Here is a 212,661-nt window from a genome sequence, read left to right as displayed (position 1 = left end):
CGAGGCAGTTTAAACTGCCTCGATTTTTTTATTTTATTCAAATTAAAACGCTCGCGTATTTAATTGGAAAATAACCACTTCAGCTTGGCAACTAAAGGTAAATTTAGCTCTTAATTTTACCCCACCCTCTACGGCTTCGTATTGATGTGAAATCTGGCAGGGTTCACTTTCCGTATCACGCGCTTTTTGCGTTAAAAATGCCAATCCTTCTTCAGCTTCTTGTTGGGTAGCAAAAATTTTCTCTACTACCGCATCACAATCGCTATTATCTAAAATAGTGCCGACATCAAAAGTATTACAACCGACACACTCAATTGGTTTATCATTTTTCATGCGTTTTCTCCTTAAATGAACAATACGCCCACTTTAATACTAAAACTTATTACAAGCAACTTTTGCACAACGCTTTTTTATGCCATTTGTTTTTTATCAAATTTAAGATAAAAAAAAACCTAAACAAAATGTTTAGGGTAACTATATAGTATGTAAAAAGTATTTCTACTTTAACTTAACCAAGGAAATATCTATGAAAACAGTACCTTCTATTAAATGGCGGTGAGAGGGGGATTCGAACCCCCGATACACTTTCGCATATACACGCTTTCCAGGCGTGCTCCTTCAACCACTCGGACATCTCACCGAATCAATAAAAGACGGGGCGTAATATACCCCTATTTACCCTCAGAATCAACTTTTATTTTAGCCGTTAAAATAAATCAGACTACTTTCCAATCCCTAAACAATTCATTGAATTTGGAATGATTTCGCCTCTTTCTTGCCATTCTGCTGGGGTATATAAATGCAAAGCTAAGGCATGCACACCGCCATCTAATTCAGATTGTAAGCATGCATAAACAGCCTGATGACGCGCAACATTACGTTTGCCTTCAAAGACATCACTCACCATCGTTACTTTAAAATGAGATTGACTGCCCCGACCAGAACTATGTAAATGGCTATCGTTTTCAATATTTAGAAAACTTGGCGCAAAATTTGTGGTCAATTTGTGTTGAATACTTTCTGCAACTAACATTTTTTCTCCTGTGAAACGGTAGTATTTCAGTCCAAATCATACTATACTTTTTCAAAATCATTGAAACTAAAAGGATCTTTTATGATGCAATTCAATAAAAAAGCACTATTACTTGCTGGTTTATTCACCGGGGCGTTATTAACCGGCTGCCAAAGCCAATCTAATGTGCTTAATTTCAGCACACCAAGCCCAACCGCAACCTTTAATACACAAAATCAATCGGCTTCAATTAGCGTCATGACGCAAGACTTACGTCCTTCACGCGAAGTGGCAAGCTATACCAAAGGTGGTGAAATTACCCGCTTAACCGCCGTACCTGAAGTGGGCGCGATGTTCCAACAGGCTGTACAGCAAGACTTAAACGCGAAAGGCTTCCAAATTGTTCAAAGTGGTGCAAATGCAAATGTGATTGTGAATGTACGCAAATTCTACGCAACAGTAGAACAAGGCAACATCCTTTATAAAGTTAATGCCGAAGTGAATGTTGAAGTAGCGGTTAAAGGCGCAAAAGGTCACTTTAATAAAAACTTCAATGCGACCCGTGGTTACGAAGGCGCTGCGCTGACTACTGATAATGACGATATTAAATCAGTCTTATCGCAAGCTTATCAAGATGTCGTAAAATCTATCTACAACGACAACGAAATTGCTAACGCAATTCATCAATATAAATAAGCAAAAGCTTTTTTAACAAGCGGTCGAATTTTCCATACTTTTTGCAAAAAAGAAAGAAAATCCGACCGCTTGTTTTTTCAGACTCACTTTCACACCAAATCCCTGTGAAAAATTTATTTCAGCGCCAAATTACATTACAATGATGGCTAAAATGAGGATATAAGAAACCATGAGAATTCCAAGAATTTACCATCCAAGTCCACTTGCAGAGCTGGATAGCTGTCTGTTAAGTGAAGATGCTGTTAACCATGTTGGACGTGTGTTACGAATGAAAGAGGGAGAGCAAATTATCCTATTTGATGGCTCAAACCATATTTTCCACGCATACCTACAAGCGGTCGAAAAAAAACAAATTATTGCAAAAATTGAATCAAGCGAATTAGATGATCGCGAATCGCCTCTTGCGATTCATTTAGGGCAAGTGATTTCGCGGGGTGATCGGATGGAATTTACTATCCAAAAATCTGTAGAACTAGGGGTAAAAACCATTACCCCTCTTTGGTCAGAACGTTGTGGGGTAAAACTTAACGATGAGCGCCAAGATAAAAAGCTACAACAATGGCAAAAAATTGCGATTGCCGCTTGCGAACAATGTGGACGTAACGAAATTCCAGAAATTCGCCCAATGATGAAACTGACCGATTGGTGCAAAGAGCAAGATAATATGCTTAAGTTAAATCTGCACCCTCGGGCAAAATATACTATTCGTCAGTTACCGCATATTCCACCTGAAGGGGTACGTTTACTTATTGGTTCAGAAGGAGGATTATCTGCTGAAGAAATCCAAATGACGGAAAAAGAAGGGTTTACGGAAGTGCTGCTAGGTAAACGAGTTCTACGCACAGAAACCGCTTCACTGGCTGCCATTACCGCATTACAGGTCTGCTTTGGCGATATTTAACCGTATAGGAAACCGGATTTAATGTTAGAAAACTTACAAGGCAAATTTTTAATTGCTACGCCAGAAATGGATGATGACTATTTCGACCGAACCGTTGTCTATATTTGCGAACATAATCAAAATGGCGCAATGGGTGTAGTCATTAACACTCCTACTGATCTTTCTGTTCTGGAATTGCTTACCCGAATGGATTTCCAAATGGCAAATCAGCGGGAATACACTAAAGATCAAATGGTATTAAGCGGTGGCCCGATGAATCAAGACCGCGGTTTTATTATTCATACCAAAACTGCAATGAATTTCTTGCATAGTTATAAGGTTACTGATGAGATTATGTTAACCACTTCAGGCGATATCTTAGATAGCTTTGGCACGCCACTTTCGCCTAAACATTTTATTGTTTGCTTAGGTTGTGCAACCTGGCAAAGCGCGCAGCTTGAACAAGAAATTGGGCAAAATTTCTGGCTTGTTTCAGAAGCAAGCCACCGTATTTTATTTGAAACTGGCTATTTAGATCGTTGGAATGAAGCAAATGAATTACTTGGCATTTCTGGCGTTCTCGCCCCTTCTGCAAGAGCATAAATATGACAAAAACTCTATTAGCCTTTGATTTCGGAACATACAGCATTGGCTGTGCAGTCGGGCAAAGTATTACCGGCACGGCACAAGGACTTCCAGCCTTTAAAGCACAAGATGGTATTCCAAATTGGGCACAAATTGAAAAAGTGATTGCAGAATGGCAACCGGATTTATTAGTGGTTGGCTTACCACTGAATATGGATGGAACTGAACAGCCCTTAACGCAACGAGCCAGAAAATTTGGTAACCGCCTGCAAGGCAGATTTAATCTACCCGTTGCTTTTCAAGATGAACGCCTGACAACTGTTGAAGCCCGCTCAGAAATCTTTTCACGAGGGGGATATAAAGCGCTAAAAAAAGACAAGGTTGATTCTATCTCGGCTTGTTTGATTTTAGAAAGTTGGTTTGAAAATAATGAAAGCGGCGATTAAGCCGCTTTCGTTTATTTATCTAGATGATCAACTTGGTTGAAGACTTTCAAAGTGTTTTTTTCTCCGTCAACCTCAACAATATTGATTGCGGTATTTATCACAAAACTATGCAAATCTTCATTACGCGCTTCATGCCATGGTAAACCTTTAAGCACGGCTGTTAGCACCGTCAATGTCATTCCGTGAGAAACAATCAGGACATTTTCATCTTGCTGATGTTTTTCTGCAATTTCTTTAAAAGCCGCTAAAGCGCGCTGATAAACTTTCTCATAAGTTTCGCCACCATTACTCAGCGCCTGATAGTCTTTTGGCGTACGTTTCATTATCCAATATTCATCATGATCGAATAAATCGACTGATTTCATACCTTCCCAACTGCCGAAATCAAATTCATTTAAACCAGCATGATGAAAATGTGGAATATTTGCCAAATTGTTTTCCGCTAAAATGTAATTGGCGGTATCTTGGGCACGCTTTTGCATACTGGAATAAGCGGCGCTGAATTTAACGTCTTTTAATGCTTGTCCCGTTTTCTTCGCTCCTAAAATACCTTCTTCAACTAATGGAGAATCCCCCGAGCCTTGCAATCTGCCTTCTATATTCCACACGGTTTTTCCGTGACGAATTAAATAAATATTTAGTGCCATTCGCTTTCCTTGTTAGAATAATCAAAATTTGACTCAGTATAGCAAAAAATGACAGAAAATTTGACGATTTGCTTTGAACACCCCGATTTTGTGGTGATTAACAAACCGGCTGGTATTAGCGTGCATAAAGATGAACAAGCGGTCGGATTATCCGAAAAATTAGCAAAACAGCTTGGCGTAGAAAAATTATGGTTGGTTCACAGGCTAGATAAAGTAACTTCGGGCTTACTGATTTTTGCACGTAATCAAACTGCCGCAGTAAATTTTTATCATCTTTTTCATGAACATAAAGTTGAAAAAACCTATTTGGCATTAAGTGATAAAAAACCGAAGAAAAAACAGGGGAAAATTATCGGTGATATGGAAAAATCCCGTGGCGGAAGTTGGAAACTCTGTCCAACGAAAAATCACCCCGCCATTACGCAATTTCATAGCCTTTCGCTTGCACCGAATCTGCGATTATTCATTTTACAACCTAAAACGGGAAAAACACATCAACTGCGAGTTGCGATGAAAAGCCTTAGCAGCCCGATTTTAGGCGATACGCGTTATGCCGGCAGTAGCGCTGATCGAGTTTATTTACATGCTTATCAGCTGGCTTTTGTCTATCAAGGCGAAGATTTTTTAATTCGTGCATGGCCTACAAGCGGTCATTTTTGGGCAAATATTGACGAATCTGCTATTATGGCAATCTCTCAACCTAAATAAATTGAGGATATTATGAGCTTATTTGAAGCCGCTTTAATTATTTTTTTATTAATTCTGATCAGTGCGATTGTCTCGGCATCTGAAATTTCACTTGCAGGCGCACGAAAACTGAAACTGCAATCCATGGTAAACGAAGGCGATAAACGCGCTGAAAAGGTGATGAAACTGCAAGAACAGCCAGGGCGTTTTATTACTGTCGTCCAAATTGGATTAAACATGGTTGCCGTTTTTGGTGGGGTGGTTGGCGAAAGTGCCGTTACGCCTTATTTTAGCCAATTTCTTTCACAATATACGCAAGCTCAATGGGTAGAATCTGCAGCCTCTTGGATTGCCTTTTTAATTGTGACCTCATCTTTTATTCTTCTTGCAGATTTAATGCCAAAGCGCATTGCAATGACTTACCCAGAAAAAGTCGCCGTGCGTACAATCGGTATCATGTCATTTTGTATTGTCATCTTTAAGCCATTGGTGCTCTTTTTTGACTGGATTGCGAACTCGCTTTTCAAACTCTTTGGCGTTTCAACTATCCGCCAAGACAATATGACTTCTGAAGATATTGTTGCAGTGATGGATGCAGGAGCAAAAGCGGGAGTACTGAAAGCGCAAGAACACTATCTGATTGAAAATGTGTTTGAAATGCAAGAAAGACGAGTAACTTCAACCATGACCACTCGTGAAAACATTGTCTTTTTGGATAGAACCGACAATAAAGCCCAAGTATTACAAACTATCAGCGAGAACTCACATTCTAAGCTACTAATCTGTGATAACGGGCTAGATAAAATCTTAGGTTATGTAGAGTCGCATGATTTGCTTACCCAATATTTGAAACATGAAAATGTTTCTTTAACGGATAGCCGACTGCTCCGCAAATCGCTCTTTATTCCAGATACGCTTTCGCTTTATGAAGTATTGGAGCTATTTAAATCTGCAGGTGAAGATTTTGCCGTCATCGTCAATGAATATGCCCTAGTGGTCGGCATTATTACTCTTAACGATGTAATGAGCATTGTCATGGGCGAATTAGTTTCAACCGAAGAAGAGCAAATTGTTCGACGCGATGAGGATTCTTGGTTAATTGATGGCGCAACGCCGCTCGAAGATGTCATGCGTGCATTGGAAATTCCAAGTTTCCCAAATGATGAAAACTACGAAACTATCGGTGGTTTTATGATGTATATGCTACGTAAAATTCCGAAGAAAACGGATTTTGTTCTTTACGATCAATATAAATTTGAAATTATCGACACCGAGAATTTCAAAATTGACCAGTTAATGGTTTCGTTTAGAAAAGACTTAAAAACAGATGCTTAACAACACAAAAGGCGCTTTAAAAGCGCCTTTTGTTCGTTTATTTACGTTTAAAACAGACCATTTGATGATCTTGAAATAGCGGATAAATATCCGCTAATTTCTCGCCATTAGGTAAGACCAAATCTGGCGCTAAATCATAAAGTGGCACAATTACAAACTCTCGGTTTTTCATTTCAATATGTGGCACCGTTAAACGTTCTGTTTGAATTTCTTGGTTGCCATATAGCAAAATATCCAAATCCAAAGTCCGCTCGCCCCAACGACGTAAGCGTACACGCCCTTGTTGCTGCTCAAGGCTTTGTAACTTGTCTAATAAAGCCTCTGCGGAGAGTTCTGTTGTGAACGTCGCCACTGCATTGACATAATCAGGTTGATCCTGTGGCCCATGCGGCTTAGAACCGTAAAATGGACTGACTCGCAAATCTTTTGCAAAATCCTGCAAAGATTCAACCGCTTGTTCAAGCTGATTCAGAGGATTATTTAAGTTAGAACCTAACGCAATATAAACTCGCACCATCTGCTACTCTCCTGCAGGCTTTTTCATAGTACTCTTCTTACGACGATATGGTGTTTTACGGCGACGTTTTTTCTTCTCTTCACCCGCAAAATTCGGCATGCTACGTACATTTTTCAACATTTCCGCACGTTGTGCATCATTGCTAAATTGGAACTCATGCCACCAAGCGGAAAGTTCTACCAAATCACCGCCTTCAATTTCAGCGCGCATCACTAGCAAATCGAAACCAGCACGGAATTTTTGGACTTCAAGCGTTTGTAATGGGCGTTTACCCGAACGTTTGGTCATTTGGAATTGTAACGACCAAATTTCACGAATCACTCCCGTATGACGTCGATGTAGCGCAACAGCTTTGCAACTTTCATCTAAAATCTCATTTGCCGCAAGCATCATTGCATCATGCGAATTTAATCCACCTTCATTTTTCAACTCATCAATTTTCTCTCGTAACGGATACCAAAAGAGTGCAGCAAATAAAAATGCAGGATTAACAGGTAAACCATCTTTAATCCGATCATCTGTTGAGGTTAATGCTTTGATTAACATGCGCTCCGCATTACTGTCTTGATTCGGGGTAAAAAACGGTGGCAGTACTGGGAATAGCAATTCAAACAAGCCATATTCACGTAGCAACTGATAAGTTTTTACACCTTCGCCAGATTGTAATAATTTGAGCGACTCATCAAATAAACGTGCAGCCGGAATATTCGTCAACAACCCAGCCATTTCTTTAATTGGCTTGGCGGTTGGTTTATCCAAAAACATATCTAGTTTTGCCATAAAACGAATGGCACGCAGCATGCGTACAGGGTCTTCTTGATAGCGCTGAATAGGATTCCCTAATAGGCGTAATTTACCCGCTTGTAAATCCTCAACACCATTGAAGAAATCGAAAATGATGTTATGTGTTGGGTCGTAATAAAAGGCATTCACGCTAAAATCACGGCGCTCTGCATCTTCGCGTAAAGAGCCATATACGTTATCGCGCAACAACATTCCTTCATCACTGACTTTAGAAATTTTATCATTGCTATGATTTTCATGATTAGCGCGAAATGTTGCTACTTCAAAGATTTCTCGCCCAAACACCACATGGGCTAAACGAAAGCGTTTACCTACTAAACGACACTGACGACCAAAGATTTTTTGCACTTCTTCCGGTCTAGCATTGGTGGATATATCAAAATCTTTCGGTTTTCTACCTAATAGTAAATCCCGAACACAACCGCCCACAATATAAGCTTCAAAACCTGCACGTTGTAATTTTTCAACAATAGTTAATGCGTGTTTTGGAAAGGCGCGTGGGCTAATATCAAAATGTGATGCATTTAGCGTGTATTTTTTGTGTAACATATGAGACGGGACACGATCTTGCGTTTTTCGACCTTTTCGTGCTCGTTCAGAAGAGGGGGAGGATTTAGATTTAGATTCAGTGCGATGAGATAGCGGTTTATTATCTGCTTTTCGTTCCTGACGCTCCGTTATTTCATCTGCAAATTGTTGTTTTTTCGCTTTTTTAGGGCGAGAAAAAAACGATTTAATGTAATTAAAAATAGCTCACCTCAATAAACTTCATATAAAAATAGGATAACGGAGAGCTTATACCACTCTCCGTTATAATCATTATAACCCTAATTGTTTTTCTCTAATTTCTGCTAGGGTTTTGCAGTCGATACACATATCTGCTGTTGGGCGTGCTTCTAAGCGTTTTAAGCCGATTTCTACGCCACAAGTTTCGCAGTAACCATATTCATCTTCTGAAATACTGTGTAAAGTCTGTTCGATTTTCTTTAACAGTTTGCGCTCACGATCACGATTACGCAACTCTAAACTAAACTCTTCTTCTTGGGTTGCACGGTCTGCAGGATCTGCAAAGTTTGCAACTTCTTCTTGCATTTGGCTTTTTGTTCTTTCAGCCTCTTCCATGATTTGCGCATGCCACGCTTTTAGAATTTTGGTGAAGTGTGCTTTTTGAGCATCATTCATATACTCTTCACCCTTCTTTAATTCGTAAGGTTTAACACCCGCAATGGCTAATAATCCTAATGAGGCGCTGTTACTTACTTGTGTCATGATTCACTCCTGTTTTTGATTTTACCCAATTCTTTACCCAAAATTGCTTTAAAAAGTGGCTTTATTTTTCAGTCATAAACAAAGCTGAATGATAAATAAAATTTGGGGTCTTCTAAAAGGCGGTATAAATAACAGAAGTTAATCAATTTGGCAACCTATTTTGCAAAATTTTCATAAAATCCGACCGCTTACCGCCTTACAGACAAATAAAATCAAAAAAAATTCATTATTGAGTGATAGCTTTTTGCCAAATATTCAACCATTGACGCACTTGTTCACTACTTGGCATAGCAAAATTCGTTAACGTTTTTGTTTTTGGTTGTGCACTCAATAATGGATCCACTTCTTCAGTAATGACTGGGTGCATAATATTTGCTTTAGCAATAATTTTTTGTGATTCTGGCGTGGTTAAAAATTGTAAGAATTTTTGTGCCAATGCTTTTTGTTTGGAAGATTGCATAATCGCGCCATATTCCACTTGCACTAAATGCCCTTCATCAAAAATGGCTGCAACATTCTTATCATCATTTTCATACCATTGATGGTATAACGGTGAAGTTGTGTAACTTAGCGCTAAATCAGCCTCACCTTTTAAATAAGCTCCATAGGTTTCTGACCAACCTTTACCCACCGTAACGGTATGTTTGCTTAAGGCTGTCCAACGCTCTGCAACCGCTTGTTCGCCTTGCTCTCCGTAAAGCGCATTTACCCACATTAACAAGCCTCGCCCCACAGTGCTTGTTCTAGGATCTTGATAAATAACACGTAAATCAGTTCGCTCAATTAACGCTTTCATGGAAGTTGGGGGATTTTTTAATTTATCTTTATTATAAATAAAGGCATATTCGCCGTAGTCAAAAGGATAGAAAACTTCACTTTTCCAATTATTAGTCGGAATGGCAATTGAATCTAAAGATAATTCATGCGCAGTAAATAAGCCTGCTTTTTCGGCTTCATCTTTAAGAAAGGAATCTATGCCTAACACTACATCAGCTTTAGTTTTTTTTCCTTCTAAACGCACACGGTTAAACATCGTGATGCCATCATCAAATGGCAGAAAACGTAAATCACATTGGCAAGTTTTTTCAAAGTTTGCTTCTAGCTGTTTAGCCGGTCCATATTCTGAAGCAAATGAGCTGTAAGTATAAACATTTAACATTGGCTGTTGTGCCAAAGCGCTTGTGCTAAGAAAAACGGCAGAAAGGGAAAGTTTGGTTAGTTGGTTCATATAAGTTCCTTCTAAAAGAATATAGAAGGATTTAAGAAAGGCAGGCACGCCATCTCAAATCCCTACGCTGATATTAGTCAGTTCAGGTTCTACGGGTTTATGATCACATATCTCAGCCTATAAGCACCCCGATGAGAACGGAGCAAATTTTAGAAGACTATGCCACCAAATGCAACCGTTTGCATTTTCTAAAAAAGTCATTATACTATCGCTCTAGTCCAAACATAGGAACTAGAAATGAATTCTTCTCGATCAATGTTACCATTTTTTTCGCTACGCATCGTATTACGAGGCGTAGCTATTTTTTTATTCATTTCTCTCTTTTCTTCAAATCGCTTTTTACAAGCGATTTTTTTTCGTCTAAATTTTGCAAAATAGGATAAATAACCATGGGTCAACTTATTCGCACTTTAAAAGGTCATATTCGTGATGAAATTATCAAAAAAGGAGGTTGGGTTAATTCCCACGCTCATGCCGACCGCGCCTTTACCATGACTCCAGAGAAAATTACCATTTATCAAAATGCAAACCTCCAACAAAAATGGGATTTAGTCGATGAAATTAAACGCAATTCAACTGTCGATGATTACTATCGCCGCTTTAGCCAAGCTATTGAGCTAATGATTTCACAAGGGGTAACCGCATTCGGTACTTTCGTAGATATTGATGCAGTCTGCGAAGATCGTGCAATTATTGCCGCTCATAAAGCTCGTGAAGTTTATAAAAGTGACATTATTTTGAAATTCGCCAACCAAACCTTAAAAGGCGTGATTGAACCTAGCGCTAAAAAATGGTTTGATATCGGCTCTGAAATGGTAGATATGATTGGTGGTTTGCCTTATCGAGATGAATTAGATTTTGGTAAAGGCTTAGAGGCCATGGATATTTTAATGGATAAAGCGAAATCGCTTGGCAAAATGTTGCACGTTCACGTTGACCAATTTAATACCCCAAAAGAAAAAGAAACCGAACAACTATGCGATAAAGCCATTGAACACGGTATGCAAGGGCGGGTAGTTGCAATTCATGGTATTTCAATTGGTGCACATCCTAAAGAATATCGAAAAATGCTCTATCAAAAAATGCGTGATGCACAAATGATGGTTATTGCCTGCCCAATGGCATGGATTGATAGTGGACGTAAAGAAGATCTTCAACCCTTCCATAATGCATTAACCCCTGCCGATGAACTCATTCCAGAAGGTATTACTGTGGCTATTGGTACAGATAATATCTGTGATTACATGGTACCACTTTGTGAGGGTGATATGTGGCAAGAATTAAGCTTGCTTTCTGCCGGATGTCGCTTTACCAACCTTGAAGAAATGGCAAATATTGCCTCCATTAACGGACGTAAAGTATTAGGTTTATAGTCTTGTTTATCTCAAATCCCCATAACTGAAATACGGTGTGGGGATTTTTTTCTCCCTAACAAAATTATTGTCAATAAAAAGCATAGAATACACACAACATCAAATATTATTGACTTTAAAGAAATAATTTAATATAATTAAAGAGAATTAAGAAATCATTAAATATATACTTTAGTTATTAAATTGGGGGAAGAATGACAAACGAACGTTTCATTAACATTTTAGGTTGGGTTGCCACTTTCACTGCGGTATGCATGTATGTCTCTTATTTAGAACAAATTAATTTAAACCTAGCGGGGCAAAAAGGTGGTGTTTTGCAACCACTTGCCACAGCAGTTAACTGCTCATTATGGGTTGCTTATGGATTATTAAAAGAAAAACGCGATTATCCAGTAGCACTAGCCAATTCACCAGGTGTAGTATTAGGCTTAATTAGCTTCTTTACTGCACTATAGTCAACAGATAAGAACAAAAAAGGCAGAATTTGATTTCTCAAATTCTGCCTTTTACTTATCTATCTAAGATTATTTAGAAGCTTTTAACTCTTGATAGTATTTTTCATAAAGCTCAATTGCATCGCCCACATCATCTTGCCAGTGAGATTTTTGTAGAATCTCTGCTGTTGGATAAATTGCTGGATCTTGAGTGATTTCTTTTGGTAATTCTTCTAATGCTTTCACGTTTGAAGTTGGATAACCAATTTCAAGTGTGAGTTGTTTAGAAACACTCGCACTCAATAAATAGTTAATTAGCTTATGCGCATTTTCTTTGTTTTTCGAATTGGCTGGAATCGCTAAAGTATCCACCCATAAAACAGGGCCTTCTTTCGGGAAAACCATATCAATTGGTGCTTTTTCTTTTTTCGCAATGCGAACAGAACCATTCCATAATTGACCTACTGAAACTTCACCTGAAATAAATGAGTTTGCAGGGTTGTCAGAGTTAAATGAAAGTACGTTTGAACGTAATTTTTTCAACTCTTCAAAAGCTTCTTTGATTTCAGCTGGATCAGTAGTATTCGGATTTTTACCTAATTTTAATAATGCGATGTTAAATACTTCACGCGCATCATCTAATAATTGCACTTTATTTGCGAATTCTGGTTTCCATAAATCACCCCACGAAGTAAATTGGTCACCTTTATAATCGTTCGTGTTAAATGCAATACCTGGCGCACCTAAAAGTTGTGGTAATGAGTATTTATTACCTTTATCGTAAGGTTTGTCTAACCAGTCTTTATTTAATTCTGCAATTACCGGTAATTTGCTGTGATCAAGTTCAGCTAACATACCTTCTTTTGACATTTTTGATACGAAGTAGTTAGAAGGTGCGATAACATCATAACCACCGTCTTTACCTTGTAATTTTAACTTCGCATACATGGTTTCATTAGATTCAAGACTTGAAACCTCAACTTTAATGCCTGTTTCTTTTTGGAATTGATCTAATAAGCCTTCTGGTACATATTCCGTCCAAGTATATAAGTGAACGGTGCCCGCGTTTGCCGGGGCTGCGGTTTCCGTTGTGGTTGCTTTCTCTTCATTACAAGCTGTTAACACTAATGAAGCCACGCCTGCAGCGACTAAACCTGCGATTTTTTTCATTTAAGTTTTCTCCGTTAAGAAAAAAAGATAAAAGCGTTCGGATAAATCCGAAAATTGACGAATCTTTCACACTATCACAACACAGCGGAAATTGAGGGGAATTTTAAGTGACCCCCTAGATTTTGCAAGGAATTTCTCAGTAAAAATGAAATTATTTTTGTCATTTTCTTGAATTGCAAGAATTTGTTATTATATTAAAGAAAGTTTAACCTATTGAATCACTTAAAAGAGGATTTATCATGACTCAAGCCAATGAAAACCCAGAAATCAATGAACAAGAAAAAGTAGAAGAACAAGTTCAGGAAACCACTGTAGAAACAGAAGAACAACCAATCGAAGCTGAACTTGCTGGTTGCTATGCTCGTATTAACGAATTAGAAACCTACATTGCAGAGGCTGATAAGCGTGAACAAGATATCCAATTACGTGCACAAGCTGAAATTCAAAATATGCGTCGTCGCGCTGAACAAGAGGTAGAAAAAGCGCATAAATTCGCATTAGAAAAATTCTCTAAAGAATTATTAACTGTAGTAGATAACCTAGAGCGTGGATTAGCCGCATTAGACAAAGCCGTTTCAGATGAAACCACCCAAGCTTTAGTCGATGGTGTTGAAATGACCCACAAAGAATTCATTTCTACCCTTGCGAAATTTGGCGTTCAAGCAGTCGGTGTAGTTGGCGAAGTATTCAATCCTGAACTTCACCAAGCTATTTCAATGCAACCGGCAGAAGGCATTGATGCTAACCATATCAGCCAAGTATTACAAAAAGGATACACTCTACAAGGTCGCGTACTTCGTCCAGCGATGGTCATGGTTGCTGCATAAAATAATATTTTAACAAAGGCGAGTTTTAAACTCGCCTTTGTTTAATTATCGAACCTCTTTTACTTTTTTCTGTAATTTTTCAAGAAAAATTGATGCATCAATAATATTATCTAGTATCGGTAAAGCTTTTTTAAAACATTCATATTTTTCTTTCCAAACATGATAATCACCGATAAGAAATAAACGATCTTTTGCTCGAGTAGCTGCAACATTTAATAAATTTGGTTTACTCACTAAAGGCATTGCTTTAATAATATCTGATTGATTTCTTCCTAAAACTAGTAAAACTATACTGCTTTCTTTTCCTTGAAAAGTATGCACAGTACCTACATTCTTGTTAACCCAATCACCCCCACTCACTCCAAATTCGCTCCATAATTTTTCATTTTCTTTTAAACGCGTTCTAATCTTCTCACACATTTCTTTAAAAGGAGAGATTATGTATATTGGAGGTAACTGTTTATCTTTATAACGCTGAAGACAAAGCTGCCTAAAAATATTACTTACAAGTTCAACTTCTTTTTCTTCTTGTTGTTCCCCTTCTGATAAATGAATCCAAGCACTATCTCCCATTAACCATGGATCTTGAATTGGATGTTTTTTATTCAATCCAAAAACCATTTTACCTTGATAAGCTATACAATTAGAAATTGAAAACATTGGCTCCAGACAACGACGATGCACCCGTAATGGGCTTCCAATCCAAGTACTTTCTCCATCAACATCCAAATATGCTCCATATGGATTAGCTTTATCTGCTAATACTTGAACAGATGTTTTATGTGGAGAGACCTCAAAATCGACCTGAATTTTACTTGCCTTAAACAATATATCTGTTAATTTCTCAGGAGTAGTAAATACAGGTTCAATTTGCAATGGATCGCCCACAACTATAGCATTTTTAGCTCTCCACATGGCACCTACCGCAGCCTGAGGAATAGCTTGCCCTGCTTCATCAACAAAAATCCAACCTAGACTTTGGGCACCTAAATAACGGAATAGATATCCAAAAGAAGCAAAAGTAGTGGAAGCAACTGGTACCATCATAAATAAGCTTTGCCAAATTAGTAAAGCAGCTTCTTCTATTTTTTCTGGATTACCTTGTAACTGCTGACCTCCTATCAAATTTTTTATGGCTAAAATATTGCCACTGAAACCACAACTAATACTTTCAGCTATCCATGCTTCATGCAAACTTAATGCGGCTTGAAATAATTCTGAACGTTTCTGATTAAGATTTTCATCAGACCAGAATCCACTAATTTGCCATTGTTCTTTCTCTAAATCCTCTAACATATTAATAGGTGTTTTAACTTTACTTTCATTAAAATTTTCGCTATATCCTAAAATATTTCTTAACTCTGAAAGCTTTGCAAACAAGCGTTCTTTTTCATTTTGTTTTTCTTGTATATTGAGTAGCTTATCTTCAGAAAGAAGTCTTAAATGACGTTGATTTTCTTGTTCAAAATTATTATTCTTAATTTTTTCTAAATAACATTGATAATTCTTAGGAAAAAATAATCTACTTAATAAAGTAGGCTTATTTAAATTTAAAAATTCTCGTTCTTGAATCAAGTTTGTAAGTTTAGATAAGTTACGCTCAATTTCTAATTTAGCTAAATAAGCTTCATGTTCAAAATCAAATTCACATAAATCTTTCCATTTCAATACAATATTCATATAGGTAGTAAGATGAGAAATATGTTCTTTAACCTCTTTTTGTTTAGTTAAAAATGCTTCTCTTGCTTTACTAAAGCTTGGACCTGAATATCTTTTTCTCCACGTATAAATACTATCAAAATAATCTTCTTTAAATCCGTTAAGGTTAGGATCTGGCTCTTGCGTAAATTGCTCAACAAAAAATTCTCTTTTATCTTTTCTCCCTAATACACATGCAATTAATCCCCATGGTTGTTGTTCAAAATCTAATTCTACATACTCTTTTTTCTTATTTATTTTCTTACAAGAAATCAAATTTCTTGCCACGCTTTGTAAATACTTTACTTTAGTATTTTTCTTCATATCATACCAATTTCTACCAAGAGCTTTCATTTGAGGTAACTCTTCCGAAATATTTTGAACAGCAGCGTTATTTGACGAAGTAACAACCATTTCATAACCAGTTAAATCATCTTGAAGAACTGCTAATTCCAATGTATTCCTTCCAAACTCAATTTTGATCTTATCCGATTTAAAAGTACTTTTAACATCTAAATAATTAGCTAATGCAGTGGCTCTACGAACAATATTTTCTGCGAAGATATCTCTTAATAAAGTTGTTTTTCCTGTTCCTGGAGGACCATTAACAGAAAAAAGTGATCGACCTTCCGGATTTTTATTAATTTCTTTGAATATTGTATTAATAGCAAATTGCTGCATCAAACTCATATGATGAGAATTCTCACTAAACCAATGTCCATGATTAATGTACTCTGGCTTTAAATTTTCAATAATGCACTCCTTCCCTTCCAATGAATCATATAAGTCAATGTATTTATATGTTTTAGAAAGATAAGAAATCAAAGTATTACCAACTATTTTATTATTCATTCCAGCTTGAATAGTTTTAGCAAGATCAATTGCAAAAAAACTATTTAGAATAGAAATCTGAATATTTTCAACTTCAACAGTAAACTTTAATGATTCATTTTTATTATTTTCTTTTCTTGTTTTTTTTCCTCTTTTAGGATAAATATAAAAATGAGTAACATCATCAGAATTTGGGCTAAAATTCATCCATTCCATTACAACATCTATAAGTTGAACAATATTTTTTCCACTTAACGCAGGAAAAGGATTTTCTTTGGTTACATGGGGCTCTATGTTCATTCTTAAAAAGTCAGCAAGAGTATCTTTAAGCAATTTCATCTCACAATCAAATTGCTCAAAATCCAAACAAGTAACATCCCCATTATTCTTGCGGATCTGACCAATAGCCCAAGGCGCTGTTGACACTTCAATATTTCCTGATTTATATGGGTCTAAACGTCCAAATTCATCTAAGCTAATTTTTGCACAACAACTTAACCCTTTCCCATTACTTGAAGATATGTTGTTTTTAATATTACCAATAAAGCGAACATTTTCACTACTAGTATCAAACTTTAAAAGTTTGTTTAATTTTTCTGCTAATTCATTTTTATTATAAATACCAATAAAAAGATCAAAACCTAAAATAACTTCATCTTTATGTAAACCTGGTGTTAAGTATCTCCATAATTCTTCAGTTGATAGAAATTCTATTTTCTGCTTAAATAAAGGCAGATAGTTTTGTTGAGCCTTCTTAATTTTAGAAAGCGTATCTTCTAGATCATAAGGAAGAAAAAATTCTATTTTATGCCAAAAATCTAAGATCGCGATTTGCTCTGGAGTTAATCTATTCTGTTGCATTTTGTTTATTAATTTAGTAATAAGTTAGAACTTGTATTCTAGATACAGCGCTATTAATAAGCAAGAGGAATGTCTTAATTTCTCTCTAATCTATGCTAGAATACACGCTTACTCAATTATAAACTCTAGCATCGTACTCCAATATGACAAAAATCATTTGTAGAAGTAATATTAGAAAGTTTTTCCAATATTCTGAATAAATAGTTGGATATTTGCTACTAACTAAATTTCTATAGTATAGAAATAAGCTTGCTAATTAGCAGACTTGTAGTAAATTATTAGAAGATTCATTCTACTTTTTTACAAATACTGGAACGATACCACTTATGACTCTTCAATTTAACCCTGTTGCCCTATTTTTAGTGGCACTCATTTTTCTTGGTGTAATGGGCAATAATAATTCCATTACCATTTCTGCCACCGTTTTGCTACTTATGCAACAAACCTTTTTAAGTAAATATATCCCTCAGCTTGAAAAAAGTGGATTAACCATCGGCATTATCATTCTCACAATTGCCGTATTAAGCCCCATTGTTTCTGGCAGAATTCAATTTCCGGCACTGGCAGAAATGCTAAATTGGAAAATACTGCTTTCTATTGCTATTGGTATTTTTGTTGCTTGGCTAGGTGGTCGTGGCGTGAATTTAATGTCGGCTCAACCAATCATTGTGACAGGCTTACTTATTGGCACCATTTTAGGCGTGGCATTTTTAGGTGGCGTGCCAGTTGGTCCATTGATTGCTGCGGGTATTTGCTCGCTATTTTTAGGCCTAGGAAAATAATCTCATTTCATCTCTGATTGAATAATCTTTTTATAAATATGCAAAAAAATCACCAAAACAGACCGCTTGATGAGACGCAAAAAGCGTTAATTGCGCAATTAAAAAATATCACAACCAGTGATTATCGCCGTTTGCGCTCTCGTATTCATGGCTTATCTAACGTAAAAAAATCAGATACCAAGCAAGCTGTGATTGCAGAAATTGAGCAATCTATCTTATCTGCGCAAGCTCATTTTGCTACTCGTAAAACTCAGCTTGAAAATCTGAAAATCAGCTATCCTGATTTACCTGTTTCTGCACGCCGTGAAGAAATTCTAAAACTGATTGCAGAAAACCAAGTCGTAGTCATTGCAGGGGAAACTGGCTCAGGCAAAACCACCCAGCTGCCTAAAATGTGTTTAGAGCTAGGACGTGGCGTTAATGGCTTGATCGGGCACACTCAGCCTCGTCGAATTGCCGCACGTTCGGTCGCAAACCGAATTGCCGAAGAGCTTGGTTCTGAAATGGGCTCCACCGTAGGTTATAAAGTTCGTTTTAACGACCAAGTTAGCGAAAATACTTTGGTTAAGTTAATGACTGACGGGATTTTACTGGCAGAAATTCAAACCGATCGCTACTTAAATCAATATGATACGTTGATTATTGACGAGGCTCATGAACGGAGCTTGAACAATGATTTTATTTTGGGCTACCTCAAACAAATTCTAGCCAAACGCCCAGATTTAAAAGTCATTATTACTTCTGCAACCATTGATGTAGAACGCTTCTCACGCCATTTTAATAATGCGCCAATTATTGAAGTTTCAGGCAGAACTTTCCCTGTAGAAGTTCGTTATCGTCCAATCGTAGAAGAAGAGGATCAAGACCAACTTCAAGGCATTTTAAATGCGGTTGATGAGCTACAAGCTGAAGGCCGAGGCGATATTCTGATTTTTATGAACGGCGAACGTGAAATCCGCGATACTGCAGAAGCCTTACAAAAACAGGAACTTCGTTTTACTGAAATTCTGCCACTATATGCCCGTCTTTCAGCCGAAGAACAACAACGGATTTTCCGTCCAAGCGGGTTAAATCGTGTAATTCTTGCAACTAACGTGGCAGAAACTTCATTAACGATTCCAAACATTAAATATGTTATTGATACGGGGACGGCACGGATTTCTCGTTATAGTTATCGCACAAAAGTACAACGTTTACCGATTGAGCCTATTTCTCAAGCTTCGGCAAATCAGCGTAAAGGTCGATGCGGTCGAACGTCCGAAGGGATTTGTATTCGCTTATATTCAGAGGAAGATTTTAACAGTCGCCCTGAATTTACCGATCCAGAAATTCTTCGTACTAATTTGGCCTCGGTAATTTTACAGATGAATTCGCTTGGCTTAAGTGATATTACCGCTTTCCCATTTGTTGATTCTCCTGATATTCGACAAATTCAAGACGGTATTCGCTTGCTTGAAGAATTACAAGCCTTTAAAACGCGTAAAACTAAATTTGGTGAAAAGCGGGAATTAACTCAAATTGGTCGCCAACTTGCCCAACTACCGATTGATCCCCGTTTAGGTCGAATGGTGATTGAAGCCGCTAAAAATGGCAGTTTGCACGAAGTAATGATGATTGTGTCTGCTCTTTCTATTCAAGATCCAAGAGAAAGACCACAAGAAAAACAACAAGCCTCGGATGAAAAACATCGCCGCTTTGCAGATAAAGATTCTGATTTTTTAGCTTTTGTGAATCTGTGGCATTACATCCAAACCCAGCAAAAAGCATTGAGCAAAAATCAATTCCGCAAACAATGCCAGAAAGATTTTCTCAATTATCTTCGTGTCCGTGAATGGCAAGATATTTACCATCAGCTGCGCTTATCAGTACGAGAAATGGGCTTGCCAATTAACACACTCGAAGCAAATTATCAGCAAATTCACACGGCTTTATTAGCAGGTTTGCTCTCACATATCGGCTTGAAAGATAGTGAAAAAATGCATTATTTAGGGGCAAGAAACGCCCAATTTTTCATTTTTCCGACCTCTGCGCTTTTCAAAAAACAGCCGAAATGGATCATTGCCTCAGAATTAGTTGAAACCACCAAATTATGGGCAAGAACTGTTGCGAAAATTGAGCCAGAATGGATTGAACCATTAGCGCAACATTTAGTGAAAAGTAGCTATAGCGAACCACATTGGGCAAAATCAAAAGGGGCTGTGATGGCGTATGAAAAAGTTGCGCTTTATGGCGTGCCGATTGTCAGCAATCGCCCAGTCAATTACGGTGCGATAGATCCTGCTATTAGCCGAGAAATTTTTATTCGCTCTGCGATGGTAGAAGGCGAATGGGTCAACAATTACAAATTTTTCAAAGAAAATAACCGCTTGATCAAAGAGGTGGAAGATTTAGAACATAAATCTCGCCGTCGAGATATTTTGGTTGATGAACAAGTATTGTTTGATTTTTACGATCAGCGTGTTGGCACAGAAGTCGTGTCTAGTCGCCATTTTGATAGCTGGTGGAAAAAAGCAAGTAAAGCTAATCCAGAATTACTGAATTTTGAAAAATCCTTCTTAATCAATAAAGGCGCCAATAAGGTCTCAGAGTTAGATTTCCCGAATTTTTGGTATCAAGGCAATCTCAAACTGAAATTAAGCTATCAATTTGATATTAGCGCAGAATCTGATGGTGTTACGGTGCATATTCCATTGCCATTACTGAATCAAATTGAGCCAGAAGGCTTTGATTGGCAAATTCCAGGGCTTCGTCATGAATTAGTCATCAGCCTCATTAAAGCACTGCCAAAAGCCACTCGCCGGAATTTTGTGCCCGCACCAAATTATGCGGAAGCCTTTTTAGCGCGTGCAGAGCCATTTAAAAAACCATTATTACAAAGCCTAAGTGATGAGCTGCGTAAAATGACAGGCGTGACTATTGCTCCAGAATTATGGGATTTATCACAACTGCCCTCACATTTAAAAATGAATTTTAAAGTGGTGGATGAAAAAGGAAAAACACTCTCTGAAAGTGAAGATTTAGATGCGTTGAAATTCCAACTTAAAGATGAAGTCAAAACAGCACTTTCGCATATTGCTGATGATGGCATTGAACAAAGTGGTCTACATTTATGGCAATTTGCAGAATTGCCACAATGCTATGAGCAGAAAAAAGCAAATTTCAGCGTAAAAGCTTATCCCGCCATTGTGGATGAGAAAAATGCAGTAGGCATTAAACTCTTTGAAACAGAAGCTGAACAACAACAAGCCATGCAAGCAGGGCTGCGCCGTTTATTGCTATTGAATATTCCTTCACCTATTAAATATTTACACGAGAAACTGCCCAACAAAGCCAAACTCGGACTTTATTTTGCCCCATTTGGCAAAGTGGTGGAATTGATTGATGACTGCATTGCCTGCGCAGTTGATAAATTGATCGAAGAATTTGGTGGCTTTGTGTGGACAGAAGAAAAATTTAATGCATTGCATGAATTTGTTCGCGCTAATTTAAACGAAACAACGGTGGAAATTGCCCTACAAGTGGAAAAATCATTAACCCTTGCTTTCGAGCTAAACAAACGCATGAAAGGTAAGATGGATTTTACAATGGCATTTGCGCTCTCGGATATAAAAACGCAACTCGCTGGTTTAATCTATCCAAATTTCGTCACCCAAGCAGGCTTTGAACGACTTGCAGATCTTTACCGATATTTGACCGCTATCGGAAAACGCTTGGACAAACTTGGCACGGATACCAATACCGACCGAGCTAAAATGTTACGAGTCGAACAGGTACAAGAAGCTTATAAACAGCTTTTGGCTAAACTACCAAAATCCAAAGCTATACCGGCTGAAGTGTTAGAAATTCGTTATATGATTGAAGAACTAAGAGTTAGTTTATTTGCACAACAACTGGGTACAAAATACCCAATTTCAGATAAGCGGATTTTAAATACCATTGCTGACATAAAATAGATAACGATAAAAAGTTACCTCAATATACTATAGAAATTCACTCAACTTTTAGAAAACTATGCTAAAATTGAGTGAATTCATTTCTCTCTTTAAAAGGAAAAATTTATGAAAAAATGGTGGTTAATTTCATTAGCAACGATTGCTGGAAATGTTTATGCTTTTGATCCAACAGGCGACTGCACATTTGATAACCATGGCAACCAACGTTGTGTCGTTTATCATGACGGTTCAAATGTGGTTAAAAATATATTCACTATTGGCCCAAATGGCAGAGTTATTGGTGAATCACCGATTTACTATCCGAGCGGCAAACTAAAAAGCACCATGCGCTATAATGATCAAGGTGAAATACACGGCAAAATTATGCACTACTGGGAAAATGGCAAAGTAAAAGCGGCTATTGACTATAAAAATAATTTAGCGGATGGTTTTTCCCACGAATACGATGAAAGTGGTAAGCTAGTTGTCATTTGGCAATATAAAAATGACCTAGAAGTACACATGCAAGAAATGAACGGTAAAGTAAAACACGGCAAAGAAGTGTTTTTCCGGAATGACAACGGTGTTGCGACCCCCTACCGCGTAATCGAATGGAATAACGGCAAAAAAGTCAAAGAACAAACAGAATAATGTAATACAAGCGGTCGTATTTCTCCCAAATTTTGCAAAAAATAAGGAAAAACCGACCGCTTGTTTTATGCTACTCGGCTAATTCAGTCTGTTCGTGAGCCATCAATTCCTGCCCAACGCTTTCTAATAAGCTGAGATAGCGTTCATATTGTTTAAGAATATCCGCAATCAGTTCTTCTTTATTCATATACTGCACATCATATCCCACTCGCCCATCAAAGAAGTAAGTATAAGGCTCATAGGTTGTACTATGCTGAATATGAGGCAAGTTTTCATCGTTAATCAACTGTTCTGAAACTTCTCTGCCAACCGATTTAATCCCATACATAAAATCTCGTAACGATTCTTTTTGAATGATGAATTCCACTGCGGGTTCTTCTTGTTCAAACAACGTATTGATATGCACAACAAAACCATACTTACCAATCAATTCTTGACGAAGCTCTCGCATTGCAGGAAGCGCTTTATGTTTTAAGAAACGAAGAATATCTCGCTCTTGGGTTTGATTCATCATTTGTTCAAGATGCTCTCGCCATTTATTTCCCGTCCAAAATACCGTACTTGGCGTTACTTTAGTGGCAAAGTATTGTTTATCAGCATTTAAACCTTTCCACAAACTAAAACACATTACCAGCATTAACATCGCAAAGGGTAATGCCACAATTAGTGTCATTGACTGTAAATTTGCCAGTCCACCAACATTCATTAACACAATCGCAACCAAAGACATTATTCCGCCCCACATCATGGCTTGCCAACGAGGTGCTGCCAAACTTTTATCTCGAGAAGCAATATTGTTTAATACATAAATTCCCGAGTCGGCTGAAGTAATAAAGAATAATGCAATAATCACTAAACTTACGATGCCCGTTATTGCGGGTAACGGTAAATAGTCTAAAAATTTAAAGAGCAAAATTTCTGGTGATGAAACCATTTTGCCTAACTCGCCGTTAGCAACGTGATCTTCTAGCCAGATTGCTGTGTTACCAAATACTGTAAACCATAAAATGCCAAAAAGTGTTGGAATCACTAATACACCAAAGATAAACTCACGAATTGTGCGCCCTTTGGAAATTCGAGCAATAAATAGCCCCACAAATGGCGCCCATGAACACCACCATGCCCAATATAAAATTGTCCAACCACTAAACCAATCTGTATTTTCTTGCTCATAAGCATAAGTTTTAAAACTTAATTGCAAAATATTGCTTAAATAGTTACCAATATTATCGCTAAATGCCGACAGCAAATAGAGTGTTGGGCCAGTTACTAACACAAAGAGTAACAAAGTAAAGGCTAACCCTAAATTGAGTTCGCTCAGTATTTTGACGCCTTTTCCCACACCAGAAATAGCAGAAAAAATAGCTAGCCCCATGACAACAACAATAATGGCAATTTGTAACCCAAAATTATTTTCACTAATCCAGCCTAATTGGACTAAACCTGCACCAAGTTGGGCGGCGCCATAACCTAATGTAGTAATAATCCCAAATAAAGTTGAAAGTAGCGCCATAATGTCGATAGCATCACCTAACTTGCCGTTAATTCGCTCTTTTAAGAGTGGATAAAAACAAGAACGTAGTGCTAAAGGTAATTTATAGCGAAAACCAAAATAAGCTAACGCAAGCGCAATGGTGCCATAAACCGCCCACGCATGCATGCCCCAGTGAAAGACGGTATGCAATAAGGCTTCCTGCTGTTTATGCTCTGCTCCGCCTGTGGTTATGCTTGAAGGATAATGACTTAAAGGTTCTGCCACACCAAAAAACATCAAGCCGACACCCATTCCCGCAGCAAATAACATGGCAAGCCATGAGATAAAACTAAATTCAGGCATATCCTCGTCCTGCCCTAATTTGATATTACCTAAATTGCTCACTGATAAAATGACTAAAAAGCACAGAACAATTGAAAAGGCTAAAATATAAAACCAACTAAAATGTGAAAAAATAGCGTTCTTCGCTACATTTAAAAATGTTTGGGTTTGTTCAGGCAGCAATAACGTGACCCCCACTAATGAGCTTACAAATAAAAGTGTCATAAAAATCACAAATGGATTAAATGACGTTCGCTTTTCCATAAATTGAGATAAAGACAAACTGTTCCCCTTATTTAAATTAAGTTGAAAGTAAAAAATATGTTTTTATTAAGATAATGCAAGATGTAAATAACGCATGCGATCGCATGCTATTGACAGCACAGAGAAGTGCGATTTTGAAGGAAACGCTCAGTAGAAATTGAAAGGATTGTTTCCAAAAGAGAATGAATTCTAACAAAAAATTGTTATTTAATCAAATTTAAGAAACTATAGTCTATTTACGCCTCTATTTTGGTGCGTTCTTTTATAATGTTCTTAGCTTCTAAAATAAAAATCTGCATCTAATCAGTTAATAAACCTTTTAATGCAGATTTCTTTATTTACCTTTCTATTTCATTCGAAACACTTTTACATTGCTAAAGCCATTTTCCTTGAGATAGAGTGCTTGTAATTTACTCATTACGCCACGCTGGCAATAAAGCAAATATTGTTTAGATTGATCTAAACTGCCAAACTGGCTGGATAACTTATAAAATGGCAATACTTTAACAGTGACACCTTCTAAAGTGAATGGCGATTCTTCTGTTTCTTCTGGACTTCTAATATCTAAAATCACATCATTTTCACCTAATTCAGAAGTAGTTTCTACGGATGTAACTTCTTGCTCTGTTTGCTGAGCAATCTCACGAATATCTAAATATTTCGCTTGTTGAACCGCTTCTTCCAATACATCAAAGTTAAAATGCCCTTCTTCTTCAAGAATACGGCTTTCAATCGCCTTCACAGTTGGATTTTTAGAAATTACCCCACAAAACTCTGGCATAGATTTTGCAATATCATCCGTACCAATCGTTTTCGCCATTGCAATAATTTGCTCTTTATCATGGGTAATTAACGGACGAAGTACAAGCGCATCGGCTGCTTTATCAATTAAACGTAAGTTAGTTAAAGTTTGGCTAGAAACTTGACCTAATGCTTCACCCGTCACAATCGCCTGAATATCAAAACGCTGTGCCACTTTACTTGCTGCACGAACCATCATACGTTTTAGTACAACCCCCATTTGTCCGTTATCGACTTTTTCTAAAATCTCTCCAACCACATTCTCGAAATTGATTGCGACAAAGCGGACTTTATGCGAAGTACTGTAACGGCTCCAAATATGGTATGCCATTTGTTTCACACCAATTTCATGCGCAGCACCACCTAAATTAAAGAAACAATAATGTACACGTGAACCACGACGAATCAACATATAGCTTGAAACGCCAGAATCAAATCCGCCAGAAATCAATGATAATACATCTTCTTGCGTACCAATTGGGTATCCCCCCAAACCTTCATGACGTGCTTTAACCAGTAACATTTTATCGTGCTCAATATCAATGCGAATTGTTACATCGGGTTGGGTCAATTTCACACGCGCACTTTCAATATGTTGATTCAGTCCACCACCAACATAACGTTCAACATCTAATGAACGGAACTCATGTTTTCCTTTACGGCGCACACGAACGCAGAACGTTTTACCTTCAAGTTGTGGACGAACTTGAGCCAATGTTTGTTCAAAAATATCGTGCATCGTTTCAAATGGATATTCTTCTACTTCTAAAATATGGTGAATGCCCGGAGTACGTTGCAGCAAATCAAGCACCATTGGTGCTTCTTCTGCAACTTTGGCGCGAACTTCAATAAAATCCCAATTACGAATAACCGCCACATTTTCAGTTTCACGCAGCAAGACATTACGGATATTGGAAGTTAAAATTTTGATAAAGCGTTTACGTACCGAATCGCTTTTAATCATGATTTCAGGGAAAAGTTTAATAATAAATTTCATATGAGATTCTAATTTAGTAACAAGCGGTCGTATTTTAAAAGAATTTTACCAAATCTAAAATAAAAACACGGAGAAAGGCTCTCCGTGCTTAGTTTTAGTTTCGCGTGAGTAAATTATGCTGCAAATGGATCGCGTAAAATCATTGTTTCAACACGATCTGGGCCGGTTGAAAGAATATCAACTGGTACGCCAACTAATTCTTCAATACGTTTGATATAATCTAATGCAGCTTGCGGAAGCTCTTCACGTTTCGTTACACGGAAAGTATTTTCAGACCAACCAGGTAATGTTTCATAAATTGGCTCAACACCTTCCCAATCTTTCGCTGCAAGTGGTGCATATTCTACCACTTCGCCATTTGGTAATTTATAAGCTGTACAGATTTTTAACTCTTCAAAGCCATCTAATACGTCTAATTTCGTCATACAGAAACCTGAAATAGAGTTAATTTGCACTGCACGACGAACCGCTACCGCATCAAACCAACCACAACGGCGAGGACGACCAGTTACAGAACCAAATTCGTTTCCTTTACGAGCAATTTCTGCACCAATGTCATCAAATAATTCTGTTGTGAATGGGCCACTACCTACACGCGTACAGTATGCTTTAATAATGCCTAGTACATAATCTAAGTGACGAGGACCAAAACCTGAACCAGTAGCCACGCCACCTGCGGTTGTATTTGAACTAGTTACGAATGGGTAAGTACCATGGTCAATATCTAACATTGTACCTTGCGCCCCTTCGAATAAAATGTTTTCGCCAGCTTCACGTGCTTTATGCAATAACGTGGTGATATCCGCAACCATCGATTTAATCACATCTGCAACCGCAAACACTTCATCTAAGGTTTTTTGGAAATCGACTGGTTCAACTTTGTAATAATGTACTAACTGGAAGTTGTAATAATCAAGGTTCGCTTTTAATTTTTCTGCAAATGCTTCTTTATCAAATAAATCACTTACACGTAAACCGCGACGAGCAACTTTATCTTCATAAGCAGGGCCAATACCACGACCCGTAGTACCAATTTTATTTTTACCTAATGCATTTTCACGCGCGTGATCCATTGCAATATGGTAAGGCAAAATTAATGGACAAGCTTCTGAAATTTTTAAACGCTCACGAACATTAACACCACGTGCTTCTAATTCACCCATTTCTTTCATTAGCGCATCTGGGGAAAGTACAACACCGTTACCGATTAAACAAGTCACGTTATCATGTAAAATGCCGCTTGGAATTAAGCGAAGAATTGTTTTTTCGCCATTGATAATTAAAGTGTGTCCTGCATTATGGCCACCTTGGTAGCGTACTACATACTTCACACGATCCGTTAATAAATCAACAATTTTACCTTTCCCTTCATCGCCCCATTGCGCGCCGAGAATTGCCACACTTTTACCCATAGGAATTGCCTCTTTTTGGTTGAGTTTCATTTAAAAACGTAAAAAAGACCCTAAAATGAGGGTCTTTTAGATACAACTATTTTGTTGGTGATTTCATAAAACGTAAGAAATCGCTGTCAGGTTTCACAATCAACATATTTGATTGACTTTCAGTAAAGCTTGCTTCATAAGCTTTTAAGCTACGCATAAACGCATAGAATTCAGCTTCACTACCCAAAACATTGGTATAGATTCTCGCCGCTTCAGCATCACCAGCACCTTGAAGTTCTTCAGCTGTTTTCTTCGCATTCGCTTCAATTAAAGTTACTTTCTTATCTACTTCAGCACGAATAAACTCTGCTTTTTCTTCCCCTTGCGAACGGTGTTCACGTGCGACCGCATCACGCTCTGCACGCATCCGTTGGTAAATAGAAGAAGACACTTCATTTGGCAGGTTAATTTGCTTAACGCGAACATCTACCACTTCAATACCTAATTTTTCAGCACCGCTTTCACCACTGTTTAAAGCTTTTTGTGCACCAGCCATCACTTCACCGCGTGAGCCTGAAACAATATCTTTAATAGTTCGGGAACCGATCTCTGAACGAAGACGATCATTCACTTTACTGCGTAATAAATCTTCCGCCTTTTGGTAATTCCCGCCCGTTGAAGTATAAAATTGTCCAAAATCGCTAATTTTCCATTTTACATAAGAGTTGACGAGTAAGTCTTTTTTCTCAACTGTAATAAAACGCGCTTCTTTCGGATCAAGTGTCTTAATACGTGCATCTAAACGTTTCATGCTATCAATAAACGGCACTTTAAAATGAAGACCCGGATCATAGACAACCACTTTTTGCTCCGCATCACGCTGAACTTTATTAAAGCGTAGCATAATGCCACGTTCGCCTTCAGACACAATAACAATAGATTGAAACAGTACAAAAGCACATATCGCTATCACAGGTAATAATAATTTACGCATTAAAATCTCCCCTTGCGAACACTTTCAACAGTTTGGGCTACTGGCTGTACGCTTTTTTCAACGACAACTGGCGTAGGTGCAGTGTTCTCCACATTTGAAGGTGGTTGTACAGGTTCTTTTTTCACCTCTTGCACACTATTTTTATTTAGCATCTTATCTAATGGTAATACGTTTAATTGTGATGAGCCTTCCATCACAACTTTTGGTGTATTTGCCATCACTTTTTCCATTGTTTGTAAATACAAACGCTCACGCATCAACTCTGGTGAAGCCTTGTATTCAGGCAATAATTTCGCTAAGCGAGCGGCTTCCCCTTTCGCTTCTAATACGACTTTTTCTTTATAAGCCGTTGCTTGTTCAATAATGCGTTGTGCTTGACCGCGTGCTAGCGGTTCTTTTCCACGAGCATAAGCCTCAGCTTCACGAATTAAGCGTTGTTCATCTTCTTGCGCTTTAATCGCATCATCAAAAGCAGCTTTCACTTCTTCTGGTGCGCGCGCATCATCTAAGTTTACTGCGATTACGGCTAAGCCCATATCGTAAGCATTGATAATTTTATTAAGCTCTTCACGCGTTTTTTCACTGACCGTTGTTCGCCCAGTGGTTAAAATATCGTCCATTTTCATATGGCCAACCACATAACGTAACGCACTATCAATTGCTTGTCTTAAGCTATCTTCAGGATTATCTACCTTAAATAGATATTTAGCTGGATCTTCAACACGATATTGCACAGTCATTTCAACCTGCACCATATTTTCATCTTGGGTCAACATTGCCCCTTTGGTGCTTAATGGCGTGACTAATTGCACATTGACTGAACTCACACTGTCAATAAATGTAGGTTTCCAGTTTAAACCCGGCATAACAACTTCATGTAATTTACCAAAACGTGAAACCACACCACGTTCCGCTTCTTGCACGGTATAAAAACCCGAAACACCCCAAACCACAGCAGCGATACCTAAAATAGCAGGTAAAAATTTGCCGAATGTAAACGAAGACGGATTATTTCCATTGTTATTACTACCACCCATTTTTTTTAATAAGCTAGAAAATGCTTCTTCTAAATCAGGTGGTTGTTGATCATTCTTTTGCTTTGGCTCTTGTGCCGAACCTTGTCCTTGTTGTTCAGACCTCTTTTGTCCTGGTCTTCCCCAAGGATCTTGATTGTCTGATAAATGAAACGACATAAATTGCTCCCAAAAACATTTCAGGCCCAAAACAGGCATGAACAAAGATTGTACCTATTTGCGCTTGATTTTGCTAGGCTTTACCGAATAAAAGCGGTCATTTTTAACAATTTTTTTGCAAATAAAAAGGCGAGGATGCCTCGCCTGTAAAAAGAATTTTAATTATAGCGCTTGTTCAACAAATGCTGCTAATTGTGATTTTGGTAATGCACCTACTTGAGTCGCCACTACTTGACCATTTTTAAATAAAATTAATGTTGGAATAGAACGAATACCGAATTGCGCTGGAATTTGTTGGTTTTCATCTACGTTTACTTTTGCAATTTTTGCACGGCCAGCAAACTCTTCTGATAACTCATCTAAGATTGGTGCCACCATACGGCATGGACCACACCACGGTGCCCAAAAATCTAATAACACTGGGACATCTGATTGTAATACTTCTTGCTCAAATGTGGCGTCAGTTACTTGTAAAGTCATAGATACATCCTTAATTGAAAATTTAATGAATAAGAAAACGCCACCGCAAAATGCCTGTGGCGTTTGGTTGCGTGTAAGATAAGGGTAACCGAAAAAGATTTCAAGTGACTTTTTCCGATTACATCAATCAATAATTATGCTTTATCTTCTGGCAAAATTAAGTTCAGCACTAATGCCAAAATCGAACCAACCGTAATCCCTGAGCCAAAAACTTCTTTAAAGAAACTTGGTAATTTGTCTAATAATTCTGGGCGCGTAGTCACAGCTAAACCACAGCCAATGGAAATTGCAATAATTAAACCGTTACGTTTAGAACGCTCAACTTTGTCTAACATTTGAATACCGGCTGCAATAATCATTGCAAACATCATTAGCCCCGCACCACCTAGCACAGGGCTTGGAATAGATACAATTAACGCACCAAACCATGGGAAGATACCTGCGAAAACTAATAATATTCCCATAACAGTAACCACATGACGACTTGCTACACCCGTTAAAGAAATCACGCCAATATTTTGTGCAAATGATGAGAATGGTGTAGTAGACATAATTGCAGCAAATGCAGAACCTAAACCATCACAAAGTACCCCACCACGTAAGTGCTTACCGGTAATTTCAGTTTGTGTTGCATTACCTAACGCTAAAAAGTTGCCGCTAGATTCAACGATGGTAACCAAATAAGCAATAGACATTCCAATAATCCCCGAAATCGGGAATGCCAAACCAAAGTGAAGCGGTTGTGGAATCGCTACCGCATCTGCACTTTTAACCGCGCTGAAATCAATCAAGCCTAACGCCAATGACACGAGATAACCAATCATCATCCCAATCACTATTGCGGCTGCAGAAAAAATACCTTTCCCCCATTGTACTAAAATAACCACAAGCACTAACACAAAAGTTGCCATCGCTAAGTTTGCTGGATCAGCATAATGAGGATCACCTTTTTGCCCACCCGCAAACCAGTCGACCGCAACTGGAATCAAACTTAAACCAATCATCATAACCACGACGCCTGTAACCACAGGTGGGAAAAGTTTGCGTACATACGGCATAAAGAAACTGCCGATAATCATTACGAATGAACCAACCAACGATGCCCCTAAAATACCTGCAACACCGTGTTCACTAAATCCAATAGCAAGCGCTGCAGCCACAAAGGTAAAACTTGTGCCCATTACACTTGGTAAGCGAAGGCCAATCGGGCCAATTCCTCGACATTGAATAATGGTTACCACACCAGAAACTAATAAAGCAGCATTGACTAATACAATCGTATCTGGGGTCGGGAGCTTTAATACGTTACCAATCACTAATGGTACTGCGATAATGCCGCCAAGCGCAGCAAGAAGATGTTGGAGGGCTAAAAGAAGGGTTAATCCGAACGGTGGTTTAGCATCCACCGGATAGCGAAGTTGTTGCATAAGATCCTCAAAAGAAAAAAACTTGGCGCATTATACGGCTTTACCAAACATCACGCAAACGTTTGCTTATTTGAAATATAAAAAAACAAGCGGTCAAATTTTCAAACAATTTTGCGAAAATCTCTAAAAATTTAACCGCTTGTTATTAACTATTTTGTAGCGTATCAAAAATGACTTCTGCTAAGGCTTTAGAAATACCTGGCACGGATTGAATCTCTTCTAAGGTTGCAGATTTTACTCCTTGCATCCCGCCTAAATACTTCAATAATGCCTGACGGCGTTTTGCGCCTACGCCAGCAATCGACTCTAATCCACTTTCAGTAAACGCTTTTTGACGTTTTTTGCGATGCCCGCTGATCGCATGGTTATGCGATTCATCACGAATATGCTGAATAAGATGCAACGCAGGACTATCAATTGGTAAGTGAATTTCTTTATCCCACTTACTGATAATCAGCGTTTCTAAACCAGCTTTCCGCTCGACGCCTTTTGCCACACCGATCAGCAATGGCTTGCGCTTATCCCATTCAACCTGTAAACGATCGAAAACTTCTAACGCACGATTAAGTTGCCCTTTGCCTCCATCAATAAAAATAATGTCTGGAATTTTTTCAGGTGGAAGTGGCTTGTCATAACGTTTTAACAGTGCTTGCTCCATCGCCGCATAGTCATCTCCGCCAGTAATGCCTGTAATGTTAAAACGACGATAATCCGATTTTAATGGCCCATTTTCATCAAAAACCACGCAAGAAGCGACTGTTTGCTCGCCCATAGTATGCGAAATATCGAAACACTCCATGCGTTTAATCGCTGGCATTTTTAGCAAATCTTGTAAAGAATCATACCGCTTGCGAATGTTGTCATCTTGTTTTAATTGCAGTAACAATGCGGCTTCAGCATTGGTTCTTGCTAAGGCAAGATAACGATTCTTCTCTCCTCGTACGCTTTTATCAATAATGCTAACTTTGTGGCCAGCTTGCTCACTCAATAATTGTGACAAAGCTTCAGCATCAGAAAGTTTTTGATCGAGGATGATCTGATTTGGCATTGTTCGATGTGGATTCATCTGCAAATAAAACTGCCCAACAAAAGTATCTGCTAGTTCAGTTAAATCGGTATTATTCGGCACTTTTGGAAAATAAGAACGATTACCCAACACTTTGCCGTGGCGCACAAACAGAATATGCACGCAAGCTAGACCGTGTAAATACGCAATAGAGAGAATATCTAAGTCATCGATGCGATCATTGCTGACAAACTGTTTTTCTTGTACTGCGCGTACGGCTTGAATTTGATCACGAAAACGTGCAGCCGCTTCAAAATCTAAATCGGCAGCCGCGGTTTCCATTTTTTCTACCAAATGCTGTACCACTTGGCTATCCTTGCCTTGTAAAAATAACCGTACCAGATTCACTTGTTGCGCATAAGCCTCTTCACTGCAATAGCCTTCGACACAAGGCGCTAAACAACGCCCAATTTGATATTGCAAACACGGCCGAGAACGGTTTTTGTAATAGCTATCTTCACATTGTCGAATAGGAAATAACTTTTGTAATAAATTCAAACTCTCACGCACTGCACCAGCATTCGGATAAGGGCCGAAATACTCACCAGCAACTTTTTTGCTCCCACGAAAAGACATTACACGTGGATGTTTGTGCTTGGTTAATAAGATATAAGGATAAGATTTATCGTCACGCAGTAAAACATTATATTTCGGCTGATTTTCTTTGATGTAGTTATGCTCTAACAGCAATGCTTCCGTTTCAGAATGGGTAATCGTCGTTTCAATATGCGCGATGTTAGCAACCAGTGCTTCGGTTTTCTTACTAGCAAGCTGGCTACGAAAATAGCTTGAAAGGCGCTTTTTGAGATCTTTGGCCTTACCAACATAGATAATCGTATTGCTGGCATCATACATGCGATAAACACCAGGCAAATGCGGGACATCCGCAAGAAAGGATTTAGAATCAAATTCAGACATAATAATAAAAAAATCCCCTTCGTCAAAGAAGGGGGAAATCATTAGAATTTTAATAAGCTTGATTTGGAGGCTTGTAAATATTGCAGCATCGACCAAATCGTCAAAATAGCTGCCACATATAATAGAATAAAAGCTAAAATTTCCATAAATTCACTTTGGCGCCATAACATGCCACCAAGTGCGAGCATTTGTGCGCTTGTTTTAACTTTCCCCCAAATAGAAACCGCCACACTTGCTCGCTCTCCAATTTCCGCCATCCATTCTCGCAATGCTGAAATTAAAATTTCCCGTCCAATCATAATACAAACTGGAATCGTCACCCACCATGTATGGTAATACTCCACCACACAAACAAATGCCACCGCCACTAAAACTTTATCCGCAACTGGGTCTAAAAATGCACCAAGACGAGTGGTTTGATTCCACTTACGGGCAAGATAACCATCAAAAGCATCTGTTATTGAAGCAATAAAGAAGATCAACGTTGAAATTTCAGGCGCATACCATTGCGGCGGCAAATAAAACGCCATCACAAAAAGCGGAATGAGCACCACTCGAAACAGGGTTAAATAGGTTGGAAAATTTAGTTTCATAATGCAAAGTTGCGGAGGTTAATTTTTCGATGAAAGTGTATCATATATTTTGCAGATTTTTCGATTGACTTTAATAGTATTTACCGATAATTTGTACAAGATTTATTTAGATCAAATCTATTGTGATCCAATTCTTATTTAATACGGAGAAATTATGGAAAATCGTTTAGCGCATAGCAGCGCACAATCTGAATCGCTATTATCAACGCATAAAGTACTTCGTAATACTTACCTTTTACTTAGTATGACGTTGGTTTTCTCATCTGTAATCGCTTTTGTTGCGATGTCAATGAACGCACCAGCACTACCATGGTGGGGCGTACTTGCTGGCTTCTATGGTTTATTATTCCTAACCAATGCAACAGCTAACAGTGGCGCAGGCATTTTAAGCGTGTTCGCTTTAACCGGCTTTTTAGGTTATACCCTAGGCCCAATTTTAAACCGCTATTTAGGTGCAGGTTTGGGTGATGCTGTCGCATTAGCATTAGGCGCAACTGCATTAGTTTTCTTTGCATGCTCTGCTTACGTGTTAACCACCAAAAAAGATATGTCGTTTTTAAGCGGCATGATGATGGCACTATTTGTGGTGTTATTAGTGGGTGTGATTGCCAATATTTTCCTTCATATCCCAGCATTAAGCTTAGCGTTATCAGGTTTATTTGTCATCTTCTCAAGCGGTGCAATATTACTAACCACAAGCAATATTATCCACAATGGTGAAACGAACTATATTCGCGCAACCGTAGATTTATATGTTTCACTGTATAACTTATTCGTCAGCTTCTTACAAATCTTCGGCGTATTAAGCAGCGACGACTAATCACTAAATCTAATATAGGAGAGTGCCACAATTGTGGCACTTTTTATTGATGCATACTATTTCACTTAATGATCAAAACTACCCGACTGATGAAGCGGGTTACCTCAAAAACCTTTCAGACTGGTCTGAAGCCTTAGCAGAAAAAATCGCTGAAAAAGAACGGATCCTATTAACACCAGAACATTGGGAAATTATTTATTTAGTGCGTGATTTCTACGAGGAATATCAAACCTCTCCCGCCATTCGTATGCTTGTTAAAGCAATGGCACAGAAATTCGGCGAAGAAAAAGGCACTAGCCGATACTTACAACGTCTATTTCCTGATGGCCCAGCCAAACAAGCTACAAAAATTGCTGGATTACCCAAACCTGCAAAATGCTTATAAAATTAGACCGCTTGTTTGTAGCCTAAATTTTATAGACAGTGATCCTCAAAAGGAGTAACATTTCACACATTCATTATTAAATCGTTTTTTCATTTCACACTAGCAAAAGGAAATTACTATGAAGCAATTCAAACTTTCTCTTATGGTTGTTACCACAGCATTAGCTATTTCAGCTTGTACCTCTAAACCTGTGCACCACGCTGAAACACAATTACAGCAACAAGCAGTAATGGGTATTAACTGGATGCAAGAATCAGGCGAATATCAAGCATTAGCATACCAAGCATTTAACAGCGCAAAAGTTGCATTCGACCAAGCAAAAGTAGCAAAAGGTAAGAAAAAAGCCGTGGTAGTAGATTTAGATGAAACCATGGTAGATAACAGTGCTTATGCAGGCTGGCAAGTGAAAAACAACCAACCATTTGGTAGCGAAAGCTGGACGCGTTGGGTTAACGCGCGTCAAACCCCTGCAATTCCAGGTGCAGTGGAATTTAACAACTACGTTAACAGCCACAAAGGTACCGTGTTCTATGTTTCTAACCGTAAAGATGACGTAGAAAAAGCCGCAACTATTGATGATATGAAAAAAGAAGGCTTTACCGGTGTAAGCGAACAAACGTTATATTTGAAAAAAGACAAATCAAACAAATCTGAACGTTTTGCTGATATTGAAAAACAAGGCTATGAAATTGTTGTTTACGTAGGTGATAACTTAAACGACTTCGGCGATGCAACTTATAAAAAATCTAACGCAGAACGTCGTGATTTCGTCAAAGCAAACCAAGCAAAATTTGGTAAAACATTCATCGTATTACCTAACCCGAACTATGGTGACTGGGAAGGCGGTTTAGCGAAAGATTATTACAAAGGCGATGCACAAAGCCGTGTAAACATCCGTATGAACGCAATTCGTGCGTGGGACGGTAAATAATCTCCTCTCTCTTTTCAAGCGGTCGGATTTATCTCTATTTTTGCAAAATAACGATAAAATCTGACCGCTTTGTTTTTTTAAGGACTTCTTATGACGATGCAAATTTCGCTTTCAACAACATCTGCACCTGAACAATGGGGTAAAAATGCGCTCCTCTCTGCAAATGAATTAGGCATGACAATTCATGTTAAAGATTTTGACGATCACAGTGCTATTCAACGTGCAGCAAGAAAAATTAAATCTCAAGGAATTGAACAAGTCGCCCTTAACGGTGAAAACTGGGGGCTAGAACAATGTTGGGCATTTGAACAAGGTTTTTACAGTGTAAAAAATCCAGGAAACGTGCAATATCCAGTATTGTCAAAACAAGCTGAATTTGAACAACGTCGTCAATGCACAGCTTTCTTGCGTGATGTGATTAACGCCCCTTCTGATGAACTTACGCCCCAATTATTAGCAGAAAAAGCAGCACATTTCTTAACAGAACAAGCTAAGTCTGTAGGGTTAGAAAATGCCATTAACTATAAAATCATTTCAGGCGAAGCATTGCGTGAGCAAGGTTATGTTGGGATTTGGACTGTCGGAAAAGGTTCTGCCAATCCACCAGCGATGTTGCAGTTAGATTTTAATCCAAGTAACGATCCGAATGCCCCTGTACTGGCTTGCTTAGTTGGCAAAGGCATTACTTTTGATACTGGCGGCTACAGTTTAAAACCAAGTGACTCTATGAGCACCATGCGCACTGACATGGGAGGCGCCGCGTTAATGACGGCTTCTCTAGGTTTTGCGATTGCTCAAGGCTTAACTCAGCGCGTTAAATTATACCTCTGCTGTGCAGAAAATATGGTTAGCCATAATGCCTTCAAATTAGGCGATATTATTCGTTACCCGAATGGCGTAAGCGTGGAAGTGTTAAACACGGATGCAGAAGGTCGCTTAGTATTAGCTGATGGCTTAATTGAAGCCGATAAACAAAATGCCAAAATGTTAATTGATGCCGCAACGCTGACTGGCGCAGCCAAAGTTGCTGTTGGCAACGACTACCATAGTGTACTTTCTCTAGATGATCAGCTAGTTGATGCGCTGTTTGATGCAGCGAAAACAACACAAGAACCATTCTGGCGTTTACCTTTTGAAGCGTTTCATCGTCATCAAATTAGTTCGCAATTTGCAGATATTGCTAATATTGGTTCAGTGCCTGTTGGTGCAGGTGCAAGTACGGCTACCGCATTTTTATCTTATTTTGTGGAAAATTACGCCAAAAATTGGCTACATATTGATGCTTCTGCCACTTTCCGTAAAACGCCATCTGATTTATGGGCGGCAGGTGCAACGGGCTTAGGTATGAGAACGCTTGCACAATTATTATTGAGTAAAGCGTAATGTCAAAATCAAATTACATCACCCGATCAGGCTGGCAAGCATTAGATCAAGAACTTAAGTTTTTGTGGAAAGATGAACGCCCTAAAGTCACGCAAGCTGTTTCTGATGCAGCCGCTTTAGGTGATCGCAGTGAAAATGCCGAATATATTTACGGAAAACGTCGCTTGCGTGAAATTGATCGTCGTATTCGTTTTCTATCTAAACGGCTAGAAGTGTTGCAAATTGTGGATTATCACCCGAAGCAAGAAGGCAAAGTCTTCTTCGGCGCTTGGGTAGAATTAGAAAATGAAGAGGGAGAACTCAAACAATACCGCATTGTAGGTTGCGATGAGTTTTCTCCTGCCAAGAACTGGATTTCAATTGATGCCCCTGTCGCGCGAGCTTTAATCGGTAAAATCGAAGGAGATGAGATTGAAGTAGCCACCCCAAACGGAAAAGCATTTTTGTATGTAAACCGAATTTGGTACGAAAAAGAGAATCTGTACTAATCAACAAGCGGTCATTTTTCTTAATCATTTTGCAATAGCAAAAGAGGAAAGAAAAATGACCGCTTGAATTAGGCTAAATTGGCTTTAACTTGCTTAAAGTCAACTTCATTCACACTCTTATCAAAGCGAATAATCTGTGTTTTAGCTGAATTATTCGGCTGCCAATGCACAAAGTTTTCTTCATCTAAACTATAAAAAGCCACTGTCGGTTTATGAAAACCGCTAGCAATATGCACAATCGCCGTATCTGGAGAAACCACCATTTTTGAATGTTTGATCAACTCAATCGTATCAAAAACGGTTTGTGTTTTCTCAAATATAAAAACATTCGCATAACGCTTGGCTAGTGCCTTCATTTTTTCTGTTACAGCTGGAAAAGTTAGTAACACAATGGATTTTGTTTGCGCTGATAAATGATTTAGCAAAGCGACCATTGAATCTTCATTAAAACGGCGCGCTGAGCCCGCTCCAAAAAAATTCACAGCAACATAATCTTCTAATTGATGTGCTACTAAAAATTCTGCAACTGCTTGAGAAGACTGAGCATTGCTTGGCATATCATATTCCGTGTTAATATGCGAAAAACCAGCGATTTCTAATGCTTGACGATAAATTTCAACATAATGAACTGACTGTGCAGGAATATTCCGATCAAATAATTGATAATCTTCTTTTTGATAACCAATATAAGATTTAGCGCCTATCGTGCGTAAAAATAATAAATCGCGATTACGCAAAGTTAAGGTTGGATCAATCACTACATCATATTGCTCAGCCGCAAGTTTCTTACCACAACGGTAATAATCTAGGATATCTTTCGTTTTCACTAAATATAATGCATCAATATTCGGATTTTGCTCAAACAAGTATGCATTTTGTGCAGAACACACTACCCCAATTTTTGTTTGGGGAGATTGTTTTTTAATTTCACGAAAAACAAAAGAACTCACAATATAATCGCCAATTTTTCCATCTTGTCTTAAAAATAATATGCTTTTAGGGGGAAAAACGGGTGTAGCTTGCGTGTTCTTTTTATCTAAAAAACATTTTCCTAATTTTAGGCGATATTTTCTTAATATGAATTTTAAACGCATTATAGACTCTTTTAAATTCGCGCTATGTTGAAGTTATTCAATCTTCCTTAAGCCAAAAAACTTTGATATATTTTGTTAATACTATCATTAAAAAATTGAAATATGAAATCCTTAATCGCAAAGCTATTTGGGCATAAAAAAAAGAAATTGCCTATAGATTTAAACCAGTGTCAAAGCATATTACTTAAGCCAATTGGCAGCGCTGTGGGTGATACCATTGTTCATCTCGCTCACTTAAGACAATTAAAAAAAGCATTCCCGCATATTAAAATTGGCGTACTCGTAACACCACGTTGTGAGGCACTTTATAAAGCATCTCAAATTGTAGATACACTATTAACAGACAAAGCTTCTAGTTATCTTTCAGAGCGAAAAAAATGGGATCTTTATCTTGATTTTCTTCCCTCTTTTACCTCAAAAAGTATTATTTTAGATGCTTTACTTGCTCCTAAATGGGTAATCAACTTCGGCAAGCGGGCAAAAAAACACTACAATTTACAAACTGTGGAAAATTATGATGAGTCAGTACAGGTGCCAGATCGGACACATTTTAAAGATTATTTAAATTATACATCGTTTGCAAAAGCACTGAATCCTGAGGTTTGCTACGAATTACCACATTTCTCACTCGATCCAGAAAAATCTTATTGGCAAAATAACAATCGTGTAAAAATCTTACTGAACCCACAAGGCAGTACTCGTGCATTACCTGCATTAGAATTAAATCAATTGCTGGAAAATATTGATACCTCGCACTGTCAACTATTAATGACAAATACTCAAGGCAGTGAAGCCTATTTTAGCCAATTAACACCTATGGAAAATTTAGCGTTAGCGCCAAAAACCAATCTTTTCGAATATTTTGCGCTAATTGATTCCGCTGATATTGTGGTTTCTGTAGATGGTGGAGGGGTGCATATTGCTTGTGCGAAATGTAAACCATTGCTAGCATTTTACTCAAATAATGAGAAAACATTATATCAATGGGCACCAGCATCAATGAAAAATACGGAAATTTTGACACTTGTGGGTAAAGCGTTCTCTGAACATAATAATGATACTATGGGCTTTGATATGCAAATTGCTGCTGCTTGGCTTAATCAACAAATTGCAAAATTACAATAACCCCTAACTGTTTAATAGCAAAAAACCTCGCTTTAGCGAGGTTTTTTTCACATATAATTGATTAAAATTATTTTGTGCTTGGGATGCTGAAACGTTTGTTAAAACGTTCAACACGGCCACCAGTATCAACAACACGTTGTTTACCAGTGTAGAACGGGTGGCAGTTGCCACATACGTCTAAGTTTAAGTTTTTGCCCACTGTTGAGCGAGTTTTAACTACGTTACCGCAAGAACATGTTGCAGTAACTTCAGTATATTCTGGGTGAATACCTTGTTTCATGGAGAACCTCGTAAGAAGCCATATCGCTGCTTATCTTGTTTCAAAAGAACCGCTGATAAGTACCATATGTGATTAATAATACGCTAAATCTAAATTTAGCACCAAAAAGAGCCCGTATTTTATGTGAATTTCCTGTGGAGATCAACCAATAAATGAATAAAAACACCGCTGTAAATAGGCTTACAAGCGGTGTTTTTTCTTCAGGCTTTTACAAATTATTCTTCATTTAATAATTTAAGCTCACGTGCACGAACTTGGTTTTTCAAGATTTGAGCAAATTCTTCAACCGCGAATGTGCCTAAATCTGCCCCTTTACGGGTACGTACCGCAATCTTACCTTCTGCGATCTCTTTATCGCCACAAACCAGCATATAAGGTACACGACGTAAAGTATGTTCCCGAATTTTAAAACCAACTTTTTCGTTACGTAAGTCTGCTTTAACGCGTAACCCTAAATCTGAAAGTTGTTTTACTACTTTTTGAACATAATCTGCTTGGCTATCTGTGATGTTCATTACCACAGCTTGAACAGGCGCAAGCCATGCTGGGAAGAAACCTGCATATTCTTCGGTAATGATACCAATGAAACGTTCAATAGAACCTAAAATCGCACGGTGAATCATCACTGGTGTACGACGACCATTGTCTTCTGCGACATAAGAAGCATCTAAACGACCTGGTAAAGCAAAGTCTAATTGAACTGTACCGCACTGCCATTCACGACCTAAACAGTCACGTAATGCAAACTCAATTTTCGGACCATAGAATGCACCTTCACCTTCTTGGATTTCATATTCCAAACCATTATGCGCTAAAGCTGCAGCTAAGCCTGCTTCTGCTCTATCCCACATTTCGTCTGCACCGATACGGTTTTCTGGACGAGTTGAAAGTTTTACTGCAATGTTAGTAAAGCCGAAAGTACTATAAATGTCATATACCATTTTGATGCACGATGTTACTTCAGATTCAATTTGATCTTCAGTACAGAAAATATGCGCATCATCTTGCGTAAAGCCACGAACACGCATTAAACCATGCAATGAACCTGATGGCTCGTTACGGTGGCAAGAACCAAATTCTGCCATACGAATTGGTAAATCACGGTAAGATTTTAAACCTTGGTTAAAAATCTGAACGTGACCTGGGCAGTTCATTGGTTTGATCGCGTATTCACGGTTTTCAGATTGTGTAGTGAACATTAAATCTGCATAGTTTTGCCAGTGGCCTGTGCGCTCCCAAAGTACACGATCCATCATAAATGGACCTTTTACTTCTTGGTAATCGTATTCTTTTAATTTGGTACGAACAAAGGTTTCTAGCTCACGGAAAATTGTCCAACCATCATTATGCCAGAACACCATACCCGGTGCTTCTTCTTGCATATGATATAAATCTAATGCTTTACCAATACGGCGGTGATCGCGTTTTGCAGCTTCTTCTAAGCGAGTTAAATACTCTGCTAATTGTTTTTTATCTGCCCAAGCGGTGCCGTAAATACGTTGTAGCATTTTATTTTTGCTATCGCCACGCCAGTAAGCACCTGCAATTTTTTGCAATTTGAAGTGGTGACAGAAACGCATATTTGGCACATGCGGACCACGACACATATCAATATATTCTTCGTGATGATATAACGCAGGTGTTGCCGTGCGTTCAATATTTTCATCTAAAATAGCCATTTTGTATGGCTCATTACGCGCTTCAAAAGTATCTCTTGCTTCTTGCCAGCTGACGCGTTTTTTCACAACATCGTAGTTTGTTTTCGCTAACTCTAACATACGTTTTTCTAACGCATCTAAATCTTCTTGAGTAAGAGAGCGATCTAAATCTACATCATAGTAGAAACCATTTTCGATAGTTGGACCAATAGCCATTTTTACATCTGGGAATAATTGTTTAATGGCATGTCCTAATAAGTGTGCGCATGAGTGGCGGATAATTTCTAAACCGTCTTCATCTTTTGCAGTAATAATTTCAAGCGTTGCATCTTGGTCAATAATATCGCATGCATCGCGGCGTTCGCCGTTTACGCGACCAGCAATAGTTGCTTTTGCAAGTCCTGCACCAATAGATTGGGCAACTTCTAATACAGAAACTGGATTATCGAATTGGCGTTGAGAGCCATCAGGTAAGGTAATAATTGGCATTTTTTATCCTTTTACAGTGGTAACCCATACGAGAGGTTACTTGTTGATTAAAAATAAAAACCGCTAACAAGCGGTGGAATGTTAAATCATTTTTGCAAATTTACCCGTACAAATAGGTAATAAAGCGAACGAATTTTACCACAAATTTTAGCTTGAAAAAACAAGCGGTCGAATTTCTATAAGGTTTTGCAAAAGTTTACAGAAAGTTAAAACATCAAACCCTTTTTGAAATTTGTTACTACTTCTTTTCATTGAAATTGCAATATCACGCTTTTGGCAATTAAAAGCGTGATATTGCGCTTTAAACTCGCGTTCTTTTTAAATGTTCATAAGTACGATTAGTTGCGATTCGACCTCTTGGTGTACGCTGTAAAAAACCTTGTTGAATTAAATAAGGTTCTAACACATCTTCAATCGTGTCTCGCTCTTCACCGATCGCTGCTGCAAGGTTATCTAGCCCTACAGGCCCGCCATCAAAACGTTCAACAATGGCTTGTAACAATTTAATATCCATAAAGTCAAAGCCTTCAGGATCTACATCAAGCATCGCCAACGCCTGTTTAGCAATAGCTTCACTAATTTCACCATTGTTACGCACATCGGCATAATCTCGCACACGGCGCAATAAACGATTAGCGATACGCGGGGTGCCTCGTGAACGACGTGCCACCTCATACGCACCGTCTGCTGAGAGATTAAGATTAAGGCAATCTGCACTGCGTTTTACAATTGAGGTTAAATCCTCTACGGAATAAAACTCAAGGCGTTGAACAATACCAAAGCGGTCACGTAATGGCGAAGTTAAAGAACCGGCTCTAGTGGTTGCACCCACTAATGTAAAAGGTGGTAAATCTAATTTAATGGAACGTGCAGCTGGCCCTTCACCAATCATAATATCCAGTTGGTAATCTTCCATTGCGGGATAAAGCACTTCTTCAATCGCTGGCGATAAGCGATGAATTTCATCAATAAATAGCACATCGTAAGGCTCTAAATTCGTGAGCATTGCCGCCAAATCGCCCGCCTTTTCCAATACTGGGCCTGAAGTGGTACGAATATTTACTCCCATTTCATTGGCAACAATGTTGGCAAGCGTAGTTTTACCCAATCCTGGTGGGCCAAAAATTAAAAGATGATCTAACGCCTCATTACGTAGTTTGGCTGCTTTGATAAAAATTTCCATCTGCTCTCGCACAGATGGTTGTCCAACATAATCTGCCAAAAGTTTAGGACGAATGGCACGATCAATGACTTCTTCTTCCCGCTTTGGTGCGGCACTAATTATTCTATCTGCTTCAATCATTTTGCAAAAATTTTGTTATTTTTAACCGCTTGTTAAACTAAAGCGCAGCTTTTAAGGCATCACGAATTAACTGCTCGCTCGTTGAGTCAGATTTATTCACTTTCTTAATCATTTTCTCTGCATCAGCCGGCTTATAGCCTAATGCAATTAACGCATCTCTCGCTTCATCTGCTGGATCAGTACTATGGCTTGCAACAATCGTATCAACATGATGCTCTTCAAAGAAATCACTTTGGCTCATACCTTTGAATTTACCTTTAAGCTCAACTAATAAACGCTCTGCGGTTTTACGGCCAATACCTGGAATTTTAGTTAATTTCGCCAGTTCTTCATTTTCTACTGCAGTAGCAAATTGTGAAACTGACATAGCAGATAAAATCGCAAGCGCTAATTTTGGCCCAATACCGTTGGTTTTAATCAGTTCACGAAATAAAGTACGATCCTGTTTTTGCGCAAAACCAAATAATAAATGCGCATCTTCACGCACTACTAAGTGAGTAAAAATGGTAGCGTCATCCCCAACTTGAGGTAAGTTGTAAAAACTGGTCATCGGCAATAACACTTCATAGCCAACACCTTGTACATCAATAACCATTTCAGGCGGCTGCTTTTCAATAATTTTGCCGTGTAATCTTCCAATCATGCTTATTTTCCATTAAAAAAATTGGCATCAGTATAGCAGAAACTGGATAAAAGAACACTAATAAAGCCATTGATTACGGATAAAAAAATAGCCCACTTTCGTGGGCTATTTCGTCTCTATTAAACTTTTTTTCTAACCACTAACTGGCTTAATACAACCAAAGTTAACGAGAAAACAATCATAATCGTTGCTAGTGCATTTACCTCTGGTGTTACGCCGGTTTTTACTAAGGAGAAGATCTTCAATGGTAACACCTCATAACTTGGACTAGTCACGAAAGAAGAAACTACAACATCATCTAGTGAGATCGTAAAACTTAATAACCAACCTGAAATAATTGAAGGTAACGCTAATGGTAAAATAATTTTACGTAAAATTGTGACTTCACTTGCACCTAAATCTTTGGCTGCTTCAAGCATTTTACCATCGAAATCGCTTAAACGTGATGAAACAGTAATTACGACATAAGGTAAACAGAATGTAATGTGCGCAATTAAGAGTGATAAGAAACCTAGTTTCACACCAATAATCATAAAGAGCACTAACATAGATACCGCCATAACAATATCTGGCGACATCATGACGACGAATAACATTCCACCAACAAATTGTTTACCACGGAATTTATAGCGATATAACGCAATTGAAGTTAATGCACCTAAAATTGTCGAAAAAGTTGCTGCAAAAAACGCAATTGTAATTGAGTTCGTTGTCGCGTTAATTAACGTATCATTTGCAAATAAACGCTCATACCAGTTCCAGCTAAAGCCTTTCCAATGCAAACCATAACGGTCTTCGTTAAATGAGTTCACCACCAAAATAATAATTGGAATATAAAGGTAGGCAAACACCGCGAACATAAAAAGATTTCTAAAGGTCTTTTTCATTATTCAAGCTCCACCTTTTTATTCAATAATTTATTTGCACGGTAGTAAACGTATAACATTAGCGCCATTAAAATAGTTAAAGCAATACTTACTGCAGAACCTAATGGTAAGTTATTTGTATTTAAGAACAAGCTCTTAATAATGTTACCAATTAACGGCGTTTTACCGCCACCTAACAAGTCTGCTACATAGAACATCCCCATCGCAGGTAACAACACTAATAGACAGCCTGAAACAATACCCGGCATTGTTAATGGAATCGTTACACGGATGAAACGTTGGAATGCATTAGCACCTAAGTCTTTTGCTGCCTCTAATAAACGGTTATCAATTTTCTCAATTGAAGAATAAAGCGGTAAAATCATAAATGGTAATAGGATATAAACCAAACCAATGATAATAGCCAATTCTGAGTTCAATAAACGTAATGGCTCATCAATTAAACCTAGCGATAATAATGTTTCGTTTAATACCCCTTTTACGCCTAAGAAAATCTTAATGCCGTAAATACGGATCAGTGAGTTCGTCCAAAATGGCAATACCACCAAAAATAATAAAATTGGGCGATATTTTGCAGGCATTTTTGCAATCATAAAGGCAAATGGATAGCCAATAATTAAGCAGAAAAATGTTGCAATTGCAGACATTTTAAACGAGTTCCATAACACCGTTGCATAGGTATCATTAAACAACGCTTTATAAGATTCCAAACTGAAACTGAAATCAACAAAATATGCACTTTGACGGTTTTCAGTCAGAAAACTAATAATTAGTACCAAAACATTCGGTACTAACACAAAAAGCAACAACCAACCAAAAATGGTGGCAACTGTGCCTTGTTGGAATTTATTATTCGTCATCGCCTAAGACAACCTCCCAGCCTTCGTGCCATGTTAATGCCACTTTTTGACCAACTTCATGGTCAATATTAGGATCATCTTCATTAAAGAATTCACTTACTAATACGTTCATGCCATTATGATCAAGTTTTACGCTTGATTCTAATGTCATCCCTTTATAGTTACGATCCATAATGTGACCGATAATGGCTTTTGAGCTTTCATCTTCATCTAACTCTTCAATCACAATATCTTCAGGACGTAATAATACTTTCAGTTTTTGATTCGGCTGAACATCAAGATCTTCAACTTTAATATGACAAATTCGACCTTCAACATTCGCCTTCACATTTTTACTGTCCACACGTTCAATCACGGTTGCATCAAATACGTTGATCTCACCGATGAAGCGTGCCACAAATAAATTACGTGGTTCTTCATAAATCTCACGAGGTGTGCCGTCTTGTGCAATCTTACCGCCATTCATCACGATAATACGATCAGACATTGTTAACGCTTCTTCTTGGTCGTGAGTCACGAAAATAAAGGTAATACCTAATTGACGTTGTAATGCTTTCAACTCATTTTGCATCTCTTTACGCAATTTATAGTCAAGCGCAGAAAGCGATTCATCTAATAATAAAACTTTTGGTTTATTTACCACAGCACGTGCGATAGCGATACGTTGTTGTTGACCACCTGAAAGTTGCGCAGGTTTTTGTTCCGCACGATCTTCAAGACGCACCATGCGTAAAGCTTCCATAACACGTGGTTTAATTTGTTCATTTGGTACCTTTTGCATACGTAAACCAAATGCCACATTTTCAAAAATGGTCATATGTGGGAATAACGCATAACTTTGGAAAACAGTATTTACTGGGCGTTGTTCTGCCGGCACGTTAGATACATCTTGACCGTCCAAAATAATCGACCCGCCTGTTAATTCTTCAAAGCCAGCGATTAAACGCAATGCTGTTGTTTTACCACAACCTGAAGGCCCTAAAATAGTTAAGAATTCCCCATCATTAATCGTGAGGTTTAAATCTTTAAGAATCGTTTTGCTACCATAGCTTTTGGTAACGTTGCGAAGTTCGATGATTGGTTTGTTATCTAACTTTTCCATCTACTGTTGTTTTCTCCAAAATCGTTGAGGAAAAAGGCAAAGGCAGTTACTGCCCGACAAAATAAATTGACTTACTATGATATAGCGAATAGCCCCACATGAAAAGGGAAATTTCCCTAAAATGTCTCAACAAGCGGTAAAGTTTGCAGAATTTTTTGCAAATTTACCGAGAAATTAGACCGCTTGTTTCCTTTTCGCTAAAATAACCCAAAATTCTTATTCTTCATCTCATCCTCATGAAATTAAATCATCAACAACAACAAGCCGTAGAATATATAAATGGCGCTTGCCTTGTGCTTGCGGGCGCAGGTTCTGGCAAAACGCGCGTTATTATTAACAAAATCGCTCATCTGATTTCACAATGTGGTTATTTACCAAAACAAATTGCCGCAGTAACTTTTACCAATAAAGCCGCCCGAGAAATGCGTGAGCGCGTGGCACACTCTATTGGCAAAGAGCAAAGTAAAGGGCTAACCATTTCAACCTTCCATACACTAGGTTTTGAAATTTTAAAGCGCGAACATAAGTTGCTTGGCTTTAAATCCGGTATGACGTTATTTGACGAACATGACCAACTGGCATTACTCAAACATCTCTTGCCGGAAAATGTTGCTGAAGATAAAGATTTACTCAAAGCACTGATTTCAACTATTTCAAATTGGAAAAACGACTTACTTTCACCAGAAATGGCGGTACATCACTGCAAATCTGAACGAGATCGCGTTTTTTCACACTTTTATCAACTCTATCAAAATCAGCTTAAAGCCTATAATGCGCTAGATTTTGATGACTTGATTATGCTACCTGTTTTGCTCTTTCGCCAATTTCCTGAAGCCCTTGCACATTGGCAACAGAAAATTCGCTATCTATTAGTTGATGAATATCAAGACACTAACACCAGCCAATATGAGTTAATTAAACTGTTAGTCGCGAGCCATAAAAATTTTACTGTGGTAGGAGATGATGACCAGTCCATTTATTCTTGGCGTGGCGCAAAGCCTGAAAATATGCAACGTTTACGCGAAGATTTTGACTTAAAAGTGATTAAACTTGAGCAAAATTACCGCTCAAGCCAACGTATTTTGCATTGTGCCAATATTTTAATTGATAACAATGAACATATTTTTGATAAGAGAATCTTTTCTGAATTAGGCGAAGGCGAAAAACTCAATGTGATTGAAGCCAAAAATGAGGAACATGAGGCTGAACGCATTGTGGGAGAAATTATTGCCCACCGTTTCTCGAAAAAAACCAAATACAAAGATTACGCCATTTTATATCGTGGCAATCATCAATCACGCTTGTTAGAAAAATTGCTAATGCAAAACCGTATTCCATATAAAATTTCTGGTGGAACCAGCTTTTTTTCACGAACGGAAATTAAAGACATGATGGCGTATTTACGCCTAGTGGTAAATCAAGACGATGATGCTGCTTTTTTACGAATTGTAAACACGCCTAAGCGAGAAATTGGTGCAGCAACCTTAGAAAAACTTGGCTTGTTAGCAAATGAAAAACAAGTAAGTTTATTTGAGACCATTTTTGATTTTGAGCTGATTCATCGTCTTACGCCAAAACCGTATCAAGCATTACAAGATTTTGCTCGCTGGATTGTAGAAATTGCTGATCAAGCTGAACGTGCTGATCCTATTGAAGCAATTAAAGATTTGCTTGCCAAAATTCAATACGAAGCCTATTTATATGAAACCGCTGTTTCGCCTAAAGCCGCAGAGATGCAAAGCCGCAATGTGCAAACGCTATTTGAATGGGTTCAATCTATGCTAGAAGGCAATGAAATCGAAGAACCTATGAATCTCGTGCAAGTGGTAAACCGCCTAACCTTGCGCGATATGTTAGAACGTGGCGAAGATGATGATGAAGCCGATCAAGTCCAGCTGATGACCTTGCACGCCTCAAAAGGATTAGAATTTCCACACGTTTTCTTAATTGGTATGGAAGAAGGGATTTTGCCGCATCAAACTAGTCTGGATGAAGATAATGTAGAAGAAGAACGCCGTCTTGCTTATGTAGGCATTACGCGAGCGCAGCAAACGCTAACATTTTCGCTTTGTAAAGAACGCCGCCAGTACGGTGAAATTATCAAACCGGAACCAAGCCGCTTCTTGCTTGAATTACCACAAGACGATTTAGTCTGGGAAAATGAAAAACCACAAATGACTGAAGAACAAAAAGTGGAAAAAACCTCAGCGAATATCGCCAATCTTATGGCAATGTTGAAGGCAAATAAAAAATCAGGTTGATTCAAAGCCAATAAAAACGGAGCATTTTAAATTTACAAAAATGCCCCGTTTTTCCGTTTTCTTATACTCTCCCATACAACCGCTGATAATTCTGCCTAATTTGCGAGCAAATCTCACTTTTAGATTCTGTTCTTAATATCGATAATTGCGTCAATATTGCTTGTAATTGCTGTGAAATACTCGCATTTTCCAAACCTTCGTGTTGCCACGGGCTGTCAGTTTCAATCAGTAATCGATCAAGCGGTAAATTTTGGGCAATTTTTTGCGTTTTCGGATTCCACAAAATATCTGGTGTAACACTGGCAAAATAAGGAGTACGAAGAAAACGTTCAAACGAATCATCATCCGTTTTAAACCAATGGAAATGAGCATATTGAATTTGATATTTTTCCAGCAAATCCAACATTATCTCGACATCATCATGCACGATATGCAAATTTAACGGTAAATTTAACCGCTTGCTTAACACAACAAACAGCTCTAATAAAGCAAGATAGGGCTGATAATCCAGCTTAGGATTCTGTCGTTTTAGATAATGCGGTAATCCCACTTCACCAATAGCGGCCAAATTTGCTTGATTTGTTACGATCCAATCAAATAATGCTTGTTGCTGTGTATCATCAATTAACGTCTGTTCAGGATGAAAGCCCGCTGCCATTTGAATTTTTGGAAAATACTGTTTTAATTCCAATAACTTTTCCGCACTCACCAAATCTGTACTGACTGCCAATACCCCTTGCAACAAAGGATCACTCACTATCTTTGCTATTTGTCTTGCTGTAAGTTGCTCTAAATGAATATGGCTATCAAACATTCCACGCCCCTTTTGAATGACAGATAAATAATAAAAAACGGTGTAATTTTGCAAAATTTTACAAAATTACACCGCTTATTATCGCTTAATTATAAGCCTGCATCTGCTTTTAATGCTTCTGCTTTATCTGTTTGTTCCCATGGGAAATGTGAACGACCGAAGTGGCCGTAAGCCGCTGTTTCGCGATAAATTGGGCGAATTAAATCTAACATTTTGATTAAACCGTAAGGACGTAAATCAAAGTGTTGGTAAATTAGTTTCACTAAAGTTTCATTGCTTACTTTACCTGTGCCGAAAGTTTCTACCATGATAGAAGTTGGTTCTGCTACACCGATAGCGTAAGAAAGCTGAATTTCACAACGATCTGCAAGCCCTGCTGCCACAATGTTTTTCGCAACATAACGTGCTGCATATGCCGCTGAACGGTCAACTTTCGATGGATCTTTACCAGAGAATGCACCGCCACCATGACGCGCTGCACCGCCGTAAGTATCCACAATGATTTTACGACCAGTTAAACCACAGTCCCCCATTGGCCCACCAATCACAAAACGGCCGGTTGGGTTAATAAAGTATTTAGTGTTTTGACTTAACCATTCGCTTGGTAGTACCGGTTTGATGATCTCTTCCATCACCCCTTCCACCAAATCTTTTTGGTTCACGCTTTCTGCGTGCTGTGTTGAAAGCACAACGGCATCAATGCCAACGATTTTGTTATCTTCATAAGCAAAAGTAAGCTGGCTTTTCGCATCTGGGCGTAACCAATCTAATTTACCCGCTTTACGCACTTGTGCTTGACGTTCCATTAAACGATGTGCATAAGTAATAGCTGCTGGCATCAACACTTCTGTTTCATTGGTTGCATAACCAAACATAATACCTTGGTCACCCGCGCCTTGTGCTAATGGGTCATCTCTATCTACACCTTGGTTAATATCTGGTGATTGTTTACCAATCGCATTTAACACTGCACAAGAATGTGCATCAAAGCCCATATCTGAATGGTTATAACCAATATCTGCAATCACTTGGCGCGTTAAGTTTTCAATATCTACCCAAGCAGAAGTGGTAATTTCTCCACCTACTAACGCCATACCAGTTTTAACATAAGTTTCACACGCGACACGCGCTTTCGGATCTTGTTTTAAAATTTCGTCTAATACTGCATCAGAGATTTGGTCTGCAATTTTATCCGGATGCCCTTCTGACACCGACTCTGAAGTAAATAAATTGATAGCCATTGTTCTATACCTTGTTGTTGTCATGAATAAATACAAGCGGTTAGATTTTGCAAAATTTTTGCTAAAACAGACCGCTTGTACCAAAATTTAATTAGCCGTATTTCCGTCTAGACGTCTATAATATATTTTTTGAACATTCTAGGCAAGCCTTTTCCAATTCTATTGCCTAAACCATGCTAAAATTAGCAAAAAATTTGATGAGAAAATAACATGAAAAAATGGCTTTTAAGCTTACTTATCTTGATTCAACCCGCATTAGCAAATGAAGAAAGTGAGCTTTATACAATCACTATTGGCGAAACAACGTTCAATATTCCCACACCAAAAGGAATGATAAGAATTACTCCTGAAATGATTGAACCCTATTTATACGCTGAACAAATGAATGCTCAAGATAGTGGGAATCAATATTATGCAAACTATGTCAATTTAAACGCGTTAATCCAAGGAAAAGAACAAAATTGCTCAATTTCTACTTCAAAAAAGGCTATTCATCTTCAGATGTCAGCTGCTCAAATCAAAGAGTTAAAGCATATTTTCGAAACACAATTTTCTTCACTGTTAAATTCTAGTGAGTTCATAGAAGAAATAGAAGAAATTGAGCAGAATAGGATTAACGTGAATCCTGAAACAACTGGAATGCAATTTCTCGGCACAAAAATTATTTCAATAGACAAAATTTTTGAAGATGACAATAGCTATTTCTTTTTAGTCAAAAAAAGTACTACGGTGAGAGAATTAGATAAAATCCAAACCGAATATGAAGTCAGTACAGGCGGTATGTTTGTTGTAAACAATAAACTCTTAAATCTCGCTTGCTTTGCAGAAGCTGATGAACAGGGTGAACAATGGGTAAAAGAGACTCTATTAGACTGGCAAAAAAATATCGTTCAATCAAATCAACAAAATTTACGTGAAAAAACTTGGCAAAGATTGCTTGGCTCAATTGCCAAAGATAACTAGCGCAAATCTGTTTTTTGTTATCTGAAAAAAGCGCCTCTCTAACATAATTTATCTTGCTTCTCATTTGATTTTATATTGGGGAATTTTGCTTTTTTATGCTAAATTACGCCGTTTTTTTGAATAATTATTTAAGGATTTTCATGTCAAAGGGCAAAATTGGGCTCGTTTCGCTTACCGCACTCGTACTAAGTTCTATGATCGGTTCGGGCATTTTCAGCTTACCGCAAAATATGGCCGAAAGTGCAGGGGCTGAAGCCTTGCTGTGGGGCTGGGCAATTACAGGGGTAGGGATTACTTTTCTTGGGCTGTCATTCTTTTTCCTTTCTCGATTAAAACCACAATTAGAAGGCAGTATTTACACTTATGCTCGCGAAGGCTTTGGCGATTTTATCGGTGCTTTAAGCGCTTGGGGCTACTGGATTTGTACTTCAATCGGGAGTGTGAGCTACTTAGTCGTGGCTTTTGCTGGATTAGGGATGTTTATTGATAGTGAAAGCTTTACATTATTCGGCGATGGTACATCTTTTGCGTCCATTCTTTGCGCTTCTATCATTGTTTGGCTTATTCATATTTTAATTGCCAAAGGCATTAAAGAAGCTGCATATGTGAATTTGATTGCCACCATTGTCAAAGTGTTACCGCTCATTCTTTTTATTGCTTGTGCTATTTGGGCATTTTCGCCCCAACAATTTATGCATGATTTTAGTGGCGAAAGACTCAATCTTCCACTACTTGAGCAAATCAAAAGTACAATGTTAATTACCCTTTGGGTGTTTGTTGGCGTAGAAGGCGCTAGCGTGCTTTCAGCGCACGCCAAAAATAAACGTGATGTCGGCATTGCAACACTGCTTGGTATCTTAATTACCCTGATTCTTTATGTCGCAATTACTGCCCTTTCACTAGGCGTATTGCCAAGAGAGACAATTGCTTTGATGCCAAATCCATCTATGGCAGGCTTAATGGCACATATGGTGGGAACAAGCGGTCAGATTTTAATTACGTTTTGCTTAATTGTTTCAGTGTTGGCTTCTTATATGAGTTGGACCATGTTCTCAACAGAGATTATGTTCCAAGCATCAAAAACTAAAGTTTTTCCGCAACTATTAAGTAAAGAAAACGAAAACAAAACGCCTATTAGCTCTCTGTGGTTTACTAACATTGTGATTCAAATTATCTTGTTAGTTGTCTTCTTTACTGGCAAAGGCTATAGCGTACTAATTCAGCTTTCTACCGCCATGATTTTAGTCCCTTACTTTTTAGTCGGTGGTTATTTAATTAAAATTGCGTTTAAAGAACAGGCTGCATGGTATATTAAACTCACAGGCATTATGGCAACGCTATATGGTATCTGGTTAGTTTATGCAGCAGGTTTAAATTATTTATTACTTTCTGTCATTTTATATCTGCCAGGAATGGTGTTATTCTTCTATCAACGAAAACACAGCAAAGGCTATTTACACCTAAGCCGTGTAGAAAAATGGTTAACACTTGGCTTGAGCTTGCTCTTTTTTGCAGCTCTTTATCTTCTGTTTCAATCTTAATAAGTTATGACGATCAACATTACCCCTTTGAAGAATGGCTTAAAACGAATGCTTAATGCTATCGCCTATGCATCACAACAGACCAGTGATTATTTCCGTAGCGGTTCATTTGGCATGGCGGTTTATCCTTATTTAATGCATCCATGTTTTGATAAAATGCTTAACGGCATTACCGCTTTGGTGGCAGTCTTAACCGCTTTCGGTGGGGTGTTTTATTTATTCGGCGAACATGTTGCCATTCTTTTTAGTGAACGTGGCATTACTACTTATTTTCACCATAGCGTGTTGGAACTCTTTTTCCCTATCGGCACCATGCTAGGTGATTATGAAAATAAAATCTCTAATTTGCCACAAGTGATGCGTGCTGCCTTTAGTTATCAAGGTTATCTCTTTATTTGGCTTTATTTTTTAGGGATTTATCGTATTTCTGAACGCCGTTATTGGGTTTTAAGTGCGTTATTAGCGCTCTGTTTTAGTATTGGTGCCTTCTTAGTTTCTGATCTGAATAGTGCTAGCTACAACCAAGGTGGCTTACATAATTTCGGCGCAAGCCTCACTTTTTTAATCGGTAACCTAACTCTAATTATGGTAGGTTTCGATATCTCTTCAGCTCGCTATCCAAAATTCAAACGCCGTTCATTATGGCTTGGTGTGGTAGGCAGTATTGCTATTATTGTTTCTATGACCCTACCAACTATTTTTACGCCACTGATTGAGCGCGTGGGTATTTATAGCATTATGCTTTGGGAAATTTTCGCGGGCTTTACGCTGCTTAAAATCAGCAAATAGGAGATTTTATGGAGTTTCTTGAACGTTATCGTCAGCTTATTGCATTGCCAACTATCTCTAGCCTGGATGCCAATGAAGATCTTTCTAATAAAACGCTCATTGAATTGCTCGCAAATTGGCTTTCTGATTTAGGTTTTAAAACCGAAATCTTACCGGTTGAAGGTGCTCGTCAAAAATATAACCTTTTAGCTACTTACGGTGAAGGAGAAGGTGGATTATTACTGGCTGGGCATACCGATACCGTGCCTTTTGATGAAGGGCGTTGGACGTTTGATCCATTTACGCTAACAGAACAAGCCGGCAAACTCTACGGCTTAGGCACGGCGGATATGAAAGGCTTTTTTGCCTTTGTTGTAGATGTCGTCAGCCGTTTAGATTTAAGCCAAACCCGTAAACCTATCCGCATTCTTGCCACCGCAGATGAAGAAACCACCATGCTTGGCGCCCGTACTTTTGCACAACACAGCCAAATTCGTCCTGATTGTGCCATTATTGGTGAGCCAACTTCGCTCGTGCCAATCCGTGCGCATAAAGGCCACATGGGCGAAGCGATTCGTATTACAGGGAAAAGCGGCCACTCTAGCGATCCTGATCGAGGCATCAATGCGATTGAATTGATGCATGAAGCAACTGGCCATCTATTAAAAATGCGTGATGAGCTTAAAACCCGTTATCGTAACGATTTCTTCAAAGTGCCTTATCCAACCATGAATTTAGGCAACATTCACGGCGGTGATGCGATTAACCGTATTTGCGCCTGCTGTGAATTACAATTAGATATGCGTCCGCTACCTTATTTAGCTGTTGAAGATTTGCACGATTTATTATTAAGCCATTTAGCACCAATGCTAGAAAAATATGGCGATTTAATTGAAATTCGTAATCTACACGGTGGCATTCCCGGCTATGAATGTGAACATTCTGCGCAAATCGTTCAAGTAGTAGAAAAATTATTAGGCGTTCCTTGCGAATCGGCTAACTATTGCACTGAAGCACCTTATATTCAACAACTATGCCCAACCTTGGTTCTAGGCCCTGGTTCAATTGAACAAGCCCACCAAGTAGATGAATTTTTAGAAACACGCTATATTGAACCGACTCAAGCGCTATTAACTAAATTGATTCAGCATTTTTGCTTTTAAACCATCGCAAGCGGGCTTTTTTGATTAGCATTTTGCAAAAGCCTAGAAAAAAATGACCGCTTGTGAATTTGAAACTCGGTTTATAAGAAATTTTCCTTGTAATTACGAGCATTTTTTTATACAGTCCATAGGTTATTTTTTTCGATAAATATAGGTTAAAACATGACCAAACTCGATTTAATTAGATCATCTATCAAATCTATCCCTGACTACCCAAAAGCGGGGATTATCTTCCGTGACATCACTTCACTTTTAGAAGTGCCAGAAGCTTTCCAAGCAACTATTGATGCTATCGTTGCTGAATTTAAAGACAAAGGCATCACAAAAGTGGTTGGTACAGAATCTCGCGGTTTTATTTTTGGTGCGCCAATTGCATTAGCATTAGGTTTACCATTCGTATTAGTACGCAAACCGAAAAAACTCCCGCGTGAAGTGATTTCTCAATCTTACTCACTAGAATATGGTGAAGATACTTTAGAAATTCATTTAGACGCGATTAGCGAAAATGACAACGTTTTAGTGGTAGATGACCTATTAGCGACTGGTGGTACTATTGATGCAACTGCCAAACTTATTCGTCGTTTAGGTGGTAAAGTAGAACATGCCGCTTTTGTGATTTGGTTACCTGATTTAGGCGGAAAAGAACGCTTAGAAAAAGAAGGGATTCAATCCTTTACTTTAGTGGAATTCGCAGGACACTAATTTTCAATGAGCTATCAAGTTTTAGCCCGCAAATGGCGCCCACAACGTTTCTCAGAAGTTGTCGGACAGCAACATGTACTCTCCGCTTTAGAAAATAGCTTGCGTGAAGGCAGACTTCACCACGCTTATCTTTTCTCAGGCACGCGTGGCGTGGGCAAAACTTCGATCGCACGATTATTCGCAAAAGGGTTAAACTGCGAAACTGGCATCACCGCTACACCATGTGGTGAATGCGCCAACTGTAAAGCCATTGAAGAGGGGCGCTTTATTGATTTAATTGAAATCGATGCAGCCTCTCGTACTAAAGTTGAAGATACGCGCGAATTACTTGATAACGTACAATACAAACCAACGGTTGGACGTTTTAAAGTGTATCTAATTGACGAAGTGCATATGCTCTCTCGTCATAGTTTTAATGCCTTATTAAAAACGTTGGAAGAGCCACCGGAATACGTTAAATTCTTACTGGCAACAACCGATCCACAAAAACTCCCAATCACGATTTTATCTCGTTGTATGCAATTTCACTTGCGTGCATTAGAAGCACCGCAAATTGCTGCACATTTAGAATTCATTTTAAATCACGAAGAGATTCCTTATGAGCCTAGTGCCGTAGAAAAACTGGCAAAAGCTGCACAAGGAAGTATTCGTGATGCATTAAGTCTGACCGATCAAGCCATTGCAGTGAGCAATGCGGATATTCGTTTGACTACTGTTCAACAAATGTTGGGCTTAATTGATGATAACCAACCTATTGAACTCGTCACTGCACTCGCTCAAGCCGATGGCGAAAAAACAATGGCGATTGTGCAAGCCGTGGCTGAAAAAGGCGTTGATTGGCAACAACTGCTCAATGATGTGGCTGAAACATTGCATAATATTGCCATGCGTCAACTCCTCAAACCGCATGAAGAAAATAGTACGTTAGACTTCCTTGCTAAATTGATTGCACCGGAAGAAGTTCAATTTCTTTATCAACTGATGCTTGTTGGAAAAAAAGAACTGGCTTATGCACCAGATTTACGTGCAGGCGTAGAAATGACCTTGCTTCGAGCACTGGCATTCCACCCGAAACGAACTGCTGAAATAAACCAGTCGATAGCTCCTGCCGCGCCTGTGGTAACACCTGCGCAAACAGTAAACCCAGCACCGGTGACAGCAACTACACCTAGCCAAAATTTAGCGCAATTAAAAGCGCAAGTGGAAAAGCGTGTTCCGGTTCAGCCTGTTCAAGCAGCAACACCACCAGTTCAAGTGGCTCAAACAAGCAGTCCTGAAATCTCCCCTGCGCTTGCTGCAATACAAGCGCGTAAACAGCTGCAAGAAAAACAAGCTCAACTAGCTCAAACCGAAAAAAAAAAGCCTGAGCCAATAGCGAAACCAGCTGTATCAACTAAAACTGGCACAAATAACCTACAAAGTCGGCTGATGCAATTGGCACAACCTGAAATAGAGGAAAAACCGGTTGTTTCCAAACCTACTGCCCCACTTAACGATGAAGAATATCGTTGGACATGGCTCAATCCTGAATTAGAAAATCAAGCAGAAGCAGCAAAGCCGTCTGATATTAAACAAGCCATTTTGCAAGAACGCACACCAGAATTGGTGGAAAAAACGATCGCACTTTCGTGTGAGCAAGATGAATGGTGCGCCATTGTCAATGAACTCAAATTAGGCGGACTTTCTCGCCAAGTAGCATTAAACAGCTATTTAAGTGAGAAGCAAGGTAATCAACTCCAATTAGTGTTAAAGCCGAATATGGCACACTTAGACAATGAAGAATCTCGTCAAAGTCTAGCCAATGCATTAGCAACTAAAGGCTTTGATTATCAACTCACTATTGGGGAAAGCGCTAATCATAAAACCCCATTAGAAATTCGCCGTGCTATTTTTGAACAGCTTACACTAGATGCCAAAAATGCCTTATTAAAAGACGAAAAATTACAAAAACTCTGCCAAGCCTTTGATGCAGAAATGGACGAATCCACTATTCGCGCAGTCGTTTAATCTTAATTATTCCTCCCTTCATTGAAAATGTGACTTGGTTCACATTTTCAAATATTTCAGCTTTTAAAAGACCATTGTTAACCTTAACATCAAGCCATTTGTAAGATACGGGCAAAGGAGGAATCCGTATGCAAACCTTTTTGTTAGAAAACGATTATCTAAAAATTACACTCTCTAATTTTGGCGCTTCTTGGCTGTCATGTGTCGTGAAACATCCCAGCGGCGATCGTGAAATCTTAATTACCACCACACCAGCGCGCTGGCAAGAAAACAGTGCCTATTTTGGTGCAACCATTGGACGCTACGCCAACCGAATTGCGCATGCCCGTTATCAATTAAATCAACAACATTATCAATTAGCTGCTAACAATGGGGAAAACAACCTACATGGTGGCAAGATTGGTGGTAGCCACGTTCATTGGCAAGTTGTTAACCAACAGCCACAAGCGGTCACATTTGCTTATACTTTTGCGGATGGTGAGGAAGGATTTGGATCAGAAGTTCAAGCAACAGTCACTTATCGCTTACACGAAAAAACGGTGACGATTGATTATGATGCAAAAGCAAGTGGCGCTACACCGCTTTGTTTAACCAACCATGCCTATTTTAATTTAAATGGCGAAAAGACCATTACTCAGCACCAGCTGCAATTAAATGCAGAACAATATCTCCCTGTGGATACAACGGGCATTCCGAATGCACCTTTAACCGCTGTAGCTGGAACAGGATTTGATTTTCGCCAGCCTAAATTGCTCGGACAAGATTTATTGAAAGATGCTGATCAGCAAGCAGTAAAAGGCTACGATCACGCATTCCTTATTGCAAAAAATAACCAAAATCCGACCGCTTGTTTAGCCGTTGATGACCTACGTCTAACACTAGAGACTAGCTACCCAGCCATTCAAATTTACACCGGAAATTGGTTAGCCGGACAACCAGATTTAAACGATGGGCACTATGTTGATTATGCAGGCGTTGCACTGGAACCAGAATTTTTCCCAAACAGTCCAAATCAACCAGAATTAGCGCAATACGGTGGCATTAGCCAAGCGAATGAACCTTATCAGCACTATATTCACTACAATTTTGACTTCTAAGTTGAATGGAGCAACGGGATGATTTTGCCTCACTATTTTGAAGATCCAAGCGTATTGCACCTCAATACCACGCCGCATCACGCTTATTTTATTCCGCATCAAAGATTAGAGACGACTGAAGAACGAGAAGCCTCGGATTATTTCACCTCACTCAATGGCGATTGGGATTTTCATTATTATCCAAGCTATCACGATTTGCCTGAAGATTTCTTAAAGCAATCTTTCAGCCAGCAAATTCCAGTGCCGTCTAATTGGCAAAATCATGGTTTCGACCAACACCATTATACAAATATTAACTATCCATTCCCGTTTGATCCGCCATTCGTACCGCATCGAACACCTTGTGGTTTATACCATCGCCATTTTGAATGGTCCCCACAACGCGAGCAACGTTACTTGCTTAACTTTGAAGGTGTCGATGCCTGTATTTACCTCTATATCAACGAGCAATTTGTTGGTTACAGCCAAGTGAGCCATGCGACAGCTGAATTTGATATTACCGATTATGTTCACCATGGCCAAAACAGCTTGTACGCTGTCGTGTTGAAATGGTGTGATGGCAGCTATTTAGAAGATCAAGATAAATTCAGAATGTCTGGTATTTTCCGTGATGTTTATCTACTTAGTCGCCAAGCGAACTATCTACAAGATTTCTTTATTCGTTACACGCTTAATGAAACGCTTAATGAGGCAACAATTTCGCTTGAAACAACATTTATCAATGAATCACGCGCATTAGATATTCAGTTACTTTCTCCACAAAATGTTGAGATTTTCCGCCAACAAGCGGTCAATTTAGAAGAAAAAATTGCAAATGTGCAATTATGGCAAGCAGAAAATCCTTTGCTTTATACCTTAATTCTGCGTGATAACGACGAAGTTATCGTCCAAAAAATCGGCTTTCGAAAAATTGAAGTCAAAGCAGGCGTGCTACTTTTAAACGGGCAGTCCATTAAATTTAAAGGTGTAAACCGCCACGATAGCGACCCGAAAACCGGCTATACCATTAGCTATGCACAAGCCTTAACTGACCTAAAGTTGATGAAGCAACATAACATCAATGCTATCCGCACGGCGCATTATCCTAATGCGCCTTGGTTTAGTGAGCTATGCGATAAGCTAGGGTTTTATTTGATTAGCGAAAGTGATGTGGAATCCCACGGTGCAAGCATGCTCACTGTTCGCCAGCCTGAACCCAGTATATTGCTTAATCATGAAAATGATTTGGAAACAGCACGGATTCGCCAAGAAACTATCGATAATTTTTGCTATTTCGCCCGAGATCCGCAATTCAAGCAAGCCATTTTAGACCGCCAACAAGCCAATATTGAACGGGATAAAAATCGCACTTCTGTTCTAATTTGGTCTCTCGGTAATGAATCGGGTTATGGTGAAAACTTTGAAGCGGCTGCAGCATGGATTAAAGCCCGCGATCCAAGCCGATTGCTACATTATGAAAGTGCTATCTACCAACACAGCCAACATAAAAACGACTTAAAACACTTAGATTTTTACAGCGAAATGTATGGCTCTCCGCAAGATATTGAGCGCTATTGTCAACAACCTCAATCCAAGCCATTCTTACTTTGCGAATATAGTCACGCTATGGGCAATTCAAATGGTGATGCGGAAGATTATTGGCAAGCCTTTCATCATTCGCCTCTTGCCTGTGGGGGATTCGTGTGGGAATGGTGCGATCATGCACCTTATCGCGAAAACGGGCAATTTGGTTACGGTGGCGATTTTGGTGATAGCCCTAATGATGGCAATTTCTGTATGGACGGCTTAGTCTCGCCAGATCGTATTCCACACAGCAATTTGCGTGAACTCAAAAATGTTAACCGCCCGGTTCGTGCACGTTATCAAGATGGCAAAATCATACTGACTAACTATTTTGATTTCAGTGATCTAAACACGCTTTCTATTCACTATCAATGGTTAGAAAATGGCGTACCGATGCAATCTGGTAAATTACATGTGAATTGCTCGGCTCAAGCAGAAGTGCAACTGCCGATAATTTTACCGGAAAACAACGGTTCTCATTGGTTACTCAATCTCTCTTATCATCAAAATGAAGAAACCGCATTATTACCAGCTGGTCATGAATTAGGTTTCGATCAACTCAATATTTATCCGCAGAATGTCTTCAAAACTGCACCGCTTGCTAGCACACCAACACTATTTAAGATTGAAGAAAACGCGCAATTTATCAGGATTGACAATCAAGAATGGAGGTATCACTTTGATAAACAGAAAGGGATTTTTAGCGAAATTGAAAAAGCAGGCAAAGCACAAATTGAACAACCGCTAGATTTTCAAATTTGGCGCGCACCAACTGATAACGATCGCCTCATTCGTCATACTTGGCAAAATGCAGGCTACGATAATGCATATACCAGAGCTTACCAAACGACCATCAGCCATTTAACACAAGCGGTCGAAATTCATGTGAAATCTGCAATACTTAGTGTTGCGCGTGGTCGCATTTTGAATTTGGACCTCTGTTATACCTTGCTGGCAAATGGGCAATTAAGTATACAAATTCAAGCACAGCGCCCTGCACATTTGCCATTTTTACCGCGTTTTGGCTTACGTTGCTATTTACCGAAAAATTTAGGCGAAGTGGAATACTTTGGCTATGGGGAAGATGAAAGCTACATTGACAAGCACCATCTGGCGAAACTCGGTATTTACCGCACTGATGCGATAAAAAATCATACCGACTATGTCAAACCGCAAGAAAATGGCAGTCATTGGGGCTGCTATTATGTCAAATCTGACGCATTGATGGCTTGGGCTAGCGCACCATTTAGCTTTAATTTATCGCCTTATACCGCAGAAATGCTCACAGAAAAAACGCACTGCTATGATTTGGAACATTCTGGTCATACTATTTTAAGCCTCGACTATAAAATGAGTGGTATCGGCTCTAACTCATGTGGCCCGAATTTGGCTGAGCAATATCGTTTAAATGAAAGCAGTTTTGAGATCACTTTCTATCTCCGTTTTAGTCAGACTTAAACGACAAGCGGTTAAATTTATCTGCTTTTTTGCAAAATTTTTATCAAACAAAACACCTTTGAGTAATCACTCGAAGGTGTTTTTGTTTAAAAATCAGCCAAACAATAGCTGAAATTGCCTAATTCCGATGATTTTAGTCAAATTTACAAAATTATAGTTGACTGAAATGATAATGTTTAATAACCTACTAATGCATACTAATGCATACTAATGCATACTAATGCATACTAATGCATAAAGTTTTATGCAAATTATTTTCCATTTTTACTTTTAAAAGGTATTTTAGTATGAAAAAACTTTTCAAAATCGCAGCTGTTTCTGCACTTACATTAATGTCTGTTAATGCTTTTGCAGCATCTCAACAAGCTCAAGATGTGAAAAAATTTAGTGAGTGGGAAGAAGTTACTCGTGACAAAGTAAACGCAGCAACTGATGCGATTGTTCAAGCTATGGGTACTAATGATGTAGCGAAAACAGAAGCTGCGATTGCAGAATTTGATAAAAAATCTGCTGAATACTTAGCAGAATTAGATGCGTTAGGCATTCAATCTGCCGAAGCAACACCACTTATCGGTTTATATAAAGATTATATTGAAGCCGAAAAAGCAACTAACCAAGTGTACTTATCACAAGCAAAATCGCCATCAATTGACAATATGAATAAAATCAGTGATGCGCAGAACAAAGCAAAAGAGAAAGAATCACTATATGATAAATTAGTGGATGAACTAGAAGCGAAATTCCCAGAAGAGTAATTCTTCCGTTTCGGTTAATCACAAAAAAGCCTTATTCACTATGAATAAGGCTTTTTTAGTTGGGCTAATCTATAACTGCTCAGCTTGAGCAAGGATTCGTGTTTGTTCTGCTTCAAGCTTTTGTCGCTGCTGCTCTGCTTTACGTTGGGCTTGGCGAATTTCATCTTCAGCTTCCCATACATCATAAGCTTGCACAATTTTAGCAACAACAGGATGTCGAACAATATCGTGGCTATCAAAAAAGTTAAAACTTAATTCTTTTACCTCTTTTAATACTTCCATTGCATGCTTTAAGCCTGATTTTTGGCTACGAGGTAAATCTACTTGCGTGACATCACCAGTAATTACGGCTTTAGAATTAAAGCCAATACGAGTTAAGAACATTTTCATCTGTTCAATAGTTGTATTTTGACTCTCATCTAAAATAATAAAAGCATCATTTAAGGTGCGCCCACGCATATAAGCTAACGGAGCAATTTCAATCACATTCCGCTCCATCAGTTTTTGTGCTTTTTCAAAGCCTAGCATTTCAAATAAAGCATCGTAAAGCGGACGTAAATAAGGCTCAATTTTTTGTCCTAAATCACCCGGTAAAAAACCCAATTTCTCGCCAGCTTCCACCGCGGGGCGAGTTAATAAAATACGGCGAATTTCCTGGCGTTCTAATGATTCTACTGCAGCAGCAACCGCCAAGAAAGTTTTCCCAGTCCCGGCAGGCCCAATCCCGAAGCTAATATCGTGGCTTAAAATATTACGTAAATAGGCTTGCTGGTGTTCTCCACGAGGTTTAATCACACCTCGTTTAGTTTTAATCGCAATTTCACCTTGAGATAAACCTTGCCAATGGTTCTGTAATAACATTCGGCTTTCTTGAATGGCCAAATGTACATCTTCTAAATCAAGCTGTTTGATTTTTCCTTTAATTGGTGCAGTATCGTTATAGAGTTGTTTAATCAACTTGGCACTATTTTGTAGTAACGAAAGGCTGTGATGATTTTCTTCTTCGGTTTGTAAGGTAAAAGCAAAACCTTGTCGTGCGATGACAAGGTTAAAGCTCTTTTCAATTAGGGTAAGATGCTCATCAAATGCACCACAGAGTGACTGTAGGCAAGCATTATCTTCAGGGGCTAATGTAAAACTAACAGATTGGTTTGACATAAAAGGTTATTTATTCTCTCCGAAGCTTTCTGGCAACGATTGTAAAATCGCGCTCCAAAATTGTCCGCTTTCGTGGCGATTACGAATGATACATTCCATCACACCATTGTAATCACCTGCTTCACACAATTTCTGTAATTGTAAATAAAATTGTAACGTCAATTCTCTAGCTTGCGCATTTTGGAAAAATAGTGAGGCCACTTGCAAATACATGCTTCTAAAACTATTTAACACCAACGCATAAACTGGTTTATTCGCAATAAAAGTAAATTGACGGAATAAATTATAATCAAATTCAACATAAGCTTCTGGCGTATCAGCTAATTCCGCTAATGGTGCAAACAATGCCAATGAATCTTTTGGAGAAATTTTTACTGCCTCACGCACATAGTATTCCGCCATACGTGTACGAAGTGATAACACATTAGAAACAATCACTGGTGCAAGCGTGTGATCTAATTTTAATACTGTATTCAGTACATTCGGGCCCGCACTTTGCCAAATGTCATTTACACGTGTCGCTTTACCGTGTTGAATCGTTAACCAACCATCACGCGCTAATCGTTGCAATACTTCACGCAAGGTTGTACGTGTAACCCCTATTTTATCAGCAAGCTCACGTTCTGCCGGCAATTCAGTTCCTGCTGGATACTTATTTTCCCAAATACTTTTGACAATATATTCTTCAGCTAATGCTGCCGGACTTTGCGCTTTTAAGATAAAAGATTGTTCCATGAAAATGCGTTCTCAAATAAAAAATAAGGCAAAAAATGCCTAAAAATTAGATATAAAACAATGATTTGTTAGATTTTTTTAATTTTGGGCACCAATAAAAATTAGTACAGTTGTATTATGAAGGAAACAGGATTATATTACAAATACTTAATATATTCTGACAAGATTGACAGAGGTTTTACTTATGCATGGCGTAAACGTTTTCTTTAAAAGTTTTTTAGGGAAAAGTCCTATTTGGTATAAATATTGCATTATTGCATTTTTAATCGCTAATCCAATCATTTATTACGCAATTAGCCCTTTTGCTGCAGGATGGCTCTTAGTTGCTGAATTTATTTTTACCTTAGCGATGGCACTAAAATGTTATCCACTTCAACCAGGCGGTTTACTCACTATTGAAGCAGTAGTGATTGGCATGACCTCACCGCATCATATAAAAGAAGAAGTGATGGCAAACTTTGATGTTATTTTATTATTGATGTTTATGGTAGCAGGTATTTATTTTATGAAACAACTGCTGCTGTATGCCTTCACTAAACTATTAATTGTTGTCCATTCTAAAAAACGCCTTGCACTGACATTCTGCTTAAGTGCCGCCTTCCTTTCAGCTTTCCTAGATGCTTTAACAGTTATTGCAGTTATTATCAGCGTTGGTACCGGTTTCTACGGGGTTTATCATAAAGTTGCTTCTGGCAATAACTTTGAAGATTCAACGGATATTACCAACGACGATAAAATCACCAGTAAAAAAGAAATTTTAGAACAATTCCGTGCATTTTTACGCAGCTTATTGATGCACGCGGGCGTTGGTTCTGCACTCGGTGGCGTAATGACAATGGTGGGCGAACCACAAAACCTTATTATTGCTGGACAAGCTGAATGGAGCTTTGTGGAGTTTTTCTTACGCATCGCGCCAATCAGTGTTCCAGTACTTGTTTGCGGTATTATTACTTGTCTGCTTGTTGAACATTTCAGCCTATTTGGTTATGGCGCGAAGTTACCGAAAAAAGTTTGGGTTGTATTAGCTCGTTATAACCAATCTAAAGAGCGCAAAATGTCCACACAAGATCGCTATAAATTAGTTTTACAAGGTTTAATCGGAATTTGGCTAGTTATTGGCCTTGCCTTGCATTTAGCTGATGTGGGGATTATCGGGTTAACTGTTATTATCTTAACCACTGCATTTTGTGGGGTAACAGATGAACACACAATTGGACGTTCTTTCCAAGAATCCATGCCATTTTGTGCATTATTAGTGGTTTTCTTCTCAATTGTGGCTGTGATTAACGATTTACAACTGTTTAAACCAATTATTCACTTTGTACTTTCGGCTGATCCACACTCACAATTATCATTGTTCTATATCTTTAACGGCTTACTTTCAATGATTTCTGATAACGTGTTCGTGGGTACGGTTTACATTACGGAAGCAAAAAGTGCTTATCTTTCAGGTGCATTAAATCGCGAGCAATTTGACTTAATTGCGACTGCAATTAACACTGGAACCAACTTACCATCGGTTGCAACACCAAACGGTCAAGCGGCATTTTTATTCCTACTTACCTCTGCATTTGCACCGCTTATTCGCCTTTCTTATGGCAGAATGTTTATCATGGCACTTCCTTACACTATCGTACTTTCTGGTGTCGGCTTCCTTTGCTTGGAGTTTTTACTCCCAGAAGCAACTGAATTGATGACCCAATGGGGTTGGATTATTAGTCGTTAATTCAATACGATAAAAATAGAGTGAAGGGCGTACTTTTGTGCGCCCTTTTTCGTTTTATCTGGAGAATATCTGCACATCGATACGCAAAATCAGTTACAATAGCACCATTTGATTTATGAGGAAAAAATATGCTGGCTTATTTTAAAAAATGTTCCCTCAAGCGCTCAGCTTGGTTTTTTTTAGCATTAGTTGCACTAGGTTTAGAAGCAACTGGGCTTTATTTTCAACACGGACTTGGGCTTCAACCTTGTGTCATGTGCGTTTATGAACGCCTTGCTATTTTAGGCTTAATTGTTGCTGCTTGCATAGCTTTACTCTCTCCACGTGTATTTTTATTCAGATGGTTAGCCATTATTCTTTGGGGTTTTTCTGCAATTAAAGGGCTATTAATTGCTATCCGTCACACAGACTACCAGCTAAACCCTTCTCCATGGAATCAATGCGAATTCAAGCCAGACTTTCCACAAACAATGCCATTTGATCAATGGTTCCCTAGCATTTTTGCACCAGGCCCAGTGAACTGTAGCGAAAGCCAATGGCAAATGCTTGGCTGGGGAATGCCACAATGGTTAATTTTAGCATTCTCAGCATTTACTGTTTTCTTTGCACTAGTTTTATTAAGCCAATTCAAACGCACTAAAACGCAATATCGTTCTGTATTCAAATAATTTGAAAATAAATAAAGCCTCGATTTTGTAGAAAATAACCTACTATTTTGCAAAAAAATTTACAAAATCGACCGCTTGCACTGCTCATTTAGGAAATCATTATGTCAAAATCTCAAAGTCTTGAAACCAAACTGGTTCATGCAGGACGCAAACAACGCTATACCCAAGGCTCTGTAAGCCCGGTAATTCAACGTGCTTCATCACTCGTTTTTAATTCAGTAAAAGATAAAAAACATGCCACGCTTAACCGTTATAAAGGCGAGCTCTTTTACGGTCGCCGCGGTACCTTAACCCATTTTGCACTTCAAGATGCAATGTGCGAACTAGAAGGCGGGGCAGGTTGTTATCTTTATCCTTGCGGTGCAGCAGCTGTGACTAATGCAATTTTAGCCTTTGTTTCACAAGGTGATCATGTGTTAATGACAGGTGCAGCATATGAGCCAACTCAAGACTTCTGTAATCATATTTTGGCTAATTTAGGCGTAAGCACTACTTTCTATGATCCGATGATTGGTGAAGGCTTAGCAGCACTTATTCAACCAAACACAAAAGTCCTATTTTTAGAAAGCCCAAGTTCACTCACGATGGAAGTGCCTGATGTCCCAACATTAGTTCAAGCGGCACGTTCAGTCAATCCAGATATCGTGATTATGATTGATAACACTTGGGCAGCAGGTGTGCTTTTCCCTGCGTTAGAATTTGGCATTGATATTTCAATTCAAGCTGGCACCAAATACCTTGTTGGGCATTCTGATGTGATGATTGGTACTGCAGTTTCTAATGCACGTTGTTGGGATCAACTCCGTGAACGTTCATACCTGATGGGACAAATGGTTGATGCTGATTCGGCTTATACTACGGCTCGTGGCTTGCGTACATTAGGCATTCGCTTAAAACAACATGAAGAAAGTTCTATTCAAGTGGCTAAATGGCTTGCTGAACGCCCAGAAGTCAAAGCAGTTTATCACCCAGCATTACCAAGCTGCCCAGGTCACGAATTTTTTAAACGTGACTTTAAAGGTTCAAGCGGTCTATTCTCTTTTGAACTTTACCAAAAGCTAACAGATGAGCAACTAGCGAATTTCTTAGATCACTTTGAAATATTCTCTATGGCATACTCATGGGGCGGTTTTGAATCTCTCATTCTAGCCAACCAACCTGCTGAAATTGCACGTATCCGCCCTGCGATTGAACGTAAATTAACTGGCACCTTAGTCCGTGTCCATATTGGTTTAGAAGCCGTAGAAGATTTAATCCATGATTTAGAAAAAGGCTTCGAACGCTTAAAATAAGATGAAAAAACACCGAGCACTGCTCGGTGTTTTGTTTAATGCAAAACTGTGTAAGTTTATTGGTAAATCAGCTCACTTCCTCGTAGAATTCGCCTGATTTTTAAACCTTTTTATTTAGGATATTATTATGAAAAAGATTTTAGGCATTTTACTCATTGCTGTCATTGCTTTAGGCGGTTATTCATTAACCAAATATAATGACTTAATGCGCGCAGAAGAAGATATTAACTCTGTATGGGGTAATGTTGAATCAGCTTACCAACGCCGTGCAGATTTAATCCCTAATCTAGTGAACACTGTAAAAGGTCAAGCGAATTTTGAGAAAGAAACGCTCACTGCGGTTATTGATGCACGCGCAAAAGCTACTGCGATTACTATCAATCCAAACACTGCAAGCGAAGAAGAAATGGCAAAATATCAAGCGGCTCAACAAGAAGTCAATTCTTCACTTTCTCGTTTATTAGTTTCAGTTGAAAAATACCCAGAATTAAAAGCACATGAAGGTTTCTTAAATCTTCAAGCACAATTAGAAGGCACCGAAAACCGCATTAACACTGAACGTAATCTTTACAACAATGCCGTAAAAGAATACAACAAACAAGTGCGTGAAATGCCAACGAAAATTGCAGCGATGCTGATGGGTTTTAAAGCGAAACCACAATTTAAAGCAGAAGCTGGGGCAGATAAAGCGCCTGTGGTAAATTTTAACTAAAACAAATGGGGAGTATAAACTCCCCCTTTTTTAAGGAAAAGCATGTCTTTATTCCCTTTTTTCAATAAAAAATTGCCTGTCGATACTCAAAAAATCGAACAGGCAATTTCTCATTTAGAACAACAAACCAGCGCTGAATTACGCGTGGTGGTCGAAAGTAAAGCACCGAAAAATGTGACAGCTCTTGCTCGTGCTGAACAACTATTTGATGAATTAAACATGCAAGCAACTAATGCTCGTAATGGTGTATTGATTTATCTAGCTTTCAAGCCACACCATGTTGCAGTCATTGGCGATATTGGCATTCATGAAAAAGTCGGTCAAGCATTCTGGCAACAAGTTTATGATGCAATGAAAGTACATTTACAGGAAAAAGCTTACACTCAAGCGATTTGCGAAGGTATTACACAAGTAAGCAAACAACTTGCTATCTATTTTCCTTACCAAAATGATGATAGTAATGAACTTCCAAATGAGGTGATCTTGAAATGATTTGCAAAACAGCCAAATTTTTTCACCGCTTGTGGTGGCTAGTTCTCATGCTTTTCAGCCTACCGGCAACTGCGGTAACCTATCCTGATGCTCCAAATCCATTTTATTATGTAACAGATTACACCAAAAACACGCTTAGCCAACAAGAATGGCGAACGCTGGAAGATGCGCTGATTGCTAATCGTGCTAAAACCAGTTCACAAATTATTGTAGTCATCGTTCCTGACACACAAGGTGAAGCCATCGCAACTTATGCGACTAATCTGTTTAATAAATGGGGCATTGGACGCAGCAAAAACAATGAAAACAACGGCGTGTTGTTACTGGTCGCTAAAAATGATCGCAAACTGTTTATTGCAACAGGGCGAGGCATTGAAGGCGCATTACCAGATGCTGTGGCTGCAACCATTATTCGTCACAACATTACGCCATATTTCAAAGAATCTCGCTATGCGGAAGGTATTGCCAGTGGTCTTTCCGCAATTATGGCTGCAATTAACGGTGAATATGCACCTTATGCAAGCTATGGAGAGGAAGAAAGCAGTATTGATGAAATTGATGGATTACTCTTCTTTCTTGTTATGGGCGCTATCATCTTCATCCTCTTCTACCCAAGAGGTGGCAGTCGTTATGTTAGCCCAAGCGCAGCAGAGCAACTTGGACGCGTAATTCTCAATAGTCGCCGTAGTGGTGGTTTTGGTGGTGGCTTCGGCGGCGGCAGTTTTGGAGGCGGTAGCCATGGCAGCGGTGATAGCTTTGGCGGTGGTTCCTCCGGTGGTGGCGGTGCTGGTGGCAGCTGGTAGCATACGAATTAACACTTTTTTAAATTTTACCTTTATCAAAGAATAGGAAATAAGATGAAAAAACAATTACTAGTATTATTATGTAGCTCAGTGCTATTTTCACCCTTAGCACTGGCACATTCATTAAAACTTGATCAAATGCTTCCACAAACAAGCGTGAGTGAGGCTGGAGAAATTACCTTAAAAGGACAAGATGCGGCTTACCAACAATGGCATAGCAGCGCTCTCAGTGGCAAAGTGCGCATTGTACATCACCTTGCTGGCAGAAGTGCCGCAAAAGAAAAAAACCAAGCTGTTATCGATGCCATTAAAGCGGCACACTTTAATCAACAACAATACCAAACTACGACTATTATTAACGCAGATGATGCTATCGTCGGAACAGGTATGTTTGTAAAAAGTAGTGCAGAAAAAGGAAAAAAGAAAACCCCCACAGCCAAGTCGTGCTAGATGACAACAGCACTGTAAAAAAAGCATGGGGATTAAAAGAAAAAGAGAGCGCGATTATCGTATTAGATAAAAGTGGTAAAGTTAAGTTTGTAAAAGAAGGCAAACTCTCCTCTGATGAAATTACACAAGTTATTCAATTAACTAAGCAATTACTGCAATAATGCAAAAATATCATTACAAATAATATTAAAGGGCTGAATCCGAAAGCATATCGGACTCAGCCCTTTATTATGAAGTTGTGATTTAATTTTTTCGAATTAACAAACTATTCTGTCACAGGTTCAGGTGCTTTCACCATATTAGCTGATTGCAAGTTAATTGCCTGAATACGATCGACTAAAGCTTGATCTTTAGCTTGCTCTGCAACATAAAGCGCCATAATACGATCGTTAGCAACACACTCTTTATGGTTAAGCAACAACTCAAATTGTAACTTAGCTTTGTCAAACAAGCTTTCTCTTGCATAGATATAACCTAACGCACGAGCATAATCATCGCGATATTGCTCTTCTGCTTTTTCTGCACGTTTAGCCAGCGTTTTTACCAGTTTACTTTCAGCATCTACTTGTAAGCGAGTTAATTCATTCAGCAATGGTAGAAGCTGAGCATCTTCATATTTCTTCACTGCTTTTAACGCAAACTCTTCTGCTGAAACATGATCATCCGTATCAATTAAGCGTTTAATTAAACCGACTTGCGCATAAATTGATTTAGAACGACGGCTTGGTTGCGCACTCCACCAACTGAGTAATCCATCTTGACCTGCCTCATTCATGACTTCATCCATTAAGCCATCATCCACTAGGTGCTCAAGTTTTTCATACTCTTCTGTGGATAAGAAACTGCGTTGTCCAATACTTTCTAAAATGCTATCTAAAGCAGTATAAGCTTTTGAAGCTTGATAAACCTGAATGGCTAAACGCAATACCTCCGAATTATTCGGAGCAAATTCTAATAAGCTATCAATTGCACTACGTGCTGCCGGTACTTTATTTTGTAACATCAAAATACGTACACGTGCAAGTTCAACGGCAACATTGTTGTTTCCAGCAAGTTTACCTGCATCAATTAGATATTTGTTCGCGCCAAATTCATCGCCGCTTTGCTGTGCAGCTTCTGCAGCTTTAATCAGATTAAGCACGGGTTCTTCAGCATGCATCGCATTTTTACTAAAGAGTTTTTCTGCTTTAGAGTAATCACCTTCACTCATTCGCATTAACCCTTCTAAGGTCTCTTTTTGTGCTTTACGTTGTTTGCGATTAAAGAACCAGTTATAAGAACCTTTACTTAATCGACAAAAACGGCTAATTGCCCATTCAATGAGGTAAATCACCGCCATTGCACCCACAAAGAACATCACGAGTGAAATTAACCGCATCTCAATAATTTTAGTATTGGTTTCAATACGAACTAAATCATGCGTATTCGCAATATAAGGGCCGGCAATTAAAGCAATTAACACCAACAACATCAAAAATAGGACTCTAAACATAATGCCTCCTATTGCGCTTGTGCTTCTGGTTGAGCGGTTGCTTCTGATGCAGCAGGAGAAGCAGATTGTGCTTCATCTTGTTTTGCTTGCTCTAAAGCTTTGACTTCCTCTTGTTTACTTGGCGTATTTAAGCTCTGCTCTGCTTTAATTTCCACTTTTTCAACTGGTTGAGGTGCTTTATTGAGTAGTTGCTCAAGCGAAATAAGACTTTGTAATTTTTCTGGTGCATCAATATAAATCGATTGCTCACTTAATTCGTCAAGTTCTTTTAAGAAAGCTTTCACCGCATCATCTTTGGTATCGAAATAACTACGAATCCAAGTACTAACCGCTTCAAGTGATTTTTTATACAATTCATTTTGTTGACGTGGAATCGCAAGAATCGCAATTTGTAAACGTAAACGGATGTTCTCACGCAAATAGACTTCTTGATTTGGGGCAACAAAGCCTTTTTCTTCCGAAGCATTACGATCTCTGACACGAATAAAATTATCTAAAAACGAATTAGCACTTTTCTCTAAATTTTGCTGCCAATCGTCAATAGAATCACTCACTTGACCAGTTTTAGCCAGCGAAGTATCACTATCACTTTCTAAAATAGGCAGATCATCTAAGCGATTAGCCATCACAGTAAGATGTTGCATCAAGCTATTCTGATCCACTTTATTTACGCCATTTAAGGCGGTTAAATCTGCTTGAATAGCATTACGCACAGCACTTACGCCTTGTAAATTTAACTTACTTAAGACACTATCCGCTTCAACTAATAAACTTTTTGCCGTATCAATATCATTATCCAATACCACTTTACGTAGTGCATTGTTTAATAAGAAATCAGCATCAGAAAGTAACCATGCGGATGAATCGTTCTGCGTTCCTGCATTTAATAAACGTTTAATTTGCGACTGCAAACCGTTAATTTGGTTGGTATAAGCTGTTTGTGCTTGTTCTAATTGCAATACACGCTCATTTGCCTGTTGATAAGCTTTTGCTAATTGCCCTAGTTGCTCTCTTTCCGCATCTAAATTAATTTCAGGTGCTTTAGTTTCTGTACGAACTTGGCTAGCTTTCGCGTTCACCGCTGCTAGAGCACTTTCTAGCTCAGCAACTTTTGCATTTCCGAAGAAATAACCTGCACCACCTACGCCCAATGCAACTAATAAAGCAAGAAAACCTAATGCATTCCCACCTTTTTTAATAATGACAGGTGCTGGAGTCTCATTATCACGAGCATCTACTGTATTTGCAGATTTTTGTGACAATTCGACCGCTTGTTCATCAAGCGTTACTTGGTTTTCATCCATTTCTTTTTTTTCTGACATAGTCATCCCCTTCTGGAGTTAAAATTCGTACATGGTTTATCTAAGTTCATTGAACTTGTTGGCTAATTATCTCAAATAAACTTTGGTTATCTGCTCTAAGAGAAACAATAATTTGCTCAGCAGACCAACCTAAATTTTCCGCAGTTTGCGCAATTCGCTCGCTTACCACAATTAAACGACAACTGTGCAACCAATCTTTATCTTCTTCTGCAGTATAGGCTTCTAATAAATCTAAAATTTCCCCACTGGTTACCACAATCGTATCAATACCGACACGTTTCGCAAGACTAAGTTTCTCAACAATATTTTCTTCTAGTGGCATACGGCGATAACACTCAATATGCTGCACTAATGCGCCCCTTGTTACCAAGGTTTGTGCCATAAGCTCTCGGCCAGTTTCTGCACGCAAAATGATCACATTTTTATCGGATAAATGCTGCATTTCCGGCAAGGCTAACAACCCTTCACTATTTTCACTATCAATCGGATATTTAACCGTTTGCTCTATTTTTGCTGAGAAATACGCAGCTGTTTGCTGACCTACGGCAAAATATTGTAAATCACTACGAAAATGAAAGCCTGTTTGCGCAAGTGTTTCTGTTGCAAAATCTACCGCAATCTTTGATACCGCAATTACCGCGTCTCCAGCAGAAAGCTGTTTAAATACCGTTGAAAGAATAGGTAACTCTCTTCCACTTTCAAACTGAAATAGCGGCTGATGTAAAGCAAAAATACCCGCTTGATTTAAGCTCTCAACTAAGGCTTGTCCCCGTTCATCGGGGCGGGTAACCAAAATATTCATTCGCTTACCTACTCAGCGTAAACTTCCGCCAAAATTTTATCTGCACCTTGCGCTAAGAGTTGTTCTGCAATACGAATGCCTAACTGCTCTGCATCACGTTGGTGTGCTTTGCCTGAAGCTCGAATAATTGTTGAACCATCAAGGCTACCAACTAACGCGTTTAGCTCCAATTCCTCACCATTTAAGGTAGCAAAACCACCAATCGGTACCTGACAACCACCCTGTAAGCGAGTGTTCATCGCACGTTCTGCCATCACACAACAAGCGGTCGGATTATGATTAAGTTTTGCAAGATAGTTTAATACACGCGTGTCGTTCACACGGGTTTCAATTCCTACTGCGCCTTGCCCTGCAGCTGGCAATGAGTCTTCCACAGAAATAAAGCTTTTAATCCGTTCTGGCATTCCTAAACGGATAAGACCGGCTGAAGCTAAAATAATTGCATCATATTCGCCGTTATCTAATTTACTTAAACGAGTCCCTACATTGCCACGCAATGATTTAACGGTTAAATGCGGATAAGCCGCCATTAGCTGGCATTGACGACGCAAACTAGAAGTTCCAACGATTGCGCCTTCCGGTAATTCTGCTAATGAAGCATAGCGATTCGAAACAAACGCATCACGCGGATCTTCACGTTCACAAATTACCGCTAAACCTAAACCTTCAGGGAAACTCATGGGCACATCTTTCATCGAATGTACCGCAATATCTGCACGTTCTTCTAATAAAGCTAATTCGAGCTCTTTAACAAACAACCCTTTTCCGCCAATTTTGGCTAATGGTGTATCTAAAATCACATCGCCTTTAGTTACCATAGTTACCAATTCAACAGTTAAATTTGGATGATATTTTTCTAACTCTGCCTTCACAAAATTGGCTTGCCACAACGCAAGTGGGCTTTGTCGAGTTGCAATACGTAAAATCTCTTTCATACTTATTTTCTCATACATTCTGTTGTGCTTATCCTATCATTTTCAGTCACTGCTTGCAAAAAATCTACAATTCACTAATTCATGCTTTGACAAGTGATAAATAATTGACAAAATTTTTAGAAAATCTGACCGCTTGCATTCACTTTTTCACTATAAAACCACCGTTCGTTTGAATAAATTTCTGATGTAAAAATAAACATTGATCTAAATCAAAAATAACTCTTATGGGTAGGTAAATTTTCGTGCAAATTTAGCCGCCTTGAATAATAATCTAGCCATAATCAATTTTAATTTTTAGAGGAAACCATTATGGCTAAAACCACTCCAGCAGCGCAACCTTACGATGCGCAAAAAGAAGTTAATGAATTAGTCGAGCGTGGCCTAAAAGCCCTTGAACAATTCCATAGCTTGAATCAAGAACAAGTGGATTACATTGTAGCAAAAGCTTCTGTCGCTGCTTTAGATCAACACGGTATATTAGCAATGCACGCCTATGAAGAAACCGGTCGTGGCGTGTTTGAAGATAAAGCGACAAAAAACCTCTTTGCTTGTGAGTATGTCGTGAATAATATGCGCCATTTAAAAACTGCTGGCGTGATTAATGAAGATGATGTCACTGGTATTACTGAAATTGCCGATCCTGTTGGCGTGATTTGCGGTATTACACCAACCACTAACCCAACCTCTACCACTATTTTTAAAGCACTTATCGCACTGAAAACGCGTAACCCTATTGTCTTTGCCTTCCACCCTTCAGCACAAAATTCATCAGCACATGCAGCTCAAGTTGTACGTGATGCAGCTGTTGCAGCGGGTGCACCTAAAGACTGTGTACAATGGATTACAACGCCTTCAATGGAAGGAACTTCTTTACTAATGAAACACCCGGGTATTGCAACTATTTTAGCAACAGGCGGTAACGCCATGGTTGAAGCTGCTTATTCTTGTGGTAAACCAGCATTAGGTGTGGGGGCAGGTAACGTACCAGCTTATGTAGAGAAAAGCGCAAAACTCAAACAAGCGGTATACGATATCGTTATGTCAAAATCTTTCGACAACGGTATGATTTGTGCATCTGAACAAGCTGCTATTGTGGATAAAGAAATCTACGCAGACTTTATTAAAGAGATGCAATCTTACGGAGTATATTTAGTCAACAAAAAAGAAAAAGCGCTACTTGAACAATTTATTTTTGGTGTAGATAAAGCAGACAAAGCGAGTTGCTCTGGCGCAAAACTTAATGCGGCGGTTGTTGGTAAACCTGCTGCATGGATTGCTGAACAAGCGGGCTTTTCTGTACCGGCGAATACCAATATTTTATTAGCCGAATGTGCTTTCGTAGGTGAAGGCGAGCCCCTTACTCGTGAAAAACTTTCACCAGTGCTTGCTTTATTAAAATCAAATTCAACTGAACACGGTTTAGAGTTATCTGAAGCAATGGTAAATTTCCACGGTTTAGGTCACTCTGCGGCAATTCATACCGAAGATAAAGCCTTAGCTAAAACCTTTGGTGAACGCGTTAAAGCAATCCGCGTTATTTGGAACTCTCCTTCTACCTTTGGTGGTATTGGCGATGTTTATAACTCTTTCTTACCATCGTTAACACTTGGTTGTGGCTCATACGGAAAGAACTCTGTAGGTAACAACGTGAGTGCAGTCAATCTTTTAAATATTAAACGTGTGGGAAGACGGAGAAATAATATGCAATGGTTTAAAGTACCATCAAAAATTTACTTTGAACGGGATTCAATTCAATATCTCAAATCCATGAAAGACGTGCAAAAAGTGATGATCGTCACAGACCGTTCTATGGTTGATCTTGGCTTTGTAGATAGAATTACCGATCAGCTCCGTCAACGCCGTAATAAAGTAATGTATCAGCTATTTACTGATGTTGAGCCAAACCCAAGTTTACAAACGGTTATGCGCGGAACAGAATTGATGCGTAGCTTCCAACCTGACACTATTATTGCCTTAGGTGGTGGCTCGCCAATGGACGCAGCAAAAGTCATGTGGTTATTCTATGAACAGCCTGAAGTTGATTTCCGCGACTTAGTCCAAAAATTTATGGATATCCGTAAACGCGCATTTAAATTCCCACAATTAGGAAGAAAAGCGAAATTTGTTGGTATTCCAACAACTTCTGGTACAGGTTCTGAAGTCACGCCATTTGCTGTTATTACAGATGGAGATATTAAATATCCGTTAGCAGACTACTCACTTACCCCAACAATTGCGATTGTTGACCCAGCATTAGTTATGTCTGTTCCAGCAAGCGTTGCTGCAGATACTGGCTTGGATGTACTGACTCACGCGACTGAAGCTTATACATCAATCCTTGCTAACGACTATACCGACGGTTTGGCATTACAAGCCATTAAATTGGTGTTTGAAAACCTTGAAAAATCAGTCAAAGAATTTGACGAAGTCGCTAGAGAGAAAATGCATAACGCTTCAACAATTGCAGGTATGGCATTTGCGAATGCGTTTTTAGGTATTTGCCACTCAATGGCGCATAAAATCGGCGGTAAATTCCATACCATTCATGGTCGAACTAACGCGATTTTACTTCCACACGTTATTCGTTATAACGGTACTCGCCCAACTAAAGTGGCAACCTGGCCGAAATACACACATTATGTTGCAGATACTCGCTTCCAAGATATTGCGAGAATGCTCGGTTTACCATGCGCTACCCCGCAAGAAGCGGTTGAAGCTTATGCTAATGCAGTACATGATTTAGCCGTACGCTGTGGTGTGAAAATGTCTCTTCGTGAACAAGGCATTGATGAACAAGCATTCCTTTCTGCTCGCAGAGAACTTGCTCTACACGCGTTTGAAGACCAATGTACGCCTGCTAACCCTCGTTTAGCAATGGTCGAAGATATGGAAGCCATTATGACCAAAGCATTTTATGGTGAATAACCTTAACTCGCGACTAGCCAAACACTCAATGTAAAGTATCAATGCCTGCACCGAATTTTTTGGTGCAGGCATTTTTTAATTATTATGCGTATGTATCTATTATTTCTGTAATCGCAATATGTAAAAAAATCACATATATTGTTGATTTATCCATTATTGTGACAAAAATTATCTTCAATGATAAGATAAGTCAGTCTCCTCCGATGAATCACTTACTTAAAGGAAACCAATGGAACTTCGTTATTATTTCACTTACGCTGCAGTTTTTATTTTTTTACAGCTATTTTTGTATAGTTTTACTCGCACATTAGGATGGTTTTTTAATCTCTCAATAACTAAACGAAAAGCGTTAACCTTAATCAGTTACTTAGTCGTTAATACCATTTTTCTATTACAACTTGCCCGTGTAATCTCCGCATTTAGAAGTGTAGCACTTTTACTTGCCTTCTTATTATTTGCTTTTCTTGCCAGCATTTTTACCGCATTTTGCTACCATTTAATGCGCAAGAAGAAAAGTCATTGGTTGCGTATCGCCTATCCGTTTATTCTATTTGGTAGCCTTGGTTTAGGGGTCTATAACGCTTATGTACCCAAAGTGATACATCAAACCATTGTATTAGATAAACCATTAGATAAACCGCTACGCATTGGTGTCGCAAGCGATTTCCATTTAGGTAAATTATTCGGTGGAAAGCAGTTAGATAAGCTGGCAGAAATTTTTAATCAAGAGAATGTCGATCTTATTTTACTACCGGGCGATATTATGGATGATAATGTTCAAGCTTATATTGCAGAAGATATGCGCCCACATTTGGCTAAATTAAAAGCACCTTTAGGCGTCTATGCTACACTCGGCAACCATGATTTTTTTGGTCAACAAGAGCCTATTACTAAAGAAATTGAGGCTGCCGGCATTAAAGTGTTATGGGATCAAGCGGTCGAAATTGGCAATCAATTTACTATTATTGGACGAAACGACCATCTTTATAAAAAGCGCCCAACCACCGCTGAACTATTACAGAATGTTAATACACAAAAACCGGTTTTCTTAATGGATCATCGCCCTGATGAAATCGAAATCCATTCAACATTACCTATTGATTTACAAGTTTCAGGTCATACCCACAGAGGGCAAATTTTCCCTGCTAATATTGTGACCTATTTAATGTACCGTTTAGACTACGGCTATGAAAAAATTGGCAATGGACATTTTGTGGTAACTTCTGGCTATGGCTTTTGGGGTATCCCACTACGCCTAGGCTCTCAATCAGAAGTCTGGATTTTAGAGGTGAAAGGGAAATAAAAATCAGGGCGAAATTACTCGCCCTGTGTTAATTTTAGACTTGCCAAATCATTGGATTTAACCGTAATGATTTAACCATATCAATAAAACCCTTGATGCTGCTGATATAGTTTTTAATAACCTCATCTTCAAGTAAAGAAACCTGAAAATTAGGTTCGAAACTATCTATTTTTAAATTGATTGCCAGTCGAATTTCTTGGCCTTCAAAAACCAAGGAGATTGGGCAATTAAATTTATGCTTTAAAGCACATAATGTTTCCATCAATGCTGGTGTTAACGCATATCTTGCCATAATCTGATCATCTGAAAACACATTAAAATGACGATTAAATTCAGCATTATCCATTACTGCTTTTTCGCCTGAAGATTTTACGCCAAAATCATCTTTATCACAGACATAAACATGATGTGTTAATTGTTTTGGGAAAGTCGCTTTTAGTAAAATGCCAGAAAAATCTTTAATTAACAATGGTTTAATCTTAGTATCTTTTTGCATTTTACGTGCAATCACATCCGCAATTTCAACCTTTACACCATCTACCTCACCATAAATTAAATCTTCACTACGCCAACTTTCGCAAGTTACATCATAAATTGCATAAAAATCTTGCATAGGTAACCCACTTCTTGGTGAATAAGTCAGATTAAAATGCTGGACAATAGCTGTAATTACATTGAGTTTAAAATGCTTAATAAAAGTCTCTTTTCGCTGTAAAAGGTACTTAACTAGATAAATCATTAACCCAAAAAAGAGTAGTGCTTTAAGATGACTTTCTGATGCAAGCGTGCCAATAAATAAAAAAGCAAAGATAGCTAACCCTATAGCCGATTTATTCGCTAATTTTAGAAGAAGTAAACGCTCCTGTTCTAATTTTTCTAATTGGGTAAAACGAATGCCTTCGATTGATTTTCCACCTTCCATTCTTAGTTTCCTTATTTATTATTAAATAAGTTCTGCATATTTGGTGCTTTTGCCTCATTTTCAGGAATATCAAAAAAGCTACCTTGTTTGAAACCAAAAAAATTCGCAACCATATTCGAAGGAAACATTTCAACGGCATTATTATAAATTTCAACCGCTGAATTGTATGCTCGTCTAGCAGCTGAGATTTGCTCTTCTACTTCTGTTAATGCTTGTTGAACGTGCAAAATATTTTGATTCGATTTCAAGTCTGGATAGTTTTCAATCTGAATACGCAATCCATTCAATGCGCTAGAAAGTTGATTATTTAGTGCAAATTTTTCTGCACTCGAGTGAGTCATCTGTGCTTTTTCACGCAAACTCACAATTTTTTGTAATAATTCTGACTCATGTGCCATATAAGCCTTTGCTGTGGCAACTAAGTTTGGTAATAAATCATAACGGCGTTTTAGTTGAGTATCGACGCCAGCCTCAATACTTTTTACTTGATTTCGCTTAGCGATTAATCCGTTATAAAGAACAACAATAAATCCCACTAAAATAACAGCAAGAACAATTAAAATAGTGATTATGTTCATAACATTCTCCATTGATAAAGACAAGAAAAGCATAGTAACTATTTGCTGCTGAACTTGATATTTTCTCCAGCAATATTTTGACTATCTGCTAAGCGAATTGTTTCATTAAATAACCATTCATTGCACAGAAATTTTGCTAAAAATAAAGCGCAGCTTAACAAGACTGCGCTTTCGTTCCTACATCATTGCTGAAATATATTTCAACATCACACCAGCTGCAATCGCAGAACCGATTACACCTGCTACGTTTGGTCCCATTGCATGCATCAGTAAGAAGTTTTGTTTATCATATTCCTGACCAACTTTATTTGATACACGCGCAGCCATTGGCACAGCAGAAACACCAGCTGAACCAATTAATGGGTTGATTTTCTCTTTGCTGAATTTATTCATCAATTTCGCCATCAACACGCCACTTGCAGTCCCAATACCAAAAGCTATTACACCTAAAACTAAAATACCTAAGGTTTGTGGTTGGAGGAATTTATCCGCGACTAATTTAGCCCCCACAGATAAACCTAAGAAAATAGTTACAATGTTAATTAGTGCATTTTGAGCGGTATCGTTTAAACGCTCTACCACACCACTAACACGCATTAAGTTACCGAAACAGAACATCCCTAATAATGGTGCTGCATCAGGTAACAATAATGCCACGAGAACCAATAATACTATTGGGAAAAGAATTTTCTCTCGGTTACTTACTGTACGACCTTGAACCATTCTAATCCGGCGCTCTTCATCATTAGTTAATGCCTTCATAATTGGTGGCTGAATAAGTGGTACTAATGCCATATAAGAATAAGCAGCAACAGCAATGGCACCTAATAATTCTGGTGCTAGTTTACTTGCTAAGTAAATTGCAGTTGGGCCATCTGCGCCACCAATAATCCCGATAGCTGCTGCTTGAGGCAAGGTAAAGTCAATCACACCTAACCAGTTCAACCCTAACGCACCGAGTACGGTAGCAAAAATCCCAAATTGAGCAGCCGCACCTAACAATAAAGTTTTCGGGTTAGATAATAATGGACCAAAATCAGTCATTGCCCCAACACCCATAAAGATGATAAGTGGCGCAACACCATAACCAATGGCAACTTTATAGAATAACGCTAACACCCCTGCTGTGTAGCCCATATCGCCCGCTATAACTTCTAATTCATTTTGAACAGAAGGTAATGCTAAAGCGATTGCCTCTTTTAAACTCTCTAATTCTAAGCTTGGACTATTCACTTTCGCCGCGATAACCGACAATTGTTCAGGCGTACCATGTTGCAGCAAGTTATCTAATGCTGTCATTGCAAGCCCAGCTTCTGGAATGTTAGAAAGTAAACCGCCAAAGCCAATAGGTAAAAGTAAAAGAGGCTCAAATTTTCTGGCAATTGCCAGCCAAAGCAGGAGCAAGCTTACAGCAATCATAATTGCCTGCCCCCACCCCATATGCATGATGCCCATGCCTTTAAAAAGCGCAATAATGCTATCCATGTTTTATCCTTTTTCTTGTAGCAACGTAATGACTACTTTGTAAAGGCGACAAAGCCACCTTTACGAGATATTTGAAAAATTAAGCTAAGCTCATCATGACTTGCTCAACTGCCACTACATCGCCTTGTTTAACACTAATGCCTTGTACTACGCCTGCTTTCGCTGCACAAATTTGTGTTTCCATCTTCATGGCTTCTAAAATTAACAAGACATCGCCTTCAGCAACTTGTTGTCCTTCAGTCACTTCAACTTTGAGGATAGTTCCCGCCATTGGCGCTTTAACCGGCTCAGCATTCGCACTTGCAGCTGGCGCAGGTTGGGCTGCCACAGGTGCTGCCGCTTGTAGCGCACTCGTTGGTGCGATATGCGTAATATCGCCACCTTCGCTCACTTTCACAACAAAGGCTTTACCTTCAACTTCAATGGTATAAACTGCCGGAGATTGAGGCGCATGAGAAGCGGTCGGTTTTTCACTATTTTTTGCAATTTCTTTGCCAGTTGGCGCTGGTTCAAACGCCGCTGGATTATGACGATTTTCTAAGAATTTCCAGCCCACTTGTTGGAATAACGCAACAATTAAAACATCGTCTACTGCATTTTCTGCAAGCGTAATGCCTTTTTCTTTTGCTTGAGCTGTCACTTCTTGGGCTAATTTTTCCCATTCTGGTGCAATATGATCTGCCGGTCTGTCAGTAATGGGTTGAGCACCTTCTAATACTCGAGCCTGTAATGCAGCATCAACCGGCGCTGGCGTTTTTCCGTACTCGCCTTTTAAAATCCCTGCAGTTTCTTTTGCAATCGTTTTATAACGTTCGCCCATCAACACATTCATCACAGATTGTGTACCAACAATTTGTGAAGTTGGTGTTACTAGCGGAATATAACCTAATTCTTGACGAACTTTTGGAATCTCTTGCAATACCTGATCTAACTTATCTGATGCATTTTGCTGTTTAAGTTGATTTTCAAGATTAGTTAGCATGCCGCCAGGAACTTGTGCGACTAAAATTCGGCTATCAATACCACGAAGCTGACCTTCAAATTGTGCATATTTTTTACGAACATCGCGGAAATAAGCAGAAATTCGCTCTAACGCTAAAATATCTAATCCAGTATCAAAACGACTACCTTGTAAGGTTGCCACAATAGATTCCGTTGCTGGATGGCCATAAGTACCAGACATAGATGAAATAGAAGTATCAACTCCGTCAACACCCGCTTCAATCGCTTTTAATAACGCCATTTCAGCCATACCTGTCGTAGAATGGCAATGTAAATGTAATTCCACATCAAATTGTTTTTTAATTGCACGCACCAATTCTTCTGCTGCTAGCGGCGTTAAAATACCAGACATATCTTTAATCACTAAAGAATCAATGCCGATTTCTAAAAGCTGCTCAGTTACATCTAACCAAGTTTGTAACGTATGAACTGGGCTGGTGGTATAACTTAATGTACCTTGTGCATGACCGCCCTGTTTTTTGACCGCTTGTAGTGCCTGTTTCATATTACGCGGGTCATTTAATGCATCAAACACGCGGAATACATTCATACCATTTGCCACAGAACGCTCAACAAATTTATCGACAACATCGTCCGCATAATGGCGATAACCTAATAAATTCTGTCCACGTAGTAACATTTGTAACGGCGTATTCGGAATCGCTTTTTTCAATTCACGTAAACGTACCCAAGGATCTTCCCCTAAAAAGCGGATACAGCTATCAAAGGTTGCACCACCCCAAGCTTCTAAAGACCAAAAACCGATTTTATCTAACTCTGCTGCAATAGGAAGCATATCGTCCAAACGTAAACGGGTCGCAAATAAAGATTGATGCGCATCGCGTAAAACGACATCGGTAATCGCAATTTTTTTCGTTGTATTCGTCATAATTTATTCCTTTTTATTTTTACAAACCTTGTTTTTTTCTATGATGGGCAATGGCTGCTGCAATAACAGGACGCAACCGTTCAATATCATTAGCTGCTTGAGGGATTGTTGCAGCAGGCTTAGGCGGAATTGGAGCAACAATAGGTTCAGGGAAATATCGGTTGATCAGTAAAGACATCCACTTAATAGCATAGATAAGGATGAATAAAAAAATCATCACAAATCCCATACCGGAAAACATTAAATTGACACCTTCACCAAACAGTTCAGCGTGGGTCATAACAACTCCTTATGCAATTTGATGGGAATATTAAGATAAAAAAAAACCGCTTGTTTCGCAAACGGTTTACGTTAGAAGTTTGAAATAGATCATACTTTGGAGGTATAAATATAAAGAAGTACTGCTACTAGATATCTCTAACCTCAGTAAGCAATCCCTAAAAGGAAAATTATGCAAAGCTAAAGACGCAAAAGATTGTAAAATTCTAGCCTACGAAGGCTGCTCTTTCTCCTATTAACATCTCTCTTCCAAAGACCGTTTAAAAGTCATTTTTCAGACGGCTTTTCTCTTTTAAAGTGCGGTTAGATTTCCGAACGTTTTTGCTTAATTCATCGTTTATTATCATTCTATTTAGGAGTATTATGAACGCTAGATAAACGATTAAACAAACCTATTATTTTCTATTTAATGGAGATTGAATGATGAAAAAATTACTCGCTGTAGCAATTTCAGCGGTTGCCATTACCACCTCTTTTGTTGCTCATGCAAATACTGCACCACAAACAGAATCAAGCACAGTACAACCAGAAAAAGCAAAAGGCGTTTGGATTGATGTGCGTTCTGCGGAGGAATTTAACTCTGGCCATTTGCAAAATGCTTTGAATATTCCACACGATAAAATTGTTGAAGGCGTTAAAGCGCTTGGATCAGCTAAAGATGAACCGATTAACCTTTATTGCCGTAGTGGTCGTCGTGCAGAAATCGCGCTTACTGAGCTGAAAAATGCAGGCTATACCAATGTAACCAATCATGGCGGTTATGAAGATTTGGTTAAAAAAGGTTTGAAATAAACAGCATATTATTTAAAGCCAAAATCCCCTAGATTAAGCATTTAGGGGATTTTCTTATAAAAAGCGGTCAGATTTTCAGGTATTTTTGCAATTGCAATGCGATCTACATTTATCAAAAAGACCAAAACTCAGATTAGAGCAAACTAGCTTGACCTAAAGCAGGATCTGCTTCTCGTGCTTTTAATGCATCTTCAACGGTTAGTCCTAATGCTTTTGCAACACCTTCACCATACGCAGGATCACACCAGTGACAGTTACGAATATGACGATATTTGATAAAATCAGGGGCATCTCCCATTGCAGCTGCAGTGTTATTGAATAACGCTTGTTTTTGTTCTGCATTCATTAAGTTAAATAATGCTCGCGGTTGGCTGAAGTAGTCATGATCATCGTTACGATAATCCCAGTGTGCTGCATCACCATTAATGCGAAGTGGTGGTTCAGCAAAGTCTGGTTGTTGTTGCCATTGGCTGAAGCTGTTTGGCTCGTAGTGTGGTAAGCTGCCGTAGTTGCCGTCTACACGCCCTTGGCCATCACGTTGATTACTATGAACAGGGCAACGTGGACGGTTTACTGGAATTTGACGATAGTTCACACCTAAACGATAACGTTGTGCGTCTGCATAGTTGAATAAACGAGCTTGTAACATCTTATCTGGACTTACGCCGATACCTGGAACTAAATTGCTTGGTGCAAATGCTGATTGCTCTACATCAGCAAAGAAGTTTTCAGGATTACGGTTAAGCTCAAACTCTCCTACCTCAATTAACGGATAATCTTTTTTCGGCCACACTTTAGTTAAATCGAATGGATGATAAGGCACTTTTTCTGCATCCGCTTCAGGCATAATTTGTACATATAATGTCCATTTAGGAAAATCGCCACGTTCAATGGCTTCATATAAATCACGTTGGTGACTTTCACGATCATTTGCAATGACAGCTGCTGCTTCTGCATCTGTTAAGTTTTTAATACCTTGTTGTGTACGGAAGTGGAATTTCACCCAGAAACGCTCACCTGCTTCATTCCATAAACTGTAAGTGTGTGAACCAAATCCATGCATATGGCGATAGCTTGCTGGAATACCACGATCACTCATCACAATGGTTACTTGGTGCAATGCTTCTGGTAATAATGTCCAGAAATCCCAGTTGTTAGTTGCTGAACGCATATTGGTTCGCGGATCACGTTTTACTGCTTTATTTAAGTCAGGGAATTTACGTGGATCACGTAGGAAGAATACTGGTGTGTTGTTACCCACTAAGTCCCAGTTACCTTCTTCGGTATAGAATTTTAACGCGAAACCACGAATATCTCTTTCAGCATCAGCAGCACCACGTTCACCAGCAACAGTAGTAAATCGAGCAAACATTTCTGTTTTTTTGCCTACTTCACTAAAAATTTTTGCACGCGTGTATTTAGTAATATCGTTTGTAACAGTGAATGTCCCGAATGCGCCAGAACCTTTTGCATGCATGCGGCGCTCTGGAATAACTTCACGTACAAAATCTGCTAATTTTTCATTTAGCCATAAATCCTGTGCAAGTAGTGGACCACGCGGGCCAGCTGTTAAACTGTTTTGGTTATCAGCAACAGGCGCACCATTACCCATTGTTAAGGTGGTGCTGCTAAAATGCGAAAAAGGGCATTTAGAACTCATAGAAAACTCCTTATAAAAATAGTATTAGCTTGAAATAAATTTCGCTAAACATAATATAAAAAGCTTTTACCAATTGAAATCTATCAAATCAATTTAAAAAATTGATTAAATATGGCGTTTTCTCTTGAAGTTTTTATAAAATTTAATAGAGGTTTTCTAGTAACAATTTTGGCATTTTCAGAATGCCGTCAATTTTTATTGAGGTGAGTCCAGTAAATCTAATTGCCATAAAAATCACCTAAAATAGAATAAAAAATAAGCAATTGATTAAAATGCGCTTATTTTCTACAATTTTTTTAGAATTTTAGTGATCCCTTGAAAAACAACCTTTCTCAAGGGATCATTCAAGGGATCAGTAAAGTTAGGATAATAGGCAACAATATGAAACAATAAGCAACAATAAAAGATTGTAACTATTTGATTTTAAAGACAATATGCAACAGGAAAGACTATAAAAGACAGGTTTTTGGTGCAGTGGTCGGACTCGACCTTAGCATTTAACACTCTGATATTAAAGGATTTTTCCTTATCTATTTATTTCGTGGTTACAATCGTGGTTACATAAGGAAAAACTGAATGCTCCAATCCTTAGATAGCTAGTTACTGATTATTTTTTTAAATATAGAAGTTAGATTTTTTTCTTATAAAGTCGTCATGCCGTCATGTTTTTATAAAAAATATATATAAATCAATAACTTACATATTATAAACCCGTCATTAAGTCGTCATTAACCCGTCATTAAGTCGTCATTAACCCGTCATTAAGTCGTCATCTCTATTTTTCCTATAATTATCTTAGTTTTTACTTATATTTTCTTTTATTTGTACAAAAAAGAAGCAAACAAATTTTATCTACTCAACTACTTTTAACGTAGCTAACCGCTCAAATTTTATACTATTTACTTTATCTTTTTAGTGCTTATATTGTTTTATGGGCTAATTGTAGCCGTCTTAATTAAGATGATTATAAGGACTGAATATGCTTATTCATAAAAAAATCAGAACTGAAACAATCGCAACGCTTAAACCTCATTTATTAGAAAAGATGAAGCGTTTTTATAGTGGTAGATTACTGCGATTAAACGCAAGCGAGCAATGTCCAGCGATTGCAGTTTATTTAGAAAACATTGAATCAGAAGAAATCACTACTTGTGAAAGTGGTTTTGATGCCACGTTAAACATTGGAATTTACTTTCCGCCTAATGCTGGAGAAGATGAATTAGATTCGGTGGCCGAAATAGTTAGTAATGTTATGACTAGCACGGAATTTGATTCGTTAGATAGTGTTTCGTTGAAAGGTTATCGTTATGAATATGACGAAGAACAAGCGACTTGGGTTTCATCTACTCTTCTGTTCGCAGTAAGTTACAACGATTAAGGGGAAAGTTATGTTTAAAAAATTATTAGAGTTACGCCAACAAAAGGCAGAAAAAGTAGCAGAAATGCGAGCAATGCTTGAGAAAGCAGAAAAAGAAAACCGCTCTTTAAATGAAGCTGAATCAGCGGACTTTGAGAAGTTAAAAGATTTGATTAAGCAAATGAGCGATGAAATCAGTAAATACGAAACCGTAGCAGATGAAGAACGCAGCCTTGAAGGGCAAGCGCACTCTGTGGAACAACGTAGCACAAAACAACACTCAAATGATGAGTTACGCCATTACATTAAAACCGGCGAGCTTCGCAATTTAACAACTACTAACGGCGAAGATGGTGGCTATTCAGTTATTCCACAGTTAGACAAAGAAGTGATGAAACGCTTAACAGACGATAGCGTGATGCGTCAGCTTTGTAATGTGGTGCGCTTGCCTATGGGTGCTAAAGAATACAAAAAACTTGTTTCCGCAGGTGGTGCAACTGTAACGCATGGCACAGAGGGAACGGCACGCGCTGGCACTACAACGCCTAAACTCCATGAAGTTACTATCGCATTAAATTCTATCTATGCTTACCCGAAAACTACGCAAGAGATTTTAGACTTCTCTAGCATTGATGTTTTAGGCTGGTTAACTGATGAAATTGCTGAAACCTTTACCGAAACGGAAGAAGTTGACTTAACCTCTGGCGATGGTAACAAGAAAGCAAAAGGCTTCTTAGCTTATGACCGCACAACCGAAGATGACAAAACTCGACAATTCGGCAAACTTCAAAAAATCGAAGTGGCTGGCGTAGCTAAAATTGATGCTGATAATTTAATTGATGCTTTCTATATGCTTCATAGCAAATACCGTAAAAATGCAGTTTGGGTAATGTCATCTACTATTGCAGCAGTATTACAGAAACTCAAAAACAAAAACGGCGATTATATCTGGCGCGATGGTTTAACAGCAGATGCACCAGCAACTTTATTAGGCCGTCCAGTATATTTCTTAGAAACAATGCCAACAGGCGGCGTGAATAAACCAGTAATTGCTTTTGGTGACTTCAAGCGCGGTTACTTCATTGTAGATCATGAAACAGGCGTAAGAACTCGCCCAGACAACCTAACAGAAGCGGGCTTCTACAAAGTACACACCGATAAATACTTAGGCGGTGGCGTGGTCGATTCAAATGCGATTAAAGTAATTGAAACTACAGCATAAACCATAAAGGGGGCGTAAGCCCCTTTTTGCTTAATAGGTAGCATATGAAACAAGAATTTGAAATCCGCTCAACAACCCTTTCAACTGATGAAGAAAATCAAAAGCTAGTTGGTTACGCTGTTAAATGGAATAGCCCCTCTCAAGTGCTTTACTGTGATTTTGTAGAGCTTTTTGCTCCAAACGCATTTAGCGAAAGCCTAGCAAGTAGCGAAGATATTCGCGCACTCTTTGAACACGATTACACCAAGCTACTAGGACGAACAAGCGCAGGAACGTTAAAACTTGAAGAAGATTCTATCGGTTTACGTTTTGAGCTTACCCCACCAGATACGACACTAGGGAAAGATTTATTAGTTAGTGTTGCTCGAGGCGATATTACAGGAATGTCTTTTGGCTTCTACGCAACTCAAGAAGAATGGAAGTTTGATACCGAGCCTTGCCAAAGAACAGTACTTAAAGCAGAACTGTTTGAAATTACAGTAACAAGCATTCCAGCTTACCCAGAAAGTAGTGTAGAAATCGCCAAGCGCTCAATGGCTGCTGCTAAAGGGCAAGCAAGCAGTAAATCAGCCTCACACTTTAAACGCTGGTTAGAAGTTATGGAGGCGTAGAATGTGGAATCCATTTAGACGAAAAGAACAACGCAGCGCAACACTTAGTGTTGATGAGCTTTTATCTTATATGAACGTAAGTAATACAGGTGCGGGGGAATTTGTCAGCCCTCAAACCGCAGAAGCCTTACCCGCTGTAATGAATGCTGTAACAGTAATTGCAGAGGCTGTGGCTTCTATGCCTTGCTATTTGTATTCATTAAAAGAAGATGGCCGCGAAAGAGTTTATCAGCACCCAGTAGAATATCTGCTTAATGAAATGCCGAACCGCAATCAAACACCTTACCAGTTTAAATATACGATGATGCGCCATTGCTTATTAACTGGCAACGCGTATGCCGTTATTGAATGGAATCATAAGGGCGAGCCAGTAAGCCTAACACCGTATCAACCTAGCGCAGTAAACATCTATCAGAAAACAACTGGCGAATACATTTATCAAATCACAGACTTAAACGGAGTTACAAAAAACTATCTTCAAGATGAAGTCTTACATTTGCGCCATAGCTCTTTAGATGGATTTATGGGGCGCTCGCCTATTGCTATTTGCCGTGAAACAGTTGGACTAGGTTTAGCACAACAGCGACACGGTTCAGCCATTATGAAAAACGGCTTAATGGCTAGCGGCTTAATCTCTACTGCTGATTGGCTAGATGAAGCAAAAGGGCGAAAAGCAATGGAAGCGCTAGAGCGTTTCAAAGGTGCGAAGAACGCAGGGAAAACCCCAATCCTTGAAGGCTCAATGGAATATAAGCAGCTAGGTATGACAAACCAAGATGCAGAATGGTTACAGAGCCGAACCTTTACTATTTCTGATATTGCTCGAATCTACAACATCAGCCCAATTTTCTTACAGGACTATTCAAATAGTAGCTATGCGAACTTCAGCGAAGCAAGCCGAGCTTTTCTATCTCAAACATTAAGACCGTGGCTAACTAACTTTGAGCAACAATTAAAAGATGCGCTCATGATTGACTTAACAAGTAATAGCAAAAAGCGCTTTTTAATTGAGTTTGACACCAGCGACTTATTGCGAACAAGCCAGAGCGAGCGATTCAGTAGCTATGATGTAGCTATAAAAGCGGGCGTAATGTCCCCTAATGAAGTACGCAGACGAGAAGGACTTGCGCCTTATGCTGGAGGCGATGAATTCAGTCAAGCATGGAAACAAACTGTAGAAGTTAAACGTGCTAATAGCGGAAATAAAGAATGAGGTATATATGGGCAGAATGATTAAAGCCGGCAAATATAACAAGGTAGTTACCATTCAAAAGCGAGACTATAAAAGAGAACAAGCCGCTAATCAGTATGGAGAAAATAAGGCTGTTTGGCGAAATGTTGCAACAGTGCGGGCAAGCGTAGAGCCACTACAAGGACGAGAGTATTTTAGTGGACCTTTTCAAATGGGGGAAAACATTATCCGCATTCGCATTCGTTATCTTGAAGGCATTACAAATAAAATGCGGGTTAAATATGGAAATCGTCTTTTAGCTATTTATTCCGTAATTGACAGCATGGAAGCGCATAGAGAATTACAGTTAATGTGTAAAGAGGGAGAAGCTCATGCTGAATATTGATTTAACTATTGATGAAGTAAAACAGCATTTAAATATAGATCATGATTTAGATGATGACTTGCTTGAGGGCTACAAGGCAGCAGCGCTCGAAGTATGCCAAACGCATATAGGGAAAACTTTTGGAGAAACCAAAACGGAAACCACTATTCCATTTTCTCCAGCAATCAAAGTAGGCTGCTTGCTTTATATCGGGCTTTTATACACAAGCCGAGAAATGACTACCGACACAGCGCAAGCAGTAATCCCAATGACGATTAAAGCATTGTGGGAAGTGTACAGAGAACCCGCTATCTATTGAGGTACTTATGCCTTACCAACCGTTAAGAAGATGCAGTTACCCTAACTGTAAAAATAAGGTTAAGTCTGGCAGATGCGAAGAACATAAGCCAAAGGATACAAGAGTAAGCAGCAGCGCTCGCGGATATAACTATGCGTGGAGCAAATACCGCTTGAAATACTTACGGCTTCACCCGCTCTGTGTAATGTGCCTCAAGAAAGGAATCTACACACCCGCAACTGTAATAGACCATATAACGCCAGTAGAGAACGGACAAGCGGACCCACTATTCTGGGTAGAAGATAACCATCAAGCACTTTGTAGAGATTGCCATAGCTACAAGACAAGGGTAATTGATAAACGAGGATTTGGGGCGAAGAAGTGAACCGTTTTGATATCGAAACAATTGAAGTATGAACATATGTACACAGTTGAGTTGAGTACATAAGTGTACAACTGAATTATGGTTATTATGACCACAGTTGAGTTATGGTCATATGACCACAACTAATCAGAGACAAACAGAAAAGAACGGGTATCTTCTGCAACTGTGGTTATATGGTAACAGTTGAGTTATGGAGCTAAAAAATAAAGCTGCCCTCAAAATTGAGGAGAGGTCGTTATAACCTCTAGGGCATCATCATTCAAGCCAAAACAACCGCTTTTTAGTGGGGTATCAGCCATTTCCTGATACCCTCTCACACACAAGGTGGGGGGAGTTTTAAAAGAAAGTAGCAAGCCTAAAGAACCGCCCGCCCCCTTAAATTTTTACGCACGGCATTTTTTTTGAAAATAAGGACACGCAATGACAACAAAGAACAAGAAAAAAACACACAACCCACCTAGCTTTTTAGACCCAATCGCAAAAGCTGTATGGAAAGACAGAATCCCGCAACTTCTCGAACGTGGAGATATTGAAGAAGCAGACTTAATTCATCTCGAATTATATTGCGTAAATTATTCACTCTTTCGCGCGGCAGTAGAAGATATTCACAAAAACGGCTTTTCAATCGTAAATAGTCAAGGCACGCAATCTCGCAACCCTGCTCTTTCTGCTAAAGCTGATGCGGAAAAAGTGATGGTTAAAATGTCATCTCTTTTAGGATTTGACCCAGTAAGCCGCAGAAAAAATCCTATTGAGGTAGAAGCGGCAGATATGTTCGATCAAGTGCTTACAATGTAGGTAGAAAATGGCAATCTGGCAAGCATACGCAGAGAAAGTAAGAACAGGCGAGATAGTGGCTTGTAAGAAGATAAAACAAGCCGTAGAGCGTTATTTTAGCGATTTAGAGAACCCCGATTATTTCTTTGATGAAAACGTGGTAAATAAATTCCTCGCCTTTTCTAAACTATGCCCGCACGTTAAAGGACATTTGCGCGGTCAGCCTATTATTCTTTCAGATTGGCAAGTGTTTTTATTTGCTAACATATTAGGCTTTAAGCGCAAAGATACAGGCTTGAGAAAGTATCGCTCTGCTTATATTCAAGTAGCAAGAAAGAACGCTAAATCAACCGTAGCAGCCGTATTAGCTAACTGGTTTCTATTGGTAGAAGATGGCCAACAAGATATTTACACCGCAGCAGTAAGCCGAGACCAAGCTAGAATCGTTTTTGATGATGCTCGCCAAATGTGCTTACTTTCTGCCCCACTAAAGAAACGCCTTAACATTCAACAACACAAGCTAATCAACCCTAAAAGCAATAGTATTATGCGACCGCTTGCCGCTAAATCTTCAACTATTGAGGGAACGAATCCAAGCCTTGCTATTGTAGATGAATACCACTTACACACAGATAATAGCGTTTATAGTGCTTTAGAGCTAGGACAAGGCGCTCGCCCAGAAGGCTTGCTCTTTGCTATCACAACTGCTGGAAGCAATGTTATTTCAGCTTGTAAACAACACTATGATTATTGCGCGCAAATCCTAGACGGAAATGAACAGAATGACAGCTTGTTTGTTTTAATCTTTGAGCTAGACGAAGGAAACGAAATAGACAACCCTGAAAACTGGATAAAAGCAAATCCCAATATAGGCAAATCCATTCCTTACCTTGATTTTGAGAACACTATCAAGAAAGCACGAGGCATTCCATCTGAATGGGTGGAGATGTTAACCAAGCGCTTTAATGTATGGTGTCAAGGAACGACCCCATGGCTAGGCGAGGGGAACTGGGCGCAATGTCAACGACAATACACAGATAGCGATTTACTGCACCAAGATTGCTATTTAGGCTTAGATTTATCAAGTACTAACGACTTAACCAGCCTTTGTTATACGTTCCCTCATGGAAATAAAGCCCGCTTGTTTACACGGCATTACATTCCAGAATTTCAGCTTAATAACGTGGCTAATAAAAACCGTGCTATATATCGAAACTGGGTGCGTAGCGGGTGGTTAATTGTTACAGAGGGCGATTGTATCGATTATGACAAAATCAGAGACGATATTCTAAAAGATGCCGAACGCTTTAATATAAAAATGATTGGCTTTGATGTATGGAACGCAACCCATTTACGCACACAATTACAAACTGCAGGGCTTGAAGTTGAACCATTCCCGCAAACCTATCAGCGGTTCAGCCCAGTAGCTAAAAGTGCTGAAGTATTGATAAATAGACAAATGATAGAACATAACGGCGACCCTGTGCTTGCTTGGGCGCTATCAAATGTTGTTATGGAAACAGATGCGAACGCTAATATCAAGCCTAATAAGAAAAAGGCAGCAAACAAGATAGACCCCGCAGTCGCTTTTCTAATGTCTTTTGGAACTTATCAATTAGAATATGGCGATTTAATCTTTGAGCTTTCAGAAGAACATAAAAACGCGCTTGCTGAATTTAATGGAATTAATTTATAAGGAGCAACTACTAATGGTTACAAAAATAACAGGATTAAAAGAGTTAGAGGGAAATTTAAAAAAGCTCGTAAAAGAGGTAAAAAAGAATACCAGAAAAGCAGTTAGAAAAGGCCTTAATAGCGCAGCTAATTCGCTTGAAAAATCAATTAAGCCACAGGTTCCAGTGTTAAATAAAAGCACTGATTTTCGCCAAAAAGGAACGATAAAGAATAACGTTAGGCATAAAACAAAAGTAGCGAAAGATGGTTTAAGCGGCATTACAACAATTCGCGTAATGAGAACGAAAGGCAGAAGAATGGCCAGAGTTGGGGAAAATACCCGAGACAAAACAGACCCTTTCTACTGGTGGATGGTAGAATACGGCACAGTTAAAATGAAAGGTCGTGGCTATATGGAAAAAGGATTTAAAGCAGGCGAAGAACGAGCAATGAAAATCGCAGAAGAAATCGTAAAGGAAGAACTAAAAAAATCATTTAAATAATAAAAAAGCCCACCGCTACGAAACAGTGGGCTTTTTCTGACTTACTCGATACTTGTAGCTTAATGAGTTATGACATCGAACAAGACCAAACAAACCGCGGTATGGTTATTGCCATTATGCGCTTAAATTTTTGGTATCTCCCTATAAGAAAGAAGATACCAATATTGAGAGGACTTTAAGAATATGCCAATACCTTAAAGCCAAGATTATTATAGTTTATTTTTCTACAAGGGAAAATAGAAGTAACTTAACGTAACTAAACGATGATAAAATAATTTCACTATTTCTTAAAAAATTAACGCATCTAGGTTAGCTCCCGAAAGCAAGAAACCTTATCTTGTTGATGCGTTCCTATCATAAGGGCAAAATGCGAAAGGGGCATTTTATGAAAGACCGTGAGAATTTCTTTAAGGAAATACGCTTAAAGTTATTTAATGGGGATAACACTTCTGAATTATCTAACCTCATATATTTAATTGAAGAACATTTAAAGAGTTTAACATTAAAGGATATAAAGGAAACTCAGGAATGGATAGATGAAACGATTGATATGTATTATTCTGATATATTAAATGATGCTATTAAGGAAGCTGAAAATACATTTGAATACTATCAAGATGAAAACGGTCATTATATTGAACACAATAAATATATGAAACAAGTGTGGTATGACCGATATGAGCCTAATGTTGATTTAATTATTGAAGATTTTAACGTTGAAATCAGATATATGGATAATGACAGTAATATCATTGAATGGCTGCTTGAAATAGGTTATAGGGATACTGGTTTAATTGATGAAATAGAAAATCATCAAATTATGGCTATTATGGCACTTGAATATATTGAGCGTTTTATAAATGGCAATCTTAGAAATCAAGATGCTTTCAGAGCTTTTCTAGCTTTTATCTCTGCTGAAAGATTTAAACGTGAATTAGAAGCCAAAGAAATAAAAACACAATCTAAAAAAGAAATGTCCGAAAAAGCCTCAAAAGCTAGACATAAAGAAAATCACAGAATGAAAGAGGTTGTAATAAGCCGCTGGAAAAATCATTTAGAAACCAAAACTAAAGAAGGCAAACAAGCAAGTAAAACAAGTTTTTCACAAAAAATCTTTAAGGAATTAGAAGAAGCTCATAAAAAAGATCCTATAAATAATAAACTATACTCTTTTAAAACTATCCGCAATAATTGGTTACAAGGTATCTAATACCTTTTACTCGGAAAGGTTATACCCTGTAATAGCATAGGTTTATCTTTACCTTGTATAGGATATTTTTAGCCATTCTGAAATTTCATTAAATACCTACCGTCTAGACAACTCAACGAAATACAACTGCATTTCACACGGTTAAACTAACGGTAGGTATTTTTTTATGAACCAATCAAAAACCCAATCTAAAAAACTTATTTCAGGCAAAGAAGTAACAGCCATTGTAGGCTTTGGCCGCACTAAACTGAATTTACTTGTAGGCGCAAAACAATTCCCGCAGCCAATCCGCTTTTCACAAAACTTTATCCGTTGGGATTTAGAAGAAGTTAATCAATGGATTGAGGAACAAAAAGCATCACGAGCTTAAACAGGGAGGCAAACAATGGGTAAAGGAAGAAAACCAATTCAATTTCTAAAAGTTCTTAATCGAATTATTTTTTCTGATGTTAGCGGAATAGATGGTTATTCAATGGATATGACATCAGCTCGTAATTACATTAGTGAGCTTGAGCGTAAACATTTAACCGAAAAAGTGAAACGCACGAGAGAAAAAACAAAAGACGGTTTAGGACAATACTACCGTTATGAAGTGGCAAATAAGCAGCAGTTAAAGCAAGTTATTGCTATTTACAAGGCTAAAGGTGGCGAGCTTACAGAGGCTCAAGAAAAACAAGCCTATTCACGCTTTGAATAGAAAAAGAAAGCACCGCAAGGATCGCCCAAGCGGTGCAGTTCCTCAACCTGAGATATAAGACTACTCGCTATAAGTTGTGTACATATGCCAACAACTGGGAAAAGTTCCGCAACTTCAGAAATCACACTAATTTCAATTCATAAAAAGAGTTAAATATGAATCAAAATCAAGTTAATTATACATTAAATGAAAAACTTTCACAATTTAAAAGTTTGACAAGTTCTAATGTTTCTAATACATTTGACAACGTTATCACTAAATTGATGACCGAGCCTGAGAACTCGAAGAAATTATCACTGGCGAACACTAGCACGCCTTTAAATAACCGTGCTTTTTTTGTTCGTGGATTACACACACCCAAAGAAAACAACCAAATCAAAACAGGTTTTGTTGTGTTTCTATCAAATGAATTTAACCAGACCAATTTTGGTCTCGTTGAATCTCTATCAATGGTAGCGTGTAATGGGAAAGGTTTCGCCCTTTGCTGTATTCCAGTGATTGCAGTTTCTCAGCCCGTTACACGTTACCGCCCAAAGCCTGAGAACTTCCAAGCGGTAGCCCTTCAAAAATCTTCACTGGAGCTGTTAGCTATGTTCTACAAATTTCTAATCATAGGCGAAAACCGTCTAAAAATCTCAATCCTAGCAAGCAACGAGAAAGAAGCTCGCTCTCTCTTAAGTTTAACCTCTACCGCCGTCTTAATTGCCCGCACACCAGCAAAAGGGGGCTTATATGCGTAAATTCACACCACCAACGCACACTGTATTTAGCACGGAACAAGTAAATAAAATCGAGGCTTCCGCAAGATACGCTCACGCAATTTTGACACTCATTCAAAATGACAGCCCAAATAATGAAAGTGATGAGCCTGAAGAATTCTTTACCAGTACAAGCGCTATAAAGACCGCTATTTCAGCAGTCCAATACTTCCTTGAAGAGATTGAGGAAAGCAGCAAAAACGGCAAACTTGTAAGAATTGAGGAATAACAAAATGGCTAAAAAAACACTAACCCAAAAAGAAAAATTTACTGAAGCAACGTTCAAATGCTGGCAGGCAGCAACCCTATTAGAGGCCATGTCTAAATCTCGTCTTTCTGAAATGGACGGCACAGATATTAGCGTGGCGCTCGAAGGGATTCATAGAATTTTAGCTTCAGCATTGTATGAAATGGAAGATTTAGAAGTGGCGGGGGAATAACATGAGAGATTTAGAACAAGAATACCAAGATGCTATCAAAGAGCTTTCCAAATGTGAAAAACAGATGCTTTCAGCAATATATAATAACGATGCTCAACAGATATTCCCGCTATTAGATGAAACTCAAAAAATTGTTAATGACGTTTTATTGGGATCTACTCCACCAGATAAAGTGTTATTTGATATGTTAAAAGAAATTATAACCTTGAGAAAATACTTGATTAAAGTGTCTTTCAAGATTGAAAAAGCTAGAGAGCCGGCGGGGGTAGTTGAAGGCTTATTATTACACGCTGCATTGAATTTTGTTTTGAATTTACTCTACCGACAACAACAGATTATTGAAATGAAATTAGGTATCTCTGCGCCTAAAGGGAGTCTCTTATGCTAGCGCCAAATGTAAAAGTACAGCCAAAAGGCAAGCCATTCGAGGCTTATATCATTGCGGGAAGCGATGCCCTAAATAAAGAGCGAGCTAAACTAATTTGTGAATTAACACGAGCTGAACAAGGTTATAAACCTGTAATTCTAACCAGAGAAGCTATAGAGGAAGAAAGAGAGTTAGCCATAAAATGCGGTAAGGTTAGCATCTTTCGAGCAGGCGAATTAAGCGAGAAAGACAAGTGGGCTATTTGTGAAAATTTAGCTGCAAACTCTACTGCTGAAGAAGTTATTTTCTATGATGAAGCAGGTCAACCGGAACGAGATGAATCAGGCAATCTAATTGCGGACAGTAGCGACTTTGTTAAAAAATTGCGCGATGAATACCAGAGTAAAGAGCTGATTAAAGTCAAAGAAACAGACCGAGCAAGCGAAAAAGCAAGCGCATTCCGTAGATGGTTTAACGAGGATTTAGCCATACAGCGAGGAAGTGGAGAATTCTTTCGTTATACCGGTAAAGTATGGGAAAAAGTCGATGCTGAAGATATTGAATCAGCTATGGTAAATTTCTTTGATGAGAATAGATTAGGTTATAGTGATCGCACAATTAGCACTGTTATTAAGACTTTTAAAATTCAGTTGCCAAAAATGGACGAACCACCAGAAGATTCTATATTTTTTGATAATGGAATACTAAATTGTAAAACGCTAGTATTTGAACCTCATAAGCGTGAAAACTGGTTAACAACATACATTCCGCATACTTACAATGAAACCGCAGTTGGAACACCTATTTTTGATAAATGGCTTAATTTTGTAGCAGACGGCAATCAGGAAAAGGCTAGAAATATCTTAGCCGCTTTGTATGCGATTTTAACTAATCGCTACAACTGGCAGATATTTTTCCAAGTAACAGGAAAAGGCGGTAGTGGAAAATCGGTATTTGCCAACATTGCAACACTATTAGTTGGAGAAAAGAACATTGGAGCAGGTAGATTAGAAAACTTTGACGATGAAAGGGGGCTTGCTGGATTTGAAGATAAAAAATTGATTATTTGCGCAGAGCAAACGAAATACGCTGGAGATGGAAGCGGTGTAAAAGCGGTAACTGGTGGAGATACTGTGCGGATAAGACACAACTACTGTTCGCCTATCAATACTAAAGTAAAGGCTTCAGTACTGATTATTAACAATGAGCCGTGTAAATGGACTGAACGTAACGGCGGTGTAGATAGACGAGCTGTGAATTTTTGTTTTGATAAAGTAGTTCCAGAGAAAGAGCGAGACCCTGATTTCATGGACAAAATCACGCTTGAAGTAGGCGGAATTATTAGAAAGTTACTTAATGAGTTCTCAGACCCTATGGAGGCAAAAGCAGCTTTAGAAAGACAACAGAAAAGTAAAGAGTCTTTGAAAATTAAGATGGATTCCGACCCTTTAACGGCTTTCTTTGAGTACTTTTACACAACAGAAAAAATAGATGGGGTTTTTATTGGAAACGTTCCAAATGGTTTAGGCGACCCAAGCAAATATCTATATCATGCCTATCTTGGATATGTTAAGGCGTTAGGCTTAGCCGCGCTCAATGTAGTTAGATTTACTCAAGGCATTGAACAATCTCTAAATCAACATGGCAACGAATATCCTTTTAAAAAACACAAAACAGACAAGGGGCGTAAAACTAACGTCCACTTTAAAGACTTTAATGATTTTAAGAAAGAAATTCTAGAGCCACAATAACAGCGCGGGGGGAAACCCCCGCTTTTTTTGTATGATAATGCTTTTTAATGACGACCTAATGACGACCTGATGACGGTCATCATTCATTAACTCATTGATTTTAAATGAAAAAACAAAAAACATGACGACCTGACGACTAAAACATAAAAAAAAATCTTTTTAATTTCTATCTTTTACTTTATCAAAAGTTAAATCCATTCCGCATTGTTCGCAGTAATCGCCCCATAGCTGCATCAAAGGTCGTCTTAGCTCGATATATTCTGCTCGGTTATATGCTTGACTGGTTTCATTTCCAATTCTATGAGCAAGGCAACTTTCTGCCGCTCTAAAATCAACTGCTTGTTCTTCTAAATATGTTCTCGCGATAGAGCGTAATCCATGAGAATCTTGAATTCCTTGATAGCCAATTTTTCTTAATGCTCTCGTTATCGTTTCTTTGCTCATTGACTTATTAGGCTGACGATAATGTGGAAATACAAATTTATTTACACCGGTGATAGGTCGTAGATTTTCCAATATTTTAAGCATTTGAGCTGATAACGGTACTGTATGAGGATATTGCCCTTTCCGTGTTTTCTTCATTTTTTCAGCCGGTATAAACCAAAGTTTTTTATCAAAATCAATTTCAGACCATTCAGCACTTACAGCTTCAGCAGGTCGAACCATTGAGAGTAGTTGCCATTTGAAAAGCACTTTCGTAAGAAATTCTCTATTTGAGTTTTGGAAGTCGGTTATTAGCTTAGGTAGTTCACTTGGTGTAATTGCTGGGTGGTGCGTTTGCGCTTCTTTATGATATGCGATACTTACTTTTTGACAAGTATTAAAAGACAACACGCCCACAGTAACGGCATACTCTAAAATCTGATTCGCCAGATTTAGAATTCTGTGTAAGGTATCGTTTTTTCCTGCCTCATTTAATGGCTTTACCGCTTCTATTAGTATAGGGGGCGTTATTTTATCAATAGGATAATGACCGATGTTTGGGAATAAGTGATTTTCTAGGCGCTCCCAGTTTTTCCGCATCGTAGTTTCTTCAACTTCTCTCGCTCTTTTTTCTCTCCATCTTTCTGCCACTTTCAAAAAAGTATTTTCGTTTTTGGCCGCATTTATTCTTTCCTGTTCTTTTTTATGTTCTTGTGGATCGATATTTTTAGCAAGTAAAGCCAAGCATTCCTCTCTGATAGTCCTAGCTTCCGCGAGAGTAACAGTAGGGTAAACCCCTAATGATATTTTGGTTCGTTTTTTACTATATGGGCGAATGTAGTTAAAGCGCCATGTTTTAATGCCGCTTGGTAATACCAATAAGAACAGACCGTAACCATCTGTAAGGCTATATTCTTTATCCTTTGGCTTTGCTTTTTTTATTTCTGTATCTGTGAGCGGTTTAGTTATTTTAGGCATTATGCCCCCTTAATTTTCAGTTTTGTAACCATGAATTCTGATAATTATAGCGTGGTTACAATAATGGTTACATAAAAAGGCGTTAAAGCACGATTAAAAATGAGGGGCTATGATAGCAAGAGGCATTAAAAAATGCCCGTATAACAAGGCTCTAGAGATATTTTTGAGCGGTTATGATGGGCTTTAATTTGGTAAAGTGGTGCCAGTGGTCGGACTCGAACCGACACGCTTATTCAGCGGCGGATTTTGAATCCGCTACGTCTACCAATTTCGTCACACTGGCTAAGAAATTTGTTGGAGGGATTATAGAATAACTCTCATTTCTCTGGCAAGTAAAAAAGCGTTTTTATCTTTTAACTGGAGCAATTTTATGCACTTAAACTGCGGAGTTATTCACACTTTCTGTGGATAACTCCGTGAGTAACCCGAATAATATCTTTCTAACAGATTGATTTTATTAAAGAATAATTCAAATTTTTTAGCCGTTTAAAAAAACATCATCTCAAGAAGCAATTTCTACGACTTCACTTATCACTTGACCTTCTGCTAATCGTGTGCTTAATCGATCGCCTTTTTGAACCTGTTTGGTTGAGGTCAATACTTCACCATTTTCTACTTGAGTGACTGAATAACCTCGGCTTAAAATTTTTAATGGGCTTAATCCATCAACTTGGGCGCATAACGCCTTAAATTGGCTATTTGCCTGCATCCAGCTTTTCTCCATTGCATATTGAAGACGGTAAGCCAACTGTTGCTGATATTGCTGCTTTTTATGCACTTGCATTGGAAGTGGATTACGCTCAAAGCGTTCTAACACACTCTGCCATTGCTGGTTAATATTTTGCCAATATTGTTGAATTTGCAAATCTAAACGCAAATTTAACCACTTGAGTGCTTGCGCTTTTTCAGCTAACTGTTTCACTGGATGCTGAATTTCTGCTCTCTGTTTTAATTGATTCAGTTTTAGAGATTGATGCGCAATGCGTTGTTGCATAGCCAAATTCATACGATTACTCAACTGATGAAGCTGTTGCTTTTGCCAAGCTAAACGCTGATTTGGGTGTTGAGCATTTAAACGAAGCGTAAGCTGAGATAATTGGGTTGTTTTCTCAGACCAAATTCGATCAAAAGCCAAGCCTGCTTTGTCAAATTGATGTTGTAATTGTCTAATGAGTTCTTGGCAATCTCGGCTAACTAACTCAGCAGCCGCTGATGGAGTCGGTGCGCGCAGATCCGCAACAAAATCAGCAATGGTTACATCTGTTTCATGACCAACTGCGCTAATAATTGGAATGTTTGAATGATAAATTGCATAAGCAACCTTCTCTTCATTAAAACACCATAAATCTTCCAGTGAACCGCCACCACGCCCCACAATTAACACATCACATTCTTGACGAATATTCGCTAATTGGATCGTTGAAACAATCTCATCAATCGCTTCTTTGCCCTGAACTTGTGTCGGATAAATGATTACAGAAAGGCTTGGATCACGGCGTGCCAAAACGTGCAAAATATCTTGCAATGCCGCACCACTAGAAGAGGTAATAATACCTACACGCTTAGCAAATGAAGGAATTGGCTTTTTATGTTCTTGAGCAAACAATCCTTGCGCTGCCAATTTCATTTTGAGCTGCTCAAATTGTTGTTGTAATAAGCCCTCGCCAGCCGGCTGCATACTTTCGATAATAACCTGATAATCCCCTCGTGGCTCATACAAACTCACACTTGCACGAACAAGCACTTGCATACCATTTTGTGGCTTAAAATTGACTCGAAGGTTTTTCATTTTAAACATCGCACAACGCACCTGTGCGTGCTGATCTTTTAAAGTCAGATACCAATGGCCAGAAACAGGCTGACTAAAATTAGAGATTTCACCTGTTAGCCAAACTTGTCCGAATTCAACTTCTAGTAAATGACGAACAGAATAATTGAGTTGAGAAACAGTGAGCACATTATTCATAAAAAATGCTTCTATTTGGAAGATAGCTGATATGAAAAAGCCCCCGATAAAATCGAGGGCTAAGTATTTGGTTGCGGGGGCCGGATTTGAACCAACGACCTTCGGGTTATGAGCCCGACGAGCTACCAAGCTGCTCCACCCCGCGTCTGATAGAGCATATAATACACCTTATTTTTATCCGTGCAACGTTTTTTTTGATCAAAATCATATAAATGCCTAATTTTAAAACAAATAAAATGGAAAATAACCTATGTAAGAATTTGCAAAGCCCAAGCTATCCCCTGTTGTTTACTGGTAAATTTTGCTATCCTAATTACTTTATTTCTCTTATTAAAAACTAGGTTAGAAAATGATGAATTGGAAAGCAATTGGAAAATGGACTGCACTAGCTAGCATCGCTTTTTGTGTTGTTTCTTGTACAACGTCTAAAAAAACAACTAAGCCGAACTCAAGTGGCTATTACAATGCTGAAAATGCTAAATTAGGTGCTGTTTATAAAAACCGCCAAATGATGCCAAACTATATGCATTTTGCGCGTGTTAGTAGCGTAGAAAACAAACAAAATATCGTTAACGGACATGATTTCATTCAACAATTGAATAATGTTCGTGCTTACTCTGGCAACATTACTGGCCGCTATGCCGGCGTATATAGCAAAATTCAACGCTGGGTTAGCGCGGGAGCTAATGTAGATGATTTAGCGAAATACGGCATTAACGCTAACTTAATGCGTGGACAAGATGGTTTCCAAAATGTGAACCTGACTGGCTATTACGCACCTGTGTTACAGGCACGTCGTTTCCCTCAAGGCGAATTCCAACATCCGCTTTATCGTCTTCCAGCAAATAAACGCTTTACCCGTGCACAAATTTATAATGGTGCGCTAGCTGGTCAAGGCTTAGAATTAGGCTATTCAAATTCAATGGTTGATAACTTCTTCTTAGGCGTACAAGGTAGTGGATTTATCGACTTTGGCGAAGGACAATTAAGCCATGTTGCCTATGCAGGTCAAAATGGTTTTAAATATGCATCCATAGGTCGCTTATTGGTTGAAGATGGTGAAATTCCAAAAGAAAAAATGTCAGCACAAGCCATTAAAGATTGGGCAAAACGCAACCCTGGCCGTACGCAATCTTTGCTTGAGCGTAATCCATCTTACGTTTTCTTCAAATTTGATGATACCCATGAAGTAAAAGGATCTGCTGGTGTGCCTTTAGTTGCCTTAGCCTCTGTCGCTTCAGATAAAAGCATTGTGCCATCTGGCAGCGTTGTATTAGTTGAAATGCCGTTAATTAACGATCACGGTGATTTTACCGGTAAATATGAAATGCGTTTAATGGTTGCATTAGATGTGGGTGGTGCAGTAAAAGGCCATCACTTTGACATCTACCAAGGCGTTGAAGGCATTCATAAAAAAGCCGCACAAACTGCGGGCTTACTTAAACACTTTGGCCGTGTTTGGGTGCTAAACTAATCGCTTTCCTATCAATCAAAAGGGTGTGAACACACGCCCTTTTTTATCTCATCAGGAAAAAATACAAGCGGTCAGATTTTTGTGAACTTTTGCAAAAATTTCATCAAATCTAACCGCTTGTTACTAACCAAATAGCTGATCCATCTCTTCGATGAGCGCCATGCTTGGTTTATCAAAATAAACGCCTGAGTTAGGCTTTCCATTCATCCCACGCAAGAAGAGATAGGCGACTCCGCCAATATCTCTTTCATAGTCATATTGTTCCCCTAAACGTGTACGTAAATAACGATGCAGCGCTAAAGTATAAAGCAAATACTGCAAGTCATAGCGATACTGCCCCATCGTTTTTTCAATACGTTCAGCACTATAATCTTGGGCTAAAAAACCTAAGAAATTAGATTTATAGTCAATTAAATAAAATTTGCCATTTACTTTAGCAATACAATCTACAAAGCCTCTTACATAACCTTCTAGCTGTGGTAACTGTAAGTCGCCTAAGCGCTGCGCCAGTGGATGATATTGTTTAAGCAGTTGATTTAATTTGCGTAATCCTTGCTTGTTTTTTAAGCGCAAATAGAACTCCCACTCTTTTAAGCAAGCATTTGGCTGAATAGCATTCAGTGTTAGCGCTTCCTTACCAAAAGGTGTCGTCATAATTTGATTAAACCATTGCTCAGTTGGCGCTTGCCATTCTTGCGATAAATCTAACGATGACAATAGTTTTTCCACATTCTCTGAAGCAATCGGTTGTTGGAAATCTTGCGCTTCAAAAAAGTGATGTAATAAGGTGCCCACTTTCGCGCTATGCGGAAACTGATAAGGAGAATATGCGTTATCCATCAACTCTTCTACATCTACATCGGCGATTTCATTCGTCACAATTTGGCTATCATCATCTTCAGCACGAATGAACATTGATACAGGCTGATTCTCTGCTTGCGCTTGATGATAATAATGCAAAGCGGTAAAGCTGGTGGTTTGCCCATCTTGTTTTAAACTGCCGTTAAAATAACGCGGTGTTGGGAGCGATAAACGCTCTTGTTTACTTACCCACGCATCAATCGGTGCGGTTTCAGGTAACATTTTCGTGCAGCAATGTTCAATTTTTTGCTTCAGTAATTGTTCCATTGGAGTATTGATCTGCTGATCGCTTCCCAAACCAATTTCCCCTTGGGTAAGCAAATATAACAATGCGTTCCAACATTTTGGCATCACTTCTGGTAAGACTAAATTGAGTTGCGACTCCGCTCGCGTTAATGCAACATAAAGCAAACGCAAATCTTCCGAATATTCTGCTTTATTTTGCAATTCAGCAATCTCACTGGCCTTTTCTTTATCACCCCAGTGGATTTCTGCATTATCATCTTGGTATAACACTAAGCCTTTATTTCTCGCGATATACTTTGAATTCCCGACAAAAGGCAGCCAAACAATAGGATATTGCAAGCCTTTTGAGCTATGAATCGTGAGAATTTTGATCAGCGCCTCTTCACTTTCTAAGCGCAGCGCATAGTCTGCTTGATCTTCACTCGTTTCCTCGTTGATTTGATGCTCATACCAACGTAATAATGCGGTTTCATTTTCACAATTTTGCTGCGCAGACTGTAATAATTCCGTTAAATGCAACAAATCAGTCACCACCCGATCGGCATCCGTTAAAGTGCCTAATCGAGCAATAATTCCTTCATTTAAATAAAGCTGATGCAACATAGGCAGCACGCCTTCTTGTGCCCAAACTTGTTGATAATGCACAAAACGCTCAACATAAGCATCCCATTTCATCTCGTTATGCTTAATCTCTAATAGCTCACTCGCACTAAAATGCCACAATGTGGTACCAAGGGCTGCAAGTAACGCTCGCTGATCATAAGGCGATAAACAAGCTTTCAAAACCCAACATAAATCTTGTGCAATATCGGCTTCATAAACATTACTACGATCCGACATAAACACTGACTTAATCTGGCGCTCTGCAAGCGCTTGTTTAATTAAATTTGCCTCTTTTCGACTACGTACAAGTACGGCAATATCTTTCGCTGCAAAAACACGAGCCTTTTCTGGATTTGCTAAATTTAGCCCAAATTCACCCGCTTGCATCAATTTCAATTGCTGCTGAATTTGATGAGCACATTGTGTGGCAAGCAAATCATTTTTTGGTGCAGTAATTTTGAGTTCTTGCTTGCCTTTCTTTTCTTCTAATTCTTGATTCGGTTGTAAATAAGCATTGAAATGACTTTGCCCACAGAGCTCTGCATCTTGCTCACCATTTTCAATCGCCTCTAGACGTTCAGTTTTAGCAAGCACAGGCTGAAAACTGATTCCTTCATAGAAAAATGGGGCTGCCTTGCTTTCTTTGCTAAAAGTAAAAAGCGAATTCACCGCACTGACAATTGGTTGTAATGAACGCCAGTTTACCCCTAAGGTGCGTTTTTCTTCTGCTTGGTTTGATGCTTTTAAATACGTGAAAATATCTGCCCCGCGGAATTTATAGATCGACTGTTTCGGATCGCCAATCATAATAAACCCTTGCCCCGCTTCTGGTTGCTGAATGAAAATTTTGCTAAAAATTTCATACTGCGTTACATCAGTATCTTGGAATTCATCGATCATCGCAAAAGAGAATTGACGGCGAATATGCGTGGCTAAATGTGCACCTTGTGGAGATTGCAAGGCTTGATTCAGTAACGTTAGCAAATCATTAAACCCTTTTTCACTATGCGTGGCTTTATATTCAGCCAGTTTGCTACGCAAAGCTGTAAGAAAAATATATTGCAATACTTCTGATTGTTGAGATTGAGCGGCTTCAAATTCTTCCTCGTAAGCGGTCAAAAAATCCTGAATTTTTGTAAAATGGGCATTAAGCTCAAATTCACAGCCTTTTTTAATCGCACCACTAATATAATCGGTTGAAAAGCGCAATAATGCATCTGTCGGAAAACTGCTATCTAACGAATTTTTTGACCACCATGCCAATAGCGCTATGCGCTCAAGCGTTGGGTTTTCTTTGTATTTATTGGCATTAAGTTGACGAGCACTTGCACTAAGATCCGCAATAATTGCTTCCGTAAGTGCAGTTTCATTTTCTCGCCAATAGGTTTTCACTTCTTCTAAAAAATCGAGGTAGACTTGATTTTGTTTTGAAAAATTTCCTGATTGCCAATCTTCTACCCCTTCTGCAATCGCTTGAGGTAAATCGGGCAATTTCTGCTGGTAGATATGTGCACGAACCAAATCAAGTGCCGTTGCCGGATCACTTAAATGCTTTGAAACGGCTTTCGCTTCGACTAAATCACAAGAATAGAATTGTGTTCGCCAAACTGACTGACTCAACTTGCGTAATAGCTCACTTTCATCCGTATGCAATTCAAAATCAAAGCGCATGCCTGATTCAAAAGCAAACTGAGTTAGCATTTTTTGGCAGAAGGCGTGAATGGTATAAACGCTAGCGAGATCCATCTCTCGCTCAGCAATGCGTAAACGTAAAATAGCTGCGGCATAATCCGCTTTTGTCGCTTGGAATAAATCAAAATAATATTGTGATTGGCTATCTGAAGGTGTACTAGGCTCGATTTGCTGTGCTTTAAAATAAGCGTGGCATTGCTGAATGTTTGCGCGAATTCGATCACGCAATTCAGCTGTAGCGGCTTTAGTAAAAGTAACAACCAAAATTTGCTCAACCGTCATCGGCGTACAACCTACACCGAGTAAAAGGCGAAGATAGAGATTCGCCATGGTATAAGTTTTCCCGGTACCAGCAGAGGCCTCAATTAACGCCACTTTATCTAGTGGCATTTCTAATACATTAAGCGGTTTCATATTATTTAATTCTTTCTAAGCGGTTAATTTGTTCTGCTTCCGATAAAGATTGAATTCTACGCATTAAAATAATCAATAAACCAGCAGCAATACTCAAGCTAATACAAAAAATCAGCCAAAAGCCGCTTGCCGCCATGGGTTCAACAATCCAATCCGTACGAGCAAGCACATAACCTAATGGTATACCGATAATCCAATAACAAACAATGGTGACATATAAAATCGGCTGGGTATTTTTATAGCCACGTAAAATACCGTTTGCAACCGCCTGAATAGCATCTGGAATTTGGTAAAATGCAGAAAATAATAATAAATGCGCCGCAATAGTGAGCGAAACAGGATCGCGCGTAAATGCCATTGGAATCCATTGATTACATAATGCGATCACAAGCGCCGCTAAAGTTGCGAAGATAAAACTGGTAAACAGCGCATGATAACTCAGCACCTTCGCTTCATTGATAGCCCTTTGCCCAAGCATTTTTCCTACCACAATAGTAGTCGCAATACTAAAAGACATGGGAATCATAAAAAAGAGTGAGCTGGTTTGTAATGCAGCCTGATGGCTTGCCACAACTTGCGCACCAAGCGGTGAAAGCAATAAAGAAGAAGTCGAAAACAGCATTACTTCCGTAAAAGTTGCAAAGGCAATTGGTAAACCTAATTTGCAAAGTTTTAGCAAAATCTGACCGCTTGGTGGTTCAATCCATTTTTCAAATAGCTTGATATCTTTCTGTGCACGGTTGGTATAACAGTAATGCAGCATCATCAAGAACATTATCCAGTTCACAATCGCTGTCGCCACACCACAACCCACTGCGCCCATTTCTGGAAAACCAAACTTACCAAAAATGAATAAATAGTTAAGCGGGAGATTCAATAATAAACCAAAGAAGGTTATCCGCATAGCTGGAAGTGGGTTCGATAAACCGTCATTCATACAACGCAAATTGATAGCCAGTAGCGCAGGCACAATACCAATTGCCATGATTTGTAAATATTGCTGCGATTTAATCGAGAATGATTCAGGTGTGCCCATAAAATCTAAAATCCAATGACTATGGGTAAAGATAATAATCAGTGGAATAGAGAAACTCAGCACAAGCCACACACCTTGGCGAACCTGACTCGCAATAAGATGGCGTTGGTTTGAACCGTTAAGATAAGAAACTGTCGGCGTAATTGCATTAAGTAGGCCTAACACAAATAAAAATAGTGGAAAGTAAATGGAGTTACTCACCGCAATGGCAGAAACATCTTCATCGCTGACTAAGCCTGCCATTACAATATCAGCAAAACCCATGCCTGCAGCTGAAAGCTGAGAAATGAAAATAGGAAAAGTTAAACGAAAAAGTTTACGTGCATTTTCAAAATATTGTTGCCATTGCCAGTTCATAAATACCTCAAAATAAAATCGGCTTATTATAGCCGATTTTATTAGCTAGTTGCATAAAGCTTATGCGGTTGTCATCTCTTGCAGAATTGGTTGGCGAATAACCCTAGTTTAAAAATTCAAAAAAATAAAAAACACCCCATATCTTTTAAGACATGGGGTGCGATAATCCTCTTAATTCAGTGAAGAATTAACTAAGAAATTCTACGAATGAGGTAATTACACCTAAGTTCACAAGATCGACGAAGAAGGCGCCGACAAGCGGTACAATTAAGAAGGCTTTATGCGAAGGCCCGAATTTTTCTGTGACTGATTGCATATTCGCCACTGCAGTTGGTGTTGCACCTAAACCAAAGCCACAGTGCCCTGCTGTTAAAATTGCTGCATCGTAATCTTTACCCATCACACGGAAAGTCACGAAATAACCATAAAGGATCATCACAACAGTTTGAACTAACAGAATAATTAACATTGGACCCGCTAAACCTGAAAGTTCCCAAAGTTTGATATCCATTAACGCAATCGCTAAGAATAAACTTAATGAAGCATTACCGAAAACATCAATTGCACGGTCGAACATGTCGAATTTGAACACTTTCGTTAAAACATTTCGTAAGATAACACCAAAACCTAACGCCCAAACAAATTGAGGTAAGCTACTGTCTGGTAATAGCATCTTCATCACTTTGGAAAACACTAAACAAGCAGCAAATAACGCCATGGTTTCAATCACAGAAGTTGCCGTAATATAGCGGAAGTTATCTTTATCTTCAAAAGTACTACCATCATATGCATCAGGACTTGCATCCGCTTTTTTAACGTGCGCTTTTTTACCTAATCTAAGTTTATTTACCAAGTGACGAGCAACCGGACCACCAATTAAACCACCAGCAACTAAACCAAAGGTTGCTGAAGCCATCGCCATTTCGGTTACGCCTTGTAAAGCATATTTATCTTGGAAAGTTTTCGCCCATGCTGCACCCGTTCCGTGACCACCAGTTAACGTGATTGAACCTGTAATTAAGCCTAATTTCGGATCTAACCCAAATACAGAAGCTAGACTTACACCCACTACGTTTTGGACAACAATTAAGACACTCACCACGACTAAGAAAATCACTAATGGTATCCCACCTTGTTTTAAGCGGGAGAAGTCTGCTGAGAGACCAACAGAGGCAAAGAAAACCAACATAAAGGCATCTTTTAAGCCTGTATCAAATTTGAAAGACATACCATTCCATTGATACAGTGCAAAGATCAATGCAGCAACAATTAAACCACCAGCAACCGCTTCGGGAATGTTAAAATCTTGTAAAAATTTAATTTTCGCTACAAAGAATCGACCTAAGATCAATACAATGGTTGCAAAAATCAACGTGTAATAGCCATCTAAAACGATTGGTTCCACGGTATGCTCCTTGTTTTGTTATGGTTAAACAGTATGTTAGAGAATTGTTAAAATTCAATCTAACTGTAAAAGTTCACTACTTTTTGAAAATAACGCAATCGTTCTCGTTTGTCAACTTTCAGAAATAAAAATAAATCATGGTACGATTACAAAATTTGATGCAAGCGGTCTAAATTTTTCTCTCATTTGCAAATTTCCCTTTAAACTTAACCGCTTGTCTGTTCAGATAGAGGGAATTCGAGTAGAATAGGGCGTTTAATTTTTTATCATATTTAAGAAGAAATCAGATGAGTCGAACCAAAAAAACACGCCGCATTACCGATATTATGCCAATGCGTAAATCGGATAAAAAACCGGAACAACCAAAAATTTCTAGCGGAAAGAACCGTAAACCAACCCGCTATGAGCTGGATGCCAAAGCGCGTGAAGAAAAGAAAAAACGTAAACATAAAGGCTTACCAACCGGTTCACGTAATGTTGATCAAACTGAACAAAAGAAAACGGTAGTTAAAGAGGTGAAAGACCCTCGTATTGGTAGCCGTAAAAAAGTGCCATTGATGGTTGAATTCGTTAATCGCCCAGAAAAAGGCCAAACCATTAAGCCAGTGCCTGTTGTTGAAGAAATTCGTCCAACGCTTACTGCTGCACAAGAGCTAGAACAGCTAGAAAACAACGAATGTCTTAACCAGTTATTAGATGATTTAGAAGCGGGTAAAACATTATCGGCTGAAGATCAACGTTTCGTCGATGAGTGTTTAGATCGTATTGATGAACTAATGACTGAGCTTGGTATTACCGATGAGGAAGAAGATAACGGCGAAGCTTTATTCCGTCAGTTCTCAACGGTAGATATTAACCAATTTAGATAGGCGCTAGCCTAATTATTTTTAAGTGGGAATTTGAGTGTGATTAGAATCTATTTATTGGTTCTTGCTGCGTTAATTGTGCTTTCTTTAGCTGGTTATGCCGTTTTCTTATGGCTAAAATACCGTGCACAAAAAGCGATGCTGGCTGATGTAATGGCAGAGGCAAAAGAAAAGCATGAGGCACGATTAACACGTATCAAAGAAAGTGTAGATGTCATTGCTAGAGCAATGATTTCTAAACAATGTGATCTTTCTGAAGGTGTTTTACGTTTAAAACCGCTACTGGATGTGCTAGGACATAAACTGAGCCAATATCCAGCCATGTGGGCGCTTTATAATGTGATTGAAAGTCATCCAATTCTAGCGGATCGCAAAGCACTAAAACGCAATGAGCGAATGAAACTTGATTTAGAAAGAGAAGCGAAAGAAGCTGAACTTGAAACTGAAATTATCAATGAATGCCGACAATTATTAGTAAAAATGAAGGAAATGTAATGTCATCAGAAATTATTTGGGATTTTGACCTTATTCAAAAATATAACCAATCCGGTCCACGTTATACTTCATACCCAACCGCTTTGGAGTTTAGCGAAAACTATCATGATGATGATTTTAAAGTCGCAGCCGCGCGCTATCCAGATCGCCCGCTTTCACTTTATATTCATATTCCTTTTTGCCATAAACTTTGCTATTTCTGTGCTTGTAATAAAATTATTACCCGCCATCAGCATAAAGTCGATATTTACCTCGACTATCTTGAGCGTGAAATCACACAACGTGCACCACTATTTAAAAACCGTCTTGTCACCCAAATTCACTGGGGCGGTGGCACACCAACCTATTTAAACGAAGCTCAATCTTCTCGCTTAATGGGGTTGCTTCGTGAACATTTCACCGTTTCAGATGAAGCTGAAATCAGTATTGAGATGGATCCGCGTGAAGTTGATCTCTCTATGCTTGATCACCTACGAAATATCGGCTTTAACCGTATTAGTATGGGGATTCAAGACTTCAATAAAGAAGTGCAAAAATTAGTTAACCGTGAACAAGATGAAGAATTTATTTTTGCCTTAATGAAACGTGCAAAAGAGCTTGGATTTGTGTCAACCAACATCGACTTAATTTACGGTTTACCAAAACAAAATGTCGAAAGCTTTATGTTTACCCTTGAAAAAGTGGTTGAGCTTAATCCAGATCGTATGAGTGTGTTTAACTATGCACATTTACCAAGTCGTTTTGCTGCTCAAATTAAAATTAAAGATGATATGCTTCCGCCGCCAGAAACTAAGCTCACGATTTTACAAAAAACGATTGAGTTTTTAGGAAACAATGGCTACAAATTCATTGGGATGGATCACTTTGCGAAACCAGACGATGAATTAGCGATTGCTCAAAGCGAAGGTGTATTACATCGTAACTTCCAAGGTTATACTACCCAAGAAGAGTGTGATTTATTGGGTATGGGCGTATCTGCAATTAGCTTGTTAGGCGACACCTACGCACAAAACCATAAAGAATTAAAACAATACTACGCAGAAATTGAAGAGCGTGGCATTGCCCTACATAAAGGTTTAGCGCTAAGTCAAGATGACTGCATCCGCCGCGATGTCATTAAAGCGCTCATTTGCAATTTTAAATTAGATTTCGACCGCTTGTCTGAAACCTATCACATTAATTTTAATGAATACTTTGCCGAAGATTTAGCCCTGCTTCAACCTTTAGCAGAAGATGGATTGCTGACGCTAACGGATAAATCAATTGTCGTTTCACCGCGTGGACGATTATTGATTCGTAACATTTGTTTATGCTTTGATGTCTATTCCAGACAACTTGCAAAAAGACAACAATTTTCTAGAATCATTTAAGCGAGAACAGCATGATGAAACCACGTTATAGCCTCCTTTCTTTGGCCATGATGTCTGCATTATATAGCCAATATGCTCAAGCCGATTTGCGTGAACAATGCTTATTGGGCGTGCCGCAATTCCATGGTGAAGCGGTAGACGGCAATATGAATGAGCAACCAATTTATATTGATGCTGACAAAGCAGTCATCAACCAACCGACTGATGCAACCTATACTGGCGATGTCAATATTAAACAAGGTAACCGAACCTTAATTGCTGATGAAGTACGCGTTGAACAAAATGGTGACCAAGCTCGTAAAGCCTTCTTAAAAGGCCAATATCAATACCAAGATGAATTAGTACAAGCGAAAGGGAACGATGCTGCAATTGATCTCACCTCAAAAACAGCGGAACTTTCAAATACAGAATACCAATTAGTTGGTCGTCAAGGACGAGGCACAGCAGAAAGTGGTGAATTTAACGAAGAGACTCGCGTATTGAAAAATGCGACTTTCACCGCTTGCTTACCGAATGACAAATCTTGGTCGATTGAAGCCAATGAAATGATTCAGCATGTTAAAGAAGAATATGCGGAAATGTGGCATGCACGCTTTAAAGTCATGGGTGTGCCGGTCTTCTATTCGCCTTATTTGCAATTCCCTATTGGTGATCGTCGCCGTTCAGGTTTATTAGCCCCAAGTTTTAGCCGTTCAAGTAAAAATGGTTACACTTATTCACAACCGATTTATTGGAACATCGCACCAAATATGGATGCGACGATTACACCAACTTATTATTCTCGTCGCGGCTGGCAAATTAGCCCTGAATTCCGTTATTTAACGACTTTAGGTGAAGGTTTAATTGCTAGTGAATATATGGCAAAAGATCGTTTAGATGAATATACGCCAAGCGATAATGACCGTAAACGCTACCTCTTACACTGGCGTCATTATATGAGCTTTTTAAGCGACTGGCGCTTATCGGTAGATTACACCAAAGTAAGCGATCGCCGTTATTTTTCAGACTTCGATTCGGATTACGGCTCTAGTACAGACGGCTATGCTACTCAACAATTTAAATTAGGCTATTACCAGCCGAATTATAATTTGTCGATTTCAGGTAAAAAATTCCAAACCTTTGACGATTTAGATATTGGTCCATATCGCGTATTGCCACAAATTGACTTTAACTACTATAAAAACGATCTATTTAAAGGCGCAGACTTCTCTTTCTTCGCTCAAGCAGCACGTTTTGAAAATAACAGTAAGTTAATGCCAAAAGCATGGCGTTTCCATGCAGAGCCAACGCTCAATTTACCATTAGCAAACCGTTATGGTAGTTTGAACTTTGAAACTAAACTCTACGCAACACATTACATTCAGCAAAAAGGTGAACACCAAAATGCTGAAGAAATGAAGAAAAATGTCACTCGTGTCATTCCACAAATTAAGCTTGATTTTAAAACCGTCCTAGAAGCAGACAAACAATTCTTTACCGGTTTTAATCAAACCTTTGAACCACGTGTGCAATATATTTATCGTCCGTATAAAAACCAAGCTGACATTGGTTCAAAACGCCATCAAAGCGTAGGGTTAGGTTATGATTCGGCTCTATTACAAAATGACTACTTCTCACTCTTTAGCGATCGTCGTTATAGCGGTTTAGACCGTATTTCATCTGCAAACTTAATTACAGCGGGTGGAACAACACGCTTCTTTAATGAGAAAACAGGTGCTGAAGTTTTCAATTTTAGTGCGGGGCAAACATACTATTTAACACCATCTAAAATTGATGATAACTCTCTTAACAGCACAGCAAAACGTTCTTCGTCTTGGGCATTAGAATCTAACTGGAAATTCCACCGCAAATGGAATTTACATGGCAGTTATCAATATGATACGCGCTTAAATGAAACCTCATTAGCAAATATCTCAGTACAATATAAACCAAGCCAGAACAAAGTTATACAATTGAACTACCGCTACGCGAGTGAAGACTATATCAACCAAAACTTAAGTACTAACCGCTATAACCAAGACATTAAACAAGTTGGTGCGGTTTTAGGTTGGGAACTCACTGACAATGTGGCAATAATGGCGAGTCATTACCAAGATGTAGCATTGAAAAAACCGGTAGAAAGCCAACTTTCCATGAACTACAATACTTGTTGCTGGTCTGCTAACGTTTATGTTGCTCGCCGATTAACTGCAACACCAACTAACGCTAGCGATACTATCAATGATTTCTACTACGATAATAAATTCGGTGTGAACTTTGAGTTACGCTTCGGGACTAATTATAGTAGCGGCGTACCGAAAATGCTGAAAAAAGGCTTAATTCCATATAGCGAACCATACGGAATTAACTAAACTTAAGGCGAGAGAAATCTCGCCTTTTTATCAAGGATAAGATTATTATGGCTTCATTTGTTATTAGAGGGCTTGCTATTGCCCAAGCCGACCGTAAAATTACCTCAGCGCAGCTTGATGAAGAGCTTGGTTTAAAATCAGGCTATATTGCCAAACGCTCTGGTATTCAACACCGTTTTTACCTCAACGCTAAAACCAGTCAATCTGAATTTGCCGCCACAGCGGTCAAACAAGCACTCAAACAAGCACACCTACGTAAATCTGATTTAGATTTATTGATCTCAACCTCTGCCGTCCCTGAACAAGCTATTCCAAGTACTGCCTGCTTTGTTGCCCATCATTTAGGCCTCCCTAAAGGAACGCCCGCTTTTGATATTAACGCTAGCTGTTTAGGTTTTTTAGTCTCCCTTTTTACTGCGATTAACTTACTCGAAACTCAAGCTTATAAACGTATTGCGGTGGTTGCATCAGATCTTGCCTCTCGAGGTTTAAACTGGAACGACCTTCATTCTGCCCCTATTTTTGGTGATGGTGCTGCAGCAATCATTATTGAATCCGCTACACAAGTGGTCAATTCTGAAGGAAAACTTGCAAATTGCTTAGCTTACCTCTTTGAAACCTATGCTGAAGGTCGCCATTTCTGTGAAATCAAAGCAGGTGGCACGCGTATCAATAGCACAACAGAAATGACCGAAACTGACTTCCAATTTTCGATGGATGGCAAAGCAGTGTTTAAAATCGCCATGCAAAAATTAGAAAAATTTATTGAAAAGCTCTTAGCGCAAGCGAATTTAACCTATCAAGACATTGATTGTGTGGTACTGCATCAAGCTAGCCATTTAGGCATGGAACATGCGATTCACCGTATGAAATTTAAACCAGATACCATTGTGAATATTTATTCAGAACATGGTAACCAAGTCAGCGCGTCGATTCCAACGACTCTATTTTATGCTGACCAGCAAGGTAAATTAGCCAAAGGCAACAAAGTCTTACTACTTGGTACAGCGGCAGGCTTTAGCATCGGTGGTATGATCTTAGGGCTCTAGATGAAAATACTCCTTACTGGCGCAACTTCCGGATTAGGTCGAAATGCTGTGGGTTTTCTGCAAAATCGGAACATTCCCTTTATTGCAACAGGAAGAAATCGCACAGTTGGCCAACAACTTATGCAACAAGGTGTAGATTTTCGCGCTTGCGATTTAGCGCAAGCAGATGAATCCGCATTAACTGCATTATTTGATGGCGTGACTGCCGTATGGCATTGTGCTGCACTTTCTTCACCTTGGGGCAATTACGCTGATTTTTATCAGGCTAACGTTGTTGCAACCGAGCAACTCGCTCGTGTTGCAGCTGAACATGGGGTAAGCCGCTTTATTCATATCTCCACGCCTTCTATTTATTTTAATTTTCAGCATCATCATCATTTATCCGAAACTGATTGCGCAGCCAAACGTGCTAATCATTATGCTGAAACAAAATGGATTGCTGAGCAAAAAATTCAGCAACTCGCTAAAAAATATCCACAAACGCAATTTGTGATCTTACGCCCTCGTGCCATTTTTGGTGCTTATGATAAAGTGCTGCTTCCGCGCTTATTAGATTTGCTTACCGAACGTCATGGTGTCTTGCCTCTTCCAAATGATGGAAAAGTGAAAATGGATGTGACTTATGCGCTAAATGTGGTTCATGCTATGTTTTTAGCAACGGAACAAACCTTTCCGTCACAAGATGGTGTACCAACTTTTAACATTACCAATCAAGAACCAATTGAGTTACGCACCTTGTTAGATAAACTTTTCCATCAGCAATTAGGGAGAAATTTTCGCATCAAATCTGTGCCTTATCCCTTAATTGTTACGTTAGCAAAAACGTTGGAATGCCTCGCTAAATTTACAAAAAAAGAGCCAAAATTGACCGCTTATAGCGCAGGCACGCTCTATTTCGATATGATTTTAAATAATGACAAAGCCATCACAGAACTAGGCTATCGCCCATTATATTCACTAGAAGATGCGATTGCCCAAACAGCACAATGGCTTAAAAACGAAGGAGTCGCATGAATATTTTAATTACCTCCCCGCGTGCACCAATTGTGTTGGAATGGATTCGTATCGCTGAACGTGGCGGGCATCAAATTGCACTATGTGATAGCTTACGATTCCCATTAGCACGTTTTAGTCGTACGCCTATTCAATATCATCAAATTCCTGCCCCTCGATTAGACTTTTCAGGCTATCAAAAGGCCATATTGCCGTTAATTGAGTGGGCTGATTGGGTGATTCCAACTTGTGAAGATATTTTCTACTTAGCACAATTGCCACTAAATGAAACGCAAAGACAAAAATGCTTTATGCCGGATAATGCTCTCCTGTTTGGCTTGCATCATAAAATAGAGGTTTACCAACATTTGCCGCAAACCGAACATATTCGTTTTCCTGCTTCTCGTTTAATTACTCAAATCAGCGATGTCGAATATGATACTGCTGCACAAAAAACCGTATTAAAGCCTATCTTCTCTCGATTTGGGCGTTCTGTTATTCGAGGGGTTACCCCAGAAAATACACAAGGCTTATCAATTTCTACTGAATATCCTTGGGTACAGCAACAATTCATTGAAGGGCAAGCATTATGTAATTATGCGGTTTGCGTACATGGTAAAGTAGTTGGGCACAGCATCTATCGTCCGCGTTACTTGCTGAATCAATCTGCTTCCACCTATTTTGAACCGGTTGAAGATGCACGTATTCAAGCATTTATTCACGCTTTTGCCGAACAAACCGGTTATCACGGGCAAGTTGCGTTTGATTTTATTGATGATGGCTGTGATCTTTGGGTATTAGAATGTAACCCTCGCGCAACCAGTGGCTTACATTTACTTGGCGATGCTTTGGAAATCAATACAAGCGGTCAATTATGTGCGATAAATTACCAATCTGTCTCCAGCCAACCAATGAGAGCAGGCAAATTACTTCCATTATTATTTGGCTGGGAAGCCTTCAAAAAAGGCGAATGGCAAACATTAATGGCAGATTACCGTCGGGCGAAAGATGTCACGGCAAGTCTGCCAAGTTACGCAGCATGGCTAGCGTTAGGTGAAATGTGCTACCGCCAATGGCGATATCATAAACCACTAACCAGTGCCAGCACCTTTGATATTGAATTTGATGGATGCCACGATGACCATACCAAGCACAGCACAGTCTGAACGTTATAGCCAATTATTTGCCGCGTATCCACTACCAGACTTAATGCGTAATGTACAAGCACACGCAGAAATTTTTACGATCAAAGGGGTAACTTTTCCTGTCACTCGTGTCGATGAGATACAGCCAAACTGTTTTACTGTATCAACCCATGCGGCACTGATTGATTATGGGCTGGAAGAAACCGCCAAACTGCCTCGTTGGCAACAATGTTTGCTCAAACCTTTTCTAAAAGCAATTGATCGCTATTTACATCAAGTAGGAATTGATAAAGCGCTTTTTCTCAATAACTATGCGCTTTCTACTAATACGTTAAGTGATGAATTTCAACAGCTACCAATCGAAGAGTTAACACAGACGGCGGTGGGTAGATACCCTGAGCACGCATTAGTGATTCGCTCACTAAACGCACAGCATCATGCCGATTTTATGCAACGATTAAAAGCGCAAAACTGGCTATTTATTACCTCCCGACAAGTCTATTTACATGATGATTGTCAAACTGCCTTAACTAAGCATGTTAATAGTCGCCGAGATCAAAAATTACTTAATGATGGCCAATTCCATTTTAGAACGGCTATCTCAGACAGTGACTTTGCTATTGCAGAACAGTGTTACAACCAGTTGTATATAGAAAAATATTCTTCACAAAATGTACAATTTAGTGCATTGGGTTTAAAAAAAATGAGTGAAGCCGGTATTCTAAAATTGTTTATTTTAGAAGAGAGTACTAGCAAAGAGATCGTAGGCACGGTTGGCATGACGATTGAAAATAACGGAATTGTGACTGTGCCCATTGTGGGCTATCTGACACATTTACCCCAAAAATTAGGTTTATATCGCCGTCTGATGGCCTTTGCATTACGCTATTGTGCAGAGCATAATTTACGACTCAATTTCAGCGCTGGTGCGCCTGATTTCAAAAAAGTCCGTGGCGCTCGCCCCGAAATTGAATATATTGCGGTAAATGTACAGCACTTGCCAAATAAACGAGCTAAAGCGTGGCAACGATTAGCAGCTATCAGCCCTTATTACGAACGATTGCTAAAAAAATACCAATTATAGTGAAACAATATGGCAAAAATTACCCTCTTTAAAGCTGGTTACTGTACACATTTAGCCTGCATTGCCATTCGTGGTGCACAAGCTAAAACCTGTCAATTTCCTGCTCAAACTGCGCTCATTGAAGCACATGGTCGTTATTGGCTATGGGATACAGGCTATGCCAACCATTTTTTTGATGCCACGCGTGTCGGTGTCTATGCCCTTTATCCAAAAGTGACGCCCGTTTACTTCGATAGTAATGAATCCATGCTCGCCCAATTACAAGCGCAAGGATTACGCCCACAAGATTTGTCTGGCGTGATTCTTTCGCATTTTCATGGTGATCATATTGCAGGCGCTAAAGATTTCGCACAAACGCCCTTTATCTGTTCCAATGAAGGGTGGCGAAAAATGCGTCCATTAAAAGGGATTAGCGCAGTGCGTAAAGGTTACATTCCCGAATTACTGCCGCCAGATTTTGCTAACCAGACCCAATTTATTGAACAATTTTTACAGATAGATTTACCGGTTGAGCTGGCTCCTTTTACACAAGGTTATGTGTTACCCAACAGCCAGCAAGAGGTTATCTTCGTCCCATTACCGGGGCACGCTGCCGGGCAAATTGGGGCTTTTGTACAAACCGATGATGGCTGGGTATTATTAGCTGCTGATGCGGCTTGGTCTAAAGCAAATTTTCAAGGTAAACCACCTTCACGCTTAGCTCATCTGCTAATGGACGATACTCGGGCTTTTTATCAAACTTTAGAAAAATTAGCCACACTCCATCGCAACGGCGTACAAATTATTCTCAGTCATGAGCCACCAAATGGTTCTATTTTGGATTCAATTCGATGAATATCATTTCACTGCTTTATCATTATTGGCAATGCAAGCGGTTAAAATTTAGAGACCGTTTGCAATTAACCCATTATCAGCAACGTCAATGGGAAAAATTCACTCGCAAAGTCTTGCCGAAAAGCCCCTATTTTTATCCTTATTTGGGGAAACCATTAGCGGATTTTCCGTTAATGAACAAACAAATCATGATGGACAATTTTGACCAACTCAACACAGCCTATCTCAAACTAGATGAGGTGTTGGAATGTGCTCTAGCTGCAGAACATTCGCGTGATTTCCGACCGACTTTAGGGAAATATAGTGTGGGGTTATCTTCTGGTACCTCCGGCAAACGAGGTGTATTTTTAGTCAGCCCCCAAGAACAAGCTAAATGGGCGGGGACTATTTTGGCAAAACTCCTGCCAAATGGCTTATTTCATCCTGAAAGAATTGCCTTTTTCTTACGTGCGAATAACAACCTTTATAATGCCGTTCGCTCGCGCACGATTTCTTTCGAATTTTTTGACCTCTTTTCCTCATTTGAACAATCTATTCAGCGTTTAATAGCCTACCAACCAAGTATTATCGTTGCGCCGGCGCAAGTCTTGTATCAATTAGCCTTAGATGAAAGGCTTTCAAACCTGCCAGTGAAAAAAGTTATTTCCGTTGCAGAAGTATTAGATCCGCAAACCAAAGCTTTATTGCAATCGCGTTTTGAGCAAGTAGGTGAAGTTTATCAAGCCACCGAAGGATTTTTAGCCAGCACTTGCCATTTGGGTCATTTACATCTCAATGAAGATTTACTCATCGTGGAACAGGAAGCAATAGATGAACATCGTTTTATTCCCATCATTACCGATTTTAGCCGCAGCAGCCAGCCGATTGTTCGCTATCGTTTAGATGATGTATTAGTCAAGCACCCTGACCCCTGCCCTTGCGGCTCAGTATTGCAACGTATTGAGAAAATTGAAGGCAGACTTGCCGATACCTTAACATTAGAAGGGGTATCGCAACCAGAAGTGCTTATTTTTGCTGATGTCTGCGAACGAATTTTCGCTCAAGCCTTACCTATTGATGTCGATTACCAACTCGACCAAATTGCAAAAAATCAACTAAAACTGACCGCTTGTTGTGATGAGCTAACGCTCAAAGCTTGCCAAGCGCATTTTATTTCCGTTTTTAATCAACTAGGTGTAGCGACTGATTCACTGCAATGGGAATTAAGTAACCAGCCTATTTCACGAACACTTACCGACAAACGGCGGCGAATTCGTAATTTAATTCATTTATCCGCCAATAAACTTTCGGTACAATGCTCACAATGACAGACCACTCGTCAGAATATGATTTATTAGGAGTTCATATGATCAACAGAAGAAATTTCATCCAACTTGGCGCAAGCAGCATTTTAGCGTTAAGTGCTAGCCGTTTTGCTTTTGCGAAAAGCGACACACAAGTCGATTTACGTATCGTGGCAACGACCGATATTCACAGTTTTTTAACTGACTTCGATTACTACAAAGATGCACCTACTGAGAAATTCGGTTTTACCCGTGCAGCAAGCTTGATTCGTCAAGCTCGTCAAGAGGTAAAAAACAGCGTTTTAGTTGATAACGGTGACTTAATTCAAGGTAACCCAATTGCTGACTATCAAGCAGCTAAAGGTTATAAAGAAGGCAAATCAAACCCAGCGGTAGATTGCTTAAATGCGATGCACTATGAAGTAGGGACATTAGGTAACCACGAATTTAACTATGGCTTAGACTATTTAGCGGATGCGATTAAACAAGCAAAATTCCCAATTATCAATGCTAACGTGGTAAAAGTTGGTACTGAGGAGCCCTATTTCACACCTTATGTGATTCAAACTAAAGAAGTGGTGGATAGCCAAGGTAAAACCCATAAACTAAACATTGGTTATATTGGTTTCGTGCCACCACAAATTATGGTGTGGGATAAAGCAAATTTACAAGGCAAAGTTGAAACGCGCGATATCGTGAAAACCGCACAAAAATATGTGCCAGAAATGAAACAAAAAGGCGCCGATATTATTGTGGCACTTGCACATACAGGCCCATCTGACGAGCCATATCAAGAAGGTGCAGAAAACTCAGCATTCTATCTTGCTGATGTACCACACATTGATGCGATTGTTTTCGGTCACTCTCACCGCCTATTCCCGAATAAAGAGTTCGCCAAATCACCAAATGCAGATATTGCTAAAGGTACTGTAAAAGGCATACCTGAAAGTATGGCTGGCTACTGGGCAAACAACATCAGCGTGATCGACTTAACCCTTGCTCAACACAACGGCAAATGGTTAGTGGCTGATGGTAAAGCGGTACTTCGTCCAATTTACGATGCAGAAAACAAAAAAGCGACCACAGAAAGTGACGCCGAATTGACTGCACTTTTAAAACCTGTGCATGAAGCAACCCGTGAATTCGTGGCACAGCCAATCGGTAAAGCAACCGATAACATGTATAGCTACTTAGCGTTAGTGCAAGATGACCCAACCATTCAAATTGTGAACCAAGCACAAAAAGCTTACGTTGAAAAAGTGGCACCAAGTGTTGCTGCAATGGCGGGCTTACCAATTTTAAGTGCAGGCGCACCATTTAAAGCAGGCGGACGTAAAAATGACCCAACGGGCTATACTGAAGTGAACAAAGGTGAATTAACGTTCCGTAACGCAGCAGACTTATACCTCTATCCAAACACCTTAGTTGTGGTGAAAGCAACCGGTGAAGAACTGAAAGAGTGGTTAGAATGTAGCGCAGGTATGTTTAAACAAATCGACCCTACCAGCGACAAACCTCAATCTTTACTTGATTGGGAAGGTTTCCGTACTTATAACTACGATGTAATTGACGGTGTAAATTATGAATTCGACCTGACTCAACCAGCGCGTTATGACGGCGAATGCAAATTGATTAACCCTAACTCACACCGTGTAGTGAATTTAACCTACCAAGGTAAACCAGTTGATCCAAAAGCAGAATTTTTAATTGCAACTAACAACTATCGTGCTTACGGTAATAAATTCCCAGGCACTGGCGATGCGCACATTGTTTACGCTTCTCCTGATGAAAACCGCCAAATTCTTGCAGATTACATTAAAGCAGAAAGCGAAAAAAATGGCCATGTAAACCCAAGTGCGGATAAAAACTGGCGTTTTGCACCGATTAAAGGTAACGATAAATTAGATGTGCGTTTTGAAACCTCGCCAAGCGAACAAGCAGCGAAATTCATTCAAGATAATGCACAATACCCAATGAAGAAAGTCGGCACCGATGAAGTGGGCTTTGCGGTATATCAAATCGATTTATCGAAATAACAGAAAAAGGGCGTGCTCAGCACGCCCTTTACATATGTATCGTTAAAAATGCACACATCTTATTGATTAGTTTCCTGCATTTTTTTAAACATCTCTAAACTTTTTTCTTGTAGCTTATCTAATTCTTTAAGCATCTCTTCCGTATAGCCTGCTTTTTTAATCCAATACTCTGCTTCTTTAGCATCCATATTGCCTTGCCCGTTCTGAGCTCGAGAAGCTAATGCTTGAGCGGCTAATTCATCAATCGCCTCTTGGTTATCTAATTCTGCGGCCTTCTTAAGGAAGAATAGCGCTTTATCCTCATCTTGTTCAACGCTGATACCTTCATCATAGATATAACTTAACGCAAGTGCAGCATCCGCATGATTAAGCTCAGCTGCACGTTGATAATATTTAATAGACTTAGCTAAATCAGCCTCAGCCCCTTCTGAATAATACACGCCTAATTGATAAAGTGCTTCTGGCTCATCATTATTCGCTGCCCTTTCTAACCAAAATAATGCCCCTTTGTTATTTTCAGAATAAAGATCAAAAAAATTCATTGCGAGTAAATACTGTGCATAGCCATATTCTTTTTTTGCAGCTTTCACTAATAAAGGCTTCGCTTTTTTCAATTTATCTTCTTGAATATAAAGGTCAGCAAGATTCGTCATCCCTAGAGCATTATTTTGTTTTGCAGCCATTTCATAGTATTTCATTGCCTCTTTGATACTCAATGACGTGCCGATTCCAAATTCATAAGCATAGCCTAAAGAATTCGCATAATGCATATCACCAGAATCTACTTTCTTTTTAAGCGCATTGAAACCTTCTTTCATCAATTTTTCATCTTCTTGAATTTCACCTAATTTAATTTTGGCGGCTTCATTTCCCAACTCAAGCGCTCTTTTCGCTACTTGAGTAGCTTCCTTCAAATTGTCATGATTTTGTTGATGAATAGAGAGGAAAAATAAAGCATCCGCATTCTCTAACTTTCCAGCTTCAAGAAAATACTCTACCGCTTTCGCACGATTCACGGGGCGCGTAATACCGTAGAAATAATCATAGCCTTCTTCATAAAGTTTTTTCGCTTTTTCAGCGCGCTGGGCTTGGGTCATGGGTATCTGTTCGATCATCACCAAGTCTGTTAGCCCCTCATTTGATTTCACAGGTATAAGATGAGTTTGTAGATTTAATACGGTTGCTGCAATTAATGCGACAATATTTGTCATTTGGATTCCTTTTGTTAGAGGATTGTTCTGTTTCCATTCAAGAATAACAAGCGGTTAAATTTCTTCCTTGTTTTGCAAAAACACGATGAAATTCAACCGCCCTTTCATTATTTTTTCTTGTTTAATTTTGCTTCTAATGCTTTAATTTTTGCTTTAATTTTTTTGTTATCCCGTTTGGTTTCTTTCTTTTCAATTTCATATCCTTGTTTATAAGCTTCTAATGCCGCATTATCATCTTTGGCGAATTCTTCATAACGCTCTGCCAATTGATAATATACATTATATGAAGCTTTTTCTTTCTCGCTTAAACTTTCATCCAATGAAATTATGTTATTAAATAACGCTTCTGCCATTTCATAATTTCGTTCAACACCTCTGCCTTCTAAATAGCGAATAGAAAGCTCATTCATGGCCTCTAAATTTTGTAATTGAAACGCTTCTTCTAATAACTCAAATGCTTTCTTATCATCCTTTTCTACACCTTCGCCGCTTTCATATAAATAACTTAATTCAAGCATAGCCTGAGAATCATTTAATTCAGCACCTTTTTGATAATAATAAATCGCTTTTTTTATATCCTGATTATGATAATAACTCGCTAAATACATAATGGCTTGGAGGTTATTATTTTCAGCCGCTTTATTGAGCCAATAAAGTGATTCTTCTGAGCCCGCCTCATAAATGCTATAACCTAAATTGTATTGTGCCACATCATTATTTTTTTCAGCCGCTTTCAGCATAAGCGGTTTAGCTTTTTCAATTTTATCTTGTTCAAGATAAAGTTCACTTAAATGTCCTAATGAGATCGCATTACCTTGCTCAGCCGAAGGGGTAAAAACTTTAATTGCCTGTTTAATATTCTCTTCAGTGCCGATACCGAAACGATAAGCATATCCAAGTACATTAGAATAATGTAAATCGCCTTGTTCAACCTTCTCTTTTAATGCCTTAAAGCCTGCCTTATATAATTCTTCAGCATCCCCAAAATATTCCTGTTCGGAAATTTCCGCCAATATATATTTTCCTGCCATGTTTCCTAGTTCAATAGCAGAGTCAGCATATGCTCTAGCTTGTTCAATATCGCCATTCTCTACCGCATTCATCCCTAAGAAAAAGAGAGCATCAGCGTGACCTAAATCGGCAGCCTCTTTTAAAAATTTATCCGCTAAAGTACGATCAACCGTTTTTGTGATCCCATATTCATAATCAAAGCCTTTCTCATAAAATGCTTTTGCTTTTTCAAGACGTTGTTCAGGCGTCATCGAAGCGATGTCGGCAACGACCGCTTCCTGCGTGGAAGATGTAGTCTGTTCTTGTGGTAGCTGAGATGGAGAATTAAATGCAGTTGCCGCAATAAGCGTTGCAATAATATTAATCATGTTATTCCTTTCTATTTTTCAATATTTGTTTTAATTGTAGTGATATTTTTGATATAGCGTCATAATGCATCGCTATCTTTCCAGTATTTTGCAGGCCTCTTCAAATCCTGCTTCACAGGCTTTTTCAAACCACTGTTTGGCAAGTTTACGATTAGGTTTAATGCCAAAACCATTATCGTACATGGTCGCTAGATTATACATCCCTTCCGGATAACCATTTTCTGCGGCAAGTTGGAAATAGACAACGGCATGAGCATCATCTTTTGTCACACCTAACCCATTGAAATATAAACGGCCTAATTCATTTTGTGCCGCACCATTTAGTTCCGAACCTGCTAGTTCATAATAATCTCTAGCAAGTTCATAATTAGGTTTAATGGTCTCCCCTTGCGTATAGAGAAGCCCTAATTGGTAATAAGCCTCAATAATGTCTTTTTTGGCAGCTTTTGCGAAAAACTCAATCGCTTTCTGTTCATTTTTCTCAACCAATTCACCACTTACATATTCTAGCCCCAAATTATAACAAGCCAGACCATGCCCTTGTGCGGCAGAAAGTTTCAACCATTTGAAAGCCTCTTCACTATTTTTTTCTACGCCATCACCATCGTAATAACGCACATAAAGGCTATTTTGTGCATCAGCATCTCCTTGTTCCGCCGCTGCTCTGAACCATTTCACTGCTTCAGCCGCATCTTTCTCAATAGCCTCTCCCCTGAGATAAGCCATTGCTAAATCTTTTTGTGCTGCCAGATCACCACTTTTTGCCTTTTCTAATAAGGCATTAAAATCATTTAATACCGCAATTTGGCTACGAATTTGAGCTAACGTTCGACTAAATTGAGGCTGATTTTTTACCAAGCTTTCCAATAAAGCTTCCGCTTTGGCTAAGTCCTTAGGCACATTTCCTAAACCATCACGATAGATATTAACCAAAGCCCATTGCGCATCTTCAAAACCATATTTCACCGCTTCTGCTAGCCATTCCACAGCTTTTTGACTGTTTTGTTCAACACCATTCCCATCTTTATAGGCTATTCCTACGTAATAATAGGCATCACTTAAGTCATTTTCCGCCGCTTTTAAATACCATTTAAAGGCTTTCTTAGGTTCATTATTGAAACCGTATAAATTCCCTAAATTCAGCATAGCGTGAGCTAAACCCATTTCTGCAGCTTTGAGCAGGTATTTTTCCGCTTTCTGGTAATCAGTCGGAATATCTTCATGCGCGTTATAAAGTGTGCCTAGATTGTTATAAAGTGTTGCTAACAATTCCTCACTAATATCTTTAGCATTCTTCTGTGCAAGCAAATAATACGCTAAGGCTTTTGGATAATCAGGTTGAATAAGAATATCAAAGACACCGTCATACAACTGACCTAAAAAAATGGCTGCATTCCCATATGTTTCCGCAATAGGTTCTAGCATTTCCAAGGCTTTAGCAGTGTCTTGTTCAACCGCAATGCCTAAAAGATAAAATCTGCCTAAGCTAAACTGAGCGCGTTTATCTCCTTGACGTATACCTTGCTCAAACCATTCCACTGATTTTTCAGGTTCGCCTAAATCATCGTAAAGTGCACCAATATTATTTGCGGCCAACGGATAACCTAACGCATTAGCACGATGATATAACGTCATTGCCTTATCGTAATCCGCTTCTACTCTCTTACCCTGATGATAAATTCTTCCTAGTAAATACATAGCTTCTGCATCACCTTGCTCAACTTTTTTCTGCAATGCAGCAACACTATTACGATCATCAGAACGAAATAAACTTAATAATTTTTTAAACATAAGGTTCTCTTTATATTTATTTAAGCCATATCCACCTTTTTCTTAGCAGAAAAAATGACTGTTTTTTCAGATAATACAAGCGGTTAAATTTCTATTCTCTTTTGCAAAAATATCATGAAATCTAACGCTTGTGTTTGATATTAATCTTGTGACAATTTTGTTAAATATCATAATCTTTGAATAATATAGTTATTTAATCAACTACTCAATAGAAAAAGCAGCCAATTTCAACATCAAATAAAAAGATAAGGGCATGTTAAACATGCCCTTATACTAAAATTATTCAATCATTTATCAAAACTGTTCACATTTATACAACTGGTTTTTGTCGATAGAACAGTAATCCTGGTAAGGCTAAACCAAACACAAGTGCACCTAAAATAAAACTGGTATTGATAAAAGAGCTAATCATTTGTTCAAATAATTTATCGGAAAAACCATGATGATGAATTTCTACAATCGCAATCATGGCTTTATAAGCATGAACACCGGGAATCATTGGAATAATCGCCGCCACCGTAAAAACTTTTGGATGGGCTAAATAACGATGAGACAAATGCACACCAATAAAGCCAATTACACAGGTTGCCAAAAAGGTAGCAAAAACAATAGGAATACCAAAGTGTAGCAATAATGTTCGGGTAGCATGGCCAATTGCCGCTAAAATAGCGCAATACTTTAAGGCTTTAGGACCAACGTTAAATACTAAAGCAAATCCGACTGCGGGAATGGCTGCAAAAAGCATATCATCGAGTAAATTCAGCAAAAACATCCTATTACCCCACCCAAGAAACAATATTTAAAAGATTTAATGCAAAGACAATCCCCAAACAGGCACCAAAGGTGAGAACTGTGGCGATAGTCCACCGCCCTATTCCCATGTTGACATAGCCTTTTAAAATATCTGCAAGTGAATTAATTAACGGAAATCCCGGAACAAGTAATAAAACACTAGAAGCTAATGCAATATGCGGATCGTTGCCTAAACTATATTTCAAACTCATACCGGAAATAAGTGAGGCAACAAAAGCGGTAATGGCAAAAACAATGAAGGGATTATAATGACGTTTAGAAATTTCTTGTCGAACAAACATGGCAACGGCGGAAGCAATAAAAGTGATTGCACAAATTACCATGTCGCCGCCAGAAAGATGGGCGAAAGAGGCACAAGATAAACCAATCATAAACACCACCAAATAGCGGTTATATTTTAGTGGTTTTAAATTATCCAATTTCTTCTGTGCCATTGATAAATCATACACATGATGTTCTACTGCAATGACAATACGCTGAACATCGGTAACCATTTGCATATTGATGCCTTTATCAGCATTCTGACGCACCGTGGTAATACAATGCTGTTTAGAAAGCGTTGTCAGTAATACGGCATTTGCCGTTAAAGCACATTCCACACTTTCAACCCCTAACGCAACGCCTAATCGCTGCACCATTTGCACTACAACAGCGCTTTCCGCGCCATGCTGTAATAATAGCAAGGCAGTTTGCACACAAATTCTAGTGACTGCACGTTGATATTGTTGATCCATATCTCTACGCTCTTGGTAACGTACACACGAACGATTATAGATCGATGGATAAAAAATACTAATAAAATGACTGCACCGATGATCCAAGTCAAAAGTTCAGTATTTCCCACATCTATGAATCAATTGAGGTTAAATAGCTTTATCAAAATACAACGATACATTACTTAATTTAGCCATATTCGTGATATAAGCTAAAACTGCTGGCGGGAATTCAATACCTTTTACACAGGTAAGGTTTCGTAATACAGGGAAAACAATAATATCTTCAAGCGAAAGTTTACCGTTTAACGCATTTTGAGATTGAATCAATGCGTCTAATTTCTCTAAATCCCCTCTTAAACGAGCAAGATAGGTTTGGGTATTCGCAATATTTTCCACAAAATCACCAATAAATTCCGTTTTCTTTTTAGTAAAATAATCAATCGCACTTTGCGTTTGAAATTCCGCTAATCCCATTTTGGTAAAACGTGCAGTGGTAAGATGTCCATAATAACTACCAGCGTCTTTTAGCCATGCCTCAATTTCAGGACGAATTTGTTCAGATAATATTTTTTCTCCAAAATGTTCATCGACATAATGTACGATATCTAAACTTTCCGGCATCGCAGTACCATCTTCTTTTACGAGAATTGGCACTACTTTTTTGCCCACTAAACCAATCGGCGTTGCTTCATCGTCATTATCAAGCACTACGAGTTCTACCGGTAAATTTTTTAAACCAAAAATCATGCGAGCTCGTACACAAAACGGGCAATGATCATAAACATATAATTTCATCTTATTCTCCTATAGTTCTTAGACTTTTAAACAGATTCATTCTCTGTTTATCACAATACAAGCGGTTAAATTCATGAGTTATTTTACAAAATATTTTAACCACGTTTTAAACTATTTTTTATCTTTGATTTTTGCTTCCAACATTTTAATTTTATCCATCAACCATTTGTCCTTCAAAATCTCATTCGACTTTTTATAATAAGTTAACGCTTTTTCATCATCTTGTGGCATACCGAGCCCATATTCATAGAATTCAGCCATCGCAATCAAAGCGTCTTCATGATTTAAGGCAACACCTTTTTTCACATAATAAAGCGCTTGGTCATATTCTTTTTTTCCAACATAATAGTTTGCCAGTTTAAGTATGGCTGAAATATGCTGATTTTCCGCCGCCTTTTCTACCCAATAAAGTATGTTTTTCTCATCTTCTTTTTCGGTATAAACGGCATCGCCTAGTAAATATTGTGCTTCAGCATTATTTTTCTCAGCTGCTTGTAATAAATAGGTTTCTGCCTTATCCAAATCATGCAACTCTTCAAGATAAATTTTTCCTAATTCTTCTAAGGCGACTGCATTACCTTGCTGAGCCGCCAATTCATAGTAATGAATCGCTTTATCTAAATCGACAGGCATTCCATTTGGGCCGTAATAATATTCATTGGCAAGGAATATTACATAATGCAAATCGCCTTTATTTTGTGCCTCTGTCATGGCTTTTAATGCTTCTTGTTTCAGCGTGCGATATTTAGCCTCATTTTTAGCTAACCACCAATTTGCTAAAGCATATTTGGCAATTTCACTCCCTTCAGCCACTGCTTCTTGCGCATATTGAAGAGCTTTATCCCGCTGGCCTTGTTGCAAGAAATTTAATGAAAGGAAAAATTTTGCCTCCAGATTGCCTTTAAGTGCAGCTTGCTCAAAATGCGCATTCGCTTTTTGGCGATCCATGATAGTTGAAAGCCCATATTGATAATCGAATCCTTGCTCGAAATCTTGATTCACAGAAGATAACCGCTTTTCAGGCTTATTCACTTTTTCACTCAATGAATTAAATAATGTTTTAAACATAGGCGTTTGATTATGCTCTGTTAAATAAACTCTCACATTTTCAGAAAGATTTAGCGATAAATTTAATGCTATTGAAGCAATTATCGTAGCGATTGGGTATGTCATGATTGGTTATGTTGACGGGAAATAGCTAGTAAATTACAAGCGGTTAAATTTCTAGTCTATTTTGCAAAATTCTCATGAAATCTAACCGCTTTTGTTTGAAATTAATCTTGTGATAATTTTTGAATACCTTTAACAGGTAACATTAAGGTATCACCCACGAAACTTAATGGAACGTCAATAATGATAAATGGATACAAAAGAATTGTGCCAAACGCCTCGCCAACATCTCCTGCTGGAGCTGTTTTAGAAAAGGTAAGACGAGAAACATCTTCTTGAACACCACTATAAACCACTGGTTGATCTAAAGTCATTAAGGTGCCACAACCCGTTAAAGGTAACATCATCGCAGCAAGAAATATTTTAGTTAACGCTTTCATTAAATGCTCCTTAAAAGAAAATTCTATTTCTAAAAATAAAAAATATAACAATACTTAGCAGTGATAATACATCATTAAAACAAAACTGCAAAGTAGCACTTCTGAAAACCCAACTAAAAAAGAATAATATTAAAAGTGTTATTGACTGATTATCTTAGCCATTTTTCGACTAATTCTGGGGTAGTTTCTTTACGAACCCACATGCTTCCTAATTCTGGATAAGGATGTTTAGTATGGTTATAGCCAACAAATTGACGGAAATCGAACACGGCATGCGGATAACCATTAATCAATAAAAAAGCTTGGAAACCATCTTCCGACCAACAAATTTCTAAACGACGTGGCTCTTTTAGACTTTCTGCTTCAATATCAGAAACGTTATAAACAAAAAGACTATCTACAATAGGGTTATCTTTTTGATCTAAATCCATCGCATAAAAATAACCAGTTTCTCCATCATCTTCAAACATCACGACCAGTTGTTCATGTAATGTAGAATGCGCACCATTGCGGTAGCCTTCGCCTAATAAAATTTGATCAGTTAAGACTGAATATAGCATTGGGACTCCTTATGTTTAATTTTGCGATATTTTATCATATTTCATTATGTGGCTAACAAACACGAATCTGGATTTTAAAAAGTTTTCTCAAAACTCAAAGTCAGGTTGTGCATTTTATAGGAATACATTGTATCTAAATTACTTTTTTGTTTTCGCCATTCAAAATTGAGTTTAGGCGTAATGCCCCATAAATGCCAATCACGTTTCCACACTTGTGCAAAAATGGTGTAAATATGATCTTTCCTCGTCTTGCCCAAAGGTAAAATACCGCCGAGAACCGCTTGATCTTTAAATTGGCGATGGGTAAATGATAGATTGAGTTTTGTGGAAATCCCCCAAGCATATTCTTGTAACCAGCCAATCCGCACATTTTTTATATCTGAACTATATTGACGCTCAAGGAGTTTTTGTTGAGAAAAAGCTATCCCTGTATAAAAGATTTGTTCAGGGTTTCGATACCAAATCAAGGTATTTGAGGCGGTTTTAATATTACCAGCTTGGGGATTCTCGATAAAAAAACGGCGTTTTTCATATTCAAGTGCGGTCTGATTTTGCCAATTTTTAGAAAGCCAATAGCTATAACTCATTTCGATCCCATTTGACCAATGGAATGCTTCGCCGCCATACCAACGTTTTTCATAAAACGGCTGTAGCCTGAATGTTGCCTCATTTTTCTTGTAGGCATACCCCACAGAAGTACGGTTAAAAAGATCATCGAATTGATGATTGTCCCAATAGCTTTTTCCGTTAGTTTCATTACTAAAACCTACATAGTGAGAACCCACAATATTAAAATCACGGCTAAAACTCAGGTTGTAGGAAAAACCATGAGCCTTTTGTGGCAACATACGTTCACCCTTAATAAAACCTGTATTTTCAATGCTTGTCGCAGAGGAGACATTTTCCACGTTATCCGTTTTAAGATAGGAAACACTCGCATCAATCAGCCAAGTATTATACGAATTAAGTGCGTCAATATAACGATCAATCTGCTGATAAGCCGAAGCAGGCAAATTTTTAACGCTTTTTACCTTATCAAATTGCAATCTCGCCGCGATGTCTTGACGGTCTGCAAATAACACTTTGGCAAGTTCCATTCGGATAGAAGTGAGCGCTGGACGTTCGCTCAACATTTTTCGGTAAATACGAATTGCAAGGGCATAATCTTGGCGCAAACTCGCTAGTTTCGCTTCCGCATAAGAAAGCAGCAAGGGATCCTGTTGCGTTTGTTGTTGATATTGAGAAAGAAAGGATTGAATTTGCTCTGCATTATTTTGATAAATCGCTTGTTTAAGTTGTTCTTCTAATGCGGTAATTGAACCATTAGATGAAGCCCAGACAAAAGTTGAACAAAAGAAAAGAGAATAAAAAAGCTTACGCATAGAGATGAATTTAAAAGAAAAGCTGCCCTTTTTAGGCAGCTTAATGAAATTAGTAACGAATACCGCCAAATGAGGTGTCATAGCTGTGATTGCCTTCAAAGGTTGCAATACCAGCCGCTTCTTTTGCGCCATTGCCAAATAAGCCACCTTGATATGTCCCTTCTTGTAACAAGGTACTCGCACGACCGCTAAATTTTGTACCGTTTAACTGCGTTTGGTGTAACGTAATATCTTGTGCTCGACCATCTGAAAGCAATGAAAATTCAACTTTTCCATCTACCGTTTTTTTGTCGAAATCCACATTTAATCTGGTTTTACCGCCCTTACTTGGCTGCCCTGTTGTGCCATTTACCCAGTAAGCATCACCTAAATAAGTCGCTGTGCCGCTTGGTAAATTAGTTGCGGCTGTTCCTTGGTAACGCACTTCTTTCACCGTCTTCGCATCGTTGATCCAAATGCCGTAGAAAGAATCGTTACTATTTTGACCATATAATTCGCCGTCCGTGGTTTTTGCACCAATATCGCCTTTAGCACTGTTATCTAAATCCACTTTAGTATTATCAGGTGTCGTTGCGGTTCCACTACCACTACCACCGCCACCACCACTACAAGCAGTTAAAAATCCAACTAAAATTGCAGAAAGAAGTAATTTTTTCATTTTCAGATCCTTATGATGAGTAAAAAAACAAGTTTTTGCTTACTTATTGTTAATAGATGAGTAAGTTGATTTAATTCTACTTATCTATTGCGCTGTTTTCAAGCTTAAAAATCGACAAAATGTGAATAAATAAGTATTTAAGTAAAGACGAAAAATGGCACAGCTATTGGCAGCAGCAACAGACAAGTTAATTGGGCAACGCATTCAGCAAAAAAGGAAAGAATTTGGTTATTCGGCAGAAAAATTGTCGGAAAGCATCAATTTATCTCAGCAACAACTTTCTCGTTATGAACGAGGCGCGAGTAAAATTAATGTAAATCATCTGATTGATATTGCCATCTTTTTTAAAACACCGATCAACTGGTTTTTTCAAGATTGCATTCCTGAAGAATTAATTGCAGGGGATTTAAAAGAATTAGAGCTGAATCAAAAATGGGATAATTTGTCCATTGAACAAAAACGGGCGTTTATTTATTTTTTAGAAACGTTGAGATAAATTTTAGGAAAAAAAACTGCAACATTTCTGCTGCAGTTTTATCTAATCTAATTTACAAAAGTAAATTACGCTTGACCTTTAACTTCTTTTAAGCCATTAAATGGTGCTGGTGTACCTGCACGCTCTAATGCTTCTTCAATACGGATTAACTGGTTGTATTTTGCTACACGGTCTGAACGGCTCATTGAACCAGTTTTGATTTGACCTGCTGCAGTACCTACCGCTAAATCTGCAATAGTTGCATCTTCAGTTTCACCTGAACGGTGTGAGATTACTGCTGTGTAACCTGCATCTTTAGCCATTTTAATTGCTGCTAAAGTTTCAGTTAATGAACCAATTTGGTTGAATTTGATTAAGATAGAGTTTGCGATACCTTTTTCGATACCTTCTTTTAAGATTTTGGTATTAGTTACGAATAAGTCATCACCTACTAATTGGATTTTATCGCCTAACACTTTAGTTTGGTATGCGAAACCTTCCCAGTCAGATTCATCTTGACCATCTTCGATAGATACGATTGGGTATTCTTTTGTTAAACCTTCAAGATAGTGAGTGAACTCTTGAGAAGTGAAAGTTTTACCTTCGCCTTTTAACTCATAGTTACCAGTTTCTTTGTTGTAGAACTCAGAAGATGCGCAGTCCATCGCTAAAGTGACATCTTTACCTAAAACATAACCTGCTTTTTCAACTGCTTCTTTAATACATGCTAAAGCATCTGCGTTAGATGCAAGGTTTGGCGCAAAACCACCTTCATCACCCACTGCAGTATTTAAACCTTTACCTTTTAATACTTTTGCAAGGTTGTGGAATACTTCAGCACCGATACGTAATGCTTCGCGTAATGTTTTCGCACCAACCGGTTGAATCATGAACTCTTGAATATCAACGTTGTTGTCTGCGTGTTCACCACCATTGATGATGTTCATCATTGGTAATGGCATAGAGTAAACGCCCGGTGTACCGTTAAGTTCTGCAATGTAAGCATAAAGCGGTAAACCTTTAGAAGCTGCTGCAGCTTTAGCAGTTGCTAAAGATACTGCTAAAATTGCGTTCGCACCAAATTTAGATTTGTTTTCTGTACCATCTAAATCGATCATGATTTGGTCGATTTCAGCTTGTGCAGAACCATCTTTACCAACGATAGCGTTTGCAATTTCGTTATTTACCGCAGAAACAGCTTTTAATACGCCCTTGCCTAAGAAACGAGATTTGTCACCATCACGTAATTCTAACGCTTCACGAGAACCCGTTGATGCACCTGATGGCGCAGCAGCTAAACCAACAAAGCCACCTTCTAAGTGAACTTCAGCTTCAACGGTAGGGTTACCACGAGAGTCGATGATTTCACGACCGATTACTTTAACAATTTTAGCCATTGTTGATATCCTCTAATTGAGATTTAATAAAAAAAGAATACGGTATATAGTAAAGAAAATTTCTTTTTTTGTCCTCAAAAAATACGCTTTTACTCGTAAAATCCGACAGAAAATTCCTACTATTAAGTAAACTGTTGGGATTATAGCAGAATTTGCAAATCTTGGTAAATTTTATACCGCTTGAGAGGTATTTATGCTTGTTTTTTTGATCTATTCACTAGAAAAGTCAGAACTTCATAATGTGCACTATGAGCAAACATATCGAAAAGTTGCACTTTTTCTAACTGGTAATTGGTCAGTGAGACGAAATCTTGCGCCATCGTTTGCGCATTACAACTAGAATAAATCAGGTAATCGGCACCGCAATCGTTAAGAAATTCCGCCAGTGGCTTACCAATACCACGTCTTGGTGGATTTACAATCACTAAATCTGCAACTTTGCCACTTTGGTTTAACGCAAACCGAGCAGAATCTAGTGCATCAAAACGGACTTGTTTCATTCCTAATTGTTGTGCTGATTTTGTTGCACTTGCAATGGCAGAAGGCGAAATCTCAATTCCCGTTAACGCAACGTTAGGATTACGTGCTTGTAAAGCTTTAGCACAATGCAGCCCCAAACCGCCTACGCCACAGAAAAGATCCCAAAGATGTTCAATCGGTAAATTCGCTACCCAATCTTGTGCGGTTTGATAAAGCTTTTCTGCAACCTGTGGATTGGTTTGAAAGAAACCTTGGGGGCGAATAAAAAGTGGCACACCATTAAAATGCTCTTCAATCGTATGTGTTTCAGTTAAGAAAATCTCCGTTTCGCCCTCCAACACAGCTGCATGCTGTGGTTGAATATTTAAACTCACTACGGAATTTTTCGGTAATTTGGCTAATAAATTAGGCAACTCTCGCTCAACAAGCGGTCGTTTTTGCTCACTTCTTAACACAAAGCGCAGCATGACTGACTGGTTATAGCGACTTTGAGTCAGCAAAATATATTTTAGCTCGCCTTTTTTCTTGGCAATGTTATATGGCACAAGCCCTGCCCGCGCAATAAAATCTTTAAGAATAGGGAAAATTGTCCTAAATTCATTCGGATAAAGTGGGCAATCCGTTAAATCTACGCCACTAGTAGGATCCTGATTATCTTTTAATAAACCAAGAATAGGGCGTTCAACACTGCCACTGACCACCATTTTGGCTTTATTGCGAAATTGCACCAACGCAGAAGATACCGAGGGTAAAATCTGCGTATTTTGCAAAGTAAACGGCAAAATTAACCGCTTGAGTTCGGCTTCTTTCTCTGTAAGCTGCTCAGCATAAGGCTTTTCTAGCCATTGGCATGAACGGCAATTGCCCGAACTATAATGATGACAGTTTAATTTCATGCGTTCTGTTGTGCTTTCCAATCTAACCATTTCCCTTGCCATGCCGATAACTGATTGCTTGCCTCTCGGTAACGGCTTAAGCTTTCTAAAGTACGCCAATCTATGTTTTTACGTTTCATTAAACTTAAATGACGCTCAGTTTGCGCTTTTGTAGGCTGATATTTCAACCCATCTAATACTTGCACTACACCTTGTGGTTCATTGCAAAGTAAAAGCAAATCACAACCAGCCTGAATCGCTTGTTCACTACGCGCAACAAAGTCGCCCATAAAACCCGCGCCTTTCATGCCTAAATCATCAGAAAAAATTACCCCATTAAACCCTAATTGTTCTCGCAATATTGTTTTAAGCCAATAAGTAGAACCGCTAGCCGGTTGACTATCACATTGCGTGTAAACCACATGTGCCGGCATAATGGCTGACAGTTTATTTTTAGCAATTAATTGTTTAAAAGGTTGAATATCTTGCTCAAAAATCGCAGATTTTGGGCGATCATCAAACGGGGTTTCTAAGTGAGAATCCGCAAGCACATGCCCATGACCAGGGAAATGTTTACCTGTGGTTGCCATGCCCATTTCTAGCATGCCATCAATAAAAGCTTCTGCAAGCGGTAACATTTCTGACACATTTTGCGAAAAAGCACGATCGCCAATTGCTTTACATTGATGACCTAAATCCAATACAGGCGCAAAACTTAAATCAATGTCTAAAGCAAACATTTCAGCCGCCATTAACCAACCCGCTTCTTTAGCGATAGCCTGTGCTTCTGCCGCATTTTCAGCTAACGTGGCAAATGATTGCATTGCTGGTAGCTGTGTAAATCCTTCACGAAAACGTTGAACTCGACCGCCTTCTTGGTCAATTGTAATCAGTAATGGCTTTTTCACACGTTGACGAATATCTTGAATGAGCGCTTGAATTTGGGCTTTATCAAAAAAATTACGGCTAAAAAGAATTAACCCCGAAACTAGCGGATGAGATAAAATCTCCACCTCTTCTTGGGTTAATTCTTTGCCTTGAATATCAATCAATAACATATTTTTTCCTAGAAAAAAGCCCTCCAAAATTGAAGGGCGTCTAATTAGTTTGCAGTGTTTTTTTCTTGCAAATGCTTTACTTGGTTGCGACGCATTCTAATATTCAGCAACTCAACGACCACAGAAAAGCCCATTGCCGTATAAATTGCTGATTTTGGAATGTGAATATTAAATCCTTCTGCAACAAGTGAAACTCCAACTAAAACTAAGAAGGCTAACGCTAAATTTTTAATCGTTGGATTATGATCAACAAAGAAACCGATTGGTTTTGCCGCTAACATCATCACAAGTACCGCAATTATGATCGCTAAAATCATCACAGGAAGATTGTCCGCCATAGCTACTGCGGTAATCACGGAATCAAGCGAGAAGATAATATCCATCAATGCAATTTGAATTAAGATCATCAAATAGCTCGCTTTTTTCGCTGATTCGCGAGATTCATGATGCTCTTCTGCACTCACTGATTCTTTTAATTCCATCGCACTTTTTACAATTAGGAAAAAGCCTCCGATAATCAAAATTAAATCGCGCCCTGAAATCCCTTTTTCCCCGATGAAAAAAAGTGGGTCAACTAAGTGCATCATCCATGAAAGAGAAAGAAGCAGTAACACTCGCATAATCATAGCCAACATTAACCCAACAATACGAGCAGATTGGCGACGATTTTGTGGTAATCGGGAAACTAAAATACTGATCAAGATAATATTATCAATCCCTAACACAATCTCTAGTGCGGTTAGGGTAAAAAGCGCAATCCACGCTTCTGGATTGGCTATCCATTCAAACATAATTTAACCTTTTAATAATAAAAATAAGGCTGGTTTTACACCAACTTGAAAGGTCGTAATCATAACGATCGGCGGACAAAAATTAAAGTCTTTCCCGTAAAAAGTTCTGTAAAATTTCTCGCGTAAAAGACTTTCGTAAATAGAATCCTAAAGGCAATGTTTGAATGGGTTCACCATGCTGATTTACAGCATCGGTTAAAACTTGACTATTTTTTCCTTTTGGGCGCAACTGTAGCACTTCGCCATGTCTTGCATCAATTTCTGAAAAGCGTCCAAAAGCAATAAGCTCCATTAACTCTTCCCAATCTTGTTGTAATTGACGGGATTGTTCGCGATTCGGCTGCCACAAAATTGGTTGGCCAATATGCCTTTGCGCTAACGGAATATCGCGGCTGCCTTCAACTGGTATCCATAACACCCGCTGTAATTTATGTCTTACATGTGAAGTTTGCCATGTTACACCATGATTAAGCACTAATGGTGCAAGGCTAACAAAGGTGGTTTCAAGCGGTTCGCCTTGTGCATTTATTGGAATAGTTTTCAGTTCAATACCTAAATGCGCAAAATCTTGCTCAGGCTTGCTTCCAGCTTTAGCCCCTAATGCTACTTCAATTAATTGACCAACCCAGCCTTTATTTCGCTTTAAATCTGGTGGCACTGGCATTTGGAGAAAAGCAGCAATATCGCCTAGCGTAAAACCAGCAAGCCATTGTGCTTTTTCCAATAATTCAGCTTCTGTATGAGAATATGTGGCTAACTGCACCATAAATGAATAATAAGCTAATTACATCCACGCATTGCTACGAATAACACCAACGGCAATGCCTTCAATTTCAATGTATTCTACACGCGGATCAACAATAATTGCTTCAAGTTCATCATTTTCAGGATGTAAGTAGATTAAATCGCCTTTTTTCTCTAAACGTTTTACTGTGACTTCATCTTCTACACGAGCAACCACAACCTGCCCATTTTTAGCATAATTCGTTTTGTGCACAGCTAATAAATCGCCATCTAAAATGCCGATATTCTCCATGGAATTTCCATTGACTTTTAGTAAATAGTCTGCACTTGGGTTGAACATTGCACCATTTACAGGATAATGACATTCAATATGCTCAATAGCTTCAATTGGGCTGCCTGCAGCCACTTTACCAATTAACGGTAAGCCGTCATCATTAGCAGCTTCATCTTCATCGTTAACTAAAATTCGAATCCCACGCGATGTGCCAGAAAGCATTTCGATATAACCTTTACGTGCAAGTGCTTTTAAATGCTCTTCTGCGGCATTTGGAGATTTAAAACCAATTTCACGGGCAATCTCAACACGTGTTGGAGGCATGCCGGTAGTACTAATATGGTTTTTCACAAAATCAAAAATTTCTTGCTGACGAGCGGTAAGATGTTTACGAGCCACGTTATTTCTCCTGAGGTTTTATACAGAATTTTTGACATTATATACAGTATAATTAAATTTGTAACGCATTTTTTTGAAAAATTATGCTAAACTGCCCTTTTATAAATTGGCAGAAAATAAAAAATAACAAAGGAAAAAATAATGTCTAGCCTGTTAAATTTTTACCGTCAGCTTTTAAATATTCCGCTTTCTTTATTGATTAAATCTCGGTCTATTCCAACCGATCCAATTAGTGAGTTAAACCTCGATTTAACTCAGCCTTTACTCTATGTTCTACCTTATACTTCTCAAACCGACTTACTTATTTTACAGAAAAATTGCAAAGCATTAGGGTTACCTGATCCACTAGAACCTAATCAGCTACATGGGCAAGTCTTACCGCGCTTTGTATTCTTAGATGAAAGTCGCCGTTTTTTTAAATCAAAAGGGGTAAAAGAAGAAACCCTAAAAACCGTACAGGACTATTTAAATTTACATAAACAGCATGCCGAAATGGATGTGCAATTACTCCCAGTTTCTGTTCTTTGGGGACGCGCGCCAGGTAAAGAAAAAGCCCCGAATTTACGCTTTTTAGGCGTATTCCAACGCATTTGGGCAACACTTTGGTATGGGCGTGATAATTTTACCCGCTTCTCTCAAACTGTCTCGCTAGGTGAGATGATTAAAACACATGGAAATGATAGCCAACTGGCAAAAAAACTCTTCCGTGTAGCTCGCCTCCATTTTGCTAAACAACGCTATTCAGCAATGGGTCCAAAATTGCCTGATCGTCAAGCCATGTTTAACAAATTACTGGATTCAGCTGCGCTGAAAAAAGCAATTGCAGATGAAGCAGAAAATAAAAAAATCTCACCTGAAAAAGCACGACAAGAAGCCGAAAAAATTCTTGAGGAGATCGCTGCTAAAGTTAACCATGAAAGTTTACGTATTGCAGATCGCATTTTAAGCTGGCTTTGGAACAAGCTATATCAAGGCATCAATGTACAAAATGGCGAACGTGTGCGTAAATTAGCGTTAGAAGGGCATGAAATCGTTTATGTTCCTTGCCACCGTAGCCACATGGACTACTTACTTCTTTCTTACATTTTATATCATCAAGGTTTAGTACCACCGCATATTGCTGCGGGTATTAACTTAAACTTCTTCCCTGCAGGGCCACTTTTCCGCAGTTGGGGGGCATTTTTTATTCGCCGAACATTTAAAGGAAACCGTCTTTATTCCACCATTTTCCGCGAATATTTAGCGGAATTATTCTATCGTGGCTATTCAGTGGAATACTTTATTGAAGGCGGTCGTTCTCGTACAGGGCGTTTACTTGAGCCAAAAACTGGCATGATGTCGATGACCTTGCAAGCCCTTCAGCGTGGTTTAACTCGTCCAATCAGTATTGTGCCGGTTTATATCGGTTATGAACATGTATTGGAAGTAGATACTTACGCAAAAGAATTACGTGGCGCAACCAAAGAAAAAGAAAATGCAGGTTTAGTACTCCGCGTAATTAAAAAACTGAAAAATCTGGGACAAGGTTATGTGAATTTCGGTGAACCTATTCAGCTGAATAACTATTTAAACCAACATTTCCCTGATTGGAAACAAGAAGCTGACGAAGCTCGTCCAAAATGGTTAAACCCTGCAGTAGATAAAGTTGCAAACGAAGTGATGGTTAACATCAATAAAGCAGCTGCATTAAATGCTAAAAACCTAATTGGCTCGATTTTATTAGCTTCTCGCCAACGCGCACTAAGCCGTGAGCAATTACTAGAACAAATCAACAGCGTACTAGAATTAGTTAAGGCAGTACCGTATTCAGATGATATTACGATACCAAATGATGATGCAGAAACCATGCTTAATCACGTATTAGCTCTACCGCGTGCAGGTGTGATTACACAAAAAGACAGCTTCGGTGAAATGATTAGCCTTGAAAGAGAGGCCGCAGTACTAATGACTTATTACCGCAATAATGTGCAACACTTATTTGTATTGCCATCATTAGTAGCGAGCATCATCTTACATTTAGAAGCAGTTTCAAAAGATTTAATCATTAAATGCGTACAACAAGTTTATCCGTTCTTAAAAGCAGAACTCTTCTTGCATTTTGAACCTTCTGAAGTTCGTCATCAGGTGGAATTGATTCTTGCAGAATTTGCACGTCAGCATGTGATTAAAGGCGAAAGCGATCTATTTAAGATCAATCCACCAGCATTACGGACATTACAACTTCATAGCAATGGCGTACGCGAAGTGCTACAACGTTATTACATCGGCTTGAGCTTGTTAATGAGCCAACCTGAAATTTCACGTAGTGAATTTGAAAAAGAAAGCCGCACAATTGCACAACGCTTATCTGTATTACATGGAATTAACGCGCCAGAATTCTTTGATAAAGCGCTCTTCTCAACCTTTAGTAATACGCTCAAAGTGCAAGAATATTTTGATGAAGAAGGCAAAGCTATCGTTGCCAAAATTCAACCAATTGAAGAATTGCTACGTAGTTTAATTTCCGTTGAGATTCAACTCACTATTAAAGGGGCAATGGAAAAAGAAGCGTAAAAGTCATCAAGCAAGCGGTGTGATTTTGTAAAAACTTTGCAAAATTACACCGCTTGTTTTTATTATCCGCTATAATTACGCAAACGTTTGCTTTTTATAACTAGAGGATTTTTCTATGACTACATTAGGTACTCCACTTCGTCCAAGCGCAACCAAAGTAATGATGCTTGGTTCAGGTGAATTAGGTAAAGAAGTCGTCATTGAGCTACAACGCTTAGGCGTAGAAGTGATTGCGGTTGACAGATATGAAAATGCACCAGCTCAACAAGTTGCACATCGCGCCTACACTATTTCAATGCTTGATGGCGAAGCACTAGCAAAACTTATTGAACAAGAAAAGCCTGATTATATTGTGCCAGAAGTGGAAGCGATTGCGACTGCTACACTTGTCGAATTAGAGCAAGCTGGCTATAACGTAATTCCAACGGCTAAAGCAACCCAATTAACCATGAATCGAGAAGGCATCCGCCGTTTAGCGGCTGAAGAATTGGGGTTAAAAACCTCACCTTATCGTTTTGTTGACAACTTTCCTGATTTCCAACAAGCCATTGCAGAAATTGGCATTCCTTGTGTCGTCAAACCCATCATGTCTTCTTCTGGGCATGGGCAATCAATTATCAAATCTGATGCGCAAATTGAACAAGCTTGGCAATATGCACAAGAAGGTGGCCGAGCTGGCGGTGGACGAGTTATTGTCGAAGGTTTCATTAAATTTGATTATGAAATTACCCAATTAACCGTACGTCATGTTGGTGGTACCGCTTTCTTAGCCCCTATTGGTCATCGTCAAGAAAACGGTGATTATCGCGAATCTTGGCAACCACAAGCAATGTCAGCCTTAGCTCAAAAACGTGCACAAGAAACTGCAGAGAAAATTACCACTGCTTTAGGCGGGCGTGGCATTTTTGGTGTAGAGCTTTTTGTTTGTGGCGATGACATCATCTTCAATGAAGTTTCTCCTCGTCCGCACGATACCGGTATGGTGACGATGGCATCCCAAGAGCTCTCTCAATTTGCTTTGCATGCTCGCGCTATTTTAGGTTTACCGATTCCAGAAATTTATCAAATCAGCCCTGCTGCTTCAAAAGCGATTGTAGTGGAAGGTAAATCAGATAATGTTCGATTTGCGAACCTAGAGAAAGTATTATCTGAAGCTGGAGTTAATTTACGCTTATTCGGTAAGGGAGAGGTCAACGGACATCGCCGTTTAGGGGTTATTCTTGCCCGTGATGAAAGCACTGAAAAAGCGCTTGCAAAAGCCGAACACGCTTATCAGCAATTAGAAATCCAACTATAAATAAAGCCCGATGTATTTTTTTACATCGGGCTTTACTTTTATTTATTAGATACCGCTACTTGCACCGCTTTAATGGCTAATATTAACGAACCACCAACTAGGCTAAAGGCTTTGCTGCCAATAATACAAGCGGTCTTTTTTTCACTATCTTTTCCAAATATTAAGCCTAGATAGCAAAAAACCTGTTATCAACTTTGATAACAGGTTCTTCAATCATTCGGTTAAATCGTTAAGATTAACCCATACCGTACTTTTTTAATTTTTTACGTAAAGTACCACGGTTAATACCAAGCATGGTTGCTGCGCGAGTTTGGTTGCCGCGAGTATATTGCATTACCATATCTAACATTGGGTGCTCAATTTCAGATAATACTAATTCGTATAATTCTGTTGGGTCTTCGCCGTTTAATTGTGCTAAATAGTTTTTTAATGCGGCTTTTACGTTATCGCGAAGCGGTTTTACCACTTGTTGACCTTGTGCATTTAATAATGTCACCGTTAATGGGTTATTTACTGGTTGTTCAATCATTTTTCTATCCACTTTATTAAAGAGATTTTACAAAATTTTCCAACGCATTAAGTTGTTCATAAGTTGTTTCTAATGCATTGAAAGTGCGTTTAAAAGTTGAATTCGGCATCAATCTTTCTACATACCAACCAACGTGCTTACGCGCAATTCGATACCCTTTCTCTTCTCCATAGAATTGATGTAGGTCTTCAATATGCTTCAACATCAGCTGGCTTTTTTCCTCCAATGAAATAATAGGAAGCGTGCCGTGCGCTAAAAATGCGCTGATTTCCTTAAATATCCAAGGGCAGCCATAACTTCCTCGCCCAACCATAACGGCATCTGCACCTGTATAATCAAGCACAAATTTCGCTTTTTCGGCAGAGGTAATATCGCCATTTGCAATTATCGGAATCGAAACCGCCTGTTTGACTGCTTTAATACTGTCATATTCTGCTTGTCCTTCAAATAAACACGCTCGTGTTCGCCCATGAATGGTCAATGCAGAGACCCCCGACTGTTCAGCTATCTGAGCAATCTCTAAGCAATTTCGATTATCTTGATCCCAACCTGTTCTAATTTTTAGTGTGACAGGCACATCTACAGCATTTACAACTGCCGATAAAATTCGAGCAACCAAATCAGGTTCACGTAATAAGGCAGAGCCTGCCATCTTTTTGTTTACCTTTTTTGCTGGACAGCCCATATTGATATCAATCATTTGAGCGCCGTATGCGACATTTACCTTAGCTGCTTCTGCCATTTCAGTTGGATCAGAACCTGCAATCTGAACCGCATTTAATCCGATTTCATGATGATGCGCCAAGCGCAACTTCGATTTTTCGGTATGCCAGACATCAGGATTTGTGGACATCATTTCTGAGAAAGTCAACCCTGCCCCTTGTTGATGACACAAACGGCGAAATGGCTGGTCAGTAATGCCCGCCATTGGCGCGAGGAAAATACGGTTTTTAAATTCATATTGTCCAATACGCATTGGCTGACTCTCTTCACATTGCCCCAAATAAAAAGAAGTAAGGCATCCCCTACTTCTTGCTTTCCCAATACACAAGCTCAGCTTGCGTTAAGGTTGCGCATAATACCGATTTTTTAAGCATTTTGGAAGTCTAAATTTTCGACAATTTCACAATTTTTTAAACTTTTTTGAAAATTAGCCTAATTTCTCGGGATTTCTGTGTGAGTTAAACGCGCAATTTTGCCTTGCCAGCATAATTCAGCCATCACAGCTGGATAGAAATGAACCTGAGACTGATCATGTGTTAAAGCACAAACCAAATCAAACACTAAAGGCAAATGCGAAATGAGTAACACGTTTTTTGCGCCTTCATCTCGCAAGAAATCTAAATAATCCACTACAAGTGATTGATTACCATCCGGTGTAATCTCTTCCCATGTTTCAACCAAATTGGTAAAAGATTGCGAAAATCCGACCGCTTGTAGCCCCAGCTTAACTGCTTCAAGCGTTTGTTGGGTGCGCAAATAAGGACTGACTAAAATTTTATCTAGCTGAATTTTTGCCTGATTAAGCCGATTACCTAACCACTGCCCTTGTTTTTTTGCCATTTCAATGCCAAATGGGGTAAGCGTTCTCGCACTGTCTGAACTTGCCGAAAAGCTCGCTTCACCATGGCGCATAATCCAAATATTCATCAGTTAATTTCCTGTATAAGGTTTAAAGTCTAACGATTTAGGCGTATAATGCACTTCGTTTGAGTAAGTCGCAAGACGCTTAGAAAAAATTTTCAAAATCCATCAAAACTACGGAGTTAATCATGTCTAGAAAACTGAGAAGAACCAAAATCGTTACTACCTTAGGGCCAGCAACAGACCGCGACAATAACTTAGAGCGTATTATTGCAGCAGGCGCTAACATGGTGCGTATGAACTTTTCTCACGGTGTACCAGAAGATCATATTGAACGTGCAAATAAAGTACGTGAAATTGCAGCGAAACTTGGTAAAACCGTTGCGCTTTTAGGTGACTTACAAGGTCCTAAAATCCGTGTTTCAACCTTTAAAGACGGAAAAATCTTCTTAAACATTGGGGATAAATTCACTTTAGATGCAGATTTACCACGCGGTGAAGGCCACCAAGACGCAGTAGGTCTAGACTATAAAGATTTACCAAACGATGTAGTACCAGGCGATATTCTGTTATTGGACGATGGTAACGTACAATTAAAAGTATTATCTGTAGAAGGTGTGAAAGTCCATACCGAAGTTATTGTTGGTGGTCCACTTTCTAATAACAAAGGGATCAACAAATTAGGTGGTGGCTTATCTGCGCCAGCATTAACAGATAAAGATAAAGAAGACATTAAATTAGCTGCACGAATTGGCGTAGACTACTTAGCAGTGTCATTCCCACAATCTAGCGCAGACTTAAACTATGCTCGTGAATTGGCTCAAGCTGCTGGTTTAGATGCGAAAATCGTAGCAAAAGTTGAACGTGCAGAAACTGTTGCAACCGAAGAAGCAATGGATGACATCATTTTAGGCGCAGACGTTATCATGGTTGCACGTGGTGACTTAGGTGTGGAAATTGGTGATGCAGCATTAGTAGGCGTACAAAAACGTTTAATCCGTCGCTCACGTAAATTAAACCGTGTAGTTATTACTGCAACACAAATGATGGAATCAATGATCAAAAAACCATTACCAACTCGTGCAGAAGTAATGGACGTTGCGAACGCAGTATTAGACGGTACAGATGCGGTAATGCTTTCAGGTGAAACGGCAAACGGTGACTACCCAATTGAAACCGTGAAATCAATGGCAGAAGTATGCTTAGGTGCAGAATCTATGCCAAGCATCAACATTTCACGTCACCGTATGGAAGGTAAATTCACTGAAATTGATGAAGCAACGGCAATGTCTGCCATGTACACAGCAAATCACTTAGAAGGCGTTTCTGCAATTATCGCATTAACACACTCAGGTGAAACTGCAAAACTAATGAGCCGTATCAGCTCTGGCTTACCAATTTATGCGCTTTCTCGTAACCAACGTGCATTAAACCGTTGTGCGCTTTACCGCGGTGTAACACCAGTATTCTACGATGAAGAAAGCCGTACCATTGATGGCGCGAAAAAAGGATTAGCGATGTTAAAAGAACAAGGTTACTTAGTTAGCGGCGACCTAGTATTATTAACACACGGTGATGAATTAAAAGAAGGCGGTACTAATACTTGCCGTATCTTAAAAGTAGAATAATTCATATCTCACTTTTACAACCCACGTTTCGGCGTGGGTTTTTTGTTAGAATAAGCTTATCCAAAACCCTGATTCAAAAATTGCAAATTTTTATGAAAAAACAACCGCTTGAGATTTGTATTCTCCGTCTTTCTGCCATTGGCGATGTTTGTCATACACTTGCCGTTGTGCAAGCCATTCAACGTCAATATCCTGATGCCCATATCACTTGGATTATCGGTAAACTAGAAGCACAACTCATGGCAGGTTTGCCAAATGTGACTTTAATTCTATTTGATAAAAAATCTGGCTACAAAGGAATGTGTGCATTATGGAAAATGCTCAAAAACAAGCAGTTTGATTTTCTACTAAATTTGCAAACGGCATTTCGCGCATCGATTCTTTCTTTAGGCATTAAAGCTAAGCAAAAAATTGGCTTTAACCGTGATCGCGCACGTGAAATGCAATGGCTTTTTACCAATCAAAAAGTTGAAATTACCGATGCCGTACACGTATTAGATGGACAAATGCAATTTGCAAAAGCAATTGGCGTAAAAGATTTAACGCCACAATGGCAACTTCCTCTTACTGAGAAAGATATCCATTTTGCCCAACAACATCTTTCCACAACACAAAAAAATGTTGTCATTTCACCTTGCTCTAGCAAAGCAGAAAAAGATTGGCTACCAGAACGTTATGCAGAAATTGCAAATTGGTTATTGGCTCATCAGATTAACGTTATCTTAGTTGGCTCTCCTGCCAAACATGAAATTGAGATTTGCCAATCCATTGCTCAACAAGCGCCAGGTTGCCTAAATTTAGTTGGGAAAACAAGCCTCAAACAACTTGCTGCATTGCTAAAATTTGCAGATCTCGTGCTATCGCCAGATACAGGTGCGGCACACATTGCCAGCATTCAAGGCACGCCTGTTATTGGCTTATATGCTATTCATAACCCAGCGCGTACTGCGCCTTATCAAGACCAAGAGAATGTCATTTCGGTCTATGAACAAGCTATTCTTGATTACTATGGAAAACCTTGGCAACAACTTCCTTGGGCGACTAAAGCCAAAAGTAAACAAGGCGAAAATTTGATGGCTCGCATTGATTGCAAAAAAGTAAAAGAAAAAATGATTGCAATTTTAAAAATAAATGAGTAAATTAGCTGCACTACTTCACTATTACATGAGTACAAGATATGAAACTCGCAGCTAATAACATCAATATTCGTGACGAAGCACTTTTATTAACGCCAGAACAATTAAAAACAGAATTACCATTATCTGCTAAACTTGCTGAACAAATTGACGGTTTTCGCAAAGAAATTGCAGACATTATTCATGGCAGAGATGATCGTAAACTGATTGTCATTGGACCTTGTTCAATTCACGACCCCAAAGCTGCTATTGAATATGCACGTAAGCTTAAAGCACTTAGCGATAAAGTGAGTGATAAACTTTTTTTGGTCATGCGTGTTTATTTTGAAAAGCCACGTACAACAATTGGCTGGAAAGGGTTAATTAACGATCCAAATCTTGATGGTTCTTTCGATATTGAAAAAGGTCTACGTATTAGCCGCCAACTCTGTTTAGAAATTGCTAAAATTGGTATCCCTTTAGCTGCAGAAGCGCTTGATCCGATGACGCCGCAATATTTAATGGATCTCTTTAGCTGGGCGGCAATTGGTGCTCGAACCACTGAATCTCAACCACATCGCGAGTTAGCTTCAGGTTTATCAATGGCTGTTGGCTTTAAAAACAGTACTGATGGCAGTTTGAACGTCGCTTTACATGCGATTCAAGCCGCTTCACAAAGCCATAGCTTTTTAGGTATTAACCAAAATGGCCAAGTTACCGTGCTTAAATCTAAAGGTAATCCGAACGGGCACATTATTTTGCGTGGTGGTAAAACGCCAAACTTTGAAAAACCATACATCGAAGCCTGTGAAAAAGCGTTACGGGAAGCTGGTCTGCCTGAAGCAATTATGGTGGACTGCAGCCATGGCAATTCTAATAAAGATTATCGCCGCCAACCGTTAGTTGCTCGCAATGTGCTCGATCAGATTTTATCGGGCAACCGTTCAATTATCGGGTTGATGATTGAAAGCCACTTACATGCCGGTAATCAATCTTCTGAACAACCCGTTGATAAAATGCAATACGGCGTGTCAATTACTGATGCGTGTATTGATTGGGCAACATCAGAAGAAGTATTAAGCGAATTTGCAAGCCAACTTCGTGCCTTACCACTCGCTGCTTAATTTTTAGGGAACTCTATGCCATTAACACACTTACGAGAACAAATTGACGAAATTGATCAACAACTAATTACTTTGTTATCAAAACGCCTTGCATTAGTAAGTGAAGTTGGTCATGTAAAATCTACCCAAGGCATTCCGCTTTATGTGCCAATGCGTGAAGCAGAAATGATTCAAGCTCGTCGAACTGAAGCAGAAAAGCAAGGTGTTCCCCCTAATCTAATTGAAGATATTTTGCGTCGCATCATGCGTGAATCTTATGTGAATGAAAACAAACATGGTTTTAAAACGGTTAATCCAGACATTCAAAAAATAGTCATCGTGGGCGGAAAAGGAAAATTAGGTGGGCTATTTGGTCGTTTTTTAACACAATCTGGCTATAAGGTTGAATCACTCGATCAAGCAGATTGGGAAAATGCCGCTGACATTCTTAACGGTGCAGATGTCGTTATCGTCTGTGTACCGATTATTCATACATTAAGCGTAATTGAACAACTCCAGCCTTATCTTACGCCAAATATGTTACTTGCCGATTTAACCTCAATTAAGCGTGCACCATTAGAAAAAATGTTAGCTGTGCATAAAGGCGCTGTAGTGGGCTTGCATCCGATGTTCGGGCCAGATATCACCAGTATGGCAAAACAAGTTGTAGCTTGTTGTGATGGCCGTTTTGCTGAACGTTATGAATGGTTACTCGATCAAATCCAGATGTGGGGCGCTAAAATTGAAAAAATTGATGCCCCAGTGCACGATCATGCAATGACTTATATCCAAGCGCTACGTCACTTTTCTACCTTTGCATTTGGCTTACATCTTTCTCAACAGCCTGTGGAATTGTCGCAACTTTTAGCACTTTCCTCACCAATTTATCGCTTAGAGTTAGCAATGATCGGACGACTATTCGCCCAAGATGGTGAACTTTATGCCGATATTATTTTAGACAAACCAGAAAATCTTGCTGTAATTGAATCGTTAAAAACCACTTTTGAAGAAAGCTTAACCTTCTTTAAAACGGGCAACCGTGCGGGTTTTATTGAAGCATTCAATCAAGTACACCAATGGTTTGGTCACTATTCTGAACAATTCCTAAAAGAAAGTCGCCTGCTTCTCCAACAAGCAAACGATGCTAGACAATAGCCTTTTTGCAAAATATCTTAAAAAATTAACCGCTTGTAACGACAATTATTCAGCAAGCGGTCTTTTTTCTCTAAAAATTTTCGTAAAAGAATCGCCTTGCTCATTTGAACAAGGCGATTTTATTTAGCCTAATTGGTTAGAAACCTTTTTCTAAGCTGCTTTTTTCACTTTGAAGAAAATCATCGTAAAGATTTGCCAGAAGAAGGCTAGCGCACCGAAGATGAATACCACATCACCAACTAAACGTACCCAACGTAAGGTATCAAATAATGGTTGTTGCATAAATTCTTCACTACGTGCATACCATAAGCCTTCAGAGATACTTGCATAACCTTGAATAATACCGATAGGTAATAAGCTTGATACGATCATGAGCACTAAACCGCCGTTTAATAACCAGAAGCCCCATTTCATTAATTTATCGTTAAATGGCGTATCTGGGCGTAAGTAACGTGCGATTAAGAAAACAAAGCCTAATGCTAAGAATCCATATACCCCGAATAATGCTGCGTGAGCGTGAACGGCAGTGGTGTTCAAGCCTTGGATATAGTAAAGCGAAATTGGTGGATTGATTAAGAAACCAAATACGCCCGCACCTAACATATTCCAGAATGCTACTGCAACGAAGCAGTAAAGTGGCCATTTTAAACGTTCCATCCAAGGTGCTTTTTGTTTCATTGCCCAGTGTTCCCAAGCTTCATGACCTAATAACACTAAAGGTACCACTTCAAGCGCAGAGAATGATGCCCCTACAGCAATAATTGGAGTGGTTGCACCTGCGAAGTATAAGTGGTGGAACGTACCTGGAATACCACCGATTAAGAATAATGCCGCTTCAGTAATGGTTGCCACAGTTGCTGTACGACGTGAAACTAAACCTAAACTTACGAAGATGAATGAAAGTGCCGCTACAGAGAATACTTCAAAGAAGCCTTCTACCCATAGGTGAACTACCCACCAACGCCAGTATTCCATCACAGAAATGTGAGTGTGCTCGCCATAGAATAATGCTGGGCCATAGAATAAGCCGATTGCAATGACAGAAGCGAAGAATAACGCTAATAAGTTTTTATCACCCGGTTGTTTGAATGCGTTCACTGTACCGCGAAGCATTAAGACTAACCAGAATAAGATGCCCGCGAATTTGACCGCTTGCCAGAAACGACCTAAGTCAATGAACTCATAGCCTTGGTGGCCAAACATGAAACTCCATTCTTCAGGAAGAATATGTGCAATCGCTAAATAGCTACCGGTAAACGAGCCAACAACTAATACCACTAATGCCCAGAATAAAATATCCACACCCAATTTTTGGAATTTCGGATCTTTACCACCATTGATGATTGGTGCCAGGAATAAACCACCAGCTAAGAATGCCATCGCAATCCAGAATAATGCTGCTTGAATATGCCATGTGCGCACTAATGAATAAGGTAAGTATTGAGAAATATCAATCCCGTAAAATTCTTGCCCTTCAACGGTATAGTGAGCAACAATTGCTCCTAAATTTACTTGCACAAAGAAAAGCGCTAACACAGTAAATAAATATTTACCTAATGCGCGTTGTGAAGGCGTTAGTTGTAATTTTGTCAGTGGATCAACTTCTGGCGTAGGTGGATCTTGTTCATCTTCTCGTTTTTTGAATGACCAAATCCAAACGACAAAGCCAATTCCTGCAATGAGGAATACCACACTGGCAATAGACCAAACCACGTTTTCTGGTGTTGGTACGTTATTGATTAACGGTTCATGTGGCCAGTTATTTGTGTAACTTGCGTTTGTATTTGGGCGCTCTGCAGAAGCGGTCCAAGCTGTCCAGAAAAAGAATTTCGCTAAGTCTTTGCGTGCTTGTAAATCTGGAAGGGTGTTATCCTTCATAGCAAAATGTTCACGCGTCGTTTTTGTTGCAGGATCATCGCCATATAAAGAAATGTAATATTGTGCCGTTTTATCCATTGCGGCTAAACGCGTATTTGAAAGCACAACGGTACCGTTTTCAACTTTACTGCCACGATACTCTTTAGTTAGGCGTGCCTTTAATAACGTTTGTTGCTCTTCATCAAGAGCCGCAAAGTTTTTACCAAATTCCTGATTTGCACTAATATCTAGCCAGTTAGTTAGCTCACGATGAAGCCAATCTGCAGTCCAGTCTGGTGCTTGGTATGCGCCATGCCCCCAAACAGAGCCCACTTGCATACCGCCAGTAGTTTGCCATGCGGTTTGTCCATGTAAAATATCATCGTGTGTAATCACTTTTTCGCCACTTTCCGAAACATATTGCTGCGGAATAGGTGGTGCTTCGCGATACACTTCAAAGCCGTAGTAGCCAAGAATAGAGAATGCCCCTATTAACACGGCGACTAACATACACCAAAGTTTTTTGTATTGTCCCATAATCACTCCCTAGGTTATATACAATGGAGGGTAAGAATAAATAAGAAAAAGAAACTCAATGTTGCATTGAATTCCTAAGTGAATAAATTCGCTAGAGCGAAAAGTAAAGATCTTACAAGCGTGTAAAATACCCGAGTAATTATATAAACTAAAGAGGCAAAATAAATTACCTAATCTTGAGTAAAAAAATCAACTTTGATCAAGTTTTTATTACTTTTCCAGATTAAGCAAAAAAGAAAAGAGACCGAAATTTTCATTTCGATCCCTTAGATTATCAATAACTTAATTAGCTATTTAATGCTCTTAAAATATCGTCAACACGTTCTTTTGCATCACCAAATAACATTTGTGTGTTTTCTTTAAAGAACAATGGGTTTTGAACGCCTGCATAACCTACTGCCATTGAGCGTTTAAATACGATAACATTTTGCGCTTTCCATACTTCTAATACTGGCATACCAGCAATTGGGCTTGATGGGTCATCTAATGCTGCCGGGTTTACGGTATCATTTGCACCGATAACCAATACAACATCTGTATTTTCGAAATCATCATTGATTTCATCCATTTCTAAAACCACATCATAAGGTACTTTAGCTTCTGCTAATAATACGTTCATATGGCCAGGTAAACGACCTGCTACTGGGTGGATACCAAAACGTACATTAACGCCTTTTTCACGAAGTTTTGCAGTAATTTCTGCTACTGGATATTGCGCTTGTGCTACTGCCATGCCATATCCTGGAGTAATGATTACAGAACTTGCATTTTTAAGCATTTCCGCAACTTCTTCAGCTGTTGTTTCACGGTGTTCACCTTGTTCTTCATCACCTGAGCTTGCTTTCACTTCTGTACCAAAGCCACCAGCAATTACGCTAATAAATGAGCGGTTCATTGCTTTACACATGATGTAAGAAAGAATTGCACCAGAAGAACCTACCAATGCACCAGTAACGATAAGTAAGTCATTGCTTAGCATAAAACCTGCCGCTGCTGCTGCCCAACCTGAATAAGAGTTAAGCATAGATACAACAACCGGCATATCTGCACCACCAATTGATGCCACTAAGTGCCAACCAAATGCTAAAGCGATTGCAGTCATCAATAATACTGGGAAGATATTTTCTGGATGATTTAAGAAGAAAATCATCAAGAATACAGAAATCACTAATGCAGCTAAGTTTAATTTGTGTTTATGCGGAAGGTTAAGCGCAGAAGAAGACACTTTTCTACCAAATAATTTACCGCTTAATTTACCAAATGCCACTAATGAGCCTGAGAAAGTTACCGCACCAATGAAGATGCCTAAGAACACTTCTACATTGTGAATATTTTGTAATACTGGATCAGCTTCATGTGCTAAACCATAGCTATTAAAACCAACTAATACCGCAGCTAAACCTACAAAGCTATGTAGTACTGCAACTAACTCTGGCATCTCGGTCATTTCAACTTTAAGTGCTTTACGGACACCAATGAATCCACCAATGGCCATTGCAACTAAAATCCAGAATGTACCATGTGAGTCTGGCCCGAAAATGGTTGCAATCAATGCAATTCCCATCCCGACGATACCATACCAACAACCTGCTTTTGCGGTCTCATGTTTAGAAAGACCTGCTAAACTCATAATAAAAAGGATTGCAGCGACAATATAAGCTGCAGTTACAAATCCAAATGACATGCGCTTCTCCTTAACCTTTTCTAAACATTGCAAGCATACGTTGCGTTACTTTAAAGCCACCAAAGATATTGATGCTCGCAACAAGAATCGCGATAAAGGCAAGAATATCAATAAAGAAGCTACTACCTGGTTGAGCAATTTGTAACACTGCCCCAACAATAATAATACCTGAAACCGCATTAGTTACTGCCATTAACGGAGTATGCAATGCATGGCTTACATTCCAAACCACATAATAACCTACCACGCAAGCTAATACGAATACGGTAAAGTGTGATAAAAATGCCGCAGGAGCAACCGAAGCAATCCACATAAAGAGTGCTGCGGCACCCGCCATTGCACCATATTTCACACGAGGATCTGTTGGCTTCTCTTCTTTTTTCTCAACTGGTGCTGCTGCCGCTTTTTGTTGAGGTTGAGCCGAAACTTGAATTGGTGGCGCAGGCCATGTTAGTTCACCATCACGAATAACGGTAACACCACGTAACACTACATCATCAAAGTTAATGTTAATTTCACCATCTTTATTCGGTGCTAAGAGTTTTAATAAGTTTACTAAGTTAGTACCATAAAGTTGTGAAGATTGGGTTGGTAAACGCGCTGGGAAGTCAGTATAACCAATGACTTTCACTTGATTATCTGTCACAACAACTTTACCCGCTTTGGTATATTCACAGTTACCACCCGTTGCAGCAGCTAAGTCCACAATCACAGAACCTGGTTTCATTGAATCAACCATCTCTTTAGTAATTAAGCGTGGAGCTGGTTTTCCTGGAATTGCTGCTGTAGTAATAATAATGTCAACTTCTTTTACTTGTGCCGCATAAAGCTCCATCGCACGACGGTTAAACTCTTCTGACATCACTTTTGCATAACCATCGCCTGAGCCACCTTCTTCTTCAAAATCAATTTCTAAGAAGTCTGCGCCCATTGATTTCACTTGCTCTTTTACTTCAGGACGTGAGTCAAATGCACGAACAATCGCCCCTAAGCTATTTGCAGCACCGATTGCAGCTAAACCTGCAACACCCGCACCAATCACTAATACTTTCGCTGGTGGCACTTTACCTGCTGCAGTGATTTGTCCGGTAAAGAAACTACCAAAAGCATTTGCGGCTTCAATCACTGCACGATAGCCTGAAATATTTGCCATAGAAGAAAGTGCATCTAAAGCTTGTGCTCTCGAAATACGTGGAACAGCATCCATTGCAAGCACATTAATTTTTTTCGCTTGCAATTTTTCCATCAATTCTGGATTTTGTGCCGGCCAAATAAAGCTAACTAACGTTGTGCCTTCTTTAATCAATGCAATTTCTTTTTCAGTCGGTGCATTCACTTTAAAAATAATGTCTGCATTCCAAACTTCTTCTTGTGAGCCGATTTTGGCGCCGGCGTTCGCAAATGCACTATCTTCAAAACTCGCTTTAAACCCTGCATCTTGTTCAATCAGAACATCAAAGCCAAGTTTTTTGATCTGCTCAACGGTTTTTGGCGTTGCCGCCACACGAGTTTCACCATATAGCATCTCTCTTGGTACACCAATAAGCATAAAGACTCCTGTACTAAGTAGTGGATATTAAGCTATCGAAATAGCCCTTTAATTTAAAATAAGTGATGTGCACTTTACCATTAAATCAGAAAAATTTGTAAAAATTTTCTGCCTATCAAATCAATTATTTGACAAAGCTGACAATTCCGCCAATTTTGAAAATTTGATAGAATTTAACAGATATTACCATCCTTAGATAGAATAAAAATGAACATATTAGACCAGATTAAAATTGTCCTGATTGAAACCTCACTCCCTGCCAATATTGGTTCTGTTGCTCGTGCAATGAAGACGATGGGGTTACACCAACTTTGCTTAGTCGCACCACAAAAGGCTATTGATGAACAAGCGGTTGCCTTGGCTGCTGGCGCAAAAGATGTATTAGATAATGCTCACATTGTTACAAGCTTTGATGAAGCCGTTGCTGATTGCCAATTAGTTATTGGCACAAGTGCTCGCTTACGTCACCTACAAAGTAGTCTCATCGAACCAAGGGAAGCGGGAAAATTGATTATTCAGCGTGCAAATTTAGGCAAAGTTGCCCTTGTTTTTGGGCGTGAACGCGTAGGCCTTACCAATGAAGAACTGCTTAAATGTCACTATCATTTGAATTTTCCAACCAATCCTGATTATGGTTCTTTAAATTTAGCAATGGCAGTGCAACTTGCAAGTTATGAAATTAGAATGGCATATTTGGCAGAACAAGCGGTCGAAAATTCACAAAACATAGCAAAAAATGCACCGCTTGCAGAAACAGATTTTCCCAATGCTGCAGCGCTTGAACATTTTTATCAGCATACTGAAAAACTGTATACTACTCTCGGTTTTATCCGTAATGAGGCAGTCATGCTTAAACTTCGCCGATTGTATCAGCGGGCGGAATTAGAAACGAATGAATTAAACCTGTTACGTGGCATGCTTACTGCGGTTGAAAAGCAATTAAAATAAAAAAGCAAGCGGTCTGATTTTTGTAAAAATTTACTAAAATCAGACCGCTTGTCTTAACGTTTCTTACTTATTTAAACTTAAATAGACGAGAAGAAAATCACTAAAATAATAATTGGCACAATATATTTCACATAGTTGAACCAAACATTAGTAAAGGTTTTACCCGCACCGAGCTCTTCTTTTGCTTCATCTTTTAATACGAAGCCCACAAAAATTGCTGTTCCTAATGCAGTTAATACGAAGAATACATTTCCACTGAAATAATCAAAGGCATCAAAAATACTTTTACCCATGATTGTCACAGATTTCCACTCATTATCTCCAAGCACTGATGGAATGTTCCCTAATAAGAAAATCGTACCAAGTGTCACTGCAATCGCCCATTTACGGCTCATTTTTGTTTTTTCTTGTAATGAGGTAATAATTACTTCATAAATGGTAAGCGAAGTAGTTAATGCCGCAACTACCAATAAACCAAAGAAAATAACTGCAAAAACAGTACCGCCCCACATATTTGAAAAGACAATCGGTAAGCTTTGGAAAACTAGCGTTGGACCAGAATCCGGGGCAACTCCAAAACTAAATAAAGATGGGAAAATCATAAAGCCCGCAAGCACCGCAATTACGGTATTCATAATACCGGTAATCGTTGCCGTTCTAACCAAGTTTTCGCCTTTATCAAGATAGCTTGATAAGGTAATTAACACACCAAAACCTAAACTCAGTGCAAAGAATACTTGCCCTAATACAAACACAAAGAGCTGTGGTGTAATTTTAGAGAAGTCTGGCATTAAGTAGAAACGGATTCCTTCCATTGCGCCTGGTAAGGTAATATTTCGAATTACCATCACAATCAGGAAAATAAACAGAATTGGCATTAAATACTTCACTGAACGCTCAATCCCATCCACAATTCCCTTCTCTAAAATAAAGAAGTTAACTAAAACAAATAAGCCTGTATAGCCAATAATTGCCCAAGAGTTATGTTGAATAGATTCTTTATAAAAATTTGCGGTAGTTTCTACTGTGACGGGTTGAGAAAGATCTAAAGCACCCGTCAATAAACTTCCAATATAATTGAGCACCCAGCCACCCAATACCATGTAATAGGCAAGAATACCAAAGGCACCTACTAAGCCCATATAGCCTAAAATTTTCCAAGCTCGATGGATTTTTTTGCCATTCGCCTGACCACCAAATGCATCAATCGCATTCACACGCATACGACGACCAATCACATTTTCCACTAAAATCATTGGGATACCGATGACAATCATCGCCAAACAGAAAAGGGCAACATAAGCCCCACCGCCATGCTGACCAACCAAATATGGAAAGCGCCAAGTTGCACCGAAACCGACTGTTGCCCCTGCAACTGTCATAATATAAGCCAGCCGGTTAGACCAAGACTGACGTTCTGTTTGATTTGACATAAAAACTCCGAAAGAGACCGCTACAAGCGGTCAGATTTTACTTACAATTTACTTAATCAATTCACTAGCAAAAAAGGGCTAGTAATTCATCGACTTTCACTCGTGATGTCGCATTTTGCCCAATTGAGCGCTGTACTTTAATACTTTTAAATCTTGCCCCCTGATAAATTTGCCGAGTAAATGGCGTATCATGATTGGAAATCAGTACCGGCACACCACGCGCTTGTGCCTGTTTTGCTCGCTCAGCCAATGCCTCTTGCTGAATAAGCGTAAAGCCACCACCCGCATATTGGGTAAAATTCGTTTCTTGCTGAATTGGCGCATACGGCGGATCACAATAGACCACAAAATCCGATTCTCCATTCTCAAATGCTTGCAATAAACGATCAAACACATGATGAAAATCCGCACAAATAAACTCTGCTCGTTGAGCTTTTTCTGCAAAAAAACGTAACTCTGTTTCAGGAAAATAATGGCTTTTATAACGTCCAAATGGAACATTATATTGTAGCTTTTGGTTATATCGGCATAAACCATTAAACCCAAAACGGTTTAAATAGAGAAACAACACCGAGCGTTCAACCTGATCATTTGATTGATTAAATGCTTGACGTTGCTGGTAATAAAAGGTTTTGCTATTGGCTTTTGGATGTAAAAATAGCGCTTTAGTTTGACGAATATACTCATTCACATCCGCTTTAACCACATTAAACAAATTGATGAGATCCGGATTGATATCTGCTAATAAATAGCGCTCAAAGTCTGTATTAAGAAACACAGAACCTGCCCCCACAAACGGCTCAACAAAACAAGCCCCCGAAGTTAAACTTGGGGGCAAACATTGTCGAATCTCTGAAGTGAGTCGGTATTTTCCGCCTGCCCACTTCAAAAAAGCACGTTGCTTGGTATTACTCATCGTTAGTTATCAAATTGGCTAAAGCGTTCTATAGCAGCAATGACTTGGGCTTCACTAGCTTGTGCAGTAATGTATGCCTGACCAAGCGACTTTAATAAAATAAGGCGTAGCTGACCACCCAGTACTTTTTTATCTCGCCACATATAAGGTAAATAATCTTGCGGTTGCATATTATCTGGCGAAACCGTTGGCAACACAGCTCGAGCAAATAGGCGCTCAAGACGAGCAACATCTGCTTCGGTTAAGTCCCCTAAAATATGTGAAAGCGCCGCAGCTTCTAAGCAACCTACCGCAACGGCTTCACCATGTAACCAGTTACCGTAACCCATATGCGCTTCAATGGCATGTCCAAAAGTATGTCCTAAATTAAGTAATGCGCGATCACCTTTTTCCGTTTCATCACGCGCAACAACCTCTGCCTTAAGTTGACAACAACGCTGAATACAATACTCTAATGCCGATTGTTTTAAGCTAACCAGTTCATCAATATGTGATTCTAACCATTGGAAAAATGCCGTATCAAAAATCGCCCCATATTTAATCACTTCAGCTAAACCAGCGCTTACTTGGCGTTTTTCTAAGGTATGTAGCGTATCGGTATCAATTATGACAGAAATAGGTTGGTAAAAGGCACCAATCATATTTTTGCCTAACGGGTGATTAACGCCTGTTTTTCCACCCACAGAAGAATCAACTTGTGCCAATAAGGTTGTTGGAATTTGAATAAAACGAATTCCACGTTGATAGCTTGCTGCTGCAAATCCAGCAATATCACCAATCACACCGCCACCTAACGCAATAATAGTTGTATCACGGTTGTGATTTTTCTCTAATAGTGCTGTAAAAATTAAGTTTAATGATTCCAAGGTTTTATATTGCTCACCATCTGGAATAAGCACATGATCAACTTGGCAACCTAATTGTTTTAAGGTTTTCTCTACCGTTTGGAGGTAATGATGTGCAACAGTTGGGTTTGAAACGATCATCACCTTATCACCCGCTTTTAATGGCGCGTAATAACTAGGATCGCACAATAATCCGCTCCCAATAGTAATAGGGTAACGACGCGTATTTAATTCCACATTCACTTGCAACATATTGCCTCCTCAAACTGGATTCGATTTGCTTTACTGCAGATTATCAATTAAATCAATAATATTGCTTGCCACCACTTTTGCACTTTGCTCATCGGTTTGTAAAACAATATCAGCAATTTCTTCATAGAGAGGATTACGAATTTTCGCTAACTCTTCTAAAGTTTGGCGCGGGTTTTCCGTTTGTAACAATGGACGTTTTTTATCACGCTGAGTACGTTCAAATTGTTTATCTACCGTTGTTTCTAAATAGATAACAATACCACGCGCTGATAAAACATTACGGTTCTCTTTCGATAAAATTGAACCACCGCCCGTTGAAAGGACAATACCTTGTCCTTGCGTTAATTCGTTAATGATGCGTGCTTCACGCTTACGAAAACCTTCTTCCCCTTCAACATCGAAAATCCAATCAATATCTGCGCCAGCACGTTCTTCAATCACAGCATCTGAGTCGATAAAATCCATACCCAGCATTTGAGCTAATTGGCGACCAATCGTGCTTTTTCCCGCGCCCATTGGACCGATTAAAAAAATATTACGTTTTTCAGCCATTCTCTTTCTTCTTTATTTAAATAACATTCCGATTTGTGAAGAAAAAACGACCACTTGCAGAAATCAATTCATACAAGCGGTCTGTTTTCCGAAATTTTTTCCAAAATGGAGTTTCGACTAATTATATAAAAATACCACAAATCGCCCAAAAATAATTAGGCGTGATTATCGCAAGAAACCACACCTAATTTCAACCTTATCCGCGAATAAACCGCACTTTTATTAGAATAACTCACCAACACTTGGAGATGAAAGCACTCCTTTCGAAGGTAAGCCTAACCGTTGTTCAATATGCATCCGTTTCGGATCTGAAATCGGCGCTTGATAGATTTGCTCTACCACAACTTTCTTCGTTGGCTCTGTGCCTTTTAAGAAGTATTCCGTTAATGTGCTACCTAAAAAACCACTAATAGGGTCAATTTTTGCTTCAACGATATTCGCCGGTGTTGCTAATTTACGCTCTGGTTTATTAGCTAGCACAGTTTTCATATATTTCGCCCATGCTGGCATTGCGGTTTTACCACCGCTCTCGCCTCGTCCTAGGGTCAATTTATTATCGTCAAATCCAACATAAACAGTGGTGACGATGTTAGCACCAAATCCAGCATACCAAGTGACTTTCGAGTTATTGGTTGTTCCCGTTTTTCCACCAATGTCTTTACGCTTAAACTCTTTTGATAAAGCTCGACTGGTACCGTTCCAACTTTGTCCTGGCTCACCATAAACTGCTGAAGTTAATGCGCTACGCATTAAAAATGCTAATTCAGGACGAATCACACGTGGCGCATAACGGACGGCACTATTACCATCAGCTGCTGCCGTCATCAATTCTGGCGCATCATTTTTCACTTTGCTATCAATTTGTGGATCCGTATCTGTCGCTTCCTCTTCTGAAGCTTCCTCTTCCACAATTACTTGATTCTCGCCTAAATTTGCTGTTAATTGGCTTTCATCGTGAATCTGAACATTATCAAAATATTCCGGTTCAGGATACACAACATTGATATTATCGCATTCTACGCAAGCTACCACTGGATTTGCTTTATATAACTCATTACCTTGCGCATCTAAAATGCGATCAATAATATATGGTTCAATTAAATAACCGCCATTATCAAATACGGCATAAGCTCGCGCCATTTCAAGTGGCGTAAAAGACGCCGCACCTAATGCAAGCGCTTCACTCGCAACAAATTGATCTTTACTAAAACCAAAGCGTTCTAGATAGTCTGCCACATAGCCAACTCCTGCCATTTGTAAGGTACGAATGGCCACCATGTTTTTAGATTTGCCAAGTGCTACACGTAAACGAAGCGGGCCTTCATAACGGCCATCCGCATTTTTCGGTGTCCACGCTTTTTGCCCTGGTTTATTGATAGTAATTGGCGCATCACTTACAGTTGAAGATAAGCTCAATCCTTTATTCATTGCGGCTGCATAAATAAATGGTTTAATAGATGAACCTACTTGAACCAATGATTGCGTTGCACGGTTAAAACGGCTTTGCTCAAAGCTAAATCCACCCACAATTGCTTCAATAGCACCATTATCACTATTTAATGAAACTAATGCTGAGTTTACCGCAGGTACTTGGCCTAAGTTCCACTCTTTGTCTTTACCTTGGCGCACCCAAATTTGTTCACCTGCATTTAATTTAATTAATTTGCCAAATGATGCATTGTTTTTCTTCAACTCTGCTTTATCACCATTTGGTAACATAATCGTATAGCTGTTTTTATTCACTTCTGTAACAACTACGCCAGTAAATGGTTCAGAATTTGGCAATTTACTTAAATGTTCAATAATTTTTTCTTCGTCCCACGCATTGTTGCCGGTCCAAAGTTTTTCCGCACCACGCCAACCATGACGACGGTCATAAGCAATCAGGTTATCTCGTAATGCTTCTTGTGCTGCACGTTGATCGGCAGAAAGCACTGTCGCATAAACTTTAAAACCTTTATTGTAAGCGACTTCTTCGCCATAACGTTTTACCATCTCTTGGCGAATCATTTCTGTAACATAATCAGCTCTAAATTCAAACGCAGTGCCATAAAAACTTGCTTTCACTGGTTCTTTTTTCGCCGCTTCATACTCTTCTTTCGTAATTTTGTTGACTTCTAACATTCGTCCTAACACAACATTACGACGCGCTTCTGCACGTTTAACCGAATAAATCGGGTTCATTGTTGAAGGCGCTTTTGGTAAACCGGCAATAATAGCAATCTCACCTAGCGTTAACTGATCAAGTGATTTATTAAAATAAGTTTTCGCAGCGGCTGCGACCCCATGTGAGCGATAGCCTAAATAAATTTTATTTAAATAAAGCTCAAGAATTTCTTGTTTTGTGAGTACCTTTTCAATTTCTAATGCAAGTACCGCTTCTTTCACTTTACGCTCGAATTTACGCTCTGGCGTTAAGAAGAAGTTTCTTGCTAATTGCTGTGTAATTGTACTCGCACCTTGCGTATCGCCTTGGCTAGAACGATAAATCGCACGTAAAATCCCTTTCGGATCGATGCCTTTATGCTCATAGAAACGCGAATCTTCCGTTGCAATAATCGCATCGATAAGCTTTTGCGGTACTTCTTCTAATTTCACTGGAATGCGGCGCTCTTCACCCACTTCGCCGATTAATTTTCCATCAGCGGTAAAAATCTGCATTGGCTGTTGTAGCTCAACATTTTTCAGCGTTGAAACATCTGGCAAGCCATCTCTAATATGCACATAAAATAATCCACCGATAATACAACCTAGTACTACCAATGAAAGTAAAGCACTTAATATTATTTTTGCGATCTTCATCGAAAAAATCTCTTTTGATAAATGACAAGAAAAAAATAACCAATATATTGGCTCATATCTTTGTAGTATAAACGAAAAACACGCTAATTTTGTCAATTAAACGTAATAAGTCGAAATTTATGTCATTATTTCCACGCTTAAACACCTCGAAAAGCATAAAAAAGCAACAAATTGGTCTCTCTGAAGACGATTCTCGCTATTGTTTAGTGCATTTGCAGGCAGAAATGCCTACAGTTCTTTGGCAAGAAAAACCCTATTCTGCTGAATTACTTTGCCAACAAGCGGTCGGAAATTTGAAAAATTTTACAATTATTCGCCCCATTCCTCACCATTACATCTGGCGAAAATCACTCTTTTTAGCCAAACAAGCGAATCAAGACATTATTTATCGACAAATCATCCAAGTGCTCAAACAAGAATTACCTATTGTGCTTGAAGAGATCTACTTTGATTATCTGATCGAACCTATTACTGAAAGCGATAGTGTGCGCATCGTCATTTACGCACTAAGGAAAAATTTTGCTCAACCGTTGATGCTCAATACGTCAACCATTTTAGATTGTGAGCTGCATTGCGCTCAACGAGCTTTACATTTTCTTTATCCTGAATCCACCGAAAACCAATATCACTTTCGAGGCAAAACGGTTCAATTTAAAGCACATGAGCCTATTTTCTCAGATGTCCCTCAGGGATTGGGGATAAATGACGATCCACTTTATTTAACTGCCCTTGGCGCAGCACTTTGGAGTTAAATAGATGAATACACCTATCTTGCTTGAAAAAGGCCTGAATTTAACTGATTTTCATCAAAAACAATGGGCGAGACAACGTTTACAACAACTGATAAAAATGACAACAGTATTGTTAATAAGTTTATTAGGAAGCCTTTTCTTTTATCAACAATATCAATTGGCTTTAAGTGAATATCAGCAACGGCATATTCAGCTGAATGAACAAAAACAACAGCTAGCTAAAGTAAATCAGCTAATTGAAAATTTAAAAAATCAGACTGAAATGATCACTACCCCATTAAGTCAACAATATATTGAACATGCCCTTTCTCTTATTTGGCAAATTCCGTCTCAAAATGGTGGGTTAGAGAACGTGCAAATCTATATTGAAGAAGGAGAAAAAATGAAGTTAATTGGCAAATATCAGAGCCAAGCGGAATTAAATACCTTACAAGATTACCTTCATGCACAAGGAAAACAATTCACCTTAGATTATTTGCATGCTAATGAAAGCAATGTCGAATTTAGCCTGACCGTTTCAGAAGAGATAAAAGAAGAATAATATGATTTATTGGATAACTTCCTATTACCTCAAACCTAACAGCACACTATTTAAATTTTTTTCCATATTAAATCGGCATTTTAGTTTAATTCTAGCCGCACTATTTTTCCTTATTGTTTTACCTACTTTAACTTACTGGCTACATACGCTGAATTTGGTCAAAAATAGCCAAGAAGAAATACAAAATATTGCTAAAGAATATCAGCAAAAACAAACGCTATATCAAGCGATGAAACAACATCAAAATATGCAAGAAAATAAAAGCAATCAACTTGCACAACTGAGCCAACAAGTAGAAAACATACTAAAACAATACCGTACGCCGATAGAAAGCTTGCAATGGCATACAGAGGAAAATAAACAGTTAACCTTAATTGCTACACAAAAATCCCAAATTATTTTCAACGTGATCAAAGCGTTGAATGAATTTGAAACACTACGACCACAAACGATTGTATTAACTAAACAACCAGAAGAAAAACAACTGCAATTACATACCACCTTAATCTTAGTCAATACAGGAAATACAACGAATAAGGAAGCAAAATGAAGAAATATCTAATAAGTTTAATATTATTTAGCCAAGCCATTTTGGCAGATCCATTTTATGGTGAAACAAAATCTGAAACGACATCTTCTGTTGTCGAAATTACACACAATAAGCCTAATAAAATCTTGAATAATAAATCAATGCCTAATTGTGAATTATCAGAAAATTTAAATCGAATCAATCTTACAGAGGAATTCGAAGATTTAAAGTTAGTGGGATTAGTTAAGATTAACCATAATTTTAAAGCACTATTTAAAAATAAAGATAATAAATTACTGATTTTAAATAAAAATGATTATTTAGAAGCACAATTGATTGAAATAAGTTCTATTGATCTCACAGCAGTTAAGTATATCCATTGGGGACTCACTGAAGATTGTGCAAAACCGCATCAAATGACACTAAGGTTATAATATGAAAAAATGGTTTTTATTAACGCTATTACTCGGTTTACCTTTAGCAGCTGAGCCGATTTCCTTGGTTTTAAAAGAAGCCCCAACGGCAGAAGTCCTTAGCTATTTAGCCGAAGAGACTCAACAAAACATGGTGATTAACCATGATATCTCTGGTACAACAACACTACGCCTAAAAGAGAGCAACTTTTCTCAAATTCTCAAAAGTATTGCGAAAATTAACCAATTATCACTTACCCAAGAGCAAGGGATTTTTTATCTTTCACACAAACCTGAGCATTCAAGTGAAACAACCCCTGTAGCAATAACGCATACAGAAACGGTTTTAGAAAGCAAACCCAAATTACTTACTAAAACAATTAAATTACATTATGCGAAAGCCTCTGAAGTCATTGAATCATTAACTAAAGGGAGCGGTAATGTACTTTCTGAAGCAGGATATTTACATTTTGATGATAGAAGTAACAGTCTCATCATTAAAGACAGTCCAGCATCGATTAAAAATATTACTGCGCTTATTCAGCAGCTTGACCAACCAACTGAACAAATTGCGATTGAAGCTCGTATTGTAACAATTGGTAGTGAAAATTTAAAAGAACTCGGCGTACGCTGGGGTGTATTATCTGGAGATACCAATCATCATCGTTTGGGAGGAAAACTTGAAGGAAATGGTATTGCCTCTACACAAAATCTCAATGTGAACTTTCCTGTTTCAGGTGGCGCGTCTGCCGTGCTACAAATTGCTAGCATAAACTCGCGTGTACTGGATTTAGAACTTTCAGCATTAGAACAAGAAAATAATGTGGAGATTATTGCTAGTCCAAGATTGCTTACGACTAATAAAAAACTTGCAAGCATCAAACAGGGCACAGAAATTCCTTATGCTATTTATGATAGAAAATCGGAAACCTATGATGTGGAATTTAAAGAAGCGGTTTTAGGATTGGAAGTCACGCCACATCTTTCAAAAGATAACCAAATTTTATTGGATTTAGTGGTAACACAAAACTCCCAAGGACAATCTGCCGTTGCAAGTAGTAATGGCACAAATGCACCACCTATTGATAAACAAGAACTTAACACGCAAGTTTTTGCAAAACATGGCGAAACGATTGTATTAGGTGGTATTTTCCAGCATCTAGCAACAAAAGATGCCGATCGCGTGCCAGTATTAGGTTCAATTCCGTTTATTAAGCATTTATTTAGTTATCAAAAAGATCAAATCACTAAGCGAGAATTAGTTATCTTTGTTACCCCTTATATTGTGAAATCTGGTGATATGGCCGTGAAATTCCCCAACTCGACCTCCAAGCCAGCGCTGGCAAATAAACCTCACATAAAATAGGAAATTATGTTAAAATCTTTGATAATTTTAGGCGCCTCGATAGCGCCTTATTTATCTTAATTTAACAACTGAGGTGTTATGAAAATTTCTCCCCGTCGTCGTGCACGCGAATGTGCCGTACAAGCTCTATATTCTTGGTCAATTTCACAAAATAGCGCAGAAGAAATCGAACTAGCTTTTGTTACCGATGCTTTCGCGGGTGAAGATGAAATTGAAGCTAAAGTAGATATGCCTTATTTCCGCAAGTTATTTCGTGGCACTGTTGCAAACATTGAAGCTGTCGATGCTTCAATTCGTCCTTATTTAGACCGTGATGAAAACGAAGTTGACCCAATTGAACGTAGCGTACTTAGAATGTCGGCTTATGAATTACAATTTGAATTAGATGCACCTTACAAAGTCGTGATTAACGAAGCTATTGAAGTTGCTCGTGCATTCGGCTCAGATGATAGCCACAAATACATCAACAGTATTTTAGATAAATTAGCACCGGCTTTAGGTCGTAAATAATCAAAGCAAAAGGTAAGCCTCGCTTACCTTTTTTATTCCATCAAACCGGAGTAAATATGGGTGAATTTGATCTTATCTCACGCTATTTTACGCGACCTCATCAGAAATCAAATGACTTGCCATTATCAATTGGCGATGATTGCGCGCTCATTGAAATTCCATCGCAACACTGCCTTGCCATCACAACAGATACTTTAGTCGAAGGTACTCACTTTCTTCCGAATATTTCAGCAGCCGATCTAGCCTATAAAACTGTTGCTGTAAATTTAAGTGATTTAGCAGCGATGGGGGCAATGCCCCGCTACGTTTCATTAGCGCTCACTTTACCCAAAGTAGAAGAACATTGGTTGGCAGAATTCAGCCAAAGTTTATTTGCCATTTTAGATCGCTATCAAACCCAGCTGATTGGTGGAGACACAACCAAAGGGCCGCTATCTTTAACTTTAACGGCACAAGGTATTTTGCCAACTGGACAAGGGCTATTTCGCCATCAAGCAAAAGTTGGAGATTGGATTTTTGTTTCTGGCACACTAGGCGATAGTGCTGCAGGTCTTGATATTTTACTGAATAAAAATGGTAAAACATCATCAGAACCCGACCGCTATTTGTGCCAGCGTCACTTGCGCCCGACACCGCGTGTCGAATTAGGCTTAGCATTACGCCCTTTTTCTTATTGTGCGATTGATATTTCAGATGGACTAATTGCCGATCTTGGGCATATTTTAGCACGCAGCCAAGTAGGGGCTGAAATTTATCTCGACCAACTGCCACTTTCTCGGCATTTGCGTGAAAATTATAGCGAAGCAGAAGCTGAAAACTTTGCCTTAACTGGTGGGGAAGATTATGAGCTTTGTTTTACTGTAAGTGATGAAAAACGAGAAAGTATGCAGCAATTATTACGTAGCCAAGGTATTTTAGTCACTTGTATTGGACGGATTTTGCCCGCTACAAGCGGTCTAATTTTACAAAAAAATGGCAAAATCATTTCCACGCCTACTCAAAGTGGTTTCGATCATTTTCATGGATAACTTATGCAAGCACCTAATTTAAAAAATCCTATTCATTTTTTTGCTTTTGGTTTTGGTTCAGGCCTATTAAAGCCGGCTCCAGGAACTTGGGGAAGCCTTGCTGGTGTTTTGGTGTCCATTTTATTATGGCAACTGACGCACTCTGCCTTTTTCTTTGCCGTTTTAACTATTATTAGCTTTATTGCCGGCATTTATATTTGTGATAAAACAAGCCAAGATCTCAATGTTCATGACGATGGGAGGATTGTTTGGGACGAGATCGTCGCTATCTTTTTAATGTTCTGCCTACTCCCTGCCTACGATAATTTCTATTATTTATTGGCATTTATAAGTTTTAGATTTTTCGATATTCTCAAACCATTCCCTATCCGTTACTTTGATGAAAAACTGGAAAACGGATTAGGCATTATGGTGGACGATATTTTTGCTGCCATTTTTGCCCTTGCCGCACTTTGGCTGATTCATTTCTTTTTCTAAACAATGTTAAATATTTTATTGATTCATTTGGCTGGACTAGCAAGCCCCGGCCCAGATTTTTTCTATGTTGTTCGCCAATCTGCCAGTCACTCTATTCGTGCAGGCATTTTAGCCGCTATTGGAATTTCACTCGGAATTATCTTCTGGGCAGCTTTTTCTATTTTTGGATTAGTGTGGCTAAAACAACATTTAGGCGATGTGGTGCAATATGTGATTATGGTTGTGGGGGGAAGTTATTTACTTTACATCGGCATAAGTATGTTACGCATTTCAGATAATGTAACATTTGCAAAAAACAGTGAAAATCAGACCGCTTTACACAGCCTCACTGAAATTAGAAAAGGGTTGATGATCAACATTTTCAATGCTAAAGCAGGTGCTTACTTTACTAGCGTTATTTCAGGCTTCCTAGGTAATTTTAGTGAATTACACTTACAAATCGAATTATTGCTGCTCTTTGTAATTTCAACACTCATCTATTTTTGCTTAGTTGCCTTACTCTTCTCTCGCAAGCCTATTCGACAATTTTATAGTCAATATAGTCGCTATATTGACAATGCAGCTGGTGTGGTTTTTGCTGGCTTCGGACTATTGCTCATTTTTGAAGGCATTCAATATTTCATCCAATAAAACATAAAAATAGGGACAAAACAGAAATTTTGTCCCTATTTTTTATAAAATTTACACCGAAAATGGATATTGAATGCTTGGATGAAATTCATACCCCTCAACCTTAAAATCATCTAAGGTTACCCAAGTTTCTAAATCTTCTAACGATTTAATCTCTGGGTTGATGATTAACTTCGGTGACGCTAAAGGTTCACGTTGGAGTTGTACATCTCGCATCAATTCAAGTTGATCTTCATAAATATGTGCATTCACAATTTTATGAAACGCTTGTCCTGCTTGGTGTCCCGTAATTTGTGCCATGAGCGCTAAGAAGGTATAGCATTGAATCATATTCCAGTTTAATCCTAATGGCACATCTGCAGAACGTTGAGTACTGTTAAGATAAAGCACGCCATCTAATAATGAAAAATGGTGGCTATATAGGCATGGGCGCAAGCAGCCCATATGAAATACACCAGGGTGATAAAATGTATAAATCTCACCGCGATTATCCACACCTTTTTTCAAATCATCGACAATTTGACGAAGTAAATCGACTGAACCGCCATCAGGTTTGGGAAAATTCCGACCTACGGCACCATAAACCAAGCCCATATCATCAGTGCCTTTACGATGAGGATTCGCTAACCATGCTGCATTTTCATTTGCATTCGCATCCCAAGATTTGGTGCCTAAAGCACGGAAATCCGCAGCATTATCATAACCGCGGATATAACCTAATAATTCAGCAATTGCTGCTTTCCAAAAACTTCTTCTCGTTGTGACGAGTGGGAACTCGCCATTAGCAACATCATAGGTTAAGTCCGCATTGATAACCGTTAAACAGCGCTTACCAGTTCGTTCATTTTCTACCCATTTTCCTTGCTCAACAATGCGTTTACATAAAGCTAAATATTGTTTCATTACGTTCTCATAAAAATGTTTAGGCAAACATGCCTTTTATTGGGTAGAATAATAGCAGATATCAGATATTTACCCTACGATAAATTGGAGAGCAAAATGAAATTAGTCCATAAAGCCCTATTTCTCTGTGTTGCTGTTTTATTAAGCGCTTGTTCAAACAACACACCAAGCCGTTTAAGCAAAGATCAAATTGATGATAAATCTTATGCGGTCTCTTATGGCGTTACTGGTCAAACATATAAAGACCGCGTGACTGCCAATTATGATATTGCCTCATTCACGAAAGGCGTAAGCGACTGGTACTATGGCAAAGTCAATATGCCAATTGAACAAATTCGTGCTACAACCTTGAATCGTTTAATGGATCATAACGTTTATGCTTATTATAGCGGCATCCTATTTGCCGAGGGGTTCCAAAGTAATGTAAACCATCTAGATGCCAACTGCTGGGGATTATTAGATAAAGCAAGCATGGTACAAGGAATTGATGATGCGATGCATGATTTACAAAAAGGACAAATTCGCGATGATGAATATATTCGCAAAGGTGCAGACGATATTATTCATCTCTGTGTAAAAACCATTATTGATGATGAACATAAAGCTGAACAGGAAAAGCCACAAGCTCAACCTAAAAAAGCAAGTCACAAAGCATCAAAAAAACATAAATAATTCACATAAAAAATGCAGGGATTCCCTGCATTTTTCTATTATATAAGCTGAGGGCATATGTCTTTTTTCACTTACTTTTATTTAGAAAATAAAATGTATTTTCAGGATTATCTAAAATACATTGCTATTTTTGTTACCCTAGGTACCTTATTATTAGCTTCTACACTGTATTTACGCCATCGTATAGAAAGTAAATATCGGGATTTAAGCATTATTTCTTTATTACTTATTATTTTATTGCTTGGTATTCAATATACTCAATATGAGCAAAATCAAATCTATGCCAATGATAGTTCTCAAATTATCACATTCCTAAATTCAGTAAGAGATAATCAGCAGTTAAAAAATGAGGATCTGATAGTTAATGACCAAAAATTAACTAATGGAATGATTATTGGGATTAAAAGTAAATATTTTGAAGTTCATTTTAATAATGACTTTACTGCCTATACTTTATCAGATATTAATTTAGTTAATTCTAATATCAATCTTATTGATAAGGAGAACAAATAATGGAAAGTTACTCTTTCTTAGCCATAAAATTAACTATTGGGATTATCGGGTTAATTCTTCAAATTAATTTAATGGGAAAAGGCAATTTAGCCCCTACCTCTGCCATGGATCAAGTACAAAACTATGTATTAGGTGGAATTATTGGTGCAGTCATTTACAATGATAATATCGGTATATTGCAATTTATCTTAGTACTTATTTTATGGACATTGTTAGTATTTACCCTAAGATTTATTAAAAACCATAACCAATTTGTGAAAAATATTATTGATGGCAAACCGGTATGGGTAATTCTAAATGGAAAAGTTCAAATTGATGAATGTATGAAAAATGGCATTTCAGCACATGATTTAATGTTCAAATTACGTGCAGCTGGAATTTATGAAATCGCCACAGTAAAACGTGCCGTCATCGAGCAAAATGGGCAAATCTCTATTATTCAATATGGCGATGAAGATTTGCGTTATCCACTAATTATTGATGGACAAATTGATTCGGATATTTTAGAACTGCTCAACCGAGATGAAGATTGGGTAAAACAAGAATTAGAAAAAAATCAAATAACCGTTGAACAAGTTTATATTGGAGAATATTTAAATGGAAAACTGATTCCTCATTTATATAAACAATCCTAAATAAAAAAGCTGAAATCTTGATGATTTCAGCTTTTTTACTTTATTTAATAAACATCTCTAAATAATCGCCCTTCAGCAATCAGCGTTGCGATAATATTATTGAAATCATCTACATAAGGCTGGTGTCCGATTTGATCAGCAATCTCAATTAACGCTTCATCCACTGCTTTACTCATCGATTTACTACCACAAAGATAGAAATAAGCGCCCTGTTCAATCAATTGCCAAATCAATTCGCCTTGTGCTTTAATTGCATCTTGCACGTAAAATTTGACCGCTTGATCGCGTGAAAACGCGGTGAAAAGCTGTGTTAATACACCATTTTGCCGATAGTTTTTTAATTGTTCTTGATAAAGGAAATCTTTTGCCTGATAGCGTTCACCAAAGAACAAATAGCTTGCACTTGGCTTATCTTGATTAGCAAAATATTCCAAGAAACCAATATGTGGCGCAATGCCCGCACCTGAGCCAATCATCACAACCGGTGCATTTAATACTTTCGGTAAGTGGAAGGTTGGATTAGATTTCACAAAAACAGAAAGTTTTTGCCCGACTTTAACTTTAGCTAACTGATCACTTGCAGTACCTTGATAAGTTCTGTCATTTAATTGATAGTGAACATGACGTACACATAAATCAACATAATCTGGATGCGTTTTACCACAAGAGCTAATCGAATAAGCACGCGCGGTTAAGTTTGGTAAAATCTCAACTAAATTCTCTAACGTTACCTTTTTCTCTGCATCAAAATCAGTTAATACATCAAATAAATCGTGACCATATAAATACGCTTCTAATGCTTTTTTATTAGAGATTTTCAGTAAATTTTTTAATTCTGCATGGTCTAAAATTTTATTTAAATCACGTAATACATTTTTACTTAATAAACGTAGCTCTTTTTTCGCTAATAAATTTTTTGCTTCTAGGTTATTAAACCAATCTACATAATTTGCTAATTCATTATCTGGTTGCTCAACCTGAACATAAATTAAATCACCGGCTTGATAGAAAATTCCACTATCCGCTAAAGATAAGCGTAAATGATAAACGGCTGGATCTGATGCTGCTAAATGTTTAACTTCTAAAACTTCTGCCTGATAAACGGTTTTCTCATTATAAACTTTGACAGAAAGAGTATGCGTTTTTGGTAAATCTACTACTTGAGCTAATGTTTGTTGTAATAATGGCAACCATTGTTTAAAAATTTCTGCATAATTTAAATCTGCATCTACGCGCGCAATAAATGGTTTAGCTTGTTTTTTTAACAATAACTCATCAACTTGTTTACTAAACCCACAGAATTTATCGTAAGTGACATCACCCAAACCAAATACGGCATAATAACAGGGTAAAGCGGTTAAATTTTCTAAATTATTTACAAATTCATCCCCATTTGCAGGTGGTTCACCGTCACCAAAAGAACTGGTTAAAACTAATAATAAATCGTTCTCTTTCGGTTGATTTAAATTAAATTCATTTAATGTGGCTAAGGTAGGCGAATAAGCGGCTAACCAATCTTCATTCGCTAATTGTTTTGCCAAAACTTCGGTATTGCCAGATTCTGATGCATAAGCTATATAAATTTTTTGAATCTCGTTGCGCATTTTTTCTCCTTAACATTATAAGCACAATAAAATAAAAGCGTGCCAATTCGGCACGCTCAAATCTTATTTGTCGTAGAAATCGTCAAAAATTTCTTTTGATAATTCTACCGCGTCGAAATTTTGCATTAAGTCGTTAATTACGCGACGCACGCTAATGTAGCTAGTGATTTTACCTTCTGCATCAAAAATTGGCTGAACGGTTGTATCAACAACATACACCACGCCACCTTTACCTACGTTAGGCACGATACCAGTCCAAATTTTACCTGCTTGAATCGTATCCCACATATCTTTATAAACTTCTTTTGGTACAGCTGGATGGCGTACTAAGTTATGTGGTTGACCGATTAACTCTTCACGAGAGTAGCCGGTTAATTTGCAGAAAAGATCATTTGCGTAAGTGATGACACCTTGTAAATCGGTGGTTGAAATAACTAAAGTATCGTGGACGGCTTTAAGAAGCACGTCATTTGAAGGGGTAATTTGTTCAGCCATAGTTAACTCCATTGGTCTGCTCAATTGGTTAGATTAGCGTGTATTTTTTATACACTTCAAGATCCCAAAACGGGAAAGCCAAAATACCCGATTATTATCATAAAGTAAAGCTAGGCTAAATTAAATCTACACATTTTTAATTATCTGCCGTTTTTTCAAGCACCTCTCAAAGGGAAATTCTCTATAAAAAAATCCCCATGGGGATTTCTTATCCATTATAAGCAATACGTTTGATACCATTGATTCAGTAACACACCTGCATTCACTGCGATGTTCAAACCACTGTTCAGCGGATTAGCAAATGAAAGTTGAACAGAGGTATCTTGCTCACTTAACTCTTGGCTCATCACTTCACTTAATACAAAAACAACCTTTTCATTTAATGTTGTTTGCGCTAAAGATTTCGCCTGTTTGCTACGCGTTAAATGCACGATTTGATACCCTGCTTTTCTTAATTGTTCAAAAGCAATTTCTTTATGTTTAGTTTCAAGTGGGCGAACAAATTCTAATCCACCTTCTGCCACACGCGCTGCCGCACTTGAATATAACGAATCAGCCGATTCAACAATTGCCCCTTTCACGCCATAAAATGCACAAGTACGCACAATTCCGCCAACGTTTTGCGCATTGTTCACACAATCTAACAGAACCAAACAATCTTGTTTACGTGGCACTTGTAAATAGCCATCTAAAGTCAACGCAGGCGCTTTTTTCACTAACAAGCACATTTCGCCATGATGTTCCGTGCCCGTTACCCGTTCCATTTCTGCTTTATCTACAACGTGATAAGCTTTTTTATTTGCAGCTAAATAGCTCGTTACTTCGCCTAATTTTTTGGCACCTTCAACCGTTGCCCAAAGACGAACAATTGCTTGTGGACGTTGTTGAAATAAAGTTAAGCAAGCATTTTCGCCATAAACTTTCATTTCTTCAGCACGGTTTTTCTTAATTTTTTCTGGTGCGCGTGGTGAAAGTGGCCCCGTTTTTTTCTCTTTCTCACCTTGCCACGGATTTCCACCTTTCACTAAAATTTTCACTTTTCCTTCACCACTGGCTTTTCGGCCTTCTGAAGGGTAGCTGTAAGCGGTCTGTTTTGCCGAATCTTTTGCAAATTTTCCCTTTGGCTTAGCACGACGCTCTGAACCTTTTTGATCACGTTCATTAAAGCTTCGCTCATTAAAATTGCGAGAGGTCTTTTCACTGCCTTGTTGAAATTTAGCAGATTTTTCTTTGAATGTTGGTTTCATGCTTCGCTCGCTTATTTGTTATTGCGATATTTGGTATGTTGTTTTACTGCCTTGCGGATTTGGCGAATGTTCGCTCTACGACGGTTTTTCGTCACATCCACTTTTGTTTCTGTTTCAGCAGGTAAACCGACTAATTCACGCAGATAGTTAACTTGCTCAAGTCCCATCTCTTCCCAACCACCGCGCGGTAAACTTTTTTCTAATTTGATATTTCCATAACGAATACGAATCAAGCGGCTCACTTCTACCCCTTGAGATTCCCATAAACGGCGAACTTCACGATTACGCCCTTCAGTTAAAGTTACATCAAACCACTGGTTAATCCCTGTGCCACCAACCACTTTAATTTGTTTAAAGTTTGCAGGGCCATCTTCCAGTTGAACGCCTTTACGTAATCGTTGCAACATTGCTTCGTCAACATTGCCAAATACTCGCACTGAATATTCACGCTCGACTTCGCGGCTTGGATGCATTAAACGGTTAGCTAATTCCCCATCGGTGGTAAACAGTAAAAGACCAGAAGTGTTAATATCTAAGCGCCCTACTGCAATCCAACGAGAACCCACTAAACGAGGTAAACGGTCAAACACGGTTGCACGCCCTTCTGGATCAGAACGTGTGCAAAGCTCCCCTTCTGGTTTGTAGTACATAAGTACACGGCAAATCTCTTTTTGCGTTGGAATTAAATTGATTAAATTGCCATCTACACGAATTTTCGTGGCAGAACTCACTTGCACGCGATCACCCAGGCTTGCAATTTTGCCATCCACACTCACTCGGCCTTCTGCGATAATGGTTTCTAATTCACGACGTGAACCTTGGCCTGCTCTTGCTAAGATTTTTTGCAGCTTTTCGCCTACCACTTTTGCTTTTTTTTCTACGCTACTTTTCTTTTCTGCATGATTTGCATCAAGTTGAGTTGGTTTAGCAGGCTTCTTAGCTAATGGTTTTGTTGTTGGGCGCTTTTCATCACGAAATGGCTGTGCTTTTTTCGTTTTATCTGCGAATTTTTTGTCTGCGCGTGAGACTTGAAATGTTTTCATTCGGTTTCCTTTGTCGCTTTCACAAGCGTCTATCAATAAAATGTTTAATTAAATGGGGTTAAATCACCCGCCCCTTCGCGAATAATCACAGGGGTTTCGTCTGTTAAATCTACTACGGTGGTAGGTTGTTGACTTAAATAGCCACCATGAATAATCAATTCCACCCGTTTTTCTAGATAATCTCGAATCTCATCTGGGTCGGATTCTGTCACTTCTGTATGTGGCAGCATCAAAGAACAAGAAAGAATCGGTTCACCTAAAGCTTCTAATAATGCCAAAGCAATCGCATTATCTGGCACACGAATCCCTATCGTTTTACGCTTAGTCATTAAACGACGTGGCAGCTCTTTAGTTGCCGGTAGAATAAAGGTGTATGGATTTGGCGTATTATTTTTAATTAAGCGATAAGACTGATTACTTACCATTGCATACAATGAAATCTCAGACAAATCGTGACACACCAAAGTAAAATTATGATTTTCTGGTAACTGACGAATGGCCACAATGCGATCCATTGCTGCTTTTTCGCCAATTGCACAACCTAACGCATAACCAGAATCCGTTGGGTAAACAATAACACCACCCTTTTTAATAATTTCGACGGCTTGATGAATTAAACGAGTTTGCGGATTATCGGGGTGAATATAAAAAAATTGACTCATGATGTTCTCCTGACGAAGATAGCGCTTATTATACGCTTTTTGTCTATTGATTTATAGGCTTTTCAAAATTCCATCGAAAAGCGCTTGACTTCTTTTTTGTGTACTAGTTTAATAGTGCAAAAATCAATGTAGGAAAAATACTATGACCGTGCAAATTCAACAAACTGTGATTCCTTATTACGAAGATACCACAGTTGCGTTTTATCATTTATGCAGCAATCGTTCACATACGCTGTTACTCGATTCTGCGGAAATTCAAAGTAAAAACAGCTTAAAAAGTCTTATTTTTGCAAAATCAGCCGTTCACATTTTTTGTGATGCACAACAAGTCACATTTGAAGCATTAACCGCAAATGGACAAGCCGTCTTACCACAGATAGCACAAGCTCTCTCACAACTTTCTCCAGCGCCTATTTGCAAATTTTCAGAAAAAAATGACCGCTTGCAAGCAACCTTTCCAACCATTAACCAGCACTTAGATGAAGATAGCAAATTAAAAACGAGTACTGTGTTTGATGGGCTACGCGTAGTCAGCCAACTTTTTACGCAATCTGAAGATGCGGTCTATTTAGGTGGTTTATTCAGCTATGATTTGGTCGCGCACTTTATTCCAATGGATGGCATTGAATTAAAAGACGATGGTTTACGTTGCCATAATTATAGTTTCTATTTAGCTGAACAATTGGTCTTTGTTGATCACCAAAAACAACAAGCTGTTTTACATACTTTCTGTTTTGATGAAAAGGAACAAGGCGCATTAACGCAAGAAGCTAAAGCCTTTAGTGAAACATTAGCGAAATATCAACCTTGTGAATTACGCCTTCCAACACAAGCTGCTTCAGGCGAAGTGCAAACCAATATTGAAGATGAAGATTTCAAAGCGATTGTGACCCAACTTAAACATCATTTAAACATTGGCGATGTTTTCCAAATCGTGCCCTCACGCCGTTTTAGCTTGCCTTGTCCAAACATTTTAGCCGCATATCGCCAGCTAAAAATTAACAATCCAAGCCCTTATATGTTCTTAATGCAAGGGGAAAACTTTACCTTATTCGGTGCATCACCAGAAAGTGCATTGAAATACACTTCACAAAGCCGACAATTAGAAATCTATCCTATTGCTGGCTCACGCCCGCGCGGTTTTGATGCTCACGGGAATATCGATCCAGAATTAGATACTCGCTTAGAATTAGAATTACGCCTTGACCAAAAAGAGCTTGCAGAACACTTAATGCTGGTGGATTTAGCCCGTAATGATGTTGCACGCGTTAGTGAAGCAGGAACTCGCCGAGTCGTGGATTTAATGCAAATTGACCGCTACTCACATATCATGCACCTAGTTTCACGCGTGGTTGGAACATTACGCCACGACTTAGATGCACTGCACGCTTATCAAGCTTGCATGAATATGGGTACCCTCACTGGTGCGCCAAAAATTAAAGCAATGCAACTTATCTATCAAGTTGAGCAGCAAAAACGTCACAGTTATGGGGGCGCCGTGGGTTACTTAACCTCAAAAGGTGACTTAGATACCTGTATCGTAATTCGCTCTGCGTTCGTACAAAATGGCATGGCTTACGTTCAAGCTGGTTGTGGTGAAGTGTTAGATTCAGATCCACAATCTGAAGCCGATGAAACTCGACATAAAGCCCGAGCAGTTTTAAAAGCAATTGCCGAAGTAAATACCAAATAAGGAAAATCCCATGGCACATATTTTATTTGTGGATAATTTTGACTCTTTTACTTATAACTTAGTCGATCAATTTCGCGACCTTGGCCACCAAGTTACCGTATTTCGTAACGACTACCCATTAGACGCTTTTTTAGAAAAAGCGCGTAATACCCCAGAGTGTATTGTGGCGCTATCTCCCGGCCCTGGCACACCAGCAGAAGCAGGAAACTTAATTGAGATTATTAAACAACTTAAACATGAAGTGCCAATGATTGGCATCTGTTTAGGCCACCAAGCGATTATTGAGGCATTAGGAGGAGAGGTTGTCCATACTGGCACCGTGTTACATGGTAAAGTCTCTAAAATTGATCATGACAACCAAGCCATGTTTGCCGGCATTCACAATCCTATGCCCGTTGCTCGTTATCATTCATTGATGGGAGATGATCTTCCTGCGGAATTAGTGGTTAATGCTACTTATGGAAATATTATTATGGCGGTTCGTCATCAGACATTACCGATTTGTGGCTTCCAATTTCATCCAGAATCCATTTTAACGGTACAAGGCACGAAATTATTGGCCCAATCGGTTGAATGGTTATTACAAGCGAAAAAATAAGTTAGTTAGATAAACAAAAAGAGAGGAAAATAAATTTCCTCTCTTTTTTCTTCTAAATCACATTTTTTCTGAGATAAATTCGATAATTTTCACTCTCAGGCGTAGGTTTTATCAGGTTAATCTTCAGCAGAGATTTCGCTGGCAAATAAAACGGCTGCCACCCTTCATTCGCAGCATCTTGACTTTGCGTTGCACCATGTTGGTCATACCAAAAGAATTTTAACGTGCTACTGATTGGCGAATCCGTTTTATTTTCTAGAGTCAAGGTATCCGCTTTCGCATTTACTTCAACAAACTGCTCCATCGGTGATTCAATATTTACTATTGGCTTAGATTTTGCCGGCAAGTAACTTTGTGGATTACTACCACAAGCGGTCAAAAAAAATGAACCGATTGCAAAAACAAATAATGCGTTACGCATAAACCCTCTATTTTTTCGCTAACATCGCACCAAGTGGCTCACCGCCAACTAAATGCATATGAATGTGGAACACTTCTTGCCCGCCATGTTGGTTACAATTCACAATCAAACGGTAGCCATTTTCGGCAATGCCTTCCGCTTGTGCAATTTTCGCTGCTGCTGTAAATAAGCGACCAAGTGTTTGCTCATCTTCAGCTGTGACATGATTAACAGTTGGAATAAATTTATTTGGAATAATCAAAATATGGGTTTTAGCTTGTGGCGAAATATCACGAAAAGCAGTAACCAATTCATCTTGATAAACAATATCTGCCGGAATTTCTTTGCGGATAATTTTACTAAAAATTGTTTCTTGATAAGTTTTTTCAGTCATAACACTGTCCTTTTTATTTTAAATTTAAACATCTTGCCACTGGCGCAAAACTCTTGCGATGAAAAGGCGTAGCACCATATTGGCTTAATTTTTCAAAATGTAAAGCGGTCGGATAACCTTTATGTTTTGCAAATCCATATTCTGGAAATTGTTTATCTAACTCTGCCATTTCTAAATCGCGTGTCACTTTCGCTAAAATTGATGCTGCACTAATTTCTTGTACTAATGCATCGCCTTTTACCACCGCTTGTGCTGGCATTGACAAATTAGGTAAGCGGTTGCCATCAACCAATACAAAATCAGGCGTGATGCTCAAGCCTTCCACAGCACGCTGCATTGCCAACATTGTTGCATGCAGAATATTAAGCGAATCGATTTCTTCTGGCTCAGCTCGACCTAATGACCAACAACGGGCTTTTTCTTTAATTTCTTCAGCTAATGCCAAACGCTTTTTCTCTGAAAGTTTTTTAGAATCAGTCAGCCCCATAATCGGCTTTTGCGGATCTAAAATAACTGCAGCAGTCACTACTGCACCCACTAACGGGCCACGTCCTACTTCATCCACGCCGGCAATCAGTTTTGCTTTTGGATAAATAAACATAATTAGGCAATCTCCGTTCTGAAATGGCGCTGGCTCTTACTTTCGTTTCGACTTTCAATTAAACGATGGTAGTTTTCAAAACGAATCGGATCAATTTTACCTGCTTCCACTGCTTCGCGTAATGCACAACCAGGATCATTGCCGTGTTTACAATCCCTAAATTTACAAGTACCTAGCACTTGTTGGAATTCGCGATAACCTTGCGTAATCTGCTCAGCTTCTAAATGCCACAAACCAAATTCCCGAATCCCTGGTGAATCAATTAAATTTCCCCCCTGTGGAAGATGATATAAGCGAGAAGCTGTCGTGGTATGCTGCCCTAGACCAGAGGTATCACTCACCACTCCTGTTAAAGCTTGCACTTCTGGCAATAACTGATTGATTAAACTTGATTTTCCTACACCAGATTGTCCCACAAAAATAGAGGTGCCTTTCGATAAATAGCTATCTAATGTAGCCATATTTTCGCCTGTATCAGCAGAAAGCAATAATGTTTCGTAACCAATTTTTTCATAAATAGAGAGTTGTGCTTTTACCGCTTCGCGCTCTTCTGGGCTTAATAAGTCAATTTTATTCAGTACAATCAACGCGGGAATGCCTGCCGTTTCGCAAATAACCAAATAACGGTCAATAATGTTAAGCGATAAGGTTGGCAACACAGCAGAAACAATAATAATCTGATCAATATTCGATGCCATCACTTTAATGCCATCATAATAATCAGGGCGAGTTAACTCATTCTTGCGTGGATAAATCGCTTCAATCACACCTGAAATACCTTGCAGTTGCGCGGTTCCTTGTCGCCAAGAAACCACATCACCGACTACCACATTTTTTAGCGTTCGGCGTAAATTACAACGGCAAATCTCTCCATTAGGCGCTTCAACATCAGCATGCTTCGCATGTCGCGTAACTACGATGCCCGTTTGCACTTCGCCAAGCATATCTTCTTGCCACTCAAACTCTTTTTTACTGATTCGTTTATGGTGGTTAGATTGAATACGGCGCTGTTGATTTTGCGTTAATCGTCTTTTACTCAAATTCTGTTCTCAATCAAAAAAATATATAGGTATGCTACCATTTTTGCCTAAACGCGACAAATACCCTGCGCACAAGCAAAAGCCGAAGACCACGCCCATTGGAAGTTATAACCCCCGAGCCACCCCGTTACATCCAAGACCTCACCAATGAAATATAAGCCTTGAACCTTTTGGGCTTCCATTGTTTTAGAAGAAATTTCGGCAGTATCCACACCGCCCATGGTCACTTCTGCAGTGCGATAACCTTCTGTACCATTTGGTAAAAATGCCCAATGATGAATCCATTGTTCCAAATGTGCCAGTTCAGCTTTAGAAAGTTGGGCTAACGTATTTTCTTTTAACCAACCTTGCTCAAACCATAATTCAACCAGTTTTTTAGGCAAATAACGCGCTAAGACTGTTTTAAGCTGTAATTTCGGCGAAGATTGACGCAACTCTTGTAAAATATCGGTAATCATTGCGTTAGGTAACAGATCAATTTCAACACTTTCGCCCATTTGCCAATAGTTAGAAATCTGCAAAATTGCGGGGCCAGAAAGCCCGCGATGGGTAAACAACATCTGATTGCTAAAAGTTTTTCCTTGATTGCTGACACTCACTGGCAAAGAGATCCCAGATAAACTTACAAAAGGCTTATCACTCTCTTTCCAAGTAAAAGGTACAAGGCTGGCTCGTGGTGCCACAACATTTAGGCCAAACTGTTCTGCCAATTTATAACCAAAAGGTGTCGCGCCAAGCCCCGGCATCGAAAGTCCACCGGTGGCTACAACTAAATGAGGGGTTTGGTAACGAGCACAAGCGGTCTGAATTTCAAAACCATTTGCAAATTTTTCGACAGAAATGACCGCTTGTTTTAGCAAAATTTCGACATTGCCTTTTTGACATTCTGTTTCTAGTAATTTAACGATTTGTTCAGCCCCTTCATCACAAAACAGCTGCCCCAATTCTTTTTCATGGTAGCTAATGCCATATTGTGCAACGAGTGCAATAAAATCCCACTGGTTATAACGTGCCAATGCTGATTTAACAAAATGAGGATTCTGGCAAAGATAATGCTGTGGTGTCACTTCTAAATTCGTGAAATTACAGAAACCGCCGCCCGACATTAAAATTTTACGACCGATTTTCTTGCCATTATCTAACACAAGCACACGCTTGCCCGCTTGACCTAATTGCGCTGCGCAAAACAGCCCTGCTGCGCCAGCGCCAATAACAATAACATCAATATCTTGCATTAGAAATTCAATACCTTATCGGCTTGCATTGTCCAGTCTGCTAACTCAATCAATGTCCCAATTTCTACCCCTTCAGCTAAAGGAAGTTCAGTTATACCACGCGCATTCGTACAAGTTTTACAAAGTTTCACTGTAGCGCCTTGTGAGGTTAAAATTTCTAACATTTGCTGTACATGATAGCCTTCTGATGGCGCTTGTTTAGCAAGACCACCGACCACGGCATCCGACATTAAAAAGATGTTAATTTCTGCTTTGTGCTGTTCTTGAATTTGTAGTGCTAAACGTAAACCACTGAAAAAACTTTCATTGCCATATGGGGCAGAATTGATAATAAAAAGTAATTTTTGCATATTGTTCTCCACAGGAAATTGTCATTTTGAAAGAAACCAAGAAATAAAAAGAAAAAAGCGGTGAAATTTGCAAATGTTTTTACAAACTCCACCGCTAGATACGATTAGCCTATCGGGGTAATTTCGATACGTTGCGCTTGTTCTGCAACTCTTGCTCGAATTTTCGCTTCAAGTTGGTCGATGAGTTTATCGTTATCGAACCGTTCTTTTTGACGCACGCCATCAAGATAGAAACCGCTCATTTTATTTGAACCAGTCACACCAAGATCTGAAACTAATGCTTCACCCGGGCCATTTACCACACAGCCAATAATGGAAACATCCATTGGTGTTAAAATATCTTCTAGGCGTTGCTCTAATGCATTTACCGTTGCAATCACATCAATTTCTTGACGCGAACAAGTTGGGCAAGCGATAAAGTTAATACCGCGTGAACGAATGCGTAATGATTTCAAAATATCGAAACCCACTTTCACTTCTTCAACTGGATCCGCTGCTAGCGAAATACGTAAAGTATCTCCGATTCCTTCTGAAAGGAGTAAACCTAAGCCGATAGCTGATTTCACCGAACCTGCGCGTGCGCCACCGGCTTCAGTAATACCTAAATGCAATGGCTGCTCAATCGCTTTTGCTAATAAACGATAAGACTCTACCGCAAGGAATACATCGGATGCTTTTACGCTTACTTTAAATTGATCGAAGTTGAAACGATCTAAAATATCTACGTGGCGTAATGCAGACTCTAATAATGCTTGTGGAGTTGGTTCGCCATATTTTTCTTGAATATCACGCTCCAATGATCCAGCATTAACCCCAATACGAATTGGAATATTTTTATCCTTCGCACAATCAACCACAGAACGAATACGCTCTTCGTTACCAATGTTACCTGGATTGATACGCAAGCAATCTACGCCATACTCTGCGACTTTAAGCGCAATTCGATAGTCAAAGTGAATATCCGCCACTAGTGGCACTTCTACTTGTTGCTTAATTGCTTTAAACGCTTCTGCGGCATCCATCGTTGGTACAGAAACGCGAACAATATCTGCACCCACTTTTTCTAAGGCTTTAATTTGCGCGACGGTTGCTTCAACATCCGTAGTGCGGGTGTTAGTCATAGACTGAACTGAAATCGGTGCATCGCCACCGACAGGAACTTTTCCAACCCAAATCTTTTTGGATTGACGACGTTTAATCGGCGATTGGTGTACTGCTGACATGAGAAATTCCTATTGTAATGGAAGTTTAATACGTGCAACACGTCCGTCAATTTTTAACGGAACTTCTTCACCTTTATAATAAATCTTAACATTTGCTGGCGCGCCGATAGTTAAACGGTATTGTTCATTCTCGTTAAAAGTTAATACTTCACCAGAAGTATACAGTTTTTCCGCTAAACTTTTCTTACTGCTTGCGCCTTTTACTGTAATCCAGCTTTCTTTGCCAGTTACCTCAATACGTAATAATGCATCAATAGGAAGTGCTTGTTGTGGTGCTTGCTCTTCCGCAACAGGTTGTTCTGTCGTTGCGTTATTTTGTTGCAATACATTTACTGCAGATTCAGCATTTGCAGTAGGTTCTGCATTTTCGACCGCTTGAATGCTTTGTTTTTCGCTTTCAGTTTGCGCTGCTGTTTCAGTTGGCGCAGTCACAGCAGGTTGTTCAACCACTGGCGTTTCTGTTTTTACAGGCCCTACTGCTTGCTCAGTTTTTGCTACTTCTACAGCAGGCGCTTCCACTGTTGGTGTACTTTCTTTTGATGCTTCAACTTTTACAGGCTCTACTGCCGGTTGAGCAGCTGTTTCTACTGTTTTGTTTTCTGTTTGTAGCGCGGGTAAGGCAATCTCATTTTTCGCTGGCGCTGCATTATTGGTTTGTTGTTGAGTTTCTTGGTTTGCAGCAATCACAAATTGATCACGGTTTGCTTGCTCTTTTTGATAATCTTGATACCACCAAACCAATGTCATTCCTAAAGCACCCAATAAAATCGCGATGGTTAAATATTTTACCCATTGAGTTTGAGATTTTTGTTTCACTTTAGACGGTTGCGCGTTATTGATTACCGTTTTAGGTAAAATGACCTCTCCATAATTAACGCTAGACACTAAGCCTTCAGGCAAACGTAAAAAACGAACATAGTTACGCACATAGCCACGCACAAAAGTAGGCGCTACATTTTGTAGTACAAAAATATCGTTTTCTAACGATTCAATATGCGATTTTTTTAAATTCGTTTTCTTCGCCACGTCTTCCACAGAAAGACCGAGCGCTTCACGCGCTTGTTTTAACTGTTGTCCGAGCGAAAGTTCCGAGGTTGTGTTAAGAGATTCGGTCATAAAATATAACTCTTTAAAAATTGAACAAAAAATTACTCGAAAGTTTAAAGAGGATAAGCATTTTTTGCAATGCCGATGGACAAAATTTGCAAAAAAATTCAATTCAAGCGGTTAAATTTATAAAAAAATTGATAAAATCTGATATAGGCCAAAAAAATGATTCAAAATTAAGCGTAGAATAATGTTTTTAACCATTTCCTCCATAGGATGTTATGAATACCAGCAAAATCCAACTGTTAAAGCAAAACTTTGCCTCGGGCTTAGTTGTGTTTCTTGTCGCATTACCGCTCTGTTTAGGCATTGCGTTGGCTTCAGGTGCGCCGCCACTGTCAGGGATTATTTCAGGCATTGTTGGGGGAATCATTATCGGTACCCTCAGCACTTCACATATTAGTGTTGCAGGCCCTGCTGCTGGGCTTGTTGCGATTGTTTTGGCAACGATTAACCAATTACACTCTTTTGAATTATTTCTTTGTGCAGGTATGATTGCAGGCATAATGCAAATTACACTTGGTTTTTTGCGTGCGGGCAGTATTACTAACTATATTCCCGTTGCGGTCATTGAAGGGATGCTTGCCGGTATTGGTATTCTAATTATTTTTAGCCAACTCCCTTACGCTTTTGGCAGTAAATTTAGCCTAGCGCAATTATCACACGCCTCAATTGATATTCACTTAGGCTCTCTTATTATTACGCTTATCTCTCTATTCATTATTATTGGCTGGGATAGCTCAACTAAGCTTAAACAAATTAAACAACTTCCTTCCGCGTTGATTGCAGTTATTGTAAGTGTGCTTATTAACCATATCTTTATTGCCACTAATAGCTATTTAGCTATTCCAAGCGAACAGCTAGTGCGCCTTCCCGTGATTGAAAACTGGAATGACTTTCAAACATTTATTACCTTGCCCGATTTTTCTGGTTTTAGTCATCAATTAGTTTGGATTACTGGCGCAACTATTGCTGTCGTTGCCTCTATCGAAACACTACTTTCGATTGAAGCCGCCGATCGCCTTGACTCAAAACGCAGAATTACCGATACCAACCAAGAGCTACGTGCACAAGGTGTGGGGAATTTGGTTTCTTCACTTATTGGTGGTTTACCTATTACAGCCGTAATTGTACGCTCTTCAGCCAATGCAAATGCGGGTGCTACGCATAAAATTTCAAGCATTATTCATGGTTTATTATTGCTTGTTTGTGTACTTACCATTCCGGCATGGCTAAATGAAATTCCATTAGCCACATTGGCTGCCGTGTTGATTTTAGTTGGCTATAAATTAGCCCGACCAGCCGTTTTTAAACATTTTTGGCATAAAGGCATTTATCAATTTATTCCATTTATTGCCACCGCTGCAGCGGTAGTGATATTTGATTTATTAAAAGGCGTTGGGCTAGGCTTAATTATCAGTATTCTATTTATTCTTCATGGCAATATGAAACGAGCTTACTATTTGAGCCGAGAAGAACTAGCCGAAGCAACTACCATTCGCTTAGATTTAGCTGAAGAAGTTTCTTTTTTAAATAAAGCGGCAATTAAGAAAACGTTGAAAAACATCCAACCAGATTCAACTTTAATCATCAATGCCGAAAGAACCTCTTACATTGCCTGCGATGTATTAGAGCTTATTGAAGATTTTGCTAATATTTATGCAAAAGAAAATCATATTCGAGTGATTTTAAAAGGCTTTAAAGCGGATTATGACAATACTGTCGATCAAAGTAGCAATATTCATGTTGAACACGGCAAACGGCTATAGACATGCGAAAAAGAAGGCAATCCGTGAGATTGCCTTCTTTTCTTTATGCGTTAAAGGTTGCTAATTTTTCTAGCGTTTCATATGCTTTTCCGCTTGCAAGTAGCGCTTTTACTTTAGCTGCATTGGCTTTGAGATCTCTTTCGCCAAAGGTTCGCATCAACATTGCTACGTTTACTGCAACTGCATCAATATGCGCGGGTTTTCCATCACCTTTTAATAAGGCTTTCAACATTTCTGCATTCTCTTCCGGCTCACCACCTTTTAAATCTGCTAACGAATGTGTTTGAATACCAAAATCTGCTGGCGTAACACTAAAATAATGAATGTTACCTCCTTCAACTTCTGCAACTAATGTTTCACCATGAACCGCCACCTCATCTAATCCTGCACCATGTACCACGATGGTATGCTCAGCACCTAAGGCTTTTACCGTTTCTGCATAAATTTTCAGAATATCTGGAGAATAGACGCCTAACATTTGACGTTTTGCGTGAGCTGGATTCACAAGTGGACCTAAAATATTAAACAAGGTACGCGTTTTTAATGCTTGGCGAACGGGTGCTGCATGGCGAAATCCCGAATGATAATGCGGAGCAAATAAGAAACAAAGATTCGTTTCATCCAATGCTTTACGCGCTTGCTCCGGTGAAATGCCTACATCAATGCCTAATGCCGAAAGCACATCGCTCGCGCCTGTTTTACTTGAAACGCTACGGCTACCATGTTTAGCAATTTTATAGCCTAAGGTTGCGGCAACAATTGCACTGGCGGTTGAAATGTTAATCGTATTATGTCCATCTCCGCCAGTGCCTACAATATCAGCAAAAGGATAATCTGGTGTTGGAAATGGCGTTGCATTTGCAAAAGCAGCTTCAACTGCTCCAGCAATTTCTTCAATGGTTTCACCACGAACTTTTAATGCAATCAAAGCGCCTGCTAATTGTTCAGAAGAAAGTTTACCTTGAATCACTTGATCAAAGAAAAAATGTGATTCAGCTTGCGTGAGAGATTGTGCATTAAATAATTTTTCTAATAATGATTCAGTTTGCATAATAATTCCTTATTTAATTGCAAAGATTTTGCACTATTAAAATAGTACATCAGCACAAAGTCAAGCAAAATTTCAAGCGGCCTAATTTTATTAACGATTTACCAATTCTACATTTAACGGGAGTTGCCATTGAATTGGTGAAAGTCCTTTTGATTCAAGATAATGATTCGCTTGTGAAAAATGATGACAGCCAAAGAAACCACGATGCGCTGAAAGTGGCGAAGGGTGTGGCGCTCTCAATACACAGTGACGATTTTGGTCAATAAACTGCCCTTTTTTTTGTGCATGGCTTCCCCAAAGTAAAAACACCAAATTTTCACGATACAAGTTGAGTTGTTCAATCACTTTATCGGTAAAGGTTTCCCAGCCAAAATTTGCATGCGAATGTGCTTGACCTTGCTCCACAGTTAACACAGTATTAAGTAACAACACACCTTGTTTTGCCCAATCAACCAAATAACCGTGATGAGGAATTTGAAAATTAGGAATATCTTGTGCAAGCTCTTTATAAATATTCACTAATGAAGGTGGTGGCGCTATTGGTGGCTTGACTGAAAATGCCAAGCCATGTGCTTGGTTTGGCCCGTGATAAGGATCTTGCCCTAGAATGACCACTTTTACGGCTTCAAATTCAGTTAGACTAAAGGCACTAAAGATCTCTGATTGTGGGGGATAAACCGTCTTTCCCGCTGCTTTAGCTTGCTGAACCTGTTGTAAAATATGTTGAAAATAGGTTTTTTGTTTTTCTTCACCAATCGCTTCTTTCCACGTTTTCATTTTTCTTCCTTCTTATTACAAACAATAACGAACATTTTTTAACCAAACAATCCATAAAAATGCTAAATGCTTAAATTTTTATCGCAATCTAAAACTAAAGGGGTATAATGCGCACATCAAATAAATTTGAATCTTTCAAATTATTTTATAAATCTGTTTATTTTTTCTCAACATATGGAGCTTTATCATGATTAAAGGCGTACAAATCACTGAATCTGCAAACAGCAACTTATTAAACTCTTTCTGGTTGTTAGATGAAGCAAAAAACGAAGCACGTTGCATTGCAGCAAAAGGTGATGTTTATAAAGAAGATCAAGTCGTTGCTATCAGCGAATTAGGTCAAATTTCTTACCGCGAAGTACCAGTAAACGTTGCACCAACAATCAAAGTGGAAGGTGGTCAACACTTAAACGTTAACGTATTACGTCGCGAAACTTTAGAAGATGCAGTTAAACATCCTGAAAAATATCCTCAATTAACTATTCGTGTTTCTGGTTATGCAGTACGTTTTAACTCATTAACGCCAGAACAACAACGTGATGTTATCACTCGTACTTTCACAGAAAGCTTATAATATCAGTTTTTCTTTTAACGCACTCAATAGAGTGCGTTTTTTATTGCCAGATCCTTTTTTAACTGTTTTTAAAACCACTGTAAAAAAATTCATAAAATATAGTTGACACTGTTTAGACAATCAGTAAAATACCTGTATAAACCGACAGTCAAGAGAGGAAATTATGGCAAGTCTTCGTCAACTAGATCCAAAACGTGAATTTTCTTATCAGCCTATGCCAATGTATCGTGATAAAGATTCAGAACGATCAATGAAATTAGATCTCAATACATTATGTATCAAACGCCCGACTGAAACCTTCTTCATTTTGGTAAAAAATCCAAATTTAATTGCTTGGGGAATTGAATTAGATGATTTACTGGTTGTAGAAAAAGCTTCAGAATACTTTGTTAATGATCTATTAGTTATTGAACAAGCGGGAGAGTATAAATTCTACCAATTCTTCAATGAAATCAATGGAGAGAAAATCCTATTCTCGCTAGACGCTAATTTACCAAATCGCCGTATTCAAGATTGGGAAGATATTACTATTTCAGGCGTCATTACCAATGTTGTTCATCAAATACGCCCGCGTTTTTCTCCAGTAATGCATGAAAAACGCTATGCAGCATGATGTTCATAAAAAATAAGGCATAGCGCTATATTGCTATGCCTTATGAATTTACTGTTTTTTATTCGTATTCTTCAATCCATTTCATTAGGATTGCTTCTAAAATTTGTTCATTAGAACCCTCTGGGTCATCATCAAAATCTTCTAATTCACAAATCCACTGATGCATATCAGTAAAACGCACCGTTACTGGGTTTAAATCTGGATCACGGTCATATAACTCTTCTGCAATCCGTTGAACATCTGTCCATTTCATTAGTGCGCGGCCTCATTTGCATGGTTTAAGTTATATTTTGGAATTTCAACGACTAAGTCTTCATCACCCACCACACATTGGCAAGATAAACGGCTATCCATCTCCAAACCCCAAGCCTTATCCAACATATCTTCTTCTTGATCTGTGGTTTCATTTAATGAATCGTAACCCTCACGAATCACAACGTGGCAAGTCGTACAAGCACAAGATCCATCACAAGCGTGATGAATCTCCACACCCGCATTATGGGCTAGTTCTAATAGGTTATCGCCTTTTTTTGCCTCAATAACCATACCTTCAGGACAAAATTCTTCATGAGGAAGAAAAACTACTTTTGGCATAAAATCCTCTTTTAAATAATTTCATCAACGGCTTTACCCGCTAATGCTTTTTGAATAGATAAATTCATTCGTTTGGCTGCAAATTCTTGAGTTGCAATATCAAGATCTTTAATGCCTTGTGCAATTGCAGCTCTATCGTTACCTTTTTTAGTCTCAAGCAATTTTTGAATTTCCGCTTCGATGGCTTTAAATTCTTCAACACTCAACACCACTGCCCCATCTGCTTGTAATGCAGAAATAACGGTATCAATCACACGATCGGCTTCAACACGTTGTTCAGCAAGCTGTCTGGCTTCCATATCTTCTTTAGCATTGGTCATTGAAGATTTAATCATCTGTGCTACTTCCTCTTCCGTTAAACCATAAGAAGGTTTAATTTGAATAGAAGCCTGCACTTTAGTTGATTTTTCCATTGCGGTTACACTTAACAACCCATCGGCATCTACTTGATAAGTAACACGAATAGTTGCTGCACCAGCCACCATTGGCGGAATTCCACGTAAAGTAAAACGTCCAAGAGAACGGCAATCTTCTACTAATTCACGCTCGCCTTGTAAAACGTGAACGGACATCGCAGTCTGCCCATCTTTTGCTGTAGTAAATTCTTGTGCACGCGCAACGGGAATAGTGGTATTTCGAGGAATAATCTTCTCGACCAAGCCACCCATTGTTTCAATTCCTAAAGAAAGCGGCACAACATCTAATAAAAGCATATCTGAATCGGGTTTATTTCCCACCAAAATATCTGCTTGAATTGCTGCACCAAGTGCAACCACTTTGTCTGGGTCAATGGAGGTTAATGGTGTTTTACCGAAAAACTCGCCTACCTGCTCACGTACAAATGGAACACGGGTAGAACCACCAACCATAACCACTTCTCGTACTTCATCCGATTCCACACCTGCATCTTTTAAAGCGCGGCGACAAGTCATCAATGAACGTTTTACAAGCGGTTGAATTAAATTATTAAATTGCGAACGGCTAACCGTGCCTGTCCAATTTGCAAATTTCACTTCAGTTTCGACCGCTTGCGAAAGCGCAACTTTAGTTTTCGTTGCAAGGGTCAATAACTCACGTTGCTCATTTGCATTTTGAGGTTGATAATCGGCTTGCGCTGCAATCCAATCAGCTAAAAGGTGATCAAAATCATCTCCCCCTAAAGCCGTATCTCCGCCAGTCGCCAATACTTCAAACACGCCACGACTTAAACGTAAAATGGAAATATCAAAAGTACCGCCACCTAAATCATATACAGCAATCACACCTTCTTGTCCGCTATCTAAGCCATATGCAATGGCTGCAGCCGTCGGTTCATTTAATAAACGTAATACATTTAATCCTGCTAATCTTGCAGCATCTTTTGTACTTTGGCGCTGTGCATCATCAAAATAAGCAGGAACAGTAATAACTACACCGGCCAATTCACCTGCTAAACGTTTTTCAGCAAAAGCATTGAGATAACTTAAAATATCGGCTGAAACTTCAATCGGGCTTTTATTACCCTGCAATGTTTGAATCAGTGGCAAGCCATTATCACTTGCAACAAATTCATACGGTAAATTTGGATAACGCTGGGTAACATCAGCTAAAGAACGACCAATTAAACGCTTAGCCGAAATGATTGTATTTTTTGGATCAACTGCTGCTAATGCAAAGCCTTCTACACCACAGGTTTTCTCATTTTTGCCATAATGCACAACAGATGGCACTAAAGCTCGCTCTTTCTCATCAAGTAATACTTGCGCTTGTCCACTACGTACCGTAGCGACTAATGAATTGGTTGTCCCCAAATCAATCCCTACTGCGAGTCTTGCTTGATGAGGTGCTGCTGTTTGCCCCGGTTCAGCAATTTGAAGTAATGCCATTATTTAATGTTCTCTCTTGAATTATCTTATTTTTATAAAAATAGATTAAGCTACTGAATATCCCATATTTTCAGGGGCAAATACGCCTTGATAGTGGCGTTCAATAGGTATAGCAATTTTACTTTCTAGATTAAAAATTTGATGCCCTTGCAGTTTTGCTACATCAGCTTGCCAATTTTCCCAACGTAAATCTTGATAAAAATCTGCTAAATCCCCTGCTAATGCCCAACCTAAGAATTCTGAATAACTTAAATTTAATGCTTCCCATGTTTTGGTTTGTGGTTGGTGATAATAAACCTGACCGACTTTATCACCTAAACCGCCCGCATTGATAGCAAAATATCCGCCAAGCACATCATCTGCAATCAATAAATAACTTGGCTGCTCTCCTGATTGTTTAAAGGTTTTACCAAAATTCCAATCAAATAACCCCCGAGGCAACTTTTCATTTCCTGAACCTAGAATACGCAACCAGCCGTGATCAATCAAAACACCGCCCGTTTCATATACTATTGCGCCTAACGGCGAACGCGTTGAAAGTTGCATACCAACTAAAGCAGCAGAAGCATCTTCAGCATAGCTTGGTAAAATTTCATAATGATTTTTAGCACTGGCAAACCAATCGCGTAAAATCAACCATGCTGAGTTTTTATCTAATAATTCTTCTAGGGTTTTCATTGGTAAAATTCCTCTAAAAATCAACCGCTTGTAAGCTTTACATTAAAAATCAAAAAACTTCTCTTCAACTTTTTCAATTTGGATCAGTAATTTTTTGAAATAGCGCAGACGATCAGTTAATGCATTCGCTTTCTGCCAATTTTTCTCAGCTAATAACGTTTCAAGTTGGGCTAATACCGCTTTTTGTTCAATTTTAATGGATTTCAAAAAATGCGTTAAAGCTTCTTCATCTTTACGGTGTTCAATACTTTCTAACTGTTCATGCCATTCCATCTGTTGCATAAGGAATTCCACATCTCGCATACTTTTTTCTTCTAAGTTTTTTGCGATGCCAGTTTCAATTTCAATAATCGCTTCAGCACGTAGAATAGGATCTTTTAACACCTCTAAAGCTGCATTAACATCTGCCGATTTTTGGATAGCAACTAGCTGTTCTGCTGCTGAACTATGGGCAAAATTATCTGGATGCAATGTTTTCTGTAAGGCTAGATAACGCTCAGAGAGTATTTGGCTATCTAAATTAAATTGAACGGGTAAATCAAAAAGTGCAAAAGGGTTGGTCATTTTTATTCTCTTATTAAGGCAAATTAAACGCTAAAACTTTCGCCACAACCGCATTCATTTTTCACATTCGGGTTGGAGTATTTAAAACCTTCATTAAGCCCTTCTTTAACAAAGTCTAATTGCGTGCCATCGAGATAAGTAAGGCTTTTTTCATCAACAATCACTTTTACGCCATGCTGTTCAAAAACATGATCATCTTCGTTTAATACATCGACAAATTCTAGTACGTAAGCTAACCCTGAACAGCCAGAAGTTTTAACGCCTAAGCGGAGCCCAATGCCTTTCCCGCGATTTTCCAAGAAAGTTCTTACTCGATTCGCAGCTGTTTCTGTTAATGTAATGCTCATGATGATTTTCCCGTTAAGAATGATGATAATGAAAAGTGCGGCAATTTACCGCACTCTTTATTATTTGTTGTGCTTTTCTTTGTAGTCAGCAATCGCTGCTTTAATCGCATCTTCTGCTAAAATTGAACAGTGCACTTTTACTGGTGGCAATTCTAATTCTTCTGCAATATCGCTATTTTTAATTGCGCCTGCTTCTTCTAATGATTTACCTTTTACCCATTCAGTAATTAATGAGCTTGATGCAATCGCAGAACCACAACCATATGCTTTAAAGCGCGCATCTTCAATAATACCTTCATCATTTACTTTAATTTGTAAACGCAAGATATCACCACAAGCTGGCGCACCAACCATACCTGTACCTACATCTGCCGCTTCTTTGTCAAAGGTTCCCACATTACGTGGATTTTCATAATGATCGATGACTTTCTCACTATATGCCATGTTAATTTTTCCTTCTATTTATTCCCCTCTTTAGTAAAGCGGGGTAGGGGAGATTTGTGTAATATTGATATTTTAAAATCTCCCTCAATCCCTTTTTTAAAAAGGGAGGTTAATGTTATTAGTGGTGATTCCACTCAATTTTTGATAAATCTACACCTTCTTTGAACATTTCCCAAAGTGGTGAAAGTTCACGTAATTTCACAATTGCTTTTTTCACTAATTCGATGGTGTAGTCAATTTCTTCTTCAGTTGTCCAACGACCTAAAGAGAAACGTATTGAACTGTGTGCTAACTCATCATTACGACCAATCGCGCGTAATACGTAAGATGGCTCAAGACTTGCTGAAGTACAAGCAGAACCTGATGAAACAGCGATATCACGTAATGCCATCATCAATGACTCTCCTTCAACAAAGTTGAAGCTAATGTTTAAGTTTGAGCCTACACGTTTACCTGGTTCCATTGAGCCGTTTACATACACTTCTTCAATATCTTTGAAGCCATTGTATAAGCGGTCGCGTAACTTGGTTAAGCGTGCCATTTCTTCGGTCATTTCTTCTTTCGCGATACGATACGCTTCGCCCATACCTACGATTTGGTGAACTGGTAATGTACCTGAACGCATACCACGCTCATGACCACCACCGTGAATGATCGCTTCTAAACGCACACGCGGTTTACGACAAACGTATAAGCCACCAATACCTTTTGGTCCGTATAATTTGTGGCTTGAGAAAGACATTAAATCTACTTTTAATTCTTGTACATTAACCGGCACTTTACCTACGGACTGGGTTGCGTCTACGTGGAAAATAATTTTACGAGAACGACACATTTCACCAATAGTTTTAATATCTTGGATTACGCCCATCTCATTATTAACGTGCATAACAGAGACTAAAATGGTATCTGGACGAATTGCTGCTTCTAATTTTGCTAAATCTAATAAACCATCTTGTTCAGGGTCTAAGTAAGTCACTTCAAAACCTTCGCGCTCTAACTGACGGCAAGTATCTAATACCGCTTTATGCTCGGTTTTTACTGTAATGATATGCTTACCTTTTGTTTGATAGAAATGCGCAGCCCCTTTAATAGCAAGGTTATCTGACTCTGTTGCACCTGAAGTGAAGACGATTTCACGTGCATCTGCACCAATTAAATCAGCGATTTGATTACGTGCAATATCTACCGCTTCTTCAGCTTCCCAACCGAATTTATGTGAACGAGAAGCTGGGTTACCAAAGATGCCGTCTTTGGTCATATATTGCATCATTTTTTGTGCAACACGCTCATCCATCGGGGTTGTTGCTGCATAATCTAAATAAATAGGTAATTTTACTGACATTATTACTCCTAACACGCTTAAACAAGCGGTCATTTTTTTGAATTTTTTACCAAAGGTTATTGGTGAACGTGATCATGACAGTGCGATTTTTCGCAATCATGATCTGAATTTTCCGCCACCAAATCTGCCATTGAAACTGTATCTAAGAAGTTACCAATAAGTATTTCAAGGCGCTCCCATAAATGATGCGTCAAGCAGCGTGAGTCATTTCGGCAATTACCGCTACCTTTGCATTTTGTGACATCCACGTTTTCGTTTACTGCAGCAATAACCATACCTACAGTAATTTCTTTCGGGCTTTTTTCTAATTTATAGCCACCACCTGGCCCACGAACGCTTTTTACAATACCTTCACGACGAAGTTGTGCAAAAAGCTGTTCTAAATAAGAAAGCGAAATTGCCTGACGATCAGCAATATCTGCAAGGCTCACAGGTTCATCTTTTCCGTGAATAGCGATGTCTAAAATGGCGGTTACTGCATAGCGCCCTCTTGACGTTAATCTCATAAGATCGTCCTCTATTAATGTTATTTTTAGTGACACTTACAAAGTGTAAGAATTTTGATATAACAGACTATTCTAGTCAAGGTTATTCTACTTACTTCAACTAATTGATATGAAAGGTTTTGCAAATGAATTGCAAATCAAAAAAGAAGTGAGCAAATCTTAAGTATTCTACGCCACTTTCGCCTTGAAATAAACTCATAGAGTGATTTTCATTTACAATTTTTCAAACACACATTTCATGGATTGGTATGAAGAATTGTTGAAGTTATTTTACCTCATTTTATTGATCTAAATCAAACATCAGCTCTGAACGCTGGTCGAACCACATAAAAAGTAAGTGTTTTTCAGGTTGCATAATCCCTAGCTGCTTCGTAGAATCGCGGAGTTTTTTATTGTTAATTTTTTGTTTTTTTCTGTAAATGAGAATGACACCTTAGGATTAGGATTTCCCCATGAATAAATTTTCAAAAACGCTTTTAGCTTCTTCTCTTTTTGTTTCAGCAGGCGCACACGCAGCCGCTTTCCAATTAGCAGAAGTTTCAACTTCTGGTTTAGGCACCGCTTATGCAGGTAATGCTGCTGTTGCTGATAACGCTTCAGTTGTGGCAAATAACCCTGCGTTAATGACTCAATTCAAACAAGCAGAAATGTCTGCAGGTGGCGTTTTGGTTCAGGCTGATGTGGATATAAATGGCACACTTGCTGGCACAGTAAATGCTTCACACAACAACATCATTCCAAAGGCCGTTGTTCCTAACCTATATTTTGTAACCCCAATCAATGATCGTTTTGCGATGGGGGCAGGAATGAACGTAAACTACGGTTTAAAATCTCGTTTTTCTCCTGATTACAGTGCTGGTGTTTATGGCGGTAATACTCGTTTAAGTGCAATTAACTTCAATTTAAGCGGTGCTTATAATTTAGGTTACGGTTTAAGCATCGGTGCAGGTTTAAATGCCATTTATTCAGATGCAGAAATCGTTCGTCATTTAGGCGTGGGTGGTAAATTATTAAATAGTCGTTTAGGTGCTGCAGCTGCAAATCCAAGAGTTCAAGCTGCATTAGCGGCAAATCCTGTACTTGCAGCGCAATTAAATAGTGCTGCAAAAACCTTAGCTCAAATGGATAATCATACCGAAGTTTCACGTTTAAGTGGTGATGAATGGAGTTTAGGTTGGAATGCAGGTATCGCTTACGATATTAACGAAAACAACCGCATTGGTGCAGCTTATCACTCTGCTGTAAATGTGAAATTTAAAGGTCAATATTCAAATAACTTCCCAACTGCATTTAATGCCTTATTACCACAACTTTCTGTGTTAGGCATTCAAGCGCCGGTTACTCAAGCAACTGGTGGCCAAGAAATCCCTGGTAATTTAACGCTTCACTTACCAGCTTATTGGGAAATTTCGACCTATCACAAAATGACTGATCGCTTAGCAATGCAGTTTAGCTATAAACGTACCGAATGGGAAAAATTCAAAAGCCTAGATGCTTACGGTAATGCAGGTAATACATTATTTAGCAAAGCAGAAAACTATAATGATGCATCTCGTGTCGCACTAGGTGTGTCTTATGATGTGAATGAGGCATTAACGCTACGCGCGGGTATTGCTTATGATGAAACAGCAAGCATCACCTCGCCATCTATCTCAATTCCAGATACAGACAGAACTTGGTATAGCGTAGGGGCAACTTACCGCTTCACCCCGAATCTTTCTACCGATTTTGGTTTTGCACACTTAAGAGGCTCACATAATACCTTTACCGAAGGTAGCGCCGTATTTAATGTGAAATCTCGTGCAAATCTTTATGGTTTAAATTTAAACTATAAATTCTAATCGATCCTTCTCAAAGGCGTGTTAATTTCTCACACGCCTTTTTTCATGGCACCAATTATGACTATTTATTATCAATATTATGCCTCTCCCGTTGGGCAGTTATTGCTATTAGCAAAAGCCGAAGGCTTAATTGCGATTGAATTTGCAGAAGAACAAGCAACGACTGACATTAGCACTTTTACGTCCGCTAGCCAAACAAGCGGTCAGATTTTAGAAATTTTTTGCAAAACCACCGAAATTTTAGACCGCTATTTTCAAGGCGAAACCATTGATTTTAGCCAATTAGATTTCCTTGCCCCACAAGGTAGCCCTTTTCAACAAGCTGTTTGGCAAATTTTGCGCCAGATTCCATACGGCGCTACAACCAGCTATGGAGAAATTGCTAATCAACTAGATAAGCCCAAAGCGATGCGTGCGGTAGGCGGTGCAGTTGGGCGTAATCCTATTTCGATTTTTATTCCTTGCCATCGCGTATTAGGCAAAAACCAAAGTCTGACGGGATTTGGTGGTGGGCTCCCAAGTAAGCGCTACTTGCTTGAGCTTGAAGGTATTTCATATCGCAATCAAGGCATCGAATACGTTAATCCCAAAACTAAAAAATGGAATCGTTAACTACTCAGCCCTGATAAAATTGAACATTCGTGGCTTTCATTACCACAACAGGTACTACTCCACCCTTTTAGCCGATCTAGCATTTGTTGCAGATCGGCAATTTTCTGTTCTAATTCAATGATATGTTGCTCTGTCAGCTGCTTAACTTCTCGGCTGGTACGTTTCGGATTATCGTTCAATGCTAATAATGCTTGAATCTGGGTCAGTGAAAAACCAACTTTTCTTGCATTATAAATAAAATTTAAACGCGCCAAATCATTTGAAGAATAGATGCGATAGCCTGCTTCAGAACGCTGTGTTTTTGGCAGCAAACCTGCTTTTTCATAATCGCGAATTTGCTTCGCAGATAAACCTGTTTGTTTGGCTATTTCACTAATGTTCATATTTCCCTCTTGACTTTAACCTAAGGTCAGGGTTTAGCATATCGGCAAATCATTTTTCTAGCAAACAAAATAAGGAGTTTTTATGACAATCACCTTAACATTATCCGGATTACATTGTGGCAACTGCGTCAAAAGTGTTGAAAAAGCTTTGCATGAAGTACCAGGCGTAGAAAAAGTTAGCGTCACACTCTCCCCACAACAAGCGATTGTTGAAGGCGAAGTAGAAGCGCAAACCTTAATTGATGCTATTGATGAGATTGGCTTTGAAGCAGCTATTGCATAAAGCTAAGAAAGGGGGAAACCCCTTTTATTTTTAGGAGAAAAAGAATGTCTGTTTCCGACAAATTAAATACGAATGAACAACAACTTTTAATTGATGGAATGCACTGCGCAGCTTGTGTTAAAAGAGTAGAAAAAGCCCTCAGCAAGGTTAATGGCGTCAATTTTGCTTCAGTCAATTTAGTCGATCAAATTGCGTTTGTACAAGGTGATGCCGAAGCTGAATCTTTAGTACAAGCGGTCGAAAAATTAGGTTTTCATGCAGAAATGCTTGAAAGTGAAGAAAGTCGCCGCGCCAAACAACAAGCCCAAACGGTGCGCACACTCTCACATAAAAAATGGCAATTTAGCTTAGCCCTTGGTGTTGGTGCAGGTTTAATGTTGTTAGGCTTTATCATTGGAATGCACCTTAATGAAGGTAATTATTTTGCTTGGTGGATAGCTGCTTTTATCAGCTTAGCCACGATGTATTTTGCTGGCCAAGATTTCTTTAAAGGCGCGTGGATGAGCCTAAAAAATGGCGCAGCGAATATGGATACCTTAGTCGCATTAAGTACTGGTGTGGCTTGGCTTTATTCGTTTAGCTTACTGCTTTTTCCACAACCTCATGCACCGCTCTATTTCGAAGCCAGTGTTATGATTCTTGGGTTTATTAGCCTAGGGAAATATTTAGAACTCAAAGCGAAACAACGCTCTTCGCTTGCCTTAGAAAAATTGCTTGATTTAGCCCCGAAACAAGCGGTCATTTTTGAAGAAAATATTGTAAAAACCATTCCAGCCAAAGGCATTAAACCTGAAATGCGAGTTCAAGCACTGACTGGCGATCGGATCGCAGTAGATGGCATCATTGAAAGTGGTTCAATTTGGGTGGATGAATCTATGTTGACCGGTGAAGCACTGCCAATTGAGAAAAAAGTTGGCGATGCAGTACATGCCGGCACGTTAATTGCGGACGGTGCAGCCATTTATATTGCCACTCAAGTAGGCTCAAAAACTGCGCTTGCTCGCGTCATTCATGCCGTTCGCCATGCACAAAGCAGTAAGCCACCTTTAGCAAAATTTGTTGATAAAATCGCAGCGGTTTTCGTGCCTGTCGTGGTGTCTATCGCGCTAATTGCCAGCCTAGTTTGGCTATCGCTTGGGAAAGATTTCGCATTTGCGCTTTCTATTTTCACTACGGTACTCATTATTGCTTGCCCTTGTGCATTAGGTTTAGCGATTCCACTTTCGACTATTGCCGGCGTTGCAAAAGTGGCAGAATTTGGCATATTGGTGCGCAATATTGAAGCACTACAAGCCGCAAGCGAAATTGATACCCTCGTATTTGATAAAACCGGGACACTAACCACAGGCGAAATGCAGGTGGTTTCCGTTGAAACTTATCAAGGCTTTGCTAAAGAAAAATTATTGAACCTCGCTTATAGCCTTGAACAGCAAGCCTCGCATCCAGTTGCTAAAGCGATTGTAAAATTTGCGCAACAATCCGATGCACAGCTTGAAACGGTGGAAAATGTTGAAGTCACGAAAGGATTAGGCATTTCGGGGAATTATCAAGGGCAACGTGTAAAAATAGGCAATGCGGCTTTCATTGGTATAGAAAGTAAAAATCATGCCAAACAAGATTTTGCTACCTTGGTCTATCTCTCATTAGATGGTGTGTTGATTGGGCAATTCTCTCTTGCCGATCAACTTCGCTCAGAAGCTAAAGCGATTGTGCAACAATGCCAACAAGCAGGCTATCATTGCTTGATGTTAACGGGTGATCGCCAAACCAGTGCTGAATATTTTGCTGCACAATTAGGTTTAAATGGTGTGATTGCTGAAGTTTTGCCAGATCAAAAAGCGGATAAAATTCGCCAACTACAAGCACAAGGGCGCAAGGTGGCAATGATTGGTGATGGTATTAACGATGCCCCTGCATTAGCCCAAGCTCATGTTGGTATTGCAATGCATCAAGGCTCTGATATTGCAATGGAAACCGCAGATCTCTCACTTATGCAACCAGGGTTAACCCCTGTTGCTAAAGTCCTGCCTTTTTCTCAACGTGTACTTACGAATATGAAACAAAGCCTACTTGGTGCTTTCATTTACAATATTATCGCTATTCCGATTGCTGCGGGCGTACTTTATCCATTTACAGGTTGGTTGCTAAACCCTATGATTGCAGCTATTGCGATGGCGATGTCTTCCATTACTGTTGTACTCAATAGCCAACGTTTACTTAAAGATTAAGCACATATATAAAAAACGCCCAAAAGGGCGTTTTTTAACGTCGGTAGATATCTTCACCATCTCGGCGTGTTTTGAGTAAACGTAATATCCAAACATATTGTTTTGGATCTTTTTCTACAAAATACTCTACCACTTCATTCATCGCACGAGCTGATTGCTGTTCGGTGCCATCAAAATGAATAGGCGGCAGAATTTCCATCACATATTTGCCTTTTTCAGCATTATAAGTCGCAAACATAGGAATCACTTCTGCTTTTGCCACTTTTGCCATTTTATTCAACCCTGGCAAGGTGGCTTTTTCCGTCGCAAAAAAATCAGCATAGACACTCAATGCTTCACCAAAATCTTCATCAGGTAAGAAATAGCCCATGTTGCCTTGTCGAACATCATTTAAAAACGGCTTAATCCCATTTTGACGGGTATGCATTTTACCGCCAAAGCGTTCGCGCGTAGCATTCCACAACCAATCGACTAATGCGTTACGATGAGGGTTATACATCGAAACCATTGGCATACCATAGGTATGTAACACAATGCCTGATGCATCAATTGACCAAGTATGAGGCACTAATAAAATAATATTTTTACCTTCAGCCTTCGCTTGTGTTAAATGCTCAAAACCACTAAATTCACTGCGTTGTTGCAAGTGCTTGACTGAACGCAATGCAATTTCGCCAATGCCTAACATGGTTTGCGCAACTGTCACAAACATTGCTTCAATGGTTTCTTCTCTTTTTGCCTCACTCCAATTGGGAAAGCAGTAACGTAAATTGACCAATGCACGATGATACTGTTTTTTATTACGCTTTTTTAAATAGTGATAAACGCGTTTGCCTAACCAAGCGGCTAACTTGTCGCGTACACGAAACGGAACATATGCAAACAGTACCAAGAACAGCACACCAAGCCAAACACCCCAATATTTGGGGAGCAAAAAGGACTTTAAAAATTGGTGTTCATACCCTTCTTGAGCAGTAATGCGTGACATAATTCTCTCTTCTATTGTAGGTTATTTTTTATCAATTAGGTTTTTAACTGCTAGCATAATACCTAAACCGATAAATGCACCAGGCGGTAAAATCGCTAAAAGCAAACCTGAGTCTAGGTGTAGCACATCTAAACGTAACGATTTTGCCCAACTTCCTAATAACAAATCTAATCCATCAAATAAAGTGCCGTTGCCCAATAACTCACGAATCGCCCCTAATAATACCAAGCTCATCGTTGAGCCTAAGCCCATGGTAAAACCATCAAAGGCCGCGTGTGCCACACTGTTTTTCGAAGCGTAAGCTTCTGCTCGTCCAATCACGATACAGTTCGTTACAATCAGCGGAATAAAAATCCCTAGTGATTGATAAACTGGATAAGCAAAGGCGTTCATTAACAACTGTACCGCGGTTACCACTGTTGCAATGACCATCACATAAATTGGGATACGGATGTCATTTGGGATAATTTTACGGAATAATGAAATCGCCGTATTCGTGCAAATAAGCACAAACATCGTTGCTAAACCTAGCCCTAGCGCATTCGTTACGCTATTAGACACCGCCAACAATGGGCAAAGTCCTAATAATTGCACTAATGCACTATTATTTTTCCAAACACCATCCCAAAACAGCGTTGACCAAACAGAAGGGGCTTGAGGTGTCACCTCAATTTGGGTTACCGGAATTTGATTTTCTTTAGATACATCACTCATTATTGGCACGCCTCAAATTGCTCTAACATTGCAGGGTTTTGCGCTAACTGGGTGACAACCCATTTTGCTTCTTGGCGAATATTATTTACCACTGCACGTGGGGTAATGGTTGCACCAGTGAATTGGTCAAATTGCCCACCATCTTTTTTCACCGCCCATTGCCCTTCATTTTCAAGACTAAATTTCTTATTCGTAAAAGATAAAATCCACTTAGAAATCCGCGTTTCAATTTTATCTCCAAGCCCCGGCGTTTCAGCATGCTGCAAAACTCGCACACCTAATAAAGTACCATCTGGTTGAATCCCAGATAACAATACAATATTACCTGAATAACCATCTGGCGCCGTTGATTGAATCGCATAAGCGGTCAGATTTTCTGCTTTTTTTGCAAAATAGATTTTATTTAAATATGGTGCATCTGGCAGATGTAACTGCTTGCACGTTGCCAATAAATCGTTATCAAAATAGCTTTGCGGTAGCACTTCTAAAAGCGATTCTCGCTGTTGTGCTGCTGCAACACTCTCAATTCGACTTTTAGTTAGCCAATAAACCGCGGTAGAAATCGCTGTGCAAACCAATGCAATCACGCCGAGGATAAACGCATATTTAACAGTAATTTTGGAAGCGCTCATTTTCTCATTCCATATAATCTAGGTTGGGTGTAATGGTCAATTAGCGGCACGCAAATATTTGCCAACAAGACAGAAAAAGCAACTGCATCCGGATAATTGCCATAATAGCGAATACAATAAACCAACAAGCCAATTAAGCCACCAAAAATAAGTTTTCCTTTTGGCGTAATGGAAGCCGTCACGGGATCTGTCGCAATAAAGAACGCCCCAAACATCATCGCTCCACTAAAGAGCTGCGCTATCACATTTAGATACGAGCCATTACCAAATAAATCTGTCAGCCCACTACACAGTACAAATACCACTAACATAGAAGCGGGAATTTGCCAGTGAATAATGCGTTTATAGATTAAAAATAAACCGCCTAATAAAAAGGCTAAATTCAGCTGCCACCAACCTTGCGCCCAACCATTGAAGATACCATCAAAGAAAATTGGCGATTGCTGAATTTCGCTTAAACTTAATTTCGCTAAACTGGTTTTGGCACTATCTAAAGGCGTAGCTTGGGTAATCCCATCAACACTTTCTACTAATTGATGTAAACTCAATCCATCGCTACTCACGCCACGGAAAATTAAGTGTAAGGCATCATTAAAAGTAGGTGGCTCACTTAATAGCGAAATTGGCACCATCCAAGCAGTCATTTGAACAGGGAATGAAACTAATAGCAACGCATAAGCAACCATTGCTGGATTAAACAAGTTCTGCCCTAAACCACCGTAAATGTGTTTAGCCATCACAATCGCAACCAAAATTCCAATCACGACCACCCAATAAGGCGCATAGGGCGGAATTGACATTGCCAAAATTAGTGCGGTCAGTATTCCAGAAAGATCTGCTATGTAAAATGTCATTGGTTTATGGCGTAACTTAGCAATAACTAACTCTAATACAGCCGCTAAACTAAGCGCAATCGCTGCTTGTACTAATACACCCGTACCAAAAAAATAACATTGCACCGCCAATGCTGGCACCATAGCCACCATGACCCATAGCATAAACTTGACTGTTAAATTGCTCCCATGTGTATGTGGGGAGCTCCCCATTTTAAACATCTAATTTTTCTCTCTTACAAAATACTGGTCGTTAAAACGATATTGAATCCATTTGTTCGTTGGCGTGCCTGAATTGGATGCATCTTTTTCAATTACAACAGGAAAACGCAACTTTTTACTCGTCTCATCATAAAAGAAATTCACTTGCTCCTGTTGCTCCCTTACCGTAGAAGGATCATATACAAAGCTAATCTCATTGGTGAACTTAGACGTTTTGATTAACTTCGCAGGCTGCAAGCCTTGATCTAGAATCTGATAAAGTTCAGCGGTTAGCATATGATTGCGGCCATCGCCAATACTTCGCCCCATGACCCAATAATATGTTTGTTGATTCAGTGAGGTTTGATGCACGCTTTCCACCCAATTAGAACTTTCTTGAAATTTTGTTTTCGTCTTACCTTTTAGCTGACGATATTGCCACATTGAACCAAAATCATGCATTGTGCCACCGGTTTGCCAATCCCAAGAAAAGATTCGCAACCGCTTATCTTCAGACATTTCTACTCGAATGCCCGCTTCTTGCACTTTAGAAAAATCACATTGCCAGCTCTCTGGTGCTTTTAAAAATTGCAAAGTTTCCGTAAAAAGTTTGGTTTCACGCTCAAGCACTTCATCATCAAAATGATCAAAATAAGAGCCAGCATTTTGCATTTTTTGATAATGAATCGTGAGTTTCTCATCTATTTGCGCACAGTTCTGCGCCCAAGTAGGCAAACTTAACACGGCAATCAATAAAAATAATGGCTTCATTTATGCCTCTCCATTCTCATTAAATTGCTTCTCTGCTTTCTTTGCTTTTGCTCGAGCAATCGCTGCAGCCACAGCTGCTTTACGCGGATCTGTAGGTTCAGCAGATTTTGCAATCTCTTCCGATTTTTCGACCGCTTGTTCACCACCTGCTTGCGCTGCTTTTTTCGCTCTCGCACGAGCAAGTGCGGCTTCAACGGCTGTTTTGCGTGGATCATTAGGTTCTGCTGGTTTTGCAATTTCTTCCGATTTTTCGACCGCTTGTTCACCATCTGCTTGCGCTGCTTTTTTCGCTCGTGCACGGGCAAGTGCGGCTTCAACGGCTGCTTTGCGTGGA

200 protein-coding genes, 3 tRNA genes, 2 pseudogenes and 1 riboswitch are annotated in these 212,661 nt (G+C 38.9%); of the genes and pseudogenes, 97 read left to right on the top strand and 108 right to left on the bottom strand.

The annotated features are described in order from the left end of the window. Positions 1 to 42: 42 nt before the first annotated feature. The 3 genes from HSP_RS0107775 to HSP_RS0107765 all read right to left on the bottom strand — a co-directional run bounded on the left by HSP_RS0107775 (position 43) and on the right by HSP_RS0107765 (position 1,033). Positions 43 to 333 carry a YfcZ/YiiS family protein gene (locus HSP_RS0107775; RefSeq protein ID WP_007525120.1) on the bottom strand — a complete coding sequence of 97 codons (291 nt, stop codon included), beginning with the start codon at positions 331 to 333 and terminating at the stop codon, positions 43 to 45. A gap of 217 nt (positions 334 to 550) precedes the next feature. Beyond that, a tRNA-Ser gene (locus HSP_RS0107770) sits at positions 551 to 640 on the bottom strand. An 81-nt stretch (positions 641 to 721) separates the two neighbouring features. Further along, positions 722 to 1,033, bottom strand: coding sequence for a BolA family protein (locus HSP_RS0107765; protein WP_007525253.1), 312 nt, complete (start codon positions 1,031 to 1,033; stop codon positions 722 to 724). Positions 1,034 to 1,117: 84 nt separating this feature from the next. Here HSP_RS0107765 and HSP_RS0107760 point away from each other — a divergent pair, with 84 nt between their 5' ends. The 4 genes from HSP_RS0107760 to ruvX all read left to right on the top strand — a co-directional run bounded on the left by HSP_RS0107760 (position 1,118) and on the right by ruvX (position 3,619). Next, entirely contained in the window at positions 1,118 to 1,708 is a 591-nt protein-coding gene (locus tag HSP_RS0107760) for a YajG family lipoprotein (RefSeq protein WP_007525275.1), read from the top strand. A gap of 169 nt (positions 1,709 to 1,877) precedes the next feature. Beyond that, positions 1,878 to 2,609, top strand: coding sequence for a 16S rRNA (uracil(1498)-N(3))-methyltransferase (gene rsmE, locus HSP_RS0107755; RefSeq protein WP_007524366.1), 732 nt, complete (start codon positions 1,878 to 1,880; stop codon positions 2,607 to 2,609). A gap of 21 nt (positions 2,610 to 2,630) precedes the next feature. Beyond that, on the top strand, positions 2,631 to 3,191 hold the full coding sequence (locus HSP_RS0107750; RefSeq protein WP_007524731.1) for a YqgE/AlgH family protein: 561 nt from the start codon (positions 2,631 to 2,633) through the stop codon (positions 3,189 to 3,191). Between the two features lie 2 nt (positions 3,192 to 3,193). Next, the gene (gene ruvX, locus HSP_RS0107745) at positions 3,194 to 3,619 is read left to right on the top strand and encodes a Holliday junction resolvase RuvX (RefSeq protein WP_007524059.1); all 426 of its coding nucleotides are present in this window, start codon (positions 3,194 to 3,196) and stop codon (positions 3,617 to 3,619) included. An 11-nt stretch (positions 3,620 to 3,630) separates the two neighbouring features. Here ruvX and HSP_RS0107740 read toward each other — a convergent pair whose 3' ends face one another. Further along, positions 3,631 to 4,266, bottom strand: coding sequence for a histidine phosphatase family protein (locus HSP_RS0107740; RefSeq protein ID WP_007524859.1), 636 nt, complete (start codon positions 4,264 to 4,266; stop codon positions 3,631 to 3,633). A 48-nt stretch (positions 4,267 to 4,314) separates the two neighbouring features. Between HSP_RS0107740 and HSP_RS0107735 the strand changes: the two genes are divergently transcribed. Continuing rightward, entirely contained in the window at positions 4,315 to 4,974 is a 660-nt protein-coding gene (locus HSP_RS0107735) for a TIGR01621 family pseudouridine synthase (RefSeq protein ID WP_007524498.1), read from the top strand. 12 nt (positions 4,975 to 4,986) lie between these two features. Beyond that, complete coding sequence (gene paeA, locus HSP_RS0107730) at positions 4,987 to 6,288, top strand: polyamine export protein PaeA (protein WP_007525527.1); 1,302 nt, start codon at positions 4,987 to 4,989, stop codon at positions 6,286 to 6,288. A 37-nt stretch (positions 6,289 to 6,325) separates the two neighbouring features. Here the strand turns inward: paeA and folK are convergent, their stop codons facing one another. The 4 genes from folK to thiB all read right to left on the bottom strand — a co-directional run bounded on the left by folK (position 6,326) and on the right by thiB (position 10,106). Continuing rightward, positions 6,326 to 6,805 carry a 2-amino-4-hydroxy-6-hydroxymethyldihydropteridine diphosphokinase gene (folK, locus tag HSP_RS0107725; RefSeq protein ID WP_007525529.1) on the bottom strand — a complete coding sequence of 160 codons (480 nt, stop codon included), beginning with the start codon at positions 6,803 to 6,805 and terminating at the stop codon, positions 6,326 to 6,328. A gap of 3 nt (positions 6,806 to 6,808) precedes the next feature. After that, entirely contained in the window at positions 6,809 to 8,359 is a 1,551-nt protein-coding gene (pcnB, locus tag HSP_RS0107720; protein WP_029495305.1) for a polynucleotide adenylyltransferase PcnB, read from the bottom strand. A gap of 69 nt (positions 8,360 to 8,428) precedes the next feature. Further along, positions 8,429 to 8,878, bottom strand: a complete 450-nt coding sequence (dksA, locus tag HSP_RS0107715) for an RNA polymerase-binding protein DksA (RefSeq protein WP_007525123.1) — start codon at positions 8,876 to 8,878, stop codon at positions 8,429 to 8,431. A 226-nt stretch (positions 8,879 to 9,104) separates the two neighbouring features. Next, positions 9,105 to 10,106, bottom strand: a complete 1,002-nt coding sequence (thiB, locus tag HSP_RS0107710; protein WP_007524695.1) for a thiamine ABC transporter substrate binding subunit — start codon at positions 10,104 to 10,106, stop codon at positions 9,105 to 9,107. A 41-nt stretch (positions 10,107 to 10,147) separates the two neighbouring features. Beyond that, positions 10,148 to 10,247: riboswitch (TPP riboswitch) on the bottom strand. Between the two features lie 248 nt (positions 10,248 to 10,495). Between thiB and HSP_RS0107700 the strand changes: the two genes are divergently transcribed. Together HSP_RS0107700 and HSP_RS0107695 are read left to right on the top strand one after the other, a co-directional pair. Then, positions 10,496 to 11,479 (top strand): amidohydrolase family protein, encoded by a 984-nt coding sequence (locus tag HSP_RS0107700; RefSeq protein WP_007524369.1) that lies wholly within the window; start codon positions 10,496 to 10,498, stop codon positions 11,477 to 11,479. A gap of 194 nt (positions 11,480 to 11,673) precedes the next feature. Further along, a complete protein-coding gene (locus tag HSP_RS0107695) occupies positions 11,674 to 11,934 on the top strand; it encodes a SemiSWEET family transporter (RefSeq protein WP_007524603.1) in 261 nt (86 codons plus the stop codon). A 69-nt stretch (positions 11,935 to 12,003) separates the two neighbouring features. On the opposite strand, the gene HSP_RS0107690 is transcribed toward HSP_RS0107695, so the two are convergent. Continuing rightward, entirely contained in the window at positions 12,004 to 13,083 is a 1,080-nt protein-coding gene (locus HSP_RS0107690) for an extracellular solute-binding protein (RefSeq protein ID WP_007524844.1), read from the bottom strand. A 239-nt stretch (positions 13,084 to 13,322) separates the two neighbouring features. Between HSP_RS0107690 and grpE the strand changes: the two genes are divergently transcribed. After that, positions 13,323 to 13,910 carry a nucleotide exchange factor GrpE gene (grpE, locus tag HSP_RS0107685; protein WP_007524983.1) on the top strand — a complete coding sequence of 196 codons (588 nt, stop codon included), beginning with the start codon at positions 13,323 to 13,325 and terminating at the stop codon, positions 13,908 to 13,910. A gap of 45 nt (positions 13,911 to 13,955) precedes the next feature. Here grpE and HSP_RS0107680 read toward each other — a convergent pair whose 3' ends face one another. Next, positions 13,956 to 17,300 (bottom strand): AAA domain-containing protein, encoded by a 3,345-nt coding sequence (locus tag HSP_RS0107680; RefSeq protein ID WP_010129745.1) that lies wholly within the window; start codon positions 17,298 to 17,300, stop codon positions 13,956 to 13,958. A gap of 326 nt (positions 17,301 to 17,626) precedes the next feature. Here HSP_RS0107680 and HSP_RS0107675 point away from each other — a divergent pair, with 326 nt between their 5' ends. From HSP_RS0107675 to HSP_RS0107665, 3 genes are all read left to right on the top strand, one after another. After that, the gene (locus HSP_RS0107675) at positions 17,627 to 18,082 is read left to right on the top strand and encodes a DUF441 domain-containing protein (protein ID WP_007524202.1); all 456 of its coding nucleotides are present in this window, start codon (positions 17,627 to 17,629) and stop codon (positions 18,080 to 18,082) included. 38 nt (positions 18,083 to 18,120) lie between these two features. Beyond that, complete coding sequence (hrpA, locus tag HSP_RS0107670) at positions 18,121 to 22,035, top strand: ATP-dependent RNA helicase HrpA (RefSeq protein ID WP_007524472.1); 3,915 nt, start codon at positions 18,121 to 18,123, stop codon at positions 22,033 to 22,035. A 105-nt stretch (positions 22,036 to 22,140) separates the two neighbouring features. Continuing rightward, positions 22,141 to 22,665 carry a toxin-antitoxin system YwqK family antitoxin gene (locus HSP_RS0107665; protein WP_007524624.1) on the top strand — a complete coding sequence of 175 codons (525 nt, stop codon included), beginning with the start codon at positions 22,141 to 22,143 and terminating at the stop codon, positions 22,663 to 22,665. Positions 22,666 to 22,735: 70 nt separating this feature from the next. Here HSP_RS0107665 and HSP_RS0107660 read toward each other — a convergent pair whose 3' ends face one another. From HSP_RS0107660 to pgsA, 9 genes are all read right to left on the bottom strand, one after another. Then, positions 22,736 to 24,763: a BCCT family transporter gene (locus HSP_RS0107660; protein WP_007524593.1), complete on the bottom strand. Its 2,028-nt coding sequence runs from the start codon at positions 24,761 to 24,763 to the stop codon at positions 22,736 to 22,738. Between the two features lie 328 nt (positions 24,764 to 25,091). Beyond that, positions 25,092 to 26,543, bottom strand: coding sequence for a tRNA uracil 4-sulfurtransferase ThiI (gene thiI / locus HSP_RS0107655; protein ID WP_007524437.1), 1,452 nt, complete (start codon positions 26,541 to 26,543; stop codon positions 25,092 to 25,094). A gap of 113 nt (positions 26,544 to 26,656) precedes the next feature. Further along, complete coding sequence (locus tag HSP_RS0107650; RefSeq protein ID WP_007525331.1) at positions 26,657 to 27,955, bottom strand: adenylosuccinate synthase; 1,299 nt, start codon at positions 27,953 to 27,955, stop codon at positions 26,657 to 26,659. A 76-nt stretch (positions 27,956 to 28,031) separates the two neighbouring features. Continuing rightward, entirely contained in the window at positions 28,032 to 28,919 is an 888-nt protein-coding gene (gene hflC, locus HSP_RS0107645) for a protease modulator HflC (protein ID WP_007524857.1), read from the bottom strand. Next, a complete protein-coding gene (gene hflK, locus HSP_RS0107640) occupies positions 28,919 to 30,112 on the bottom strand; it encodes an FtsH protease activity modulator HflK (protein ID WP_007524161.1) in 1,194 nt (397 codons plus the stop codon). The genes hflC and hflK overlap by 1 nt, the downstream gene beginning before the upstream one ends. 162 nt (positions 30,113 to 30,274) lie before the next feature. Further along, the gene (trxA, locus tag HSP_RS0107635; RefSeq protein WP_007525543.1) at positions 30,275 to 30,592 is read right to left on the bottom strand and encodes a thioredoxin; all 318 of its coding nucleotides are present in this window, start codon (positions 30,590 to 30,592) and stop codon (positions 30,275 to 30,277) included. A gap of 134 nt (positions 30,593 to 30,726) precedes the next feature. Then, on the bottom strand, positions 30,727 to 32,019 hold the full coding sequence (locus HSP_RS0107630) for a nucleobase:cation symporter-2 family protein (RefSeq protein ID WP_007524633.1): 1,293 nt from the start codon (positions 32,017 to 32,019) through the stop codon (positions 30,727 to 30,729). Between the two features lie 145 nt (positions 32,020 to 32,164). After that, positions 32,165 to 34,003, bottom strand: a complete 1,839-nt coding sequence (uvrC, locus tag HSP_RS0107620; RefSeq protein WP_010129744.1) for an excinuclease ABC subunit UvrC — start codon at positions 34,001 to 34,003, stop codon at positions 32,165 to 32,167. A gap of 41 nt (positions 34,004 to 34,044) precedes the next feature. Then, positions 34,045 to 34,596: a CDP-diacylglycerol--glycerol-3-phosphate 3-phosphatidyltransferase gene (gene pgsA / locus HSP_RS0107615; protein ID WP_007524739.1), complete on the bottom strand. Its 552-nt coding sequence runs from the start codon at positions 34,594 to 34,596 to the stop codon at positions 34,045 to 34,047. Positions 34,597 to 34,750: 154 nt separating this feature from the next. Between pgsA and HSP_RS0107610 the strand changes: the two genes are divergently transcribed. The 5 genes from HSP_RS0107610 to greB all read left to right on the top strand — a co-directional run bounded on the left by HSP_RS0107610 (position 34,751) and on the right by greB (position 38,603). After that, on the top strand, positions 34,751 to 35,416 hold the full coding sequence (locus tag HSP_RS0107610; RefSeq protein WP_007525525.1) for a Bax inhibitor-1 family protein: 666 nt from the start codon (positions 34,751 to 34,753) through the stop codon (positions 35,414 to 35,416). A gap of 49 nt (positions 35,417 to 35,465) precedes the next feature. After that, positions 35,466 to 35,801, top strand: a complete 336-nt coding sequence (locus tag HSP_RS0107605; protein ID WP_010129743.1) for a TusE/DsrC/DsvC family sulfur relay protein — start codon at positions 35,466 to 35,468, stop codon at positions 35,799 to 35,801. A gap of 118 nt (positions 35,802 to 35,919) precedes the next feature. Further along, positions 35,920 to 36,732: a 5'-nucleotidase, lipoprotein e(P4) family gene (locus tag HSP_RS0107600; RefSeq protein WP_007524638.1), complete on the top strand. Its 813-nt coding sequence runs from the start codon at positions 35,920 to 35,922 to the stop codon at positions 36,730 to 36,732. Positions 36,733 to 36,828: 96 nt separating this feature from the next. Next, entirely contained in the window at positions 36,829 to 38,115 is a 1,287-nt protein-coding gene (pepB, locus tag HSP_RS0107595) for an aminopeptidase PepB (protein WP_010129740.1), read from the top strand. Further along, positions 38,115 to 38,603, top strand: a complete 489-nt coding sequence (gene greB / locus HSP_RS0107590) for a transcription elongation factor GreB (RefSeq protein WP_007524353.1) — start codon at positions 38,115 to 38,117, stop codon at positions 38,601 to 38,603. Before pepB ends, greB begins: the two co-directional genes overlap by 1 nt. Before the next feature lie 68 nt (positions 38,604 to 38,671). Here the strand turns inward: greB and HSP_RS0107585 are convergent, their stop codons facing one another. Continuing rightward, entirely contained in the window at positions 38,672 to 39,697 is a 1,026-nt protein-coding gene (locus HSP_RS0107585; protein WP_007523978.1) for a glycosyltransferase family 9 protein, read from the bottom strand. A gap of 102 nt (positions 39,698 to 39,799) precedes the next feature. Here HSP_RS0107585 and HSP_RS0107580 point away from each other — a divergent pair, with 102 nt between their 5' ends. Next, complete coding sequence (locus tag HSP_RS0107580) at positions 39,800 to 40,822, top strand: glycosyltransferase family 9 protein (protein ID WP_010129738.1); 1,023 nt, start codon at positions 39,800 to 39,802, stop codon at positions 40,820 to 40,822. A gap of 67 nt (positions 40,823 to 40,889) precedes the next feature. Here the strand turns inward: HSP_RS0107580 and rpmE are convergent, their stop codons facing one another. The 7 genes from rpmE to potA form a co-directional block, all read right to left on the bottom strand. Continuing rightward, positions 40,890 to 41,102 carry a 50S ribosomal protein L31 gene (gene rpmE / locus HSP_RS0107575; RefSeq protein WP_007524365.1) on the bottom strand — a complete coding sequence of 71 codons (213 nt, stop codon included), beginning with the start codon at positions 41,100 to 41,102 and terminating at the stop codon, positions 40,890 to 40,892. Between the two features lie 215 nt (positions 41,103 to 41,317). Further along, on the bottom strand, positions 41,318 to 43,249 hold the full coding sequence (thrS, locus tag HSP_RS0107570; protein WP_007524996.1) for a threonine--tRNA ligase: 1,932 nt from the start codon (positions 43,247 to 43,249) through the stop codon (positions 41,318 to 41,320). A 301-nt stretch (positions 43,250 to 43,550) separates the two neighbouring features. Beyond that, positions 43,551 to 44,552 carry a Holliday junction branch migration DNA helicase RuvB gene (gene ruvB, locus HSP_RS0107565; RefSeq protein WP_007524975.1) on the bottom strand — a complete coding sequence of 334 codons (1,002 nt, stop codon included), beginning with the start codon at positions 44,550 to 44,552 and terminating at the stop codon, positions 43,551 to 43,553. Positions 44,553 to 44,589: 37 nt separating this feature from the next. Continuing rightward, the gene (ruvA, locus tag HSP_RS0107560) at positions 44,590 to 45,195 is read right to left on the bottom strand and encodes a Holliday junction branch migration protein RuvA (protein ID WP_007525177.1); all 606 of its coding nucleotides are present in this window, start codon (positions 45,193 to 45,195) and stop codon (positions 44,590 to 44,592) included. 119 nt (positions 45,196 to 45,314) lie between these two features. Beyond that, complete coding sequence (gene potC, locus HSP_RS0107555) at positions 45,315 to 46,082, bottom strand: spermidine/putrescine ABC transporter permease PotC (protein ID WP_007525438.1); 768 nt, start codon at positions 46,080 to 46,082, stop codon at positions 45,315 to 45,317. Then, positions 46,082 to 46,942, bottom strand: coding sequence for a spermidine/putrescine ABC transporter permease PotB (potB, locus tag HSP_RS0107550; RefSeq protein WP_010129737.1), 861 nt, complete (start codon positions 46,940 to 46,942; stop codon positions 46,082 to 46,084). The genes potC and potB overlap by 1 nt, the downstream gene beginning before the upstream one ends. Further along, on the bottom strand, positions 46,932 to 48,044 hold the full coding sequence (gene potA / locus HSP_RS0107545; RefSeq protein ID WP_007525377.1) for a spermidine/putrescine ABC transporter ATP-binding protein PotA: 1,113 nt from the start codon (positions 48,042 to 48,044) through the stop codon (positions 46,932 to 46,934). The genes potB and potA overlap by 11 nt, the downstream gene beginning before the upstream one ends. A 236-nt stretch (positions 48,045 to 48,280) precedes the next feature. Between potA and rep the strand changes: the two genes are divergently transcribed. Next, positions 48,281 to 50,305: a DNA helicase Rep gene (rep, locus tag HSP_RS0107540; RefSeq protein WP_010129736.1), complete on the top strand. Its 2,025-nt coding sequence runs from the start codon at positions 48,281 to 48,283 to the stop codon at positions 50,303 to 50,305. Positions 50,306 to 50,366: 61 nt separating this feature from the next. Here rep and HSP_RS0107535 read toward each other — a convergent pair whose 3' ends face one another. After that, on the bottom strand, positions 50,367 to 51,119 hold the full coding sequence (locus HSP_RS0107535; protein ID WP_007524559.1) for a TatD family hydrolase: 753 nt from the start codon (positions 51,117 to 51,119) through the stop codon (positions 50,367 to 50,369). A gap of 89 nt (positions 51,120 to 51,208) precedes the next feature. Beyond that, complete coding sequence (metK, locus tag HSP_RS0107530; RefSeq protein WP_007525083.1) at positions 51,209 to 52,360, bottom strand: methionine adenosyltransferase; 1,152 nt, start codon at positions 52,358 to 52,360, stop codon at positions 51,209 to 51,211. 210 nt (positions 52,361 to 52,570) lie between these two features. Here metK and HSP_RS0107525 point away from each other — a divergent pair, with 210 nt between their 5' ends. The 9 genes from HSP_RS0107525 (at position 52,571) to HSP_RS0107485 (ending at position 64,377) form a co-directional block, all read left to right on the top strand. Next, positions 52,571 to 53,323, top strand: coding sequence for a hypothetical protein (locus HSP_RS0107525; RefSeq protein ID WP_010129734.1), 753 nt, complete (start codon positions 52,571 to 52,573; stop codon positions 53,321 to 53,323). Positions 53,324 to 53,463: 140 nt separating this feature from the next. Beyond that, entirely contained in the window at positions 53,464 to 54,864 is a 1,401-nt protein-coding gene (locus HSP_RS0107520; RefSeq protein WP_010129733.1) for a basic amino acid/polyamine antiporter, read from the top strand. A 6-nt stretch (positions 54,865 to 54,870) separates the two neighbouring features. Continuing rightward, positions 54,871 to 55,653 (top strand): DUF998 domain-containing protein, encoded by a 783-nt coding sequence (locus HSP_RS0107515; RefSeq protein WP_007525243.1) that lies wholly within the window; start codon positions 54,871 to 54,873, stop codon positions 55,651 to 55,653. Between the two features lie 8 nt (positions 55,654 to 55,661). Then, positions 55,662 to 56,795 carry an acetylornithine deacetylase gene (gene argE, locus HSP_RS0107510; protein WP_010129730.1) on the top strand — a complete coding sequence of 378 codons (1,134 nt, stop codon included), beginning with the start codon at positions 55,662 to 55,664 and terminating at the stop codon, positions 56,793 to 56,795. Between the two features lie 162 nt (positions 56,796 to 56,957). Then, on the top strand, positions 56,958 to 57,497 hold the full coding sequence (apt, locus tag HSP_RS0107505; protein WP_010129729.1) for an adenine phosphoribosyltransferase: 540 nt from the start codon (positions 56,958 to 56,960) through the stop codon (positions 57,495 to 57,497). 6 nt (positions 57,498 to 57,503) lie between these two features. Continuing rightward, positions 57,504 to 59,504, top strand: coding sequence for a DNA polymerase III subunit gamma/tau (dnaX, locus tag HSP_RS0107500; protein WP_010129728.1), 2,001 nt, complete (start codon positions 57,504 to 57,506; stop codon positions 59,502 to 59,504). A gap of 128 nt (positions 59,505 to 59,632) precedes the next feature. Then, positions 59,633 to 60,601: a galactose-1-epimerase gene (locus HSP_RS0107495; protein WP_007524729.1), complete on the top strand. Its 969-nt coding sequence runs from the start codon at positions 59,633 to 59,635 to the stop codon at positions 60,599 to 60,601. Positions 60,602 to 60,619: 18 nt separating this feature from the next. Further along, the gene (locus HSP_RS0107490; RefSeq protein WP_010129727.1) at positions 60,620 to 63,622 is read left to right on the top strand and encodes a glycoside hydrolase family 2 TIM barrel-domain containing protein; all 3,003 of its coding nucleotides are present in this window, start codon (positions 60,620 to 60,622) and stop codon (positions 63,620 to 63,622) included. Between the two features lie 287 nt (positions 63,623 to 63,909). Then, positions 63,910 to 64,377 (top strand): hypothetical protein, encoded by a 468-nt coding sequence (locus HSP_RS0107485; protein ID WP_007524306.1) that lies wholly within the window; start codon positions 63,910 to 63,912, stop codon positions 64,375 to 64,377. A gap of 69 nt (positions 64,378 to 64,446) precedes the next feature. Here HSP_RS0107485 and HSP_RS0107480 read toward each other — a convergent pair whose 3' ends face one another. Together HSP_RS0107480 and fadR are read right to left on the bottom strand one after the other, a co-directional pair. Next, positions 64,447 to 65,535, bottom strand: coding sequence for a PhoH family protein (locus HSP_RS0107480; protein ID WP_007524047.1), 1,089 nt, complete (start codon positions 65,533 to 65,535; stop codon positions 64,447 to 64,449). Positions 65,536 to 65,541: 6 nt separating this feature from the next. Next, the gene (gene fadR / locus HSP_RS0107475) at positions 65,542 to 66,270 is read right to left on the bottom strand and encodes a fatty acid metabolism transcriptional regulator FadR (protein WP_007524159.1); all 729 of its coding nucleotides are present in this window, start codon (positions 66,268 to 66,270) and stop codon (positions 65,542 to 65,544) included. A 184-nt stretch (positions 66,271 to 66,454) separates the two neighbouring features. Between fadR and nhaB the strand changes: the two genes are divergently transcribed. The 7 genes and pseudogenes from nhaB (at position 66,455) to HSP_RS10975 (ending at position 72,574) form a co-directional block, all read left to right on the top strand. Further along, positions 66,455 to 67,996: a sodium/proton antiporter NhaB gene (gene nhaB, locus HSP_RS0107470; protein ID WP_007525259.1), complete on the top strand. Its 1,542-nt coding sequence runs from the start codon at positions 66,455 to 66,457 to the stop codon at positions 67,994 to 67,996. A gap of 128 nt (positions 67,997 to 68,124) precedes the next feature. Further along, complete coding sequence (dsbB, locus tag HSP_RS0107465) at positions 68,125 to 68,664, top strand: disulfide bond formation protein DsbB (RefSeq protein WP_007525416.1); 540 nt, start codon at positions 68,125 to 68,127, stop codon at positions 68,662 to 68,664. Positions 68,665 to 68,765: 101 nt separating this feature from the next. Further along, on the top strand, positions 68,766 to 69,956 hold the full coding sequence (metC, locus tag HSP_RS0107460; RefSeq protein WP_007524378.1) for a cystathionine beta-lyase: 1,191 nt from the start codon (positions 68,766 to 68,768) through the stop codon (positions 69,954 to 69,956). 127 nt (positions 69,957 to 70,083) lie between these two features. Then, the gene (locus HSP_RS0107455) at positions 70,084 to 70,668 is read left to right on the top strand and encodes a LemA family protein (protein ID WP_007525059.1); all 585 of its coding nucleotides are present in this window, start codon (positions 70,084 to 70,086) and stop codon (positions 70,666 to 70,668) included. A gap of 42 nt (positions 70,669 to 70,710) precedes the next feature. Beyond that, positions 70,711 to 71,160, top strand: coding sequence for a TPM domain-containing protein (locus HSP_RS0107450; protein ID WP_007524054.1), 450 nt, complete (start codon positions 70,711 to 70,713; stop codon positions 71,158 to 71,160). Next, entirely contained in the window at positions 71,157 to 71,963 is an 807-nt protein-coding gene (locus tag HSP_RS0107445; RefSeq protein ID WP_010129725.1) for a TPM domain-containing protein, read from the top strand. Before HSP_RS0107450 ends, HSP_RS0107445 begins: the two co-directional genes overlap by 4 nt. A gap of 54 nt (positions 71,964 to 72,017) precedes the next feature. Then, positions 72,018 to 72,574, top strand: a pseudogene (locus HSP_RS10975) (YtfJ family protein). A 104-nt stretch (positions 72,575 to 72,678) separates the two neighbouring features. Here HSP_RS10975 and HSP_RS0107435 read toward each other — a convergent pair. Genes HSP_RS0107435 through hemC form a run of 4 tightly spaced genes read right to left on the bottom strand, consistent with a single transcriptional unit; the run spans position 72,679 to position 76,964 of the window. Further along, positions 72,679 to 73,905, bottom strand: a complete 1,227-nt coding sequence (locus HSP_RS0107435) for a heme biosynthesis protein HemY (protein WP_007524052.1) — start codon at positions 73,903 to 73,905, stop codon at positions 72,679 to 72,681. Positions 73,906 to 73,913: 8 nt separating this feature from the next. Next, a complete protein-coding gene (locus HSP_RS0107430) occupies positions 73,914 to 75,227 on the bottom strand; it encodes a uroporphyrinogen-III C-methyltransferase (RefSeq protein WP_010129723.1) in 1,314 nt (437 codons plus the stop codon). A 46-nt stretch (positions 75,228 to 75,273) separates the two neighbouring features. Beyond that, positions 75,274 to 76,029, bottom strand: a complete 756-nt coding sequence (locus HSP_RS0107425; protein WP_007525288.1) for a uroporphyrinogen-III synthase — start codon at positions 76,027 to 76,029, stop codon at positions 75,274 to 75,276. 8 nt (positions 76,030 to 76,037) lie between these two features. Beyond that, positions 76,038 to 76,964 carry a hydroxymethylbilane synthase gene (gene hemC / locus HSP_RS0107420; protein ID WP_010129722.1) on the bottom strand — a complete coding sequence of 309 codons (927 nt, stop codon included), beginning with the start codon at positions 76,962 to 76,964 and terminating at the stop codon, positions 76,038 to 76,040. Positions 76,965 to 77,273: 309 nt separating this feature from the next. Between hemC and adhE the strand changes: the two genes are divergently transcribed. Both adhE and HSP_RS0107410 read left to right on the top strand, forming a co-directional pair. Further along, the gene (gene adhE, locus HSP_RS0107415) at positions 77,274 to 79,889 is read left to right on the top strand and encodes a bifunctional acetaldehyde-CoA/alcohol dehydrogenase (protein ID WP_007525232.1); all 2,616 of its coding nucleotides are present in this window, start codon (positions 77,274 to 77,276) and stop codon (positions 79,887 to 79,889) included. 229 nt (positions 79,890 to 80,118) lie between these two features. Next, positions 80,119 to 81,192: a metallophosphoesterase gene (locus HSP_RS0107410; RefSeq protein ID WP_007524706.1), complete on the top strand. Its 1,074-nt coding sequence runs from the start codon at positions 80,119 to 80,121 to the stop codon at positions 81,190 to 81,192. A 34-nt stretch (positions 81,193 to 81,226) separates the two neighbouring features. On the opposite strand, the gene HSP_RS0107405 is transcribed toward HSP_RS0107410, so the two are convergent. The 5 genes from HSP_RS0107405 to HSP_RS0107380 form a co-directional block, all read right to left on the bottom strand. Next, complete coding sequence (locus HSP_RS0107405; RefSeq protein WP_007524870.1) at positions 81,227 to 82,114, bottom strand: DUF3137 domain-containing protein; 888 nt, start codon at positions 82,112 to 82,114, stop codon at positions 81,227 to 81,229. Between the two features lie 11 nt (positions 82,115 to 82,125). Next, complete coding sequence (locus tag HSP_RS0107400) at positions 82,126 to 82,692, bottom strand: LemA family protein (protein ID WP_007524264.1); 567 nt, start codon at positions 82,690 to 82,692, stop codon at positions 82,126 to 82,128. A 177-nt stretch (positions 82,693 to 82,869) separates the two neighbouring features. Beyond that, positions 82,870 to 84,177: a sodium ion-translocating decarboxylase subunit beta gene (locus HSP_RS0107390; RefSeq protein ID WP_007525225.1), complete on the bottom strand. Its 1,308-nt coding sequence runs from the start codon at positions 84,175 to 84,177 to the stop codon at positions 82,870 to 82,872. Between the two features lie 79 nt (positions 84,178 to 84,256). Further along, the gene (gene oadA, locus HSP_RS0107385) at positions 84,257 to 86,068 is read right to left on the bottom strand and encodes a sodium-extruding oxaloacetate decarboxylase subunit alpha (protein ID WP_007525445.1); all 1,812 of its coding nucleotides are present in this window, start codon (positions 86,066 to 86,068) and stop codon (positions 84,257 to 84,259) included. A gap of 19 nt (positions 86,069 to 86,087) precedes the next feature. After that, entirely contained in the window at positions 86,088 to 86,348 is a 261-nt protein-coding gene (locus HSP_RS0107380; RefSeq protein ID WP_007524830.1) for an oxaloacetate decarboxylase subunit gamma, read from the bottom strand. Positions 86,349 to 86,770: 422 nt separating this feature from the next. On the opposite strand from HSP_RS0107380, the gene HSP_RS0107375 reads away from it, so the two are divergent. Then, positions 86,771 to 87,139 (top strand): rhodanese-like domain-containing protein, encoded by a 369-nt coding sequence (locus HSP_RS0107375; RefSeq protein ID WP_010129720.1) that lies wholly within the window; start codon positions 86,771 to 86,773, stop codon positions 87,137 to 87,139. A 133-nt stretch (positions 87,140 to 87,272) separates the two neighbouring features. Here HSP_RS0107375 and HSP_RS0107370 read toward each other — a convergent pair whose 3' ends face one another. Next, on the bottom strand, positions 87,273 to 88,799 hold the full coding sequence (locus HSP_RS0107370) for a catalase (protein ID WP_007524914.1): 1,527 nt from the start codon (positions 88,797 to 88,799) through the stop codon (positions 87,273 to 87,275). Positions 88,800 to 89,778: 979 nt separating this feature from the next. Here HSP_RS0107370 and gpU point away from each other — a divergent pair. The 18 genes from gpU to HSP_RS0107280 all read left to right on the top strand — a co-directional run bounded on the left by gpU (position 89,779) and on the right by HSP_RS0107280 (position 102,405). Further along, the gene (gene gpU / locus HSP_RS0107365; RefSeq protein WP_007524463.1) at positions 89,779 to 90,177 is read left to right on the top strand and encodes a phage tail terminator protein; all 399 of its coding nucleotides are present in this window, start codon (positions 89,779 to 89,781) and stop codon (positions 90,175 to 90,177) included. Between the two features lie 10 nt (positions 90,178 to 90,187). Next, on the top strand, positions 90,188 to 91,378 hold the full coding sequence (locus HSP_RS0107360) for a phage major capsid protein (protein WP_007525147.1): 1,191 nt from the start codon (positions 90,188 to 90,190) through the stop codon (positions 91,376 to 91,378). A gap of 44 nt (positions 91,379 to 91,422) precedes the next feature. Then, entirely contained in the window at positions 91,423 to 91,989 is a 567-nt protein-coding gene (locus HSP_RS0107355) for an HK97 family phage prohead protease (protein ID WP_007525430.1), read from the top strand. 1 nt (position 91,990) lies between these two features. Further along, positions 91,991 to 93,202, top strand: coding sequence for a phage portal protein (locus HSP_RS0107350; RefSeq protein WP_007525321.1), 1,212 nt, complete (start codon positions 91,991 to 91,993; stop codon positions 93,200 to 93,202). A gap of 7 nt (positions 93,203 to 93,209) precedes the next feature. After that, positions 93,210 to 93,566: a phage head closure protein gene (locus HSP_RS0107345; protein ID WP_007524361.1), complete on the top strand. Its 357-nt coding sequence runs from the start codon at positions 93,210 to 93,212 to the stop codon at positions 93,564 to 93,566. Next, on the top strand, positions 93,553 to 93,864 hold the full coding sequence (locus HSP_RS0107340) for a head-tail connector protein (RefSeq protein ID WP_007524113.1): 312 nt from the start codon (positions 93,553 to 93,555) through the stop codon (positions 93,862 to 93,864). The genes HSP_RS0107345 and HSP_RS0107340 overlap by 14 nt, the downstream gene beginning before the upstream one ends. A 7-nt stretch (positions 93,865 to 93,871) precedes the next feature. Beyond that, positions 93,872 to 94,228, top strand: a complete 357-nt coding sequence (locus tag HSP_RS11230) for an HNH endonuclease signature motif containing protein (RefSeq protein WP_010129717.1) — start codon at positions 93,872 to 93,874, stop codon at positions 94,226 to 94,228. 420 nt (positions 94,229 to 94,648) lie between these two features. Further along, on the top strand, positions 94,649 to 95,026 hold the full coding sequence (locus tag HSP_RS0107330) for a phage terminase small subunit P27 family (protein ID WP_007524682.1): 378 nt from the start codon (positions 94,649 to 94,651) through the stop codon (positions 95,024 to 95,026). A 7-nt stretch (positions 95,027 to 95,033) separates the two neighbouring features. After that, positions 95,034 to 96,701 carry a terminase large subunit gene (locus HSP_RS0107325; protein ID WP_007525146.1) on the top strand — a complete coding sequence of 556 codons (1,668 nt, stop codon included), beginning with the start codon at positions 95,034 to 95,036 and terminating at the stop codon, positions 96,699 to 96,701. 13 nt (positions 96,702 to 96,714) lie between these two features. Further along, positions 96,715 to 97,182 carry an HK97-gp10 family putative phage morphogenesis protein gene (locus HSP_RS0107320; RefSeq protein ID WP_007524623.1) on the top strand — a complete coding sequence of 156 codons (468 nt, stop codon included), beginning with the start codon at positions 96,715 to 96,717 and terminating at the stop codon, positions 97,180 to 97,182. Between the two features lie 385 nt (positions 97,183 to 97,567). After that, the gene (locus tag HSP_RS0107315) at positions 97,568 to 98,392 is read left to right on the top strand and encodes a hypothetical protein (protein WP_007523967.1); all 825 of its coding nucleotides are present in this window, start codon (positions 97,568 to 97,570) and stop codon (positions 98,390 to 98,392) included. 166 nt (positions 98,393 to 98,558) lie between these two features. After that, positions 98,559 to 98,762: a helix-turn-helix transcriptional regulator gene (locus tag HSP_RS0107310; RefSeq protein WP_007524867.1), complete on the top strand. Its 204-nt coding sequence runs from the start codon at positions 98,559 to 98,561 to the stop codon at positions 98,760 to 98,762. Between the two features lie 15 nt (positions 98,763 to 98,777). After that, positions 98,778 to 99,089 (top strand): hypothetical protein, encoded by a 312-nt coding sequence (locus tag HSP_RS0107305; protein WP_007524480.1) that lies wholly within the window; start codon positions 98,778 to 98,780, stop codon positions 99,087 to 99,089. 155 nt (positions 99,090 to 99,244) lie between these two features. Beyond that, positions 99,245 to 99,829: an ash family protein gene (locus HSP_RS0107300; protein WP_007524631.1), complete on the top strand. Its 585-nt coding sequence runs from the start codon at positions 99,245 to 99,247 to the stop codon at positions 99,827 to 99,829. Continuing rightward, positions 99,822 to 100,076 carry a hypothetical protein gene (locus HSP_RS0107295; protein ID WP_007524158.1) on the top strand — a complete coding sequence of 85 codons (255 nt, stop codon included), beginning with the start codon at positions 99,822 to 99,824 and terminating at the stop codon, positions 100,074 to 100,076. Before HSP_RS0107300 ends, HSP_RS0107295 begins: the two co-directional genes overlap by 8 nt. Before the next feature lie 4 nt (positions 100,077 to 100,080). Continuing rightward, the gene (locus tag HSP_RS0107290) at positions 100,081 to 100,287 is read left to right on the top strand and encodes a hypothetical protein (RefSeq protein ID WP_007524193.1); all 207 of its coding nucleotides are present in this window, start codon (positions 100,081 to 100,083) and stop codon (positions 100,285 to 100,287) included. Position 100,288: 1 nt separating this feature from the next. Then, positions 100,289 to 100,675, top strand: a complete 387-nt coding sequence (locus HSP_RS0107285; protein WP_007525234.1) for a hypothetical protein — start codon at positions 100,289 to 100,291, stop codon at positions 100,673 to 100,675. Continuing rightward, positions 100,669 to 102,405, top strand: a complete 1,737-nt coding sequence (locus HSP_RS0107280) for a DNA primase family protein (RefSeq protein WP_007524869.1) — start codon at positions 100,669 to 100,671, stop codon at positions 102,403 to 102,405. Before HSP_RS0107285 ends, HSP_RS0107280 begins: the two co-directional genes overlap by 7 nt. Positions 102,406 to 102,564: 159 nt before the next feature. Here the strand turns inward: HSP_RS0107280 and HSP_RS0107275 are convergent, their stop codons facing one another. The 4 genes from HSP_RS0107275 to HSP_RS0107260 all read right to left on the bottom strand — a co-directional run bounded on the left by HSP_RS0107275 (position 102,565) and on the right by HSP_RS0107260 (position 105,917). Further along, complete coding sequence (locus tag HSP_RS0107275; protein WP_007525426.1) at positions 102,565 to 103,806, bottom strand: tyrosine-type recombinase/integrase; 1,242 nt, start codon at positions 103,804 to 103,806, stop codon at positions 102,565 to 102,567. A 197-nt stretch (positions 103,807 to 104,003) separates the two neighbouring features. Next, positions 104,004 to 104,089, bottom strand: a tRNA-Leu gene (locus HSP_RS0107270). A 219-nt stretch (positions 104,090 to 104,308) separates the two neighbouring features. Further along, positions 104,309 to 105,772 carry an exodeoxyribonuclease VII large subunit gene (gene xseA / locus HSP_RS0107265; RefSeq protein ID WP_007524382.1) on the bottom strand — a complete coding sequence of 488 codons (1,464 nt, stop codon included), beginning with the start codon at positions 105,770 to 105,772 and terminating at the stop codon, positions 104,309 to 104,311. A gap of 68 nt (positions 105,773 to 105,840) precedes the next feature. After that, positions 105,841 to 105,917, bottom strand: a tRNA-Met gene (locus HSP_RS0107260). A gap of 207 nt (positions 105,918 to 106,124) precedes the next feature. On the opposite strand from HSP_RS0107260, the gene mltA reads away from it, so the two are divergent. Then, the gene (gene mltA / locus HSP_RS0107255) at positions 106,125 to 107,246 is read left to right on the top strand and encodes a murein transglycosylase A (protein WP_010129716.1); all 1,122 of its coding nucleotides are present in this window, start codon (positions 106,125 to 106,127) and stop codon (positions 107,244 to 107,246) included. A 123-nt stretch (positions 107,247 to 107,369) separates the two neighbouring features. Here the strand turns inward: mltA and recB are convergent, their stop codons facing one another. The 3 genes from recB to gltS all read right to left on the bottom strand — a co-directional run bounded on the left by recB (position 107,370) and on the right by gltS (position 113,860). Next, complete coding sequence (gene recB / locus HSP_RS0107250) at positions 107,370 to 111,062, bottom strand: exodeoxyribonuclease V subunit beta (RefSeq protein WP_007525233.1); 3,693 nt, start codon at positions 111,060 to 111,062, stop codon at positions 107,370 to 107,372. A gap of 1 nt (position 111,063) precedes the next feature. Beyond that, positions 111,064 to 112,455, bottom strand: coding sequence for an MATE family efflux transporter (locus tag HSP_RS0107245; protein WP_007525055.1), 1,392 nt, complete (start codon positions 112,453 to 112,455; stop codon positions 111,064 to 111,066). A gap of 187 nt (positions 112,456 to 112,642) precedes the next feature. Continuing rightward, positions 112,643 to 113,860 carry a sodium/glutamate symporter gene (gltS, locus tag HSP_RS0107240; protein ID WP_007524040.1) on the bottom strand — a complete coding sequence of 406 codons (1,218 nt, stop codon included), beginning with the start codon at positions 113,858 to 113,860 and terminating at the stop codon, positions 112,643 to 112,645. Between the two features lie 287 nt (positions 113,861 to 114,147). Between gltS and yihI the strand changes: the two genes are divergently transcribed. Genes yihI through cpdB form a run of 11 tightly spaced genes read left to right on the top strand, consistent with a single transcriptional unit; the run spans position 114,148 to position 127,366 of the window. Beyond that, a complete protein-coding gene (gene yihI / locus HSP_RS0107235; RefSeq protein ID WP_007525418.1) occupies positions 114,148 to 114,729 on the top strand; it encodes a Der GTPase-activating protein YihI in 582 nt (193 codons plus the stop codon). Positions 114,730 to 114,765: 36 nt separating this feature from the next. Beyond that, positions 114,766 to 115,221, top strand: coding sequence for a DUF2489 domain-containing protein (locus HSP_RS0107230; RefSeq protein WP_007524772.1), 456 nt, complete (start codon positions 114,766 to 114,768; stop codon positions 115,219 to 115,221). Beyond that, positions 115,221 to 116,591 (top strand): oxygen-independent coproporphyrinogen III oxidase, encoded by a 1,371-nt coding sequence (gene hemN / locus HSP_RS0107225; protein ID WP_007524564.1) that lies wholly within the window; start codon positions 115,221 to 115,223, stop codon positions 116,589 to 116,591. The genes HSP_RS0107230 and hemN overlap by 1 nt, the downstream gene beginning before the upstream one ends. A gap of 14 nt (positions 116,592 to 116,605) precedes the next feature. Further along, a complete protein-coding gene (lptD, locus tag HSP_RS0107220) occupies positions 116,606 to 118,942 on the top strand; it encodes an LPS assembly protein LptD (RefSeq protein WP_010129714.1) in 2,337 nt (778 codons plus the stop codon). A 47-nt stretch (positions 118,943 to 118,989) separates the two neighbouring features. Further along, a complete protein-coding gene (locus HSP_RS0107215) occupies positions 118,990 to 119,991 on the top strand; it encodes a 3-oxoacyl-[acyl-carrier-protein] synthase III C-terminal domain-containing protein (protein WP_007525261.1) in 1,002 nt (333 codons plus the stop codon). Next, complete coding sequence (locus HSP_RS0107210; protein WP_007524627.1) at positions 119,992 to 121,005, top strand: NAD-dependent epimerase/dehydratase family protein; 1,014 nt, start codon at positions 119,992 to 119,994, stop codon at positions 121,003 to 121,005. Continuing rightward, positions 121,002 to 122,150, top strand: a complete 1,149-nt coding sequence (locus HSP_RS0107205; RefSeq protein WP_010129713.1) for an ATP-grasp domain-containing protein — start codon at positions 121,002 to 121,004, stop codon at positions 122,148 to 122,150. Before HSP_RS0107210 ends, HSP_RS0107205 begins: the two co-directional genes overlap by 4 nt. After that, positions 122,122 to 123,213: a hypothetical protein gene (locus HSP_RS0107200; protein WP_010129712.1), complete on the top strand. Its 1,092-nt coding sequence runs from the start codon at positions 122,122 to 122,124 to the stop codon at positions 123,211 to 123,213. The genes HSP_RS0107205 and HSP_RS0107200 overlap by 29 nt, the downstream gene beginning before the upstream one ends. A 9-nt stretch (positions 123,214 to 123,222) precedes the next feature. Then, positions 123,223 to 124,047, top strand: coding sequence for an MBL fold metallo-hydrolase (locus HSP_RS0107195; protein WP_010129711.1), 825 nt, complete (start codon positions 123,223 to 123,225; stop codon positions 124,045 to 124,047). Continuing rightward, positions 124,044 to 125,354 carry a F390 synthetase-related protein gene (locus HSP_RS0107190; protein ID WP_010129710.1) on the top strand — a complete coding sequence of 437 codons (1,311 nt, stop codon included), beginning with the start codon at positions 124,044 to 124,046 and terminating at the stop codon, positions 125,352 to 125,354. Before HSP_RS0107195 ends, HSP_RS0107190 begins: the two co-directional genes overlap by 4 nt. A 38-nt stretch (positions 125,355 to 125,392) precedes the next feature. Further along, complete coding sequence (cpdB, locus tag HSP_RS0107185; protein WP_010129709.1) at positions 125,393 to 127,366, top strand: 2',3'-cyclic-nucleotide 2'-phosphodiesterase; 1,974 nt, start codon at positions 125,393 to 125,395, stop codon at positions 127,364 to 127,366. 59 nt (positions 127,367 to 127,425) lie between these two features. Here cpdB and HSP_RS0107180 read toward each other — a convergent pair whose 3' ends face one another. From HSP_RS0107180 to HSP_RS0107130, 11 genes are all read right to left on the bottom strand, one after another. Further along, complete coding sequence (locus HSP_RS0107180; RefSeq protein ID WP_010129708.1) at positions 127,426 to 128,577, bottom strand: tetratricopeptide repeat protein; 1,152 nt, start codon at positions 128,575 to 128,577, stop codon at positions 127,426 to 127,428. 107 nt (positions 128,578 to 128,684) lie between these two features. Beyond that, complete coding sequence (locus HSP_RS0107175; RefSeq protein WP_010129707.1) at positions 128,685 to 129,956, bottom strand: tetratricopeptide repeat protein; 1,272 nt, start codon at positions 129,954 to 129,956, stop codon at positions 128,685 to 128,687. 72 nt (positions 129,957 to 130,028) lie between these two features. Continuing rightward, positions 130,029 to 131,747 carry a tetratricopeptide repeat protein gene (locus HSP_RS0107170; RefSeq protein WP_010129705.1) on the bottom strand — a complete coding sequence of 573 codons (1,719 nt, stop codon included), beginning with the start codon at positions 131,745 to 131,747 and terminating at the stop codon, positions 130,029 to 130,031. Positions 131,748 to 132,057: 310 nt separating this feature from the next. Continuing rightward, positions 132,058 to 132,519 (bottom strand): threonine/serine exporter family protein, encoded by a 462-nt coding sequence (locus HSP_RS0107165; RefSeq protein ID WP_010129703.1) that lies wholly within the window; start codon positions 132,517 to 132,519, stop codon positions 132,058 to 132,060. 4 nt (positions 132,520 to 132,523) lie between these two features. Then, positions 132,524 to 133,294: a threonine/serine exporter family protein gene (locus tag HSP_RS0107160; RefSeq protein ID WP_010129702.1), complete on the bottom strand. Its 771-nt coding sequence runs from the start codon at positions 133,292 to 133,294 to the stop codon at positions 132,524 to 132,526. Between the two features lie 129 nt (positions 133,295 to 133,423). After that, complete coding sequence (gene grxB / locus HSP_RS0107155) at positions 133,424 to 134,071, bottom strand: glutaredoxin 2 (protein ID WP_007524214.1); 648 nt, start codon at positions 134,069 to 134,071, stop codon at positions 133,424 to 133,426. Positions 134,072 to 134,182: 111 nt separating this feature from the next. Beyond that, positions 134,183 to 135,139 carry a tetratricopeptide repeat protein gene (locus HSP_RS0107150; RefSeq protein ID WP_007523976.1) on the bottom strand — a complete coding sequence of 319 codons (957 nt, stop codon included), beginning with the start codon at positions 135,137 to 135,139 and terminating at the stop codon, positions 134,183 to 134,185. 206 nt (positions 135,140 to 135,345) lie between these two features. Continuing rightward, on the bottom strand, positions 135,346 to 135,621 hold the full coding sequence (locus tag HSP_RS0107145) for a YceK/YidQ family lipoprotein (protein ID WP_007525317.1): 276 nt from the start codon (positions 135,619 to 135,621) through the stop codon (positions 135,346 to 135,348). A gap of 149 nt (positions 135,622 to 135,770) precedes the next feature. Continuing rightward, positions 135,771 to 136,181: a DUF2251 domain-containing protein gene (locus HSP_RS0107140; RefSeq protein WP_007524044.1), complete on the bottom strand. Its 411-nt coding sequence runs from the start codon at positions 136,179 to 136,181 to the stop codon at positions 135,771 to 135,773. A gap of 74 nt (positions 136,182 to 136,255) precedes the next feature. Continuing rightward, positions 136,256 to 137,563 carry a surface lipoprotein assembly modifier gene (locus tag HSP_RS0107135; RefSeq protein ID WP_007524704.1) on the bottom strand — a complete coding sequence of 436 codons (1,308 nt, stop codon included), beginning with the start codon at positions 137,561 to 137,563 and terminating at the stop codon, positions 136,256 to 136,258. 49 nt (positions 137,564 to 137,612) lie between these two features. Next, complete coding sequence (locus HSP_RS0107130) at positions 137,613 to 138,221, bottom strand: transferrin-binding protein-like solute binding protein (protein ID WP_007524528.1); 609 nt, start codon at positions 138,219 to 138,221, stop codon at positions 137,613 to 137,615. Positions 138,222 to 138,375: 154 nt separating this feature from the next. Between HSP_RS0107130 and HSP_RS0107125 the strand changes: the two genes are divergently transcribed. Then, positions 138,376 to 138,717, top strand: coding sequence for a helix-turn-helix domain-containing protein (locus tag HSP_RS0107125; RefSeq protein WP_007525077.1), 342 nt, complete (start codon positions 138,376 to 138,378; stop codon positions 138,715 to 138,717). Between the two features lie 65 nt (positions 138,718 to 138,782). Here HSP_RS0107125 and eno read toward each other — a convergent pair whose 3' ends face one another. From eno to lexA, 6 genes are all read right to left on the bottom strand, one after another. Then, complete coding sequence (gene eno / locus HSP_RS0107120) at positions 138,783 to 140,093, bottom strand: phosphopyruvate hydratase (protein WP_007525460.1); 1,311 nt, start codon at positions 140,091 to 140,093, stop codon at positions 138,783 to 138,785. Positions 140,094 to 140,284: 191 nt separating this feature from the next. Continuing rightward, positions 140,285 to 141,469, bottom strand: a complete 1,185-nt coding sequence (gene rlmC / locus HSP_RS0107115) for a 23S rRNA (uracil(747)-C(5))-methyltransferase RlmC (protein WP_029495296.1) — start codon at positions 141,467 to 141,469, stop codon at positions 140,285 to 140,287. Beyond that, entirely contained in the window at positions 141,466 to 142,506 is a 1,041-nt protein-coding gene (gene nagZ / locus HSP_RS0107110) for a beta-N-acetylhexosaminidase (protein ID WP_007524183.1), read from the bottom strand. The genes rlmC and nagZ overlap by 4 nt, the downstream gene beginning before the upstream one ends. A gap of 44 nt (positions 142,507 to 142,550) precedes the next feature. After that, positions 142,551 to 143,297 carry a TerC family protein gene (locus tag HSP_RS0107105; protein WP_007524112.1) on the bottom strand — a complete coding sequence of 249 codons (747 nt, stop codon included), beginning with the start codon at positions 143,295 to 143,297 and terminating at the stop codon, positions 142,551 to 142,553. A gap of 82 nt (positions 143,298 to 143,379) precedes the next feature. Continuing rightward, the gene (mutH, locus tag HSP_RS0107100) at positions 143,380 to 144,060 is read right to left on the bottom strand and encodes a DNA mismatch repair endonuclease MutH (protein ID WP_029495294.1); all 681 of its coding nucleotides are present in this window, start codon (positions 144,058 to 144,060) and stop codon (positions 143,380 to 143,382) included. A 21-nt stretch (positions 144,061 to 144,081) separates the two neighbouring features. Beyond that, complete coding sequence (gene lexA, locus HSP_RS0107095) at positions 144,082 to 144,714, bottom strand: transcriptional repressor LexA (RefSeq protein WP_007524646.1); 633 nt, start codon at positions 144,712 to 144,714, stop codon at positions 144,082 to 144,084. 141 nt (positions 144,715 to 144,855) lie between these two features. Here lexA and plsB point away from each other — a divergent pair, with 141 nt between their 5' ends. Both plsB and purT read left to right on the top strand, forming a co-directional pair. Next, entirely contained in the window at positions 144,856 to 147,267 is a 2,412-nt protein-coding gene (plsB, locus tag HSP_RS0107090) for a glycerol-3-phosphate 1-O-acyltransferase PlsB (RefSeq protein WP_007524415.1), read from the top strand. A gap of 115 nt (positions 147,268 to 147,382) precedes the next feature. Further along, entirely contained in the window at positions 147,383 to 148,564 is a 1,182-nt protein-coding gene (gene purT / locus HSP_RS0107085; RefSeq protein ID WP_007524380.1) for a formate-dependent phosphoribosylglycinamide formyltransferase, read from the top strand. Between the two features lie 235 nt (positions 148,565 to 148,799). Here purT and fis read toward each other — a convergent pair whose 3' ends face one another. From fis to sixA, 3 genes are all read right to left on the bottom strand, one after another. Beyond that, a complete protein-coding gene (gene fis / locus HSP_RS0107080) occupies positions 148,800 to 149,093 on the bottom strand; it encodes a DNA-binding transcriptional regulator Fis (RefSeq protein WP_007524186.1) in 294 nt (97 codons plus the stop codon). Positions 149,094 to 149,109: 16 nt separating this feature from the next. After that, a complete protein-coding gene (gene dusB, locus HSP_RS0107075; protein ID WP_007525550.1) occupies positions 149,110 to 150,069 on the bottom strand; it encodes a tRNA dihydrouridine synthase DusB in 960 nt (319 codons plus the stop codon). 179 nt (positions 150,070 to 150,248) lie between these two features. Further along, positions 150,249 to 150,743 carry a phosphohistidine phosphatase SixA gene (gene sixA / locus HSP_RS0107070; RefSeq protein WP_007524238.1) on the bottom strand — a complete coding sequence of 165 codons (495 nt, stop codon included), beginning with the start codon at positions 150,741 to 150,743 and terminating at the stop codon, positions 150,249 to 150,251. A 122-nt stretch (positions 150,744 to 150,865) separates the two neighbouring features. Here sixA and pyk point away from each other — a divergent pair, with 122 nt between their 5' ends. The 4 genes from pyk to tyrA all read left to right on the top strand — a co-directional run bounded on the left by pyk (position 150,866) and on the right by tyrA (position 155,678). After that, on the top strand, positions 150,866 to 152,305 hold the full coding sequence (pyk, locus tag HSP_RS0107065) for a pyruvate kinase (RefSeq protein WP_007525085.1): 1,440 nt from the start codon (positions 150,866 to 150,868) through the stop codon (positions 152,303 to 152,305). Positions 152,306 to 152,397: 92 nt separating this feature from the next. Then, positions 152,398 to 153,444, top strand: a complete 1,047-nt coding sequence (locus tag HSP_RS0107060) for a glycosyltransferase family 9 protein (protein ID WP_007524865.1) — start codon at positions 152,398 to 152,400, stop codon at positions 153,442 to 153,444. A gap of 38 nt (positions 153,445 to 153,482) precedes the next feature. Then, positions 153,483 to 154,544 carry a 3-deoxy-7-phosphoheptulonate synthase gene (locus HSP_RS0107055; protein ID WP_007524581.1) on the top strand — a complete coding sequence of 354 codons (1,062 nt, stop codon included), beginning with the start codon at positions 153,483 to 153,485 and terminating at the stop codon, positions 154,542 to 154,544. Positions 154,545 to 154,559: 15 nt separating this feature from the next. Further along, on the top strand, positions 154,560 to 155,678 hold the full coding sequence (gene tyrA / locus HSP_RS0107050) for a bifunctional chorismate mutase/prephenate dehydrogenase (RefSeq protein ID WP_007525075.1): 1,119 nt from the start codon (positions 154,560 to 154,562) through the stop codon (positions 155,676 to 155,678). 150 nt (positions 155,679 to 155,828) lie between these two features. On the opposite strand, the gene HSP_RS0107040 is transcribed toward tyrA, so the two are convergent. From HSP_RS0107040 to pntA, 3 genes are all read right to left on the bottom strand, one after another. Beyond that, positions 155,829 to 158,072, bottom strand: coding sequence for a nitric-oxide reductase large subunit (locus tag HSP_RS0107040; RefSeq protein WP_007524075.1), 2,244 nt, complete (start codon positions 158,070 to 158,072; stop codon positions 155,829 to 155,831). A gap of 286 nt (positions 158,073 to 158,358) precedes the next feature. Further along, positions 158,359 to 159,756 (bottom strand): Re/Si-specific NAD(P)(+) transhydrogenase subunit beta, encoded by a 1,398-nt coding sequence (pntB, locus tag HSP_RS0107030; RefSeq protein ID WP_007524443.1) that lies wholly within the window; start codon positions 159,754 to 159,756, stop codon positions 158,359 to 158,361. A gap of 10 nt (positions 159,757 to 159,766) precedes the next feature. Further along, the gene (gene pntA / locus HSP_RS0107025; protein WP_007525314.1) at positions 159,767 to 161,305 is read right to left on the bottom strand and encodes a Re/Si-specific NAD(P)(+) transhydrogenase subunit alpha; all 1,539 of its coding nucleotides are present in this window, start codon (positions 161,303 to 161,305) and stop codon (positions 159,767 to 159,769) included. Between the two features lie 207 nt (positions 161,306 to 161,512). Here pntA and trmJ point away from each other — a divergent pair, with 207 nt between their 5' ends. Beyond that, positions 161,513 to 162,253 (top strand): tRNA (cytosine(32)/uridine(32)-2'-O)-methyltransferase TrmJ, encoded by a 741-nt coding sequence (gene trmJ / locus HSP_RS0107020; protein ID WP_007525496.1) that lies wholly within the window; start codon positions 161,513 to 161,515, stop codon positions 162,251 to 162,253. 77 nt (positions 162,254 to 162,330) lie between these two features. On the opposite strand, the gene HSP_RS0107015 is transcribed toward trmJ, so the two are convergent. The 5 genes from HSP_RS0107015 to HSP_RS0106995 form a co-directional block, all read right to left on the bottom strand. Then, positions 162,331 to 163,686, bottom strand: a complete 1,356-nt coding sequence (locus tag HSP_RS0107015; protein WP_007524546.1) for a sodium-dependent transporter — start codon at positions 163,684 to 163,686, stop codon at positions 162,331 to 162,333. A 64-nt stretch (positions 163,687 to 163,750) separates the two neighbouring features. Next, on the bottom strand, positions 163,751 to 164,602 hold the full coding sequence (locus HSP_RS0107010) for a Dam family site-specific DNA-(adenine-N6)-methyltransferase (RefSeq protein WP_007524363.1): 852 nt from the start codon (positions 164,600 to 164,602) through the stop codon (positions 163,751 to 163,753). Positions 164,603 to 164,604: 2 nt separating this feature from the next. Beyond that, entirely contained in the window at positions 164,605 to 165,699 is a 1,095-nt protein-coding gene (aroB, locus tag HSP_RS0107005; protein WP_007525129.1) for a 3-dehydroquinate synthase, read from the bottom strand. 30 nt (positions 165,700 to 165,729) lie between these two features. Then, entirely contained in the window at positions 165,730 to 166,251 is a 522-nt protein-coding gene (aroK, locus tag HSP_RS0107000) for a shikimate kinase AroK (RefSeq protein WP_007524434.1), read from the bottom strand. 222 nt (positions 166,252 to 166,473) lie between these two features. Continuing rightward, on the bottom strand, positions 166,474 to 169,053 hold the full coding sequence (locus HSP_RS0106995) for a penicillin-binding protein 1A (RefSeq protein WP_007524552.1): 2,580 nt from the start codon (positions 169,051 to 169,053) through the stop codon (positions 166,474 to 166,476). Between the two features lie 119 nt (positions 169,054 to 169,172). Here HSP_RS0106995 and HSP_RS0106990 point away from each other — a divergent pair, with 119 nt between their 5' ends. From HSP_RS0106990 to HSP_RS0106950, 9 genes are all read left to right on the top strand, one after another. Next, a complete protein-coding gene (locus HSP_RS0106990) occupies positions 169,173 to 169,805 on the top strand; it encodes a hypothetical protein (RefSeq protein ID WP_007525166.1) in 633 nt (210 codons plus the stop codon). Between the two features lie 4 nt (positions 169,806 to 169,809). Further along, the gene (locus HSP_RS0106985; RefSeq protein WP_007524842.1) at positions 169,810 to 170,346 is read left to right on the top strand and encodes a hypothetical protein; all 537 of its coding nucleotides are present in this window, start codon (positions 169,810 to 169,812) and stop codon (positions 170,344 to 170,346) included. A gap of 1 nt (position 170,347) precedes the next feature. Further along, a complete protein-coding gene (locus HSP_RS0106980) occupies positions 170,348 to 170,896 on the top strand; it encodes a hypothetical protein (protein WP_007525057.1) in 549 nt (182 codons plus the stop codon). Beyond that, on the top strand, positions 170,893 to 171,309 hold the full coding sequence (locus HSP_RS0106975) for a hypothetical protein (RefSeq protein ID WP_007525266.1): 417 nt from the start codon (positions 170,893 to 170,895) through the stop codon (positions 171,307 to 171,309). The genes HSP_RS0106980 and HSP_RS0106975 overlap by 4 nt, the downstream gene beginning before the upstream one ends. A gap of 1 nt (position 171,310) precedes the next feature. Then, the gene (gene pilQ, locus HSP_RS0106970; protein ID WP_007525207.1) at positions 171,311 to 172,654 is read left to right on the top strand and encodes a type IV pilus secretin PilQ; all 1,344 of its coding nucleotides are present in this window, start codon (positions 171,311 to 171,313) and stop codon (positions 172,652 to 172,654) included. Between the two features lie 78 nt (positions 172,655 to 172,732). Continuing rightward, entirely contained in the window at positions 172,733 to 173,164 is a 432-nt protein-coding gene (gene nusB, locus HSP_RS0106965; protein ID WP_007525451.1) for a transcription antitermination factor NusB, read from the top strand. A gap of 56 nt (positions 173,165 to 173,220) precedes the next feature. Then, positions 173,221 to 174,192, top strand: a complete 972-nt coding sequence (thiL, locus tag HSP_RS0106960) for a thiamine-phosphate kinase (RefSeq protein ID WP_007524083.1) — start codon at positions 173,221 to 173,223, stop codon at positions 174,190 to 174,192. A gap of 3 nt (positions 174,193 to 174,195) precedes the next feature. Beyond that, positions 174,196 to 174,669, top strand: coding sequence for a phosphatidylglycerophosphatase A family protein (locus tag HSP_RS0106955; RefSeq protein ID WP_007524484.1), 474 nt, complete (start codon positions 174,196 to 174,198; stop codon positions 174,667 to 174,669). 3 nt (positions 174,670 to 174,672) lie between these two features. After that, positions 174,673 to 175,299, top strand: a complete 627-nt coding sequence (locus tag HSP_RS0106950) for a LysE family transporter (RefSeq protein WP_007524258.1) — start codon at positions 174,673 to 174,675, stop codon at positions 175,297 to 175,299. Positions 175,300 to 175,350: 51 nt separating this feature from the next. Here HSP_RS0106950 and HSP_RS0106945 read toward each other — a convergent pair whose 3' ends face one another. Beyond that, positions 175,351 to 176,202, bottom strand: coding sequence for a thymidylate synthase (locus tag HSP_RS0106945; protein WP_007524918.1), 852 nt, complete (start codon positions 176,200 to 176,202; stop codon positions 175,351 to 175,353). Positions 176,203 to 176,298: 96 nt separating this feature from the next. Here HSP_RS0106945 and HSP_RS0106940 point away from each other — a divergent pair, with 96 nt between their 5' ends. Genes HSP_RS0106940 through HSP_RS0106930 form a run of 3 tightly spaced genes read left to right on the top strand, consistent with a single transcriptional unit; the run spans position 176,299 to position 178,022 of the window. After that, on the top strand, positions 176,299 to 176,874 hold the full coding sequence (locus HSP_RS0106940; RefSeq protein ID WP_007525490.1) for a hypothetical protein: 576 nt from the start codon (positions 176,299 to 176,301) through the stop codon (positions 176,872 to 176,874). A 57-nt stretch (positions 176,875 to 176,931) separates the two neighbouring features. After that, on the top strand, positions 176,932 to 177,387 hold the full coding sequence (locus tag HSP_RS0106935) for a DUF3290 family protein (protein WP_007525133.1): 456 nt from the start codon (positions 176,932 to 176,934) through the stop codon (positions 177,385 to 177,387). After that, entirely contained in the window at positions 177,387 to 178,022 is a 636-nt protein-coding gene (locus HSP_RS0106930; protein WP_007524495.1) for a DUF421 domain-containing protein, read from the top strand. Before HSP_RS0106935 ends, HSP_RS0106930 begins: the two co-directional genes overlap by 1 nt. Before the next feature lie 44 nt (positions 178,023 to 178,066). Here the strand turns inward: HSP_RS0106930 and HSP_RS0106925 are convergent, their stop codons facing one another. The 5 genes from HSP_RS0106925 to HSP_RS0106905 all read right to left on the bottom strand — a co-directional run bounded on the left by HSP_RS0106925 (position 178,067) and on the right by HSP_RS0106905 (position 183,073). After that, positions 178,067 to 179,626 (bottom strand): diflavin oxidoreductase, encoded by a 1,560-nt coding sequence (locus HSP_RS0106925; RefSeq protein ID WP_007524508.1) that lies wholly within the window; start codon positions 179,624 to 179,626, stop codon positions 178,067 to 178,069. A gap of 63 nt (positions 179,627 to 179,689) precedes the next feature. After that, positions 179,690 to 180,121, bottom strand: coding sequence for a PAS domain-containing protein (locus HSP_RS0106920; RefSeq protein WP_007525154.1), 432 nt, complete (start codon positions 180,119 to 180,121; stop codon positions 179,690 to 179,692). A 215-nt stretch (positions 180,122 to 180,336) separates the two neighbouring features. Continuing rightward, entirely contained in the window at positions 180,337 to 181,368 is a 1,032-nt protein-coding gene (locus HSP_RS0106915; RefSeq protein ID WP_007525226.1) for a TrmH family RNA methyltransferase, read from the bottom strand. Between the two features lie 11 nt (positions 181,369 to 181,379). Further along, the gene (rluB, locus tag HSP_RS0106910; RefSeq protein ID WP_007525422.1) at positions 181,380 to 182,411 is read right to left on the bottom strand and encodes a 23S rRNA pseudouridine(2605) synthase RluB; all 1,032 of its coding nucleotides are present in this window, start codon (positions 182,409 to 182,411) and stop codon (positions 181,380 to 181,382) included. Between the two features lie 44 nt (positions 182,412 to 182,455). After that, complete coding sequence (locus HSP_RS0106905) at positions 182,456 to 183,073, bottom strand: L-threonylcarbamoyladenylate synthase (protein WP_007525371.1); 618 nt, start codon at positions 183,071 to 183,073, stop codon at positions 182,456 to 182,458. A gap of 142 nt (positions 183,074 to 183,215) precedes the next feature. On the opposite strand from HSP_RS0106905, the gene trpE reads away from it, so the two are divergent. Both trpE and HSP_RS0106895 read left to right on the top strand, forming a co-directional pair. Beyond that, positions 183,216 to 184,766: an anthranilate synthase component I gene (trpE, locus tag HSP_RS0106900; protein ID WP_007524828.1), complete on the top strand. Its 1,551-nt coding sequence runs from the start codon at positions 183,216 to 183,218 to the stop codon at positions 184,764 to 184,766. A 10-nt stretch (positions 184,767 to 184,776) separates the two neighbouring features. After that, positions 184,777 to 185,364, top strand: coding sequence for an aminodeoxychorismate/anthranilate synthase component II (locus HSP_RS0106895; protein WP_007525229.1), 588 nt, complete (start codon positions 184,777 to 184,779; stop codon positions 185,362 to 185,364). Positions 185,365 to 185,416: 52 nt separating this feature from the next. Here the strand turns inward: HSP_RS0106895 and HSP_RS0106890 are convergent, their stop codons facing one another. The 8 genes from HSP_RS0106890 to HSP_RS0106855 form a co-directional block, all read right to left on the bottom strand. Beyond that, entirely contained in the window at positions 185,417 to 185,785 is a 369-nt protein-coding gene (locus HSP_RS0106890; RefSeq protein ID WP_010129695.1) for a YcfL family putative periplasmic lipoprotein, read from the bottom strand. Positions 185,786 to 185,792: 7 nt separating this feature from the next. Next, positions 185,793 to 186,158 (bottom strand): purine nucleoside phosphoramidase, encoded by a 366-nt coding sequence (gene hinT / locus HSP_RS0106885; protein WP_007524766.1) that lies wholly within the window; start codon positions 186,156 to 186,158, stop codon positions 185,793 to 185,795. A 13-nt stretch (positions 186,159 to 186,171) separates the two neighbouring features. Further along, positions 186,172 to 186,759, bottom strand: coding sequence for a ribonuclease HII (rnhB, locus tag HSP_RS0106880; protein ID WP_007524108.1), 588 nt, complete (start codon positions 186,757 to 186,759; stop codon positions 186,172 to 186,174). Positions 186,760 to 186,761: 2 nt separating this feature from the next. Then, a complete protein-coding gene (gene rsgA / locus HSP_RS0106875) occupies positions 186,762 to 187,799 on the bottom strand; it encodes a small ribosomal subunit biogenesis GTPase RsgA (protein WP_007524798.1) in 1,038 nt (345 codons plus the stop codon). A gap of 47 nt (positions 187,800 to 187,846) precedes the next feature. Beyond that, on the bottom strand, positions 187,847 to 189,034 hold the full coding sequence (locus HSP_RS0106870; RefSeq protein ID WP_007525005.1) for a BaiN/RdsA family NAD(P)/FAD-dependent oxidoreductase: 1,188 nt from the start codon (positions 189,032 to 189,034) through the stop codon (positions 187,847 to 187,849). Beyond that, positions 189,034 to 189,384 carry a DsrE/DsrF/TusD sulfur relay family protein gene (locus tag HSP_RS0106865; RefSeq protein ID WP_007525475.1) on the bottom strand — a complete coding sequence of 117 codons (351 nt, stop codon included), beginning with the start codon at positions 189,382 to 189,384 and terminating at the stop codon, positions 189,034 to 189,036. The genes HSP_RS0106870 and HSP_RS0106865 overlap by 1 nt, the downstream gene beginning before the upstream one ends. A 104-nt stretch (positions 189,385 to 189,488) precedes the next feature. Further along, a complete protein-coding gene (gene ispG / locus HSP_RS0106860) occupies positions 189,489 to 190,607 on the bottom strand; it encodes a flavodoxin-dependent (E)-4-hydroxy-3-methylbut-2-enyl-diphosphate synthase (RefSeq protein WP_010129693.1) in 1,119 nt (372 codons plus the stop codon). Positions 190,608 to 190,616: 9 nt separating this feature from the next. Then, positions 190,617 to 191,723 (bottom strand): RodZ domain-containing protein, encoded by a 1,107-nt coding sequence (locus HSP_RS0106855; protein ID WP_007525347.1) that lies wholly within the window; start codon positions 191,721 to 191,723, stop codon positions 190,617 to 190,619. 212 nt (positions 191,724 to 191,935) lie between these two features. On the opposite strand from HSP_RS0106855, the gene HSP_RS0106850 reads away from it, so the two are divergent. Beyond that, positions 191,936 to 193,483: a SulP family inorganic anion transporter gene (locus HSP_RS0106850; protein WP_007523990.1), complete on the top strand. Its 1,548-nt coding sequence runs from the start codon at positions 191,936 to 191,938 to the stop codon at positions 193,481 to 193,483. Positions 193,484 to 193,526: 43 nt separating this feature from the next. On the opposite strand, the gene trpD is transcribed toward HSP_RS0106850, so the two are convergent. Further along, positions 193,527 to 194,534: an anthranilate phosphoribosyltransferase gene (gene trpD / locus HSP_RS0106845; protein WP_007524372.1), complete on the bottom strand. Its 1,008-nt coding sequence runs from the start codon at positions 194,532 to 194,534 to the stop codon at positions 193,527 to 193,529. A gap of 90 nt (positions 194,535 to 194,624) precedes the next feature. Then, positions 194,625 to 195,311: a uracil-DNA glycosylase gene (ung, locus tag HSP_RS0106840; protein ID WP_007524588.1), complete on the bottom strand. Its 687-nt coding sequence runs from the start codon at positions 195,309 to 195,311 to the stop codon at positions 194,625 to 194,627. A gap of 187 nt (positions 195,312 to 195,498) precedes the next feature. Here ung and grcA point away from each other — a divergent pair, with 187 nt between their 5' ends. After that, positions 195,499 to 195,885, top strand: a complete 387-nt coding sequence (grcA, locus tag HSP_RS0106830) for an autonomous glycyl radical cofactor GrcA (RefSeq protein ID WP_007524928.1) — start codon at positions 195,499 to 195,501, stop codon at positions 195,883 to 195,885. 163 nt (positions 195,886 to 196,048) lie between these two features. Further along, positions 196,049 to 196,498 carry a LexA family protein gene (locus HSP_RS0106825; protein WP_007525172.1) on the top strand — a complete coding sequence of 150 codons (450 nt, stop codon included), beginning with the start codon at positions 196,049 to 196,051 and terminating at the stop codon, positions 196,496 to 196,498. 58 nt (positions 196,499 to 196,556) lie between these two features. Here the strand turns inward: HSP_RS0106825 and iscX are convergent, their stop codons facing one another. From iscX to HSP_RS0106780, 9 genes are all read right to left on the bottom strand, one after another. Continuing rightward, positions 196,557 to 196,751: a Fe-S cluster assembly protein IscX gene (iscX, locus tag HSP_RS0106820; RefSeq protein WP_007524881.1), complete on the bottom strand. Its 195-nt coding sequence runs from the start codon at positions 196,749 to 196,751 to the stop codon at positions 196,557 to 196,559. Continuing rightward, entirely contained in the window at positions 196,751 to 197,092 is a 342-nt protein-coding gene (gene fdx / locus HSP_RS0106815; RefSeq protein ID WP_007525072.1) for an ISC system 2Fe-2S type ferredoxin, read from the bottom strand. The genes iscX and fdx overlap by 1 nt, the downstream gene beginning before the upstream one ends. An 11-nt stretch (positions 197,093 to 197,103) precedes the next feature. Further along, entirely contained in the window at positions 197,104 to 198,957 is a 1,854-nt protein-coding gene (gene hscA / locus HSP_RS0106810) for a Fe-S protein assembly chaperone HscA (RefSeq protein ID WP_007525237.1), read from the bottom strand. Positions 198,958 to 199,002: 45 nt separating this feature from the next. Further along, complete coding sequence (locus HSP_RS0106805; RefSeq protein ID WP_007525449.1) at positions 199,003 to 199,635, bottom strand: DUF2625 family protein; 633 nt, start codon at positions 199,633 to 199,635, stop codon at positions 199,003 to 199,005. A 42-nt stretch (positions 199,636 to 199,677) separates the two neighbouring features. Further along, a complete protein-coding gene (gene hscB, locus HSP_RS0106800) occupies positions 199,678 to 200,199 on the bottom strand; it encodes a Fe-S protein assembly co-chaperone HscB (protein ID WP_007524572.1) in 522 nt (173 codons plus the stop codon). Positions 200,200 to 200,222: 23 nt separating this feature from the next. Further along, the gene (gene iscA, locus HSP_RS0106795; protein ID WP_007525107.1) at positions 200,223 to 200,546 is read right to left on the bottom strand and encodes an iron-sulfur cluster assembly protein IscA; all 324 of its coding nucleotides are present in this window, start codon (positions 200,544 to 200,546) and stop codon (positions 200,223 to 200,225) included. Positions 200,547 to 200,606: 60 nt separating this feature from the next. Further along, entirely contained in the window at positions 200,607 to 200,990 is a 384-nt protein-coding gene (gene iscU, locus HSP_RS0106790; RefSeq protein ID WP_007524657.1) for a Fe-S cluster assembly scaffold IscU, read from the bottom strand. Between the two features lie 118 nt (positions 200,991 to 201,108). Beyond that, the gene (locus HSP_RS0106785; RefSeq protein WP_007524212.1) at positions 201,109 to 202,335 is read right to left on the bottom strand and encodes an IscS subfamily cysteine desulfurase; all 1,227 of its coding nucleotides are present in this window, start codon (positions 202,333 to 202,335) and stop codon (positions 201,109 to 201,111) included. Between the two features lie 56 nt (positions 202,336 to 202,391). Beyond that, positions 202,392 to 202,841 (bottom strand): Rrf2 family transcriptional regulator, encoded by a 450-nt coding sequence (locus tag HSP_RS0106780; protein ID WP_010129689.1) that lies wholly within the window; start codon positions 202,839 to 202,841, stop codon positions 202,392 to 202,394. Positions 202,842 to 203,293: 452 nt separating this feature from the next. Here HSP_RS0106780 and HSP_RS0106775 point away from each other — a divergent pair, with 452 nt between their 5' ends. Together HSP_RS0106775 and HSP_RS0106770 are read left to right on the top strand one after the other, a co-directional pair. Then, on the top strand, positions 203,294 to 204,682 hold the full coding sequence (locus HSP_RS0106775; protein WP_010129687.1) for an outer membrane protein transport protein: 1,389 nt from the start codon (positions 203,294 to 203,296) through the stop codon (positions 204,680 to 204,682). Positions 204,683 to 204,739: 57 nt separating this feature from the next. Further along, positions 204,740 to 205,294, top strand: coding sequence for a methylated-DNA--[protein]-cysteine S-methyltransferase (locus HSP_RS0106770; RefSeq protein ID WP_010129686.1), 555 nt, complete (start codon positions 204,740 to 204,742; stop codon positions 205,292 to 205,294). On the opposite strand, the gene cueR is transcribed toward HSP_RS0106770, so the two are convergent. Further along, complete coding sequence (gene cueR / locus HSP_RS0106765) at positions 205,291 to 205,677, bottom strand: Cu(I)-responsive transcriptional regulator (protein ID WP_010129684.1); 387 nt, start codon at positions 205,675 to 205,677, stop codon at positions 205,291 to 205,293. The genes HSP_RS0106770 and cueR overlap by 4 nt on opposite strands. A gap of 82 nt (positions 205,678 to 205,759) precedes the next feature. On the opposite strand from cueR, the gene HSP_RS0106760 reads away from it, so the two are divergent. Both HSP_RS0106760 and HSP_RS0106755 read left to right on the top strand, forming a co-directional pair. Continuing rightward, complete coding sequence (locus tag HSP_RS0106760) at positions 205,760 to 205,960, top strand: heavy-metal-associated domain-containing protein (RefSeq protein ID WP_010129683.1); 201 nt, start codon at positions 205,760 to 205,762, stop codon at positions 205,958 to 205,960. 44 nt (positions 205,961 to 206,004) lie between these two features. Continuing rightward, the gene (locus tag HSP_RS0106755) at positions 206,005 to 208,188 is read left to right on the top strand and encodes a heavy metal translocating P-type ATPase (protein WP_010129682.1); all 2,184 of its coding nucleotides are present in this window, start codon (positions 206,005 to 206,007) and stop codon (positions 208,186 to 208,188) included. A 34-nt stretch (positions 208,189 to 208,222) separates the two neighbouring features. On the opposite strand, the gene lpxM is transcribed toward HSP_RS0106755, so the two are convergent. The 6 genes and pseudogenes from lpxM to HSP_RS10970 all read right to left on the bottom strand — a co-directional run. Continuing rightward, positions 208,223 to 209,176 (bottom strand): lauroyl-Kdo(2)-lipid IV(A) myristoyltransferase, encoded by a 954-nt coding sequence (gene lpxM / locus HSP_RS0106750; RefSeq protein ID WP_010129681.1) that lies wholly within the window; start codon positions 209,174 to 209,176, stop codon positions 208,223 to 208,225. 21 nt (positions 209,177 to 209,197) lie between these two features. Further along, positions 209,198 to 209,890, bottom strand: a complete 693-nt coding sequence (locus tag HSP_RS0106745; RefSeq protein ID WP_010129680.1) for an electron transport complex subunit E — start codon at positions 209,888 to 209,890, stop codon at positions 209,198 to 209,200. Continuing rightward, entirely contained in the window at positions 209,890 to 210,522 is a 633-nt protein-coding gene (gene rsxG / locus HSP_RS0106740; RefSeq protein ID WP_010129679.1) for an electron transport complex subunit RsxG, read from the bottom strand. Before rsxG ends, HSP_RS0106745 begins: the two co-directional genes overlap by 1 nt. Further along, positions 210,519 to 211,577: an electron transport complex subunit RsxD gene (gene rsxD / locus HSP_RS0106735; RefSeq protein ID WP_010129678.1), complete on the bottom strand. Its 1,059-nt coding sequence runs from the start codon at positions 211,575 to 211,577 to the stop codon at positions 210,519 to 210,521. The genes rsxG and rsxD overlap by 4 nt, the downstream gene beginning before the upstream one ends. Continuing rightward, positions 211,578 to 212,327, bottom strand: a complete 750-nt coding sequence (locus tag HSP_RS0106730; RefSeq protein WP_010129677.1) for a hypothetical protein — start codon at positions 212,325 to 212,327, stop codon at positions 211,578 to 211,580. Further along, a pseudogene (locus tag HSP_RS10970) lies at positions 212,328 to 212,661 on the bottom strand (electron transport complex subunit RsxC); the annotation flags it as partial.

The organism is Haemophilus sputorum CCUG 13788 (assembly GCF_000238795.1).
Taxonomy (GTDB): Bacteria; Pseudomonadota; Gammaproteobacteria; order Enterobacterales; family Pasteurellaceae; genus Haemophilus_A; species Haemophilus_A sputorum.
The sequence above is the reverse complement of the archived record's forward strand: the minus strand, read 5'-3'. Positions and strand labels throughout refer to the sequence as shown.

Excerpts from the sequence above, each read along its gene's own strand:
- HSP_RS0107775 (WP_007525120.1), bottom strand. The coding sequence starts at position 333 with ATGAAAAATGATAAACCAATTGAGTGTGTCGGTTGTAATACTTTTGAT.
- HSP_RS0107765 (WP_007525253.1), bottom strand. The coding sequence starts at position 1,033 with ATGTTAGTTGCAGAAAGTATTCAACACAAATTGACCACAAATTTTGCG.
- HSP_RS0107760 (WP_007525275.1), top strand. The coding sequence starts at position 1,118 with ATGCAATTCAATAAAAAAGCACTATTACTTGCTGGTTTATTCACCGGG.
- rsmE (WP_007524366.1), top strand. The coding sequence starts at position 1,878 with ATGAGAATTCCAAGAATTTACCATCCAAGTCCACTTGCAGAGCTGGAT.
- HSP_RS0107750 (WP_007524731.1), top strand. The coding sequence starts at position 2,631 with ATGTTAGAAAACTTACAAGGCAAATTTTTAATTGCTACGCCAGAAATG.
- ruvX (WP_007524059.1), top strand. The coding sequence starts at position 3,194 with ATGACAAAAACTCTATTAGCCTTTGATTTCGGAACATACAGCATTGGC.
- HSP_RS0107740 (WP_007524859.1), bottom strand. The coding sequence starts at position 4,266 with ATGGCACTAAATATTTATTTAATTCGTCACGGAAAAACCGTGTGGAAT.
- HSP_RS0107735 (WP_007524498.1), top strand. The coding sequence starts at position 4,315 with ATGACAGAAAATTTGACGATTTGCTTTGAACACCCCGATTTTGTGGTG.
- paeA (WP_007525527.1), top strand. The coding sequence starts at position 4,987 with ATGAGCTTATTTGAAGCCGCTTTAATTATTTTTTTATTAATTCTGATC.
- folK (WP_007525529.1), bottom strand. The coding sequence starts at position 6,805 with ATGGTGCGAGTTTATATTGCGTTAGGTTCTAACTTAAATAATCCTCTG.
- dksA (WP_007525123.1), bottom strand. The coding sequence starts at position 8,878 with ATGACACAAGTAAGTAACAGCGCCTCATTAGGATTATTAGCCATTGCG.
- thiB (WP_007524695.1), bottom strand. The coding sequence starts at position 10,106 with ATGAACCAACTAACCAAACTTTCCCTTTCTGCCGTTTTTCTTAGCACA.
- HSP_RS0107700 (WP_007524369.1), top strand. The coding sequence starts at position 10,496 with ATGGGTCAACTTATTCGCACTTTAAAAGGTCATATTCGTGATGAAATT.
- HSP_RS0107695 (WP_007524603.1), top strand. The coding sequence starts at position 11,674 with ATGACAAACGAACGTTTCATTAACATTTTAGGTTGGGTTGCCACTTTC.
- HSP_RS0107690 (WP_007524844.1), bottom strand. The coding sequence starts at position 13,083 with ATGAAAAAAATCGCAGGTTTAGTCGCTGCAGGCGTGGCTTCATTAGTG.
- grpE (WP_007524983.1), top strand. The coding sequence starts at position 13,323 with ATGACTCAAGCCAATGAAAACCCAGAAATCAATGAACAAGAAAAAGTA.
- HSP_RS0107680 (WP_010129745.1), bottom strand. The coding sequence starts at position 17,300 with ATGCAACAGAATAGATTAACTCCAGAGCAAATCGCGATCTTAGATTTT.
- HSP_RS0107675 (WP_007524202.1), top strand. The coding sequence starts at position 17,627 with ATGACTCTTCAATTTAACCCTGTTGCCCTATTTTTAGTGGCACTCATT.
- hrpA (WP_007524472.1), top strand. The coding sequence starts at position 18,121 with ATGCAAAAAAATCACCAAAACAGACCGCTTGATGAGACGCAAAAAGCG.
- HSP_RS0107665 (WP_007524624.1), top strand. The coding sequence starts at position 22,141 with ATGAAAAAATGGTGGTTAATTTCATTAGCAACGATTGCTGGAAATGTT.
- thiI (WP_007524437.1), bottom strand. The coding sequence starts at position 26,543 with ATGAAATTTATTATTAAACTTTTCCCTGAAATCATGATTAAAAGCGAT.
- HSP_RS0107650 (WP_007525331.1), bottom strand. The coding sequence starts at position 27,955 with ATGGGTAAAAGTGTGGCAATTCTCGGCGCGCAATGGGGCGATGAAGGG.
- hflC (WP_007524857.1), bottom strand. The coding sequence starts at position 28,919 with ATGCGTAAATTATTATTACCTGTGATAGCGATATGTGCTTTTGTACTG.
- hflK (WP_007524161.1), bottom strand. The coding sequence starts at position 30,112 with ATGTCGTTTCATTTATCAGACAATCAAGATCCTTGGGGAAGACCAGGA.
- trxA (WP_007525543.1), bottom strand. The coding sequence starts at position 30,592 with ATGACTTTACAAGTAACTGACGCCACATTTGAGCAAGAAGTATTACAA.
- HSP_RS0107630 (WP_007524633.1), bottom strand. The coding sequence starts at position 32,019 with ATGCAACAACTTCGCTATCCGGTGGATGCTAAACCACCGTTCGGATTA.
- uvrC (WP_010129744.1), bottom strand. The coding sequence starts at position 34,003 with ATGTCTGAATTTGATTCTAAATCCTTTCTTGCGGATGTCCCGCATTTG.
- pgsA (WP_007524739.1), bottom strand. The coding sequence starts at position 34,596 with ATGAAACTAAATTTTCCAACCTATTTAACCCTGTTTCGAGTGGTGCTC.
- HSP_RS0107610 (WP_007525525.1), top strand. The coding sequence starts at position 34,751 with ATGGAAAATCGTTTAGCGCATAGCAGCGCACAATCTGAATCGCTATTA.
- HSP_RS0107605 (WP_010129743.1), top strand. The coding sequence starts at position 35,466 with ATGCATACTATTTCACTTAATGATCAAAACTACCCGACTGATGAAGCG.
- HSP_RS0107600 (WP_007524638.1), top strand. The coding sequence starts at position 35,920 with ATGAAGCAATTCAAACTTTCTCTTATGGTTGTTACCACAGCATTAGCT.
- pepB (WP_010129740.1), top strand. The coding sequence starts at position 36,829 with ATGCAAATTTCGCTTTCAACAACATCTGCACCTGAACAATGGGGTAAA.
- greB (WP_007524353.1), top strand. The coding sequence starts at position 38,115 with ATGTCAAAATCAAATTACATCACCCGATCAGGCTGGCAAGCATTAGAT.
- HSP_RS0107585 (WP_007523978.1), bottom strand. The coding sequence starts at position 39,697 with ATGCGTTTAAAATTCATATTAAGAAAATATCGCCTAAAATTAGGAAAA.
- HSP_RS0107580 (WP_010129738.1), top strand. The coding sequence starts at position 39,800 with ATGAAATCCTTAATCGCAAAGCTATTTGGGCATAAAAAAAAGAAATTG.
- rpmE (WP_007524365.1), bottom strand. The coding sequence starts at position 41,102 with ATGAAACAAGGTATTCACCCAGAATATACTGAAGTTACTGCAACATGT.
- thrS (WP_007524996.1), bottom strand. The coding sequence starts at position 43,249 with ATGCCAATTATTACCTTACCTGATGGCTCTCAACGCCAATTCGATAAT.
- ruvB (WP_007524975.1), bottom strand. The coding sequence starts at position 44,552 with ATGATTGAAGCAGATAGAATAATTAGTGCCGCACCAAAGCGGGAAGAA.
- ruvA (WP_007525177.1), bottom strand. The coding sequence starts at position 45,195 with ATGATTGGAAGATTACACGGCAAAATTATTGAAAAGCAGCCGCCTGAA.
- potC (WP_007525438.1), bottom strand. The coding sequence starts at position 46,082 with ATGAAAAAGACCTTTAGAAATCTTTTTATGTTCGCGGTGTTTGCCTAC.
- potB (WP_010129737.1), bottom strand. The coding sequence starts at position 46,942 with ATGACGAATAATAAATTCCAACAAGGCACAGTTGCCACCATTTTTGGT.
- potA (WP_007525377.1), bottom strand. The coding sequence starts at position 48,044 with ATGGAAAAGTTAGATAACAAACCAATCATCGAACTTCGCAACGTTACC.
- rep (WP_010129736.1), top strand. The coding sequence starts at position 48,281 with ATGAAATTAAATCATCAACAACAACAAGCCGTAGAATATATAAATGGC.
- HSP_RS0107535 (WP_007524559.1), bottom strand. The coding sequence starts at position 51,119 with ATGTTTGATAGCCATATTCATTTAGAGCAACTTACAGCAAGACAAATA.
- metK (WP_007525083.1), bottom strand. The coding sequence starts at position 52,360 with ATGGCTATCAATTTATTTACTTCAGAGTCGGTGTCAGAAGGGCATCCG.
- HSP_RS0107525 (WP_010129734.1), top strand. The coding sequence starts at position 52,571 with ATGAAAAAATGGCTTTTAAGCTTACTTATCTTGATTCAACCCGCATTA.
- HSP_RS0107520 (WP_010129733.1), top strand. The coding sequence starts at position 53,464 with ATGTCAAAGGGCAAAATTGGGCTCGTTTCGCTTACCGCACTCGTACTA.
- HSP_RS0107515 (WP_007525243.1), top strand. The coding sequence starts at position 54,871 with ATGACGATCAACATTACCCCTTTGAAGAATGGCTTAAAACGAATGCTT.
- argE (WP_010129730.1), top strand. The coding sequence starts at position 55,662 with ATGGAGTTTCTTGAACGTTATCGTCAGCTTATTGCATTGCCAACTATC.
- apt (WP_010129729.1), top strand. The coding sequence starts at position 56,958 with ATGACCAAACTCGATTTAATTAGATCATCTATCAAATCTATCCCTGAC.
- dnaX (WP_010129728.1), top strand. The coding sequence starts at position 57,504 with ATGAGCTATCAAGTTTTAGCCCGCAAATGGCGCCCACAACGTTTCTCA.
- HSP_RS0107495 (WP_007524729.1), top strand. The coding sequence starts at position 59,633 with ATGCAAACCTTTTTGTTAGAAAACGATTATCTAAAAATTACACTCTCT.
- HSP_RS0107490 (WP_010129727.1), top strand. The coding sequence starts at position 60,620 with ATGATTTTGCCTCACTATTTTGAAGATCCAAGCGTATTGCACCTCAAT.
- HSP_RS0107485 (WP_007524306.1), top strand. The coding sequence starts at position 63,910 with ATGAAAAAACTTTTCAAAATCGCAGCTGTTTCTGCACTTACATTAATG.
- HSP_RS0107480 (WP_007524047.1), bottom strand. The coding sequence starts at position 65,535 with ATGTCAAACCAATCTGTTAGTTTTACATTAGCCCCTGAAGATAATGCT.
- fadR (WP_007524159.1), bottom strand. The coding sequence starts at position 66,270 with ATGGAACAATCTTTTATCTTAAAAGCGCAAAGTCCGGCAGCATTAGCT.
- nhaB (WP_007525259.1), top strand. The coding sequence starts at position 66,455 with ATGCATGGCGTAAACGTTTTCTTTAAAAGTTTTTTAGGGAAAAGTCCT.
- dsbB (WP_007525416.1), top strand. The coding sequence starts at position 68,125 with ATGCTGGCTTATTTTAAAAAATGTTCCCTCAAGCGCTCAGCTTGGTTT.
- metC (WP_007524378.1), top strand. The coding sequence starts at position 68,766 with ATGTCAAAATCTCAAAGTCTTGAAACCAAACTGGTTCATGCAGGACGC.
- HSP_RS0107455 (WP_007525059.1), top strand. The coding sequence starts at position 70,084 with ATGAAAAAGATTTTAGGCATTTTACTCATTGCTGTCATTGCTTTAGGC.
- HSP_RS0107450 (WP_007524054.1), top strand. The coding sequence starts at position 70,711 with ATGTCTTTATTCCCTTTTTTCAATAAAAAATTGCCTGTCGATACTCAA.
- HSP_RS0107445 (WP_010129725.1), top strand. The coding sequence starts at position 71,157 with ATGATTTGCAAAACAGCCAAATTTTTTCACCGCTTGTGGTGGCTAGTT.
- HSP_RS0107435 (WP_007524052.1), bottom strand. The coding sequence starts at position 73,905 with ATGTTTAGAGTCCTATTTTTGATGTTGTTGGTGTTAATTGCTTTAATT.
- HSP_RS0107430 (WP_010129723.1), bottom strand. The coding sequence starts at position 75,227 with ATGTCAGAAAAAAAAGAAATGGATGAAAACCAAGTAACGCTTGATGAA.
- HSP_RS0107425 (WP_007525288.1), bottom strand. The coding sequence starts at position 76,029 with ATGAATATTTTGGTTACCCGCCCCGATGAACGGGGACAAGCCTTAGTT.
- hemC (WP_010129722.1), bottom strand. The coding sequence starts at position 76,964 with ATGAAAGAGATTTTACGTATTGCAACTCGACAAAGCCCACTTGCGTTG.
- adhE (WP_007525232.1), top strand. The coding sequence starts at position 77,274 with ATGGCTAAAACCACTCCAGCAGCGCAACCTTACGATGCGCAAAAAGAA.
- HSP_RS0107410 (WP_007524706.1), top strand. The coding sequence starts at position 80,119 with ATGGAACTTCGTTATTATTTCACTTACGCTGCAGTTTTTATTTTTTTA.
- HSP_RS0107405 (WP_007524870.1), bottom strand. The coding sequence starts at position 82,114 with ATGGAAGGTGGAAAATCAATCGAAGGCATTCGTTTTACCCAATTAGAA.
- HSP_RS0107400 (WP_007524264.1), bottom strand. The coding sequence starts at position 82,692 with ATGAACATAATCACTATTTTAATTGTTCTTGCTGTTATTTTAGTGGGA.
- HSP_RS0107390 (WP_007525225.1), bottom strand. The coding sequence starts at position 84,177 with ATGGATAGCATTATTGCGCTTTTTAAAGGCATGGGCATCATGCATATG.
- oadA (WP_007525445.1), bottom strand. The coding sequence starts at position 86,068 with ATGACGAATACAACGAAAAAAATTGCGATTACCGATGTCGTTTTACGC.
- HSP_RS0107380 (WP_007524830.1), bottom strand. The coding sequence starts at position 86,348 with ATGACCCACGCTGAACTGTTTGGTGAAGGTGTCAATTTAATGTTTTCC.
- HSP_RS0107375 (WP_010129720.1), top strand. The coding sequence starts at position 86,771 with ATGAAAAAATTACTCGCTGTAGCAATTTCAGCGGTTGCCATTACCACC.
- HSP_RS0107370 (WP_007524914.1), bottom strand. The coding sequence starts at position 88,799 with ATGAGTTCTAAATGCCCTTTTTCGCATTTTAGCAGCACCACCTTAACA.
- gpU (WP_007524463.1), top strand. The coding sequence starts at position 89,779 with ATGCTTATTCATAAAAAAATCAGAACTGAAACAATCGCAACGCTTAAA.
- HSP_RS0107360 (WP_007525147.1), top strand. The coding sequence starts at position 90,188 with ATGTTTAAAAAATTATTAGAGTTACGCCAACAAAAGGCAGAAAAAGTA.
- HSP_RS0107355 (WP_007525430.1), top strand. The coding sequence starts at position 91,423 with ATGAAACAAGAATTTGAAATCCGCTCAACAACCCTTTCAACTGATGAA.
- HSP_RS0107350 (WP_007525321.1), top strand. The coding sequence starts at position 91,991 with ATGTGGAATCCATTTAGACGAAAAGAACAACGCAGCGCAACACTTAGT.
- HSP_RS0107345 (WP_007524361.1), top strand. The coding sequence starts at position 93,210 with ATGGGCAGAATGATTAAAGCCGGCAAATATAACAAGGTAGTTACCATT.
- HSP_RS0107340 (WP_007524113.1), top strand. The coding sequence starts at position 93,553 with ATGCTGAATATTGATTTAACTATTGATGAAGTAAAACAGCATTTAAAT.
- HSP_RS11230 (WP_010129717.1), top strand. The coding sequence starts at position 93,872 with ATGCCTTACCAACCGTTAAGAAGATGCAGTTACCCTAACTGTAAAAAT.
- HSP_RS0107330 (WP_007524682.1), top strand. The coding sequence starts at position 94,649 with ATGACAACAAAGAACAAGAAAAAAACACACAACCCACCTAGCTTTTTA.
- HSP_RS0107325 (WP_007525146.1), top strand. The coding sequence starts at position 95,034 with ATGGCAATCTGGCAAGCATACGCAGAGAAAGTAAGAACAGGCGAGATA.
- HSP_RS0107320 (WP_007524623.1), top strand. The coding sequence starts at position 96,715 with ATGGTTACAAAAATAACAGGATTAAAAGAGTTAGAGGGAAATTTAAAA.
- HSP_RS0107315 (WP_007523967.1), top strand. The coding sequence starts at position 97,568 with ATGAAAGACCGTGAGAATTTCTTTAAGGAAATACGCTTAAAGTTATTT.
- HSP_RS0107310 (WP_007524867.1), top strand. The coding sequence starts at position 98,559 with ATGAACCAATCAAAAACCCAATCTAAAAAACTTATTTCAGGCAAAGAA.
- HSP_RS0107305 (WP_007524480.1), top strand. The coding sequence starts at position 98,778 with ATGGGTAAAGGAAGAAAACCAATTCAATTTCTAAAAGTTCTTAATCGA.
- HSP_RS0107300 (WP_007524631.1), top strand. The coding sequence starts at position 99,245 with ATGAATCAAAATCAAGTTAATTATACATTAAATGAAAAACTTTCACAA.
- HSP_RS0107295 (WP_007524158.1), top strand. The coding sequence starts at position 99,822 with ATGCGTAAATTCACACCACCAACGCACACTGTATTTAGCACGGAACAA.
- HSP_RS0107290 (WP_007524193.1), top strand. The coding sequence starts at position 100,081 with ATGGCTAAAAAAACACTAACCCAAAAAGAAAAATTTACTGAAGCAACG.
- HSP_RS0107285 (WP_007525234.1), top strand. The coding sequence starts at position 100,289 with ATGAGAGATTTAGAACAAGAATACCAAGATGCTATCAAAGAGCTTTCC.
- HSP_RS0107280 (WP_007524869.1), top strand. The coding sequence starts at position 100,669 with ATGCTAGCGCCAAATGTAAAAGTACAGCCAAAAGGCAAGCCATTCGAG.
- HSP_RS0107275 (WP_007525426.1), bottom strand. The coding sequence starts at position 103,806 with ATGCCTAAAATAACTAAACCGCTCACAGATACAGAAATAAAAAAAGCA.
- xseA (WP_007524382.1), bottom strand. The coding sequence starts at position 105,772 with ATGAATAATGTGCTCACTGTTTCTCAACTCAATTATTCTGTTCGTCAT.
- mltA (WP_010129716.1), top strand. The coding sequence starts at position 106,125 with ATGAATTGGAAAGCAATTGGAAAATGGACTGCACTAGCTAGCATCGCT.
- recB (WP_007525233.1), bottom strand. The coding sequence starts at position 111,062 with ATGAAACCGCTTAATGTATTAGAAATGCCACTAGATAAAGTGGCGTTA.
- HSP_RS0107245 (WP_007525055.1), bottom strand. The coding sequence starts at position 112,455 with ATGAACTGGCAATGGCAACAATATTTTGAAAATGCACGTAAACTTTTT.
- yihI (WP_007525418.1), top strand. The coding sequence starts at position 114,148 with ATGAGTCGAACCAAAAAAACACGCCGCATTACCGATATTATGCCAATG.
- hemN (WP_007524564.1), top strand. The coding sequence starts at position 115,221 with ATGTCATCAGAAATTATTTGGGATTTTGACCTTATTCAAAAATATAAC.
- lptD (WP_010129714.1), top strand. The coding sequence starts at position 116,606 with ATGAAACCACGTTATAGCCTCCTTTCTTTGGCCATGATGTCTGCATTA.
- HSP_RS0107215 (WP_007525261.1), top strand. The coding sequence starts at position 118,990 with ATGGCTTCATTTGTTATTAGAGGGCTTGCTATTGCCCAAGCCGACCGT.
- HSP_RS0107210 (WP_007524627.1), top strand. The coding sequence starts at position 119,992 with ATGAAAATACTCCTTACTGGCGCAACTTCCGGATTAGGTCGAAATGCT.
- HSP_RS0107205 (WP_010129713.1), top strand. The coding sequence starts at position 121,002 with ATGAATATTTTAATTACCTCCCCGCGTGCACCAATTGTGTTGGAATGG.
- HSP_RS0107200 (WP_010129712.1), top strand. The coding sequence starts at position 122,122 with ATGACCATACCAAGCACAGCACAGTCTGAACGTTATAGCCAATTATTT.
- HSP_RS0107195 (WP_010129711.1), top strand. The coding sequence starts at position 123,223 with ATGGCAAAAATTACCCTCTTTAAAGCTGGTTACTGTACACATTTAGCC.
- HSP_RS0107190 (WP_010129710.1), top strand. The coding sequence starts at position 124,044 with ATGAATATCATTTCACTGCTTTATCATTATTGGCAATGCAAGCGGTTA.
- cpdB (WP_010129709.1), top strand. The coding sequence starts at position 125,393 with ATGATCAACAGAAGAAATTTCATCCAACTTGGCGCAAGCAGCATTTTA.
- HSP_RS0107180 (WP_010129708.1), bottom strand. The coding sequence starts at position 128,577 with ATGACAAATATTGTCGCATTAATTGCAGCAACCGTATTAAATCTACAA.
- HSP_RS0107175 (WP_010129707.1), bottom strand. The coding sequence starts at position 129,956 with ATGATTAATATTATTGCAACGCTTATTGCGGCAACTGCATTTAATTCT.
- HSP_RS0107170 (WP_010129705.1), bottom strand. The coding sequence starts at position 131,747 with ATGTTTAAAAAATTATTAAGTTTATTTCGTTCTGATGATCGTAATAGT.
- HSP_RS0107165 (WP_010129703.1), bottom strand. The coding sequence starts at position 132,519 with ATGTTTTTGCTGAATTTACTCGATGATATGCTTTTTGCAGCCATTCCC.
- HSP_RS0107160 (WP_010129702.1), bottom strand. The coding sequence starts at position 133,294 with ATGGATCAACAATATCAACGTGCAGTCACTAGAATTTGTGTGCAAACT.
- grxB (WP_007524214.1), bottom strand. The coding sequence starts at position 134,071 with ATGAAATTATATGTTTATGATCATTGCCCGTTTTGTGTACGAGCTCGC.
- HSP_RS0107150 (WP_007523976.1), bottom strand. The coding sequence starts at position 135,139 with ATGTTTAAAACATTATTTAATTCATTGAGTGAAAAAGTGAATAAGCCT.
- HSP_RS0107145 (WP_007525317.1), bottom strand. The coding sequence starts at position 135,621 with ATGAAAGCGTTAACTAAAATATTTCTTGCTGCGATGATGTTACCTTTA.
- HSP_RS0107140 (WP_007524044.1), bottom strand. The coding sequence starts at position 136,181 with ATGCTATATTCAGTCTTAACTGATCAAATTTTATTAGGCGAAGGCTAC.
- HSP_RS0107135 (WP_007524704.1), bottom strand. The coding sequence starts at position 137,563 with ATGCGTAAGCTTTTTTATTCTCTTTTCTTTTGTTCAACTTTTGTCTGG.
- HSP_RS0107130 (WP_007524528.1), bottom strand. The coding sequence starts at position 138,221 with ATGAAAAAATTACTTCTTTCTGCAATTTTAGTTGGATTTTTAACTGCT.
- HSP_RS0107125 (WP_007525077.1), top strand. The coding sequence starts at position 138,376 with ATGGCACAGCTATTGGCAGCAGCAACAGACAAGTTAATTGGGCAACGC.
- eno (WP_007525460.1), bottom strand. The coding sequence starts at position 140,093 with ATGGCTAAAATTGTTAAAGTAATCGGTCGTGAAATCATCGACTCTCGT.
- rlmC (WP_029495296.1), bottom strand. The coding sequence starts at position 141,469 with ATGAAATTAAACTGTCATCATTATAGTTCGGGCAATTGCCGTTCATGC.
- nagZ (WP_007524183.1), bottom strand. The coding sequence starts at position 142,506 with ATGTTATTGATTGATATTCAAGGCAAAGAATTAACCCAAGAAGAGGTG.
- HSP_RS0107105 (WP_007524112.1), bottom strand. The coding sequence starts at position 143,297 with ATGTTTGAATGGATAGCCAATCCAGAAGCGTGGATTGCGCTTTTTACC.
- plsB (WP_007524415.1), top strand. The coding sequence starts at position 144,856 with ATGTCTAGCCTGTTAAATTTTTACCGTCAGCTTTTAAATATTCCGCTT.
- purT (WP_007524380.1), top strand. The coding sequence starts at position 147,383 with ATGACTACATTAGGTACTCCACTTCGTCCAAGCGCAACCAAAGTAATG.
- fis (WP_007524186.1), bottom strand. The coding sequence starts at position 149,093 with ATGATTGAACAACCAGTAAATAACCCATTAACGGTGACATTATTAAAT.
- dusB (WP_007525550.1), bottom strand. The coding sequence starts at position 150,069 with ATGCGTATTGGACAATATGAATTTAAAAACCGTATTTTCCTCGCGCCA.
- sixA (WP_007524238.1), bottom strand. The coding sequence starts at position 150,743 with ATGAATATTTGGATTATGCGCCATGGTGAAGCGAGCTTTTCGGCAAGT.
- pyk (WP_007525085.1), top strand. The coding sequence starts at position 150,866 with ATGTCTAGAAAACTGAGAAGAACCAAAATCGTTACTACCTTAGGGCCA.
- HSP_RS0107060 (WP_007524865.1), top strand. The coding sequence starts at position 152,398 with ATGAAAAAACAACCGCTTGAGATTTGTATTCTCCGTCTTTCTGCCATT.
- HSP_RS0107055 (WP_007524581.1), top strand. The coding sequence starts at position 153,483 with ATGAAACTCGCAGCTAATAACATCAATATTCGTGACGAAGCACTTTTA.
- tyrA (WP_007525075.1), top strand. The coding sequence starts at position 154,560 with ATGCCATTAACACACTTACGAGAACAAATTGACGAAATTGATCAACAA.
- HSP_RS0107040 (WP_007524075.1), bottom strand. The coding sequence starts at position 158,072 with ATGGGACAATACAAAAAACTTTGGTGTATGTTAGTCGCCGTGTTAATA.
- pntB (WP_007524443.1), bottom strand. The coding sequence starts at position 159,756 with ATGTCATTTGGATTTGTAACTGCAGCTTATATTGTCGCTGCAATCCTT.
- pntA (WP_007525314.1), bottom strand. The coding sequence starts at position 161,305 with ATGCTTATTGGTGTACCAAGAGAGATGCTATATGGTGAAACTCGTGTG.
- trmJ (WP_007525496.1), top strand. The coding sequence starts at position 161,513 with ATGAACATATTAGACCAGATTAAAATTGTCCTGATTGAAACCTCACTC.
- HSP_RS0107015 (WP_007524546.1), bottom strand. The coding sequence starts at position 163,686 with ATGTCAAATCAAACAGAACGTCAGTCTTGGTCTAACCGGCTGGCTTAT.
- HSP_RS0107010 (WP_007524363.1), bottom strand. The coding sequence starts at position 164,602 with ATGAGTAATACCAAGCAACGTGCTTTTTTGAAGTGGGCAGGCGGAAAA.
- aroB (WP_007525129.1), bottom strand. The coding sequence starts at position 165,699 with ATGTTGCAAGTGAATGTGGAATTAAATACGCGTCGTTACCCTATTACT.
- aroK (WP_007524434.1), bottom strand. The coding sequence starts at position 166,251 with ATGGCTGAAAAACGTAATATTTTTTTAATCGGTCCAATGGGCGCGGGA.
- HSP_RS0106995 (WP_007524552.1), bottom strand. The coding sequence starts at position 169,053 with ATGAAGATCGCAAAAATAATATTAAGTGCTTTACTTTCATTGGTAGTA.
- HSP_RS0106990 (WP_007525166.1), top strand. The coding sequence starts at position 169,173 with ATGTCATTATTTCCACGCTTAAACACCTCGAAAAGCATAAAAAAGCAA.
- HSP_RS0106985 (WP_007524842.1), top strand. The coding sequence starts at position 169,810 with ATGAATACACCTATCTTGCTTGAAAAAGGCCTGAATTTAACTGATTTT.
- HSP_RS0106980 (WP_007525057.1), top strand. The coding sequence starts at position 170,348 with ATGATTTATTGGATAACTTCCTATTACCTCAAACCTAACAGCACACTA.
- HSP_RS0106975 (WP_007525266.1), top strand. The coding sequence starts at position 170,893 with ATGAAGAAATATCTAATAAGTTTAATATTATTTAGCCAAGCCATTTTG.
- pilQ (WP_007525207.1), top strand. The coding sequence starts at position 171,311 with ATGAAAAAATGGTTTTTATTAACGCTATTACTCGGTTTACCTTTAGCA.
- nusB (WP_007525451.1), top strand. The coding sequence starts at position 172,733 with ATGAAAATTTCTCCCCGTCGTCGTGCACGCGAATGTGCCGTACAAGCT.
- thiL (WP_007524083.1), top strand. The coding sequence starts at position 173,221 with ATGGGTGAATTTGATCTTATCTCACGCTATTTTACGCGACCTCATCAG.
- HSP_RS0106955 (WP_007524484.1), top strand. The coding sequence starts at position 174,196 with ATGCAAGCACCTAATTTAAAAAATCCTATTCATTTTTTTGCTTTTGGT.
- HSP_RS0106950 (WP_007524258.1), top strand. The coding sequence starts at position 174,673 with ATGTTAAATATTTTATTGATTCATTTGGCTGGACTAGCAAGCCCCGGC.
- HSP_RS0106945 (WP_007524918.1), bottom strand. The coding sequence starts at position 176,202 with ATGAAACAATATTTAGCTTTATGTAAACGCATTGTTGAGCAAGGAAAA.
- HSP_RS0106940 (WP_007525490.1), top strand. The coding sequence starts at position 176,299 with ATGAAATTAGTCCATAAAGCCCTATTTCTCTGTGTTGCTGTTTTATTA.
- HSP_RS0106935 (WP_007525133.1), top strand. The coding sequence starts at position 176,932 with ATGTCTTTTTTCACTTACTTTTATTTAGAAAATAAAATGTATTTTCAG.
- HSP_RS0106930 (WP_007524495.1), top strand. The coding sequence starts at position 177,387 with ATGGAAAGTTACTCTTTCTTAGCCATAAAATTAACTATTGGGATTATC.
- HSP_RS0106925 (WP_007524508.1), bottom strand. The coding sequence starts at position 179,626 with ATGCGCAACGAGATTCAAAAAATTTATATAGCTTATGCATCAGAATCT.
- HSP_RS0106920 (WP_007525154.1), bottom strand. The coding sequence starts at position 180,121 with ATGGCTGAACAAATTACCCCTTCAAATGACGTGCTTCTTAAAGCCGTC.
- HSP_RS0106915 (WP_007525226.1), bottom strand. The coding sequence starts at position 181,368 with ATGAAACCAACATTCAAAGAAAAATCTGCTAAATTTCAACAAGGCAGT.
- rluB (WP_007525422.1), bottom strand. The coding sequence starts at position 182,411 with ATGAAAACATTTCAAGTCTCACGCGCAGACAAAAAATTCGCAGATAAA.
- HSP_RS0106905 (WP_007525371.1), bottom strand. The coding sequence starts at position 183,073 with ATGAGTCAATTTTTTTATATTCACCCCGATAATCCGCAAACTCGTTTA.
- trpE (WP_007524828.1), top strand. The coding sequence starts at position 183,216 with ATGACCGTGCAAATTCAACAAACTGTGATTCCTTATTACGAAGATACC.
- HSP_RS0106895 (WP_007525229.1), top strand. The coding sequence starts at position 184,777 with ATGGCACATATTTTATTTGTGGATAATTTTGACTCTTTTACTTATAAC.
- HSP_RS0106890 (WP_010129695.1), bottom strand. The coding sequence starts at position 185,785 with ATGCGTAACGCATTATTTGTTTTTGCAATCGGTTCATTTTTTTTGACC.
- hinT (WP_007524766.1), bottom strand. The coding sequence starts at position 186,158 with ATGACTGAAAAAACTTATCAAGAAACAATTTTTAGTAAAATTATCCGC.
- rnhB (WP_007524108.1), bottom strand. The coding sequence starts at position 186,759 with ATGTTTATTTATCCAAAAGCAAAACTGATTGCCGGCGTGGATGAAGTA.
- HSP_RS0106870 (WP_007525005.1), bottom strand. The coding sequence starts at position 189,034 with ATGCAAGATATTGATGTTATTGTTATTGGCGCTGGCGCAGCAGGGCTG.
- HSP_RS0106865 (WP_007525475.1), bottom strand. The coding sequence starts at position 189,384 with ATGCAAAAATTACTTTTTATTATCAATTCTGCCCCATATGGCAATGAA.
- ispG (WP_010129693.1), bottom strand. The coding sequence starts at position 190,607 with ATGTCAGCAGTACACCAATCGCCGATTAAACGTCGTCAATCCAAAAAG.
- HSP_RS0106855 (WP_007525347.1), bottom strand. The coding sequence starts at position 191,723 with ATGACCGAATCTCTTAACACAACCTCGGAACTTTCGCTCGGACAACAG.
- HSP_RS0106850 (WP_007523990.1), top strand. The coding sequence starts at position 191,936 with ATGAATACCAGCAAAATCCAACTGTTAAAGCAAAACTTTGCCTCGGGC.
- trpD (WP_007524372.1), bottom strand. The coding sequence starts at position 194,534 with ATGCAAACTGAATCATTATTAGAAAAATTATTTAATGCACAATCTCTC.
- ung (WP_007524588.1), bottom strand. The coding sequence starts at position 195,311 with ATGAAAACGTGGAAAGAAGCGATTGGTGAAGAAAAACAAAAAACCTAT.
- grcA (WP_007524928.1), top strand. The coding sequence starts at position 195,499 with ATGATTAAAGGCGTACAAATCACTGAATCTGCAAACAGCAACTTATTA.
- HSP_RS0106825 (WP_007525172.1), top strand. The coding sequence starts at position 196,049 with ATGGCAAGTCTTCGTCAACTAGATCCAAAACGTGAATTTTCTTATCAG.
- iscX (WP_007524881.1), bottom strand. The coding sequence starts at position 196,751 with ATGAAATGGACAGATGTTCAACGGATTGCAGAAGAGTTATATGACCGT.
- fdx (WP_007525072.1), bottom strand. The coding sequence starts at position 197,092 with ATGCCAAAAGTAGTTTTTCTTCCTCATGAAGAATTTTGTCCTGAAGGT.
- hscA (WP_007525237.1), bottom strand. The coding sequence starts at position 198,957 with ATGGCATTACTTCAAATTGCTGAACCGGGGCAAACAGCAGCACCTCAT.
- HSP_RS0106805 (WP_007525449.1), bottom strand. The coding sequence starts at position 199,635 with ATGAAAACCCTAGAAGAATTATTAGATAAAAACTCAGCATGGTTGATT.
- hscB (WP_007524572.1), bottom strand. The coding sequence starts at position 200,199 with ATGACCAACCCTTTTGCACTTTTTGATTTACCCGTTCAATTTAATTTA.
- iscA (WP_007525107.1), bottom strand. The coding sequence starts at position 200,546 with ATGAGCATTACATTAACAGAAACAGCTGCGAATCGAGTAAGAACTTTC.
- iscU (WP_007524657.1), bottom strand. The coding sequence starts at position 200,990 with ATGGCATATAGTGAGAAAGTCATCGATCATTATGAAAATCCACGTAAT.
- HSP_RS0106785 (WP_007524212.1), bottom strand. The coding sequence starts at position 202,335 with ATGTCAGTAAAATTACCTATTTATTTAGATTATGCAGCAACAACCCCG.
- HSP_RS0106780 (WP_010129689.1), bottom strand. The coding sequence starts at position 202,841 with ATGAGATTAACGTCAAGAGGGCGCTATGCAGTAACCGCCATTTTAGAC.
- HSP_RS0106775 (WP_010129687.1), top strand. The coding sequence starts at position 203,294 with ATGAATAAATTTTCAAAAACGCTTTTAGCTTCTTCTCTTTTTGTTTCA.
- HSP_RS0106770 (WP_010129686.1), top strand. The coding sequence starts at position 204,740 with ATGACTATTTATTATCAATATTATGCCTCTCCCGTTGGGCAGTTATTG.
- cueR (WP_010129684.1), bottom strand. The coding sequence starts at position 205,677 with ATGAACATTAGTGAAATAGCCAAACAAACAGGTTTATCTGCGAAGCAA.
- HSP_RS0106760 (WP_010129683.1), top strand. The coding sequence starts at position 205,760 with ATGACAATCACCTTAACATTATCCGGATTACATTGTGGCAACTGCGTC.
- HSP_RS0106755 (WP_010129682.1), top strand. The coding sequence starts at position 206,005 with ATGTCTGTTTCCGACAAATTAAATACGAATGAACAACAACTTTTAATT.
- lpxM (WP_010129681.1), bottom strand. The coding sequence starts at position 209,176 with ATGTCACGCATTACTGCTCAAGAAGGGTATGAACACCAATTTTTAAAG.
- HSP_RS0106745 (WP_010129680.1), bottom strand. The coding sequence starts at position 209,890 with ATGAGTGATGTATCTAAAGAAAATCAAATTCCGGTAACCCAAATTGAG.
- rsxG (WP_010129679.1), bottom strand. The coding sequence starts at position 210,522 with ATGAGCGCTTCCAAAATTACTGTTAAATATGCGTTTATCCTCGGCGTG.
- rsxD (WP_010129678.1), bottom strand. The coding sequence starts at position 211,577 with ATGTTTAAAATGGGGAGCTCCCCACATACACATGGGAGCAATTTAACA.
- HSP_RS0106730 (WP_010129677.1), bottom strand. The coding sequence starts at position 212,327 with ATGAAGCCATTATTTTTATTGATTGCCGTGTTAAGTTTGCCTACTTGG.